Origin of the sequence: Citrobacter sp. RHBSTW-00570 (assembly GCF_013739755.1) — a bacterium.
Lineage (GTDB): Bacteria > Pseudomonadota > Gammaproteobacteria > Enterobacterales > Enterobacteriaceae > Citrobacter > Citrobacter braakii.
Map to the genome: position 1 here is coordinate 3,219,857 of NZ_CP056399.1, position 230,686 is coordinate 3,450,542.

The following is a 230,686-nucleotide window of genomic DNA, read 5'->3' on the forward strand; positions in this document are numbered from 1 at the left end:
CCGAAGTAAGATCCACGGCGATCCCACTGTCCTTCCAGAAACGCACATTGCTGGTCACCAGACGATCGTTAGGCGCATTGATAAATAGCTGATAGCTAATCGTACGCTTTTGCGCATCAAATGTGCTGGTTTCAACCGAACCTACACGATAACCACGGAACAGAACCGGGTCGCCCGGGCTCAGCTGACCGGCTTTTTTGCTGTCCAGAATCACACGGATCCCTTTCGCATCTGGCGGCGCCAGCGGCGGTGAATCCAGCAGTTGGTAATTTTCCAGCTTGCTGCCTTTATTGCCAGGCTGCAGTTCAATATAAGCCCCGGACAATAGCGTGCCGAGCCCACTGATACCTTCACGCCCAACCTGCGGCTTCACCACCCAAAAGACAGAATCTTTATGCAGCAGCTTTTCCATTCCGGAGTTAAGACGAGCTTTAATTTCCACATGGGTCAAATCATCAGTCAGGGTTGCGCTCTCGACGATACCGACATCCACGCTGCGGCTCTTAATCGTCGTTTTGCCCCCTTCAATACCTTCGGCATTGGTGGTAATCAGCGTGACTTGTGGCCCCTGATGACTGTAGTGATAAAACAGGACCCACGCGCCAATGAGGGCAGTGACTATAGGGAATATCCACACGGGCGACCAGTTTTTTACCTTTTGCACTTTGGCTTCCCCACTTTTAGATTCCATGCTGTCAGGACTCCTCATGATCTGGTTCACGGTCCCACGACAGACGGGGATCAAATGTCATCGCAGAAAACATTGTCATAATGACGACTAAAGCAAACATCAAAGCACCCATTGCAGGATAAATGTTCATTAACCCTCCCATGCGCACCAGCGCAGAGAGTACGGCAATTACAAAAACGTCGATCATTGACCAGCGACCGACAAATTCTACAACCTCGTAAATTAAATGCATTCGTTCACTGTCGCGTTTGCCGTGCCCTTTGGCATCCCAACACAGCCAGGCAATGGCGATCATTTTCAACGTCGGCACCATAATACTGGCGATAAAGATAACCGCAGCCACCGGGTAAGAGCCTTCGCTCCAGATTAAAACCACGCCCTCGAGTATCGTTGAAGGCAGCTTTGACCCGAGCAGATCTGTGATCATGATCGGCAGAATATTGGCAGGAAGATAAAGCATGATCGACGTAAACAGTAATGCCAATGTCCATTGCAGACTGTTTTTACGCCGCACATAACCTTTCGTCTGACAGCGTGGGCATACCAGCTCGTCTGCCGGAAGAATAGCGGTGCAGCAGGAACAGGAACGCAATCCTTGTCGGATGCCGGGCACACCAGGCTTTAATTCCTGCTTAATGGCTGGCATAGGGGCAATATCATCCCACAGCCAACGGCGATCCACACACTGAAAAGCCCGCAACTGGAGCATACAAAACATGCACCACGGGATGAAGCTGCTGCCCACACCGATATCGCCGTAGGCCATCAGCTTAACAAAGCTCACCAGCACGCCCGCGAGGAAAATTTCTGCCATTCCCCAGCTTTTTAACTGAAACAAAATACGCGCCAGCCATGTTTTAAGCCGCTCAGGCATATGAACCCGATTCACCAACAGCAAAATGGTCAACAAGCAAAAAGCGGGAACCAACTGAACGAATAAGATAAAGAAGGTACCGAGGCTGGCGTAATCTTCCGAAAAGAGAACGCTGGGGATTTGCAGCAGCGTCACTTCGCTGCTCACCCCCGCAACATTCATATTCACAAAGGGAAAGAGGTTTGACAAAAGCAGCATAAATAATGCTGCTAACACATAGGCGGTAGGACGCTGCCGTGGCGCGTCCCACTCAACCGTTAACGTAGTGCCACATCGTGGACATGCCGCTTTCTGACCATGCTCAAGGCGAGGTAACGCCACCAGCATGTCACACTGCGAGCACAGAATATGCTTCGCGGCATGGTGATGTTCGCACATATGTGCTCCTTTAAATTATGCGCCGTTCTTCAAAGACTCAAGATACTCCCAGCGCTCAAAGGCTTGCTCAAGTTCTTGTTCAGCTTCGTTCAGATTAGCTAATACCTGTTGCGTTTGCTCATGCGGCTGACTGAAAAAAGCGGCGTCAGCTACCTGAGCTTGTAATGCTTCCAGTTTAGCTTCCAGTTCTTCAAGCAGCGCGGGGAGCAGCTCCAGTTCGCGCTGCAGTTTATAGCTTAGTTTGCTCGTGCTGCGTTTGACAATTTCTGCTTTAGGAGCAACGGTTTCCTCTGTTTTTTTCGCAACTGGCTGTTTAAACGCCACATACTGCGATTGCTGGCTGCGGGCATCATGATAACCGCCGACATAACGACCAATTTTACCGCCGCCTTCGAAGATCCAGCATTCGGTTACGGTATTATCCACAAACTGACGGTCGTGGCTCACCAGCAGCACGGTGCCCTGGTAGCTATCAATCAGCTCTTCAAGCAGTTCCAGCGTTTCGACGTCCAGATCGTTCGTTGGTTCATCGAGAATCAAAAGATTACTGGGTTTGAGAAAAAGACGCGCCAGCAGTAGGCGATTGCGTTCCCCACCAGAGAGCGCACGTACTGGCGTCATCGCCCGTTTCGGATGGAACAGGAAATCCTGGAGGTAGCCCAGCACATGGCGAGGTTTACCGTTAACCAGCACCTCTTGCTTACCCTCAGCAAGGTTGTCCATCACGGTTTTATCCGGATCCAGTTCGGCGCGGTGCTGATCGAAATACGCCACTTCCAGCTTCGTGCCGACGTGAATGCGTCCGCTATCAGCCTGAAGCTGACCTAACATCAGCTTCAGCAGCGTTGTTTTACCGCAGCCGTTAGGTCCAATTAGCGCAATCTTGTCGCTACGTTGCACCTGCGCGGAGAAATCTTTTACCAGTTGCTTTCCATCAACCTGGTAATCAACATTCTCCATTTCGAAGACAATCTTGCCAGAACGGCTCGCCTCTTCGACCTGCATCTTCGCCGTGCCCATCACTTCGCGACGTTCGCCACGCTCGCGACGCATGGCTTTCAGCGCCCGCACGCGGCCTTCATTACGGGTACGACGCGCTTTGATGCCCTGACGGATCCAGACTTCTTCCTGCGCCAGCTTGCGATCAAATTCCGCGTTTTGGAGATCTTCCACCCGCAGCGCTTCTTCCTTATCCAGCAGATACTGATCGTAGTTCCCCGGATAGGTCACCAGCTTGCCGCGGTCGAGATCGACAATACGCGTCGCCATATTGCGAATAAATGAACGGTCGTGGGAAATGAAAATAATTGTCCCATTGAAGGATTTCAGGAACCCTTCCAGCCAGTCGATAGTTTCAATATCCAGGTGGTTAGTTGGTTCATCCAGCAGCAGTACGCGCGGGTTGCTCACTAACGCGCGGCCCAGCGCCGCCTTACGCAGCCAGCCGCCCGAAAGCGAAGAAAGCGCGGCGTTAGGATCCAGTCCCAGTTGCGCCAGCACTTCATTAATGCGGCTTTCGAGCTGCCACAGATTATGGTGATCGAGCATTTCCTGAACCCGCGCCATTTCATTCAGGTTTCTGTCGCTGGGATCGGTCATCACCAGGCGCGAAATATCGTGATAACGCTTCAGATATTCAGCCTGTTCCTCAATACCTTCAGCAACGAAGTCATAGACGCTGCCCTCAACATTACGCGGCGGATCCTGCTGCAGACGCGCCACAACCAGGTCCTGCTCATAAATAATACGCCCGTCGTCAAGACCCTGTTCACGGTTGAGGATCTTCATCAGCGTCGACTTACCTGCGCCATTACGGCCAACCAGACAGACGCGTTCGTTATCTTCGATATGCAGTTCTGCATTATCAAGAAGCGGCGCATCGCTGAACGACAGCCATGCACCATGCATACTGATCAATGACATTTATTTATCCTTTCAGGCTGCGGTAATCAGCCAGCAATTGTGGATCTGCCGGTTACGGGCAAAATCCTGGGAAAGCGTTTTTTGGGTGATTTCTTGTGCTTTTAATCCCAGTTCAGCCAGACCGTCGAGATCCATACGGAACCCACGCTTGTTGTTGGAGAACATGATCGTACCGTCTTTACGCAGCAGACGTTTCAGATCTTTCATCAGCGCCAGATGATCGCGCTGTACATCAAAAGAGTCTTCCATACGTTTTGAGTTAGAGAACGTCGGCGGATCGATGAAAATCAGATCAAACTGTTCATTGGCATCGCGCAGCCAGCCCAGGCAATCGGCTTGAATTAAACGGTGAGCGCGACCACTCAGGCCGTTCAGCCGCAGGTTACGCTCAGCCCACTCCAGGTAGGTACGCGACATATCAACCGTCGTGGTGCTACGCGCACCGCCCAGTCCGGCATGAACGCTGGCACTGCCGGTGTAGGAGAACAGGTTAAGGAAATCCTTACCTTTACTCATCTGGCCCAGCATGCGGCGCGCAATACGGTGATCGAGGAACAAACCGGTATCAAGATAGTCTGTCAGGTTGACCCACAGGCGCGCGTTGTACTCGCTTACCTCAATGAATTCACCCTTCTCATTCATCTTCTGATACTGGTTCTTCCCTTTCTGGCGCTCACGGGTTTTCAGCACCAGTTTATTTGGCGCGATTTCCAGGACCGACAGCGTTGCGGCAATGATATCGAACAGACGTTGACGTGCTTTTTGCGCATCGACCGTCTTCGGCGGAGCGTATTCCTGAACCACGACCCACTCACCGTAACGATCCACTGCAACGTTGTATTCCGGCAGGTCAGCATCATACAGGCGATAGCATTCAATTCCTTCCTGACGCGCCCATTTTTCCAGCTTCTTGATATTCTTGCGCAGGCGGTTGGCATAATCTTCCGCGACCGTGGCTGGCTTGCTGTCCGCAGTGGTCTCTGCAACGTGATAGTTTTTCTGTACGCAATCCAGCGGACCGTTTTTCGCTTTGAACTGCTTATCAGCACGCAATTGCAGGCTGCTGAGCAAATCCGGAGAGGCGCTGAACAGCGACAAATTCCAGCCGCCAAACTGGTTTTTCATCGTACGGCCCAGCAAGCTATGCAGGGCAATCAGCGCCGGTTCGCTATCCAGACGTTCGCCGTAGGGCGGGTTACTGATCACCGTACCATACGGTCCCTTCGGCAGTGGATTACTCAGTTTGGCGACATCTTTAACGTCAAATGTCATCAGGTCGGCAATACCTGCGCGACGGGCGTTACTACGCGCTTTTTCAATCACGCGCGCATCGTTGTCGGAGCCATAGAAGTGCGAAGTATAGTCAGCAAGCCCCTTACGCGCACGCACCTGAGCTTCGGCTTTAACCTCTTGCCAGACGGCTTCATCGTGCTGTGCCCAACCGCTAAAGCCCCAGTACCCGCGGTGCAGGCCCGGCGCGCGATCGGTTGCCCACATCGCCGCTTCAATCAGTAGCGTGCCGGAGCCGCACATCGGATCGAGTAACGGTGTGCCCGGCTGCCAGCCAGAACGCATAACAATAGCGGCGGCCAGCGTCTCTTTAATCGGCGCCTGACCCGCGCGATCGCGATAACCGCGCTGATGCAAACCGTCACCGCTCAGATCGAGCGCAATGCTGGCGGTATCTTTGTTCAACCAGACATTGATTCGCAGATCCGGAGATTCACGATCCACATTCGGACGCGGCAGATTTTTGCGGGTAAAGGCATCGACAATCGCATCCTTGACCTTCAACGCGCCGTACTGGCTGTTACGAATGGTCTCGTTCAGGCCGCTAAAATGGACGGCAAACGTAGCACCAGGATTAAATATCTCTGTCCAGTCGATTGCCTGAACGCCGAGGTACAGATCAAGATCGCTGTAGACCTTGCACTCTCCCATCGGCAGGATAATGCGCGAGGCCAGGCGGCTCCACATCAGGCTCTGGTAAACAAGCCGCGTGTCGCCCTTAAAATGGACCCCACCCTGAACGACCTGACACTCCAGCGCGCCGAGGTTTTCCAGTTCAGTTTTTAACAGCTCTTCCAGCCCACGGGCCGTACTGGCAAACAGAGAATTCATAATGTCACTTTTACTCCTAGAAAATTGCTGCGCATTATAGCTAATATGGGCTGTATGTCATAAAGTTGAAGGCTTATTTTCGTTCAAGGGGCTGTGCAGTGGTAACGTTGACCCGACTTTTTATTCATCCGGTTAAATCAATGCGTGGAATTGGACTCACGCACGCCCTGGCAGACGTGAGCGGTCTCGCCCTGGATCGTATATTTATGATTACCGAACCCGACGGGACGTTCATTACCGCCCGACAGTTCCCGCAAATGGTCCGCTTTACCCCTTCCCCTTTCCACGATGGACTTCATCTTACAGCTCCAGACGGCAGCAGCGCGCTCGTGCGATTCGCAGACTTCGCCACCCAGGATGCGCCGACTGAAGTGTGGGGAAACCATTTTACCGCGCGTATTGCGCCAGCGGCTATCAACCTGTGGCTGAGCGGCTTTTTCTCCCGTGACGTGCAGTTGCGCTGGGTGGGTCCGCAACTAACACGCCGGGTGAAGCGCCACGCTGATGTTCCGTTGTCCTTCGCCGATGGTTATCCCTACCTGCTGGCCAACGAAGCATCTCTGCGCGATGTGCAACAGCGCTGTCCGGCAAGCGTCAAAATGGAACAGTTTCGCCCCAATCTGGTGGTTGCGGGGGCTGATGCCTGGGCAGAAGACACCTGGAAAGTGATTCGAATTGGCGACGTCATTTTTGATGTGGCAAAACCCTGTAGCCGCTGCATTTTCACTACCGTTAGTCCAGAAAAAGGCCAGAAACATCCGTCTGGCGAGCCGCTCGCCACGCTGCAAACCTTCCGGACAGCGGTGGACAACGGCGACGTCGATTTCGGCCAGAATCTTATCGCACGCAACAGTGGCGTTATTCGCGTCGGCGATGAGGTAGAGATTTTGGCAACCGGTCCCGCCAGAGCTTACGGTGCGGCGGAGCCAGATGATACCGCACTGGAACAACAACCCGATGCCACGGTACTTATTGACTGGCAGGGACAGACCTTTCGCGGAAATAATCAGCAGGTATTGCTTGAACAGCTGGAAAACCAGGGTATCAGGGTGCCCTATTCATGCCGGGCAGGAATTTGCGGATGCTGTCGAATTCGACTGTTGGAAGGCGAAGTTAGTCCGCTGAAAAAATCAGCGATTGGGGATGACGGGACGATTCTGTGCTGCAGTTGCGTTCCCAAAACGACAATCAGGCTGGAGAGTTAAACCGCCTGCTCAAGGCTGAAACTGTCGGCAATAACCTGCGGTTTCAGTCGGTCATTCATTATTTTAATCGCGTCGCCAAGTTGCATTGTGCGCCCGGCAATAACCACACCAGGTTGTGCAAGCAGACAAAGCGCGGCATTTTCACCCGGTTCAACCACTAACAGGTTTACCTGTTCATCCGTATCGCTTAAATCCACACAAGCAGCATCCCCCACGACTGGCGACCAGTTAATACCGTGTGCGACAAAGTGCCAGCTTTTTGGCATTTGCGGTTTAAGGTAACGAATCGCCACCAGCGCATTAAGCACCAGTTCCGCCTTTTGCTCTTTGGCTAAATCCAGGTAGCGACATTTTTCTTCAAAGGAAAAATAAAGCGCGGCGTCATCAACACAAAAACCCGACGGAGAAAATGCATCCGGAGTGAGCATTTTACGAGCAAAACGCGAACGGAATAACATGCCATTGGCTAAATCGAGCATCATACGATCGTGCTCTTCATCATAATACCAGCGCCAGTTATCGTCGGGTTTAATTCGCATCAGTTTCTCTCCTTTCCTTAATCATCACCATTACGACAGTATCCTTTTGCCGCTTCGTTTATTGCCTTAATAATAAAAGCTCAGAATGTTTAAATAAGCAACAGTAAAGGAATATAAAACAACCAGGGCCAGAAATAAAGCCCTGGATTGTGATTAAGGTAGCATTCAGATATTGGTGACGATTTCTTTAATCAACGGTGGGCCTTTAAAAATAAAGCCCGAATAAATCTGTACCAGGGAAGCACCAGCAGCTATTTTCTCACGCGCCGCGATTACTGAGTCGATACCACCAACCCCAATAATCGGCAGCTGACCTTTTAATTCCTGAGACAACTGGCGAATAATTTCTGTACTTTTTAATTGTAACGGTCGACCGCTCAGGCCACCCATTTGATCGCAATTTTTCATTCCCTGAACGAGAGAACGATCGAGAGTGGTGTTAGTCGCAATTACGCCATCAATATTATGACGAACTAAACTGTCAGCAACCTGGATCAGTTCTTCCACAGAAAGATCCGGTGCGATCTTAACCGCCACTGGAACATATTTATGGTGGATCGCTTGCAGATCATTTTGCTTATTTTTAATTGCCGTCAGAAGATCATCCAGCGCCTCACCATATTGCAGCGTACGTAATCCCGGCGTATTCGGTGAAGAGATATTAATCGCGATATAACCAGCATAAGCATAGACTTTTTCCATACAAATCAGATAGTCATCTTTGCCGTTCTCTACCGGAGTATCTTTATTCTTACCAATATTAATCCCCAGAATACCGTCAAAATGCGATTTTTTAACGTTCTCAACCAGGTTATCAACCCCCAGGTTATTAAACCCCATGCGGTTGATCAAACCTTCTGCATCGACCAGACGAAACAGACGTGGTTTATCATTACCCGGCTGAGGACGCGGCGTCACGGTACCAATCTCAATGGAACCAAATCCCATCGCGCCGAGCGCATCAATGCACTCCCCGTCTTTATCCAGTCCGGCAGCAAGCCCGAGTGGATTTTTAAACGTCAGCCCCATACAGGTAACCGGTTTTGCGGGTACTTTCTGGCGGACAAGCGCTTCGAGCGGCGTGCCGGTAATGCGACGTAATTGCTGGAATGTCAATTCATGAGCGCGCTCTGGATCGAGCTGGAAAAGGGCTTTACGAACGAAGGGGTAGTACATGAACTCTCCTGGATTCCCGGTGTGCAAACCGGGGGCGTATTATGTGCGATCGCGAGCAAAAAGGGAATTGACCTGCGGCAATAAATAGCAATCGTTTTCCTGCTTCCTCCTTTTTATTCATTTTTCAACTTTTCTATCCCGTATAAATCATTTCGATAAACAAAGTCTCTCTGCCAGACTGCACAAATTGTTATCAATGTTAATCAAAAGCAAACAGTTGGTTATAAGGGGAGAATAAAATTATGCGCGTCATCACTCTGGCGGGAAGCCCACGCTTTCCCTCTCGCTCCAGCGCGTTACTGGAATATGCCCGAGAAAAATTGAACGGCCAGGATGTCGAAGTCTTTCACTGGAACCTGCACAACTTTGCCCCGGAAGACCTGATCTATGCCCGTTTTGACAGTCCGGCGCTGAAGACATTTATCGAACAACTACAGGATGCTGACGGGCTGATTGTCGCAACGCCGGTCTACAAAGCCGCTTACTCTGGCGCACTGAAAACGCTGCTCGATCTGCTCCCCGAGCGGGCGCTGGAAGGAAAAGTGGTTTTGCCGCTGGCGACCGGCGGCAGCGTGGCGCATTTACTGGCCGTCGATTACGCGCTGAAACCGGTGCTGAGCGCGTTAAAGGCTCAGGAGATCCTGCACGGCGTGTTTGCCGATGATTCACAGGTCATCGACTATCAGCATAAACCGCAGTTTACGCCCAACCTGCAGCAGCGCCTGGACAGTGCGCTCGACACTTTCTGGCTGGCGTTGCATCGTCGCGATCTCCAACTCCCGCAACTGAACGCCCTGCGAGGTGCCGCCCATGCTTAATCTGCTCAAGCGTCACACCCCATGGCTGGCATTAACCGGGCTGCTGTCACTGTCATCCTTGGTGCATGCCGCAGAATCGGCTCCGGATGCCCTGCGCATTGGGTATCAGAAAGGAAGCGTCAGCATGGTGCTGGCAAAAAGTCATCAGCTACTGGAGAAACGCTACCCACAGACCAAAATCTCGTGGATTGAGTTCCCGGCTGGACCACAAATGCTGGAAGCACTCAATATCGGCAGTATCGATCTCGGCAGTACCGGTGACATTCCGCCAATTTTCGCCCAGGCCGCCGGAGCCGATCTGGTTTATGTGGGCGTCGAACCACCCAAACCGAAAGCCGAAGTGATTCTGGTGCCGAAAAATAGCCCGATCCAGAGCGTTGCGCAGCTCAAAGGGCATAAAGTCGCCTTCCAGAAAGGTTCCAGCGCCCACAATTTACTGCTCCGGGCGCTGCAACAGGCAGGGTTGAAATTTACCGATATTCAACCGACTTACCTGCCCCCCGCCGATGCGCGAGCGGCCTTCCAGCAAGGAAACGTCGATGCGTGGGCTATCTGGGATCCCTACTATTCGGCCGCATTACTGCAAGGTGATGTGCGCGTGCTGAAAGACGGCTCAGACCTCAAGCAGACCGGTTCGTTTTATCTCGCTGCACGTCCTTATGCCGAAAAAAATAGCGCTTTTGTTCTTGGCGTGCTGGATACCTTTAGCCAGGCGGATGCGTTAACTCTCAGCCAACGCCAGCAAAGCATTACTCTACTGGCTAAAACCATGGGCCTGCCCGAGCCGGTAATTGCGTCTTATCTGGATCACCGTCCGCCAACCACCATTACGCCCGTCAGCGCCTCGGTTGCCGCCCTACAACAACAAACCGCCGATCTGTTTTATGACAACCGTCTGGTGCCGAAAAAAATCGATATTCGCCAGCGTATCTGGCAACCCACTCAGCAGGCAGGAGAAAAATTATGAGTCTGAACATGTTCTGGTTTTTACCCACCCACGGTGACGGTCATTATCTGGGGACGGAAGAAGGTTCGCGCCCGGTCGATCACGGTTATTTGCAACAAATTGCGCAAACAGCCGATCGTCTGGGATTTACTGGCGTTCTGATCCCAACCGGTCGCTCCTGTGAAGATGCCTGGCTGGTCGCCGCGTCGATGATCCCGGTCACCCAGCGATTAAAGTTTCTGGTCGCGCTACGTCCAAGCGTAACCTCGCCGACGGTCGCCGCCCGCCAGGCCGCGACGCTCGACAGACTCTCTAACGGCCGGGCGTTATTCAACCTGGTAACCGGCAGCGATCCACAAGAGCTGGCGGGTGACGGCGTGTTCCTTGATCACACCGAGCGCTATGAAGCCTCTGCTGAATTCACTCAGGTCTGGCGGCGTTTGCTGCAAGGTGAAACCGTGGATTTCAACGGCAAACACATTCATGTCCGCGGGGCGAAACTGTTTTTCCCTCCTGTACAACAACCCCGGCCACCGCTTTATTTCGGCGGTTCGTCTGATGTTGCACAAGATCTTGCTGCCGAGCAGGTTGATCTCTATCTGACCTGGGGCGAGCCGCCTGAACAGGTGAAAGAGAAGATTGAACAGGTGCGGACCAAAGCGGCGGCGCTCGGGCGCAAGATCCGCTTTGGTATTCGTCTGCATGTGATCGTCCGGGAGACAACGCAAGAGGCGTGGCAGGCAGCGGATCGTCTGATAGCCCATCTGGATGACGACACCATTGCCAAAGCCCAGGCCGCCTTCTCAAGAACGGATTCGGTTGGTCAGCAGCGAATGGCTGCACTGCACAACGGTAAACGCGACAAACTGGAAATCAGCCCGAACCTGTGGGCAGGAGTAGGACTGGTGCGCGGTGGCGCGGGTACCGCGCTGGTCGGAGATGGTCCGACGGTCGCGGCGCGTATCAACGAGTATGCCGCACTGGGAATCGACAGTTTTGTGTTGTCCGGGTATCCACATCTGGAAGAGGCATACAAGGTTGGCGAGCTGCTGTTCCCACATCTGGATGTCGCTATACCAGAAATTCCGCAGCCGCAGCGCCAGCATCAACAAGGTGAAGCGGTGGCAAACGAATTTATCCCACGCAAAATCGCGCAAAGCTAAGGAGCCTGCTGATGGCAACGCCGAAAAACAGGTGGTTACTGCGCCTCGCGCCCTGGTTTTTACCGGTTGGGTTGGTCGCGCTCTGGCAGCTCGCATCATCAATGGGCTGGTTGTCCACCCGCATCCTGCCCTCTCCGGAGGGCGTTGTCGAAGCCTTCTGGACGCTTTCCGCCAGCGGCGAGCTTTGGCAGCATCTGGCGATCAGCTCCTGGCGCGCGCTGGTAGGCTTCTCCATTGGCGGATCGATTGGCCTGACGCTGGGACTGATTAGCGGTCTTTCGCGGTGGGGAGAACGCCTGCTGGATACTTCGGTGCAGATGCTGCGTAACGTGCCGCATCTGGCGCTGATCCCACTGGTGATTTTGTGGTTCGGCATTGATGAATCCGCCAAGATCTTTCTCGTCGCGCTGGGCACGCTTTTTCCGATTTACATCAACACTTGGCATGGGATCCGCAATATCGATCGCGGTCTGGTAGAGATGGCTCGCAGCTATGGGCTGTCTGGTTTTTCACTATTTATTCATGTGATCCTCCCCGGCGCCCTGCCCTCGATTATGGTTGGCGTGCGTTTTGCTCTCGGGCTGATGTGGTTAACGCTTATTGTCGCGGAAACCATTTCAGCCAATGCCGGCATTGGTTACCTGGCAATGAACGCCCGCGAATTTCTGCAAACCGATGTGGTCGTGGTGGCCATTATTCTCTACGCCCTGCTCGGCAAACTTGCCGACGTCAGCGCCCAATGGCTGGAGCGGATCTGGCTGCGCTGGAACCCGGCTTACCATGTAAAGGAGGCTTCCGTATGAATACCGCTCGCCTGAACCAAGGCACGCCGCTTTTACTGAGTGCCGTGACGAAACAATACGCCGCCAATACGGTGCTCAATCAGTTAGATTTGCACATTCAGGCCGGACAGTTTGTTGCCGTGGTTGGCCGCAGCGGAGGAGGAAAAAGCACGCTACTGCGTCTGCTGGCTGGGCTGGAGTCTCCCACCTCAGGTGCATTACTTGCCGGAACCACCCCGCTGGCAGAAATTCAGGAGGATACGCGAATGATGTTTCAGGATGCGCGTCTGCTACCCTGGAAGACGGTTATCGATAATGTGGGTCTGGGTCTGAAAGGTCACTGGCGCGATGCGGCCCGGGACGCGCTGGCCGCAGTTGGGCTGGAGAATCGTGCTCAGGAATGGCCTGCTGCCCTGTCCGGTGGACAAAAACAGCGCGTGGCCCTGGCGCGGGCATTAATTCATCGTCCCGGTCTGCTGTTGCTGGATGAACCGCTCGGTGCGCTGGATGCCTTAACCCGGCTTGAAATGCAGGAGCTGATTGTCTCTTTATGGCAAGAGCACGGCTTTACCGTACTGCTGGTCACCCATGACGTCAGTGAAGCGGTGGCAATGGCCGATCGCGTGTTGCTTATTGAAGATGGAAAAATCGGACTGGATTTAACGGTGGATATTGCGCGACCACGCCGGATTGGTTCGGTGCGTCTGGCAGAGCTGGAAGCAGAAGTGTTGAACCGGGTAATGCAGCGTAGCGAAACGGAACAGCCGATCCGCCGGCATGGATAAGCATTCAGAAAAATCAGGCCCAGTAAGCGCAAGCGCCACCGGGCCTTTTGCCGGATGGCGGCGTTACCGCCTATTCCGGCTTACAAAACGACAGGTCAACGTTTCAGGCTAACGCTTTGGTTACCTTCTCGAACAGATCGCCGGAGAGATTCTCCAGACCTTTCAGCTGTTCCAGCGCCGCGCGCATCTGCGTCTGACGTTTTGCATCATACCGTTTTAAGCGAATCAGCGGCTCAATCAGACGTGACGCCACCTGCGGGTTACGGCTATTGAGTTCAGTCAGCATGTCGACCAAGAACTGATAGCCGCTGCCATCTTCCGCATGGAATGCCGCCGGGTTGCTGCCCGCAAAGGCGCCAATCAGAGATCGGATTCGGTTCGGGTTACTCATACTGAAGGAACGGTGCTTCAGTAAGCCACGTACCGTTTCCAGCACGTTTCTGGCCGGGCTGGTGGATTGCAGGATAAACCATTTGTCCATCACCAGACCGTCATGATGCCACTTATCGTCATACTCCTGCATTAGCGTGTCGCGGCAAGGCAGTTGCGCCGCGACTGCCGCGGACAGCGCCGCCAGCGCATCGGTCATATTGTTTGCTTCACGGTACTGCTTGCTGACCAGCGTGTCGGCCAGATGGGTTTCGCCAAAGGCCAGGAAACGCAGGCAGGCATTACGTAGCGTACGCTTGCCAATATCGGCATGCTCAACGCGGTACTCATCAAGATGATTAGCGTTATAGATGGCGAGGAATTCATCCGCCAGTTCGGCCGCCAGCGTGCGAGTTAACGCTTCACGTACTTCCGTTATCGCCACCGGATCGATGATGTCGAACAGTTCAGCAATTTCATTCACCGAAGGCAGCGTTAGAATCTCTGCCGCCAGTGCCGGATCGATTTTCTCATCCAGCAAAATCGCCCGGAATGCATCGGCCACGTGTACCGGCAGCGACAGCGGCTGTCCCTGCTGATGGCGGGCTACGTTGAGCTTAATATAGGTCGCCAGCAAGCTTTGCGCCGCGTCCCAACGAGAGAAATCGTTACGCGCATGACGCATCAAGAAAGTCAGCTGCTGATCGCTCCATTTGTATTCCAGTTTTACCGGTGCGGAAAATTCGCACAGCAGTGCCGGAACCGGCTGGAAGTAGACATTATCAAAGACAAACGTCTGCTCAGCCTGGGTGACATTGAGTACGGAATTCACCGGGTGCCCGCCTTTTTGCAGCGGGATCACTTTCCCTTGGTTGTCATACAACTCGAGGGCGAAAGGAATATGCAGCGGCTGTTTTTCGGCCTGATCCGGCGTGGCCGGCGTGCGCTGGCTGATAGTCAGCGTGTACTGCTCAGTGGATGGATTGTAGTCATCACGCACGGTCAGAATCGGCGTACCGGACTGACTGTACCAGCGGCGGAAATGCGATAGATCGACGTTGGACGCATCTTCCATCGCCTGCACGAAATCATCACAGGTTGCAGCGCTGCCGTCATGACGCTCAAAGTACAACTGCATCCCTTTCTGGAAGTTAGCCTCACCGAGCAGGGTGTGGATCATACGAATAACTTCAGCGCCCTTTTCGTACACGGTCAGGGTATAGAAGTTGTTCATTTCAATGACCATATCCGGACGGATAGGATGCGCCATTGGGCTGGCATCTTCGGCAAACTGCAGGCCGCGCATGGTGCGCACATTGCTGATCCGGTTTACCGCGCGTGAGCCGAGATCGGAACTGAACTCCTGATCGCGGAACACGGTTAGCCCCTCTTTCAGGCTCAACTGGAACCAGTCGCGACAGGTCACGCGGTTGCCGGTCCAGTTGTGGAAATATTCGTGACCGATGACGCGCTCAATATCGAGGTAGTCTTTGTCGGTGGCGGTATCGGTACGTGCCAGCACATATTTGGAGTTAAAGATGTTCAGACCTTTATTCTCCATCGCCCCCATGTTGAAGAAATCGACCGCGACAATCATATAAATGTCGAGGTCATATTCGAGGCCAAAGCGCTCTTCATCCCATTTCATGGAGTTTTTCAGCGAGGTCATCGCCCACGGCGCGCGGTCCAGGTTGCCGCGATCGACGTACAGTTCCAGCGCCACTTCACGCCCGGAACGAGTGGTAAAGGTGTCGCGCAGGACGTCGAAATCACCAGCTACCAGCGCAAACAGATAACACGGTTTCGGGAACGGATCCTGCCACTGTACCCAGTGACGACCATTTTCCAGTTCCCCCTGCGCCACACGGTTACCGTTGGAGAGCAGGAACGGATATTGGGTTTTATCGGCGATAATTTTGGTGGTAAAACGCGCCAGGACATCCGGCCTGTCGAGATACCAGGTAATATGGCGGAACCCTTCCGCTTCACACTGGGTGCACAGCGCATCGCCGGACTTGTACAGTCCTTCCAGCGCGGTATTGGCCGCCGGGCTAATTTCATTCACGATACGCAGCGTAAAACGTTCCGGCAGTTGACTGATGACCAGAGCGCCCTCTTCTTCTTTATACTCTGCCCACGGCTCGTCGTTCACGTGGATCGACACCAGGGTCAGATCTTCACCATTCAGGCGCAGGGGCGCATCGGACGCGCCATGACGGACAGCCTGGCTCACGGCGGTGACCACGGTTTTTTCAGCATCCAGGTCAAAGGTCAAGTCAATATCAGTAATCTGGTAATCCGGCGCACGATAGTCGTGACGGTATTTGGCTTGTGGCTGTTGTGTCATAAAAAACCTTTAGCATCTTTGGTAGAGTCTCGGCTTCAGTCTATTCCTGTTGCGTAAATCGCGCTACGCAGAATGTTCATCTTTTCAGGCACAAACACCCTTTTTGCTACATTTTTATAACACGCGGCACGAATTGCCCTCGACCAGAAAGACAGCTTATGGTGTGATCGGGGTTCAATAAATCGCTAAACAAGGTATACTCCAGCGGTTTTCTTAGTTGTTTATTGTACTAAACGCTCCCGTGAGAGGATGCTACTGCGCACCTATGACACAATTCGCTTCTCCTGTTCTGCACTCGCTGCTGGATACAGACGCTTATAAGTTGCATATGCAGCAAGCCGTTTTTCACCACTACTATGATGTACAAGTAGCGGCTGAATTTCGTTGCCGTGGCGATGACCTGCTCGGTATTTATGCCGATTCTATTCGTGAGCAGGTGAATGCTATGCAACACCTGCGACTGCAGGAGGACGAGTACCAGTGGCTCTCCGGCCTGCCTTTCTTTAAAGCTGATTACCTCACCTGGTTACGTGATTTCCGCTATAACCCGGAACAGGTTTGCGTCACCAATGATAACGGTAAGCTGAACATCCGCTTAACCGGGCCGTGGCGTGAAGTGATCATGTGGGAAGTCCCGCTGCTAGCGGTTATCAGCGAGATGGTACACCGTTACCGTTCGCCCGAATCAGGCGTCCCGCAGGCACTCAATGAGCTGGAAAGCAAACTAGTAGAATTCTCTGCTTTAACGAAAGATGTCGATATGTCCCGCTTCCATCTGATGGATTTCGGTACGCGTCGTCGTTTTTCACGTGAAGTACAGCAGGCTATTGTTAAACGCCTGCAGCGAGAGCCCTGGTTTGTCGGCACCAGTAACTACGATCTGGCCCGCCGCCTGTCATTAACCCCAATGGGCACGCAGGCGCATGAGTGGTTCCAGGCTCATCAGCAAATCAGCCCTGAGCTTGCCACCAGCCAGCGCGTTGCCCTGGCCGCCTGGTTAAATGAATATCCTGACCAACTCGGCATTGCGCTGACCGATTGCATCACCATGGATGCGTTTTTACGCGACTTTGGCGTCGAGTTTGCGACCCGCTATCAGGGTTTACGCCATGACTCAGGCGACCCGGTGGAATGGGGTGAAAAAGCCATCGCCCATTATGAAAAACTGGGCATTGATCCGCTGAGCAAAACGCTGGTGTTTTCAGATAACCTCGATTTGAAAAAAGCGATTGAGCTCTACCGTCACTTCTCTTCTCGTGTGCAGTTGAGTTTTGGTATTGGCACACGTTTAACCTGTGATATTCCCCATGTTAAGCCGCTCAATATTGTGATCAAGCTGGTGGAATGTAACGGCAAACCTGTGGCGAAGTTATCTGATAGCCCGGGTAAAACCATCTGCCACGATAAAGCGTTCGTGCGCGCACTACGCAAAGCCTTCGATTTGCCGCATATTAAAAAAGCCAGTTAAACCTTCCAGGGAGCCAGTTTGGCTCCCTTTTCACGCTAATTTCCGAAATCTTTCACTCCAGCTACGAATTCTGCTTGTCTGATTGCAGATGCCAGGTAACATAGGTATCCCCCCATTACGGGTGGACATGTGTTTATATATCCGACTATTAACAGAGAGAATATTATGAGCGTTGTGCCTGTAGCCGACGTACTCCAGGGCCGCGTAGCCGTTGACAGCGAAGTCACCGTGCGCGGATGGGTGCGTACCCGCCGAGATTCAAAAGCTGGCATCTCCTTCCTCGCCGTTTATGACGGTTCCTGCTTTGATCCTGTACAGGCCGTCATCAATAATTCTCTGCCCAATTACAATCAGGACGTACTGCGCCTGACGACGGGTTGTTCAGTTATCGTAACGGGTAAAGTCGTTGCATCTCCTGGACAAGGACAGAGCTTTGAAATTCAGGCCACTGAGGTTGAAGTAGCCGGCTGGGTTGAAGATCCTGATACCTATCCAATGGCGGCTAAGCGTCACAGCATTGAGTATCTGCGTGAAGTGGCGCACATGCGCCCACGTACCAACATGATTGGTGCCGTCGCGCGTGTACGTCATACGCTGGCGCAAGCGCTGCATCGCTTCTTCCACGAGCAGGGTTTCTTTTGGGTATCGACTCCGCTGATCACCGCTTCCGATACGGAAGGTGCCGGTGAAATGTTCCGCGTGTCTACGCTGGATCTGGAAAACCTGCCGCGTAACGATCAGGGCAAAGTCGATTTCGACAAAGACTTCTTTGGTAAAGAAGCTTTCCTGACCGTTTCCGGTCAGCTGAACGGCGAAACCTACGCCTGTGCTCTGTCCAAAATTTATACCTTTGGCCCGACGTTCCGTGCAGAAAACTCTAATACCAGTCGTCACCTGGCAGAGTTCTGGATGCTGGAACCGGAAGTGGCTTTCGCCGACCTGAACGATGTTGCAGGCCTGGCTGAAGCGATGCTGAAGTACGCGTTCAAAGCCGTACTGGTTGAGCGTGCGGATGATATGAAATTCTTCGCCGAACGTGTCGACAAAGACGCGATTTCACGCCTGGAACGTTTCATTGAGGCTGACTTCGCGCAGGTGGATTACACCGACGCGGTAAGCATTCTGGAAAAATGCGGCAAACAGTTCGAAAACCCGGTTTACTGGGGTGTGGATCTGTCTTCTGAGCACGAACGTTACCTTGCTGAAGAGCACTTTAAAGCGCCGGTCGTCGTTAAAAACTACCCGAAAGATATCAAAGCGTTTTATATGCGCCTTAACGAAGACGGTAAAACCGTTGCAGCAATGGACGTCCTGGCTCCAGGAATCGGTGAAATCATCGGTGGTTCTCAGCGTGAAGAGCGTCTGGACGTCCTGGATGCCCGTATGCTGGAAATGGGTCTGAACAAAGAAGATTACTGGTGGTATCGCGACCTGCGTCGCTACGGTACCGTTCCACATTCCGGCTTCGGTTTGGGCTTTGAGCGTTTGATCGCTTACGTTACCGGCGTGCAGAACGTCCGTGACGTTATTCCGTTCCCGCGTACCCCGCGCAACGCTACGTTCTAACCCTGCATTTTTGATACAAAAGCCAGCATTGCTGGCTTTTTTTGTCACCGCTTCACGTTTTGGGATCCCCCTCCCGCGTTTAACACAACCCTTCGCCTTCCCCCTTCCTGTTACGTAATATTTCACCGCAACATATTTGAACAAAAAATAATCAGTATTTTTATTGTGGATTAGCATTTTCCGATTAAATAGTACATTTTCTGACCACTTGCACGGCATTCCAGACGTCCAGAAATAGCCATCTGTAAACCATGAACTTTATGGCAGAACAGAGAAAAAAGGAGTTTATCTAAATTAAATATAAGAAAATCATATAAATAGAAATAGAAGTGGTGATTTTTAGCGCACGGACATCTGAAATTTGAAGTTGTTCACAAAGTTGCACAAAAATAACATTTTGTTACACACATTTTCTTTTTGAAACCAAATCTTTATATTTGTAGCACTTTGACGGTAGCGAAACGATAGTTTGAATGGAAAGATGCCTGTCAGACACATAAAGACACCAAACTCTCATCAATAGTTCCGTAAATTTTTATTGACGGAAATTATTGGCGGCAGTGGCAGGTGTCATATAAAAACCGATGAGGGTAATAAATAATGATGAAGCGCAATATTCTGGCAGTGGTTATCCCTGCTCTGCTGGTAGCCGGGGCAGCTAACGCTGCAGAAATCTATAACAAAGATGGCAACAAAGTAGACCTGTACGGTAAAGCAGTAGGTCTGCACTATTTTTCCAAGCACAACGGTGACAATGCCTACGCACCTAATGGCGATCAGACTTACGCCCGTCTTGGTTTCAAAGGGGAAACTCAGATTAACGACCAACTGACCGGTTACGGCCAGTGGGAATACCAGTTCAGTGGCAATAACTCTGAAGGCGGTGATGATGCTCAGAATGGCAACAAAACCCGTCTGGCGTTTGCCGGTCTGAAATTCGGTGATGCAGGCTCCTTCGATTACGGTCGTAACTACGGCGTCGTTTACGATGCACTGGGTTACACCGATATGCTGCCAGAATTCGGTGGTGACACTGCTGCTTCCGACCAGTTCTTCTCTCAGCGTAACGGCGGTCTCGCAACTTACCGTAACTCTAACTTCTTCGGTTTGGTTGAAGGCCTGAACTTCGCTGTTCAGTACCTGGGCAAAAACGAGCGTGATGACGTTCGTCGCTCTAACGGTGATGGCGTTGGCGGTTCTGTTAGCTACGAATTCGAAGGCTTTGGTATCGTAGGTGCGTATGGCGCGGCTGATCGTACCGATGCCCAGCAAAACCCACTTCTGCGCGGCCACGGCGACAAAGCTGAGCAGTGGGCGACCGGCTTGAAATACGATGCTAACAACATCTACCTGGCGGCGAACTACAGCGAAACCCGTAACGCAACCCGTATCGCTAACGGTTATGCTAACAAAACTGAAGACGTCCTGTTGGTTGCTCAGTACCAGTTCGACTTCGGCCTGCGTCCGTCCCTCGCCTATACCAAATCTAAAGGTAAGGACATCGAAGGAATCGGCGACGTAGATCTGGTGAACTACTTCGAAGTGGGTGCGACTTACTACTTCAACAAAAACATGTCCACCTATGTTGATTACATCATCAACCAGATCGATTCTGACAACAAACTGGGCGTAGGCTCTGACGACACCGTTGCAGTGGGTATCGTTTACCAGTTCTAATAGCAGACCTCTTTGTTAAATGCCTTAAAAACAGGACTTCGGTCCTGTTTTTTTATCTCTGCTAGCGGATTCTTGCGTCTTAAAAAAACACCTCGGCTTTTCGTCAGTAACGGTTGGCATTTTGTAAATCTACCGTTAACCTGATAGCGGACTTCCCTTCTGTAATCACTATGGAACCTCGTCATGTTTGAGAACATTACTGCCGCTCCTGCCGACCCCATTTTGGGTCTGGCTGATTTGTTTCGTGCCGATGACCGCCCAGGAAAAATAAACCTTGGGATCGGTGTATATAAAGATGAGACAGGTAAAACGCCGGTACTGACCAGCGTTAAAAAAGCCGAGCAATATATACTGGAAAATGAAACCACCAAAAATTACCTTGGCATCGACGGTATTCCAGAGTTTGGTCGCTGCACTCAGGAATTACTGTTTGGTAAAGAAAGTTCGCTTATCAACGACAAACGTGCGCGTACAGCACAGACCCCTGGCGGCACTGGCGCACTGCGTGTGGCCACTGATTTCCTGGCAAAAAACACCTCAGCTAAACGCGTATGGGTGAGCAATCCAAGCTGGCCAAACCATAAGAGCGTCTTTAACTCTGCCGGTCTGGAAGTTCGTGAATACAACTATTACGATGCCGCGAACCACTCATTAGACTTTGATGCGCTGCTGGCAAGCCTCAGCGAAGCGCAGGCTGGCGACGTGGTGTTATTCCACGGCTGCTGCCATAACCCAACCGGTATCGACCCTACGCTGGAGCAGTGGCAAACGCTGGCTCAGCTTTCAGTCGAAAAAGGTTGGTTGCCGCTGTTTGACTTCGCATACCAGGGCTTTGCCCGCGGTCTGGAAGAAGATGCAGAAGGTCTGCGCGCATTCGCTGCGCTGCACAAAGAGCTGATCGTCGCCAGTTCCTACTCCAAGAACTTTGGTCTGTACAATGAGCGCGTAGGTGCCTGTACGCTGGTTGCAGCCGATGCTGAAACCGTCGACCGCGCGTTTAGCCAGATGAAGTCCGTCATTCGTGCCAACTATTCCAACCCACCAGCACACGGCGCGTCGGTTGTGGCAACCATCCTGAGCAACGATGCCCTGCGCGCTATCTGGGAACAGGAACTGACTGATATGCGTCAACGCATCCAACGCATGCGTTTGCTGTTTGTGAATACGCTGCAGGAGAAAGGTGCGAACCGCGACTTCAGCTTTATCATCAAACAGAACGGCATGTTCTCATTCAGCGGCCTGACCAAAGAGCAGGTTCTGCGTCTGCGTGAAGAGTTTGGTGTCTATGCCGTCGCTTCCGGACGTGTGAACGTAGCAGGAATGACGCCAGATAACATGGCGCCGCTGTGCGAAGCGATTGTCGCAGTACTGTAATCTATCGCGTACTAAAAAGGCCGCAATAGCGGCCTTTTTCATTTATCTGCGGTGTTACCAGACAGGCATTTCATCCTGCAGGAACGGATTATGTAGCCGTTCGTTGCCCAACGTCGAAAGTGGGCCGTGACCCGGAATAAACGTCACGTCATCGCCCAACGGCAACAGTTTACGTTTAACCGAATCAATCAATTGACTATGATCTCCGCGAGGAAAATCGCTGCGCCCTACGCCGCCTTTGAAGATCACGTCACCAGAAATCAGTAGCTTTGATTGTTCATCAAAGAAGACCACATGTCCCGGCGTGTGGCCCGGGCAATGCAGTACCTGCAACGTCACGTTACCCACGCTTACCCGGTCGCCTTCATTCAACCAGCGATCGGGCGTCAGCGGCTCACAATCGCCCAGGCCAAACATGCGACTCTGAGCAGGAAGTCCTTGTAACCAGAACTCATCTTCTTTTTCCGGACCAATAACCGGTACACCATAATGCTGTGCCAGTTCAGCCGCCGCACCTACGTGATCAAGATGACCATGGGTGAGCAGGATCTGCATTAGCGTCAGGCCACTGGCATCGACTTCCTGTTTGATTTTCTCAGCATCGCCGCCGGGATCGACCAGCGCAGCCAGACGGGTTTGCTCACACCAGATTAACGAGCAGTTCTGGGCGAATGCAGTGACCGGAATAATACGATAGTTCATACGGCTCCTGTTTCATTAAGCTTATGGATCACCAATGACGCGCCGGTCCGGTGTCAATATGCACAAAGTTACTGCGTGGGTAGTATCCTACACCACCTGCGCGCATAGATAACGCAGCTTTGCGAATATTACTTAATGCGATGCCTTCAATATGGAAATCCATGGCCTGCCCTTTCGTGTGGTAGCTTTTCTTTGCCACACCGCGGCTGTGCGCACGTAATTCATTATTGGTATCAATAGAGCGGTAACCAGAAATAAGCTGTACGGGTTTACGCGTGCCCAGCAGGCCCTGCAGACGGAAGAGTTGATCGAACAATCCCGGATCGATGGATTTCACTTTATTCGCACGAAAATCACGGAAAAAGTGATTAAGTTTAGCTAATTCGTCCTGAATATAGCCCCTGCCATCAAAAAACTCTGCTTTTATTGACTCACCGGTATGCAGGTTATTCAGAGTCAAAATACGCGGACGTGGGGTAGAGAGTGTAGCAAACGCAGGCGTAGGCAGGATGGCAGCGCCGAGGGCAATGCCACCAAGCGCCAGCAGTTTGCGGCGATTAGCGTCAAATTTGTCCATGGTTTTAAGGTCTACAAGGTCAATGTTATCGTATGTATGCTCTAGCGCACGCGGGAAACCTTATCTGGCTAAGTAGTCCACGTCAAGGCTCCCAACCCCAGGAAATACGGGGCTTGCAGCCATTTCGCCCCGTTTCCAGCATAACTTACGACAATTATTTTCCTCGAACTGCTTCATTTATCTGATTAATTGTTCAGCTTTTGACACAATTTGTGCACTGGATCGCGCTGTCTGATCGTAATTGTAAATATCTGTACGATACTGCGTGCGACCATCCGGGCCAACAAATGCGGTCAGATAGTAGAGGTTGACGGGGATATTCTGGCGAATATTCACGTACCTTGTATCCCCTTGCTTCAGGGCATCCGAGATGCGCGTATCATTCCACCCCGCATCCTGTAGCAGCATATTCGCCAGCTCAGATGCCTTGTTCACGCGCACGCAGCCGGAGCTTAACGCCCGCGAATCCTTCTGGAACAGAGTGTGGTTCGGCGTATCGTGCAGATAAATAGCATCCGAACTCGGCATATTGAATTTATAGCGTCCGAGCGAGTTACGCGCTCCCGGAGCCTGCTGGAAGCGGAACGGCAGATTGGAGGCGGTGATGGTGGCCCAGTCAACCTGCCACGGATCTATCGTCTCTTTGCTGTTCCAGCCGCGCATTACGGTATAGCCGTGACGCTCAAGATACCCCGGGTCATTCCAAACCTTAGGCAGAATATCCTTCCGGGCCAGCGTCGGCGGCACGTTCCACGGCGGGTTAACGACCACGTTATTCAGCGCACTGCTCATCATCGGCGTTTTACGATCGGGACGTCCGACGATAACGCGCGAGGCCAGCACCTGATTGCCGTTCTGATAATACACCAGCGAGTAGGCAGGAATATTCACCATAATACCGGTAGACAGCGTACCCGGCAGCAGGCGCAAGCGCTGAATATTTAACGCCAGCACGCCCGCACGTTGAGCGGGCGTCACGTTCAGCCAGTCACGCGTGGCAGGGCCAATCGCGCCATCGGCCCCAAGCCCCTGCCACGTCTGAAACCGCTTAACTGCGTCAACAAGTTCACGATCGTAAGCGCTACGGCCTTCTTTGGCAGCCGTACTGACAACAGACTCCAGCATCCCGGTACGGCGCAAAATTTCACGCAGCGCAGGGATATCCTTACTCCACTCCCCCGGACGCAGCGTCGCGGTACTGGTCAGTTGCGGCCAGGGCCGCGTATCGCCCACCAGCTTGAGCAGCGAATCATGCATTGCTGCGTACTGCGGATGTTGCGGTGCCAGGCTGGCGACAAACGAAGTCAGTTGACCGTTATCCAGCGCGACTTGCCATTGGTTGATCACGGAAATCGGCGGCGTCGTCAGCGCATAGGGCTTATCGCTATAGAGCCAGCGATTACCTTTGACGGGGATGTTGGCAATAAAGTGCAGATACCCCATCATCGCATCTGAGAGCAAGATATCTCGCGCCTGACCGGTTACTGCTGGGTCAGTCAGTAGAGCAACCCAGGTGGTGAACTGCGGCTGAAAGCCGGCAATCGCCACTTCAGCTAACTGTTGCTGAAAGGCTTTTACCGCATCACGATTTTCCCACATCGGTTTCATTTCGCGTGCGGCATACAGCAGTTCCAGTTGGCTCATATAAACCGGTGTGAAGCCCGCTGGAAGTTGAGATTGTAATTCGGCGCGGGCTTTATCAACTGACACGCCCTCGGGCAGCGGTTGGATACCTGCCATGATAGCCGTCGCGGAAGATTGAGCCTGCGGCTGTGATAACGCTGTTGGCTGTTCACTGACGGTCGCTGAGCTATCGCCAGGGATCATTTCAGGCTCATCGGCCTGCGCATTGAACAGTGGAGCGAATGTTACGGCCAGGCACAAACTAATTGCCGACAGCCGACGACCACACATTTTATTAAGCAACATCCCTTGCCCCCTGTTTTTTTATCATACTTTGAGTAGCCAGGCCGTATGTCTTCCCCTTATTTTGGCGGGGCCGAACCTGTAAAACGCCAATACAAGCTGAAGTATGACGAGCAAGCCTGTGACGCGTTAGGCTTACCTTTAGTATATAAACATGAAAAAATTTTTGCCTAACCTAATGTAAAGAAGTTTAAAGAAATTACACCAGTTATTGAGAATTTCCGGAAAAAAAAGAAGGCGGCCATTTAGCCGCCTTTTATTTAGCTTGCCTGCGAGGAGGCATCTTCGGTGCCAGGCAGCGGCTCAGGTAACTGAGGCGCAAACCCGCGCAGACCTACCACGTGAACGTGTTCGGTATTCTGGAAGACTTTACGCACCAGTTTGTAGGTTGTGCCTTTCTCCGGGCTAATGTTTTCTGGGGCTGCGATAATCAGTTGCATTTGCAGACGCTCGCACAGTTCAAACAGAGTCGCGATAGAGCGTGCATCAAGTCGCGCAGCTTCATCCAGGAACAGCAGACGGCAAGGAGAAATATCTTTCCCGCGCAGTCTACGCCCTTCGTCTTCCCAGCTTTGCACAACCATCACCAGAATAGACATCCCGGTCCCGATCGCTTCACCGGTTGACAGCGCGCCAGATTCAGCACGCAGCCAGCCGTCAGAGCCACGGTTAACCTCAACTTCCATTTCCAGATAGTTACGGTAATCCAGCAGCTCTTCACCAATGGTTTGCGGCGTACGTTGCCCCATATCAATCTGCGGATTCAGACGCTGATACAACTTCGCCAGCGCTTCAGAGAAGGTCAGACGATTGCTGTTAAACAGATCCTGGTGCTGCTCATGCTGTTCGGAAAGTACGTCCAGCAAGGTAGCATGCGTCTCGCGTACGTTGACGTTCAGACGAACGCTGTTTACCTGGCCAAACGACACGCTTTGCAGCCCCTGGTTCAGCATGCGAATACGGTTCTGTTCGCGCTGAATGGTCTTACGAATGATATTCGCCACGCTGCGAGAGCTGATCGCCAGTTTCTGTTCGCGGGACGTTAATTCTTCCGTCAGACGGCTCAGCTCAATCTCCATCTGTTCGATCGCTTCAACCGGATCGTCGGTACGGATGATATCCTGGCGAATACGTTCACGCAGATGCTGATAAACCGCGACAAAGAACTGGATTTTACGCTCTGGGCGTTTTGGATCTTCAGACATGCGCAGTACATCGCGCAGGTGTTCGTTATCCGCAACCGCCAGGCGCAGCGCACCAAGCGCCTTATCCGACATCGAGCGCAGTTCATCACCGGAAAGATACGCCAGCTCCCGACGGTGCAGGCGGCGTTCAACGCCGTTATCTTTCACCATCCGCATCACCGCACACCATCCGGCTTTCGCGGTAACCACCTGCTCGCGCATTTCAAAATAATCACGTTCCAGCTTGCGCAGCCTGCGGGTCAGGTTTTCCATCTCCGCTTCGCAGAAGGTCAGCGCTTTTTCCAGTTGGTTACGGCGGGCACGGTTATTGCTGAGCTGCGCATGCAGTTCATCACGACGAATACGCGCGCGCTCTTCGGCACCGCTGTCCGCACGAACGCCAATATCCTGCAGTTCACGTTGTAAATCGTTAAGCAGCTCTTTTTTGGTGTCATAGGAGCTTTTCAGCGACGCCATGACCTGGTTGTACTGGCTTAACTGTGCGGCGTGACTGCGTAGCGCTTCACGGGCGCGGGTACGTTCGGCTTCCGCCTGTTCCAGGCGCTCACGCAGTTTTTCGTTCAGATCGCTGTTGCCGCTAAGCATTTCAGCAGAGTCGGAATAGCTAAAGTGCGCCCGGCGCTGCACCACTTCGGTCAGAGCAAAAGCTTGCTGACGCGCATCGCGCTGCATCTGCTGGGAATACGCGTAGTCTTCCTTCAGTTGTTCAAACTGCTCAGGGTCATTTTGCAGGACCGAAACAATCGGTTCCAGTTTGGCTAACTGGTTGCCATGTTGCTGTACAAAACGCGCCGCTTCCTGGGCTTCATCCAGGCGCTCACGAATTTCGTCCACGCGATCGGCCAGCGTGTCATCCGCCAGCAGATTCAAACGCGGGAGAAGGCGGTTAAGAGCAGAGACCCCCTCTTTCGCCTGCTCAAACTGCATACGGCTTTGCTGATTATCATTTTCATGATTGCTCAGCGCACGTTCCAGTTCAACGCGACGGCCATTCAGTTGGCGAATTTCTGCTTCCGGATCGGCTTCAAACGCCACCGACAAATGACTGCCAATGAAACGACTGAACGCCTGATGCAGACGCTGGGTTTTCTGGACGTCAAAGGAGAGCGTTGCGAAACGTTCAGACAGCCCTTCACGCTCGGCATGCAGGGTTTCGATACGGCTTTCGCGCGCTGCACGGCCAAAAATCGGCACCGTCGGGAAGCGGGAATAACGCCACTGACGCTCGGCGGTTTTCACCACTACCGCTTTTTCCAGCTCATCAACGCTGAAAACGCTGTCATCAAACGACTGCGGATCCCCTTCGATGAAATAGAGATCTTCCGGACAATCCGTCAGCCCTTCAAGCTGCTCGGTAATCAGCGACAGATCCGGCACCACGATGGCATGACGCGAAGGACCGTACAGCGCAGAGAAGTACGGCGCATCTTCAAGGCTAACGTCGTCATAGATTTCTGACAGTAGAACGCCACCGAAGCGCTCCGCCAGCGCGTTCAGACGCTGATCTTCCGCCCCGCCCGGCTGACTTAAACGTTCAATTTCTTCATCAACTGCATTTTTGCGCGCACCGACTTCATCACGCTCAACAATGGCTTCACGCTCGCGCTCCAGCAGTTGTTGCAGATACTCGGTCACGTCCTGGCTTGAGGTAAACTCTTCGCCACACTGCTCGCTAAGCTGATTCAGGCTATTCTGCGCGGCCAGCCAGACAGGCGCACGTTTCATCAGATGCTGGATACGAGACTGTAGCTGTTCCTGCTCCTGACGCAACGTCATACGCTGTTCGCTGGCAGAAGAGACGCTGTCCGACAAGGCGGCGATGCGTGCTTCCAGCTCCTGGTACAGCGCTTCCAGCTCATCGATATCGAACTGTTTACCCTGACGCTTGCAGAATTCAGCCAGCAGACGCTCGGCGTCTTGCTGTTCGCGCAAACGCTGCTCCAGCTCGCTAAGTCGCATACGCAACGGCTGAACCTGTTCCGCCAGGTGGCGCTGTTCAACGCCTTCCCGTAGCAGTTCACGCGCCACGCTCCAGGCTTCACCACGCGCCAGCGGGCCATTGATAGCCGCCACCAGCTGATAAGCCTGTTCGAACTGGCTGTGCGCGGTTTGCGCCACGCTCATTTTTTGTTCCAGCGTCAGCAGTTTTTCAGTGGCTTCCTGCTCTTTAGCCTGGAAGGTTTCCAGCCATTCAGCAGCGCTGTCGGCGGTCAGATCCGGTAAGTGGCAGAGCTCTTTCGCCCGATTCAGCGCCTGGATCGCCTGGGTATATTGGATGGCTCGCGTTTGCTGGACGTCCAGCGCTTGCTGATAATCGGCAAGCTGGCTTTTCAGCTCATCCACTTCCAGTTCCGCGGCTTCTGCGCGGGCTTCGTTTTCATCCTGGCGGTCAACGGCTTCCGCGACCACCTCATTTTGTTCTTCGAGACGGACCTGCAGTTCTTCGAGATCCGCTTCGTAGCGTTCAATTTTTTCCTGCTGACGCAGCGCGGTTTGCACCAGATTCAGGTGATCGCTCGCGGCCTGGTAATCAGCTTCCAGATCGCCTTCCGCGCCGTTATGCTCGCCCAGTTCGCGCGCCATATCCACGTGCTTATACTGCTCCGCGGCCAGCTGCTTGCGTGAAGTATGCAGCTCACGACGATATTCCAGCGCTTTATCAAGATGGATACGACGTTCGTTGGCGTGACGCATATAATCCGCGGCCACATAGTTGGTCGCTTCGCTGATCAAATGCTTAAACAGATCGCGGTCAGACTGAGTTACGCGAATCGCTTCCAGCGTCATGCGGTTTTCACGCAGCGCAGCTTCCATATCCTGGAAGGCTTTACGTACGCCGCTGTTTTCCGGCAGCAGGTAGTCACGCAGTGAACGGGTAATGGCACTGGAGATCCCGCCGTACAGCGAGGCTTCAATCAGACGATAGAATTTACTACGGTCAGACGCGGAACGCAGACGACGGGCGATGATGCCCAGATCGAACATCAGTGAGTGATAATCGGTGATTGAGTTGAACTGTTTAAACTGCACGCCTTCCATCTCATCAAGCTTCTCTTTCAGCTCAGAGAGGGACAGCACGCGCGCCTGGCGTTCATTCAGCGTTTCCGTCACCAGTTGGGTTGGCTGCACCGACATCGGCAGCCCCTGAATGGCAAACGGTTTGATATCCACTTTACGATCGCGACCGGCAACCTGTTGCAGACGCACCCCCACGACCACGCGCTGATGGCGCGAGTTGAGGACGTCGAGCATTGAGTAACAGACGCCCGCTTTCAACTTACCGTGCAGGCCCTTATCACGTGAACCACTGGTTGCACCGGCTTCGGTGGTGTTACGGAAATGCAGCAGGGTTAAGTCCGGAATGAGCGCTGTTACAAATGCCGCCATGGTGGTGGACTTACCCGCACCGTTACCGCCGGACAGCGTGGTAACCAGTTCATCAAGGTCGAACGTACGGGCAAAAAAACCATTCCAGTTAATCAGCGTAAGTGAGCGAAATTTACCGCGTTCAATCATTATTCTTCTTCTCCACTGTCCGGCTGATTCTCTTCGGGCTCATCGTTGAGCTGCAGGCGGTTCTCGACCGGCATCGCTTCGCCATCACGAATTAAGCGACGCTGCGCTTCGCGCGGATCGTCACCGCTGCGCACGTCCGCGCCAAAGCGGAAGACTGATTCCGTAATACGGAATTTGCTGCTGTCGTGACCCATAAACCACACCATGCCTAAACGGCGCAGACGGTTTAGCGAAGAACGAACTTTTTCCTGTAGCTTCTGGCGATCAACATCCGAACCGGTTGAACGGTTGTTCACCAGTTTCAGCAGCTTCGCTTCATCAGCCAGCGTTAGCAGCTCGTCGTACAACTCTTGCTGGGTAAAAATCCCTTCGTTCGCCAGGCGTTCCGGGCTGAGATAGAGATAGCAAAGAATTTTACCGACCATCATGTCCAGTTCAGACAGGACCGAACGGGGAATGAGCGTCGTTGAACGCGGGCGAAGGTAGAAGAACCCTTCCGGCGCACGGATCAATTCCACGTTATAGCGGCTGTAAAACTCTTCAAAATATTCCTGAAAATCCATCAGGAAGGCATGATTATCCAGTTCATCCAGACCGATATGGCGGCCCGAACGTAAGGCGCTGTCCAGCGCCGGAAATAACGGATTCGCCAGCGCCTGCGCCAGCTTTACCGGCATCACTTGTTCAATATTTGTCAATGACATGCGCCTGTACCTTGGCTCCGTAATCATTAATCGGCTGCCATTTGGCTGGCAGTCCGGTGAAGTCTGCTTGCGCTACGCCAAGGCGTACCGCCTGATCGATAACTATGCGCGCGACGTCGAAATGACGCGCACGTGGGTATTGCGCCAGATACTCGCGCACGACCAAACCGAGATCCAGTGGTGTTTGTCTGGATTTGTAGATAGCCAGCTGTTCTTCGATGATCGCCGCCAACTGTTCACGGATCTCGTTAAATTCTTCATATTCCAGATCTTCCGGAAGCTCGCCGGTGACCTCTTCGTCACGCAGCACCATCTCTTCGTCACGCATATCCAGCAGACGATCGGCGTTGGCATAGGTTAGCGCCCACGGATCGTCAAAGTATGTCTGCACGGACTGGCGCAGACGCTGGGCAAAGACGCGGTTTTTATCCATATCGATCGCGGTACGGATAAACTTATGCACGTGACGATCGTAGCCGATCCATAAATCAATGGACTGCTGACCCCAACTGATAATGCGGTCGAGCTTACTTTGTAAGTCAAATACCAGCCGATCGACGAAATGCAAATCGTCATGCGTCATCGTGGCGTCCTGGATGTGTAGCAGGTGAGCCTGTAGCTTATCCCCCGCCGCTTCCAGCGTATCCTGCAGTTCACGCAGCGTACCAGACGTTTCAGAGAGCAGCAGTTCACAGCTGGAGATCGCCGCCCGCCAGTCTTTATTAAGCAACTGTGCGATGTCGTCTTTTACCTGCTGTTGCTGTTCATCCATGATGCGCTGGGTCAGATCGATACTGTCGAAAATCTCCGCCACCGAGTATTTCAATGGCGCGTAGACGTTGCGATGCCAGTGGAACTCATCGCCACCTTCCGCTGCCGCATCCGCCGCGCGCTTTAGTTCACCTGCAACAATCGACAGCTGCATTGAAAGACGTAGCGTAGAGAATTCACGCTGACGAATGTAGTAATCCGTGATGCCAATTCCCAATGGCGTTAAACGATATATAGCGTTGCCTTCCGCCTGCTCGCTGGTAAAGCGGTTCAGCAGACGTTGACGCACCATATCGTTGATCGCGTTGTTGGCGCGTACGCCGATGGTTTCGCTGGTTTGCTCAAACGCATCACTCACATGGCGGAACGCATCCACCAGCTCACCTTCACTCATCTCGCCGTCAAGTCGCTCACCGTTCAGGGTCGCGACCGCCAGCAGGAACGAAAGTCTGTCTACCGGCAGAGAGATGGAGAAGTCATTTTTTCTGGCCCAGGCAACCAGTTCGGGGACTGTCTGGGAAAATTCACTCATAAATTATCCTTGCATCTGCGGCTCGGGCCGAACTTTTAATCGCGGTGACATGAATATAGCGCCCAAGGCTGATATACGGTTCCTGGCGGCAATAGCGCGTTTCTAACTCAAGTAACATTTCAAAGTCGTCATGCTGTTTATGTTTATCTCGCAGATAATCATGAAACACGCGGACGCCCGTTTTACCGGTTATCTGCCAACCGATCTCGTCCAGCCACTGGTAGACCTGCCCCGGATCGCGCGGGTAGTCCGGTGAAAGCGTGCGCTTTTTACGTTTCGGCATCCCCACCTGCACATAGTCAAAGTTCCCTGCGACCATGTTATGCATCAACAGACCGTTAGCATTGTAGAACATTAACGACAGCGCGCCGCCAGGACGCAATACTGACCACAGAGTCTGCAACACGTTGACCGGATCTGTCACCCACTCCAGCACAGCATGAAACAATATCAGATCAACCGGGCTTTCCAAATGCGAAGCAACATCCTGAGCAGCGCATTGTATAAAATGCATGTTCCCGCTCACACCTTTTGCCTCTGCCGCCTGTTGCGCTCGGGCGATCATCTCGCCAGACAGATCGCATAATGTGACGAAATGTCCTCGTTGCGCCATTTTGATGGCCGTTTGCCCTTCACCACCACCGGCATCCAGAATGTGCAGTTTTTGCTCACCGAACATTTCCAGTAATCGATCCAGATCCTGCCAAAGGATAGCCTGTCTTAATTGACCTTTGGTGGTGCCGTAAATGTTACGGGAAAACTTCTCTGCAATGTCATCAAAATTGCGATCCCGCATCGGGCTCTCCGCATACTGGCTTTAGGGTGACTAAGTAAAACCGCTATTTTGTCACACCCACGCCGAGAATGAACCTTCCTGGTGTAATATCCCTGCAGATCCCCTGCTGTATGGTTAAAAAAGGAACCAAAAAGGATGCTTTTTACGCTGAAGAAAGTGATTGGCGGTATGATGCTGCCGCTGCCACTGATGCTAATTATGATGGGTATTGGCCTGGCGCTGGTCTGGTTCAGTCGCTTTCAAAAAACAGGGAAAGTGTGTATTAGCCTGAGTTGGCTGGCACTGTTACTCCTTAGTTTACAGCCCGTCGCCGACAGCCTGTTGAAACCGATTGAGGACAGTTATCCAACGTGGCAAGGTTCGCAAAAAGTGGAATATATTGTGGTGCTGGGCGGAGGGTATACCTGGAATCCGCAGTGGGCACCGAGTTCAAATCTGATCAGCAACAGCCTTCCACGTCTGAATGAAGGTATTCGCCTATGGCGCGCAAACCCGGGATCGAAGCTCATCTTTACCGGCGCTGCCGCAAAGACGAATAACGTCAGTACCGCAGAAGCTGGTGCCCGAGTTGCGCAGTCGCTGGGGGTGCCAGCCAATGAAATCATCACCCTGGATCACCCCAAAGATACCGAAGAAGAAGCCGCAGCGGTAAAGAAGGCCATCGGCAATGCGCCGTTCCTGCTGGTAACCTCTGCCTCCCATTTACCGCGGGCGATGATCTTCTTCCAGCAGGCCGGCTTGCATCCGCTGCCAGCGCCAGCCAATCAGTTAGCAATTGATTCACCGCTTAATCCGTGGGAGCGCGCTATACCTTCGCCCGTCTGGTTGATGCACAGCGATCGCGTTGGTTACGAAACCCTGGGACGCATCTGGCAGTGGCTGAAAGGATCGGAACATTGACAGGAATATTGCCTGATAAGATGTTCACATGTTTATCATGCGAGCCACGGCAGCAATGATTTCGTTGCCAGGTCAAAGTTGGAACGATTAAAGCGTCCGGTGTTGACCAGTTGCGTCACTTCATCCCATAACACATACAACCAGCGCCGCCAGATGAATGACTCCGCCACTGGCGCGCGCTGCAGGTATTGCCAAAGCAGGCTTTCCGCCAGCGCATTATCCATCAAGCGGAACAGTTCATATTCCCTTGGCGCCCACAGCATCAACCCCGGTCCCACCATAGCCAGAAGCTGATCGCTACGGGCGTCTTTGAGCATGCTACGTAAACTGAAATTACCGTGGATCAGCACGCAGTTATCATTGAATCCTTCAAATAAGGCAGGCAAACACTCACGGGTGCGAAACAGGATCCGCTTGTCCTGCATCGTTAGTCCGGTATTGTTGAACTGATTTAACGTGGTCCACAGCACCTCAACCCGCTGACGATACCAGGATGGCCAGATATTCTCTTGCGTGTTATCCACCATTCCCACGCAACCAGCACTATCCTGCCGATGCCATGACAGCAGACCTTCTACGATCTGATCTTTTAAATGTTCCCAGCGTTCGGGCGTTCGGGCAGGCGCTTCCACCGGCACCCCACGTAAACGCTCAAGCAGTAGCACATCAGGACCGGGATGTTCCTCGTGGGTTAAGACCCCATAAATGACGGGCATACGCACCGTACCACTGCGCGCCAGCATGGAGGTTTTCCATGCCAACTGCTGCGCCATACCCGGCGTGGTGAAACTTCTCGCCATCAGTGGCATCGGATTTCCCTGGCTGTCGTACAGTGACCACAGGGCCGTATCCACTTTTTCATTCACGCATTCTATACGACTGAGTTTTTCACCCAACAGATGACTGAGTTCGGCACGCAACTGTTCCATTTCGGATTGCCCTCATAAATGCTACTGCTTTCATAATGAGCGTCGTGCAGACAGATGTCACCCGGATGAGATCAATTGATGAAAAGAAAAATGGCGGGAAAGCGTAACGATACGACACTCCTCCCAAAAATTGGCGTCCTCAGGGGAGTGTCGTGAGAAAAACTAACGCATTTCGGCGCGAACGCGCTCAAGATCTTCGGCAGTGTCTACGCCGGTACCGGGTACTTCTTTTGCGACGGCAACATGAATTTTTTCGCCGTACCACAGCACACGTAGCTGCTCCAGCATTTCAATATGCTCAAGCGGGCTGGGCTGCCAGTTAACATAACGGCGGATAAAACCGGCGCGATAGCCGTAAATACCCAGATGTCGCAGGAAGGTGTCACCCACCGTTTCCAGGCTTTTAGCGAAACGGTCGCGATCCCACGGAATGGTCGCGCGTGAAAAATAGAGCGCATAACCTTCGGCGTCCAGAACGACTTTCACCGCATTCGGATTAAATGCCTCTTCCGCACTGTGAATCGGTGCAGCAAGGGTCGCCATACCGACCTGGCGCTGTGCCAGATTTTCAGCGACCTGGCGAATAATGACCGCAGGGATCATCGGCTCATCACCCTGTACGTTCACAATAACGGTATCATCGCTAAAGCCACATTTCTCGACGACTTCCGCCAGACGCTCCGTACCGGACTGGTGATCGGCGCGGGTCATGCATACTTCACCCCCCACCGCTTCTACCGCGCGAGCGACATCTTCGTGATCGGTCGCAACAATAATACGTTCAGCGCCAGATTCACGCGCACGCTCCAGCACATGCACGATCATCGGCTTGCCATTGATATCCAGCAGCGGCTTGCCCGGCAAACGTGTGGACGCATAACGCGCAGGAATAATGACCACAAAACTCATGATTTACTCTCATCAGCAGTCAGAACGCGAGCTTCGGTTTCCAGTAACACGGGAATGCCATCACGCAGTGGGAAAGCAAGGTTATCCAGTTTACAAATCAGTTCCTGTTTTTCCTGGTTAAACCAGAGTTTGCCATTGCATACCGGGCAGGCAATGATTTCAAGCAGACGATGATCCATAGTTCCTCCAGATGGACCGGATTGTGAATCCGTAAATATTAACATAATCGCTTACCGTGCTGGGTCTATTTCCCAACCATGGCGTGCATCAGCAAATAAACCTTCAGGATAGCGTCCCAGCGTCACACGTGTTGCCTGCTGCCAGCGGGCAAAATCATCAATCGCCTGAAACAATCCTTTTTGCAGAGTAACCCCAGGTTTGACGCCATCCTGTAACCACAGCGAAATCACTTCCAGTACGCCCGTTTTGCGGTGCATTTTGGCATCCATCCGCCCAACTAACTGCCCGCGATGCAGCAGCGGCAAGACGAAATAACCATACTGACGTTTCGGTGCTGGCGTGTAACATTCGAGACGATAACTAAAATCGAATAGCTGCTCTGCCCGTTTACGATCCCAGACCACCGGATCAAAGGGTGATAATACTGCGCTATGCGTCGCCGTTAATTTACCCGTCAATGCCTGCTCCAGCAGCGGCTGAAGGTGGCTATGCAGCCACAGGGTTCCTAACCCTTCGACATCGACAGGAATAATCTGTTGCTGCTGTGCACGTACGTTGCACCAGTTTTTTAGCGCCGGACGCTTCAGGCGATAGTAGTCTGCCAGCCATTGTTCGCGAAAAATCCCCAGACTGCGGGCACTGTTATCCAGCATGAGGCTTTCAGCTTCTTCCTGTGAAAGCCGGTCGCGTTCATCATCCCAGTGCGGCATGACGCGATGGGTTAAATCATACACTCGCTGGAAATTACGCCGTTCCACCACCATCACTTTCCCGGCGGTGAACAGGCCTTCAAGATGACGCTTATGCGGTTTCCATGCCCACCAGCCGCTGGCCCCCTTGCGCAGATGCTCAAAATCGGCAGAGCGTACTGGTCCGTTATGCTGGATGTGCTGGAGCAGTTGCTCAATCTCATGCGCATGTTCTTTCATCCACTCCGCTTTATACTTCCAGCCCATTTTCTCCGGGGCCAGCATGCGGTGACGTATCAGCATAAAGTCGCTACGCGGCAAAAAGCAGGCCTCGTGCGCCCAGTATTCCATCAGTTCGCCCCGCTGCAATGCGTCATCCAGCCACTGGGGCGAATAATCACCCAACCGACTAAACAGCACCAGGTAAGGGCTGCGCGACACAATATTGATGGTATCGATTTGCAATAACGACATGCGCGAAATGGTAGCAAGAATATCTGCTGGGGTTGCCCGACGGCGTGTTTTTTTCAGCAGCCCTTGAGCGGCAAGGTGAAGATGACGGGCATCCGTCAAAGAAAGACGCGGCAACGACATTTATGGCCTCATAAATGATTCGCTGCCGCAGCGTGAATCAGTTAGCGAGTCAGCGAGATTAAGCTATCCAGCAACATATCAGGCCGATCGCCTGACAAATGAGCGTCAACAGGTAAATACCACCAGTTTTCATCGGCAAATGCACGGCACTTAACCGCATCTTTTTCCGTCATCACCAGCGTTTGCCCGGCGTCTGCAAACGCACTGACGTCACTGTAGGTCAGAGACTGATGGTCTGCCAGCGCAATGCTTTTTTGCACGCTGGCACCGCATGCTTCCAGCGTGGCAAAAAAACGCGGTGGATGGCCAATGCCCGCCATGGCGACAATATTGGACAGCTGCGACACATCGCGGCGTTCACCCGTACGTAAATTAACGGCCAGCCCCGGTTCAAGTCGCATAGGGATTTCCCCTGGCTGCGCAACGCCACCGTTAATGATAGTCGCATCCACCGATTTAAGCCGGCCTGCGCGTTCCCGCATGGGACCCGCGGGAAGCCACCAGCCATTGCCAAACCGACGTTCTCCGTCAATAACCACGATTTCAACATCTCGCGCCAGACGGTAGTGCTGTAGCCCATCGTCCGTCACAATAATCTGCACATCGTGTTGGGCCAAAATGGCTTTGACCGCATCCGATCTTACCGGGGATACCGCTACGGGCACGCCGGTACGTTGGGCGATCAGCACAGGTTCATCACCCGCTTCTGCCGTAGTGGTATCTGCGGTCAGTAACAGCGGGTAAGCAGCCGCTTTCCCGCCATAACCACGCGACACCACGCCCACGCGAATCCCACGTTGACGCAGTTGTTCAACCAGCCAAATCACCACGGGTGTTTTGCCATTGCCACCCGCGGTCAGGTTTCCGACCACCACAACCGGGACTGGTGCACGCCACGCGCGTTTAATCCCAAGCTTGTAACATAAGCGGATCCCCCCGCTCACCAGGCCATACAGCCAGGAGAGCGGGAGTAACAGTCGCCACAGCGGCGACTCACCAGACCAGATTCGAGCGATCATTGACCGAATTGCATTTTATGTAATTGTGCATACACCCCACGCTGCTCAATCAGCTCGCTATGGGTTCCGCGCTCAACAATAATACCGTCTTCCACCACGATGATTTCATCCGCCTGTTCAATGGTAGAAAGGCGGTGAGCAATCACCAGGGAGGTACGATTTTTCTGAAGCTCATCCAGAGCAGCCTGAATTGCGCGTTCAGACTCGGTATCGAGTGCCGACGTTGCTTCATCAAGGATCAGAATCGGACTGTCACGCAACAAGGCGCGGGCAATAGCGATACGCTGGCGCTGACCACCAGAAAGCAGGACGCCGTTTTCGCCAATCACCGTATCCAGGCCATTGTCCATCTTATTGATGAAATCCATGGCGTAAGCCATTTTCGCCGCTTTTTCGATCTGCTCACGGCTGTACAAATCGGTACGCGCGTAGGCGATGTTGTTGGCAACCGTATCGTTAAACAGGTGCACATTCTGCGAAACCAACGCGACCTGATCGCGCAAGGATGCCAGGGTATATTCACGTAGATCGTGTCCGTCCATTAGAATCTGCCCTTCATCAATATCATAGAAGCGCGTGATCAAGCTGGCGATGGTGGATTTCCCTGAGCCCGAACGGCCAACCAGGGCAACGGTTTTCCCCGCTGGAATATTCAGGTTGATGTTGCGCAGCGCAGGTACTTCACGTCCCGGATAGGTGAATGTCACGTTGCGGAATTCGAGATTGCCGGTAGCGCGTTCGATTTCGCGTGTACCTTCATCTTTTTCCTGCTCGCTATCCAGAATCGTAAATAAGGTCTGGCAGGCCGCCATACCGCGCTGGAACTGCGCGTTGACGTTGGTCAGCGATTTCAACGGACGCATCAGCGCGATCATTGAGGAGAAGACAACCGTAATTGTCCCTGCAGTCAGGTTTTCCATTACGCTTGGGAAGCTGGCTGCATACAACACGAAGGCCAGAGCCAGAGACGCAATCAGTTGGATGATAGGATCGGAGATAGAAGAGGCGGAAACCATCTTCATGCCCTGCAAACGCATCTTATTGCTGACTTTATCAAAGCGCTTAGTTTCGACTTCCTGACCACCAAAAATCAGAACTTCTTTGTGGCCTTTCAGCATCTGCTCAGCACTGGTCGTAACCTGACCCATAGTGTTTTGCATATTTTTACTGATGCTACGAAAGCGCTTGGAAACCACACGGATTGCCACTGATACAATCGGTGCCAGCACAATCAGGATCAATGACAGCTGCCAGCTGTAATAAAACATCATGATAAACAGGCCAATAATTGAGGCCCCTTCACGTACCACCGTGATCAGCGCGCCGGAGGACGATGACGCGACCTGCTCTGAATCATAGGTAATACGTGACAATAGCGTACCTGTAGACTGTTTATCAAAAAAGGAGACCGGCATGCCCATCATATGGCCAAACAGGCGGCGACGCATGGTCATGACCACTTTGCCTGATACCCATGAGATGCAATAGCTGGAGACATAGCTGGTTAAGCCACGAACTATCATCAGTCCAATGACCACCAGCGGCATCCACAGCAGCACCGAGCGATCCGTTTTACCAAAACCATCATCCAGTAATGGCTTAAGGAGCGATAACATGAAGGTATCGCTGGCCGCGTTAAGGACTAACGCTATACCCGCCACGATCAGACCCGATTTAAAAGGCGCTATGGTTGGCCATAGTCGGCGAAACGTCTGCCACGTAGAGAGATCTTTATCGTTATGCATTCAAAAAACCAGCATTTGTTAGAATAGCCGCATATTCTACCCGTTATCCTCCGACACGCCAAACCACTGATGATACCAACGAGGTAAAATCTGATCCCGCAAGCTGTTTATTCGCCAGTTTTTTTGATAAAAATCCAGCGTAATCTGCCCCTGGTGTGGTGTATCCAGCCATTGATAATTTTGTTGCCGATAACATTGCTTCACTTTCCTGGACGGGAGACGCCAGGCATTGTAACGGGATGCGGAGGCTAACGCGGCCTGCCCGCCGACCCGCTGAATCAGCGCCTGCGATGATGAGGTATTGCTACCATGATGTGGAACCTGTATCACCGTAGACTGCAGATGCTGCCAGTAGTGACTGAGCATTTTTTGTTCAGCGGGAGACTCAATATCTCCGGTCAGCAGAATACTCTGATGCCCGTCATCGACCTTAACCACGCAGGAGTGGTTATTCCCCAGATCTTTATTTCCACGCACGGGCCAATGCGCACTAAAGGTTAACCCTTGCCATTGCCAGCGCTCCCCGCGTAAACACGGGAGATGCCCTTCCCAACCTAATGGGCTTCTTATCCATAGCGACGGCCAGGCTTGCTGCAGCGAACGCAACCCGCCCCGGTGATCCATATGCTCATGGCTTAAAATAACGCCTTCTGGCTCCAGGTTGTGCCAGCGTAGCCATGGAATAATCAGCTGTTGCGCGCTATCGCCTTCAGGCCATGCCAGACCGGTATCGTAAAGAATCGCTTTCCCATTGCGCGCAATGACCATCGCCAGCCCCTGCCCGACGTCCAGCATATGCACTTGCCAGACATCAGTACGTAGCGTTCGCCAGAACGGGGCGCTCAGTAAAAGGAGCACAGTGACGCAAACTACCGGTATAGTTCGCCACGCGTTCAGCCGATATGCGATGAGCAGGAGTCCGGGTACAAATGCAAGCCATTGCCAACGTGCATCAATATTGATCCACCCTTCAGGCAGGCTCCTGAGCCCCCAAAATAATAGCGCGAGGGAGCGATCCGCTAAATACCATAGGTTCGACTCAACCATCGCCAGCCCGGTTAAATGGACGATCATGCCTGCTAATATCAATGGTACGGAAATAAACGTAACCAGCGGTACAGCAAACAAATTCGCCAGAAATGAGGTCAGGCTAAAACCGTGAAACATCGCGATTTGCACAGGCAGAAGCAGGAGCGTAATTCCCAATTGCAAATGAGCAAGCGCCAGAAATTGGCGTCCAATGCGCGACAGCGGCCAATCCGGCATCGGAACCCATTGATACCAGAACAGCAGCGCCGCAACGGCAAAAGCAGACAACCACAGACTTTGTGAAAGAATGGCGACAGGATCCACCACCAGAATGGCTGCCAGACAGCAGATCCACACCGACCATCCACTCCACTGCCTGCCGCTGAGTTTTAGCCCTCCTCAGACCAGTAGCGCAACAACCGTACGTAATGCCGGGGGCTGTAGCCCCGTTAACCAGGCATAGAATGTTGCGCAGACGATCCCGCCAACTAACGGAACCTGCCAGCAAATCCATCTGGTTGGCATAAAAAATTGCCCCGCGCGAATTAATCCTGCTGCCAGAAGTGCGGCAAATGCAATATGCAGCCCGGAGATAGCCATCAAATGGGCCGTACCGGTATCACGCATAATGGTTTTCACCGCTTGTGACACGGACAAGCGCTCCCCCATTCCCAGGCCCAGTATAACCTGCTGCCAGGGATAGTCTGCGAGCGCGCTTTTCAACGAGGAGAGATACCGCGAACGCAAACTGCATTGTTGTGTGATAACCGAAGCCTGCAAAAATCTTCCCGTCAGCAGCTGGTGCTGCGCCAATGCATAACGCTGGCTATCAAACCCGCCCTCGTTCAATTGACCGTGTATGGCACGAACCTTCAACGTCATCGCCCATGTCTGGCCCGCACAAACGTTGCCGGGTAGGTACTGCCCATACAGAGTAATTCCGATGACAGGAAATACCCGCTTCCCCTGCAGATGCGTGATCTGGCCGTAATGCGTTGTCCTATTATCGGTTCCGGTTATCCGCACGATGGCCTGCTGGCTTTTTGCAGGCAGCGTATTACCGGCCCACAGCGCATCTTTCGCAGCCAGAACTCCCCAAAGAAAAAATAGCAGGGTTAATCCGACGAAACGTACAGGGCTGTGAGAAATAAGACAGAGCAGAATTGCCAGACCAAATATAACGCCGATGCACAGCATGTCAGGTAACGCAGGTAATAGCATAAGCGGGAGAATGCCGAATAATGCACTCGTACTAACCGTTGTTATTTTCATCAGTCACCTCCCTGTAGCAGGAAGTGTGCAGTAATGTTCGACGGTTGTCTGGTGCCAATTTAGCGTTATACAGTATGCATTCCGCTAACATTTAGCGGCGCTTGTAACGTGCAAATTAACTGGGATGGGGATTCCAGGATGGGCTGGCAGAAATGAAAAAAGCACCCATGCGGGTGCTTTTCTCGGCGTTAAGTCTCGCTAAAAACTTAACCGTAAATATTGGCGCGATCGCGCAGTTCTTTACCTGGTTTAAAGTGCGGAACGTATTTTCCTTCCAGGTCCACTTTATCGCCGGTCTTCGGATTACGTCCGGTGCGCGGTGCGCGGTAATGCAAAGAGAAACTGCCGAAACCGCGGATTTCAATACGCTCGCCCTGCGCAAGAGTCGAGGCCATATGTTCCAGCATCTCTTTAACTGCATCTTCAACCGCTTTCGCGGGAATATGAGGTTGCTGGGTTGCAAGTCTTTCAATCAATTCTGACTTGGTCATGATTCCTCCGGTTCCTTAAAGGCATAATTAGCTGCTGCATTGATTAAGGGCGGCCTTAGCCGCCCTTTGTCATTGATTACAGGACGAATCCTGTAATCTGTCAAGCTACTCATCACCCTTTGTGCTGTTAACAGCACAAAGGATTTAGGAGCACTCGATATTACTCGCCTTTAGCTGCTTTGAAAGCTTCAGCCATTGCGTTGTTAGAGAAGTTAGCATCTTCCTGTTTGTTAACAGTTGCGATTGCATCTTTCTCATCAGCTTCGTCTTTAGCACGAACAGACAGGCTGATTGCGCGGTTCTTACGATCAACGCCGGTGAATTTAGCTTCAACGTCGTCGCCTACGCTCAGAACCAGAGTTGCATCTTCAACGCGGTCGCGGGAAGCTTCAGAAGCGCGCAGGTAACCTTCAACGCCGTCAGCCAGTTCTACGGTTGCGCCTTTAGCATCAACTGCAGTGACTTTACCGTTTACGATTGCGCCTTTCTTGTTCAGTGCAACCCAGTTGTTGAACGGATCTTCTGCGAGCTGTTTAACGCCCAGAGAGATACGCTCACGCTCTGCGTCAACCTGCAGAACAACAGCTGCGATTTCGTCGCCTTTTTTGTATTCACGAACTGCTTCTTCGCCTGCAACGTTCCAGGAGATGTCAGACAGGTGAACCAGGCCGTCGATGCCGCCGTCCAGGCCGATGAAGATACCGAAGTCAGTGATAGACTTGATTTTACCTTCAACACGGTCGCCCTTGTTGTGGGTTTCCGCGAACTGCTGCCATGGGTTGTTTTTGCACTGCTTCAGACCCAGGGAGATACGACGACGTTCTTCGTCGATATCCAGAACCATAACTTCCACTACATCGCCAACGTTAACAACTTTGGACGGGTGGATGTTTTTGTTGGTCCAATCCATTTCGGAAACGTGAACCAGGCCTTCAACGCCTTCTTCGATTTCAACGAAGCAGCCGTAGTCGGTCAGGTTGGTCACGCGACCAGTCAGTTTGGTACCTTCCGGATAACGCTTAGCGATAGCTACCCATGGATCTTCGCCCAGCTGTTTCAGGCCCAGAGATACACGAGTACGCTCGCGGTCGAACTTCAGCACTTTAACAGTGATTTCGTCGCCAACGTTTACGATTTCGCTCGGATGCTTAACGCGTTTCCATGCCATGTCGGTGATGTGCAGCAGGCCGTCAACGCCACCCAGATCAACGAATGCACCGTAGTCAGTGAGGTTCTTAACGATACCTTTAACTTCCATGCCTTCCTGCAGGTTTTCCAGCAGCTGATCGCGTTCTGCGCTGTTTTCGGATTCGATAACGGCACGACGGGAAACAACAACGTTGTTACGCTTCTGATCCAGCTTGATTACTTTGAATTCAAGCTCTTTGCCTTCCAGGTGCAGCGTGTCGCGGACCGGACGAACGTCTACCAGGGAACCCGGCAGGAACGCGCGAATACCATTCAGCTCAACAGTGAAGCCACCCTTGACTTTGCCATTGATAACACCAGTAACGGTTGCAGCTTCTTCGTAAGCTTTTTCCAGCGTGATCCAAGCTTCGTGACGTTTAGCTTTTTCACGGGACAGCAGGGTTTCACCGAAGCCGTCTTCTACTGCATCCAGAGCAACGTCAACTTCGTCACCAACCTGGATTTCCAACTCGCCCTGGGCGTTTTTGAACTGCTCTGCCGGAATGGCGGACTCAGATTTCAGACCAGCGTCAACCAGTACTACGTCTTTGTCGATAGCAACAACAACACCACGAACGATGGAACCCGGACGGGTTTCGATTTCTTTTAAGGATTCTTCAAACAGTTGAGCAAAAGATTCAGTCATGTTTAATCTTCAGGTTTCATATTTAACGTCCACCTGGCTCCATGCCGGATGGGGTTGTTTAACATACCCGCTGTCAATCCATTGCAACGGGGGTACTGCAAATTCGGTCGCACTTAAGCGAGTGCCAGTTTTTGGCGCGCGTATTGTAACGCTTTTTCAATCACTTGCTCAATGCTTAATCGGGTTGAATCCAAAACTAAAGCATCAGCAGCGGGAACCAGCGGCGCTACAGCACGGTTACGATCGCGGAAATCGCGTTCTTCGATCTCGGCCAAAAGGCGTTCAAAGTTAACACTAAAGCCCTTTTCCTGCAACTGTAGCATACGTCTATGCGCACGTTCTTGCGAGGAGGCGTCCAGGAAAATTTTCACTGGTGCATCCGGGAACACCACGGTCCCCATGTCTCGTCCGTCGGCAATCAGGCCGGGCGCTTCACGAAACGCGCGTTGGCGGCGTAACAGCGCTTCGCGTACGCGAGGAAACGCAGCGACCTGAGATGCGGCATTCGCTACTTCCTGGGTGCGGATTTCGCCGCTGACATCTTCACCTTCCAGAATGACTTCCAGGTTGCCGTCCGTTGAGATAAAACGCACATCCAGGTGTGAGGCAAGCGGTACCAGAGCATCTTCAGATGTGACATCAACATGGTGATGCAACGCTGCGAGCGCCAGTACGCGGTAGATCGCGCCTGAATCTAACAGATGCCATTGCAATGCTTCCGCCATTGCCTTGCACAAGGTGCCTTTTCCTGCACCACTTGGGCCATCAATGGTAATAACCGGGGCAATTGCCGTCATCTTTTTCTCCTTAAACGGGCATACGTTAACGTGAACGCCGCGCATTATACGCGCCAACGCTAATAATCGTTAACACAGAGTGTAAAAACCCGATTAGTCTGTAACGATATGAGGAAGAATTGCGCAATTATAGCGGGCTGGCGAGAAACCAGCCCGGAAGATGACACTGATTTACTTTTTATCTGCAGCTATGCGCTCACGAATATGCGGAGCGCGATCGTCAGATGTGAGGATCAGGCAGGTGTACTAATACGCGCCAGCTGTTCGAAATAATCCGGGAAGGTTTTGGCGGTACATTTAGGGTCCAGAATGGTCACCGGCGTGTCAGACAACGCCACCAGCGAGAAACACATCGCCATGCGGTGATCGTTGTAGGTCGCGATCTCCGCAAACTGTAACGTCGCCGGTGGTGTGACACGAATATAGTCTTCGCCCTCTTCAACGATCGCGCCCACTTTACGCAACTCGGTCGCCATCGCAAACAGGCGGTCGGTCTCTTTGACGCGCCAGTTATAGATGTTACGTAAGGTCGTGGTGCCTTTAGCGAACAGCGCTGCCGTGGCGATGGTCATCGCCGCATCGGGAATATGGTTCATATCCATGTCTACCGCGTTCAGCTCACCGTGAGTACAGGCAATAAAGTCATCGCCCCAGGTAATGGTCGCGCCCATTTTTTCCAGCACATCAGCAAAGCGGATATCACCCTGCATACTGTTGCGGCCAATCCCGGTGACTTTTACCGTACCGCCTTTAATGGCTCCCGCCGCGAGAAAATAGGAAGCGGAAGAAGCATCGCCTTCAACCAGATATGCACCCGGTGACTGATACTGCTGCTGACCCTGCACAACAAAGCGCTGGTAGTTCTGATTCTCAATTTCAACACCAAACGTTTTCATCAGGTTCAGTGTGATATCAATGTAAGGTTTGGATACCAGCTCGCCTTTAATGGCGATCGTCGTATCCTGCGGCGCCAGTGGCGCAGTCATCAGCAACGCAGTCAGGAACTGGCTGGATACGCTGCCGTCTACCTCAACCTGTCCTCCGGTAAAGCCACCGCGCAGACGTAAAGGCGGATAGTTTTCCTGCTCCAGGTATTCAATGTTGGCTCCGCCCTGGCGTAACGCATCAACCAGATGGCCAATCGGGCGCTCTTTCATGCGCGGTTCGCCTGTCAACACGATGTCATTACTGCCCAGACACAGCGCAGCGGCCAGTGGGCGCATTGCGGTTCCGGCATTGCCAAGGAACAGTTCTACTGCGCCTTCGGCATGCAGCGCGCCGCCATTGCCGATAATCTCGCAACGCGTACGGTCGGCAGAAAGGGTATAGCTAATTCCTAACGCATTCAGAGCATTAAGCATATGGCGGACATCATCGCTGTCCAGCAGGTTGGTCAGGACAGTGGTGCCATTTGCTAATGCAGCCAGCAGCAAAGCGCGGTTAGAAACACTTTTGGATCCAGGCAGATTGATGGTGCCATCCACCCGCGCAATGGGTTGTAACGTCAGGGATTCCATGAAACTCGACTCTCAAAAACAGACATAAAAACCCCACAGACTGGCTGTGGGGATGAAAATACAGCAGATTAACCGCGGCGGCGCTCGAAATCGACCATGAAATCGGTCAGCGCTTTTACACCTTCTAGCGGCATTGCATTGTAGATGGACGCGCGCATACCGCCGACCACACGGTGCCCTTTCAACGCGTGCAGACCCGCAGCGAAAGACTCTTCCAGGAAGAGTTTATCCAGGGCGCTGTCAGCAAGCTGGAACGGTACGTTCATGCGTGAACGGTTCGATTTTGCCACGTCGTTACGGTAGAAATCGCTGTTATCGATTACGCCGTACAGCAGTTCCGCTTTTTGCTGGTTAATTTTATCCATCGCGTTAACACCGCCCTGCTCTTTCAGCCATTTAAAGACCAGGCCAGACAGATACCAGGCAAAGGTTGGCGGCGTGTTGAACATGGAGTCGTTGTCATTCAGCACGGTATAGTCGAGGATTGACGGGCATGACACATGAGCCTTACCCAGCAAATCTTCACGTACGATGACAATGGTCAGCCCGGCCGGGCCGATGTTTTTCTGCGCCCCGGCATAAATTACGCCATAACGGCTCACGTCAAGCGGTGCGGAAAGAATGGTAGAGGACAGATCCGCCGTAACCACCACATTGCTGGCAAAATTCGGCGTTTCATCGATCGCAATGCCATCAATGGTTTCATTCGGGCAATAGTGCAAATACGCCGCGTTGTCAGAAAGCTGCCATTCGCTCATTGGCTTAACAGCACGCAGTCCGTCAACGGTGACTTTGGCGTCGATAACGTTTGGCGTACAGTATTTTTTCGCTTCTTTAATTGCGCTGGCGGCCCAATAACCGGCATCAACGTAATCCGCCGTGGTTTTGTCACCCAGAATATTTAACGGGATACCCGCGAACTGCCCGCGCCCACCGCCATGGCAGAACAACACTTTATAGTTGGAGGGGATGCTGAGAAGATCGCGAAAATCCTGCTCCGCTTCCTCTGCGACCTGGATGAATTCTTTGCCACGGTGGCTAATTTCCATCACCGACGTGCCAAGACCGTTCCAGTCGCGAAGATCCTGTTGAGCCAGTTTAAGTACTTCTGCCGGTAACATTGCCGGACCTGAACTAAAATTGAAGACCTGAGCCATTTCCCCTCACCACGTTGTGTTGTTGTCCAATCAACATCCTGTCATTGGCGATAATCCGGTGACAGACATTGGTATAAGTTATTCCTGTGGATATCGGTTTTATCATTCAGTGACACGCGCCGCAATGGGTAAAACTGACCAGGGTAAAAATGTGTCATTGGTCACACAACAGAATCTATCGGATTGACGGGTAAAAACCGAGATTTTCGCTGTCAGGTGACCCGTTTTGCCCGACTGGCCTTCGACCATTCTGGATTTGCACAGCGTGGACATAATTGATGATCTCCGGCGTTCATTTGCACCACTTCACTACACCGTATACAGGCATAGTCCCCAGCTTCAGGTATCACTTTAAATCGCTGTGTACAGCGTTTAGGCAAAATACTGAGCCCCGGCTTTACGTCTTCATCGGCAAAGAAATAGACGCTGATTTGCCCATTAGTCTCCAGGATGGCCAGTCTCACCTGTCCCAATTGCTCCACGCCGTTCAAACGCAATTCCATAAAGAATTCGAATTCCGTCATATTGGCGCTATTGAGCTTCGACCATGCCAGCTCGCCGTCCTCAATGATCACAACGGGCTTGCCCTCCAGCAAATCCTCCATTTTCTCGCTATGCGCCATCAGCCACATAACCAGCCGATACAGCACAGCAAGCGTAATAAAGACCACCAGCACCGGCAGCATCGGGACATCATCATAAAATGCCACGTCTCCCGCCGCGGACCCCAGCGTAAGGATAATCAGCACTTCAAAAAGCGACATCTGGCGTACGCCGCGACGTCCGGTGATTTTTAAAAACAGAAAAACCAATATAAAGGTATAGAGGCTGCGCAGAGCAACTTCTCCCAGAAAATCCATGGGCACCTTATCAAGTACCATTCGGTGTAAATCGAAAGCTTTCATTATTATGCTCTAAACGTGGTTGGCTGTAGGAAAGCATAGCTAATACTTTTATTTACGTCTGAACTCCGGCGACGATAGCGCCATTCATTTAAAACCCGTATCATTGCGCGCTTTCCGTACGACAAAAGTGATTTTCATGACGCAAACATTTATCCCCGGCAAAGATGCCGCTCTGGAAGACTCCATCGCTCGCTTCCAGCAAAAATTGCTCGACCTTGGTTTTCAAATTGAAGAAGCCTCGTGGTTGAATCCCGTCCCTAACGTCTGGTCTGTACATATTCGCGACAAAGAATGCGCGCTGTGCTTCACCAACGGTAAAGGCGCGACGAAAAAAGCGGCGCTGGCTTCCGCGCTGGGCGAATATTTTGAGCGTCTGTCGACTAACTATTTCTTTGCTGATTTCTGGCTGGGTGAAACCATCGCCAATGGCCCATTCGTGCATTATCCGAACGAAAAATGGTTCCCGTTGACTGAAGAAGACGACGTACCAGAAGGTCTACTGGATGCTCGTCTGCGTGCGTTTTACGATCCAGACAACGAACTGACTGGCAGCATGCTTATCGATCTGCAATCCGGTAATGAAGAACGTGGGGTCTGTGGCCTACCGTTTACCCGTCAGTCGGATAACCAGACCGTCTATATTCCGATGAATATTATTGGCAACCTGTACGTTTCTAACGGCATGTCTGCGGGTAACACCCGAAACGAAGCGCGCGTTCAGGGCCTGTCTGAAGTCTTTGAGCGTCATGTGAAGAACCGTATTATTGCGGAAAGCATCAGCCTGCCGGAAATCCCGGCCGAAGCCATGGCGCGCTACCCGGCAGTGGTGGAGTCCATCGCCAAACTGGAAGCGGAAGGTTTCCCAATTTTCGCCTACGATGGCTCGCTGGGCGGCAAGTATCCGGTGATTTGCGTTGTCCTGTTCAACCCGGCCAATGGTACCTGCTTTGCCTCCTTCGGTGCGCACCCGGATTTCGGCGTTGCGCTGGAGCGTACCGTCACTGAACTGCTGCAGGGCCGTGGTCTGAAAGATCTTGATGTCTTCACCCCTCCGACCTTTGACGACGAAGAAGTGGCTGAACACACTAACCTTGAAACTCACTTCATCGATTCCAGCGGCCTGATCTCCTGGGATCTGTTCAAGCAGGATGCTGACTATCCGTTCGTTGACTGGAATTTCTCCGGTACCACCGAAGAAGAGTTCGCCACCCTGATGGCCATCTTCAATGCTGAAGATAAAGAAGTGTATATCGCCGACTACGAGCACCTGAGCGTTTACGCGTGCCGCATTATTGTTCCGGGAATGTCTGACATCTATCCGGCTGAAGATCTGTGGTTAGCCAACAACGCCATGGGCGCCCATCTGCGTGACACTATTCTCTCGCTTCCGGGCAGTGAATGGGATAAAGAAGACTATCTCAATCTGATCGAACAACTGGATGAAGAAGGCTTTGACGACTTCACCCGCGTACGCGAGCTGCTCGGTCTGGCAACCGGTGCGGATAACGGTTGGTACACCCTGCGCATTGGCGAGCTTAAAGTGATGCTGGCGCTGGCCGGCGGCGACCTGGAGCAGGCGCTGGTCTGGACAGAATGGACGATGGAATTCAACGCCTCTGTCTTTAGCGCTGAACGTGCCAACTACTACCGCTGTCTGCAAACGCTGCTACTGCTATCTCAGGAAGAAGATCGTCAGCCGCTACAATATCTGAACGCGTTTGTGCGCATGTACGGTGCCGAGGCGGTTGAAGCCGCAAGTGCAGCATTAAGTGGCGAAGCGCCGTTCTACGGGCTTCAAACTGTTGATAGCGATCTGCAGGCTTTCCCGGCGCATCAGTCTCTGCTGAAAGCTTACGAAAAACTGCAGCGCGCGAAAGCAGCACATTGGTCAAAATAGTGACAATCAGCCTGCGCTGAGTAGGCTAAAGGTATTGTCTGGGCTATATTACGGGGCGCTTAATGCGCCCTGTTTTTTATTTTGGTCAAATCAAAAAATAAATGTAAAAACAAGGTTAAATATTAGTAGTTGATATTAAGAAAATTAGCTTATTAATGTGGTTTTTTATCTCAATTACTCCATTTTAATTAACCGCCCCAGAGGAGACAGAAAGAAAAAATTCAACTCACTTTATAATTTTTAAAATTTATTTTTATTTTGATAATCAACAAGTTACACCGTAATCGCATAAAAACCATGCGCCTTACGGGCCTATAAGCCAGGCGAGATATGATCTATATCAAATTCTCATCTATAATGCTTTGTTAGTATCTCGTCGCCGACTTAATAAAGAGAGAGTTAGTGTGAAAGCTGACAACCCTTTTGATCTTATTCTTCCTGCTGCAATGGCCAAAGTTGCCGAAGAAGCAGGCGTCTATAAAGCAACGAAACATCCGCTTAAGACGTTCTATCTGGCAATTACTGCCGGTGTATTCATTTCAATTGCCTTTGTTTTCTATATCACCGCCACAACCGGTACCGGCACAATGCCTTTCGGCATGGCGAAGCTAGTAGGTGGTATCTGCTTTTCCCTGGGGCTGATTCTCTGCGTTGTCTGCGGTGCAGACCTCTTCACCTCAACCGTACTGATTGTCGTTGCGAAAGCCAGTGGTCGCATCACCTGGGGCCAATTGGCGAAAAACTGGCTTAACGTTTATGTCGGCAACCTGATTGGCGCCCTGATCTTCGTGTTACTCATGTGGCTTTCTGGCGAGTATATGACCGCTAACGGCGCGTGGGGTCTCAACGTCCTGCAAACAGCCGACCACAAAGTGCACCATACTTTTGTTGAGGCGGTAAGTCTTGGCATCCTGGCGAACCTGATGGTGTGTCTGGCAGTATGGATGAGCTATTCGGGTCGCAGCCTGATGGACAAAGCGTTTATCATGGTATTACCGGTCGCAATGTTTGTTGCCAGCGGTTTTGAGCACAGTATCGCAAACATGTTTATGATCCCTATGGGTATTGTAATTCGCGATTTCGCCACCCCGGAATTCTGGACCGCTGTTGGGTCTTCTCCGGAGAATTTTTCTCACCTGACCGTGATGAATTTCATCACCGATAACCTGATTCCGGTTACTATCGGCAACATTATCGGCGGCGGTTTGTTGGTCGGGTTGACATACTGGGTCATTTATCTGCGTGGTAACGATCATCATTAATCTGATGATGCCCATTACACGCAGTAAATAAAAAATCCACTTAAGAAGGTAGGTGTTACATGTCCGAGCTTAATGAAAAGTTAGCCACAGCCTGGGAAGGTTTTACCAAAGGTGATTGGCAGAATGAAGTAAACGTCCGTGACTTCATTCAGAAAAACTACACTCCGTATGAGGGTGACGAGTCCTTCCTGGCTGGCGCAACTGATGCGACCACTGCACTGTGGGACAGCGTGATGGAAGGCGTTAAACAGGAAAACCGCACTCACGCGCCTGTTGACTTTGACACCTCCGTTGCTTCTACCATCACTTCTCACGACGCTGGCTACATCAACAAAGCGCTCGAGAAAATTGTTGGTCTGCAGACTGAAGCTCCGCTGAAACGTGCGATCATTCCGTTTGGCGGCATCAAAATGGTTGAAGGTTCCTGCAAAGCGTACAATCGCGAACTGGACCCGATGCTGAAAAAGATCTTCACCGAATACCGCAAAACCCACAACCAGGGCGTATTCGATGTTTACACCAAAGACATTCTGAACTGCCGTAAATCCGGTGTTCTGACTGGTCTGCCAGATGCCTATGGCCGTGGCCGTATCATCGGTGACTACCGTCGCGTTGCGCTGTACGGTATCGACTACCTGATGAAAGACAAATACGCTCAGTTCGTCTCTCTGCAGTCCGATCTGGAAAACGGCGTAAACCTGGAAGCCACTATCCGTCTGCGTGAAGAAATTGCTGAACAGCACCGCGCACTGGGTCAAATCAAAGAAATGGCTGCTAAATATGGCTGCGATATCTCTGGTCCGGCAACCAACGCTCAGGAAGCTATCCAGTGGACTTACTTCGGCTACCTGGCCGCGGTTAAATCTCAGAACGGCGCAGCAATGTCCTTCGGTCGCGTATCCACCTTCCTGGATGCCTACATCGAACGTGATATCAAAGCAGGCAAAATCACCGAGCAAGACGCTCAGGAAATGATTGACCACCTGGTCATGAAACTGCGTATGGTTCGTTTCCTGCGTACCCCTGAATATGATGAACTGTTCTCCGGTGACCCGATTTGGGCAACTGAATCTATCGGTGGTATGGGCGTTGATGGCCGTACTCTGGTTACCAAAAACAGCTTCCGCTTCCTGAATACCCTGTACACCATGGGTCCTTCTCCGGAGCCGAACATCACCGTTCTGTGGTCTGAAAAACTGCCTCTGAACTTCAAGAAATTCGCCGCTAAAGTGTCCATCGACACCTCTTCTCTGCAGTACGAGAACGATGACCTGATGCGTCCGGACTTCAACAACGACGACTACGCTATCGCTTGCTGCGTAAGCCCGATGGTTGTTGGTAAACAAATGCAGTTCTTCGGTGCGCGTGCAAACCTGGCGAAAACCATGCTGTACGCAATCAACGGCGGCGTTGATGAAAAACTGAAAATGCAGGTTGGTCCTAAATCTGAACCGATCAAAGGCGACGTTCTGAACTTCGACGAAGTTATGGAGCGCATGGATCACTTCATGGACTGGCTGGCTAAACAGTACGTCACTGCACTGAACGTTATCCACTACATGCACGACAAGTACAGCTACGAAGCCTCTCTGATGGCGCTGCACGACCGTGACGTTATCCGCACCATGGCGTGTGGTATCGCTGGTCTGTCCGTTGCTGCTGACTCCCTGTCTGCAATCAAATATGCGAAAGTTAAACCGATTCGTGACGAAGACGGTCTGGCTGTCGACTTCGAAATCGAAGGCGAATACCCGCAGTTTGGTAACAACGACTCTCGCGTTGATGACATGGCGGTTGACCTGGTAGAACGTTTCATGAAGAAAATTCAGAAACTGACTACTTATCGTAACGCTATCCCGACTCAGTCTGTTCTGACCATCACCTCTAACGTGGTTTATGGTAAGAAAACCGGTAACACCCCAGATGGTCGTCGTGCTGGCGCGCCGTTCGGACCGGGTGCTAACCCAATGCACGGTCGTGACCAGAAAGGTGCTGTTGCCTCTCTGACCTCCGTTGCTAAACTGCCGTTTGCTTACGCTAAAGATGGTATCTCTTACACCTTCTCTATCGTTCCGAACGCGCTGGGTAAAGACGACGAAGTTCGTAAGACCAACCTGGCTGGTCTGATGGATGGTTACTTCCACCACGAAGCGTCCATCGAAGGTGGTCAGCACCTGAACGTGAACGTCATGAACCGTGAAATGCTGCTGGATGCGATGGAACATCCGGAAAAATATCCGCAGCTGACCATCCGTGTTTCTGGCTACGCAGTACGTTTTAACTCCCTGACTAAAGAACAGCAGCAGGACGTTATTACTCGTACCTTCACTCAGACCATGTAATTGGTTTTGACTGAAATCGTACTTTAAAAAGCGTACAATAAAGGCTCCACGTAAGTGGGGCCTTTTTAATAGCCTGCTTTGTCAGCTATCTATACTTATGGATAGCAGCCAAAACAGACTCGACACAGTTAATAACTGTGCACTAACACTGGCCCCGGATGGGCCACACCTGGAGAAACACCGCAATGTCAGTTATTGGTCGCATTCACTCCTTTGAATCCTGTGGCACTGTTGATGGCCCGGGCATCCGTTTTATTACCTTCTTCCAGGGCTGCCTGATGCGCTGCCTGTATTGTCATAACCGTGACACATGGGATACGCACGGCGGCAAAGAAGTCACCGTCGACGAGTTAATGAAAGAGGTCGTGACCTACCGCCACTTTATGAACGCCTCCGGTGGCGGTGTAACAGCGTCCGGTGGCGAAGCTATCCTGCAAGCTGAATTTGTACGCGACTGGTTTCGTGCCTGTAAAAAAGAAGGTATTCATACCTGTCTGGATACCAACGGTTTTGTTCGCCGCTACGATCCGGTGATTGATGAATTGCTGGAAGTCACCGACCTGGTGATGCTCGATCTCAAACAGATGAATGATGAAATCCATCAGAATCTGGTGGGCGTATCTAACCATCGTACGCTTGAGTTCGCACGTTACCTGTCCAATAAAGACATCAAGGTGTGGATCCGCTACGTCGTTGTGCCTGGCTGGTCTGACGATGACGACTCCGCGCACCGCCTGGGCGAGTTTACCCGCGATATGGGCAACGTAGAGAAAATCGAACTGCTGCCATACCATGAGCTGGGCAAACACAAATGGGTGGCAATGGGTGAAGAGTACAAACTTGACGGTGTTAAGCCACCGAAGAAAGAGACCATGGAGCGCGTGAAAGGCATTCTTGAGCAGTATGGTCATAAAGTAATGTACTAAGGTATGACGACCACGGCGTCGCAGCGCTCTGCTTGAGTAGCGCGACGCCAACGTTCGATGCCTACGACATAAAATATTCTGAAAGTTTATTGGTCACGCTTTCAATAGAGAAAATACGTTTCTGGTGTGCTTTACGACACTGCACGTAACGCTCATCCTGCTCTTCCAGAGCACTGAGTATGCGATCCGCCACCATCATCGCACCAGCAATTTCAGCAAAACCAGACTCACCTTCCCCCTGTAATGCAACCGCCGCCTGCAAATTCCAGTCAGAAAGCCGATTTAATGGAGCAAACGATCCGCGAGTTAACGAGAGAATTTTTATGCCTTGTTCCTTCGCTAGCGTCAGCGACTGCATCATATCGGTAGAGATTTGTTCTGTATGAATAACAATAATCCCTGTTTTTTGGCTGTCCGCCAACGGAGAGATAGCCGCCGGATAAAATCGGTCGATATAACTGGCTATTTTCCCCATCTGCACCAGATTGATTTGCAGGAATAACGCCACCGGCACCGCAGTACCTACCGCATAAATTGCAATATTACTGAGCTGATTTAACCAGGTCGCAACCGCCTGCAACTCTTTGCTGTCAATGATGGCATTGCTGTCACAAACGCTTGCCAGTACCGCCGCCGTCTCCTCACTTCCTCCATCATTCGGCCGTGCAGCTCCTTGCTCCAGTGCAAGAGCCGTTCTGAAATCAGAAAACCCCTTAAAACCAAAGGCACGGCAAAAACGAGTGATGCTCCCCTCACTGGTATCAATAGAATCGGCCAGCTCGGTTATCGTATGCCGCATCACAAAATCAGGATTTTCAGTGATAAAACGCCCTACCTTTTCCAGGATCGGACTAAGCTCTGAAGCCCCATTTCTTATGTTAATCAATAAATTAGTATCTATCTGACTCATTTTTCGCCTTTTTGCACAAAATGCAAATGCTGTCACATACTTTGCCCGGCTTTGCGATAATAATTTTTATCGCACCAATGATAATTAAAAATAATTATTTTTACAAACAGGAGAACGTCTAATGAAAGGTCTGATCGTCTGTCGTACCGGTATGGGCAGTTCGCTAATGCTGAAAATCAAAGCCCAAAAAGTCATCGATAAACATGGCTGGGATATCGATCTTGAACACGATGTCCTGTCAGGGCTACGAACCTGGCAAAACATCGACTTCGTGATCACCATGAGCGACCTGACCGATGAGGTAGAAGCCGCCGGGTTCAGAGCAATCGGTATCACCGATCTGATGAACAGCGAAGAAATGGAATCTGCGCTCACCAGCGTTGTTCAAAACAACTAACCTCTCCGGGGGAAATATGGATCTCCTAAAGTTCATTGTATTCGACATTTTGGGTGTAACCCCACTTTTAGTTGGCTTTATTGCGCTAATTGGTTTGCTTATCCAGCGTAAACCCATCGAAAAAGTGCTTTCAGGTACCTTTAAAACCATCGTCGGATTTCTGGTATTTGCCGGCGGAGCAGGGATTGCGGTGACATCCTTAGGTAATTTTCAGACCTTATTCAGCGATGGATTCGGTCTGAAAGGTGTGATGCCGTTAGCCGAAGCGTTAACTGGGCTGGCACAAACCAAGTTTGCCATGTGCGTTTCACTCATCATGGTCGTTGGTTTCGGCTGGAACTTGTTTTTTGCCCGCGTAACACCGTTCAAATACATCTTCCTGACGGGCCAACATAATCTGTATCTGTCTGCCCTCTTAACCGTTACGCTTAAGGCGCTTGGCTACAGCGATGTAACAACAATTATCGTCGGCTCCATACTGCTGGGGCTTGCGGCCTGTGTCTATCCAGCTATCGCTCAGCCGTGGATGCGTAAGATTACCGGTAATGATGAAATCGCGATGGGTCATTACGTTACTCTGGCCTACGCGCTATCGGGATGGATCGGTTCGAAAGTGGGCGATCCTAAGCAGTCAACAGAAAAGCTAAATCTTCCCGGATGGTTGGGGATTTTTAAAGATTACATCGTCTCCGTGTCCATCTCTGTCAGTATTTTCTATTACATCGCGGCGCTTGCCGCAGGCGAAGAAGCGGTAACGGCCGCCGCCGGTGGAATGCATTGGCTGGTTTATCCGCTATTCCAGTCACTCACGTTTACCGCATCGCTTTATATCATCATCACCGGCGTTCGCTTGCTGTTGTCAGAAATAGTCCCGGCATTTCTGGGCATCTCTGAAAAATTTATCCCGAACGCCAAACCCGCACTGGATTGCCCAGTCGTCTTTCCGTATGCCCCAACCGCCACCGTTTTAGGTTTCATCTCTTCCTTTGTGGGTGGATTGGTGGTTATGGGGGTACTCGCATTAATTGGGCAAACGGTCATTATCCCCGTCGCCATCCCCTACTTCTTCATTGGTGCTACCGCCGCCGTCTTCGGTAATGCGTCAGGAGGCTGGAAAGGGGCCATCGCCGGTAGCTTTGTCACTGGCATATTAATTGGTATTGGCCCGGCACTCATCTATCCCATCATGGAATCGGTGGGATTGTCCGGTACTAGCTTCCCGGAGACAGATTTTGTCGCCCTCGGCTTAGTGGTTTATTACATCGGCAAAATGTTGCCCTGATAAGGAATGAACATGAATATTGATGAATTGAAATCCCATGCGCTAGCTGCTCGCCGGGATATTGTCACCATGATTTATGAATCAGGCATTGGTCATCCTGGCGGTGCATTGTCCATCATCGACATTCTGACCTGGATTTACGATCAAGAGGTGGACTTCTCCTGCGCCCCTCGCGCTCGCGTGGTCATGAGCAAAGGTCATGCGGTTGCTGCTCAGTACGCCATGCTGCATCAAAAAGGCAAAATTGAGCGCAGCGAATTTAATACTTTTCGACAAATTAACTCACGTTTACAGGGGCACCCTAGCATCAAATCTCTGCCCGAAGTCGATGCAACAACCGGCCTGCTGGGCCAGGGATTATCCATTGCTTTTGGTATGGCGGCGGCCAAAAAACAGCGGGGGGAATCACAGCGCGTTTTCGCCATCATTGGCGATGGCGAAATGCATGAAGGGCAAATCTGGGAAACGCTACAACAGGCAGGCCATATGAAGATGGATAACCTGGTGGCGATTATTGACTACAACGGTTTTTCCTCCCACGACCCCGTTAATCAGGTGGTGAATCTGGAACCTCTGGCCGACAAAGTGCGTCTTTTCGGCTGGCACGTACTCGAACTCCATAACGGTAACGATATGCATCAGGTTGCCGACACGCTGATGCTCTCACGCCATCTGAAAGGAAAACCTGTCGCCATTATTGCGCATACCACCAAAGGCAGTGGCGTTAGCTATATGGAAAATAACGGTGACTGGCATTCAAAAACCCCAACCACCGAACAATATCAGCAGGCTATGGAGGAGTTGCAGTGATGAAAGCCCCACGTGATGAAATTGGTAACGCACTCATTGCCCTGAAAAAAAAGGGCTATCCCATTGTCGCCATTGATAGTGATTTAGCCAGCTCCACCCGCACTGACCAGTTCCAGGCCGTCTATCCAGACGCTTTCTTTGAAATGGGTATTGCAGAAGGATCGGCAATGAGTTTTGCCACTGGCCAGGCGCTGGAAGGAAATATTCCGTTCTACGTTAACTTTGCGATGTTTGTGACAGGCACCGCCTGGACTCAGCTGCGCCAGGCGTGCTACGCCAAAGCTAACATTAAATTAGTTGGCAGCCACCCAGGAATGGATGATGGACCTGACGGCGCATCGCATCATGCGCTGGAAGATCTGGCCCTGACGCGCGTACTGCCGGGGCTCACAATTCTAACGCCTGCCGACGCTGAAGAAGTTGAGGCCGCATTTGAACAGGCAGTAAACATTCCCGGTCCGGTCTATATTCGCGTAGCCCGAGAACCTATGCCCGTGCGCGATAAATCTACCGTTCCGCGAGTGACCGATATCGCCGCCGTGGAGGACTCAGGCAATGACTTCGCCATTCTCTATGAAGGGACCGTTCTGGAGCAAGCAAGCGCAGGTTATGTGCAGCTGTGCGCCCAGGGAAAACGTGGCAAGCTGATTCACGTCGCCATGCTAAAACCGTTTAACCGCCAGCGCTTTCTGCAACTGATTGCCAACTGCCCGCAGATCGCAACGATTGAAAATCACACGATCACCGGTGGGCTTGGCGGACAGGTTGCTGAAGTATTGGCGGAGGAAGGATTAACCACGAGATTAATCCGACTGGGGACACAAGACACGTTTACGGAATCAGGCAATAGCCGCCAGTTGAAAGAGAAATACGGTATTTCGGCGACCGCACTCTTTGAAGTCCTGAGATAGTTCGGGTTGGCAGACCGCAATGCGGTCTGCTGCTCTGAAATAAGGAGAACACAATGACATCTGCGCTATTTTCTGCCTGTCAGTTTCGTAAACAATGCTACTCCTGGCAGGAGGCCGTGACGCTGGCTTGCCAGCCTCTGGAAGAACTGGGCGCGATTACGTCCGCCTACGCTCAGGCAATCATCCGTGAAACAGAACAACTGGGTCCGTGGTACATCTTAAGCCCTGAGTTTGCCCTACCGCACGCTCGTCCGGAAGAAGGAGTGATAAGCAGTGAGACACATTTGTCGCTCTTGTGTCTGAAAGAGGCGGTGCCTTTTCCAGGGCATCCAGATGTGCGGTTAATTATTGTCCTGGCGGCTGCCAGCAGCACCCGACATATTGAAATGATTCAAAAACTGGTTTGCTGGCTGGATGAAGGGGAGCATTTACAACAGTTGACGAGTATGACCAGTCAGGCGCAACTTCACTGCACGCTGAAAGCATGCGAATACCTCGCAACTTCCGGCATACCCGCAATGGGAAAATGAGTCACGGTATGCAAACATTTTGCCTTGCATACCGTCTGGCGCGCTTTATACGTGAGCCACCGGAGTCGGCGTATGTCTGGCGCTACGCAACAACATCAGCAGATAAATAAACGATACGCTGGCAATCATAATGAATAACAGATTATCGGAATAATTCTGCATCAGCATTGCGGTGAATGAAGGACCAAGCAGGCTGCCAACGGTATAGCTTAATAACAATGCCTGATTCATGGCGACCAACTGATGATGTTCAACCTTTTCACAGGCCCAGGCCATCGCCACCGGATAGAGGGTAAAACCTGCCGCACCCAACATAAACAACGCAGGCGCCATCGCCGCCTGATTCAGCATGGCGATACTTCCGACGATAACCACGAAGACCTGGACGCGTAAAACCAGCAGGCGTCCCAGCTTGTCTGCCAGGCGGCCAATCGGCCATTGCCCCAGAATACCGGCGCTAACCAGAACCGCCATCCAGAAACCAATGCTGGCGTTGCTCACCCCTTGATGGTTGAGATAAAGCGGCATCAGGCCATACAAAGACCCCAGCACAATCCCGGAAATAATACAGCCGTTAACGCCCAGACGCGCCTGACGCAGCCTCAGCATGGAGGTAATAGGAGTAGACTGCTGTTCATCACCCTGCTGATTGGCAATGCGCGTAAAGAGCAATGGCAAAACGCCAGCCAGGATCGTACCCGTCACCCACGGCAGGACGTTCATCAATTCTGTTGATACTTTACTGACCAGTAGCTGGCCTAAAAACGTCCCCACGTAATAGATCATCATATAGGCGGCAAGCAAGCGTCCGCGATTACGCGAATTCCCGCTGCACATCAGCGCACTTTCCACTACCACCCAAATCATGGCGCAGCCAACACCGGCGATAAAACGCCAGGTCATCCAGCTCCAGAACCCCACCATAACCCCCAGGCCGATACAGCCCGCGGCAAAAATAAGCGAGGCAATGTAATAGCTGCGATTAAAACCAAGGTGTTTTATTAAATACCCGGTCAGCAACGTCCCTACCAGATTGCCGGTAAAGTAGGAAGAACTCACCACACCTACCTGCCAGGTTGGCAGATTTTCATGGGCGAGCCAAAGCGGGACGAGCGTGTTTAACACGGCGATCGCCAGGGTCAGCAGAAGCAGCCCGCACAGCAACAGCATGACGGGACGGGTATAGATGGACATGAATAAAAACCGTGAGGAAGTTCAAATTTCATGCGCATCATGCCACTGCCAAAAACATTGTCAATCGGCGCAATCAAAGGGCTGAGGCGCTTTCCGGACGATCGATTTGCATTACTGATTCTTAATGTGAATAGATAAAAAACACAAAAACACATCTGCTTGTTTTTATTGATCTAAAACAAAAATCTCGCGTTGCGTTCAGTCGAAAAATTTCATGGACTCCCCTTACTTTTATTTCTTACTAAACTCTATGCGGGATGCAGATCTGCATTGTCTTCAAAATAGAACAGTGAGTTCTTATTTAGGTATCTAATCCATATATCGTTCTTTCTGTAGACTTAAACTCATCAAATTTCCCCCACTGATGCTGAACAGGAGAAATATCATGACTAAACCTTACGTAAGACTTGATAAAGATAATGCGGCAGTACTGCTGGTCGACCATCAGGCTGGCCTGCTCTCTTTGGTTCGGGATATCGATCCCGATAAATTTAAAAACAACGTGCTTGCCCTCGGCGACTTAGCAAAATACTTCAAACTCCCAACCATTCTGACAACCAGTTTTGAGACAGGACCAAACGGGCCACTGGTACCGGAACTGAAAGCTCAATTTCCCGATGCGCCTTATATTGCTCGCCCCGGAAACATTAACGCGTGGGATAACGAAGATTTCGTGAAAGCAGTGAAAGCGACCGGTAAAAAACAGCTGATTATTGCCGGTGTCGTGACGGAAGTTTGCGTTGCTTTCCCTGCGCTCTCGGCTATTGAAGAAGGTTTTGATGTCTTTGTCGTAACCGATGCGTCGGGTACATTTAATGAAATTACTCGCCATTCAGCATGGGATCGGATGTCCCAGGCCGGTGCTCAACTGATGACGTGGTTTGGTGTCGCATGTGAGTTGCATCGCGACTGGCGCAACGATATCGAAGGTCTGGCGACGCTGTTCTCTAATCACATTCCTGATTATCGCAATCTGATGACCAGCTACGACACGTTAACTAAACAGAAGTAAAAAACCGGGGCTATGCCCCGGTTTGTCATTTAGCTGGCAACCGCCATACCGACGGTCATATGCAGCCCGTAGAACACGCCACGACCAATCAACTCGCCGACTAACAGCAGAATAAACGCGACGGAAAGCAGCGGAACTGCAGGCTGGTAGCCTTTCACTTGCGGTACAATCCAGCAGCACAACGCTAATGCCAGAGCGACAATCCGCCACGCCATCAGCGAGCCGTAATCCGGAACCAGCGCAGACGCCTGTTGAATGGAACTGTGGATCGTCGCCAGTTCAGCCCCCTGCATTACAGACATGATGGCGCTCACGACCAGAGCAAGCACTGAAATAGCCGGCAACAGGCGCATCGCCCAACCGTCCACGCCAGCAATTCTCAGCAACAGATATCCCAGCAGCGGACCGCCCATAAACGTCGTCAGGAAGAAGCCCAGCGGCGTCCAGATGCTGTACCAGGTCGGTACGGTATCGATGGTGTTATACACGCGCACCATCATCCAGACAAAAACCACGCCCAATACCATGGTGACAACTAACCACAGATTGCGTAATACGGGCGACATTTTTTTCAACGTTGCCAGCAGCCAGCCGATGCCGCCAACGGCAAAGAAGATTGAGCCGCTGGCAATTTCATTACTCAACGCAGAAGACCCTACACGATTGAGTGAGTTAAAGGCGCGCATCGGTGAGCCCAGGTGGAGCATGGAAGCAATAAAGCCAATGCCCATTAATACCCACAGCCCGAACATGCAGGCAATCACGCGCTGCTGCGATTCAGGGCGTAAGTCCCCTTTCATCAATGCCAGCGCCAGAACGATAAAGCCACCAACTACACACTGTCCGAAGACAGTGAAGATCATCAGCGGCCATTCATGCCATCCACTTCCCATCTTACACCTCCTTCGGATTGGCCAGATAACCTGTAGTATCCCCGGTCGGGCGGCTATTGGCGTTAGGTTTGATGACAATACTTGGTTTGGTAAAGTGCGCGCCCGGCAGTGGCGCTACCGCAGCCAAAGTACCGTGTTTTTTGCGCAGCTCTTCAATCGGACCAAAATCCAGCGCACGCAGTGGGCAGGACTCCACGCAGATAGGTTTCTTGCCTTCAGCGACGCGCTCATGGCAGCCATCACATTTAGTCATATGCCCTTTTTCAGCATTGTACTGTGGCGCGCCGTAAGGACAGGCCATGTGGCAATACCGGCAGCCAATGCAAACATCTTCGTCGACAACGACAAAACCATCTTCACGTTTGTGCATCGCGCCGCTCGGACAAACCTTGGTACAGGCCGGATCTTCACAGTGGTTACACGCAATGGAGAGGTAATAAGCAAAGACGTTCTGATGCCAGACGCCGTTGTCCTCCTGCCAGTCGCCGCCTGCGTATTCATAAATGCGGCGGAAGCTGACTTCCGGGGTTAAATTTTTGAAATCTTTGCAGGCCAGTTCGCAGGTTTTGCAACCGGTGCAACGGCTGGAATCAATAAAAAATCCATACTGGGTTGTCATCGGTTACTCCTTACGCCTTTTCAACCTGAACAAGGTTCGTGTGTGACGGATTCCCCTTTGCGAGTGGAGACGGACGCTGGGTCGTCAGGACGTTAATACAACCGCCCTGATCCACGCGTTTTGCATCCGGGTCATACCAGGCCCCTTCGCCCAATGCCACCACGCCGGGCATCATACGTGGCGTCACTTTCGCCTCGATATGCACTTCACCACGATCGTTAAAGATACGTACCTTGTCGCCGTTGTTAATACCGCGTCGCTGCGCATCCATCGGGTTGATCCACATTTCCTGGCGGCAGGATGCTTTCAGGACATCGACGTTGCCATAGGTCGAGTGAACGCGAGACTTATAGTGGAAGCCGGTCAGCTGCAAAGGGAATTTCTCCACCAGCGGATCGTTTAAGCTTTCAAAGCCTGGGGTATAAATCGGTAGCGGATCAATTACATCACCTTCCGGCAGTTCCCAGGTTGCCGCGATCTCGGCAAGCTGCTGCGAATAAATTTCGATCTTACCTGACGGCGTGGTCAGCGGATTGGCTTTAGGATCCTCACGGAATGCCTTGTACGCCACATGATGTCCTTGCGGATCGCGCTGTTTAAAGATCCCTTGCTGACGGAATTCTTCAAACGTAGGCAGTTCAGGAATCACTTTGCGCGACTGCTCATACAGATGGCGCATCCACTCTTCCTGAGTACGACCTTCTGTAAACTGCTGCTCAACGCCAAGGCGCTTCGCCAGCTCGCTGGTCATCTGGTAGATAGTCTTGCATTCGAAGCGTGGTTTGATCGCCTGATCGGTGAAAATCACATAGGACATGTTCCCGCATGAGGCATCCAGCGCAAAATCCATCTGTTCGGAGGCAGTGCAGTCCGGCAGCAAAATGTCTGCGTATTTCGCCGAGGAAGTCATATGACAGTCGATGACGACGATCATCTCGCACTTCTTCTCGTCCTGGAGGATTTCATGCGTGCGGTTAATATCAGAGTGTTGGTTAATCAGACAGTTACCGGCATAGTTCCAGATCATCTTAATAGGAACATCGAGCTTGTCTTTGCCGCGTACGCCGTCACGCAGGGCCGTCATCTCCGGGCCTCGCTCAATCGCGTCCGTCCACATGAACATCGAGATGCTGGTTTCAACAGGGTTTTCCAGCGTTGGCATACGCTCAAACGGCAAACTGTATGAGCCCTCACGCGCCCCGCTGTTGCCGCCGTTGATCCCAACGTTACCGGTCAGGATAGCGAGCATAGAAATGGCGCGGGTCGCTATTTCACCGTTAGCATGACGCTGCGGCCCCCACCCCTGGCTGATGTATGCCGGTTTAGCGCTACCTATTTCACGCGCCAGTTTGACGATACGTTCAGCGGGAATACCGGTAATCTGCGCCGCCCACTCCGGGGTCTTGGCAATGCCGTCCTTACCCTGCCCAAGAATATACGCCTTATAGTGACCGTTCTTCGGCGCGTCGGCCGGTAAGGTTTTCTCGTCGTAACCCACGCAGTATTTGTCGAGGAACGGTTGGTCAACCATGTTTTCGGTGATCAGGACATACGCCAGACCATTGACCAGCGCCGCATCAGTACCAGGACGGATCGGGATCCATTCATCTTCACGCCCCGCACCGGTATCCGTATAACGGGGATCGATAATGATCATGCGGGCATTGGATTTCTGTCGCGCCTGTTCAAGGTAATAGGTTACCCCACCTCCGCTCATACGGGTTTCACCAGGGTTATTACCGAACAGAACCACCAGCTTGCTGTTTTCAATGTCGGACGGGCTGTTACCGTCAGCCCAGCCGCCGTAGGTATAGTTCAACCCGGCAGCGATTTGCGCTGAAGAGTAGTCACCGTAGTGATTAAGATAGCCGCCGCAGCAGTTCATCAACCGTGCTACCAGCGTTTTACCCGGCGGCCACGAGCGCGTCATAGTGCCACCCAGCGTACCGGTACCGTAGTTCAGGTAGATAGACTCATTGCCGTAGTCTTTGATAAGACGCTGCATATTGCTGGCAATGATGTCGTAGGCTTCATCCCAACTGATGCGCTCAAATTTTCCTTCGCCACGCTTACCAACGCGTTTCATCGGGTATTTCAGACGATCGGGATTATAGACTCGGCGACGCATGGATCGACCACGCAGACAGGCGCGTACCTGGTGCAGACCGTCATAGTTGTCATCGCCGGTGTTGTCGGTTTCGACATACTTTATTTCACCGTCGACCACATGCATACGCAGCGGGCAGCGGCTGCCGCAGTTCACCGTACACGCGCTCCAGATCACTTTCTCATTAATCGGCGTCGGATTAAGGGCTTCTGCAGCATTTGCAATACGGGTAAATGGCAGGGTAAACGCGCTACTGGCCACCGCCAGTCCGCCTATCGCCGTCGTTTTCACCAAACCGCGGCGAGTAACCTCAGCTGCCAGCACGGCATCGGGGATCTTAGTTTTCATAGTGGCTCACTCTGCTGCTCACAATAAACAAAATACAAATATTCGATGTATAGTTTTTTATATAACGTTAATATCGATATACGGGCTGGTAGAAACTGAATTTGCTAAAAGACAGAGAAAAATACTGACTTTCATTCGAAGTCAGTATTACCCCTATGGGAGTAGTCGTTATTGTCCGACGTCAAACGGGCATAAAAAAAGCGCCCTGAGGCGCTTTTTTAGCAGAGAAAGGTAGCTTAGCCGATGAATTCCAGGCCATTCATGTACGGACGTAATACTTCCGGAACCTGAATGCGGCCATCAGCCTGCTGATAGTTTTCCATTACCGCAACCAGCGTACGCCCAACCGCCAGACCGGAACCGTTCAGAGTATGCACTAAACGGGTCTTTTTGTCGGATTTGCTGCGGCAACGCGCCTGCATACGACGAGCCTGGAAATCCCACACGTTGGAGCAAGAGGAGATTTCGCGATAGGTATTCTGCGCCGGGATCCACACTTCCAGATCGTAAGTTTTGCATGCGCCGAAGCCCATGTCGCCAGTGCACAGGATAATTTTGCGATACGGCAGCCCCAGTAGTTGCAGGACCTTCTCGGCATGGCCGGTCATCTCTTCCAGCGCGTCCATCGAATCTTCCGGGCGAACAATCTGCACCATCTCAACTTTATCGAACTGGTGCATACGGATCAGACCACGCGTGTCACGACCGTAAGAACCTGCTTCAGAACGGAAGCACGGCGTATGCGCAGTCATTTTGATCGGCAGCGCATCTTCATCGATGATTTCGTCGCGCACCAGGTTGGTCAGCGGAACTTCTGCCGTTGGGATCAGCGCATAGTTGCTGCTGTCAGCTTCTTCATCCAGCGGACGGGTATGGAACAGATCGCCAGCGAATTTTGGCAGTTGGCCTGTACCGTACAACGTGTCATGGTTAACCAGATACGGGACGTAGTTTTCGCTATAGCCATGCTGTTCAGTATGCAGATCCAGCATGAACTGAGACAGCGCACGGTGCATACGCGCAATCTGCCCTTTCATGACCACGAAACGAGAGCCGGTCAGCTTAACCGCAGCGGCGAAATCAAGACCCGTGTGCATTTCACCCAAGGTAACATGATCGCGCACTTCGAAATCAAACTCACGCGGAGTACCCCAGCGGCTGACTTCGACGTTGTCATTTTCATCTTTACCCACCGGAACGTCGTCCGCTGGCAGGTTAGGAATGGTCAGCGCAATGTCGCGGATCTCGGCCTGTAAGGTATCAAGTTCAGCTTTCGCGGCATCCAGCTCTTCGCCCAGTTTGTTCACTTCCAGACGTAAAGACTCGATATCTTCCCCGCGCGCTTTTGCCTGGCCGATGGATTTCGATCGCGAGTTACGCTCTGCCTGCAGGTTTTCAGTTTGTACCTGCAGAACTTTACGACGCTCTTCAAGAGCGCGCAGCTTATCTACATCCAGCTTAAAGCCCCGGCTTGCCAGTTTTTCTGCGACTGCGTCTGGCTCATTACGCAGCAGATTGGGATCGAGCATGCTTATCCTGTGCTTATCGAATTAAAATAGGAGAAAGTGACCACAGCCTGCGGTCACAGGGATACAGAGACAACATTACCGCAACGATAACACTAACGGTAGCGTTTTATAGGGCTATTTTGATCCTGTCCGGCGAGCCAGGCGAGCTTTTCGCCAATCTTGCCTTCAAGACCTCTGTTTGTGGGGCGATAATAGCGCGTTTGTGCCATTTCCTGCGGGAAGTACTCTTCTCCGGCGGCATAGGCATTAGGCTCATCATGGGCATAACGATACTCCTGACCGTAGCCCATCTCTTTCATCAGCTTAGTCGGCGCATTGCGCAGGTGAACCGGCACGTCGTAATCCGGACGTTCGCGGGCATCAGACAGCGCGGCTTTGAAGGCGGTGTAAACCGCATTACTCTTAGGCGCACAGGCCAGATAAACAATCGCCTGAGCAATCGCGCGTTCGCCTTCCGCGGGTCCCACGCGGGTAAAACAGTCCCATGCGGAAATCGCCACCTGCATGGCGCGGGGATCGGCATTGCCGACATCTTCTGAGGCAATCGCCAGACAGCGACGGGCAACGTACAGCGGATCGCCACCAGCGGTAATAATTCGCGCATACCAATAAAGCGCCGCATCTGGGGCGCTTCCACGTACCGACTTGTGTAATGCGGAGATGAGATCGTAAAAACGATCGCCTTTATTATCGAAACGCGCACTACGTTCACCGGCAATTTCGGTGAGCAATTCTGGTTTCAATACGCGCTTGCCGGAATCATCAACTTCGGCCATATCGGCCATCATTTCCAGCGTATTCAGCGCCCGCCGCGCGTCACCATTAACCAGTTCGGCAATAGCCCGACGCGTTTCTGGCGGCAGAACAATATCCTGGCCGCCATAACCACGCGCTTTGTCTGACATCGCCTGGTCCAGCACCTGTTCAATGTCGTCGGAAGTTAACGATTTCAGTAGATAAACGCGTGCACGCGACAACAGCGCCGAGTTGAGCTCAAACGAGGGGTTTTCAGTGGTGGCGCCAATAAACGTAATGGTACCGTCTTCAATATGCGGTAAAAACGCATCCTGTTGGCTTTTATTAAAACGGTGAACTTCGTCCACGAACAGGATCGTGCGTCGACCCGCGTTACGGTTCTGACGCGCACGCTCAATCGCTTCACGAATTTCTTTAACGCCAGACGTAACTGCCGAAATTCGTTCGACATCGGCGTTGGCGTAACGGGCAATAACTTCGGCAAGCGTCGTTTTCCCGGTCCCCGGCGGTCCCCATAAAATCATGGAGTGCAGATGCCCGGCCTCGATAGCGCGCGGCAAGGGTTTGCCAGCAGCCAGCAGGTGCTGCTGGCCGATATACTGCGCTAAATTTTCTGGCCGCATACGCGCGGCCAGCGGCTGAAAAGTATTATCAGAAAAGTCGAGCGACAGATTGCTCACTCACACGCCTCTACTTACGTTGATCGTCAACCGTTACACCTTGCGGCGGGGTAAAGGTGAATTTAGAGGGTTCAATCGCACCATTCTGCTGAGATTTCAGCTGATAGCTGCTGCGCTGATCGTCTTGTTCAACGGCGCTGAACTGGTGGATCGTCCCGTCACGCCCAACATTGATAGTAAACTGCTTAAGGTTACCGCTGCTGGTTTTTGGCGTCAGCACGAAATCATCGCCATTTTGCTTAATATTGTACTGCTGCCAGTCGCTGGCCTGGTTACGCGCAATCAGCATGAACGGCGTGTTGCCCGTGGCGTCTTTCAGCCATGTCGCAGTCGCCTGCTCAACAAACGGGTTAAAGAACCACAGCGTTTTACCATCAGAAACCAGGATGCTCTCGTCAGGCTGCGTCATATGCCAGTTAAACAGATTAGGACGTTTAACCCATAAGTCACCCTGACCTTCCTGCACCGCCGCACCGCTACCGTCCGTGACCTTCTGAGTAAAGCTGGCATGGAAGCTACTGACTTTATCCAGGCGGCTTTTCAGGTCGCTGGCAGCATCTGCCCAGACGCTGCTAACCACAAAGCTCGACAATAATGCACAGGTGATTGCGATTCTTTTCATTGTTATTCCTCAAAATACGTCACTCCCAACGGGGAGATCCCTCTGCTATCCATTTCAGGCCAAAAATCAGCATGAGGAAAGTAGAAAATACTGAATTACTTAACTTTGCAATCATTCGAAGGGCGGTGGAGCCAGCACTTCACGATTACCATTATGCCCTTGCTCGCTGACAATTCCCTGCGCTTCCATCTGTTCGATGATACGCGCCGCTCGGTTGTAACCGATACGGAACTGACGCTGGACGCCGGAGATTGAGGCTTTGCGTTTCTGGGTGACAAAGTTTACCGCCTGATCGAACAGCGGATCCAACTCTTCGCCACCATCAAAGCCGCCACCGCCGCCTTCGCTTTCGCTGTCAGACGTTATGCCGTCAACGTATTGTGGACGACCGCGCGCTTTCCAGTCCTGAACCACAGCGTGAACTTCTTCATCGCGTACAAAGGCGCCGTGTACTCGCACTGGGATCGTTGAGTTTGGTGCGGAATAAAGCATGTCACCCATACCCAACAGCGATTCCGCGCCGCCCTGGTCAAGGATGGTACGCGAGTCAATTTTACTGGACACAGTAAAGGCGATACGCGTTGGGATGTTCGCTTTAATCAGACCAGTGATAACGTCAACCGACGGTCGCTGGGTCGCCAGCACCAGGTGGATCCCCGCCGCACGCGCTTTTTGCGCCAGACGAGCAATCAGTTCTTCCACCTTTTTACCCACGGTCATCATCAGGTCGGCGAATTCATCCACCAGCACAACGATATACGGCAGTTTTTCCAGCACCGGATGCTGAACATCCATACTGTCGCCCGGCTTCCAGTACGGGTCCGGAATCGGACGCCCCATACGGGCGGCTTCAGCAATTTTTTCGTTATAACCGGCAAGGTTACGCACACCAAGCGCCGACATCAGCTTGTAGCGACGTTCCATTTCATTCACGCTCCAGCGCAGGGCGTTGGCAGCATCTTTCATGTCGGTCACAACTTCAGTCAGCAAATGCGGAATGCCTTCATAAACCGACAGTTCCAGCATTTTCGGGTCAATCATGATAAAGCGAACGTCTTCCGGCTGCGCCTTGTATAACATGCTGAGGATCATGGCGTTCACCCCAACCGACTTACCGGAACCGGTTGTCCCTGCCACCAGCAGGTGCGGCATTTTCGCCAGATCGGCAACCACCGGTTCGCCCGCAATATCTTTACCCAGTACCACGGTCAGCGGAGATGAGTTATCACGGAATTTGGCGTTATCCAACACTTCGCGCAGATAAACGGTTTGACGTTTTTTGTTGGGTAACTCCAGCCCGACATACGGTTTGCCCGGAATGACCTCGACCACGCGTACCGCTGCGGTCGACAATGAACGCGCCAGATCTCGCGACAGGTTGGAAATACGCGCCGCTTTAACTCCAGGCGCAAGATTAAGCTCAAAGCGGGTAATAACCGGACCAGGTGAGTAGTTCACCACATCGGCTTTAATGCGGAAGTCCGCCAGACGAGCCTCCACCAGACGAGCCATTTGCTCCAGAGCGAAAGTATCTATCGGCTCAACCTCACTCGGCGGCGGCGTGAGCAGATCCAACGATGGCAGCGGCGTACTTGGACGGTGCGCCGGACGACTGTCGCCATTACGCATCAGGAGCGGATGGATCAGACTATCCTGCGGCGGTGGTGTAACAGGCTGCGCCGGCTGCTGATAATGCTGCTGCGGTGCGACTGGCTGTGCTGGCTGCTGGTAATGCTGCTGCGGTGCGACTGGCTGCGCCGGCTGCTGATAATGCTGCTGCGGTGCGACTGGTTGCGCCGGCTGCTGATAATGCTGCTGTGGTGCGACAGGCTGCTGGTACTGAGGCGCAGGCTCCGGCATTACGCCTGGAGTAAATAGCGGCTCATGCGGACCATCATCCACCAGCGTTTTCATTGGCGAAAATTCAAAGTCATCAAGCGAGAACGGATTCGCTCCGGCAGGCTGTTCACCGGAATAGCGCTGCTGCTGGGAAGAGGCAAACTGGCGAGCCAGTTCTGCTTCTGCGGCTGAATCATCATCAGTCTGACTGGCATCATCCTGATACTCCTCGCCATAGCGGTGCTGCTGCGACTGGGCGAACTGACGCGCCAGCTCATCTTGCTGCATTGCATCAATTTCTTCGTCACTGTACGCATCTGTATCAAGATGCTCTTCGCGCGCTTTCTCTTCAGCCATACGTTGTGACGGCAGTTTTATGCCATACGACGCCAGCTCCCGACGAGTAGGCACGCGCACACGATTCGGACGCGGTAACTGCGGACCAATCCCCTCTTTCACCTGTGGACGCGGCGCACCGCTACCCGCAAGACTAAAGACAGGTGCTGCGGCAGCCGCACCCGCCCCTAAAGCGGCGTTTTTCACCCCGGCGGCCAGCGGCGCAACGGCAGCAACTGACTCAACGGGCGGTATGGATGCTGCCGTCGGCATAGACGGCTTAACACGTTCAGGCTCCTGAGCAGGCTCTGGAATCGGCTGATACCAGGCGGCCAGTTGCTCGCGCTCACGTGCACGTTTCTCTTCAACTTCTTCAAAATAGTAGAGTGGCGGACGAGTCGGTTTAACCTCTTCAACCACCGACTCTGGTTCCACTACAGGCGGTTGTTCAACCGCAGGCTGCTGGAACGCAGCGTTTTGTTGAGAGGTTGATTCCGGCTGATAAACAGGTTGCTGCACGGGATCCGGCTGATATGCAGGTTCCGGCTGCCAGTTGTGCTCCGCGGTAAATCCCTGCGGCTGCGGACTCTCCTCCACTACCGGCTGCTGCCATGGTTCATACTGCTGCTGCACCGGTGGCTGAGCGTAGTGGGCTGGCTGAGGATAACCCTCAGGCGCTGGCGCAATCACCGCATCACCGGTTTGCGGACCAGGCACGGCTTGCCAGGCTACGGCTGGGGCCGGTTGTTCCATAACCGTATTGGTCACTGGCGATGTTTGCAGCAGCGGATCAACCGGTGCGCTCCAGGCCTGAGCTGCCGTTGTCGCTGCCGCTGCGGCGGCAACTGGCTCTGTCACCGAATGACCATTCAGCAGTGGGTCAAGTTCGTCATATTCAGGCAGCGTCGCACGATTACCGGAGAACAGCACATCGTTAGGATCGGCAACAACGCCACGAGCGCTGTATTCAATTTCGTCTTCATCATCCATGCGTTTGCCGGAAAACAGCGCGGCATCAGTATGACGGCCAAGCGGGTTGGTAAATTTCTCCGCCAGACGCTTACGGCGCGCTAACGCACCGCGCAGAATACGCGCCCGACGCGATTCATGAGGTTTGCCATCAGCGGTGTCGAAAGACTCATCTTCATCTTCATATTCTTCGTCATCGACCCAGGTATCGTCGCGGCGGGTACGGTTGCTGGCAAACGTCAGGATATTGAGTAACCAGCCGCCCAGTTTTTCCGCAATGCTCACCCATGACCAGCCGGTAAACAGCGTTAATCCCGCAGCCCAAATGCACAATAGCGTCAGCGTACCGCCGCTACTGTGCAGTAATGGTTGCAACGTGGTGCTGAGCAGGCTGCCGATCACGCCGCCAGAGGCGAAATACCAGATGTCATCGGCATTGATTGCGGCAAGCCCGCAAGAGGTAAGGATCAGCGCCAGAACGCCAATAATACGCAGCGAAACGGCAAAATAATCGACGTATTCGTCGCTGGCCTGGTGTCGCCATGCAAACCAGCAGCCGCCGACAATGATGACGGGAATGGTGTAGGCCATGACGCCAAAAATAAAGAACAGTGTGTCTGCCAGCCATGCTCCGGGTATTCCCCCCAGATTATGGATAGGTTCGTGCCACGCGGTTTGCGACCAACTGGGATCCGAAGGGTTAAAGCTGAGTAAGGCAGCCATCAACCAGACGGCAAAAAGGGCAATAAGGATCAGTAGCGCTTCCAGGAGTCGGCGCCCGCTGCTTAACTTCGTCAATGTGACGTCTTTGTCTTCAGTGTATTCCTGGCTCAAAAACGGCTCTCCAGGTTTCAGGCTTTTCCTGCCCGATGCTAAAACGGACAACAGCACCGGGTTGCCCCGGCACTGTTGCTGTATGGATTAACAGGAGTGTAATCAAACTGCGTCGATTTTGCACCTGTTCCGTGTTAGCGCGTCTTAATTACCAGACGATTGCTCTGTTTGACTTCTTCCATTACGACATAAGTACGTGTGTCATTCACGCCAGGCAGACGCAGCAGGGTTTCCCCCAACAGCTTACGGTACGCCGACATATCCGGTACGCGTGTTTTCAACAAATAGTCGAAATCACCGGAAACCAAATGACACTCTTGAATTTCTTCAAGTTTTTGTACTGCAGAGTTAAATTGCTCAAACACATCCGGGGCGCCACGATTCAGAGTAATCTCAACAAAAACCAGAAGTGATGCATCCAGATAATGCGGGTTTAACAGCGCTGTATAGCCCTGAATAAAACCCTGTCTTTCCAACCGACGCACACGCTCAAGGCAGGGCGTTGGTGAAAGTCCCACACGTTTAGAAAGCTCGACGTTAGAAATACGCCCATCCTTTTGCAGCTCATTAAGAATGTTACGATCGATACGGTCGAGATCTTTGCCAGGGCGCTTCTTACTATCTACCATTATTATTGTCTCTCTGTATTCCTTCCCTACTCCTGCCTGACTCTACCAACATCACTGTTCAGAGTCGCTACCCATCAAAATAAACCGCAACCCAGAGGGATTTTCGGTTTGTAATGCCTGGGCTTATGGTGAGAAGACCGTTGCCTGTCGGCGGCTATCGACATCACGAATGGCATCTGTCCACACCATGCGTAGATTTCGCTAACACGGTAAACATGGTAACTACATGCATGATTATGCAGCACATACATGACACATTTTTTTTCTTCCTTGACTGTTTTCGCAAAACAGCAGGTGATTGTCAAAGCAAAACATCAATTTTTAGTACAACATGCCAGTTATTCATTCGCAGCGATGGAAAATCGTCATTTTATCACCTTATAACTGACCGATTTTTAGTAGAAATCGTTATAGTATTACGACTTATTCCCCCGCTCATCGGTTTCTGCTATTACACAAATTGTTAACAAAATCGCCATACTCTTTTTTTACGCCTGTAAATTCCCTACAATCCTGCTCATTGCCTGCCAACAACTATGGGGATCTCATGGGCGTAACCAAACACAGTAAACTTCTTATTCTGGGCTCAGGCCCTGCGGGATATACCGCTGCGGTCTACGCTGCACGCGCTAACCTGCAACCGGTACTGATTACCGGTATGGAAAAAGGTGGTCAACTGACCACAACAACAGAAGTGGAAAACTGGCCTGGCGATCCGCACGATCTCACTGGCCCGCTGCTGATGGAGCGTATGCACGAACATGCGACCAAATTTGATACAGAAATCATTTTTGATCACATCAGCAAAGTTGATCTGCAAAACCGCCCTTTCCGTCTGACCGGCGATAGCGGAGAGTACACCTGTGACGCACTGATCATCGCTACCGGCGCTTCAGCACGTTACCTGGGCCTGCCTTCAGAAGAAGCATTCAAAGGCCGCGGCGTTTCCGCCTGCGCAACCTGCGACGGTTTCTTCTACCGTAATCAAAAAGTTGCGGTGATTGGCGGTGGCAACACTGCGGTTGAAGAAGCACTGTATCTGGCGAATATCGCATCTGAAGTGCATTTGATTCACCGTCGCGACAGCTTCCGCGCTGAGAAAATCCTCATCAAGCGTTTAATGGATAAAGTTGAAAACGGCAACATCGTGCTGCACACCCACCGCACGCTGGAAGAAGTAACCGGTGATCAAATGGGCGTAACCGGGCTGCGCCTGCGCGATACGCAAAACACTGACAATGTGGAGTCACTTGACGTTGCCGGATTGTTTGTCGCTATCGGTCACAGCCCGAATACTGCCATTTTCGACGGTCAGCTTGAACTGGAAAACGGCTACATCAAAGTTCAGTCCGGTATTCACGGTAATGCCACACAAACCAGCATTCCGGGGGTCTTCGCAGCCGGTGACGTGATGGATCATATTTATCGCCAGGCGATCACCTCTGCGGGCACAGGCTGTATGGCCGCGCTTGATGCAGAACGTTATCTCGACGGTCTGGCGGACGCTTGCAAATAAGTTTTACAAATCAGTAACAAAAGTAAAAAAGGCGACTATAAGTCGCCTTTATTTTTGCCTCGTTGTAACATTGCCCTGCCCAAAAATTCCAATAACTCACCTGCTAAGCGTGCAATGAATAAAACCCGTCAAAAAGAGCTGACCCGCTGGTTAAAACAGCAAAGTGTAATTTCCCAACGATGGCTGAACATTTCACGCCTGTTGGGGTTCGTGAGTGGTCTGTTAATCGTCGCTCAGGCCTGGCTCATGGCCCGCATTCTGGACCATATGATCATGGCCAATATTCCCCGAGAGGCGCTGCTGCTTCCGTTCATCGTGCTGGTATTGATTTTCATCCTGCGGGCATGGGTCGTCTGGTTACGCGAACGGGTCGGGTTTCACGCAGGGCAACATATTCGCTTTGAAATTCGCCGCCAGGTGCTTGACCGTCTGCAACAGGCAGGTCCGGCCTGGATACAGGGCAAACCGGCCGGGAGCTGGGCCACGCTGATCCTGGAGCAGATTGACGATATGCATGATTACTATGCACGTTATCTGCCGCAAATGGCGCTGGCCGTATGCGTCCCATTATTGATTGTGGCGGCGGTATTCCCGTCAAACTGGGTAGCCGCCCTTATTCTGCTCGGAACAGCCCCGCTGATCCCGTTATTTATGGCAATGGTCGGAATGGGCGCTGCCGATGCTAACCGCCGCAATTTTCAGGCTCTTGCCCGCCTCAGCGGTCATTTCCTCGATCGTCTGCGGGGCATGGAAACGCTAAGAATATTTGGTCGCGGTGAAGCCGAAACGGAAAGCATACGCGCTGCGTCGCAAGATTTCCGCCAGCGCACCATGGAAGTCCTGCGCCTGGCGTTCCTGTCATCCGGTGTTCTTGAGTTCTTTACCTCTCTGTCTATTGCGCTGGTGGCGGTTTACTTCGGTTTTTCCTACCTCGGAGAGCTCGATTTCGGCCACTACGGGACGGGCGTCACGCTGGCGGCAGGCTTCCTCGCGCTCATTCTGGCACCGGAGTTTTTCCAGCCCCTGCGCGATCTGGGCACGTTTTATCACGCCAAAGCGCAAGCCGTTGGAGCAGCTGATAGTCTGAAAACCTTCATGGAAACCCCGCTGGCTCATCCAGAGCGTGGCGACATTGAGCTGGCGACGAAAGACGCCGTTTCAATTGAGGCACACGATCTGATTATCACTTCGCCGGAAGGTAAAGTGCTGGCCGGCCCGCTCAACTTTACCCTGGCAGCCGGTCAACGCGCGGTGCTGGTTGGACGTAGCGGTTCCGGTAAAAGTTCGCTGCTTAATGTCCTGTCCGGTTTCCTCTCTTATCGGGGATCGCTGCGCATTAACGGCTTTGAACTTCGCGACCTGTCACCTGATTCCTGGCGTAAACAACTGTCATGGGTCGGGCAAAATCCGCAGCTTCCTGCCGCCACGTTACGCGAAAACGTTCTGCTGGCTCGCCCCGATGCCAGCGAAGAACAGCTACAAGCCGCACTCGACAGCGCATGGGTCAGCGAGTTTTTACCGCTGCTGCCGCAGGGCGTGGATACGCCAGTAGGCGATCAGGCGGCCCGACTTTCCGTCGGGCAAGCGCAGCGCGTTGCCGTTGCTCGTGCCTTACTCAATCCTTGTCAGTTACTGCTGCTGGACGAACCCGCCGCCAGCCTTGATGCGCACAGCGAACAACGCGTGATGCAGGCGTTGAACGCGGCATCTCGCCGCCAGACCACGCTGATGGTGACGCACCAGTTGGAAGATCTTGCTGACTGGGACGCTATCTGGGTGATGCAGGACGGACAGATCGTTGAACAAGGTACCTGGACCGAACTTAGCTCAGCCAACGGGGCTTTTGCGACATTACTGGCTCATCGTCAGGAGGACATCTAAATGCGCGCTTTGCTACCTTATCTGACGCTGTATAAACGTCACAAATGGATGTTAACGCTGGGGATCGTTCTGGCGATCGTCACGCTGCTGGCAAGTATTGGCTTACTGACGCTTTCAGGTTGGTTCCTGTCGGCTTCTGCGGTGGTTGGCGTCACCGGGATTTACAGCTTTAACTATATGCTCCCTGCCGCAGGCGTACGCGGCGCAGCGATCACCCGCACCGCGGGGCGTTATTTCGAACGACTGGTCAGCCATGACGCAACGTTCCGTGTGCTGCAGCATTTGCGTATTTATACCTTCAGCAAACTACTGCCGCTCTCTCCTGCGGGCCTGTCCCGTTATGGACAGGGTGAATTACTTAACCGCGTGGTGGCTGATGTCGACACGCTCGATCATCTGTACTTGCGCGTGATCTCCCCGCTGGTGGGGGCTTTTGTCGTCATCATGGTGGTCACGCTGGGGCTAAGCGTTCTCGATTTCACGCTGGCTATCACCCTCGGCGGTATTATGCTGCTGACCTTATTTATTCTGCCCCCACTCTTTTATCAGGCAGGCAAAAGCACCGGACAAAGTCTGACGCATCTGCGTGGGCAATATCGTCAGCAGTTAACCTCCTGGCTACAGGGCCAGGCTGAATTGACCATTTTTGGCGCCAGTGAACGCTACCGCGCTCAAATGGAAGCCACCGAGCTGCAATGGCACGAAGCCCAGAGACGCCAGTCTGAATTAACGGCGTTGTCGCAGGCGGTCATGCTGTTAGTCGGCGCGCTGGCAGTGATTATGATGCTATGGATGGCCTCAGGCGGCGTGGGCGGTAACACCCAGCCAGGCGCACTGATCGCGCTGTTTGTCTTCTGTGCACTAGCCGCGTTCGAAGCGTTAGCGCCTGTCACCGGCGCATTTCAACATCTCGGCCAGGTTATTGCCTCTGCGCTGCGCATCACCGAACTGACCGAACAGCAGCCAGAAGTGACCTTCCCGGATGCGGGTTCCTCGGTTTCAGAGCAGGTAACCCTTACGCTACGCGATGTATCATTCAGCTATCCAGGACAGGCGCAAAAGGCGCTCGATACACTTTCCCTGCAGGCCAACCCCGGTGAACACATTGCGATTCTCGGTCGCACCGGCTGTGGTAAGTCAACGTTATTGCAATTGTTAACCCGCGCATGGGATCCGCAGAGTGGCGAGATCCTGATTAACGAACAGCCGATTGCGACCCTTAGTGAAGCCACGCTGCGCCAGAGTATCAGCGTCGTGCCACAGCGCGTGCATCTGTTCAGCGCTACGCTTCGCGATAACCTGTTGCTGGCGGCACCGCACTCCGGCGATGACGCATTAGCCGCGATGTTGTGCCGCGTCGGTCTGGACAAACTGCTTGAGGATGATGGACTCAACGCCTGGCTGGGCGAAGGCGGTCGTCAGCTTTCTGGCGGCGAGCTCCGTCGTCTGGCTATCGCCCGCGCCTTATTGCACGATGCTCCGCTGATGCTGCTGGATGAACCCACCGAAGGGTTGGATGCCACAACGGAAAGTCAAATGCTTGAATTAATTAGCGATGTCATGCGCAACAAAACCGTATTAATGGTTACACATCGTCTGCGTGGGCTGTCACGTTTTGATCAAATAATAGTAATGGACAACGGACAAATTATTGAGCAAGGTAATCACGCAGATCTGTTAGCCAGGCAGGGGCGTTATTACCAGTTTAAGCAACGTCTGTAAGCTATTATTGAACGATCAAACTCGCGTAGTGGAGTTTCGCTGTCATGCGCCTGGTGCAACTGTCCCGCCATTCCATAGCCTTCCCGTCACCGGAAGGCGCTTTACGCGAGCCTAACGGTTTATTGGCGCTTGGCGGCGATCTCAGCCCTGCCCGCCTGCTGATGGCCTATCAGCGCGGTATTTTCCCATGGTTTTCACCTGGCGACCCCATCCTTTGGTGGTCGCCCGATCCGCGCGCCATTCTTTGGCCCGAGAAATTTCACCTCAGCCGCAGCATGAAACGCTTTCATAAAAATTCGCCTTATCGTGTGACGCTCAATTACGCGTTTGGTCAGGTGATTGAAGGCTGCGCGAATGACCGGGAAGAAGGCACCTGGATAACGCATGATGTGGTGGATGCTTACCATCGGCTGCACGAACTGGGGCATGCCCACTCAATTGAGGTGTGGCGACAAAATGAATTAGTGGGCGGTATGTATGGCGTGGCGCAAGGTACGCTGTTTTGTGGCGAATCGATGTTCAGCCGTCAGGAAAATGCGTCCAAAACCGCACTGCTTGTTTTTTGCGCTGAATTTATCCGTCAGGGCGGAAAATTAATCGACTGCCAGGTATTAAATAGCCACACAGCCTCGCTGGGCGCCGTCGAAACACCGCGTCGGGAGTACCTTGAGCACCTGAGCAGACTGCGCCAGCAGCGGCTACCGAGCCATTTCTGGATTCCCAGGACGTTATTTTCACCTCAGGAGTGAATGTTTTCGGCACATTTTTTGTCGGGGTGTTATAATTGTCGCGCAGAGTTGGTTTAGCCCATTACCCCGCCGCCGTTAAGGAACAGTTCGCGTCAGGCAACGCCTATCGTTTATCTCCTCGTTCCCTTACACGTTGCGCTTTAAGTGCGGCTTTGCCGTGTGTGGATAGAGTAATGCGCCAAACCCGATTTGCTGTGTTTTAAACGCACAAATCTTTACTTATTAAAAGAACTTCGGCATTATCTTGCCGGTTCAAATTACGGTAGTGATACCCCAGAGGATTAGATGGCCAAAGAAGACAATATTGAAATGCAGGGTACCGTTCTCGATACGTTACCTAATACCATGTTCCGCGTAGAGTTAGAAAACGGTCACGTGGTTACTGCACACATCTCCGGTAAAATGCGTAAAAACTATATCCGCATCCTGACGGGCGACAAAGTGACTGTTGAGCTGACCCCGTACGACCTGAGCAAAGGCCGCATTGTCTTCCGTAGTCGCTGATTGTTTTTAACGCCCGAATGGCGTCCAGATAATAAAAGGTCGGTTTAACCGGCCTTTTTTGTGGGCTAAAGCCTGGTATTTAATCCTCAATCATCCGCGCATATTCTTCCGTTAAGAAATCCACTAATGCGCGCACTGACGGTAATAATCCCCTGCGTGATGGAAAGACTGCGTGGATAATTTCTCGCTTAGGTTCCCAACCGTCGAGCAACGCCACCAACTCACCCGCAGCTAATTGATCTTTTACCATCAACTGTGGAAGTTGAACAACACCTACGCCGGCGACTGCGGCTTCGCGTAACGCCAGCATATCGGTGGTGATCATACGCGGCGTGAAATGCACCTCCGCCCGCGCGCCCTGCGGGCCGAATAATTCCCAACGATGCACATGTTTACCAGAGGCCAGACTCAAACCTGGCCAACGGGTCAGCTCTGCCGGAGAGTGTAGCGCCCCCATCTGCTCAATTAACTGTGGGCTGGCATACAAGCGATGTCCTCTGTCCGCCAGGACGCGCATCACCAGGTCGCTATCCTCAAATGGCCGAGGTCTGACGCGAATCGCCACATCCAGACCTTCTCCAACAACGTCAACACGACGGTTAGTGGCCTCCAGTTGTACTGATACGTCAGGATAACGTGCCATAAAACGGGCAAGCATTGGCCCGATATGCACATGCAGCAACGTAACAGGACAAGTCAGCTTCACAACGCCACGCGGTTCAACCTGTAGCGCGGCAATGGCATCCTGCGCCGCCTGCGCCTCCACCAGCATCGCCTTACAGTGTTCATAAAAGGTTTGCCCGACTTCAGTCACGTTAAATTGCCGGGTGGTTCGCTGAATCAGTCGTACCCCCAGTCTCTCTTCGAGTTGCGCTATTCGTCGGCTCAGTTTTGATTTAGGTTCATCAAGCGCCCGACCCGCCGCCGCAAATCCCCCTTCCTCTACAACATGCACAAACCATGCAAAATCATTGAGATCCGGCCTTGTCATTTCATTGTCCTATTTTTGAGACAGTGAGAGCTATTTTAGCTACTACCCAGCTCGCTGTCATGAATATAAGCTTATTCACATCAAAACAACGCCACTGAGGAGACACATATGAAACAAGTAACAGGCGTCTACACCGCACCTCGCCCACACTGGGTTGGCGATGGATTTCCGGTTCGCTCGATGTTCTCTTACCAGTCTCATGCTGAGCAATTAAGCCCGTTCCTGCTGCTTGATTACGCGGGTCCGCATACGTTCACGCCGGGTAACGAAAAACGCGGCGTAGGTGAACACCCTCACCGCGGTTTTGAGACGGTGACTATCGTTTACAGCGGCGAAGTTGAACACCGTGATTCAACCGGTCGCGGCGGCATTATCGGCCCTGGCGATGTGCAGTGGATGACCGCTGGTGCAGGAATATTACACGAAGAGTTCCACTCACCGGAATTTACCCGTCAGGGCGGTGAACTGGAAATGGTGCAACTGTGGGTCAATCTGCCGGCAAAAGACAAAATGGCCGTACCGGGTTATCAGGGCATCAGCAGCGATGTTATTCCCACCGTCGCCTTGCCCGATGATGCAGGCAGCGTTCGCGTGATTGCGGGCAGCTATCAGGATACGAAAGGCCCGGCACACACCTTTTCACCGCTGAACGTCTGGGATATGCGCCTGCAACGTAATCATCCGCTGACGTTGTCCCAGTCTGAAGGGTGGAGCACCGCTCTGGTGGTATTAAAAGGGAATATCACCGTAAACGGCACCACGCCTGCCGGCGAAGCACAACTGGTAGTGCTAAGCCAGCAGGGAAAAACGCTACACATTGAAGCCACCAGCGACGCCAGCGTGCTGCTGCTGTCTGGCGAACCGTTGAACGAGCCGATTGTAGGTTACGGTCCGTTTGTGATGAATACGAAACAAGAAATCGCTGAAGCCGTCCGCGATTTTAACTCCGGCCGCTTTGGCCAAATCTGAATCGAAGGAGAAGAATATGTCCAGTCCTGCAAACTTTAATGGTTCACGTCCGGTCATCGATGTGAATGATTCCGTCATGCTGCTTATCGATCATCAGAGTGGGCTGTTCCAGACCGTCGGCGATATGCCCATGCCGGAACTGCGTGCGCGTGCCGCCGCGCTGGCTAAAATAGCAACCCTGGCGAAGATGCCGGTAATTACCACGGCATCGGTACCGCAGGGGCCTAACGGCCCGTTGATCCCAGAGATCCATGCCAATGCGCCACATGCTCAATACGTAGCACGTAAAGGCGAAATCAACGCCTGGGATAACGAAGACTTCGTGAAAGCGGTCAAAGCAACGGGTCGTAAGACGCTGATTATCGCCGGTACGATCACCAGCGTGTGCATGGCTTTCCCGGCCATCAGCGCGGTTGCAGAGGGCTACAAGGTCTTCGCAGTGATCGACGCTTCCGGTACTTACAGCAAAATGGCGCAGGAAATCACCCTGGCTCGTGTTGTTCAGGCTGGCGTGATACCGATGGATACCGCCGCCGTCGCTTCTGAAATTCAGGGAACATGGAACCGTGAAGACGCCGCTGAATGGGCGGAAGTGTATACCAAAATCTTCCCAGCTTATCAGTTGCTGATCGAGAGCTATAGCAAGGCCCAGGAAGTCGTGACCAACGGCGAAAAACTGGACTCGCAGCGCTAATCATATTCTCCGCGCCTGTCCGGACGGAGGAATATGTACATTGCGTAACCAAACGAGAGTTAACACGTAAATTCTGCTTGACCGTTTTAGCGCAACTCCCTATAGTAGCGCCCCGTTGCCCCCCAAGCGGTCAGGCAGCAATACAATATGGTGAGGTGTCCGAGTGGCTGAAGGAGCACGCCTGGAAAGTGTGTATACGGCAACGTATCGGGGGTTCGAATCCCCCCCTCACCGCCATATTCGAGAAAGAGCTCGTACGCAAGTACGGGCTTTTTTTTCGCATGTTGCATTTGCCTGATAAGCGTAGCGCCATCAGGCATGTCGGTTATTGTCGGCTGAGCAGAGTTAACACTTCGTAATGCGCAGTATGTGGGAACATATCAAAAAGTTGGACGCGTTCAATGCGATAACCAGGCAACTCGCGGATATCCTTTGCCATGGTTTGTGCATTACAGCTGGAGTAAACGATAAAACGCGGCGCCATGCGGGAAAGAAAATCGCACAGCGGCTTCCCAATCCCCCGACGAGGCGGATTCACCAGCACCAGGTCCGGCACTTCTCCCTGTGCGGTAGCAAACTGGGTCGAATCCAGCGCCTGAAAATGCAGATTCTGCAACCCAAGCTCCTGCGCCGACTGTTTCGCACAGGTAATGGCCTCTGGCGCAATTTCAATACCCGTCAGTTTCATCTGCGGCGTGGCGCAGTGCAAACCAAAACCCCCGACGCCGCAAAACAGATCCCACATGTGATTAACCGGAAGCTGTCGCACCCAGTCGCGCGCCGTGGCATATAAATACCCAGCCACCACGGGGTTGGTCTGGAAGAAGCTCTGTGGGCGTATCCACAATGGCACATCGTTAAAGCGTTCAGCCAGCGCCTGTTGTTCCGTCAGGAAGATTTCGCTCTCCCCTTCCATAATCGCCATATGCACAGGTTGAATATTGGCGGTGATCACTTTTAACTGCGGAAGCTGCGCCTGTAACCATGGCAGCGCCGTACGCAGTTGTGCCAGTTTCGCATCGGAGCGCAGAACAAAACGCAGCATCATACCGCCATCAAACCGGCTTTCCGTTAACAGCAGATATTTCAGCTCCCCGCGTTTGCGCGCCACGTTATAGGGCGTCAACCCCGCACGGGCGATAAACGGTTTAAGTGCGGCAAACACCGGCGCAAAAGACTCAGGATAGAGCGGACACTCGCACAAATCCTCCGGCGTACCGTCACGATGCAACATCCCCAGCAGCGGTTTTTCCACGCTGCCGCTGACCACCATTTTAGCTTTATTACGAAAAGCGCTCTCCGGGCCGCTGACCGGCGCGCACCATTCTCCGACCGGATAATCGGCCAGCAGATTCTGCAGATCGGCTGTTTTGGCGAAGAGTTGATCGGCGACAGGCTGCATTATCCACTGACAAGAGCGGCAGCGTTCGGCGTCATAAAGTGCGCACTGCATACAAAAACCTAAAAATTAACAGGGGGCGAAGATTATACACGTTATTGCAAGCGGAAGAACCGCCTGCTGGACGCAGGAACAAACAGCAGTAGCAACACCAGCATATCCGGCAATTTTTGCATCACCAGCGTATGCAGGATTTCACGTCTGGACTCTCCCGCAATACTGAACAGTTCCGGATATCCATAGCCCAATGAGGCCGCCCACAGATAGACGCTGGCGATAATCTGGGTCAGTAGATAGACCCAGCGTGCCCAGTTCCGACCTTTAACCAGCGAAAATGCGCAGTAAATTTCGATAAATAGCAGCACCAGGCTACCCAGAAACACCAGCGTCAAATTCCAGGTCTGGACGCTGCGATGAATAAACTCGCTGGTTCCGCGAAACCCGAGCGTATTAAAAATCATCAACAGATCGAGACAGCGGATCATGATAATAGCCAGCGCCGCCACCTGCACTAAAGTAGGGACGTTTAAACGGGCATGTGATGTGGATGATTTCTTAAAAAATCCCAACGCGTCGTCTTCCATGAAAACGGCGCAGCCACCGCAGCTGCGCCGTATAGACAGGTTGGCAGATTTTAGTTTTTTCAGCCGCGTCTTGCACGTTGGATATCGCGAATCCGTTGTTTTTCTGTTCGCGCCATCAGATACCACGCGATAAATCCGATAATTCCTACCACGCCAAGTATCAACGTCGCCAGCGCGTTGATCTCCGGATTGACCCCCATACGTACGCTGGAGAACACCAGCATGGGTAACGTTGTGGCACCAGGACCAGAGACAAAACTGGCAATGACCAGATCATCGAGCGACAGCGTAAAGGCCAGTAACCACCCTGAGATCACCGCCGGCATAATCATCGGCAGCGTGATGACGAAAAAAACCTTCAGCGGCGTGGCACCAAGATCCATCGCCGCTTCCTCAATGGAGTGATCCAGTTCGCGTAAACGCGAGGAAATCACTACCGCCACGTACGCTGTACAGAATGTGACGTGCGCCAGCCAGATGGTCAACATACCGCGATCCGCTGGCCAGCCGATGGCGTGCGCCAAAGCCACAAACAGCAGCAGCAGCGACAAACCGGTAATGACATCCGGCATCACCAGCGGTGCGGTAATCATAAAGGCGAAACCATTTGATCCACGAAAACGACCAAAGCGCACCATCACCACGGCGGCGATGGTACCGAGAATTGCCGCCATCGTCGCAGCACAGGCGGCAATCGTTAAGCTCATGCCCACGGCGCTTATCATCGCGCTATCGTGGAAAAGCTCACCATACCAACGCGTTGACCACCCCGCCCAGACCGTCACCAGCTTGGAGCTGTTAAACGAATAGATAACCAACATCAGCATCGGCGCGTACAGGAAGGTAAAACCCAGTACCAGGATAAAAATACGCCACGGCGAGCGAACGATCGGTAAGTTATTCATCCGTGTTCCCCCACGCTTTTTTGCTGATATTTATGAAACCACATGATCGGCACAATCAGTAACAGCAGCATAATAATGGCGACGGCAGAAGCCACCGGCCAGTCACGGTTATTGAAAAACTCCTGCCAAAGCACACGCCCAATCATGATGCTGTCCGGGCCGCCCAGCAGTTCCGGGATCACAAACTCCCCAACCGCCGGGATAAACACCAGCATTGACCCGGCAATAATCCCGCCCTTGGTCAACGGCACGATCACGCTAAAGAAGGTTTTTAACGGTCGGGCGCCTAAATCCAGTGCCGCTTCCACCAGCGAGTAATCAATACGCGTCAGCGCGGTATAAATCGGCAGCACCATAAAGGGCAAATAGGCGTAAACAATACCGATATAGACCGCCAGATTGGTGTGCAGAATCGTCAACGGTTGGTCGATAACGCCCAGCCACATCAGAACGTTGTTCAGGACACCGTTATTTTTCAGGATCCCCATCCAGGCGTATACGCGAATCAAAAATGACGTCCAGGACGGCAGGATCACCAGCAGCAACAGAATATTGCGTGTCGAGGGTTTGCTGTGCGCGACCGCCCATGCCAGCGGATATCCCAATAGCAGGCAACAGACAGTCGAAATCCCCGCTACCTGCAAAGATTGCAGGTACGCATCAAAATAGAGCGGATCGTCCGTCAGTTGCAGGAAATTGCCTAAATTGAGGGTGATGGATAACTGATCGTCAGCCCATGAAATGAGGTCGGTATACGGCGGAATAGCCCGCGCCATTTCAGCCAAACTGATTTTGAAGACGATCAGAAACGGCAGCAGAAACAGGAGCATCAGCCACACATACGGCAGCGCGATGACCAGCTTGCGCCCGTGCTTCATTTGCAGCCGCGACATAAACAGCGTGAAACGCCCCACGTTATCCACGCGCGCCCGAGGTTCAAGTGTACTCATCTTCGCTCCTTAAACCGTCAACACCACACAGCTGTCCGCATCCCAACATAAACGGACTTCGTCACCCCAGGTTGGTAATCCCTTGCGATAACGATGTTCATTTTGTAACTGAGCGCTCAGCATCTGGCCACTTTTCAAGCGTACGTGGTACACCGACAAATCACCCAGATAGGCAATGTGCACCACTTCGCCTACCGCGAAGTTATATCCCTCTGGCGGAGGGGCTTCGCAGAGCATGATTTTTTCCGGGCGCAGCGCAACATACACCGGGACGTTATCGACAACGGAAGCGTCTGCGTCCACTTTCAGCGGATGTACCAGTCCTGGAGACTCAATAACCAGACCATCTTCCTGACGTTCTTTCAGCAGCCCCTCAAAGACGTTAACCGAACCGATAAATTCTGCACTGTAACGCGTAGTCGGATGCTCGTAGATCTCTTCAGGCTCGCCGATCTGGACAAATTTTCCACGGTTCATGATCGCAATGCGGCCCGCCATCGTCATGGCTTCTTCCTGATCGTGCGTCACCATCACGCAGGTCACGCCGACACGTTCAAGGATATCCACCACTTCCAGTTGCATGCGGTCACGGAGCTTTTTATCCAGCGCCCCCATCGGCTCATCCAGCAGCAGCAGCTTCGGGCGTTTCGCCAGGCTACGCGCCAACGCCACGCGCTGACGCTGACCGCCAGAAAGCTGATGCGGCTTACGTTTGGCGAACTCCTGCATATGCACGAGTCCCAGCATCTCACTCACCCGGCTGGCGATTTCAGCCTTTGGCAGCTTGTCCTGCTTGAGGCCAAAGGCAATGTTCTGCTCTACCGTCATGTGCGGAAACAGTGCATAGGACTGAAACATCATATTAATCGGACGCAGATAAGGCGGGACATGCGCTAAATCGACGCCATCAAGCATAATTTGCCCGGTTGTTGGCTGTTCAAATCCCGCCAGCATCCGCAACAGGGTCGATTTACCGCAGCCGGACGCCCCGAGCAGAGCAAATATTTCGCCTTTATAGATAGTAAGATTGACGTCATCAACGGCGTGCTGACCGTCAAAGGACTTGGTCAGGTTGCGAATTTCAAGCAGCGGGGTCAGCGCCTTGCGGATTTTCGCTTGTGGGCGTGGGGTTGCATCATTCAATTAGGCGCTCTCCGGCATAAAACAAAGAAACGGTGCAAATAACGCACCACAGTGGTGCGTATTGCCGGGTTATATGTGTCCGGGATCAACACTGCCCGGCAGGCGTAAATCCTGCCGGGTCACGTCCCGTACATCGGGTTATTTCCCGCTTTTTACCTTCGTCCAGGCGCGAGTACGTACACGGTCGATCTTCGGATCCTGTACTTTCAGCGTGAACAGCTTGGCGCGGACATCGGCAGGCGGATAAATGCCCGGGTTGTCGCGAACGTCCTGGCTGACCAGTGCTGTCGCTTCTTTGTTGGCATTGGCATAGAACACGTGGTCAGAAATATGCGCAATTACATCAGGGCGCAGCAGGTAGTTGAGGAACTGGTAGGCTTCGTCTTTGTTTTTCGCATCGGCTGGCATCGCGAACACATCAAAGAAGGCCATCGCACCTTCCTTAGGAATTGAGAAGGAAATATTGACGCCATTTTTCGCTTCTTTCGCCCGGTTTGCCGCCTGCCATACATCCCCGGCCCAGCCAATCGCCACGCAGGTATCACCGTTTGCCAGGTCGTTAATGTACTGCGAGGAGTGGAAGTAGCGAATATTTGGGCGCAGTTTCAACAGCAGATCGGTTGCCGGTCCGGTGTAATCATCCGCTTTGGTACTGTTTGGATCTTTACCCAAATAATTCAGCACGGTGGCAAACACTTCTTCGGGCGCATCGAGGAAAGAGACGCCGCAGCTTTTGAGTTTTTCCAGATTTTCTGGCTTGAGGATCAGATCCCAGCTATTAACCGGCGCATCCGGCCCCAGTACCGCTTTCACTTTATCCACGTTATAGCCAATACCGGTTGTTGCCCACATATACGGCATCGCAAACTTGTTGTCCGGATCGTGTTTACCCACCAGCTTCAGCAATTCAGGATCGAGGTTTTTCCAGCCAGGCAATTTGCTCTTATCCAGCGGCTGGAAGACGCCCGCGGTCAGTTGACGCTCAAGGAAACTGGCGGATGGAACGACAAGGTCAAAGCCGGTACTGCCAGCCATGAGCTTACCTTCCAGCACTTCATTGGAATCAAATACGTCATAGATAACTTTAATTCCGGTCTCTTTTTCAAAATTAGCCACCGTATCCGGGGCAATATAATCAGACCAGTTATAAATATGCAGCGTTTTTTGTTCAGCAGCGAGCGTGCCAGCAGAGATGGCCATCAGAGCACCCGCAACCAGGCCTGGTAACCATCGTTTATTTAAGGCGGTCATAATCTCTTTCCTTCTGAAAGTTCGTTAACAAACGAACAAAAATGTCACACTCTAATGATATGCAAGAAACGTGCATATTCTTTCAAGCGGCACCCATGAAAAGAGAGGCCTCTCCTCACGCCGCTATTGCGCGCTGTTATCCGCCCATGCATTCAATATGCATTGTGGCCACAGGTCAGGCCACAAGGGGCTGTTTGAATGATGACGTTGATAAGCTTCGCAAGAATAACTTTAGCCAGGATTTGTGGATATAGCCCAGATTAAAAAACGTCTTTTATCAATTTTTTATGCATGAATTGTCTATGACATACAGTGGAAGGCGCTGAATGGAGGTGAATAATTCTTTAATGAACGGTTAAATGCAGAATAAAAACAGGCAATACGCAACCGCTTTGGCAGCGGCTGCGCAATATATGTCCAGATTCAGGAAGAATTAATGGAGGAAATGAACTTCGGCGTTGCTGTTTTGCGCATCTTCTTCAGCGTTAAATAACAGCTGATGCGCACCGGCCTCGAGGATCACCATCGATATTTGCTCTTCACTCTGGCGAACAAAATATTCGAACTGCTCAAACGTCACGCCCGGGATAACGGATAAAGACTGGCAGACCACCAGCTTTGGCAGATTATCATCCTGCATATCCAGAAAGGCTTTCACCGTCAGTGAACTGGCGTTAATCGCAGACAGATCGGCGGCCAGCGGCAGTAGTGCAGAAGGTCTGACTTCTGCCATCGCGGAAAACAGAATGACGTTATCGACCAAATCAACTTTTGCATCAAAGATGCCGTCAAAATTCTGCATGTGCGGCAAATGCAGCGCCTGACAGGTATCGCATTCAAAAAAACTCATGCCCAGGTCGTCGAGCCATTGACGCAACGTATCCAGAGTGGGAACGACCAGTGATGTCATAATAATGTGCGACCTCTATTGATGAAAAAAATACCGGCACAGCTTACGCAAAAAGAGCGTGTCATACTACGATCGCAATCGATATTGTGCTTAGCCGCCGATTTTAAGGCAAAATTCAGGCGTAGCGTGACGCTCAATCCACTGGATCATCTTGCCGGCAATGTCTATTCCGGTGGTTTTCTCCACCCCTTCCAGGCCAGGAGAAGCGTTGACCTCCATGACCAGCGGCCCACGTTCAGCACGCAGAATATCAACGCCAGCAACGTCCAGACCCATTGTCTGAGCGGCTTTGAGCGCAATTTCCCTTTCGCGCGGCGTGATATTCGCAATAGTGGCAACCCCACCGCGATGGAGATTAGAACGAAAATCACCTTCTTTGGCCCGGCGCTCAATGGCGGCCACCACCTCGTCACCCACCACGAAACAGCGAATATCTCGCCCTTTCGCTTCTTTGATATATTCCTGAACCAGAATATGGGCATTCAACCCACGAAAGGCATCCACCACGCTTTCTGCAGCCTGGCGCGTTTCCGCCAGTACCACGCCGATCCCCTGCGTACCTTCAACCAGTTTCACCACCAGCGGCGCGCCGCCAACCATGTCAATCATGTCGCTGGTATCGTCCGGAGAGTGAGCAATCCCGGTGATGGGTAAATCGATTCCCTGACGCGCCAGCAGCTGCAGCGAACGCAGCTTATCGCGCGCACGCGTAATCGCTACCGACTCATTCAGCGGATAGCTACCCAGCATCTCAAACTGGCGCAACGCCGCGGTACCGTAAAAGGTAATCGCTGAACCAATCCTTGGGATCACTGCATCGAAATGAGGAAGCTGGCGGCCCTTGTAATGAATAGAGGACGCCGCCGGGCTGATGTTCATATAGCAAGAAAGGGGATCGATAATTTCAACCAGGTGACCACGCTGCATCGCCGCTTCACGCAGGCGCTTACAAGAATAGAGCGTTCCGTCCCGGGACAAAATGGCAATTTTCACCCTGCACCTCTCTGAATGACCTGGTAAAAGCTGGCGTATCATACACTGCGTTAAAATCTTTAGCGCGTAGCCCATCCCTGTTTATGCAAATATTCCAGGATAAAGGGACGACTTTCTTTAATGATGGTGCGGCGAATATGGTCGCTCCAGGTGTCACGGCGCGTATTGCTCCCGCGGGTCAGATAGTACTGCGCGAGCTGCTCATCATATTGCGACAAAACGTCTTTGTTGAGTGGCTGATACTGATTTTCGTGCACCACAAGCGACGCTGGCAGTCGCGGCTTGATATCCGGGTTATCAGCAGGCCAGCCGATGCATAGCCCAAACAACGGCAGAACATGTTGCGGAAGCTTCAGAAGTTCAGTGACCGGCTCAATATTATTTCGCAGACCGCCAATAAACACGCCGCCAAGTCCCAAAGACTCTGCCGCCGTCAGTGCATTTTGCGCCATCATCGCGGTATCAACAACGCCCAGTAGCAGCTGTTCCGCCAGCCCGAGTTGCGCGTCAGGGCAAATCTGCAAATGGCGATTAAAGTCAGCGCAAAACACCCAGAACTCGGCAGCCTGCGCTACATGTTTTTGTCCGCCGGATAAAATAGCCAGTGATTCACGCAAGGCGTTATCCGTTATGCGAACGATGGTTGTGCATTGTAAAAAACTGGAGCTTGAGGTCCCCTGAGCGGCGGCAATAATCGCCTCCCGCTGCGCATCCGAAATGGCATCATCGGTGAAATGGCGAATGGAACGGTGGCTACGAAGTAAATCAATAGTTGGCGTCATCTCTTTTTTCTCTGTCTGAACGTGAAGAATCACTGGGGGTTCGTGACATCAGCTGCGGCGCAACCAGTTGAGCAATACGCCACGTTAATACCACCGCGGCGGGAAGCATCAGCAGCACACCCAGAAATATCATCACCACGCAGGCTAACGGACTGCCAAGCGGTGCGGGTAAAGTGAGGTAATCGTTAAGCGATAGCAGCGCCAGCGATAACAAAACCATCCCGATTATTTCCAGCATCAATACGCTTTTGGGTAATGCACCAATTGCGCGCATAAGCGGCCTCCCGGCGAAATGGCTTTCATTATAAAACGTTCCGGCTTGTCGTGTTTAACAGTTATAGCTTGAGGATATCAAAGCAACAGGCTGAACCTGCTTTTCATCCGTCACAAATCGCGGCATCATAACAAGTATTGCCATCCGGCCTGATAAGTTCGAGGAGAGAGAGATGTTTGCCGTTATTTTTGGTCGCCCAGGGTGCCCGTATTGCGTGCGCGCAAAAGAATTAGCAGAAAAATTAAGCAATGAGCATGACGATTTTAACTTCCGCTACATTGATATCCATGCCGAAGGTATTACGAAAGCCGATCTGGAAAAGACGGTAGGTAAGCCAGTTGAAACCGTTCCGCAAATTTTTGTTGATCAAAAACACATCGGCGGCTGCACGGATTTTGAAGCGTGGGCAAAAGAGAACATGAATCTGTTCGCCTGATAGCCGTTTCTACGCCCTCCGCTGGAGGGCGTCTTCAGTTCTTTTTCCGTCGATGATGCTGATTGAACAAGTTGCTGATAAACAAAAAACACAATGCGCCAAGCGCGCACCAAAACACCGCACTAAACAACCACGCCAGCTCTTGCCACAATGAACGCGTCGGCATAAAAACGAACCGCATCAATAACAGACAGCACGGCGCCGCCAACATGGCACCAAGAAGGGGTTTGAGCACCTCCCGACGATGGGAGAAAAAGCTTGCTGCAGCACCAGGCAGGATAAAAAACAACAATCCGACCTCAGGATGCCCTGCCGCTCTGAATGCCCCTTTCACGTTCAGCGTTAATGAAAGACACACCACAATAAAGAGCACAAAGCAGCAGACCGCACCCGCCCAACTTTGCTTATGTTTCAATTGTTCCTCCTGACACATTCTCTATCGAACACTCTTTTCGCCCGCAGGCGTCCAGTCAGATAAAGTAACCAGGCATTCCATGCCAAAAACACACTCACACGATTCTTATAGCCGTTGATACGTAATGAGATTAAACTAACCGCATATATTGTTATGCTGCATTATTCGGGGCTGTGTACGAAGCTGTCGCCCCTTAATTTCTGGCAAAAACATTAGCGTAAATTGCCATTTCTTTCAATAGCTTACTAGTAAACAAGAAGTTAGTCTCCGTGAATATAAACGTCGCAGATTTGTTAAATGGGAATTACATCCTGTTATTATTTGTGGTCCTGGCACTGGGCCTGTGTCTGGGTAAATTACGTCTGGGTTCAGTCCAACTCGGTAATTCCATTGGCGTTTTAGTGGTGTCCCTATTATTAGGTCAACAGCACTTTAGTATTAACACCGATGCATTAAATCTCGGCTTTATGCTGTTTATTTTTTGTGTCGGCGTCGAAGCCGGTCCCAACTTTTTTTCGATTTTTTTTCGCGATGGGAAAAATTATCTAATGCTTGCTCTGGTGATGGTCGGCAGCGCCATGCTGATCGCCCTGGGGCTGGGTAAGCTATTTGGCTGGGACATCGGCCTGACGGCAGGTATGCTGGCCGGCTCGATGACCTCAACGCCGGTGCTGGTCGGCGCGGGTGACACCTTGCGCCATTCCGGAATGTCGGGGACATCGCTTTCAACCGCCCTCGATAACCTGAGCCTCGGTTATGCGCTCACCTATTTGATTGGTTTGGTCAGTCTGATTGTTGGCGCGCGCTACCTGCCGAAACTTCAGCATCAGGATCTGCAAACCAGCGCCCAACAAATCGCACGTGAACGGGGTCTGGACACTGATGCCAACCGTAAGGTTTATCTGCCGGTAATTCGTGCCTATCGCGTTGGCCCGGAACTGGTGGCATGGGCCGATGGCAAAAATCTGCGCGAGCTGGGTATCTATCGCCAGACCGGTTGTTACATTGAACGCATCCGTCGCAACGGCATCCTGGCCAACCCGGATGGCGACGCGGTACTCCAAATGGGCGATGAGATAGCCCTGGTGGGTTATCCGGATGCGCATGCCCGCCTCGATCCCAGCTTCCGTAATGGTAAAGAGGTGTTCGATCGCGATCTGCTCGATATGCGCATCGTCACTGAAGAGATTGTGGTGAAAAACCACAATGCCGTTGGCCGCCGCCTGGCCCAGTTGAAGCTGACCGATCACGGCTGTTTTCTCAACCGCGTGATCCGTAGCCAGATTGAAATGCCTATCGATGATAACGTCGTGCTTAATAAAGGCGACGTGCTGCAGGTCAGTGGGGATGCTCGCCGCGTCAAAACCATTGCCGATCGTATCGGCTTCATTTCCATTCACAGTCAGGTGACCGATCTGCTGGCCTTCTGCGCCTTCTTTATCATCGGTCTGATGATCGGGATGATCACCTTCCAGTTCAGTAATTTCAGCTTCGGCATCGGGAATGCGGCTGGACTGCTGTTCGCTGGGATCATGCTGGGCTTCCTGCGTGCCAACCATCCAACGTTTGGCTATATCCCACAGGGGGCGCTGAACATGGTCAAAGAGTTTGGCCTGATGGTATTTATGGCAGGCGTCGGTTTAAGCGCGGGCAGCGGCATTGGCAATGGCCTTGGCGCCGTGGGTGGTCAAATGCTGATTGCCGGCCTGGTTGTCAGCCTGGTGCCGGTTGTCATCTGTTTCTTATTCGGTGCTTACGTATTGCGCATGAACCGCGCCCTGCTTTTTGGCGCCATGATGGGCGCGCGTACCTGCGCTCCGGCAATGGAAATCATCAGCGATACGGCACGCAGCAACATCCCCGCATTAGGCTATGCCGGGACCTACGCAATTGCCAACGTACTGCTGACATTAGCGGGGACACTCATCGTCATTGTCTGGCCTGGGCTTGGTTAGCGCTGAAATTTACTCTTAAACGAAAATTTTTTGCAGGTAAGCAGAACTTTTCTTCAAGACGTCAGTCATAACTATTGCCACTGCTTTTCTTTGATGTCCCCAATTTGTGGAGCCCATCAACCCCGCCGTTTTGGTTCAAGGTTGATGGGTTTTTTGTTGCCTGAAATTCATCCCCCTTCCAATCAACCACTTAGATAACTTCTTTTTCATGTGTGGCGACAAAATGGCGACAGCGCTTTTGTTATGGCGGCACCAGACGTAAAAAACCCGCCAGCGGCGGGTCAGTATTAGTAAGCAAATTGTTCCTGCATACCTTTTGGATGAGGCGGTGCTGCGCTGATTTTTTGCGGTCGGCATACTGAGTGCACAAAAGTTTCATGGGTCACGAAAGTATGCCCGCATTCGATGTTAGTGCACTGGTTGTAGCGTTCTTTGGTTTCATTGGAAACCTGGAAGCTGCTTCGGGTATGTGCAGCCTGCCCGCACATAGGACAATTCATCATAATAATCAGCCCTCATTATTAACCAGCTCGCAATAATGATGCATCATTGTTCGCAATTTGGAACTAATCTTTCCATTGCGAACTCATCTATTTTCACTTCAAGCTCCATGCTGGTCGTAAATCCATTATCCGCGCTGACAGAATGCGTCAAGGTGGTAATGGTCCATTCTGCATCATCGATCGGCTGCTTAAACCCCGTCACCTTCACCGGCATTTCCGTATAGAGATCAGCCTGCCCCTCAGCGAGCTGCAGGGAAAATGAAGCAACCCCGCGCTGCAGGCGTTCCCACTGCATTTTTGCTGAGCGCGCTGCATTGCTCCGGTTGGCATAGGTACGATTAAGAACCAGCACGTTTTCATCCGTTCCCACCAGATAATCTCCCTGTTTTGCTTCCGGCTCTTTGGGTGTGGTGGTTTTCTTTCAACGACGCTTAACACTGGTTGTCTCTTTTTTCCCGGCTTCACGCGTATGCAACCAGCTGGCAATAACACCGGTATAGGCACCACGATCAGCAAGGGTGAACCGATGACCGTCACCGGCTTTGCGCGTGATGGTGATAACCGACTGCGCTAACGTGTGCATAAAAGCCTCCTGTTGATACGGAAAGGGAAACCGGCGCGCCGTTATTGCTGTATCAGGTAAGTTCAACCACCATAGAGCCATCAAAATTGCCGTTGATGGTGATGGAGTCCAGCGTAAGGCGCGGTTCCCAGCGGTTCAGAGCCACATAGACCACAGACATAATCTGCAGGCGCAGTGCCGGATTCTGCGGCTGGTCAATCAAGGCAGACAGCACGGAACCATATTCCCGGCGGGCAAGACGGCTGCCCTGCGGCGTCAGCAGAATATCCCGCACGGACTGGCGCAGATAGTCTGTATCTGCGATAGCCTGCCCGTCGTTCCTGCTCATACCGATATACAACGTCATACCGGACCTCCCGTGTTCGCGCCGCCTTTCAGAACACCAGTATGCTCATGGTCATCAACTACGATCCCATTGGAACTCATCGCGCTACCGCCCAGAGTGACACCACCATTGATCACTATCTCGCTGTTAATGCGCGTGGTATCAGCCTCCACCACAAACTCACCGGTTTTAAGGGTGATATTTTCCGCCGCTTAGATCACCATGGATTTGATACCCCGGCCATGCCATCGTCCGGTGGCGGGTTCATACTCAAACCAGCCCCCGTCCGGGTACTCCGTCACGCAGCCGTCCACGGAATCCAACGGCGGCGGAAACTGATTGGAGTAGATAGCGGGCAGCACAAATGCGTTTTCCAGATTGCCGCCCATGCTCAGCACCACCACCAGCTCATCCGGCGACGGACACCACCATATACGGGCACCACCGGCGCGCAGCGTCAGCCAGTTAATCCAGTTGGTTTCAAGCTCGCCCACTTTCACCCGACACAGCCACTTTTCCCGGTCCACTTCGGTCACAGTGCCGGTGCGGATCAGGTTGGTGATAAGGCGCATTATTTCAGTAAGTTGTGCGTTCATAGATATATGATGACAGCTGAAAACTTGTTTATAACTTCTTGCAAATTGTGGTATCGATGGTACAAATTGATTAAAGGATAAAAAACAACCAACAGGTAGATGAATGAGTGTTATGAATCCAATAAGTTCTAATATCTTTAATGCTGAATTTTTAAACTCCCCAGCAGCAGCACTTGCCGCATGGATTTCTATTGTTGGAGCTGCTATAACTTTGGTGACGATAGTTATAAGAGCACTATTCAAATATAGAAAATCTCATGATGTAATTTTGAAAAAATCAGGAATACCTGCGTTTATTTTAAATTTTTTCCTTATACGAATATCATTAAAAAGGCTACCTACTATCACATGGGCTGAAAAATCAATCGCGGTTCTCTTTTCACTTCTTTTTTTGTATGCGATTTATATTTTTGGTCCAGTTTTCATCCAAACCATTAGAACCCCACCAAATAGCACACTGCTTCATTGGATCAAGTCCGGTGAATCATTTTACATGTCAAAAAAACTGGCAACTTCGGCTACAATATTAACCACTCCTGACTGGGAAATATCAAAGGATGATTGCGAACAGTCATCCCCTGCTAGTTCAGAGAAGTACAAATCATTAACAATCGAACATAAAGAAATTCTTTGTAAAATACTAACCACTGATGAAGGGAATGTTTATATTGATAAATCAGTCAAGAAGTTCGTTAAAGACAAATTCTTTATCTATTCCTTTGCCCCAATGACTATATTTATTCTACTATGGTTTTCTTTAGGTTTTATGTTGACCATTCATTATTCTAAAAAAGTCAGGAAATATATTCTAACTGAACAAAAAAGTGCAATTCATTGGGCAAATGGTGAATTCAAGACAGAAGGAATCTATGCAATATATCAAGAGTTAGAAAGTAAGACTCACCATTAATGCTCGGTAGGCGGCGCTCAGCATAGCGCACCTCCGGTTCCTTCCTGCTTACACGATCACGCAGGCCGTAGTGGTGAACACGGGCAATGCGCTGCACCTTGCCCTCAAACTGCACGCTGGCAGAGTCGGCACTGGCTACAATATTCAGGTATTTCGCCGTGCGTAGCTTCGCAAACATCTGGCTTTTGATACGCCCCTTCTTACTGCGGACTGTTACCCGGCACGGCTCAAAGCCGCTGTCCCGCACCCGCTGCTGAGTCAGCGGGCATTCAGCCGGTTCGTGCAGGACTATCTGGTGTTTGGTAACGCCTATCTGGAGAAACGCACCAACCGGCTCGGTGGTATTCTGTCACTAGTGCCATCGCAGGCGGAATATACACGCTGCGGCGTGGATCTGGATACCTACTGGTTTGTGCAATACAGCATGACAACACAGCCGTATGAGTTCACAAAAGGCAGCATCTTTAATCTAATGGAACCGGATTTAAACCAGGATATTTACGGCCTGCCGGAATATCTTTTCGCCATCCCTTCCGCCCTGCTCAACAAGTCCACCACGCTATTCCGCCGCAAGTATTACATCAAGGCAGTCATGCGGGTTTTATCATGTACATGACCGACGCGGCGCAGAACCAGGAGGACGTGAACAATATCCGCCAGGCCATGAAAAGCGCCAAAGGACCGGGTAACTTTCGCAACTTGTTTATGTATTCGCCCAATGGGAAGAAAGACGGTATTCAGATTATCCCGCTGTCAGAAGTGGCGGCTAAGGATGAGTTTCTGAACATCAAGAACGTCAGCCGTGATGACATGATGGCGGCGCATCGTGTACCGCCGCAAATGATGGGAATAATGCCGAGTAATGTTGGAGGTTTTGGGGATGTGGAGAAAGCGGCGAATGTATTTGTGCGCAATGAATTATTACCAATGCAAAGACGTATTTGCGAAATAAATGAATGGTTAGGCGAAAAAATTTTGAACTTTTAAGCTTATCAATTATAACTTTTATAAAAAGCAGTACATGCCGCTATATGTGCTGCCTTATCTCCATACTAATCAGCCAGAAAAAATCTAGACATGAGGGAAGTTTAACCTTTTCATTTCTTCGCACATACCATCAATGCCCGGGAATAATGTAGAAGCAGTCACCCCCATCAACGAAAGATCATTCATTGCTTTATAATAATCGGAAACTGGTATGTCAATTGCCTTTAGAAATTCAAAATCTGATTTAACCCCATGTTCATAAATAAAACCTTCGATATCATAAACGTTCGTATATGTTGTTAGTGCTTGCTGGGGCAAGGCTCGCGCATTGTTAATAGGAAGGAATTCACCAACAGATACATGGAGCCTACAATCAGTAATATTTTTATACTGGGCATAGCTAAATCTCCACTTCACAATATCAAAAACAAATATCCTTACCATTCTCTCTGAATTACCACTACTTACAACGCCAGCTTCGATGTTTTTAAATGCAAAAAAAGCCGCAACAAAAGGTGAATATGACCAATCTAATAGTGGTGTGGGGTAACCATGATGCTGAAGCAAGCTGTAAAATGCACCATTCTCCATTTCATTCTTCAAATCAAATAAATGAGATGTTAACCCAATAGATCTTCCATAAAGCAATGGTATGTCTTTCAGTACATATTTAATAACATCAAATCTTTTATTTCTATGGAATGATGTACGTAATGGCCAAATATCCGCCTGTCCACGAAAAACTACTTGACGGTAGTCAACACCAGATGAGTACACTTTAAATTCATCCCACGACATACGAGTAGCATTTAGTTTAGAGTCGCACGCGGAGATCTTATTCTCCAAGTTAGCCTCAATATCATTACCGATATTAGACTTCACTTTAATATTAAGCGATTGGTCAACAAAGCTCAACTCAATGATTAGTTCTTCTGGAAAACGATAGTCAGGATATAGTTTATTATATCCATAAAGAAAATGGTCCTTATCTTCTTCAGCTAGAAATGTCATTGGGTTAATAGGGTAAAGCTGAGTCTGGTTAATTGTTTGTGTTTGAAGATCCTTATTAATTAAGATCCAACATACCAATCCTGGAGTTCCATTCAAATTATCATTTAAATATAAAGCACCACAAAGAAGACCTTTCTCTTCTTCAATATTTAGAATCGCAAACCCATTATTTGTACCAGTATAATTCCCGCACCATTGCCCTATCATTTTCATCCTCCAATGATTTCAACTTCGGATATCATTGCATTAGCTTCATATACTTACAAGAGTCAGCGCGCGCTCGTATCCCCGCCACGCCTACCCGTTTTGTGTAGTGGTTTTCATGCAGGTGCTGACGTGCCGGAAAGCGCGCCAGCTCTGGCGACCACGACCCATTGTGATCCTTTTTGGATCATGCGAATACATGCACCATAGGCATGCACTGCGTTATCAAGTCGCCGTATGCTGTATGGGAGGGAGATTCCCACGGTGCAAAATCACTAATGCGTGCTTTCATCTTGCCTTACTCCGTACTCATTTAGCCTGGTAACCAGATCACTCGTCAACTCCGACAGCCAGGAGATCGCCACCTCCTAGTCGTCATCGCTACAATCTGAGCTGGCGACCAGAAGGGTCATAAGTTCTATCCGCTGCTGTGCAAGTGACTCCATGAACAAATCGTTCACAACTCCCTCCCAATATCACTGTTTATATATACAGCGCATCATGTGTATTTAAAGCTGAAATAGTTTTTTAACCAGCTAACCCTTTGATTAATAGATAGCCTCATTCCAGCCCTCTTAGTACCACTGCCGCCATTTATCATCTTCCTGCAGGCGCTAATTTCGGTAGAACAAACGCAGCCCAGCCCCGGACGGGATACTGCCACCACGCAGAAGCAGATCCACCTCGGTATCACTCGCATCAAATCCCCTAGACCTCAACTCAGAATCAAGCTGCTGGCGCTGATGATTGCTAATCTGCTGTTTGTACCCCTTCCGCCGCTTCGGTTTTATAGGGTGTTCATCCTGTACCTGCTCATTAAAAATTATTCATGGAATCATTGAGTCCTCTAGAGCGTGATCAATGTCACATAATATTGGTTGGTAAATAATTACTGCTCACAATCCATAGAGACTGAGAAATGAACTTCAAAAAATTAATGATGATCGGCTTTACCGTGGCAGTTTTAGCAAGCTGTACTACTGGTGAAAAAATCCACAACGTTCAGGTTGGCATGACAAAACAACAAGTAATTGATTTGCTTGGAACCCCTGATGGTGATGCAGTTAAAGGTAACAGCGAACAAATCCAGTACAGCAACCGGTTAACATCTGGTTGGGGATGGGATAAAGGTGATTACTACGTTACCTTTGAAAACGGGAAAGTCGTCTCTTATGGAAGCGGCGAAATCCGTGGTGCAGGCGCTCCCGTCAAAGGTGTTGTGGTATTTTAATACGCGCACTCTGATGACATTAGTTAGTTAAACGTTAGTCGAGACAAAGTGGCGGCAGCGGTTGGCAATGCCCCGTAGTCGTCACATCTCACCACTAAACTAACTTATTGATTATTATGCAACTCGCTGTTTTAATTAACCCATTTACATAAATGGTTTTTTGTTGCCTGAATTTTGCGATCGCTGACTCCCTCCCCCGAAACTCTCTCACATTTGCAGCATGCCGGTTATGACGCATACTTTTAGTCAGAGCTAAAGGTAATAGGTGGTTGCTATGTTACTCGCAGGCAAAGTCGCGGTAATTTTCGGTGGCAGCGGCGCTATAGGCAGTGCAGTTGCGCATGCTATGGCGCGTGAAGGCGCTCATGTGTATCTGGGCGCGCGCAGTCAGGAAAAGCTGGATTGGGCGGCCAGTAGCATTCGAACCGCGGGCGGTGCCGTCGAAACCTTTGTCACCGATGTACTCGACAAATACGTTACCTCAAAACAAGTTACTCAGCTTGCGCAGCAAACCGGTGGAATAGATGTGGTGGTTAACGCAACCGGCTTTATGCATGAACAGGGCAAACGCATCGAGGCGTTATCCCTTTCTGAGTTTATGAGCGGTATCACCCCTTTCCTCTCGGCGCAGTTCAATATCGCAAAAGCCGTAACGCCACACATGGGCGGCAATCGTGCGGGCGTCATTCTCACCGTTGTTGCGCCCGCGGCCCCGATGGCGATGCCTGGACATCTGGGACACATCGTTGGCTGTGCGGGAACAGAGGCCTTTATTAAAGCGCTTGCCAGCGAACTGGGGCCGGCGAATATTCGGGTCGTCGGCGTGCGCTCGCATGCGATTGTGGATGCCGTTCAGGCCGGTTCCTATACCGGGGAAATTTTTACCGCTAAAGCGCAGTCAATGGGTATTACCGTCGCACAATGGTTAGCTGGTGCGGCGCAAAGTACCATGCTTGGGCGTCTGCCTACGCTTGCACAAATCGCTGAGGTAATGACCTTTCTGGCTTCAGACCATGCCGGAGCAATCACCGCAACGGTGGTGAATATTACCGGCGGCGCTACGCACAGCTGACCGTCGCGGGCAACCCCGCAATACGCTCCACCATCAGCAAGATATCTTCTCGCCGCAGCGGTTTTTTGTCCGTGACAAAATGCAGCGTCATCCCTTCAATAAACGCATCCAGCGCCCGCGCCGTAACCGGAGCAAACCACTGCTCCAGCGTTTGTTGGCTGCGTAACATCCAGTTTTGCATCACCGTTTTTAATGCCGGTTTACGGCTGGCGAATGCATACAGCTGATACATGAGTTCCATGTTATCGGGTGTCGTGACCTGGGAGCTGTAAATCATATCGGTAATCGCATGGCAAGCCTGCGACGCATCCGCAACGTCGGCAAAAAAAGCCTGATACTGCAGCATCATCCTGTCAGTAAAACGGTCAAACGCCTCCATTAAAAGCTCATCAATTCCCGAAAAGTAATAGGTCATAGAACCCAAGGGCACCTGAGCAATTGTCGCAATCTTCCGATGTGTAACCGCATGAATACCATGGGCTATTACCGCATCCAGAGTCGCCTGAACTATTTTTTCCCGCCGCTGCGGATCGTTCGCACGTCGCACTGCATTACCTCTTCTTGCATTTGTGTACAAATGTACACAACCTTGCTAAGGTTGTCTTCTTTCCTCTTTTATTCGGCTCGAATTCATGACTGGCATCTCATCACGCAAAGCCTTAAGACGTCGCACCTGGGCACTGTTCACGTTCTTCTTTTTACCAGGATTATTAATGGCCTCCTGGGCAACGCGTACCCCTGCCATCAGAGATATCCTCTCCGTCTCAACCGCCGAAATGGGCGCGGTGCTGTTTGGACTCTCAATTGGTTCGATGAGTGGCATTCTTTGTTCGGCCTGGCTGGTGAAACGATTTGGCACGCGTAAAGTGATCCACACCACCATGTCTTGCGCAGTCCTCGGAATGGCAATCCTCAGCGTGGCGCTCTGGCTGCATTCCGCATGGCTTTTCGCATTTGGTCTGGGCGTGTTCGGCGCCAGCTTTGGCGCAGCAGAAGTTGCCATCAACGTCGAAGGTGCGGCTGTTGAGCGCGAAATGAATAAAACCGTACTGCCGATGATGCACGGTTTTTACAGCCTGGGAACGCTGGCGGGTGCCGGAGTCGGGATGATGCTTACCGCCTTCAGCGTACCGGCGACCGCGCATATCTTGCTGGCGGCGATGGTGGCTATCACCCCTATCTTCATCGCCATCAAAGCTATTCCTGACGGCACGGGTAAAAATGCCGCTGACGGGTCTCACTCTGGCGAAAAAGGACTGCCTTTTTATCGCGATATTCAGCTATTGCTGATTGGCGTCGTGGTGCTTGCAATGGCATTTGCTGAAGGTTCCGCCAACGACTGGCTTCCGCTGCTGATGGTGGACGGACATGGATTTAGCCCGACATCAGGCTCGCTGATTTATGCCGGATTTACGCTGGGTATGACCGTTGGACGATTTACTGGCGGCTGGTTCATCGACCGCTACAGCCGCGTCGCGGTAGTACGCGCCAGTGCGCTTATGGGGGCTCTTGGGATTAGCCTGATTATTTTTGTCGACAGCACTTGGGTGGCGGGTGTTTCCGTTATTCTGTGGGGACTCGGCGCATCACTGGGCTTCCCACTGACCATTTCGGCTGCCAGCGACACCGGCCCCGATGCGCCAACCCGCGTCAGCGTTGTCGCCACTACCGGCTATCTGGCGTTCCTGGTTGGACCACCGCTGCTGGGCTACCTGGGTGAACACTACGGCCTGCGTAGCGCTATGCTGGTGGTGCTGGCGCTGGTGCTTGTCGCCGCCATCGTCGCGAAAGCGGTGGCAAAACCAGATCTCAAAAACACCACTGTGATGGAGAACAGCTAATGCGTATCAAACTGATTGCAGTCGACATGGACGGCACATTTTTAAGCGACCAAAAAACCTATAATCGTGAGCGCTTTATGGCGCAATACCGCCAGATGAAAGAACAAGGGATCCGCTTTGTGGTCGCCAGCGGCAACCAATATTACCAGCTCATCTCCTTTTTCCCTGAACTGGCCAGTGAAATCTCATTTGTCGCCGAAAACGGCGGATGGGTGGTCAGTGAAGGGGAAGATGTCTTTAACGGTGAGCTGGCAAAAGACGATTTCCAGGCCATCGTGGAACATCTGCTGACCCGTACGGACATCGACATTATCGCCTGCGGTAAAAATAGCGCCTATACCCTGAAGCGGTACAGCGATGAGCATAAGACGGTCTCCGCCATGTATTATCATCGTCTTGAATTTGTGGATAATTTTGACAACCTCAATGACGTTTTTTTCAAGTTCGGGCTAAATATTTCAGACGATCGTATCCCCCTGGTGCAGGCTGACCTCCATGAGGCGATTGGCGACATTATGGTGCCGGTACATACCGGCTACGGCAGCATCGATTTAATTATACCCGGTGTGCATAAGGCAAACGGTCTGCGTCTGCTGCAACAACGCTGGAATATTACCGACGATGAGGTTGTTGTGTTTGGCGATGGCGGCAATGATATTGAGATGCTGCGTCAGGCAGGATTTAGTTTTGCAATGGCGAACGCCCATGAGCCGGTTATCCAGGCGGCAAAATATCGCGCAGGGTCGAACAACGAAGAGGGCGTGCTGGATATTATCGACCGCGTGTTAAAGAATGAAGCACCGTTTACGCAATAACGCCTCAGCACAGACGGCAACAAAATGATGGCATGATCTATTCATAATCCGCCTCAAATTAACCCGCTGGATTATTACCTCCAGTGAATATTCAGACGAGCGGATTATGAAGAAAAGTGTACTGATAGCGACATTGTTACTGGGTTTTGCGGGGACAACATTTGCGCAAAGCGTTACCGTTGATGTACCAAGCGGTTATAAGGTGGTGGTAGTGCCCTCTTCCGTCAGCGTTCCGCAGGCGGTCAGCGTTACCACAGCGCCACAAACGGTGTATGTTGCTCCGGCGCCTGCCCCGGCGCCTGTCTATCGCGCACATCCTTATGCGCGACATGTTGCAAGCGTCGGTGAAGGAATGATCATCGAACACCAGATTGACGATCACCACTAAGTTTTTGCCTGGCCCGGGCAACCGGGCTTTAACCTTCCCGTGAATCCCCTACCCGTTTATCTTTCAGGAAGATAACCATCAGAATCACCCACAGTACGCCGCTTGCCAGATTGAACAGGCTGAACAAGCCGTTTCCTCCGAGCAGATAAGCGTGTTTACTCAGCTCAATACCGACGGTAAAAATCAGCATCTGCAACATACCCATTGCGGCAGAAACCGTGCCCTTACTCATTTCACTGGCAAACAGCGTGAGACGTACCAGTCCAGCATTCGCCACGCCAATACCAAACGCATAGATGCTTAAACCCGCCGTCATCCATAGATACGCATGGGATGACACCACCGTGGCCGCAGCGGCAATCACCAGCCCGACGGCGATTGGCCAGCCGCCCATGATAATCAGCGAACGTACGGTTTTTCGCGAGGTCAGGCGCGCCAGTACCAGGTTACCGGCAATCAACGCGCCAAAAATCGGCACCTGCAACAGGCCATATTCGTAGCTGCTGAGATGTTCACCGCTGATGATAATAATCGGGGACTGCGCAATCCACGCCAGTAACGGCAGGCTGACAAAACCCAATGCCAGCGCGCCTGCAACAAAGCGCACGTTCCTCAGCACCAGCCTATAATCTTTGCCCAGCTCTTTAATCGACAGCTTTTCACCAAGCCGGGTTGCCGTCTCCGGCATCGCGCGTTGCAGACCAAAAAAAGAGATGGCGGCCAGGGCGGCAAACAGGATAAACATCCCTTCCCACGGCAGAACATGTACCCAGGCTGCGCCGACCAACGGCCCCAGCAGGGGCGCAATCAACGCTACGTTTGCCATCAGCGCGGTAATTTTTATGCACACCGCTTCTTCAAAGGATTCCTGAATTGCGGCGTAACCCACCGCGCCAATAAAGCACAGGCTTATCCCTTGTAAAAAACGCAGGAAGGTAAATTGCTCAATATTCTGCGCAAGCAGGGTTGCAAGGCAGGTCACAATGAACCAGAGCACGCCGGTTAACATCACCGGGCGACGTCCAATTCGATCCGACAGCGGTCCTAATAACCACTGCAAAAACATGCCGCCAGCCAGATAGGCGGTCATGGATGTGGGCACCCAATCTAATCCGGCATTATATTGCTCCACCACCGCCAACATTCCGGGCTGGATCATATCGTTGCCGATATAAGTAGAGAATTCGTAAAGCACCAGACAGAGAGGGAAAAGTAATGCCTGACGCCCCAAACGGGCGCCTGAAGATAAACGGTTCTGCATGCAGTCTCTTAACTATAGAAAAATCGCGCAAAGTGTAATAAATGCGCCGTACTGGTGATAGTGAATTATGTGATTTGAAAGCAAATTGCGCACATTTTTACACTCATTTGCTCAGGAACATTTTGCGTTAAGGTTAATTTAAGTTGAGGCCGCTATCATGTTCAATAAGTCTCATTAATTGTCTGAAAAATAGTCATTTAACAGACAAATAAGACAAGACCGCTTTTTATCCCGTGAAAGCAATTTTATGCTCTCCCCTCTTGGGCCTTTTTAACGATTACACTGAGTCTGGACGTTATGCTGGAAAATCTGAACAACTCACTTTTTTATCTCATCAATGCCACGCCGGACTCTGCGCAATGGATGATATCGCTTGCCATTTTTATTGCCAAAGACCTGATTAACATCGTACCGCTATTAGCCGTTGTGCTTTGGCTTTGGGGGCCGCGGGCCCAGGTTACTCTCCAGCGCCAGTTAGTTATAAAAATGGCGATTGCGCTGATCGTCGGTCTGACGATTTCATGGCTGATGGGGCATCTGTTCCCTCACGATCGTCCGTTTGTTAACCACATCGGTTACAACTTCCTGCATCATGCGGCGGATGACTCTTTCCCGAGCGATCACGGTACGGTTATCTTTACCTTTGCACTGGCTTTCCTGTTCTGGCATCGCCTGTGGACGGGCGCTCTGCTGATGGTCGTTGCTGTGGCGATTGCCTGGTCGCGGGTCTACCTTGGCGTACACTGGCCGCTGGATATGCTGGGAGGATTACTCGCCGGACTGATTGGCTGCCTGAGCGCCCAGATGATCTGGCAGCGGTTTGGCACGCCCCTGTACCTCGGCTTGCAAAATGGCTATCGCGCCTGCTTCGCTCTGCCCATCCGTAAAGGCTGGGTGCGTGACTAACCCACGGTAAAAAGAGTAGTATTAAGCGCGATACTGAGCACTTATTCTACTCTCCAGGGGAACTATGGAAACTCGACGCGACGAGCGTATTGGTCAATTACTGCAGGCGCTGAAACGCAGCGATAAATTACACCTCAAAGAAGCCGCGACGCTGCTGGGCGTATCTGAGATGACCATTCGTCGCGACCTGAATAATCACGATGCTCCCGTCGTCTTGCTCGGGGGCTATATTGTTCTGGAACCCCGCAGCGCCAATCACTATTTAATCAGCGATCAAAAATCCCGACTGGTTGATGAAAAGCGCCGTGCCGCCCAGATGGCGGCAAGCCTCGTGCAGGCACACCAGACTATCTTTTTCGACTGTGGTACCACCACGCCGTGGATCATTGAGGCTATCGACAATGAATTGCCTTTCACCGCAATCTGCTACTCGCTGAATACGTTTCTGGTGCTACAGGAAAAACCGCAGTGCCGCGTCATTCTGTGTGGTGGCGAATTCCATGCCAGCAACGCAATTTTCAAACCGCTTGATTTCCAGGAAACGCTGAACAACCTGTGCCCGGATATCGCTTTTTATTCCGCAGCTGGCGTTCATATTGAGAAAGGCGCGACCTGTTTTAACCTGGAAGAGCTACCGGTGAAACACTGGGCGATGTCGATGGCGCAGCATCACGTGCTGGTGGTCGATCACAGCAAATTTGGTAAGGTGCGTCCTGCGCGGATGGGTGAAGTAAAACGCTTTAATACCATCGTCAGCGATAGCCGTCCTGACGAGGCGTTTGTTGAGCACGCGAAAGCGCAACGTATCAAACTGATGTATTAAGCGATACTGCCGGATGGCGATAGCGTCATCCGGCAAACGCTAAGCTTAAGAGAACCAGCCGCCAAACCACTGGTGGAATTTCATCATCACAAAGTCCCACATGCGACTAAAGAATCCCCCCTCTTCCACGGCCTCCATCACCATCAGTGGACGCTGCTCGATGGATTTCCCGTTCAACTGGAAGTCGATAGTCCCCACAACCTGGCCTTTCTTCAGCGGCGCGGTTAACTGTGGTTCGGTCAGGGTAAAGCTGGCCTTCAGGTTTTTGAGCTGACCACGCGGGATAGTCACCGAGCCCGCTTCTCCGGCACCCAAATTAACTTCACTCTTATCGCCAAACCAGACGCGCTGCGTCACGAAAGTGGCATCCGGTTTAATCGGCGTAACGGTTTCAAAGAAGCGGAAGCCCCAGGTCAGCAGCTTTTCTGACTCATTAAAACGAATGCGGTCGGTTTTCGCCCCCAACACCACGGAAATCAGGCGCATATCCCCCTGGGTCGCGGAAGCGACCAGGTTGTATCCCGCCCCGGCCGTGGTACCGGTTTTCATACCGTCCACGTTCAGGTTGGTGCTCCACAACAAACGGTTGCGGTTCGGCTGGCGGATTTTATTAAAGGTAAATTCTTTCTCTTTGTGGATAGCGTACTCTTCCGGTACATCGTGGATTAGCGCCTTCCCGAGCAGGGCCATATCACGTGCGGTACTGAACTGTCCTGCCGCATCCAGGCCATGCACGGTCTGGAAAGTGGTATTGGTCAGCCCCAGTTTTTTCGCGTAGCCGTTCATCAGACCAATGAAGGATTCCTGGCTGCCGGCAACGTAATCAGCCAGTGCGATACAGGCATCGTTACCAGACTGGATGATAACGCCTTTGTTCAGATCGGACACTGCAACCTGATCGCCAGGTTTGAGGAACATAACCGACGAACCGCGCAGGGCCGGATTACCGGTCGCCCAGGCGTCTTTGCCCACGGTGACCATGTCGTTGAGGTTAATTTTCCCGGCCTTCAGCGCCTGACCGACTACATAGCTGGTCATGATCTTGGTCAGACTGGCAGGATCCAGTTTCTCATCAGCATTACCTTCCGCCAGAACCTTACCGCTGGCGTAATCCATTAGGATCCACGCGCGCGCGTCGACGCTCGGCGGGGCCGTTGGTTGCTCCGCCGCCTGTACGCTCGGCGCCAAAAGGATTAAGAGTGCAGAACCTGCAGCAAAGCTGCGAAGTGAAGAGAAGTATTGCGTCATAAATGCCACCCGAGTATCCATTCCAAAAAACCACGTCATACCACACCGTGTTTACACAAAACCGGCCAGGCGACCCTGGCCAACCCATGCAGAAAAGGTCTGATGGATGACGTGTAAAATAAGTGCGGTGAGTAATAACGCACTAACGAGCTTAAAGAAACCGTAAGTTGGTAAAGTTTTTAAAGTTTATGCAATAACACCGCGCTGCGCTGCTCCCGGCACGATTTTTTTAGACTTTGTTGCGTAAATATTAGGTTTACCCCACCATGTGGGCTAGTCAGATGGCATCTGCAGCCATAAAGCTGCTCAATTAATTTGCGGGGTTACTATGATTACACTGTGGGGTCGCAATAACTCGACCAACGTAAAGAAAGTATTGTGGACGCTCGAGGAACTGGAACTGCCGTATAACCAAATTCTGGCGGGCGGACAGCATGGCGGTAACCGCGATGCCGACTATCTGGCACTCAACCCGAACGGACTGGTCCCGCTACTACGTGATGATGAAACGGACGTTGTTCTGTGGGAATCCAATACCATTGTCCGCTATCTGGCAGCTCAGTACGGACAAAAGCGTTTGTGGATTGACGCCCCGGCCGCGCGCGCCGTCGGTGAAAAATGGATGGACTGGGCAAACCAGACGCTAAGTCCTGCGCATCGGGTTATCTTGTTTGGCCTGGTCAGAACCCCTGCCGAGAAACGCGACATGGCGGCAATCGAGGCGGGTAGTCAGGTGTGCGATAACCTGTTTGCCATTCTGGATAACGCGCTGGCGGACCAGCCATGGTTCTCCGGGGCTGAATTTGGCACTGCCGATATCGCCGTTGCGCCGTTTATCTATAACCTGTTCAACGTTGGCCTGGGCTGGACCCCGCGCCCACATCTGGAGAATTGGTATCAGCAACTGACCGAACGTCCGGCGTTTCAAAAAGTCGTGATGATCCCGGTCAGCTAACTAAATCAGGGACTCACTTTCAGTAATTCCCCGTCGGACTCGTCGGTTAGTACGTATAAGTACCCGTCTGGTCCGACGCGCACATCACGGATCCGTTGCCCTCTTTCCTGCAACAGACGCCCCTCTTCGGTGACGGCATTCCCTTTGACGCTCAACACGATCACTTCTTTATCTTTCAACGCGCCAATGAACAACTTCTGCCGCCACTGTGGGAAGGTATCGCTATTATAAAAAGCCATTCCGCTGACCGCCGGTGACTTTTCCCAGTAAAAGATGGGTTGCTCTGTTCCAGCAACAATTGGGCCTTTTGCTTCGGGGATTTTAAGACCACTGTAGTTAACGCCCCAGGTCGCAAGCGGCCAGCCGTAGTTTTTCCCTTTCTCCGGGATATTGATTTCATCGCCCCCGCGTGGACCATGCTCATTAAGCCACAGCGTATCGCTCCAGGGATTCATCGCCATCCCTTGCGGGTTGCGGATACCATATGACCAAATCTCTGCCCGTGCTCCTGCCCGCTTCACAAACGGATTATCCGGCGGAATTTTTCCCTCATCGGTCAGTCGTACGACCTTGCCCTGCAGCTTATCCAGATCCTGTGCGGTAGAACGTTGATTATTTTCACCAAGACCAATAAACAGATAACTGTTGCCATCAAAAACCATACGTCCGCCAAAATGGTTTCCGCTGGAAAGCTTCGGCTGTTGGCGAAAAATGGTCTGGAACCCTTGCAGATGTTTAAGATCGTCGCTCAATCGTCCGTAGCCAACCGCTGTCCCGGCGTTACCTTCACCGTCAGCTTCAGCAAAACTAAGCCACACCCGGCGAGATTGTTTAAAATCCGGTGCTAATGCCACATCAAGCAATCCCCCCTGACCATTCGCCCAGACTTTGGGTACGCCGGTCAGCGGGTCGGAAAGCCCCTTCCCTGACTGCCAAAGTCGAAGCTGGCCGCCTTTAAGCGTAATGAGCATACCGCGATTGTCGGGTAAAAACGCCAGCGACCACGGATGATCGAGTTTCGTTTGCAGCACTTCCACCTCTACCGCGACGGCATAAGAGGAAAATAGCGCGAGTGGGACAGCACAGAGAAAGAGTCGACGCATAACACCTCCTTAATGGCTCTGCATAAAGCGTAGCCAGCAAGGGGAATTATCCCGCCACATTAACATAATCTTAACGAAAAGGGGGAGCGCCCTCCCCCTGATTCAGACGTGTTCCAGCGTTGGATAAGATTGCAAACACTGGATACTTAGCGTCAGCGTTGTCAGGCAGTTTTCCAGTTTCTCTGCGTTAACGGCGATAAAAGTTGGACAATCGTGATGTCCACTCATAAGACAAACAGCGGCGGCGGCTAACGCCCCTTCAGCACGATGAAGGGCATTCCACTCTTCCTGATCAAGATGCATACCGTGAAGCTGTGATTGCTCGTGCAATTCGCGATTCAGTGCAAAAAAATTATCACGCAGACGATCGCTCTCGCTGACTGACATGTAGCCTTTCGCTTTTCTCAACAGCAGATAAGCGGCAAGTTCGACACGGGCGTTTATCAATTTGTTGAGAAGATCGGTTCTCAGTCTGTCAACAACCATACTTTGTTCCTCCTCTTTCCAACTATGGTGCAACTTAATAGTATGGTCATTTTTTGAACAAAGTCGTGTCCAGGATCAATCCATCACCGAAAATTAACACAATTTACAAATAATCTTTAATTCCACGCCGGGCGTGGCGACTGATGGTATGAGATTGCGATACAATTTTTATTCAGAACTCTGTAGAATCCGTGCCCTGAATATTCCAATAACTGAACAATTTTTACGCTATGAGCAATGTAACCCACCAGCCGAAAATCGGCTTTGTCTCCCTCGGCTGCCCGAAAAATCAATAAATATATTGTGTTATTTTTTATGCTATTCAGTTAACTTATTGATAATCACTAACACCGATTCACATGTTACCTTCGTACCGTTCCATTGGTCACGATAGATTGATGTACCAATGCCCACACCAGGATGTAAGATTAGCCCCGTATCCTTTTCAAATTTCAGGTACTTGGTTGTCTGTACTGAACGATCATAGTACGTGTGGCCTGAATACTTAAATCCCGCACTACCCTGTGGAACAATCCATGCCCCATAACTGGAATACTCCCTTGCCCTATCAATTATCTTGTACTCGAATTCACTACCCGTATAACGGCCTGTATACGTCCCTGACGTTTTGATCTTCCCAAATGGGGGATTGCCATACGCTACACGGTAGAAACGTTCTGGTGTGTATTGGAGTGCGTCACCTGTGACCCATTCGGCTTGTGGCAATACCCGCTTTCCAATCATTACGTACTCTGGATTCAGCTCTACACATGTTATGTGCGATGGTTTATTACGTATGAACTGGAAGTAGCTAAGTCGCCCGATACCCGCACATAATTCTATACAGTCATCACTACAGCCAGCATCTAGCATGAAATCCCATGCCAACATTTCGGGAGTGAAGAAAGCACCAGTAGCTCCGATACCATCACCTTTGTAATTATTGAAGATAAACTCTTTATCATCTTCTGCTAGTTGCCTATCTGAATGTACTAACTCCATCACTTTTAAATGTAGTTGTGATTCCTTTTTAGTTATTCTTGCCATAAAATACCCTTGTACAGTTGTTGTACGGGTATTTAGGGGAACTCGATGAGCCTTATCGATTTAAGTTTTTCAGGATTATCAAAACCTGGAACAAAACTTATTGAAAAAGTCAGTGATGCGATTGGCGTGCTTTATGAACCTACAAGAATCAGGAAAAAAGCGAAGGCTGAAGCTGAAGCTAAACGTACAGAGCTAATTTCGAGGTTAGAGCTTGAGGGAATAGAAAAACGGGCAGTTGAGCGTTTTCTCAAACGTGAAACTAAACGACAAGAAAACATTGAAAATATTACAATACAAGCAGCACAAAGCCTATCTGAGACTGATAATGTTTCTGATATTGACGACGATTGGATAGAGGCTTTCTTCAGAGAGTGTGAGGATATTAATGACGAACAAATGCAAACGCTATGGGGAAGAATTTTATCCGAAGAAGCAAAGTCAAAAGGTTCTTTTAGTCGTAGAACCTTAAAACTATTGTCAACCTTAAGCAAAGAAGAAGCGAATCTTATTACTTATTTTGGCAAGTTTGTTTGGCAGGCAAGTAACCTTACTCCAATTTTATTGACCGATGAGAATGGAAACACTGAAGGTATAACCTTCAATGAACTTTCTGTTTTAGACTCTTTAGGAGTTATTCAACAAGGCATTGGCTACCATTTAACCTTCGGTAGTAAAAAAGGTCGTATTGGCTATTACGGAATGGCATTTTTAGTTGAATTTCAGAGCGATGATTCATCAACTTGGAATCTACAAATAGGAACGGCTTTACTTACGCCTATCGGTCAAGAATTGATCAGAATTTGCGGCTCCACTCCAGATATTGCGTATGTACATAAATTCCTCAACAAAACAAATGTTGAAGGAAGCCAAGTAAAGCTATCAATGCTTACTATGTAAAAAAGGCCGGATTACCGGCCTAAGTTCCACTAACCATAATTAAAAACACCTGCAAGAAATGCTCTAATGGGCCTGTATTGCCAGTAATCTAAAATGCATCAGTACTGATACAATAATCCAGCAATCACGCTAATGGTAAAATTCCTGTAACATTAATCCACCCTATAACCTCTTTATCAGCATATGTTATCTACTCACCAGAACGTACTAACTTCATCTACCTATTATGATTAGTAGATTTCTTTTTAGCTACTTTTGCCATAAAATACCCTTATACAATTTATGCACAGGTAGTTAGGGAATTATTAATGAAAACCTTCAAACTATTAGCAGCAATTATAGTCATTACATTATTATCTATAGCCGCTAATATTGCGTTGATTTATCTATGCCCAGATACTGAATATTCACTTTGGGTTAGTGCACAATCTTTGATCTTGACATTCATTGCAGCCACTTATTCCGTGAAAACAAAGATAAATCATTTCCTAGAACGGGAAATCGATCTTATTGGTGTGTTCAGTGTGGCTGTAGCTATCAGTGCATCCATAACATCATTTTATGTAAATGATAAGTTTAAATTTCCCGATACATTAATATATTCCTTAGTGATTATTTTAGGAATAGCATACATCATTTGGGATTATAAAAAATTTAAAAACAAAACAACACGGTACTTGCCAAATATAAAAAGCACATCTACGTTTAGAGAGACAAATAGCCAAATAGTTATAACCACAAGAATAGATAAAGCCCCATAAGGGGCTTCATTTAGATTTTAACATCCCTTTAATTTCTGAAATGTCACTTTTTATTTTTGAAAGTTCTCGTACTAAATCATACAATTCATCAATATCTGCTTCATTGCTTTCAGTTTTAGTTTCTAATACTAGAAGTTTACTTTCAATATCACTTATACGTCTTTCGGCATCTAAGATCTCTTGTTTTCGTCTGTAGAGTAGACGCCCCATAAATGTACAAAAGGCCATTAATAGACCCCCTATCGCGATGTAGTCCATTACGTGTTTCCTTTTAATATGAGTCATAAACGTCGGTGTTAATGTAATAACACGTTCGATTAATAACCCCTTCATTTTCGTTTGCGTACATTCCATCTTCTACTTGAGTGGATGCCCGTTCTAAGTTTGTGCCTTTAGCATTAAAACTGTACTGTGTTCTACCCCGAATCGGTCTGCGATTTCTTGCCACGTGTAGCGGGTTCCATCGTCTTTAATCTTTACCATTACTCATATCCTATTCATTTACTATTAATAGGTAATAATTATTTTATTTTCGTTATGAAAGTTTTACCTTTCGTTTTGTTTGTTTTCGATCAAAATCCCCACGAATGTGAAAGATAATTCGCGGAGGAAACTCGAATATATCTGTACCCCTAAGAATCATTTGATTATCCGTGTACATTAAAAAATCTATATGTATTTATTTTTTTAATACTTGGATAACAGACACAAAAAAGCCCACTATAATTAGTGGGCTTAGAAAAAAATAAATTAGTTCATTGCTTCTACCTTCCAGCGGCCACCGGGCTGCGTGATCTCATATTCATATCGATCATCACACCACACAACAGCTTTACCTGAGAAGTTTGCTGTACTGAACGCTGTAACCTTATCACATTTATAGTCACGCGATTGGATCAATGCTTGAGCAAAATCTTTTGCATCTTGTTCATCATCAGCTTGCACTGCAAATGGGGCTAGCAAAATTGCGATTGCGATGATACTTTTCATTTTATTTCCTTATAACTTTGAGAAGTTATCAATTATAATATGAGTACGTCTTTTTTTATCCTACCAAAAACTATAGTAATTATTATTTTGTAAAGTGAATTAGCATAACTTTACTCATGCTTCAATAATATTGTTCTGTGTTGATTATTTTTTAACATTACATCTCACTTCATAATTCATATAACCATCTTTATCTAAGTACATATTTCCATAATAATATCCTCTATCTAAAGTATCCACTATGATCAACTCTTGCTCGCCATTTTCTGATGAATATCTATATGAACCATAAGGTACTGGCATTTGATCATAAACTCGCTTCGTCAGAAAATAGTTGTCTGTGACAACGGTATCACCTCTAATGTCTGTACAATTAAAATTTGGTAAATTCTTTGCAATTACTGTACCGCTAAAAACAGTCAAAATAATAAACAATAATTTCATTGCACCATAACCTTTTACCTACGAATCATAAGTAGGCTTTCATCTTAATTTAATTGTTTTAATGGATATGAGTTAGATGTACTTGAACCATCGCTATACACCTCTGATATAGTCAGTTTGTTCCCATCCACTTTGTATTTTACTACACTATCAGCCGGGTCATTTCTCCAACGACCTGAGCTATCTGGATTGTTTGATGACCACATAACTTGATCATCAATCAGCTTACACTTGATAGCCCATCTTGTGCTGTCATCTTTACGTATGTAATGGACATAGGCTACATCTGATTGAATCTTATCAAGCTTCACTATTTTATGATCTCGCCCAAACATAGATGCAGCTGCCGCTTTGCAGATCTGACCAACATTAGCTTCCGCTGCGTAGAGTGAAGAACTGAACAATAATGGCACAATAACTAATAATTTTATCATCGCATATCGTCTCGTAATAAAATTTGATTTAACTTTACTTTCTTAACAACTCTTTTAATTCGTCAACTGTCTTCATTTCTTTTCCAATATGAATCATTGCATGACAGTTTGCACATAAAGGAATGAGATCTTTAATTGGGTCAATCTTATAGCGTTTGCCAATAGTATGTAGTGGCACTATATGATGAACATGAATATAATTTTTTCCGTGTTTACCATACATTTTTTCAAAATTAAAACCACAGACAGCACAACTCAAACCATGTTTATCGATACATTCTTTTCTCGCCTTTGGATCTCTCTCATAGTACGTTGCAATCCTTTGACGCTTTTCCCCCTCATAGTATTCATTTTCGATTTCGGGAGTAAATGAATAGAAATCTTCATCGGTGGCGTACCAATCCCCATCAATTTTTGTAAGATATTTTCGTACTATTTTCTTTTCAAAATGTTTAATCCTAGCAGCACCATTTTCAGTTGTTTTCTCATGCCTAGTCTGGCTAAAGGTAAAGAGACTGTACCCTTCATGTAAAATCTTATCTATGTGTTCAACAGATTGTGTATAACCAGATTTTTTGTGTCCATTTACATTCTCACGCCAACTGCTAGCCAAGATTAAAACTTTCTTTCCATCATCTGATCTAAGATCTTCCCAAGCTCCAAAAATTATTTTTTTGTTGATCTCATCAATAAATGACCAACTCCAGTTATCATTTTTACATGTAGCACCTAAAGAACGCATGAACTCTGTACGGGACATTTTTTATCCTTAAAATGTGTGATCTACATCACTTAATACTATCGATTGTTGGAGGTTCCTATCGTTCGTACAGCTAACAAACCTACCTAAAATAGATAGAAACCTCCAACAATCGATAGTGTATGTGTGTTCCTTTTGATGGTAAAGTATTAGTAGGTAGTTTTTGGTACTACATTTTTACATAGCTATGTCTTTTGCTTAAGAAATGGAATTAAAATGCAAAACCTCAAAAAAATTAATTCAATACTAATTAGTACCGTATTGTTACTTTCTATTTTGATTGGTATTAAGATATTATTTTCTAATTTTAAAGACTTCGAATGGGGAAGTGTTACGGACTGGATTAGTTCACTGAGTACAGCTGGTACACTTTGTATTGCAATACTTGCATATATAAAAGTCCCTGAATGGATGGCACAGAAACACTATGATATTGCACACAGCATTATTGAAGATACTATCTATAATGATCTTGCTAAAGTCCGCACTTCCTCTCTATATTTAAAATTCAAAATTGTAAAATTATGCAAAAACCTAGTTCTTGCATTGAAAAATAGATTAGGTGAACCAAATTCCCTTAGTGACTCTATAAATGACATTGAGAAAGACCTAGATGCATTATTTATTCTATCTTACTCTATAATTAATCGATTGAATTCAGTTTCAAGGTATAATTATACCTTAACTGATTACGCTAAAAATATCTCTGCTGAATTACAAAAAATTTTAAATGAATTCAATGAAATTCATGAAGAAATTTTAGTCTTTAGTTCTGACATAGGAATGTTATATCATGCTGATGATACAGTAATTGAAGTCGCAATGACTGAAGGTAGAGACATTCAGAAAAAAGTCATTGATTTGAATATAAAAACATCACAATTCATCCGTGATATTCACTCTAGAAATAGACCTATAACTGATTTCATTCGATACAAAAAAAACCATAAGTTAGTATAGATAAGGATAGCATGTGACTACACAAATACGTACTTATAATTTACCAACTGAGCTTGTTGAACATTTTTCAAATAACATTGCGTATTTCGAAAAACTTTTGTCTAAGGATTTTTCTGACTTAAATATTAATATAACACCAGAAGACATTAAAAAAATAGAAAAGTCTTTCGAAGTATCACATCGGATACGTGATTTCGAAATCGGTTTGTATTGGCAAAGACTTAATTTTCTTTGGGCCATCACCGCATTGCTATTTGCTGGATGGGGAGCATTAATTTTCAAGATCATAGAATTTAATGAAGGAGAAGCACCATATATTATGTTTGCTTCGCTATCATTTCTTTCACTTATAGGAGGTATTGTAACAATCTTCACCAGTTTCATTATTGATGCAGGTAAGCATTGGCAAAAGGTTTGGGAGTATCATGTTTACACTCTTGAACCTTTTGTATCCGGCCATTTATATGCAATTAAGTTTAATTACAAAAACAAAAAAAGGCATCAATTAGTAGAAGTGTAGAAACTTTTAATTATGCACTGTTGACGCTTTGGGCTTGCTCCTCAATTTTTGCAGCAATTATTCCTTCGCAGATTACTAATGATTCCGCACTATGGATACAATTCGGCATTTCACTTATAATTTGGGTAACATTCCGAAATATAGGTGCCTCTGTCACTAAGGAGGACTCTGGTAGAATAGAGCTTGAGTAATATATTTCTTTAAATAGCCCTACTATAGGGCTTTATTACTGAGAGTATTTCAGACACTTTATCATTTCTTGCTGCACTTGTTTATACTTCTCTACGTCTATTACTGTCATCAATTGAAATTCCTCTTCTTCAGTTTGGTTTAACAAGTACTGCAATGGGTCTCAATATATGTAGGACGAGGTTCGATATTAAATTGTGATGTATGCCTATTCAGTACTATACGTTCTATGCAATCGTAGAACACTACCATATTATCAAAGACATTTATAATTATCTCATCATTATAAAAGTAATGTTCATAGAAATCAGTAGAGTTAGTTCCCTCTAGTTTCATTTTCCACTCCTTTATAGAATTCCTTAGTAGATCTCATATTGAATTCATTATTTAGGTGTGTATGTGTTGGCATTTTGTCGTTATTATCCTTCCTGTATCGCTCTATATAGGCTTTTAGTAGGTCTAGCTTAGTTTCCCCTATCTGTAAGTATCCGGCATAATCAATCTGCCAACGAAGGAGATCGCTATGCGTAAAGCCCGTTTTACTGAGCATCAGATCATCGCTGTGATTAAGTCGGTTGAAGCCGGACGAACTGTTAAAGATGTCTGCCGGGAGACCGGTATCTCTGAAGCCACCTACTACAACTGGAAGTCCAGATACGGCGGCATGGAGGCTTCTGATATTAAAAAGATCAAGGATCTTGAGGACGAGAACCGACGTCTCAAACAGATGTTTGCCGACCTGAGCCTTGAGAACCGGGCGCTGAAAGATGTTATCGAAAAAAAGCTTTAAAACCAGCCTTTAAGCGTGAGCTGGTCACTCATCTGATAACGACATTTGGACTCAGTATCCGTCAGGCCTGCCGGAGTCTGAACCTGAGCAGAACGGTTTACCATTACCGTCCGGATACCACGCGTGACGAACCTGTTATTGTCGCGTTGCAGGCAGTGGCAGAGCGATACCCACGATACGGTTTTCCAAAACTTTTCCAGGTTCTGAGGCGGCAGGGACACCCGTGGAATCACAAAAGGATCCACCGTATTTACTGTCTGCTGAAGCTGAACTTTCGTCGTAAGGGCAAACAGCGGTTGCCGGTGCGTAATCCCTCGCCACTGGCCACGCCGGAAGCGCTGAATCAGAGCTGGTCTGTCGATTTTATGCATGATGCCCTGGTCTGTGGCCGTCGTTTTCGCACGTTCAATGTCGTTGATGACTTTAACCGTGAGGCGTTGTCGATTGAAATCGATCTGAATCTGCCAGCTCAGCGCGTGGTCCGTGTACTCGACAGGATCGCGGCAAATCGCGGGTATCCGGTCATGCTGCGCATGGTCCGGAATTTATCTCTCTGGCACTGGCTGAATGGGCAGAGAAACATGCAGTAAAACTGGAGTTTATCCAGCCGGGAAAGCCGACACAGAACGCATTCATTGAGCGCTTTAACCGGACATACCGTACAGAAATACTCGATTTTTATCTGTTCAGAACGCTGAATGAAGTGCGGGAAATCACGGAGAAATGGTTATCAGAATATAACTGTGAACGCCCGCATGAATCATTGGACAATATGACGCCGGAGGAATACCGACAACACTATTATTTGGCCGGGGTCTCAAAAAATGCATGGAACTAAAATGGGTCTATTTACACAATGATTTCTACCATCTCCAGCCCCTTCTCTTCAGCATACGTCCTCGCTGCCGATAGCTGGCGGTCTTTTGTCGTTCCTTTGTCTTGTCGGTCACTTGACCAACGGATGTAGCTGTAAAGTTAAGGCATGATGTATAATCCGAGTTTTCCTGAGCAATGTATTGTACAAAATAATGTCTAAGATTGGATTTATATCATTAGGGTGCCCGAAAAACCTCGTCGATTCTGAACGCATCCTGACCGAACTTCGTACCGAAGGCTATGATGTTGTGCCAAGCTACGACGACGCGGATATGGTTATCGTTAACACCTGTGGCTTTATCGACAGCGCGGTTCAGGAGTCGCTGGAAGCAATCGGCGAAGCGCTGAACGAAAACGGCAAGGTGATCGTCACCGGCTGTCTGGGCGCGAAAGTCGATCAGATCCGTGAAGTCCACCCGAAGGTGCTGGAAATCACCGGGCCGCATAGCTACGAACAGGTTCTGGAACACGTTCACCACTATGTGCCCAAACCAAAGCACAACCCGTTCCTGAGCCTGGTTCCTGAACAGGGCGTCAAGCTCACTCCGCGTCATTATGCCTATCTGAAAATTTCTGAAGGCTGCAACCACCGCTGCACGTTCTGCATTATTCCGTCAATGCGTGGCGATCTGGTGAGCCGTCCGATTGGCGACGTCCTCAGCGAAGCCAAACGTCTGGTGGATGCGGGCGTGAAAGAGATACTGGTCATTTCTCAGGATACCTCCGCGTACGGCGTGGATGTGAAGCATCGCACCGGTTTCCATAACGGCGAGCCGGTCAAAACCAGCATGGTTGATCTGTGCGAGCAGTTATCAAAACTGGGGATCTGGACTCGTCTGCATTACGTCTACCCCTACCCGCATGTTGATGACGTGATCCCACTGATGGCGGAAGGGAAAATCCTGCCGTACTTGGACATCCCGCTGCAACATGCCAGCCCGCGTATTCTTAAGCTGATGAAACGCCCAGGCTCCGTGGACAGACAACTGGCACGCATCAAGCAGTGGCGTGAAATCTGCCCTGAACTGACGCTGCGCTCAACCTTCATTGTCGGTTTCCCGGGTGAAACGGAAGAAGACTTCCAGATGCTGCTCGACTTCCTGAAGGAAGCGCGTCTGGACCGCGTGGGCTGCTTTAAATACAGCCCGGTAGAAGGCGCTGGCGCCAATGACCTGCCGGACCAAATCCCGGAAGAGGTGAAAGAGGAACGCTGGAACCGCTTTATGCAATTGCAACAGCAAATCTCCGCTGAACGTTTGCAGGAAAAAGTGGGCCGCGAAATTCTGGTTATCGTTGATGAAGTAGACGAAGAAGGCGCGATTGGCCGCAGCATGGCTGACGCCCCGGAAATCGACGGCGCGGTATACCTGAATGGCGAAACCAAGGTGAAACCTGGCGATATCATCCGCGTGAAGGTCGAAAACGCTGATGAATACGATCTGTGGGGCACCCGCGTTTAAATAAGCGCAACCCAACAGTAGGCCGGATAAGCGTTACGTCTTATCCGGCCTGTGATTTATCCTTTAATTTTCGGGTCCAGCGCGTCGCGCAGACCATCTCCCAGTAAGTTAAACGCCAGTACCGTCAGGAATATCGCCACCGCCGGGAAAATCGCCACGTGCGGCGCGATCACCATATCAGCGCGGGCTTCATTGAGCATTGCCCCCCACTCCGGGGTCGGCGGCTGCGCACCCAATCCCAGAAATGACAGGCTCGCGGCAGAGATAATCGACGTGCCAATTCGCATGGTAAAAAAGACCACGATCGATGAAACCGTACCCGGCAAGATATGGTTGAAGATGATGGTCGCATCGCTGGCACCGATACTGCGCGCGGATTCAATAAAGGTCTGCTGCTTTAGCACCAGCGTATTTGCGCGCACCAGCCGCGCGAAGGCCGGAATGGAGAAAATGGCCACGGCAATAATCACGTTTGCAATGCCGCTGCCCAGCACAGCGACCACGGCTATCGCCAGCAAAATGCCCGGAAAGGCGAACAGCACATCGCAGATACGCATAATCAGTCGATCCCACCAGCCTTCGTAGTATCCCGCCAGCAGACCCAGCACGGTGCCAATCGCCGCGCCAATAAATACGGCAAAGACCCCCGCCGCCAGCGAGATTTGCGCCCCCACCAGCACGCGGCTAAAAATATCCCGCCCCAGCGAGTCAACGCCGAACCAGTGCAGCATCGATGGTCCGTCATTCAGACGGTCATAATCGAAGTAATTCTCGGCATCAAATGGCGTTAACCAGCGAGCAAAAATCGCCACCATTATCAGCAGCAGGACAAATAACCCCGCTAACATCGCCATGCGCTGGCGACGGAAACGACGCCAGAATTCATGCCACGGCGTGCGTATCTGCTCAGGCTTAACAAGGGGCATCGCATTTAAAATCGCCTGTCGGCGCCAGTTAAAAAATCGCATCCTTACTTGTACCTGATAGCCGGATTAATGGCGGCATAGAGCACATCCACCACTAAGTTAATAAGAATAAACTCCAGAGAAAACAACAGCACCTCGGCCTGAATCACCGGGTAGTCGCGCATTTCGACTGAGTCCACCAACAGCCGCCCAAGCCCTGGCCAGTTAAACACCTTCTCAACGACAATTGAGCCGCCAAGCAAAAAGCCAAACTGTAGCCCCATCATGGTGACCACCGGGATCATCGCATTGCGCAAACCATGTTTTAACACCACCCAGGTTTCACTCACCCCTTTGGCCCGCGCGGTACGCATATAGTCTTCACTGAGCACATCGACAAACGAAGCGCGGGTAAACCGAGCTAACACCGCAGCCACCGCCGCACCCAGGGTAATAGACGGGAGGATATAGTGCCGCCAGGTATCAGCGCCAACGGTGGGCAACCAGCCAAGCTCAACGGAGAATATCTGCATGAGCAGCATGCCGAGCGCAAACGCCGGGAAAGAGATCCCGGTGACGGCGAGCGTCATACTCAATCTGTCCGGCCAACGATTACGCCATACAGCAGCAATAATCCCTGCCGTCATGCCGAATAACACCGCCCACGCCATGCTGGCAATGGTCAGCCAGAGCGATGGCATAAAACGACTGGCTATCTCTTCGGAAACCGGGCGACGAGAAACCATTGAGGTTCCAAAATCGCCTTGCAACACGTTAGTAATGTAATGCCAGAACTGAATATGCAGCGGCTGGTCCAGACCCAACTGCTGACGCACCAGTTCGATAACCTCAGCGTCAGCCTCCGGTCCGGCAATCAGCCGGGCCGGATCGCCGGGTAGCAGGTGAACAAATAAAAATACCAGCACCGCTACAATCAACAGAGTTGGAATCAACCCCAGCAGGCGCTTGAAAACATAGTTAAGCATCACACTCCCTTCGCCGGCCCCTGCGTGGCGGGGCCGGATGAATAGCTTATTTTAAATCCGCATCATCAAAGCTAAATCCGGTATCCGGCATGATCCAGAACCCGGTCAATCTGGTGTTGTGCGCCGAAATCAGTTGTTCCACTACCAGTGGGATCCACGGCGACTCTTTCCAGATAATATCCTGCGCATCCTTGTACAGCTTCGCTTTCTGGGCCGGATCGTTGGTTTGCAACGCTGCTGCTAAATCACTGTCCACCTGCTTATTGCTGTAGAACGCCGTATTAAACAGCGTTGGCGGCCAGTTTTGAGATGCAAACAGCGGTGACAGCGCCCAGTCTGCTTCACCCGTAGAGGCAGACCAGCCGGTGTAGAACATGCGTACCCCGCTCTCTTTCTGCGCTTTACCTTCGACTTGCGCCGCGCGCTGACCGGCATCCATCGCCGTCACCTGAGCCTTAACGCCCACCTGCGCCAGTTGCTGCTGGGTAAATTGCAGCACTTTTTGCGCAGTACTATGGTTATGAGAAGACCATAGCGTGGTGGTAAAACCGTTCGGATAACCCGCTTCTTTCAGCAGTTCGCGCGCTTTTGCCGGGTCGTATGGCCATGGCGTATAGCTTTGCGCATAGGCGATCGACGGTGGGAGAACGCCGGTTGCTGGCGTCGCGTAACCGGCAAACGCCACTTTCACCAGCGCCTGACGGTTGATGGCATAATTCAGCGCTTCACGCACCTTCGGGTTATCGAACGGTTTTTGCGTGACGTTCATGCTGATGTAACGCTGCATAATAGACGGACTGGCCACCAGTTCCAGGTTTTTATTCTTCGCCAGTAGCGCCGCCTGTTCGTAAGGGATCGGGAAGGCAAACTGTGCTTCCCCGGTCTGCAGCATTGCCGCACGTGTGTTGTTGTCGGTCACCGGACGCCAGGTTATCGTATCCAGCTTTGGCAGCCCTTGCTGCCAGTAACCCGCGAACTTCTTAACCTTTACAAAATCCGTCTGATTCCAGGTCTCAAGCTGATACGGCCCGGTCCCCACGGGATGGAAACCGATCTCCTTGCCGTATTTCTCCAGCGCGGCGGGAGAGATCATCGCCGTAGCCGGGTGCGCCAGAATATTGATAAATGCAGAGAACGGCTGCTTCAGCGTTATCTTCACCGTCGACGGATCCACGACCTCGGTTTTATCGATATTCTTATACAGGTTGTAGCGTTTCAGATGGTTTTCCGGGTTGCTGGCCCGGTCGAGGTTAGCTTTAACCGCATCGGCGTTGAAGTCGGTGCCGTCCTGAAACTTCACACCCTGTCGCAGCTTAAGGGTATAAGTCAGGCCATCATCAGAAACCGTATAACTCTCCGCCAGCACATTTTTCAGCTTCATCTCTTTATCAAGGCCAAACAGCCCCTGGTAAAACGACTTCGCTACCGCCTGCGACAACGTGTCGTTTGCGTCGTAGGGATCGAGGGTGGTGAAATTGGATCCTACCGCCACTACTACATCTTTGGCGGCCCAGCCAGGTGTGGCGGCCAGCGCAGAGGCCACTCCCACAGCAACCAGCCATTTTCGAGCAACAATTTTTGTCATGTTATTCTCCTTAAACCCTGCCTGCCTGTTATAAACGCGAAAGCGCATTTTCTGGTTGCGGACGCGCAACATAATGCCCCGGACCAACTAGCTGTAGTGAAACGGGGGAAATCTCTTCACCGCGTTTGCGGATATTACTGGGGATATCATCCGACAGCAGCACGCGCTGGGGCCGGTGATGTGAGGGATCGGCGACCGGGACTGCCGCCATCAGTTTGCGGGTGTACGGATGCTGCGGATTTTCAAACACCGCGCGTCGGGTGCCGATCTCGACGATTTGCCCAAGATACATCACCGCCACCCGATGACTGATCCGCTCCACCACCGCCATATCGTGGGAAATAAACAGGTACGCAATCCCCATTTCTCGTTGGAGGTCGAGCAACAGGTTGATAATTTGCCCGCGAATTGAGACATCCAGCGCCGAGACTGACTCATCGGCAATAATCACCTTGGGATTGAGCGCCAGCGCCCGGGCAATACAGATCCGCTGACGCTGCCCACCGGAAAACTCGTGCGGATAGCGCCAGGCATGCTCAGGGAGCAATCCTACGCGTTCCAGCAGCCATGCAACCCGTTTTGCCGCCGCATCGCCTTGCAGTAGCCCATGCACCCGCAGCGGTTCTAAAATGGAATATCCCACGGTCTGACGCGGATCGAGCGAAGCATAGGGGTCCTGGAAGATAAATTGAATATCCCGACGCAGCGGCTGTAGCTTACTGGCGGCCAGGGTATCAATACGCTGTCCGTTGAAAACAATCTCCCCGCGTTGAGACTCTACCAGACGTAGCAGCGCCCGACCGGTGGTGGATTTCCCGCAGCCTGACTCCCCCACCAGCGAGAGCGTCTCTCCGGGCCACAGGTCAAAGCTAACGTTTTCCACCGCATGCACCTCGCGGGTCACCCGATTAAGAATGCCGCTGCGCAGCGGAAAACGCGTCACCAGATTACGTACCTGCAAAATAGGCTCGCCTTCAACCACAGTATCCTGTTCAGTCTGTGGTTCTACATGGCTGGGATCGTGTAATGAAATGAGTGGAAACCGGCGCGGGTACGCTTGTCCGGTCATCGCCCCAAGCTGCGGCACGGCTGCCAGCAGCGCTTTGGTGTAAGCATGCTGGGGAGCGTGAAAAATCTGCTCAACGCTGCCGGTTTCTACCGCCTCGCCCTGATACATCACCAGCACGCGATCGGCAATATCCGCTACGACGCCCATATCGTGGGTAATAAAGATCACTCCCATCGACATATCCTGCTGCAGCACTTTTATCAGTTGCAGGATCTGTGCCTGAATAGTGACATCCAGCGCGGTAGTCGGTTCATCGGCAATTAAAACCGCAGGGCGACACGATAGCGCCATGGCGATCATTACTCGCTGGCGCATGCCGCCAGAAAGCTGGTGCGGATAGCGCGATAAAATAGCCTTCGCCTCGGGGATACGCACCTGGTCGAGCATCCGTTTCGCTTCCACCATCGCCTCTTCGTGGCTGGCCCCCTGATGCAAACGGATTGACTCAGCAATCTGCTCACCTACGGTAAATACCGGATTAAGCGATGTCATGGGCTCCTGGAAGATCATGGCGATATCCGCGCCACGCACGTGACGCATCCGCGACGCGCTCTGTTCACCCAGCTCAATAACCTGTCGGTTACGGCGTCGAAGGAGCATTTCATCGCAGCTCACCTCGCCGCCTGACTGTTCAATCAAACGCATCAGCGACAAGGCTGTTACCGACTTTCCTGAACCGGATTCGCCCACTATCGCCAGCGTTTCACCACGCTTCAGGCGAAATGACAGATTACGCACCGCACTGATGCGCTGCTGCTCCTGCTCAAAGGCAATGTTCAGGTTGCTGACTGCCAGCACGTCGCTGGCGTCAAGCTCATCACTGTGTGGCAACGGTATCTCCTTTTTCCCGATAAATACCGGTGGTTGGCGTATCGCCTGCATATCCCCAGGCACGGTACATGCCTTCGCTGTTAAAGGGCAAGGCGACGTTGCCCTCGTGATCGACGGCAATTAAACCGCCGCTACCGCCGAGCGCCGGTAATTTTTCCATTACTACGCGTTCGCACGCCTCCGATAAACTCAGGCCGCCATAGTCCATCAACGCCGCAATGTCATAGGCCGCCAGCGCACGAATAAAGACCTCACCGGTTCCGGTGCAGGAAACGGCCACACTTGCGTTATTGGCATAGCAGCCAGCGCCGACCAGCGGACTGTCACCTACCCGCCCCGGTAATTTGTTGGTCATCCCGCCGGTCGATGTTGCCGCCGCCAGATTGCCAAACATATCCAGCGCGACCGCACCCACAGTACCCATTTTGTTGTTTTCATCCAGCGGGGTCGCGCTATGATCCAGCACCGTTTCACCCGCCGATTGCGCTGCCAGCAGTTGAGCGTAGCGTTCTGGAGTCGAGAAAATATCCGCCGAAACGCGCTCCATACCCTGCGCAATGGCAAAGTTTTCAGCCCCTTCACCTATCATCATGACGTGGGGGCTGTGCTCCATCACCAGGCGAGCCGCGAGAATTGGATTGCGCAGATGGCTAACCCCGGCGACGGCTCCCGCGTTTAGCGTATTACCGTCCATCACACAGGCGTCCAGTTCATGGGTTTCATCACGGGTATACACCGCGCCAATTCCGGCATTAAACAACGGACACTCTTCCAACAAACGCACGGCTTCGGTGACCACATCCAGTGCGCTACGACCGTCTTCAAGCATCCGTTGGCCGATTTCAACGATATCCGACAGCGCTTGTATATAACGCAATTCTTGCTCCTGGCTCAGTAACGCGCGGGTGATAGCCCCTGCGCCGCCGTGAATTGCAATGACTGCTTTACCCATTTTATTCGTCCATTAGGTGGCGGGTACCGGGGGGTTATAAATATCAGAATTTCGGTGACTTATTGATTCGATTTTTGAATATAGAAAGATGCAGACGTCATGTAAAGGTAAAGGCCTGCACCTCACACCCCGTCTCATCAGGTCATTCAGATGTGTTTAACGGAAAGGAGATCTCCCGACGTTGTTGATAAATTATTCAAGCCGATCGGTAATCTGTTTTTTTGCATAAAACACAAAGCGTTCTACAGACGGCATACACGCTGCCCAGTTATGTTTGGTTAACCCCAGATATTCCGCACGCGCCGCTTGCAGCAAATCAGCATGCTCAGCGGGTAATTGCGGCAGAAGCCAGGATGCGGCCTCATCTTTAGCGACAATATTACCCGTAACCACGCTATACCAGATACGTGCCAGAGCAAGGATGATATTACGCTCGTCCCCCTCTAAATCAGCCGGTTTCTGCCACATCTCAAGGATATGCCGAAATGTTTGCAATACATCGCTAAACGGAATGACGTTAAATAACGTCTCAGCCGGTTCACCGAACAGCGGTACGCTGGCGCGCCGGGCCTGGGTCAGCAGAATAGAAAGATCAGCATCCACCATTGCCGGTTCAAACACGCCAGCACGAATATCATCACGCAACCATTCGCCAAACTGCATTTCTCTCGCCGGTGGAAATCGCCACGGCACGATCTGCGAGTGCAGAACCACGGTCACTTCCAGCGCACGATATGGCCCGGAGGTGCCGGGAGGCACTGAAATGGTCAGCAAATCCTGCATCAGTTTTTTTCTTTGTCGGGCATTCATTGGTTCACGCAGGGTGACCAATAAATCAATGTCGCTTTGGGGTTTTAAGCCGCCTTCAACCGCAGAGCCATACAAATGAAGGGCAATGAGATTCCCCTCGAAAATCTGGCGGATGCACGCACTGGCTGCCTCCACCTGTCGTCGAATTGCGTCTGGAATAATATTAGACATTTAACCCCCAGGGAAAAATGAGCGGAAATATTGAGTCTATACTGCATTCTTCTTGCAGCGCTATCCCTGGCACAAAACCTTTACCAGATCTGATTCTAAGCCTGAGGTAGCATACTGCCCGCGTCCATTTTCTGACATAATGAGCAGATTCGATTTTGCCCCGCAGGAGTCTTCTCATGGAATTTACCGCCGGACTGATGCCGCTTGAAACGGCTCTCTCTCAGATGCTTTCGCGTATTACCCCGCTCACCGCCGTCGAAACGCTGCCGCTGGTTCAATGCTTTGGTCGTATTCTGGCCACCGACGTTGTCTCCCCCATTGATGTACCGGGATTCGATAACTCAGCAATGGATGGCTATGCGGTACGATTAGCCGATTTACAATCTGATCAGCTGCTTGCGGTGGCGGGTAAAGCCTTTGCCGGTCAGCCTTTCCATGGCGAGTGGCCTGCGGGAACCTGCATCCGTATTATGACCGGCGCCCCGGTGCCAGCTGGTTGTGAAGCGGTGGTGATGCAGGAGCAAACGGAACAAACTGACGACGGGGTGCGTTTTACCGCCGAAGTCCGCCGCGGGCAAAATATTCGTCTGCGCGGTGAAGATATTGCAAACGGCGCGGTGGTGTTTCCCGCCGGGACTCGCCTGACAACCGCCGAGCTTCCCGTTCTGGCTTCGCTCGGTGTTGCCGATGCTCCCGTTGTGCGCAAAGTCCGCGTGGCGCTGTTCTCCACCGGTGATGAACTGCAGTTACCAGGTCAACCGCTGGGAGACGGGCAGATTTATGACACTAACCGTCTGACCGTTCACCTGATGCTGCAACAGTTGGGCTGCGAAGTGATCAACCTGGGGATTATTCGCGACGATCCCAACGCGCTGCGTGCCGCGTTTATCGAAGCCGACAGCCAGGCCGATGTCGTCATCAGCTCCGGCGGCGTTTCAGTAGGCGAAGCGGATTACACTAAAACTATTCTGGAAGAGCTGGGAGAAATTGCCTTCTGGAAGCTGGCTATCAAACCGGGCAAACCGTTCGCGTTTGGCAAACTGAGCAACAGCTGGTTTTGCGGTCTGCCGGGTAATCCAGTGTCTGCGGCCCTCACCTTTTATCAACTGGTACAACCGCTCCTGGCGAAACTCAGCGGCAACACCGCCTGTGGACTGCCGCCTCGCCAGCGCGTGCGCACCGCCTCACGCCTGAAGAAAACACCTGGCCGTCTGGATTTTCAGCGCGGCGTATTGCAGCGTACCGCTGAAGGCGAACTGGAAGTCACCACGACCGGGCACCAGGGCTCGCATATTTTTAGCTCTTTTAGCCAGGGTAACTGTTTTATCGTGCTGGAGCGCGATCGCGGTAACGTCGAAGCCGGCGAATGGGTTGAGGTCGAGCCGTTTAACGCACTGTTTGGAGGCCTGTAATGGCAGAACTCAGCGACCAGGAGATGATGCGCTATAACCGGCAAATCATTCTGCGCGGCTTCGATTTCGAAGGTCAGGAAGCGCTCAAGGAGGCGCGGGTACTGGTCGTTGGTGTGGGGGGACTGGGATGCGCAGCAACTCAGTACCTTGCAGGCGCTGGCGTCGGGCATTTAACCTTGCTCGACTTTGACACGGTCTCCGTGTCGAACCTCCAGCGCCAGACGCTGCACAGCGATGCGACCGTTGGACAGCCAAAAGTGCTATCCGCCCGCGACGCACTGGCGCGGATTAACCCTTATATCGCCATTACGCCGGTGAATGCCCTGCTGGACGAGAGCGAGATTCACACGCTTATTACTGAACACGATTTGGTGCTGGACTGTACGGATAATGTCAGCATCCGCAATCAGTTGAATGCCGGATGCTTCGCCGCCAGGATTCCGCTGGTTTCCGGTGCGGCAATTCGCATGGAAGGACAAATTACCGTATTTACCTACCAGGAAGGAGAGCCCTGCTACCGTTGCCTGAGCCGTCTGTTCGGTGAAAACGCCCTGACCTGCGTAGAGGCCGGAGTGATGGCCCCGCTGATCGGCGTGATCGGCTCGTTACAGGCGATGGAAGCCATTAAGCTGCTGGCTAACTACGGTAAACCGGCGTCAGGAAAAATCGTCATGTACGACGCCATGACCTGCCAGTTTCGCGAAATGAAGCTGATGCGCAATCCCACCTGTGAGGTCTGCGGGAGTTAGCAGAGAAATCGTCGGCACCACACTATTGCCAGAGGGCGAGGCTAATGCCTCCAATCAGGCCTACAACAGCGCATTGTGTAGGCCGGATAAGGTGTCAGCCGCCATCCGGCAAAACAGACTTACAGAGAAGTGCGTCCAAATGCGCTCTGCCAGTCGTGCTCGAACTTCGCTACGGCAGCATCAACGGCCGGAGAGCTAATCATCTGCTGAGCGACATCCAGCGGCAGCGTGATGGACTCGCAGCCTGCCAGCAGGCAATCCAGCGCCTGACGCGGCGTTTTAAAACTGGCGGCCAGTACTTTGGCGTGCGGGGCATGCATTTTCAGTAAGGTCTGCAGATCGGTCACCGTCTGAATGCCGTCCCCCCCCTGCGCATCCACACGGTTAACATATGGCGCAACGTATTCGGCCCCCGCAAGCGCAGCTAATAGCCCTTGAGCAGCGCCGTATACCGCGGTACCCAACGTCGGGATCCCTTCTTCTTTCAGCAATTTAATGGCCGTCAGACCTTCTGCCGTGACCGGCACTTTGACCACGATATCCGCAATGATTGCCCGCAGCTTACGCGCATCGCTGACCATGCCTTCGGCGGTGGTCGCCATTACCTGAGCAAACAGGCGTCCTTGCCCTCCCATCGCTTCCTGCAGTTGCGGCAGTAACACGTCCAGTGTCTGCTTACCTGCCGCCACAATGCTTGGGTTAGTGGTCACCCCTGCCAGCGGAAAAACCCGCGCCAGAGCTTTTACCGCGTCAACGTCAGACGTATCTAAATAGAGTTCCATAACCTTTCCTCAAACGAATAATTAGCATGAATAAAAGGTAGCACGGCGAAACCTCACGGTTAGTTGACACACGTCAATATAACTTTCATTCGAAAGTAATTTAATCTTTATACGAAAGATAAGAGGCCGCTTATGATTTTCAATATCCAGCGCTATTCCACACATGATGGTCCCGGTATCCGTACTGTGGTGTTCCTTAAGGGATGCTCCCTGGGCTGTCGGTGGTGCCAGAATCCGGAAAGCCGCGCCCGCACGCAGGATCTGCTCTATGACGCGCGTTTGTGCCTCGACGGTTGCGATCTCTGTGCTCAGGCCGCACCGAAGGTGATTGAACGCGCGCTGAGTGGATTGCTGATTCAACGCGAAAAACTGACCGATGATGCGCTCACGGCGCTGACCCACTGCTGTCCAACCCAGGCGCTGACCGTCTGCGGAGAGGAAAAAAGCGTGGACGACATCATGGCGACCGTAGTGCGTGATAAACCGTTTTACGATCGCAGCGGCGGGGGTCTCACCCTGTCTGGCGGTGAACCCTTTATGCAGCCAGAACTGGCGGCAGCGCTGCTCAAAGCCAGCCACGATGCAGGTATTCATACAGCGGTTGAAACCTGTCTGCATGTCCCGTGGAAGTATATTGAACCGTCATTACCTGACGTCGACCTGTTCCTGGCCGATTTAAAACATGTCGCCGACGCGCCGTTTAAACAGTGGACCGATGGCAGCGCCTCTCGCGTACTGGAAAATCTGAAAAAACTGGCCGCCGCCGGTAAAAAAATGGTTATCCGCGTCCCCCTGATTCAGGGGTTCAACGCTGACGAAGCCGCTATTCAGGCCATTACCGACTTTGCTGCCGACGAGCTTCACGTCGATGAGATCCATTTTTTGCCCTACCACACGCTGGGCATCAACAAATACCACTTACTCAGTCAACCCTACAACGCACCGGATAAACCGCTTGATGCGCCTGCGCTGCTCGAATTTGCCCAGCAGTACGCCAGCCTTAAAGGTTTAACCGCGACCCTACGAGGATAATCGTCATGACCACTCTGAAACTGGACACACTCAGCGACCGTATCAAAGCGCATAAAACGGCCCTGATCCACATCGTGAAGCCGCCGGTTTGTACCGAGCGCGCCCAGCACTATACCGAGATGTACCAACAGCATCTGGATAAACCTATTCCGGTTCGCCGCGCGCTGGCGCTGGCCCATCATCTGGCGGAACGCACCATCTGGATCAAGCATGACGAACTGATCATTGGTAACCAGGCAAGCGAAGTGCGTGCCGCGCCAATCTTCCCGGAATACACCGTGTCGTGGATTGAAAAAGAGATCGATGACCTCGCCGACAGGCCGGGCGCGGGCTTTGCGGTAAGCGAAGAGAACAAACGCGTATTGCACGAGGTGTGTCCATGGTGGCGTGGTCAGACCGTGCAGGATCGCTGCTACGGGATGTTTACTGACGAGCAGAAAGGGCTGCTGGAAACCGGCATTATCAAAGCCGAAGGTAACATGACCTCCGGTGACGCACACCTGGCGGTAAACTTCCCGCTGCTGCTGGAAAAAGGTCTCGACGGCCTGCGCCACAAAGTTGATGAACGTCGTTCCCGCATCAATCTAACATGTCTGGAAGACCTCCATGGCGATCAGTTTCTGAAAGCGATTGATATCGTGCTGGAGGCCGTCAGTCTGCACATTGAGCGCTTTGCCACGCTGGCACGTAAAATGGCGGCCACGGAAACTCGCTCCAGTCGTCGTGATGAACTGCTGACCATGGCGGACAACTGCGATGTTATCGCCCATGAGCCGCCAAAAACGTTCTGGCAAGCGCTACAGTTGTGCTATTTCATCCAGTTGATCCTGCAAATTGAATCAAATGGTCACTCAGTGTCGTTTGGTCGCATGGATCAGTACCTCTATCCGTTCTACCGTCGTGACGTAGAACTGAACCAGAGCCTCGATCGTGAGCACGCCATTGAGCTGCTGCACAGCTGCTGGCTGAAACTGTTGGAAGTGAACAAAATCCGCTCCGGCTCCCATTCGAAAGCCTCGGCGGGTAGCCCGCTGTATCAGAACGTGACCATTGGTGGCCAAAACCTGGTTAACGGTCAGGCAATGGATCCCGTCAATCCGCTCTCCTACGCTATTCTGGAATCCTGCGGTCGCTTGCGTTCTACTCAGCCAAACCTGAGCGTGCGTTATCATGCAGGGATGAGTAATGATTTCCTGGATGCCTGTGTACAGGTGATCCGCTGCGGCTTCGGGATGCCTGCCTTTAATAACGACGAAATCGTCATACCTGAATTCATTAAGCTTGGCATTGAACCGCAGGACGCCTATGACTATGCGGCCATTGGTTGCATCGAAACCGCCGTTGGCGGCAAATGGGGCTACCGCTGTACCGGTATGAGCTTTATTAACTTTGCCCGCGTGATGCTGGCAGCGCTGGAAGGTGGTCGCGATGCCACCAGCGGTAAAGTATTTCTGCCACAGGAAAAAGCGCTCTCAGCTGGTAACTTCAACAATTTCGACGAAGTGATGGATGCCTGGGATGCGCAGATTCGCTACTACACGCGTAAATCTATCGAAATTGAGTATGTTGTCGACACCATGCTGGAAGAGAACGTACACGATATTCTGTGCTCTGCGCTGGTAGATGACTGTATTGAACGCGCGAAAAGCATTAAGCAAGGCGGCGCGAAATACGACTGGGTATCGGGTTTGCAGGTGGGTATTGCCAACCTCGGCAATAGCCTGGCTGCGGTGAAGAAACTGGTCTTTGAACAAGGCGCTATCGGTCAGCAGCAGCTGGCCGCCGCGCTGGCCGACGATTTTGACGGTCTGAGCCACGAACAATTACGCCAGCGGCTGATCAACGGCGCACCGAAATACGGCAACGATGACGATAGCGTTGATACGCTGCTGGCTCGTGCTTATCAGACCTATATCAATGAGTTGAAACAGTATCATAATCCGCGTTATGGACGTGGCCCGGTTGGCGGCAATTACTACGCGGGTACCTCGTCTATCTCCGCAAACGTACCGTTTGGCGCGGCAACGATGGCCACACCGGATGGTCGTAAGGCGCACACTCCGCTGGCAGAAGGCGCAAGCCCGGCTTCCGGAACGGACCATCTCGGCCCAACAGCGGTAATTGGCTCGGTGGGTAAACTGCCGACCGGTTCAATCCTCGGCGGCGTGTTGTTAAACCAGAAGCTGAACCCGGCCACGCTGGAGAATGAATCCGATAAGCAAAAGCTGATGATCCTGCTGCGTACCTTCTTTGAAGAGCACAAAGGCTGGCATATTCAGTACAACATCGTCTCCCGTGAAACGCTGCTGGAAGCCAAAAAGCACCCGGATCAGTATCGTGACCTGGTGGTCCGTGTAGCAGGCTATTCGGCCTTCTTCACCGCGCTGTCTCCAGATGCGCAGGACGATATCATCGCACGTACTGAACATATGCTGTAATCCCCCTTACCCGGCGGCATTTCGCTTGCCGGGTATTCTTCTTTCGAATGAAATAAATTTGTGCTTTAGCTCACATTGTTATTAAAATGTTTCTGGTCGCAGTTATGAGCCAGGAGCAAGTATGACCATCAAAGTTATCGTCACCGATATGGACGGAACTTTTCTCGACGACGCCAAAAAATACGATCATGCACGTTTTATGGCGCAGTATCAGGAACTGAAAAAACGAGATATTGAATTTGTCGTGGCCAGCGGCAATCAGTATTACCAACTGATCTCCTTTTTCCCGGAACTCAAAAATGAGATCTCTTTTGTTGCCGAGAACGGGGCGTTAGTCTTTGAACATGGCAAACAGCTGTTTCACGGTGAGCTGACCCGCCACGAATCCCGCATTGTCATTGGCGAACTGCTCAAAGATACGCATCTCAACTTTGTGGCTTGCGGCCTGCAAAGCGCCTACGTTAGCGAAAATGCCCCCGAGTCCTTTGTCGCATTGATGTCAAAACACTACCATCGCCTGAAACCCGTGAAGGATTATCAGGACATCGATGATGTGCTGTTCAAGTTCTCGCTGAATTTACCGGACCAACAAATCCCATTAGTGATCGATCACCTTCATTCTGCCCTTGACGGTATAATGAAGCCCGTCACCAGCGGCTTTGGGTTTATCGACCTGATCATTCCAGGCTTACATAAAGCCAACGGAATCAGCCGTCTGCTAAAGCGCTGGAACCTGTCACCGCAAAACGTAGTCGCCATCGGCGATAGCGGCAACGATGCAGAAATGCTGAAAATGGCTCGCTACTCTTTCGCCATGGCCAATGCGGCAGAGAGTATCAAATCGATTGCCCGCTATCAGACCGACAACAATAACCATCAGGGCGCGCTGAACGTGATTCAGGCAGTGCTGGATAACACTTCCCCTTTTAATTGCTAATCCTGCCCAACCGGGGTATCCCCTTGCCCCCGGTTTCCACGCTTTTTCATGTTTCTCACACCATCAAATTTTAAACTTGCGTTAACTAAATTTTAACTTATATTATCACCTGTAAGTTAAATAAGTTTCGAATGAAAGTTAATGCGAGGTGGATATGGCTTTTACTTTTACCAGCGACACGTTGCCCACCGATCACAAAGCGGCAATCCGGCAGATGAAAAAGCAATTGCGTGAACAGCTTGGAGATGTTCAGTTGATTTTCAATCAGTTGAGCGAGGACATTGCCAATCGCGTGGCGGAAATCAACGCCCTCAAAGCGCAAGGCTCTCCGGTATGGCCTGTGTTGTCCTATGCGGATATCAAGGCAGGTCGCGTGAGTGCTGAGCAGCGTGAAGAAATTAAGCGTCGCGGATGCGCGGTCATTAAAGGCCATTTCTCTCGCGAACAAGCCCTCGATTGGGATAGGTCAATGCTGGACTATCTGGACCGCAACCATTTTGACGACGTTTACCAAGGACCGGGCGATAATTTCTTTGGTACCCTGAGCGCATCGCGGCCTGAAATCTACCCCATCTACTGGTCCCAGGCGCAGATGCAGGCCCGTCAGAGTGAAGAAATGGCAAATGCGCAGTCATTTCTCAACCGTCTTTGGACATTTGCAGGCGAAGGTAAGCAATGGTTTAACCCGGATGTCAGCGTTATCTACCCCGACCGCATACGCCGTCGTCCACCGGGAACGACGTCCAAAGGGCTGGGAGCTCATACGGATTCCGGTGCGCTGGAACGCTGGCTTCTACCGGCATATCAGCAGGTCTTTGCTAATGTTTTCAATGGTAAGCTGGAAGATTACGACCCGTGGCAGGCCGCGCATCGCACTGAAGTAGAAGAGTACACGGTGGATAACACCACCAAATGTTCAGTATTCCGTACCTTCCAGGGCTGGACTGCACTCTCTGATATGCTGCCAGGTCAGGGGTTGTTGCACGTGGTCCCTATCCCTGAAGCAATGGCTTGGGTACTGTTACGCCCATTGCTTGACGATGTGCCGGAAGATGAACTTTGCGGCGTAGCGCCCGGCAGAGTTCTGCCGATTTCTGCGCAATGGCATCCGCTGCTGATTGAAGCGTTAACCAGCATTCCGCAACTGGACGCCGGAGACTCCGTCTGGTGGCATTGCGATGTGATCCACTCCGTCGCGCCGGTAGAAAATCAGCAGGGTTGGGGCAACGTGATGTACATCCCTGCCGCACCGATGTGCGAAAAGAATCTGGCCTACGCCCATAAAGTGAAGGCCGCGCTGGAAAAAGGCGTATCGCCGGGTGATTTCCCACGCGAGGATTATGAAACTCACTGGGAAGGACGCTTCACGCTGGATGATTTGAATATCCATGGCAAGCGTGCGCTGGGGATTATTTAATTTGTAACTTACACAAGTTTCCCTAAGTATTTCGCGTTACAGGAAGGCGGCCAGCCTGTAAATCCCCGCAAGCTTACACAAGTAAGTAACCGGGGTGTACAGGTGCAACCAACACACCTGTAACACGAAAGACGACGGGAAAATTATTCGACGCCCTTGCTACGCAGGTAATCTTCGTAGTTACCGGTGAAGTCGATTACGCGTTCCGGCGTAATTTCAATCACGCGGGTTGCCAACGAACTGACAAACTCACGGTCGTGAGAAACGAAGATCAGCGTGCCCTGGTACATTTCCAGCGCCATGTTCAGCGATTCGATAGATTCCATATCCAGGTGGTTGGTCGGTTCATCCATTACCAGGATATTCGGCTTCTGCATCATCAGCTTACCGAACAGCATGCGTCCTTTTTCACCACCGGACAGCACTTTAGCAGGTTTCTTGATATCGTCCTGGCTGAACAGCAAGCGACCAAGGAAGCTACGTACTACCTGCTCATCGTCGCCTTCCTGTTTCCACTGACTCATCCACTCGAAGACCGTCAGATCGTTTTCGAATTCGTACTCGTGATCCTGCGCGTAGTAACCAACCTGGGCGTTTTCAGACCATTTCACAGTACCGTTATCCGGCTGTAATTCGCCGACCAGCGTTTTCAGCATGGTTGATTTACCCACGCCGTTGGCACCCAGAATGGCAATTTTCTCACCGACTTCCAGCAGCAGGTTAAAGTTTTTAAACAACGGACCTTCATCAAAACCTTTCGTCAGCGCTTCCACTTCAAGCGCGTTTCGGAACAGTTTCTTATCCTGTTCGAAGCGGATGAACGGGTTCTGACGGCTGGACGCCTTCACTTCGTCAAGCTTGATCTTATCAATCTGACGCGCACGAGAAGTCGCCTGACGAGATTTAGATGCGTTGGCGCTAAAGCGGCTGACGAAGGATTGCAGATCGGCAATCTGCGCTTTCTTCTTGGCGTTATCGGCCAGCAGACGTTCACGCGCCTGAGTTGCCGCCGTCATATATTCGTCGTAGTTACCCGGATAAACACGCAGTTCGCCGTAGTCCAGATCCGCCATGTGCGTACAGACCATGTTCAGGAAGTGACGGTCGTGCGAAATGATGATCATGGTGCTGTCACGCTCGTTCAGCGTCTGCTCCAGCCAGCGGATGGTGTCGATATCCAGGTTGTTCGTTGGTTCGTCGAGCAGCAGAATGTCCGGGTTAGAGAACAGCGCCTGTGCCAGAAGCACACGCAGCTTCCAGCCGGGCGCTACTTCGCTCATCGGGCCATAATGCTGTTCTACCGGAATACCTACGCCCAGCAGCAATTCACCCGCACGCGCTTCCGCAGAGTAGCCGTCCATTTCGCCATACTGAACTTCAAGGTCAGCAACTTTATAGCCGTCTTCTTCGCTCATTTCGGCCAGGGCGTAAATGCGATCGCGCTCCTGCTTTACTTCCCACAGTTCACCGTGACCCATGATCACAGTGTCAAGCACGGTGAACTCTTCAAAGGCGAACTGATCCTGACGCAGCTTACCAATACGCTCGTTCGGATCGAGGGAAACGTTGCCCAGCGTCGGTTCGAGGTCGCCGCCGAGAATTTTCATAAAAGTGGATTTACCGCTACCGTTCGCGCCAATCAGGCCGTAACGGTTGCCGCCGCCAAATTTGACGGAAATATTTTCAAACAGCGGCTTACTGCCGAACTGCATGGTGACGTTGCTGGAAACTAACACTGGCGTATCCTGAAAGAGAAAGAAATATGTGACGAACCGCTTATTATGCCATAAGTCTGCAATAAGATCGCGCCTTGATGCTGAAGGGATAAAGTGAAAGCAAAAGGAAAAAAATGTGATTTAGTACACATCCGAATTCCTTGTTGCTCAGATTGCACATATAATGCGTGCCCAACACTACATAAATCTCAACCCACTAGCCAGCCTGGCACTGAATCTCGCATACATGAACATGAATATGAAATTAACAACGCTTTTCGCGGCGGCACTCGCAATAGTTGGTTTTTGTAACACCGCTTCTGCCGTCACGTACCCGCTGCCTACCGATGGCAGCCGTTTGATCGGCCAAAACCAGGTCATCACTATTCCTGAAGGCAACACCCAACCGCTGGAGTATTTTGCGGCGGAGTATCAGATGGGTCTGTCTAATATGCTGGAAGCCAACCCGGGCGTGGATACCTTCCTGCCGAAGGGCGGCACCGTACTGAACATACCTCAGCAATTGATCCTGCCGGATACCGTGCATGAAGGTATTGTTATTAACAGCGCTGAAATGCGTCTGTACTACTACCCGAAAGGCACCAACACCGTTATTGTTCTGCCGATCGGTATTGGCCAGTTGGGCAAAGACACGCCAATCAACTGGACCACCAAAGTAGAACGTAAAAAAGCGGGCCCAACCTGGACGCCAACGGCAAAAATGCATGCGGAATACCGCGCTGCGGGCGAACCGCTGCCAGCTGTTGTTCCGGCAGGTCCGGATAACCCGATGGGCCTGTACGCGCTGTATATCGGTCGCCTGTACGCCATCCACGGCACCAATGCTAACTTCGGCGTCGGCTTACGCGTCAGCCACGGTTGCGTGCGTCTGCGTAACGACGACATCAAATTCCTGTTTGAAAATGTGCCGGTCGGCACCCGCGTACAGTTTATCGATGAGCCGGTAAAAGCCACGACTGAACCAGACGGCAGCCGTTACATCGAGGTACACAATCCACTGTCTACCACTGAAGCACAGTTCGAAGGCGGGGAAATCGTACCGATTACGCTGAACAAGAGCATTACCAGCATCACCGGTCAGTCTGACGTCGATCAGGCCGTCGTTGAGCAGGCGGTACAGAACCGTTCAGGTATGCCGGTTCGTCTGAACTAAGCATCAAAACTGTCATTTCGCCTTATCGGGCCTACTTAACCTGTAGGCCCGATAAGCGCCAGCCCTATCGGGCACAATCCTCACATCACCTGCAATAAACCATACCCTACCAGCGCCGCCCATATCAGCATCGGCACCGAATACCAATGAAAACGCCACCAGATCCGTCGATCGTTTGCCATCCGTAAAGCAATAAGATTCGCCAGCGATCCCGGCAACAACCCAAAACCGCCCACATTGACCGCCCAGGCCAGCAGCAGCGTTGGTGGGACGTAGTTCAGCAGCAAAATCGTGCTGGGAACATTACTGATAAACTGCGACAGGCCAATGGCCGTCAACCAAAGCCCCGGCGCTGAAAGCGTGCCAATCTGGTGGGTAATCTCCTGCAAGGCCGGGAGTTGCGTCAGCAAGTGCACATCAATGAACATCGCCATAAACACCAACAGCAGCGTCCAATCCACGCTGAGGATCACGCGGCGAGCCAGCACCATGAATCCTGCCGCAACGATCGCCAGGCCCCACAGCTCTTGTTTTAACTCCAGTGCCGCCAGGAAAATGATATACAGCCCCAGACAGCTCCACACCAGGCGTGGTTGCCAGTCAGGCGCGCGCGTACCGGTATGATAATGCAAATCTTTATACGGGAAACTGAACCAGCACAGCGCCACCAATGTCAGCATCATGGCCCCCGCAAGCGGCGCCATCTGCCAGGTAAACGCGGTAAACGATAAGCCGGAGCGTCCCCACATCAGAATGTTTTGCGGATTACCTATTGGCGTGAGCAACGAACCGGCGTTTACCGCCAGCGCCTCAAAGATAATCAGGCGATTTACAGGAATGGCGCACAATTTTTTCAGGGTGATCGTCAGCGGAACAACAATAAACAGCGCAACATCGTTGGTCAGAAACGTCGACAGCAGCGCCGCCGCCAGCACCATAAATATCGCCAATTGACGTTCAGTGTTGAAGCGCCGGATCATCTTGCGCCCTAACACATCGAAGTAACCGCTTAGCTCCACGCCTTTGGTCAGTAACATCAGGCCGCTAAGCGTAATAATCGTGTGCCAGTCTATCGCCCCCGGCCACGACCGTGGTGTAAATGGCACGAACAGGCTCAGTACAACCCCGACGATGATTAACAGCTGAAAAAAGCGATCGCGCTGTAAGGCGCGTAGTAAAGGAAAACTCATTCAGAGCCTGTGCCTTTCTGTTGCGTAAACCGGCTAAAAGCCTCCAGCGTTTCCTTACTGACGTGATGCTCCATTCCCTCCGCGTCGCGACGGGCAATTTCCGGGCTGATACCTAACATCAGCAGGAAGTTCTCCACAATCTGGTGACGCTCCCGACTCTCCTGAGCCAGTCGTTCACCTTCTGCGGTTAAAAAAACGCCCCGCCAGGGGATCATTTCAATCAACCCAACTGAAGCAAGACGCTTAAGCATTTTAGCAACCGTCGGCTGGGAAACCCCAAGCCGTGCGGCCATATCGACCTGGCGCGCTTCACCCACCTCAATAATGAGATCGGAAATCAGCTCTACGTAGTCATCAATCAGCTCACGGCGATGTGCCTCCCGGACCTGACGAAATCCTTCAACGTGTTCTTCGACATTCACCAATTGCGTCACTTTTTTTGTTGTTGGCATACCTGCGCGACGACTCATTCTGCTTCCTCGTTACTGTGACGCGTTAACGGCATCTGATTAGAGAACGCTCATTGTAAACCAGAGTTGCGTGGGCACAAAAAATTAACGTTTTAGCAATAGCTATATAATATAGCCTGTGCTATATCTGTATATAATAAAGACATCCCTCAAGGACTGATGGGATCGTGAAGTCAGGAGGTTTATATGAATGAATTTAAGAGGTGTATACGCGTGTTTAGCCACTCTCCCTTTAAAGTACGGTTAATGCTGATCTCTATGCTGTGCGACATGATTAACAGCAAACCAGAGCAGGATAAACCTGCAGATAAATAATGCGGCGTCGCGGTACGCCGCTTCATTTTCCTGCCGTAACTCGGATACGGTGATCGTTTTCGTGCCAATAACCCTTCTTTTTGTCAGTTTTGCCACGCCCCTCGCAAAACAATTTCTTAGTAGTAGTTGACCTTCTCTTGCACACACTCTATCTTTTCGCAGCCCTGCATATATTGCGGCTCGCGGATGCGGACCCTATCCCCCTTCTCGCTCTCTCAGGCAGGCAATGACCCTTAGCGCCAGGGTAAGCACATGGCGTTTTTGTAACAGTGGCATATGAATTTAACCCTCAAAGATTCAATCATTGCTCGTAGCCGGGCGATTAGTCCGTGGACTGGCCTCTATTTCTTACAGTCTCTGCTGATCAACCTTGCGCTGGGCTATCCGCTTAGCCTGCTCTATAGCGTTGCTTTCACCTGTATATTGATGCTGCTGTGGCGCAGCGCGCCGCGTGCGCAGAAAGTGCTGATTGGCATTTGCTCGCTGATAGCGGCAATGTACTTCCCGTTTGGCCAGGCTTACGGTTCGCCGAACTTCAATACCTTGCTGGCGCTGCACTCAACCAATATGGAAGAGTCTACTGAAATCCTCACCATCTTCCCCTGGTACAGTTATCTGGTTGGGGTGTTTATTTTCGCCCTCGGTGTTATCGCTGTACGCCGTAAAAAAGAGGTGCAGCAGCGTAGCTGGAATAAGTTCGACAGCATTTGTTTGCTGTTCAGCGTTGTCGCGTTCTTTGTAACCCCGGTGCAAAACCTGGCCTGGGGCGGCGTGTTCAAGCTGAAAGACACCGGCTATCCGGTTTTCCGCTTTGCCAAGGACGTTATCGTTAATAACAACGAAGTGCTCGACGAACAAGAGCGTATGGCGAAGCTGGCGAGCGTGAAAGACAGCTGGACGGTAACCGCCGTGAAGCCGAAGTATCATACCTACGTGGTGGTCATCGGCGAAAGCGCCCGCCGCGATGCGTTAGGCGCTTTTGGCGGCCACTGGGATAACACCCCGTTTGCCAGTTCCGTTAACGGCTACATCTTCGCGGATTACATCGCGGCAAGCGGTTCGACACAAAAATCACTCGGCCTGACGCTAAATCGGGTGGTCGACAATAAACCCCAGTTCCAGGATAACTTTGTCACTCTGGCCAACCGCGCGGGATTCCAGACGTGGTGGTTCTCCAATCAGGGACAGATTGGTGAATACGATACGGCCATCGCCAGCATTGCGAAGCGAGCTGATGAAGTTCAGTTCCTCAAAAGCGGTGATTTCGAAGCGGATAAAAATACCCGTGACGAAGCGTTGTTGAAGATGACCGCCCAGGTGCTGGCAACCGAGCGCACTCAGCCACAGCTTATCGTGCTGCATTTAATGGGCTCGCATCCGCAGGCCTGCGACCGTACGCAGGGTAAATACGAGACTTTCGTCCAGTCGAAAGAGACATCTTGCTATCTGTACACCATGACGCAGACGGATGACCTGCTGCGCCAGCTTTACGATCAGTTACGTAACAGCGGTAACAGCTTCTCGATGGTCTATTTCTCCGATCATGGCCTCGCGTTTAAAGAGCGGGGGAAAGAGGTGCAGTACCTGGCGCATGACGATCAATTCCAGCAGAATTTCCAGGTACCATTTATGGTGCTGTCGAGCGATGATAAAGCGCACCGGGTGATTAAAGCCCGTCGCTCCGCCAATGATTTCCTCAGCTTTTTCTCGCAGTGGACGGGGATAAGCGCGAAGGAAATCACCAACAGCTATCGCTTTATTTCAGAGAAAAAGGCTGGCCCGGTGTACATCACCAACTTCAAATTGCAGAAGGTGGACTACAACCATCTGGGTACCGACATCTTTGAGACCAAATCTCGTTAATCTCTGAGTTGCGCACAAAAAAAATCCGCCCCGAGAGGCGGATTTTTTGTATCACCGAAGTGATTAGAAGCGGTAACCCACGCCAGCGATCCAGGTGCCAACGTCAACGCTACGAATACGGCTCTGCTCGTAGGAGAAGTCCAGAGCCACGTTTTCGATCGGGTTGAACTGCAGACCAGCACCGTAAGAGAAACCGTAGTCACTGGTGGTGTGGTTATCAGCCGGGGATGCTGCGTTCTGGAATTTACCGTAGCCAACACCCACTACACCGTAGATGCTTGCCCAGTCGTTCAGACGGTAAGCCGGACCAGCAGTGATGCCGTAGTACTGGGTTTTGTTGTAGTCGCCAGACGCATCGGTACGATCTTTTTCAGTGTAAGTGAAGGAACCGATAACACCCAGCGGGTTGCTGTCCTGCTCGTAGCGATACTTCAGGTTAAAACCGTTCATTTTGTTCGCTGCGCCCTGAGCATCGCTCTGAGCGTAACCACCGGTAACGGTAGAAGTCGCAGCTACAGCAGTACCTGCGGAGAAAGCCAGAACAGCGGCCAGTGCTGAAAGACATGCAATTTTTTTCATAACCACCTCAAATGTGCTTCAAGTAAATCCTAAGTTTTAAATATACCAAAAATTGATGGGAAACTCTTTGCGATTCGCGATGTCTAACGGGGTCTTTCATGTAACAGAACGTTTCAGAAACCCGCTATCTCTTTCAATTAACATCACTTTTCTAACCTAAAATGCCATTATTGCGCGCACAATATGGCACATTCATCCAGAATATTCCTAATCACACAGATTATTAATCCATCACTTTCATGCCATTGTACGGAACTGAGCAATTTTTTTTTCAACGAATACTCAACCAGCGGTGCGTATTTCCATTACACTCGCTGTTTTACTTTTCTATACATCACGTCATCCGTGTCGTAGCAAATTTGCAACGTCACGCAGATGAAGGCGTGTAATTATCATTTGACAGGAGAAAGGATGCCGGGGTCGTCACGTAAAGCGCCAGTCTGGTTGCCTATTTTGGTTTTGCTTATTGCTATGTCCTCCATTCAAAGCGGAGCATCTCTGGCAAAATCGCTATTCCCACTCGTCGGTGCGCCGGGCGTTACCGCATTGCGCCTTGCGCTGGGCACCCTCATCCTTATTGCCTTCTTTAAACCCTGGCGTTTGCGATTCGCCAAAGAACAACGCCTGCCGCTGCTGTTTTATGGTCTGTCTCTGGGCGGGATGAACTATCTCTTCTACCTGTCAATCCAGACCGTCCCGCTGGGAATTGCCGTAGCGCTGGAGTTCACCGGCCCGCTCGCGGTAGCGCTGTTTTCATCCCGACGTCCGGTGGATTTCATTTGGGTTGCACTGGCTGTACTCGGGCTTTGGTTCCTGCTGCCGTTAGGTCAGGACGTTTCTCACGTGGATTTAACCGGTGCTGCGCTGGCGCTGGGCGCTGGCGCCTGCTGGGCAATCTATATTCTTACCGGGCAGCGTGCCGGCGCGGAACATGGTCCGGCGACCGTTGCGGTAGGGTCATTAATTGCGGCGCTGATTTTTGTACCCATCGGTGCGCTCCAGGCTGGGGATGCCTTGTGGCACTGGTCCATTCTACCGTTAGGCCTGGCCATTGCGGTCCTCTCCACTGCGCTTCCCTACTCGCTGGAGATGATTGCGTTGACGCGGCTGCCAACGCGCACTTTTGGTACTCTGATGAGTATGGAACCTGCACTGGCTGCGGTTTCAGGAATGATCTTCCTCGGTGAAACGCTGACGCTTGTCCAGACGCTCGCTCTGGGCGCCATTATTGTCGCATCAATGGGTTCGACGCTCACTATTCGCAAAGAACCACAAATTAAGCAAGTTGACGTGAGTTAACTACTTAATATTCTGCATGGTTTGCATAATCATGCAGAATATTCAATTGTAAATCTGCGTGATAATTATTCTAATAAATATAATTTTCTCATCTGCATATTTCTTGAAATTTTTTACATTAACATAAAAATAACACACCCCCATTAATAACCACTATATCTATATGATTTTATTAGTTATTTCATATCCACCCCTCTCTTCGCTATTAAAGTGATAGGTTACACCAGAAAAATAAATCCAAAATTCACGCTATACTTATTCCCGTTGAAGAGCTGGGACATAATTATCAAGAGGATATGAAAATATGAGTACCGCAAAACTGGTAAAAACAAAAGCATCTGCCCTCCTTTATACCCGCAACGATGTAACAGATAGCGAAAAGAAAGCGACCGTAGAGCTGCTGAATCAGCAAGTGATCCAGTTCATCGACCTGTCTTTGATCACCAAACAGGCTCACTGGAACATGCGCGGCGCCAACTTCATTGCTGTGCATGAAATGCTCGATGGCTTCCGTACTGCCCTGACCGACCACCTCGATACCATGGCTGAGCGCGCCGTACAGTTAGGCGGTGTGGCATTGGGTACCACCCAGGTTATTAACAGCAAAACGCCTCTGAAAAGCTATCCGCTGGATATCCATAGCGTACAGGACCACTTAAAAGAGCTGGCCGATCGTTATGCCGTCGTCGCTAACAGCGTCCGTAAAGCCATTAGCGAAGCAAAAGACGAAGATACAGCAGATATCTTCACCGCCGCTTCACGCGACCTCGACAAATTCCTGTGGTTTATCGAAGCCAACATTGAATAACAGCAGACATAAGAATTACCTATATAACCCTCGCCCTGGCGGGGGTTTTGCACATCTATGGTGCATGACATTGATCGTTCGTCACTCCAAAGTAAATTATTTGTAATAATCACTTCACACAATCGTTAACGAAAGATTGTTTTATCAACAATTTTTACGCTAAATAGTCATACCGTTTGCACTGTGTCAGGTACGCACCAAATGGGTGCCCCAAAACAGTGCAGATTACCCGCTTTGCCCTACTTATTGTGCAGAGAAACGAGACACCCTCTTGTTAAAACAATGAGTTGCAAAACTGGCACGATTTTTTCATTAAGCCATATGTTCTCGCAGGGGATCGCCCCGTGGATATAAAAGGAAATCCTATGAAGTCTGTATTAAAAGTCTCACTGGCTGCACTTACCCTGGCTTTTGCGGTGTCCTCCCATGCCGCAGATAAGAAACTGGTTGTCGCAACCGACACCGCGTTTGTACCGTTCGAATTCAAACAGGGTGACAAATACGTTGGTTTTGATGTGGATCTGTGGGCTGCCGTGGCCAAAGAACTGAAACTGGATTATGAACTGAAACCAATGGATTTCAGCGGCATCATCCCGGCTCTGCAAACCAAGAATATCGACCTGGCGCTGGCGGGTATCACCATCACTGATGAGCGTAAAAAAGCGATCGACTTCTCTGACGGCTACTACAAAAGCGGTCTGTTAGTGATGGTCAAAGCGAATAATAACGACGTGAAAAGCGTGAAAGATCTGGATGGTAAAGTCGTCGCTGTGAAGAGCGGCACGGGTTCCGTTGATTACGCGAAAGCTAACATCAAAACCAAAGATCTGCGTCAGTTCCCGAATATCGATAACGCATATATGGAACTGGGCACCAACCGCGCAGACGCCGTACTGCACGACACGCCAAACATTCTTTACTTCATCAAAACCGCTGGCAACGGTCAGTTCAAAGCAGTAGGCGAATCCCTGGAAGCCCAGCAGTACGGTATCGCCTTCCCGAAAGGCAGCGATGAACTGCGTGAGAAAGTGAACGGCGCGCTGAAAACGCTGAAAGAGAACGGCACATACAACGAAATCTACAAAAAATGGTTCGGTACCGAACCTAAATAACAAGAACGTTCTGTAACGCCCGGTAGCGCCAGCGCCGCCGGGCCTGCAATTTTGAGTCATCGCGTTATGGCTCATTACTTTTCTCACCACGGTAACAGGAACGAAATATGCAGTTTGACTGGAGTGCCATCTGGCCCGCCATCCCGCTTTTGATTGAAGGCGCCAAAATGACCCTGTGGATCTCGGTCCTCGGTCTGGCAGGCGGTCTGATAATCGGGCTTGCAGCAGGGTTTGCACGTACTTTCGGCGGTTGGATAGCCAACCACGTAGCGCTGGTGTTTATCGAAGTCATTCGCGGTACGCCAATCGTTGTGCAGGTGATGTTTATTTACTTTGCCCTGCCAATGGCATTTAACGATTTACGCATTGATCCCTTTAGCGCCGCCGTTGTCACCATCATGATCAACTCCGGCGCCTATATTGCGGAAATCACCCGCGGCGCGGTGCTCTCAATCCATAAAGGATTCAGCGAAGCCGGACTGGCGCTTGGGCTTTCACGTACAGAGACTATCCGCCACGTTATTTTACCTCTCGCGCTGCGTCGTATGCTGCCACCGCTGGGCAACCAGTGGATCATCAGCATTAAAGATACCTCGCTGTTTATTGTCATTGGCGTCGCTGAACTGACCCGTCAGGGCCAGGAAATCATTGCCGGTAACTTCCGCGCACTGGAAATCTGGAGCGCCGTTGCGGTGTTCTATCTGATCATTACGCTGGTGCTGAGCTTCATTCTGCGTCGTCTGGAAAGAAGGATGAAAATCCTGTGATTGAATTTAAAAACGTTTCTAAGCACTTTGGCCCAACCCAGGTGCTGCACAATATTGACCTGAACATTCAGCAGGGCGAAGTGGTGGTAATTATCGGGCCATCCGGGTCCGGTAAATCAACCCTGCTGCGCTGCATTAACAAACTGGAAGAGATAACCTCTGGCGATCTGATCGTCGACGGTCTGAAGGTAAACGATCCAAAGGTAGACGAGCGGTTAATCCGCCAGGAAGCCGGGATGGTGTTTCAGCAGTTCTACCTGTTCCCGCATCTGACGGCGCTGGAAAACGTCATGTTCGGACCGCAGCGCGTACGCGGGGCGAATAAAGAACAGGCCGAGAAACTGGCTAAAGAGCTGCTGGCGAAAGTAGGTCTGGCCGAGCGTGCGCATCACTACCCTTCTGAACTGTCTGGCGGTCAACAGCAGCGTGTGGCGATCGCCCGTGCGCTGGCGGTGAAGCCGAAAATGATGCTGTTTGATGAGCCAACCTCAGCGCTGGACCCGGAACTGCGCCACGAAGTTCTGAAAGTTATGCAGGATCTGGCGGAGGAAGGGATGACCATGGTCATTGTGACCCACGAAATCGGCTTTGCCGAAAAAGTGGCTTCACGCCTGATTTTCATCGATAAGGGACGTATTGCCGAAGACGGTAATCCGCAGGCCCTGATTGAAAATCCGCCCAGCCAACGTTTACAGGAATTCTTGCAGCACGTTTCCTGATAGCTCTCCCTCCCTTCGCCTGAAGGGAGGTTTTTCACCAGAATCCTCTCATTTCATTTCTCCCCCGCCCTGACATCTATACTTATCCTTTTGAATTTATTTTCTCATGGGAGGAGTCATGCGCTGGATCCTGTTCATCTTTGTTTGTCTGGTGAGTCTCCCGACTCAGGCGGTGACGATACCTGGCGTCACTACGACAACGTCAACCAACGCGCAAACCGCACCGGCGAAAGAGCCGGATGTTGAACAGAAGAAAGCGGCCTACGGCGCACTGGCTGATGTGCTGGAAAATGACGCCTCGCGCCAGGAACTGATCGGTCAGTTACGCAAAGTGGCGACAGCGCCCCCTGCCGAGCCGGTGCCAACCATTGTTCCGCCCACGTTAACGGAAGAAAAAACGGTGCTGGAAAACGTCACGGATGTCACCCGCCACTACGGTGAGGCGCTCTCCAGCCGCTTTGCTCAGCTTTACCGCAATATTACCGATGCACCACACAAAACCTTTAACCCGCAAACGTTCACCAATGCCCTGACCCATTTTTTAATGCTGGCGGCGTCAGTGTTCGGTTTTTTCTGGCTGCTTCGCCTGTGCGCGCTGCCGCTGTATCGCAAAATGGGGCAATGGGCACGACGGAAAAACCGCGAACGCAGCAACTGGCTCCAGCTTCCGGCGATGATCATCGGCGCATTCATTATCGATTTGCTTCTGCTGGCGCTGACTTTGTTTGCCGGGCAGATACTGAGCGACAGAATGAACGCCGGTAGCCGCACTATCGCCTTTCAGCAAAGTCTGTTTCTCAATGCCTTTGCGCTGATTGAGTTCTTCAAAGCCATTCTACGCCTGATATTTTGCCCGACGGTGGCCGAACTGCGCCCGTTTAACATTCAGGATGCCGGTGCGCGCTACTGGAATCGCCGTTTAAGTTCATTGAGCAGCCTGATTGGATACGGACTTATCGTTGCCGTTCCCATTATCTCAAATCAGGTCAACGTGCAGGTCGGCGCGATGGCAAACGTCATCATCATGCTGTGTATCACGCTATGGGCGCTGTACCTGATTTTCAGAAACAAGAAAGAGATAACGCAGCATTTGCTGAATCTGGCGGAAAGATCGTTAGCGTTTTTCAGCCTGTTTATCCGCGCCTTTGCGCTGGTATGGCATTGGCTGGCCAGCGCCTACTTCATTGTGCTGTTTTTCTTCTCGCTGTTTGATCCGGGCAACAGCCTGAAATTCATGATGGGCGCTACGCTGCGCAGTCTGGTAATCATTGGAATTGCCGCCTTTGTTTCCGGCATGTTTTCCCGCTGGATAGCCAAGACCATTACCCTTTCGCCACACACCCAGCGCAGCTATCCGGAACTACAAAAACGGTTGAATGGCTGGCTGTCGACGGCGTTAAGCGTGGCCAGGATCCTGACGGTGTGCGTCGCGGTAATGCTGCTACTGAATGCCTGGGGATTGTTCGACTTCTGGAACTGGCTGCATTACGGCGCAGGAGAAAAAACGGTGGATATCCTGATCCGTATCGCGCTGATTTTACTCTTCTCCGCCATCGGCTGGACGATCCTTGCCAGCCTGATTGAAAATCGTCTGGCTTCCGATATTCACGGCCGCCCGCTCCCCAGCGCCCGTACCCGCACACTGCTGACGCTGTTTCGCAACGCGCTGGCGGTGATCATCAGCACGATCACCATCATGATTGTGCTATCCGAAATTGGCGTCAATATCGCGCCCTTACTGGCCGGGGCCGGGGCGCTGGGGCTGGCTATCTCTTTCGGCTCGCAAACGCTGGTAAAAGATATTATTACCGGGATCTTTATTCAGTTCGAAAATGGCATGAACACCGGCGACCTGGTGACTATCGGCCCACTCACCGGTACGGTTGAACGGATGTCCATCCGCTCTGTGGGCGTCCGTCAGGACACCGGGGCGTACCATATCATTCCCTGGTCATCGATAACGACCTTCGCCAACTTTGTGCGCGGGATTGGATCGGTCGTCGCCAATTACGACGTAGACCGCCATGAGGATGCAGATAAAGCGAATCAGGCGTTGAAAGACGCTGTGGCTGCAGTGATGGAACAGGACGATATTCGCGGGCTGATTATTGGCGAGCCCTCGTTTGCCGGGATTGTGGGGTTAACCAATACGGCCTTCACGCTACGGGTCTCATTTACCACATTACCGCTGAAACAGTGGACGGTACGTTTCGCGCTCGACAGCCAGGTGAAGAAATACTTCGATCTGGCCAACGTACGCGCGCCGGTACAGACCTATCAGGTCTTGCCTGCACCGGTGAATGGCCCTGCGTCGGCAGCAAGCGAACCGCTGCCGCCAACCGAGCCAACGCTTTAGCGTTTACGCGCCATAAAACGGCGACGCTGATCGTTATCCATAAAGGTCCAGGCAATAAAGCGACTCTGCTTTTGCCCCTGGGCCATCTCTTTCTTAACCACTTTCACCGCGCCCGCATCCGTTAACGCGTGGTACAACGGAGGCAAATTCTCACCGCGCGAAACCAGCGTGGTGAACCACATCACCTGACGGCCAAAGGCCTGGCTTTCGGCGATCATTTTCTTGATGAATGCCACTTCACCGCCTTCACACCACAGCTCCTGCTGCTGCCCGCCAAAGTTCAGCGCATCATCTTTATCCTGCCCCAGATTACGACGTTTGCGCTCGCTTCCGGCGCGGGCTGAAGCCGCAGAATCATGGAACGGCGGGTTACACAATGTGGCTTCATATTGCTCATTCTTGTGAATGATACCGTTGAAGATTGCCGTAGCATCTTTCTGGCGACGCAGACGAATAGCACGAGTTAACCCCGGATTGGCATTTACGATCGCCTGAGCGCTGTTAAACGCTTCGCTACTGGTCTCACTACCGGTGAATCGCCAGCCATATTCATGCACGCCGATCAACGGATAAATACAGTTTGCCCCAACTCCCACGTCCAGCACGCTCGCATTTGCCGGAATGGTTCCGCTGGTTTCACCTAACAGGTCGGCCAGATGGTGAATGTAGTCAGCGCGACCAGGGACCGGCGGGCACAGAAAACCGTCTGGAATATCCCAGTTTTTCACCGCATAAAAATGCGCCAGCAGTGCTTTATTGAGCGCCTTCACTGCCTGCGGATTCGCGAAATCAACACTCTGCTCGCCGCCCGGCGTGAGGGTGAGAAATTGCGTCAACTCGGGTGTAACCTGGCATAAAGTCGCAAGATCATAACGGCCATTGTGGCGGTTGCGTGGGTGTAATCCCGGTTTCTGGGGGGGCATAGCATTCTCCTTTTAACAGCGGCGTAAGATACCCGCATAACGCCACGCGGTAAACACACAGCAAGGAAATTTGCTTTTTTTATACCTATTTGATGGCTTGCTGATTGTTCAAAAAACAGACACCTCATCACCAGTTTTTTGCGGTAAATGTCATCCGCTGACGGCCTAAACTTATCAGGCACGACCTGTTGTTTCTCAGAGGATATCACCATGAAGAAATGCCTCACAATCCTTGCCGCTACCGTACTGACCGGCATGACATTTGCGTCCTTTGCTGCACAGCCCTACACCAGCCCTCAAACCGGCCAGCTACAAGCTTCCGGCACTGTTTTCGCTACCGGAGCTTCTAACCTGAGCGATCTCGAAGACAAGCTGGCAGAGAAAGCGAAAGAGCAAGGCGCAAAAGGCTTTGTCGTCAATTCTGCGGGCGGTAAAAACCAGATGTACGGCAGCGCAACTATCTATAAGTAGTCCCTCACCTTAGCCCAACTGCATTCACCCCGAATGCAGTTTGCTACCTACTGTTCACGTCGTTCACCGCTCAAATTGTAATCATCGTGTAGCAATTTTGAATCCAATGTAAATAAATGTATTTATTTTTGAATTAATGAATGCTAAAACGTCGCACTGATTAGTAATGCTTATCAAAATCATTATCAATTACACATTCACTCCCGCGAGGCCTGCAGGGTATAACATCCACAGAGATGTCCCTTCGCGCGAGTGAAACCGTCTACTCAAAAAATAATAAGTCACTCACTAACATGGATAAAAATCGCAATTTGCCTGCCAGTAGTTTTCATTCACTGACTTTTTTTGCCGGTCTGTGTATTGGCCTGTCTCCGGTAGCTCAGGCTGTCGCCGCGGGCGATCAAGATAAAAAACAAGAAGATACGTTGGTTGTTGAAGCGGCCAAACCTTCGCTATACGCCCCAACGCAGTCTGCCGACCCTAAGTTCTCCCGCCCGGTAGCGGATACAACCCGCACCATGACAGTGATTTCTGAGCAGGTGATTAAGGATCAAGGCGCAACCAATCTGACCGATGCGCTGAAAAACGTACCGGGCGTTGGCGCGTTTTTCGCCGGTGAGAACGGCAACTCCACTACCGGCGACGCGGTTTACATGCGTGGTGCGGATACCTCGAACAGTATTTATATCGACGGTATCCGTGATATTGGCAGCGTTACGCGCGACACTTTCAATACCGAACAGGTTGAAGTGATCAAAGGCCCCTCCGGCACCGACTATGGCCGTAGCGCGCCAACGGGCTCCATCAATATGATCAGCAAACAGCCGCGCACCGACTCAGGGATCGATGCCTCGGCCAGCGTCGGTAGCGCCTGGTTCCGCCGTGGTACGCTGGACATTAACCAGGTCATCGGCGAGACCACCGCTGCACGGTTAAACCTGATGGGTGAAAAAACGCATGATGCCGGTCGCGATAACGTTAAGAATGAACGTTATGGTGTGGCCCCCTCTCTCGCCTTTGGCTTAGGCACTGAGAACCGACTGTATCTGAACTATCTGCATGTCACCCAGCACAACACCCCGGATGGAGGTGTCCCGACCATCGGTCTGCCGGGATATTCCGCGCCTTCCGCGGGGACTGCTGCACTGAATCAGTCAGGAAAAGTGGATACGCATAACTTCTACGGTACCAACTCTGATTACGACGATTCGACGACCGATACCGCAACGATGCGTTTTGAACATGACCTGAACGACAGCACCACTATTCGCAACACCACCCGCTGGTCACGCATTAAGCAGGATTATCTGATGACGGCGGTGATGGGCAGCGCGACTAACATCACCCAACCCACCAGCAGCGTCGACACCTGGACCTGGTCACGCCTGGCAAATACCAAAGATGTCAGCAATAAGATCCTGACCAACCAGACCAACCTGACCTCAAAATTTTACACGGGCTCCATCGGTCACGACATCAGCACCGGCGTGGAGCTAACGCGTGAAACGCAAACCAACTATGGTGTAAACCCGATCACCCCGCCGCCGGTAAATATCTATCATCCCGACAGCAATGTGAATATCGGCGGATTGTCTCGTAACGGCGCTAATGCTAACGGGCAAACCGATACCTTCGGTGTATACGCCTTTGATACGCTACAGATTACCCGTGAGTTTGAACTAAACGGTGGTATTCGCCTCGACAATTACCGCACGGAATATGACAGCGCCACCGCTTGCGGCGCTTCTGGTCGCGGCGCGGTCGCGTGTCCGACAGGCGTGGCGAAAGGTTCTCCGGTCACCACCGTGGATACTGCCAAATCAGGCAATCTGGTGAACTGGAAAGCGGGCGCGCTGTATCACCTGACCGATAACGGTAACGTTTACATTAACTACGCCGTTTCTCAGCAACCGCCGGGCGGCAGCAACTTTGCCCTCGCTCAGGGCGGAAGCGGTAACAGTGCGAACCGTACCGATTTCAAACCGCAGAAAGCGAAAACCAGCGAGATCGGCACCAAATGGGAGGTGCTGGATAAGCGCCTGCTGTTAACTGCCGCGATTTTCCGTACGGATATTGAGAACGAAGTTGAGCAGAACGACGACGGCACATATTCCCAGTACGGGGAGAAGCGCGTTGAAGGTTACGAACTCTCGGTAGCAGGGAACATCACTCCCGCATGGCAGGTTATTGGGGGTTACACCCAGCAGCGCGCGACGATCCACAGCGGCAAAAACGTTGCTCAGGATGGTTCTTCATCTCTGCCGTATACGCCAGAACATGCGTTCACGCTGTGGAACCAGTATCAGGCTACCGATGATATCTCTGTTGGCGCGGGCGCTCGCTACGTGGGCAGTATGCATCGCGGTTCCGACGGGGCCGTGGGTACGCCATCCTACACCGAAGGTTACTGGGTCGCCGACGCGAAACTGGGTTATCGCGTGAATCGCAATCTCGATTTCCAGTTGAACGTCTATAACCTGTTCGACACCGATTATGTATCCTCCATTAATAAGAGTGGATACCGTTACCATCCGGGTGAGCCAAGAACCTTCCTGCTCACGGCAAATATGCATTTCTGATCTTTTACGTGGGGCGTAAGCCCCACTTTCAGGAGAAACACTGATGATGTATCACATTCCCGGCATTCTGTCGGCGCAGGATGTCGCCTGGTTTCGCGAACAGCTGGACGCTGCCGACTGGGTTGATGGCCGCGCAACCACGGGCGCTCAGGGCGCGCAGGTTAAAAACAACCAGCAGGTGAATACGCAAAGTGAACGTTACGGCGTTTTACAACAGGCGGTACAAAACGCGGTGAACAACAGCGCGTTATTCTTCGCCGCTGCATTACCGAAAACGCTCTCCACACCGCTGTTCAATCGCTACCAGGACAACGAGACCTACGGTTTTCACGTTGACGGCGCGGTGCGTAGTCATCCGCAAAACGGCTGGATGCGCACAGATCTTTCCGCCACCTTATTCCTGAGTAATCCCGACGATTATGAGGGAGGAGAGCTGCTGGTCAATGACACCTACGGCCAGCATGCGGTAAAACTTCCGGCAGGCGATCTGGTACTTTACCCTTCCAGCAGCCTGCACTGCGTTACGCCAGTGACCCGTGGGGTTCGGGTGGCATCCTTTATGTGGCTCCAGTCGATGATCCGGGACGATAAAAATCGCGCCATGCTTTTTGAACTGGATAAAAACATCCAGTCCCTGAAGACACGTCATGGGGAGAGTAGCGAGATCCTGTCGCTTCTCAATCTCTACCATAACCTGCTGCGCGAATGGTCTGAAATCTGATACCGCTGACGCGTGGTCGTTTTTCAGCCATCACATTCGCTATACTTATTCTGTAGACATCAGCAGGAGGTAGGTATGGCATCCGGATGGGCAAATGACGACGCTGTTAACGAACAGATCAACAATACTATTGAAGATGCTGTTGCCCGCGCCCGCGGTGAGTTACCGACGGGGGAAAGTCTGTATGAATGCGAAGAATGTGGTAATCCAATCCCTCAGGCCAGACGGGAGGCCGTGCCCGGCGTACGCTTGTGCATCACATGCCAGCAGGATAAAGATTCACATAGCGCTGCATTTTCAGGATATAATCGCAGAGGTTCGAAAGACAGCCAGCTACGTTGACTTATCTTTACCGAAAGTTTCAGCGCATACGATTTCCTTTACGAGCACGCTTTTTTGCACTCTGTGTAGCAAAATGTGCCGTTGTCGGTTTCTCTGTAAAGCGCAATGACAAGAACTGTAAATCCCTCTTTCGAATTTATTAATATTCAATAAGTTATTTGTCATTCAATTTTTTTGATTGATGTCGTCAATTCTATTCGATTTTATCTCGCATAAAAAAACGTGATACTTCTCACATCGACGAAACAACGTCTTCTTAAAGAACACTGACTAACAGAACAAACCTGCGAGAAATTAATCATGAAAAATATCAAATTTGCTGTTGCCGCCATCGCTCTGTCTACCCTGTCATTTGGCGTTTTCGCTGCCGAGCCAGTTTCCTCTACTCAGGCGCAAAACATGAACAAAATTGGTGTGGTATCTGCTGACGGCGCCACCACGCTGGACGGCCTGGAAGCAAAACTGGCTGAAAAAGCGACTGCTGCTGGCGCAACGGGTTACAGCATCACTTCCGCTATCGGCAAAGACAAAATGAGCGGCACCGCGGTTATCTATAAATAACCGAAAGATTACCTGTACGACCCAATGCTCCAACCCTCATTGACCCTGTTTGTTACCCTTTGTTTGCCCGTCCGCCACTGGACGGGCTTTTTTTTGCTTAGTGTTCCAGTCGTTGACGGAATTCCTGCAACACGGCGTCTGGCATCCCTATGTGCAACGCCGCCTCGCAAATCGCCTGCCAGCTTCCGGCATCCAGCGGAATACCTTGCTCCAGCCGTTCTTCACGAGTATTCACCTCCCACTCCCCTGGCAACAGGATCGGGGCATCTTCAGCATGGGGGGACGCTTTCACCCACTTAGCAAAGGCCGCGACCTGGTTGTCGCAGTCCGGCGCGCCAAACAGTTCCGGATTCATAATGATGGTCGTCATACAGTTAATGATGGCGTCCGCGCTGGTCTGCAGGCTCTCTTCATGTGTGGTTTTACCACCAGAAAGCGCTCCCCCCATAATTTCGCACATTGCCGCCAGCGCATAACCTTTGTGTTGGGCGAAGGTCAGCAACGACCCCAGTGGAGAGACCTGCATTACGGCAGGATCGGTTGTGGGTACCCCATTAGCATCAATCAGGCATCCCGGAGCCACCGGCTCACCCTTGTGCCATGCCACACGGGTTTTGCCAAACGCGATGGCGCTGGTTGCATAGTCCAGCAACAACGGGAACGTATTTTTACGCGGGAACACCACGCAGAAGGGGTTGGTGCCAAATCGACTATCGCGGCCATGAAACGGTGCGACCATCGGGATCCCTACCACATTCACAAAGTGCACCGAAACAAAACCCGCCGCCGCACATTGCTCCGCCCAGTAGCCAATGCGTCCAATATGGTGCGAATTATGTAATGCCACGGCAGCGATACCGTACTGGCGCGCTTTTTCGATCCCAAGCGTAATTGCCTCGTGGGCCGCCACCTGACCAAATGCGCAGTCGCCGTCAAGCGTAATCACCGCTCCCGCATCGTTGACCACTTTGGCATGGCGGTTGATCTGCAGGTGTCCCTGCGAAAATGAGCGAATATAGCTTGGGATCATGCCGATACCGTGGGAGTCGTGGCCGGCGAGGTTAGAGGCTATCAGATGATCGGCCACCAGCCGCGCCTCCAGCTCATTGCTTCCCATCTGGTGAAAAACGGCCTGGATAAAGGCGTGCAGCGTTGGCGCATGGAAGCGATGTCCACTGTTCATTGTTATCTCCTGTTGTGTCGCGTGTTGATTGTGGTTCTTATTTTTCAACAAACTATGCTGCGCCACAGCGCTCAGGAGATCAATAAACGTGCAGAAATTTCACGTTGCCGGAAGGCGTAAAGCGACGGGCCAGGCAAATGACCCGTCGAGAGAAAGAAAAATCAGAAGCTTTGCTCGACGCGGCCAAGTCCTTCAGCCAGCGTCACGGATTCACCGGTTGCTACCAGGCAGCAGGCCATCTGGATTTTCAGCGATGCCGGAACCGGCTCACTGCCCGCCAGACAACGCTCAATCCATCGCGCGCTAGTTTCCGGGTCTTTAGCCACCGGCAGCGGGACCGGCTCATCGGGCATCTCGCTCTGCCGGTCCTGTAGCACTCGCACGCCGGACGAATCTATCAGGCTTATCTGCGGGCAGCGCTGCGGGTTGGCGTATACTTCACCCTCGGTACCGTGCATCAACAGGGCACGCCCACCGATATCGCCGAAAAATTTAGCCACGCGCGATACGTATTCCGGGTGAGAAACGCTGGAAAGACGCAGCGCGGCATCTTCGGCAAACGGCGTGGCTAATTTAGCCAGCGTATGCGCACTGTTACGCACGCCCATTCGCCAGCGCATCGCCAGCTGTTTTTCCAGCGGAGGACACAGCGCACTCACCGGGATAAATACCGGCTCATGGCCATCCAGCTTTGCCTGCGCCTGCCCGGCATGCAGCGTCGGCGCAATCCCCATCAGTTCGAAAATGGTTTCAGTCAGCACGCGGGTTGGATCCTCGCTGACACCGTGCACCACCACCGGGAAGCCCAGTTTATGCAGTAAAATCGCCAGCAGCGGAGTCAAATTTGCCTGCTTGCGCGCGCCATTGTAGCTGGGAATGACAATCGGCATGGGTTTGGCCACTGGCGGAGTCAGGCGAATGGTGTGGTTCTGCATCGCTTCGTAAAAGCCCAGCATCTCCGCTTCGCCTTCGCCTTTAATACGCAGCGCAATCAGTACACCGCCCATCTCAAGATCGGGCACCTCGCCGTTCATCATATGGGTATACAGTCCGCGAGCAGTATCCTTATCCAGGTCACGCGCGTGATTTTTTCCTCGCCCAATCTCTTTGATGATTTTGCGGTAATCCATCGATAACTCCTTGCCTGTTGCTCGCATCGTTAACGCCGACGGCGACGCGTGGGTTTCGCTTTTTCTTTTGGTTTTACTATAACGTCTGGCACAGCAGGTTGCTCTATCGGAAATATGGGTAATGCGTTCAGTAAACGCTTGCCATAGCTTTTGGTCAATAAACGCTTGTCATAAATAACCACTTCTCCCCAGCAGCCGTGGCTACGAATGAGTCGCCCAACCTGCTGGATCAGATTGAACGACGCCGCGGGCAAGCTCTGCACCTCAAAGGGGTAGCGGTTCAGGCTTTTCAGCCACTCGCCCTCGGTGATCACCACCGGGCTGTCGATAGGCGGAAAAGCAATTTTGTGAATATGCACCTGGGTCAGCAAGTCGCCTTTCAAATCCAGACCTTCGGCAAAAGATTGCAGCCCAATCAGTACGCTACGCTCGCCGTTGGTCACCCGCTTGCGGTGCAGCTCCACCAGTCGATAGCGCGGCTGGTCGCCCTGTACCAGCAACAGCAGACGCAGATCGGTAACGTGCTCAAGAAAACGCTGCATTGCCCGACCGCTGGCAAAGAGTACCAGCATGCCCTGATGCTTTTTACTTTCCAGCTGTTCGCGGAAATAGGCGGCCATTTCCGCGATATGCTGCTCTTCGTTATCAATTGACGGTTCGTAGCGCATCTGTGGAATGACGATTTTGCCTTGCTCAACGTGATTAAACGGTGAATCCAGCGCGATAAACCGGTCCCCAGCTTTTTCTTTCAGCCCGCTCATCTCCTGCAAACGCGAGAAGCTGTTGAGCGAACGCAGCGTGGCGGAGGTCACGATAATATGCGGTACGCTGCGCCACAGCAGTCGTTCAAGCTGATCGCTCACACGGATCCCCACACAGTGGAACCAGACGTGGATCTGCCCGTCACGCACTTCGCGCGTCGCCCATTTACTCACCGGCGCGCCTGACGACTGCGCGAGCGAAGCCAGCCGCCACAGTTTGCTTTGCGCCTCAAACATGCCCAACGCCCGATTCATCTGTAAAATAACCCGATGCAGACGCACAATATCGTGGGTGCCGGTTTTTTCGCTGAGATCGTTGAGGAACAGTTCCGCCAGACCGCGCAGCATTTCTGTTAGCTTCGCCAGACGCTGACAAATCTCCATCACTTCCGCAGGCAGCTCGCCCATCGCGAAGCGGTGTTCCGCCTCCTGGGTCGCAGGCATGTACAGATTAAGAATGTTATTGAGCGATGAAATCAGCTCATACAGTTCCTCACAGTGACCGTTCAGACGCTCGGCATTCGCCAGCGGCGGCGTGGTTTTTGGACGAAACTGTTCCAGGCAGGTGGCTACTAATTTGCAAAACAGATCCAACTGCAGCCGATACCAGGGGGCGCTGATTTCTGCGCTCATCTCCAGCGCATCACGCGCGACGTCCGGCAAATGGTGACCTTCATCAAGGACCAGCAGCAGGTTCTTCGGCTCCGGCAAAACAGCTTCGCTTTCCATGGCCGCCATCACCAGCGCGTGGTTAGCCACCACCACTTCGGCTTCCTGAATCTCACGGCGGGCGACAAAAAAGGGGCATTCACGATAGTAGTGACAGTTACGATTCAAACAGCTGGCTTTATCAGTGCTCAGGCGCTGCCAGAGTCCGTCGTCGATAGCGATATCCGTGTGATCGCGCAGCCCGTCCCACTTGTAGCTATCGAGATCGCCTTTTAGCCTGGCGCAGCGCTTTTGTTCTTCCTGGTTGTTGGGCGTCAGGTCATCGTCGAGAAAGGCCAACAGATCCTGCTGATTGGGTTCGCTACTGGCCAGCGCCGCTAAATTACGCGGGCAGACATAACGCCCGCGACCAAACGCGGCGGTAAAACGCAGATCGGGGATAATTTTGCGCAGCAGCGGTAAATCTTTGCTGTAGATCTGATCCTGTAAAGCAACGTTGGCGGTACTGACCACCAGCGTTTTTTGTTCTTCACGCGCTATGGCAATACCGGGAATCAGGTACGACAGCGTTTTCCCCACCCCGGTCGGCGCTTCAATCGCCAGATGCCGCCCTTCTTCCCCAGTGAGCGTTTTCGCGACGTCAGCAATCATCTGCCGCTGCGGCGCACGGGGAATAAAGTCGGGGATCTGTTCCTGAAGCGCCTTATACCAGGCGGCAATTTGCGCTTTTAGCGCAGCCGTTAGTGCCATGAGAAAACCTGAAATACTGTATAAACAGCCACTATTGTGGCACTTTCTGATACGTGTCGCAAAAAGAAAAGCCCGACCTTTCGGCCGGGCTCGCAATTACTGCGCTGAAGACGGTTTGCGCGGACGGCGCGGTGGACGAGGCTTATCGCCCGCCGGTTTGCCTTCGCCGCTACGCGGTTTCGCTTTTGGCGCACCGCCATCCTGACGACGCGGCTGCTGACCACGCCCTGCTCCACCCTGACCGCGACCACCGCCGCCACGCTGCTGGCGACCATTCTGGATCGGCTCGGCTTTGATGGACGGGTCTGGCTCGTAGCCTGGCATCGCAATTCGCGGGATCTCTTTTTTCAGCAGCTTCTCGATGTCACGCAGCAGCTTGTGTTCATCAACGCACACCAGAGACAACGCTTCGCCGGTAGCGGCCGCACGACCGGTACGACCAATACGGTGCACGTAATCTTCCGGGACATTTGGCAGCTCGTAGTTCACCACGTGCGGCAGCTCTTCAATATCCAGACCGCGCGCGGCAATATCGGTCGCCACCAGCACACGAATATCACCGGATTTAAAATCAGCCAGCGCACGCGTACGCGCCCCCTGAGATTTATTACCGTGGATCGCCGCGCTGCGAATGCCGTCTTTATTCAGCTGTTCCGCCAGATGGTTCGCACCATGTTTGGTACGGGTAAACACCAGCACCTGCTGCCAGTTGCCCTGACCGATCATCTGCGACAACAGTTCACGTTTACGCTTTTTATCAACAAAATGAACGTGCTGAGTCACCTGCTCTGACGCGGTATTACGGCGCGCCACTTCGATTTCCAGCGGATTGTGCAGCAGCTTTTCGGCTAGCGACTTAATATCATCAGAGAACGTTGCTGAGAACAGCAGGTTCTGGCGTTTTGCCGGCAGTTTCGCCAGAACGCGACGGATATCATGAATAAAGCCCATATCCAGCATGCGGTCAGCTTCATCCAGTACCAGAATCTCAACCTGATCCAGTTTCACCGCATTCTGGTGTTCCAGATCGAGCAAACGACCAGGCGTGGCGATCAGCACATCCACACCGCCGCGCAGCTTCATCATCTGCGGGTTAATGCTCACGCCGCCGAAGACCACCAGCGAGCGAATATTCAGATACTTACTGTAATCACGTACGTTTTCGCCAATCTGGGCCGCCAGTTCGCGGGTTGGCGTAAGGATCAGCGCACGCACCGGACGACGGCTTTTCCCATGCGGCTGATGGGTAATCAGGTGCTGCAACAGCGGCAGGGTAAAACCTGCCGTTTTCCCCGTACCGGTCTGGGCGCTAGCCATCAGATCGCGGCCTTCCAGCACGGCAGGGATCGCCTGCTGCTGAATAGGGGTAGGTTCACGGTAACCCTGCTCGGCAACGGCACGTAAAATATCAGGGTTTAAACCAAGGGAATCAAAAGACATAACAACTCCGAACCACCCTGACCGTTACCGGTGTCGTTTTCAGGGAGATACATATAATAAAGATGACAAAAACCACAATGTCATGAAGGGGCGGAGTGTAGCAGTTTTTGTGATGTGCCGCATAAATTATCCCTGCGCTGAAAAATAACGGTCCGGACTGGACAAGGTTACACATCAGTCATAATCTTAATCAATCGATTGATTAAGATCTGAGTCGTGCTATGAATACACCCACCATGACAACCAAAGGTGAACAGGCGAAAAATCAGCTCATTGCCGCCGCGCTGGCGCAGTTTGGCGAGTATGGTCTGCACGCCACTACTCGAGATATCGCCGCGCAGGCCGGGCAAAATATTGCTGCCATCACCTACTATTTTGGCTCAAAAGAGGATTTATATCTCGCCTGCGCCCAGTGGATTGCGGATTTTATCGGCTCACAGTTTCGCCCGCACGCTGAAGAAGCCGAGCGTCTGTTTGCTCAGCCGGAACCGGATCGTGGCGCGATGCGCGAACTTATCCTCCGCGCCTGCAAAAATATGATCATGCTGTTAACCCAGGACGATACCGTTAACCTGAGCAAATTTATTTCGCGCGAACAGCTTTCCCCCACCGCGGCTTATCAACTGGTGCACGACCAGGTTATCAATCCGCTACATACTCACCTGACGCGCCTGATTGCTGCCTATACCGGCGGCGATGCCAACGATACCCAAATGATCCTGCACACCCACGCCCTACTCGGCGAGGTACTGGCCTTTCGTCTGGGGAAAGAAACCATTCTGTTGCGTACGGGCTGGTCACAATTTGATGAGGATAAAACCGCGCTGATTGACCAAACGATCACCTGTCACATCGATCTTATTCTGCAAGGTTTAACGCAAAGGAGTCTGGAGTCATGAAAAAACCTGTCGTTCTCGGGCTGGTCATCGCGGCCCTCGTTGCCGTGATTGCCGGTGGAACGTGGTGGTATCAAAGTCGGCAAGATAACGGTCTGACGCTGTACGGCAATGTTGATATCCGTAGCGTCAACCTGAGTTTTCGCGTCGGCGGCAGGCTGGCCTCGCTGGCGGTTGACGAAGGCGATGCCATTACCGCCGGTCAGGTGCTGGGCGAACTGGACCGTGCGCCGTACGAAAACGCATTAATGCAGGCAAAAGCGAATGTTGCCGCCGCGCAGGCGCAATACGATCTGATGCTGGCAGGGTATCGTGAAGAGGAGATCGCGCAAACCGCAGCGGCAGTCAAACAGGCGCAGGCAGCCTATGATTACGCGCAAAACTTTTACAATCGGCAGGTGGGATTGTGGAAAAGCCGCACTATCTCCGCCAACGATCTGGAAAACGCCCGTTCATCACGCGATCAGGCGCTGGCCTCTCTGAAATCCGCACAGGATAAACTCAGCCAATACCGCAGCGGTAATCGTGTGCAGGACATTGAGCAGGCGAAAGCCACGCTCGAACAAGCTCAGGCCGAGCTGGCCCAGGCAGAGCTTAATTTGCATGACACCACGCTGACCTCGCCGTCTGACGGCACGTTACTCACCCGTGCGGTCGAACCCGGCAGCATGTTGAACGAAGGGGGCACGGTACTGACGCTGTCACTCACGCGTCCGGTATGGGTTCGCGCCTACGTTGACGAACAAAATCTGAGCCAGGCGCAGCCAGGACGCGAAATCCTGCTTTACACCGATGGCCGTCCGGACAAACCGTATCACGGTAAAATCGGCTTCGTGTCGCCCACCGCCGAGTTTACCCCAAAAACAGTCGAGACCCCTGACCTGCGCACCGACCTGGTTTATCGCCTGCGTATTGTGGTGACCGACGCGGACGATGCGCTGCGCCAGGGAATGCCGGTAACGATAAAGTTCAGCGATGAGGCACGGCATGAATGACGCCGTCATTACGCTGAATGGACTGACGAAAAACTTTGCCGGAATGGATAAACCGGCCGTCGCCCCGCTCGACTGTACCGTTCATGCGGGCTACGTGACCGGGCTGGTCGGGCCGGATGGCGCTGGCAAAACCACGCTGATGCGAATGCTGGCAGGGCTGTTGAAACCCGACGCCGGTAGCGCAACGGTGATTGGTTTTGATCCCATCAAAGACGACAGCGCGCTGCATGCAGTACTGGGTTACATGCCGCAGAAATTTGGTCTGTATGAAGATTTGACCGTCATGGAGAACCTCAATCTCTATGCAGATTTACGTAGCGTTACCGGTGAAGCGCGAGAAAAAACCTTTGCCCGGTTACTGGAATTTACCTCGCTGGGGCCGTTTACCGGACGACTGGCCGGCAAGCTTTCCGGCGGCATGAAACAGAAGCTCGGACTTGCCTGTACGCTGGTCGGTGAACCCAGCGTGTTACTGCTGGATGAGCCTGGCGTGGGCGTCGACCCTATTTCCCGTCGCGAACTGTGGCAAATGGTTCATGAGCTGGCCGGGGACGGCATGCTGATCCTCTGGAGCACGTCGTATCTGGATGAAGCTGAACAATGCCGTGATGTGCTGCTGATGAACGAAGGTGAATTGCTGTATCAGGGCGATCCCACTCAGCTTACGCAAACCATGTCGGGTCGCAGCTTCCTGATGAGCAGTTCGCAGGAAAATAACCGCCGACTGCTGCAACGCACGTTAAAACTGCCGCAGGTTAGCGACGGGATGATTCAGGGGAAATCCGTCCGCTTAATCCTGAAAAAAGAAGCGACGGCCCAGCAGATTCAAAACGCTGACGGCATGCCGGAGATAACCATCAACGAAACCGCCCCCCGCTTCGAGGATGCCTTTATCGATTTACTCGGCGGGGCCGGAACATCGGAGTCACCGCTGGGCGCTATCCTGCATACCGTGGAAGGCACGCCAGGTGAAACGGTGATCGAAGCCAAAGCGCTGACCAAAAAATTTGGCGATTTTGCCGCTACCGACCACGTAGACTTTGCCGTGCAGCGCGGCGAGATTTTTGGTTTGTTAGGACCCAACGGCGCGGGCAAATCCACTACCTTTAAAATGATGTGCGGCCTGCTGGTCCCCACTTCGGGTAAAGCGCTGGTGCTGGACATGGACCTGAAGGTCAGCTCCGGTAAAGCGCGCCAGCATCTGGGTTATATGGCGCAGAAATTCTCCCTGTATGGCAACCTGACGGTTGAACAGAATCTGCGCTTTTTCTCCGGCGTCTACGGCCTGCGCGGTCGGGCGCAGAAGGAGAAAATCGAGCGGATGAGCGAGGCATTCGGCCTGAAGAGTATCGCCTCCCACGCCACCGACGAACTGCCGCTGGGCTTTAAACAGCGTCTGGCGCTGGCCTGTTCGCTGATGCATGAACCCGACATTCTGTTCCTCGATGAACCCACTTCCGGGGTCGATCCCCTCACCCGTCGGGAGTTCTGGTTACATATCAACAGCATGGTGGAAAAAGGCGTCACGGTGATGGTGACCACCCACTTTATGGATGAGGCAGAATACTGCGATCGCATCGGGCTGGTGTATCGCGGCAAACTGATTGCCAGCGGTACGCCGGACGACCTGAAAGCTCAGGCTGCTGACAGTGAGACGCCAGACCCGACCATGGAACAGGCCTTTATCACGCTAATCAATGACTGGGATAAGGAGCATACGCATGAGTAACTCCGTTCTCTCCTGGCGTCGCGTACGCGCGCTGTGTGTGAAAGAGACGCGCCAGATCGTCCGCGATCCCAGCAGTTGGCTGATTGCGGTGGTAATCCCGCTGCTGCTGCTGTTTATCTTCGGCTACGGGATCAACCTCGACTCCAGCAAGCTGCGGGTAGGGATTTTGCTCGAACAGCAAAGCGAAGAGGCGCTGGATTTTACCCATACCATGACCGGTTCACCGTATATTGACGCCACCATCAGCGATAACCGTCAGGAATTGATTGAGAAAATGCAGGCCGGGCGCATTCGCGGGCTGGTGGTGATCCCGGTGGATTTCGCCCAGCAGATGGCGCGCCCCAACGACGTGGCGCCGATCCAGGTGATCACCGACGGCAGTGAACCGAATACCGCTAACTTTGTGCAGGGTTATGTCGAAGGCATCTGGCAGATTTGGCAACAACAGCGGGCGGAAGATCGCGGAGAATCATTTGAACCTTTGATCGACGTGCAGACCCGCTACTGGTTTAACCCGGCGGCCATCAGCCAACATTTTATTATTCCCGGGGCAGTAACCATCATCATGACGGTTATTGGCGCTATCCTCACCTCATTAGTGGTGGCGCGCGAATGGGAACGCGGAACCATGGAAGCGCTGTTGTCTACCGAAGTCACCCGCGTCGAACTGCTGCTGTGTAAACTGATCCCCTATTACTTTCTGGGCATGCTGGCGATGCTGCTGTGTATGCTGGTGTCGGTGTTTATTCTCGGCGTGCCCTATCGCGGTTCGTTGCTGATCCTGTTTTTCATTACCAGTCTGTTTCTGCTCAGCACGCTCGGCATGGGGTTGCTTATCTCCACCATCACCCGCAATCAGTTTAACGCCGCGCAGGTCGCGCTAAACGCCGCCTTCCTGCCTTCGATTATGCTGTCGGGTTTTATCTTTCAGATAGACAGCATGCCGGCGATTATCCGGGCAGTAACCTATATTATTCCGGCTCGTTATTTCGTCAGCACCCTACAAAGCCTGTTTCTGGCGGGAAATATTCCGGTGGTGCTGATTATCAACGTGCTGTTTTTAATCGCTTCGGCGGTGATGTTTATTGGCCTGACGTGGCTTAAAACCAAACGTCGGCTGGATTAAGGGGACGGGCATGTTTCATCGCTTATGGACATTAATTCGTAAAGAGCTGCAATCGCTGTTACGTGAACCGCAGACGCGAGCCATTCTGATTTTACCGGTGCTGATTCAGGTTATTCTGTTCCCGTTCGCGGCCACGCTGGAAGTCACCAACGCCACTATCGCTATCTATAACGAAGACAACGGTAAACATTCGGTGGAACTAACCCAGCGCTTCGCTCGCGCCAGCGCCTTTACGCACGTTCTGCTGCTGAAAAGCCCGCAGGAGATCCAGCCCACCATCGACACGCAAAAAGCCCTGTTGCTGGTGCGCTTCCCGGCCAACTTTTCGCGTAATCTGGATACCTTCCAGCAGGCTCCCATGCAGATTATTCTCGACGGGCGTAACTCTAACAGTGCGCAAATTGCCGCGAATTATCTGCAGCAGATCGTTAAGGAGTATCAGCAGGAGCTGATGGACGGCAAGCCGAAACCGAACAACAGCGAGCTGGTGGTGCGTAACTGGTATAACCCGAATCTGGATTACAAATGGTTTGTGGTTCCGTCGCTGATCGCCATGATCACCACCATCGGCGTCATGATCGTCACTTCGCTCTCGGTTGCCCGCGAGCGCGAGCAAGGCACGCTGGATCAGCTGCTGGTCTCCCCGCTTACCACCTGGCAGATATTCATCGGTAAAGCGGTGCCCGCGTTAATTGTAGCAACGTTTCAGGCCACCATTGTGCTGGCGATCGGCATCTGGGCTTATCACATCCCCTTTGCCGGTTCACTGGGGCTGTTCTATTTCACGATGGTGATTTACGGGCTGTCGCTGGTCGGCTTTGGTCTGCTGATTTCATCACTGTGTGCCACCCAGCAGCAGGCGTTTATCGGCGTGTTTGTGTTTATGATGCCGGCGATTTTACTTTCAGGCTACGTCTCGCCGGTCGAAAATATGCCGGTCTGGCTACAGAATCTGACGTGGATAAACCCAATCCGCCATTTTACGGACATCACGAAACAGATTTACCTGAAGGATGCGAGTCTGCAGATTGTGTGGGGAAGTTTGTGGCCGCTGTTGGTAATAGCGGCCACGACCGGCTCAGCGGCGTATGCGATGTTTAGACGCAAGGTGATGTAGCTTTTTGTCTTTCGCCAACAGCGAGACCACGGCGGGTCCGGCAAGGATCACCAGCCCCGCCAGGGCCAGCAAGACGTTGTTTTGCAGCACGCGCGACAGCAACCACAGTACGATCATCGCGGCACCGAAATACCACGTGGTAGTCAGTTCTTCCAGCACATCTGCTACGTCGCGCCAGCGCTGTTCATGGTGACGTTGCAAGGCCAGCATTAATAAAACTGTTACGCCGTAAACGACGCATAATCCCAGGCCGACGCGCACCAGCGTACCGCTCATCCAGCCCATTACCAGCAACGCCACTACCAGTAAATGCAACACAATCTGCCAGCAACTTAGACCCGTTGCGACACGAACACGTTGTTGCCACCTCATGGCTTTTCTCCTGAAGGATTTTCAACTAATTATTCAGAGTACCGGACTTTACGGAAAATTCCGCAACACCGCATCTTTTTGTGACGACGACTACACTATTTTATTTAGGAAGTGACGCCAACGGGAGGCTCATGAGCGGATCGGGAGTTCAATTTTCATTCAATGTGCTCACCATTAATACTCACAAAGGGTTCACCGCCTTCAACCGGCGTTTTATTTTGCCTGAGCTACGGGAGGCTGTCAGAACGGTCGGTGCAGACATTGTGTGCCTGCAGGAAGTTATGGGCGCGCACGATGCTCACTCGCTGCAGATTGAGAACTGGCCGGATACCACCCACTACGAATTTCTGGCGGACACCATGTGGAGCGACTTCGCCTACGGGCGTAACGCCGTGTACCCGCAAGGGCATCACGGTAACGCGGTGCTGTCGCGTTATCCCATTGAACATTATGAAAATCGCGATGTGTCCGTCGGCGCGAGTGAAAAGCGCGGGGTCCTCTACTGCCGCATCGTGCCGCCAATGCTCTCGCACCCAATTCATGTCATGTGCGTGCATCTCGGTTTGCGTGAAGCACACCGTCAGGCCCAGCTTGCTATGCTGGCTGACTGGGTCAATGCCCTGCCCGACGCGGAGCCTGTGGTGATCGCCGGAGATTTTAACGACTGGCGGCAAACGGCCAATCACCCGTTGAAAGCCAGGGCCGGCCTTGACGAGATTTTTACCCGCGCCCACGGTCGCCCGGCGCGGACGTTTCCGGTGCAGTTTCCCCTGCTGCGTCTGGACAGGATCTATGTGAAAAACGCGAATGCCAGTACCCCAACGACGCTGGCGCTGCGTCACTGGCGACATTTGTCCGATCATGCCCCCCTGAGTGCGGAGATTCATTTATGAAAAATGGCTGGCGTGAAGGCAATCAAATTCAACTGCTGGAAAACGGCGATCAATACTATCCCGCCGTCTTTGACGCCATTGAACAGGCACAGCAAAAAATTATCCTTGAGACCTTTATCTGGTTTGAAGATGCGGTCGGAAAACAGCTGCATGCCGCCTTGCTCGGAGCCGCCCAGCGCGGAATCAAAGCAGAGGTGCTGCTGGACGGTTACGGTTCGCCGGATCTTAGCGACAGTTTTGTCGAAGAGCTGACCGTAGCTGGCGTTGTTTTCCGCTACTACGATCCGCGCCCGCGTCTGTTCGGTATGCGCACCAATCTCTTTCGCCGTATGCATCGCAAAATTGTGGTCATTGATGATCGTATTGCCTTTGTCGGCGGTATTAATTATTCCGCTGAACACATGTCTGATTACGGTCCCGAGGCCAAGCAGGATTATGCCGTTCGCGTGGAAGGTCCTGTCGTGGCCGACATCCTGAAATTCGTGCTGGAGAACTTACCGGGACAGAGCGCCGTACGACGCTGGTGGCGACGTCATCACCGGGCAATTGAGAATCATCGGCCTGGCGAAGCGCAGGCGCTGTTTGTCTGGCGCGATAACGAAGAGCATCGCGATGATATTGAACGCCACTATTTGAAAATGCTGACCCAGGCCCGGCGGGAAGTGATCATTGCCAATGCCTATTTCTTTCCGGGTTATCGCCTGCTGCATGCCCTACGAAAAGCTGCGCGACGCGGCGTTCGGGTAAAACTCATCGTCCAGGGTGAACCGGATATGCCGATTGTGAAAGTGGGTGCCCGCCTGCTGTATAACTATCTGGTTAAAGGCGGCGTCCATGTCTATGAATACCGGCGTAAGCCCCTGCATGGTAAAGTCGCGCTGATGGACGATCATTGGGCGACGGTAGGTTCCAGCAATCTCGACCCGCTTAGTCTGTCGCTCAATCTGGAGGCGAATCTTATTATTCATGACCGCACGTTTAACCAGACCCTGCGTGACAACCTGAACCCCATTATTGCGCAGGACTGCAAGCGAGTTGATGAATCAATGCTGCCAAAACGCACCTGGTGGAACCTGACCAAAAGCGTGCTGGCCTTCCACTTTTTACGCCACTTCCCGGCGCTGGTCGGCTGGCTACCGGCGCATACCCCGCATCTGGCCGAGGTAGAACCACCCGCACAGCCAACTCTGGAAACCCAGGATCGTATTCCAACTGAGGATGCAGGAGGGGAAACCTGATGCCAAAAAACCACCGACGCTGGCGCTTAGCGAAAAAGATCCTCACATGGCTATTTTTTATTGCGGTCATCTTATTGCTGGTCGTTTATGCCAGTAAGGTCAACTGGCAGGAAGTGTGGACGGTAATTCGCGATTACAATCGGATCGCCCTGCTCAGCGCCGTAGGGCTGGTGATCGTCAGTTATTTACTTTACGGCTGCTATGACTTGCTCGGGCGCTACTACTGCGGGCACAAGCTGGCAAAACGCCAGGTCATGCTGGTGTCGTTTATCTGTTACGCCTTCAACCTGACGTTAAGCACATGGGTGGGCGGTATTGGGATGCGTTATCGTCTCTACTCGCGTCTCGGGTTACCGGGGAGCACAATTACGCGAATTTTTTCACTGAGCATTACCACCAACTGGCTGGGCTATATTCTGCTGGGCGGTTTTATTTTCACCTTCGGCGTCGTTGAACTGCCCGCGCACTGGTATATCGATGAAGGTACGCTACGCCTCTTAGGCATTGCGCTGCTGCTGATGATTGTTGTTTATCTGTGGTTTTGCGCTTTCGCTAAACATCGCCACATCACCATCAAGGGCCAAAAACTGGTGCTGCCCTCCTGGAAATTTGCCCTCGCGCAAATGGCGATATCCGGTACTAACTGGATGGTAATGGGGGCGATTATCTGGCTGTTGCTGGGTCAGAATATCAACTATTTCTTCGTGCTGGGCGTGCTGCTGGTGAGCAGTATTGCCGGTGTTATCGTGCATATTCCGGCGGGGATTGGTGTGCTGGAGGCGGTCTTTATGGCGCTGCTGGCAGGAGAGAATACCTCTCAGGGGACAATCATTGCCGCCCTGCTCGCGTATCGCGTGCTGTACTATTTTATTCCGCTGCTGCTGGCGCTGATGTGCTATTTGCTGCTGGAGAGTCGGGCGAAAAAGTTGCGGGTAAAAAACGAGAAGGCGATGGCGAAATGATTCACCGGATGGCGGCTTACGCCATCCGGCAACAGAGAATTAACGACGATTGCCGAAGATACGCAGCAGCATCAGGAACAGGTTGATGAAGTCCAGATACAGCGTTAAGGCCCCAAGAATTGCGTATTTACGCAGATTTGAGCTGTCACGCAGGTCGATCTGCTCACCGATATTTTTCAGCTTCTGCGTGTCATAAGCGGTCAGGCCGACAAACACAATCACCCCAATATAGGTCACCGCCCACATCAGCGCTTCGCTCTTCAGCCAGAAGTTAACCAGCGAGGCCAGCACAATACCGATCAGCGCCATAAACAGCATATTGCCGAAACCACTGAGATCGCGTTTGGTGGTGTAGCCGTACAAACTCATGATCCCGAACATCCCGCCGGTGACCACGAAGGTGCTGGCGATAGACGAGTAGGTATAGACGATAAAAATGCTTGATAGCGTCAGCCCGGTTAATGCCGAATAGAGCATAAACAGCGTGGTCGCCATTCCCGCGCTGAGCCTTTGCACCATGCCGGACAGGACGAACACCAGCGCTAGCTGGGCAATGATCAGTCCAAAGAAGGTGATTTTGCTGGAGAAGACAAACATCATCACCGCGGGCGTATTTGCTGCATACCAGGCGATAAACGCCGTCAGCAACAATCCGCAGGTCATCCAGCCGTACACCTGCGCCATATACGTTTGCAGGCCGGAACGGGCCTGTACAATAGAATCGGATCGTGGGAATCGGTCCATGACAATCTCCTGAATCAGTATGAGCCTACACCAATTGTACTCTACCAGCGTTTTGCTGCTAGCTTATCGCTGTCGCGGGCATCAACCCAGCGCTCACCTTCTGGCGTGGCCTCGCGCTTCCAGAACGGTGCGCGGGTTTTCAGATAATCCATAATGAACTGCCCGGCATCAAACGCGCTGCTGCGATGCGCACTGGTCACGCCAACAAAAACGATTTCGTCACCCGGCCACAGTTCGCCAATGCGATGAATGACCGTTACTCGTCCCAGCGGCCAGCGCGCACGCGCTTCGTCGACAATCTCCGCCAGCGCTTTTTCGGTCATTCCCGGATAGTGTTCCAGCGTTAACGCCTGCACGCTATCGCCGAGATTGTGATTGCGGACTTTACCGGTGAAAGTGACCACCGCGCCATCTTCATCGCGTTCGGCCAGCCAGGGATACTCATCCCCGACGCTGAACGGCGCATGACCAACAACAATTCGCGTTTCAGCCATCTTAGCCTCCGGTTACCGGTGGGAAGAAAGCCACTTCGTCACCCGCATTAAGGGGATGGTCAAAACTGACTAGCGTCTGATTTACCGCTGCCAGCAGCTTGCCGTCTTCCAGCGCCAACGCCCAGCGATCGCTTTTTGCCGCAAGACTCCGGCGCAGCGCTTCTACCGTTGCAAACTCAGCGGCGACTTCTATCGCATCCGTGTTCACCAATTCCCGTACCTGAGCAAAGAAAAGAACCTTAATCATGCGCATCCACCTTAAAATCTCCCGATTTGCCGCCGCTTTTAGCCAGCAAACGCACCGGACCAATTACCATATCCTTTTGCACCGCTTTGCACATATCGTAGATGGTCAACGCTGCCACGGAGGCCGCCGTTAACGCTTCCATTTCGACGCCGGTTTTCCCGGTCAGGCGACACAGCGTTTCAATGCGTACGCGGTTGTGTTCCGGCTCGGCGTGCAGATTAACTTCAACCTTGCTCAACATCAGCGGATGGCACAGCGGGATAAGATCCCAGGTCCGTTTGGCGGCCTGAATACCGGCAATACGCGCCGTGGCGAAAACGTCGCCCTTATGGTGGCTGCCGTCGATAATCATCGCCAGCGTTTCGCTACGCATGGTCACGAATGCTTCTGCACGCGCCTCGCGTACGGTTTCCGCTTTGGCGGAGACATCCACCATATGCGCTTCGCCAGCGGCGTTAATATGAGTCAGTTGCGACATACTTATTTCTTCAAATGTGGGTGGAAATTACACGGACGCGTACGGGCATCGAGCTGCGGCGCAATGATATTTTCCCATGCGGTACGACACGCTTTAGTCGACCCCGGCATGGCGAAAATCAGCGTTTTGTTGGCCACTCCGGCAATCGCCCGGGATTGCAGCGTCGCGGTGCCAATCTCTTCAAACGACAGCATACGGAATACTTCACCAAACCCTTCGACTTCTCTGTCGAACAGCGGTTGCAGCGCTTCTGGCGCCTGGTCCCCTTCGGTTAAGCCCGTGCCGCCTGTAATGAGCACAACCTGCACATCCTCACTGGCAATCCAGGCAGAAACCTGGGCGCGAATGGCGTAGCGGTTCTCTTTGACAATCGCCTTGTCGACAATCTGATGACCCGCCTCTTGCGCCGAGTCACGCAGATAATGGCCGGAGGTGTCATCTTCTTCGCCGCGACGGTTGGAAACAGTAAGAATAGCAATGCGTGTCGGGATAAATTCAGCGCTTACCTGACTCATGAAAAACTCCTTTTAGCGATCAGCCGCCAATGTAAGATAAGTTTTGCGTAATACCGGTATTGTTCTGATGCAGGAAATGAGTCTGCTTTTTCTCCAGCAGCGCGGCTGAAATGCGTTCTTCCAGCGCCGACTGCTGAGCGTCATCTTCCAGCAAATCACGCAGGCTTACACCGCCTTCACCAAATAAACACAGATGCAGCTTGCCGACAGAGGAAACGCGCAGACGGTTGCAGGTGGCGCAGAAGTCTTTCTCATAAGGCATGATCAGACCAATTTCACCAGCATAGTCAGGATGACAGAAAACCTGAGCCGGGCCGTCGCTGCGCTGTCGGATCTGGTGGATCCAGCCGCGACGCAGCAGCTCATCGCGCAGGACCTGGCCTGAGATATGGTGTTTACGGAAGAGAGAGCTGCCCTCGCCCGTTTCCATCAGTTCAATAAAGCGTAGTTGGATAGGACGGGGCTGAACCCACGCCAGGAAGGTGTCCAGTTGATGATGGTTTACGTCGCGCATCAGCACGGTATTGACTTTCACTTTTTCAAAACCCGCATCGAAGGCGGCGTCAATGCCTGCCATCACCTGCTGAAATTTGTCCTGCCCGGTAATGGCGTGAAACTGACGGGCATCGAGGCTGTCGACGCTGACGTTAAGTGCGGTCAGTCCGGCATCGCGCCAGGCAGCGGCATCACGCGCCAGACGATAACCATTAGTGGTCACCGCAATCTGACGGATGGCGTGGTTTTCGCGCACGGCGGCGATAATGTCGGTAAAGTCGCGACGCAATGAAGGTTCGCCCCCTGTCAGACGCACTTTTTCCGTTCCCAGACTGGCGAACGCGCGCGTGACGCGGCGAATTTCATCAACGGTCAAAAAGCCGTTATTGGTGACACCGCCGGGCTTATAGCCATCCGGCAGGCAGTAGGTGCAACGAAAGTTACACACATCGGTAATCGACAAACGTAAGTAGTAAAACTTACGTGCGAAAGCATCGGTAAGTTGAGAGCCCATGTACACCTTTCCAAATACGGGAGACGTAGTCATTTCTTCCTACGCCCTGGTGACAAACTTATTCAAGTATTGTCACGGCCAAAGCACCGTATCATTTGACCCAGGTGCAGAGGCTAGAGTGTTTATTCTCGTCATACTTCAAATTGCAGAAGCGTGGGCTTTGTTCGTTCCCCCCCAGTCACGTACTTATGTCCGCTTACGGAGGATTTTCTCCCTCACTGCCTTCCTGCAACTCAAATTATTCAGAGTACATTGTGGTTATGCCGATACTAGCGTGTAAATGACGCTTTTGCCATGTACACTTTCGCTGTATAAACATATACATAACGACATGATCGTGCAATTTCGCTACAGAATAAGCAAAAACCACAGTTTTGCATTGATATACATCATCTTGCCGGCAGGTGCATCTCGTCAGAAAGGAGTAGATCGCAGAAAAAAATTACGCCATATTCCGCCTGTATAATTGCTGAAAACACACTATTTACGTTACTGTAGCGCCGATTAATTCATATCAGGAAAATATATGCGCACTCGCACGCTGGCAGATCTGGACCGCGTTGTCGCTCTCGGCGGAGGGCATGGATTGGGACGCGTTCTCTCCTCTCTTTCCCCTTTAGGTTCACGCCTGACGGGGATCGTCACCACGACCGATAATGGCGGGTCGACAGGTCGTATTCGTCGCTCTGAAGGAGGCATTGCCTGGGGAGACATGCGTAACTGTCTGAACCAGTTAATTACTCAACCCAGCGTTGCATCCGCCATGTTTGAGTATCGTTTTGGCGGTAATGGTGAGCTTTCCGGGCATAACCTCGGAAATCTGATGTTAAAGGCGCTCGATCACCTCAGCGTGCGGCCTCTGGAAGCCATCAATTTAATTCGTAGTCTGCTGAAAGTTGACGCGCATTTAATTCCGATGTCGGAGCTGCCGGTGGATCTGATGGCTATCGACGATCAGGGACATGAAGTCTATGGCGAAGTGAATATCGATCAGCTCACCATCCCGCCTCAGGAACTGATGCTGTCGCCAAAAGTCCCCACCACGCGGGAGGCAGTTGAAGCTATCGCCGAAGCGGATTTGATTTTGATCGGACCCGGCAGTTTTTACACCAGCCTGATGCCGCTCCTGCTGCTCGACGAATTGGCGCAGGCATTACGTCGCACACCTGCCCCGATGGTCTACATCGGCAATCTGGGTCGTGAATTAAGCCTGCCAGCAGCCAGCCTGACGCTTAACGATAAGCTGGCAATAATTGAACAGTACGTTGGCAGGAAAGTGATTGATGCGGTGGTCGTGGGCCCGAAAGTAGATGTATCCACCGTTACCGACCGCGTTGTTATTCAGGAAGTGCTGGAAGCCAGCGACATTCCCTACCGCCATGACCGCCAGCTATTGCATTACGCGCTGGAGAAAGCGGTACAGGCGCTGGGGTAAGTGGAATTACCTGATGGGCTGCGCTTATCAGGCCTACAAACGCGATCTACTCCCACAGGCCGGATGAGGGGGTTCCCCCGCCTCCGGCACAATCTTACGATGCCGCGATAAACAACTCGCGCAGCTGATGCAACTGGTCGCGGATCGTCGCAGCCTCTTCAAATTCAAGATTCTGCGCATGCTGCATCATCTGCCCTTCCAGCTCATGAATCTTCTGCTGCAGCGCTTTTGGCGTCATATCCAGTTCGACAATTTCAGACTTCGCGCCTGCGCGTGACTTCCCTTTGCCTTTCGCCTTAGTCTTCGCAATATTCTGACCCAGCGCCAGAATATCGACCACTTTCTTGTTCAGCCCCTGCGGCGTAATACCGTGTTCTTCGTTGTAGAGCTGCTGTTTCTCACGACGGCGTTCAGTTTCACCTATCGCCTTAGCCATTGAGGCGGTAATTTTGTCGCCGTAGAGAATAGCCTTCCCGTTGATATTACGCGCCGCACGGCCGATGGTCTGAATAAGCGAACGTTCAGAACGCAGGAACCCTTCTTTGTCTGCGTCCAGAATCGCCACCAGTGAGACCTCAGGCATGTCCAGACCCTCACGTAACAGGTTGATACCCACCAGCACGTCAAACTCGCCCAGACGCAGGTCACGAATGATTTCCATACGTTCCACGGTATCGATGTCTGAGTGCAGATAGCGCACCCGCTCACCGTGCTCTTCGAGGTATTCGGTGAGATCCTCTGCCATCCGTTTCGTGAGCGTAGTGACCAGCACACGTTCGTTAATCGCCGCACGGATGCGGATCTCAGACAGCAGATCGTCAACCTGCGTCGCCACCGGGCGTACCTCAATGATCGGATCCAGCAGGCCGGTCGGTCGTACTACCTGATCGACGACGTCATCACCGGATTTCTCCAGCTCATAGTTGCCCGGCGTCGCTGAGACGTAGATGGTCTGCGGGGCCAGCGCTTCAAACTCTTCAAATTTAAGCGGACGGTTATCCAGCGCCGACGGCAGACGGAATCCGTATTCGACCAGAGTCTCTTTACGCGCCCGGTCACCACGATACATACCGCCAATTTGCGGGATAGTGACGTGGGATTCATCCACCACCAGCAGGCCGTCGGCAGGCAGGTAATCAAACAACGTCGGCGGCGGCTCGCCGGGGCCACGCCCGGACAGATAGCGGGAGTAGTTTTCAATCCCCGAGCAGTAACCCAGCTCATTCATCATTTCCAGATCGAACTGCGTACGCTGACTTAGCCGCTGTTCTTCCAGCAGTTTGTTATTTGCCAGCAGGACCTTGCGCCGCTCTGCCAGCTCAACTTTGATTTCTTCCATCGCCTGCACGATACGTTCGCGCGGCGTCACGTAGTGCGTTTTAGGATAGATGGTGTAGCGCGAAATCGTGGATTCAACCTGCCCGGTAAGCGGGTCAAACAGCGATAAACGTTCGATCTCTTCATCAAACAGTTCCACGCGCAGCGCGATATCGTCGGATTCAGCCGGGAAAATGTCGATCACTTCACCACGCACGCGGAAGGTTCCGCGCTGAAATGCCTGATCGTTGCGGGTATATTGCAGTTCCGCCAGGCGGCGCAGGATCGCACGCTGGTCGATAATCATCCCCACCGTCAGGTGCAGCATCATTTTCAGATACAGATCCGGATCGCCCAAACCATAGATAGCGGAAACTGACGCGACGACAACGACATCCCGACGTTCCAGCAGCGCTTTGGTCGCCGACAGACGCATCTGCTCAATATGTTCGTTAACCGAGGCATCCTTCTCGATGAAGGTGTCAGAACTTGGAACGTAGGCTTCCGGTTGATAATAGTCGTAGTAGGAGACGAAATACTCCACCGCGTTATCCGGGAAGAACTCTTTCATCTCACCGTACAGCTGCGCGGCCAGCGTCTTATTGGGAGCCAGCACCATGGTAGGCCGCTGCAAGTCCGCAATTACGTTAGCGATGGTGAATGTCTTCCCCGAGCCCGTCACCCCCAGCAGCGTCTGATGCGCCAGACCATCCTCCAGCCCTTCTTCCAGACGGCGAATAGCCTCAGGCTGATCGCCAGAGGGTTTAAAAGCGGAATTTAGTTTGAACGGTTTACTCATGAGCAGCTACCTGAAGCAATGGGCGGGCAGGTGTGTAATTTTACTCGCAGTCGTATATTTTGCCAGTAAAATATACTGGATGAAAAAACAGTAACGCACCAGAATATTTCTGATACGCCATCAGAATGACCGTGACCGCAGGCTAAAATTTGGCCTCAGACAAGATAAAACACCAGCAAAAACGTGTTATCCCCAAAGCAATGACTTTTTTAACATTTGTCAAGCTGCCCGATGAAAGTTTTGTGGCAACGCATGACACTTCTGCGACAGCCATTGATTTTATCTAACATTCTGTAATTTAATGACTATTATCCCGAGCCGTCTTTCGCATCAATTTAGTCGCAGGCCGCGTCTTCTCTCGCTTACATTGTGTTTTCTAACTCTAATACACAAGGTTATCCACAGGAATAGTGGATAACTGCCTCCAGCCCGTATGGACTGTAGCCTGGCAAAAACGCCCTCACTCCCTTTTCCGGAGGGATAAAAAAAATTTATCGCTATTTTTTGATATTTATCAGCTAACGAAGCGGCCTGGAATGGCCGGGATCTTGCTCGCATTTTCATCATTTTCTTGCCTGCACCATTACGACACCGCCAGGCACTGGCAATGTGCACAAAACAACGCCAGCCCTCCGGCTAGCCAGACGTTACCGCCTGCGCGGCACACTCTCCTGCTGTTTTTTGACCCCAATCCCTCTTCTGGCAAGAGAATTGCAATTTTCTTCCGACGACCTGTACGTGGGGCGGATAGCATCATGCTGGAGGAATCTATGTTGAGTCTTCGCGCAGTGAATCATTATTACGGTAATCAACACTCCCTATGGGATGTGGATCTCGACCTGCTGCCCGGTAAATGTACCGGTGTGCTGGGGCTTCCAGGGATGGGAAAGACTACGCTGACCAATTGCATTATCGGCAATTTACCGATCGAAAGCGGCACCATGTTCTGGCATCAGGCTGGCGCGCCGCCGCGCGACCTGAGTCCCATTCCGGCGGCAAATCGCATCGCGCTGGGCATTAACTACGTTTCACAAGAGAGACGGATTTTTTCGCAATTGACGGTAGAGGAAAATCTGCATATTGCGCGCCAGGCGGTTGAGGAAAGCGAAACGATGAACAGCAGTGATATTTACCGCCTGTTTCCACAGTTGTTCGTACTGCGTCAGGCCAAAGGGGCGGCATTATCGGAAGATGATCAGCACCAGCTTGCGCTCGCCAGCGCGCTGGTCACACGCCCGCGCCTGCTGATCCTCGATGAGCCCACGCGGGGAAGTGGCCAGGCATATATCCACAAACTGGGGAACCTGGTGGTAAGGTTAAGCCAGGAGCTCGGCATCGCCATAATGCTCGCGGAGCAGAGCCTGCCGTTTATTCGTCGGGTCGCTGACTGCTACTGCCTGTTACACCGTGGGCGCAACGTGGCTCAGGGGCAAATCACACAGCTCAGCAACCCGCTAATCACCGACTGGGGGGCGCTACAGACAAAACGCTAAGATCGATATAACGTCCTGTCGATGCCCGCTCCGGCTCTTCTGCCAGCCAGGGAATTTCCCCCAGCAGCGGAGCCGCAAGCACACGCCTGAGCGTTGCCATATATTCAGCATGACGCTTGCCAGGTGGCGTCACATCATTGGCGACCCATCCGGCAAGCGTCAGTCCGGCCTGCTGCACCGCCTGGGCGGTCAGCACAGCGTGGTTGATGCAGCCGAGCTTAACGCCAACCACCAGAATAACCGGCAACTGCTCTGTTTTTACCCAATCAGCAAAACTCAGCGTTGGCGAAAGCGGCGTAAACCACCCGCCAGCACCTTCCACCAGCACCCAGTCAGCCTGTTGTTCCAGCGCGCGTAAACCCGCAGACATTACAGAGGCCTGAATGGGGCGACCTTCGTCCGCGCTGATGATATGCGGTGAGGTAGGTTCCGCGAAGGTATAGGGGTTGATAGCCGCATAGTCCACCGTCACAACGCTGTTGCGCTGTAATGCCAGGGCATCGCTATTGCGCAGACCTTCAACCGTCATTTCACTGCCCGACGCCACTGGCTTATAGCCGACGGTTCGCAATCCCCTCTGCCCCGCCGCCTGTAGCAACGCACAGCTGGCGATAGTTTTCCCCACTTCGGTATCCGTCCCGGTGACAAAAAAAGTGTTAATCACGTTGAATCACTCCCAAAAATAGATGATAGGTCAGCGGATATTTCCCCTGCTGGCAGGGCCAGGCTAGCTGTAGCTGGCGCAGCTGTGAGCGGGTGAGGACGCGCGGCTCGCGGCCATCATGCAAATGCGTCGCGCCAATGCCCTTCAGCGAGCGCATGGCGCTCAGCGCATCGTCAAACCACAGCGTGACGGCATGAGACTGGTATTCAACGTCCCACCCATGCAGGGTGTTTTCCAGTTGCTCCACGGGCAAAAAACGATTGGCGTGCTCCCGCTCATCAACTGCTCGCCACGCCTGACGAAGTTCCGGCATTGACCCCTGCGCCAGGGTACTAAACGCCACCATCCCGCCAGGACGCACCACCCGGTAAAGCTCACGTAACGCGCCGCGCAGATCGCTGCACCACTGTACGGCCAGATTGCTCCAGGCCAGGTCGAAAGTAGCAGCAGCCTGCGGAATGGCTTCAATATCCGCCAACAGATAGCGGTGGGCGACATCGTGACGCTGCGCTTCAGTCAGCATTTGCGCCGACAGATCCAGCGCGCAGACCTCGCTCCCCTGCTCCCGCCAGTAACGGCTCATACGCCCGGGTCCGCAGCCCGCATCTAAAACCTGAGAGAATGCCCGACCATCGAGTCGTGCCAGTAACGCATCGGCGCTCTGACGCTGGAGTTCCGCGTGTTGCTCATAGTGAGTAGCCGCGCGGCCAAACGCGGCAGCAATCGCCTGCTTATTGACCTGCGCCATGCAGCACCTCCAGTAAGCGATCGATATCCTGGACTTCATGCGCCTGGGTCAGCGTAAGCCGCAGCCTGGCCGTACCAACCGGCACCGTCGGTGGGCGAATAGCCGTCACCCAGCATCCCTGTTGACGTAATGCCTCCGCCAGTTGCAAGGCTTTATGATTGTCGCCCACGATCAGTGGCTGAATGGCGCTGTCTGACTGCGCCAGCGTTAAGTCCGGCGTATTCACCCCAGCGCGAAAACGCTGGATCAGCATCGCCAGTTTTTCTCTGCGCTCATCGCCTTCGCGGCTGCGGATCACCTCCAGCGCGGCGCGCAAGGCCTGGGCCTGCGCCGGAGGCATACTGGTGCTGTAGATCAGATGACGGGCAAACTGCAGCAGATAATCGGCCACGCTGTCTGAGCACAAGATTGCTGCGCCGCTGACGCCAAAACCTTTGCCAAACGTCACCACTAACAGCTCGGGTTTCACCTGCTGTCGGGAGCACGAGCCGCGCCCTTCCTCACCGCTGACGCCAATCCCGTGCGCATCATCCACCAGCAACCACGCGCCCTGCCGCTCTGCTACCGCGTGAATTTCCGCCAGCGGTGCGCTATCGCCATCCATGCTGAACACACCTTCAGTGACCACGAGTTGTTGCCCCGGACAGGGGGTTGTCAGCAGACGTTCCAGATGTTGCGGATCGTTATGGGTAAAGCGACGTAGCACGGCAGGGCTATGGCTGGCAGCTTCCAGCAGTGAGGCATGGCTGAGTCGGTCAGCAACAATCCGGTCCTCTTTGCCCATCAGCGCGGCAATGACCGCCTGATTAGCGGCAAAACCGGAGATAAACAGCAGCGCCCGGGAATAGCCGAGCCATTGCGCCAGCTCATCTTCCAGCGCCTGATGAGCAACGGAATAACCGCTCACATGACCCGAGCCGCCGCTGCCGACGCCAAAACGCTCAGCGCCTTGCTGCCACGCGCAGATAATATGCGGATGGTGGCTTAAGCCAAGGTAGTCGTTGCTGGAAAAGTTCAGGTACTGGCGACCTTCGGCCTGCAGCCAGCGACCGGCGCCCTGCGTCACCGCATAGCGCCGACGCAACGCATCAGCACGACGACGCGCCGTTAACGCATCGTCTATTTTTTGCTGCCAGGTCATACGGTTGCCGCGTTGTAGTATTCGTCGGTATCCGGGGTACGCAGCGCCTGTTCCAGGCGTTGCTGCTGTTCGTTATCGCCTGCCAGCACCGCCGTTTGCTGCGGATTGAGACCCAGCTTGCGAAACAACAGCAAATCCTTATCTTCGTTCGGGTTCGGCGTGGTCAGCAGTTTGCAGCCGTAGAAAATCGAGTTAGCTCCGGCCATAAAGCACATCGCCTGGGTTTGTTCGTTCATCTGCTCGCGTCCGGCTGAAAGACGGACATATGAAGTCGGCATCATGATCCGCGCCACGGCGATAGTACGAATAAAATCAAAGGCATCCACATCGTCGTTATCGGCAAGCGGCGTGCCTTTCACTTTCACCAGCATGTTGATCGGCACGCTTTCTGGCGGCGTTGGCAGATTCGCTAATTGCAGCAACAGACCCGCGCGGTCGGTCACCGTTTCCCCCAGTCCCACAATCCCGCCGGAGCAAACTTTAATGCCCGCCTCACGCACTTTATCCAGCGTATCCAGGCGCTCCTGGTACGAACGGGTTGTGATGATATTGCCGTAGAATTCCGGCGAGGTATCGAGGTTATGGTTGTAGTAGTCCAGACCCGCATTGGCCAGCCGCTGGGCCTGATTTTCGTTCAGCGTACCCAGCGTCATACACGCTTCCAGCCCCAGTTCTTTTACGCCCTGAACCATCTGTTCCAGGTAGGGCATGTCGCGTTCGTGTGGATTCTTCCACGCCGCGCCCATGCAAAACCGCGTTGAACCGGCCTGTTTCGCTTTACGCGCTGAGTCCAGTACCTGTTCAACCTCCATCAAACGTTCCGTTTCCAGACCGGTTTTATAGCGGGAGCTTTGCGGGCAGTATTTGCAGTCTTCCGGGCAGGCACCGGTCTTAATCGACAGCAGCGTACTGACCTGAACCTGCCGCGGATCAAAGTGCTGACGGTGAACCTGCTGCGCTTCAAACAGCAGATCCAACAGCGGTTTTTCAAATAATTCGGTGACTTGCGACATTGTCCAGCGAGAAGAATGAGCCATATTGGTATACGTTTCGTTATGAGTTTGGTGTAGACTCGTAAACCTAAATCTTTTTAATTTGGTTTACAAGTCGATTATGACAACGGACGATCTTGCGTTTGACCAACGCCATATCTGGCACCCTTACACCTCCATGACCTCCCCGTTACCGGTTTATCCGGTGGCGCGTGCCGAAGGTTGCGAACTGATTTTAGCCCGCGGTGAGAGGCTGATAGACGGCATGTCGTCCTGGTGGGCGGCGATCCACGGTTACAATCACCCACAGCTGAACGCCGCGATGAAAACGCAGATTGATGCCATGTCACATGTGATGTTTGGCGGCATTACCCATGCCCCGGCCATTGCGTTGTGCCGCCAGTTGGTGGCGATGACGCCAGAGGCGCTGGAGTGCGTTTTTCTCGCGGATTCAGGTTCGGTCGCCGTAGAAGTAGCAATGAAAATGGCGCTGCAATACTGGCAGGCCAAAGGCGAATCCCGTCAGCGTTTCCTGACATTTCGAAACGGTTATCACGGCGATACCTTCGGCGCGATGTCGGTCTGCGATCCCGACAACTCGATGCACAGTCTGTGGAAGGGTTATCTGCCGGAGAACCTGTTTGCGCCCGCCCCGCAAAACCGCATGGACGGCGAGTGGGACGAACTGGATATGGTGCCTTTTGCCCGCCTGATGGCCGCGCATCGCCACGAGATTGCGGCGGTGATCCTTGAGCCGATTGTGCAGGGCGCTGGCGGCATGCGCATGTATCATCCCGAATGGTTAAAGCGCATCCGTAAGATGTGCGACCGTGAAGGTATCCTGCTGATTGCCGATGAAATCGCCACCGGATTTGGTCGTACAGGCAAGCTTTTTGCCTGTGAACACGCCAACATAACTCCGGACATTTTGTGCCTCGGCAAAGCGTTAACCGGCGGAACCATGACCCTTTCCGCCACCCTGACCACGCGTCAGGTCGCGGAAACCATCAGCAACGGTGAAGCCGGATGCTTCATGCACGGTCCAACCTTTATGGGTAATCCACTGGCCTGCGCCGTCGCCTCCGCCAGCCTGTCGTTACTCGAAACCGGCGAGTGGCGCTCACAGGTAGCGGCCATTGAAGCGCAACTGCGGACAGAACTCGCCCCGGCGGCAGACTCCAGTTGGGTAGCCGACGTGCGCGTACTCGGCGCCATCGGTGTGATCGAAACCACGCATCCGGTGAATATGGCGGCGTTACAGAAGTTCTTTGTTGAACAGGGTGTGTGGGTACGACCGTTTGGCAAACTGATCTATCTGATGCCGCCGTACATTATTCAGCCCGATCAGTTGCGTCGTCTGACCCAGGCCGTAAACGAGGCTGTGCGCAGTGCAACATTTTTTAGCGATTAATCAGCGCCCGGTCCGGACGTGGAAAAGTGAAACAGCCCGGATTATTCGATGACTGATGAAGTAACAATATTTAGACATGAAGGCCGGATTATTCCGGCCTTTTTTTATTTGCATCAAAGAAATTGCAAATCGTTTTATGTCGATGCTGAGCAAAAATTGACGGGTGATTTAGTAAGCGATAGCGTAAATTTGTCACGTAAGTGATTAAAGTGAAAGGATTTTATGAGATTTTCCTTAAGTGGAGTTTTAAGAAAATGGCTATTCCAGCTTATTTATGGCTCAAAGATGACGGCGGCGCTGATATCAAAGGTTCCGTCGATGTTCATGGACGTGAGGGCGGCCCGCTTGAGGTTGTACGATGAAACGGCTCGCATTGTTGCTACTACTTCCGTTTATTGTGGCCACTTCAGCAGCTGGCGAAGTGAACTGGCCCGATGCGCTGAAAGGCGTGGCTACGGGCGATCAAGCGTGGCTGAATAAAACGCCAGAACTCGCGGCTGCGGCAGATGTTAAGCAGGCCATTAAACTGGAAGATGCTTTATCTGCTGCCCTAACAGCAAATACAACCGGCGCTCTTGATGCGCTCAGCGTCATTGACGCGGGAAAATGGCCGCACATGATCGGGACTGATATTGTCTGCGGAGTGCCTGTTGAAGCTCCAGCAACCGTTGAGGATTTTTATCAGCGGACACGTCCTGCGTTGTTAAGCACTGATAAGGGCGCTCGCTGCTTGTGGTTCCTCGAAGCAACATATGAGGAATGGAAAGCAGACAAAGCCCGTCAGGTTAAGTAAGATAATTAACCCGGTCAATATGGCCGGGTCCTTTCCTCCGCTTCCCTTTGATTTTTCGTGCCGCAGCCGCTCCCTGAATACTCAACACCACACAATAACCGCTCATGCAGTGGGTTTAACCGACAGCACCGGCACCCCGCACACGTTCCGGCACCCAGTAAGGATTATTTAATGACATTTCCCGTCCCGACCGTTGCGGAAAGTACCGACCGCCAGTTACGCGATATTCAGAACGCGCTACCCGATGAGAACGTCGACACCAGCAGCGACAGCGACTACGCCGTCCGGGCTAATGCTGTATCAGGCGTGGCGGACGATCTCTACGCCTATCAGGGCTGGATTATTCGCCAGATTTTCCCTGACACCGCCGAGAAGGAGTATCTGGAGTTTACTCGATGCCGCACTGGCTGGACTGGTCACCAGTGCGAATAAAGTACCCTACTTCACCGGAGAGGATAAGGCAGCGCTGGCTGATTTAACTTCTGTTGGTCGTGACATTATCAGCAAGAACACTATTGCCGACATTCTCACATACCTTGATTTGCACGAAACCGGATTTGCCACCCTTGATTGAACGCAAAACAGTCCAGAATATTTCGCCACGCTACATACGGTTCCTGGCTACACTTTTTGGCTAACGAGAGGAGTCAGCATGAAACTAATCAGTAACGATCTGCGCGATGGCGAAAAGCTTGCGCATCGCCACGTCTTTAACGGCATGGGATATGACGGGGATAATATTTCCCCGCATCTGGCGTGGGATGACGTGCCCGCAGGGACTAAAAGCTTTGTCGTGACCTGCTACGATCCTGATGCGCCAACCGGCTCCGGCTGGTGGCACTGGGTGGTGGTAAATCTGCCAGCAGATACCCGCGTACTCACGCAAGGCTTCGGCTCCGGGCTGGTTGCGCTGCCGGATGGGGTGATTCAGACCCGTACGGATTTTGGTAAAGCAGGTTATGGCGGTGCTGCGCCGCCGAAGGGGGAAACCCATCGCTATATCTTTACGGTTCACGCGCTAGATGTGGAGCGTATTGATGTCGATGAGGACGCCAGCGGCGCGATGGTTGGCTTTAACGTTCACTTCCACTCGCTCGCCAGCGCCTCGATTACGGCGCTGTTCAGTTAAGCTGTGTTGTGCCGGATGTCGGCTTCGCCGCATCCGGCCTACTAAACAAGGCTTATCTACAGAAATTCAGGCAACAATTTCAACAATGCCCCCTGGGCTAACAGTTCGGTTGCGCACTCAATATCCGGAGCAAAAAAGCGATCCTGCGTATAGTGGGCAACCTGCTCGCGCAGAGCCTGGCGCGCCTGCTCCAGCAGCGGGCTTGAGGTTAACCCTTCACGCAGGTCAATCCCCTGACACGCCGCCAGCCACTCCACGGCAATCACGCCGCGCGTATTCGCTGCCATCTCCCACAACCTGCGGCCCGCTGCCGGTGCCATAGACACATGATCTTCCTGGTTGGCGGAGGTCGGCAGGCTGTCCACGCTGTGCGGATGCGCCAGCGCTTTGTTCTCGCTCGCCAGCGCGGCCGCGGTTACCTGAGCAATCATAAAGCCGGAGTTCACCCCGCCGTTTTTCACCAGGAACGGCGGCAACTGCGACATATGTTTGTCCATCATCAGCGCAATGCGTCGCTCTGATAACGCCCCGATTTCCGCAATCGCCAGCGCCAGATTATCTGCCGCCATCGCCACCGGTTCAGCATGGAAGTTGCCGCCGGAAATGACATCGCCCTCTTCGGCAAACACCAGCGGGTTGTCGGAAACCGCGTTGGCTTCTACCAGTAAGACCTCCATTACCTGACGCATTTGCGTCAGGCACGCCCCCATCACCTGCGGCTGACAGCGCAAAGAATACGGATCCTGCACTTTTTCACAGTTATGATGCGACTGAGAAAGTGCGCTGGTGTCGGTCAACACATGGCGGTACAGCGCTGCGGCATCAATCTGCCCACGCTGTCCTCGTGCGGCATGAATACGGGCATCAAACGGACGACGAGAGCCCAATACCGCTTCGGTGGTCAGCGCCCCACACACCGTCGCAGACGCGAACAGCTCCTGGGCTTCAATTAACCCACGCAGCGCAAAGGCTGTGGAAGCCTGGGTACCGTTGAGCAGCGCCAGCCCTTCTTTCGCCTCCAGCGTAATCGGCTCCAGTCCGGCCTTTTTCAGCGCTTCAGTCGCCGGAAGCCATTCCCCCTGCCAGCGCGCTTTACCTTCGCCCAGCAGCGTCAGAGACATATGCGCCAGCGGTGCCAGATCGCCCGATGCGCCCACTGACCCTTTCGCCGGGATCAGCGGATACACCCCGGCATTCACCAGCGCAATCAGCGCTTCAATCACGCTGAGACGAATACCCGAAAAACCCCGCGCCAGGCTGTTGATTTTCAGCACCATAATCAGGCGAACCATCGCGTCATCGAGCGCCTCACCAACGCCTGCCGCATGGGAAAGCACCAGAGAACGCTGTAAATTCTGCAAATCTTCCGTGGCGATACGGGTCTGAGCCAGCAGGCCAAAGCCGGTATTAATGCCATACGCCGTACGGCCTTCAGCGACAATATTATTGACGCAGGCGACGCTTGCGTTGATCGCATCAATCGCCCCGGCATCCAGGCTCAGTTTGACCGGCTGCTGCCAGATGTCGCGCAGTTGCGCAAAGCTCAGATGACCCGGCGTTAATGTCATGGTGTTCATATCAACGTTTCTCCTGCGTCGCCGCGACCATCGGCAAATTCAGCCCTTCTTCGACGGCGCATTCCACCGCAATGTCATACCCGGCGTCGGCGTGGCGCATCACCCCGGTAGCCGGATCGTTATGTAATACCCGGGCGATACGCGCTGCGGCTTCATCAGTGCCATCGCAAACAATCACCATCCCGGCATGCTGGGAGAAGCCCATTCCTACCCCGCCACCGTGATGCAGTGACACCCAGGTTGCACCGCTGGCGGTGTTAAGTAGCGCGTTCAGCAGCGGCCAGTCGGATACTGCATCAGAACCGTCGCGCATGGCTTCGGTTTCGCGGTTCGGGCTGGCGACGGACCCGGAATCCAGATGATCACGGCCAATAACAATCGGCGCAGATACTTCACCGCTGCGCACCATTTCATTAAACGCCAGCCCCAGTTTTTGACGCCATTCCAGACCGACCCAGCAGATACGCGCCGGTAATCCCTGGAAGTTAATCCGCTCACGCGCCATATCCAGCCAGTGGTGCAGATGTTTATCGTCAGCCACGATCTCTTTCACTTTGGCATCCGTTTTATAAATATCCTGCGGATCGCCGGAAAGCGCCACCCAACGGAACGGGCCAATGCCGCGGCAGAACAGAGGGCGAATATAAGCAGGGACGAAACCGGGGAAATCAAAGGCGTTTTCCACGCCCATCTCTTTGGCCATCTGGCGAATGTTGTTGCCGTAATCAAACGTCGGCACGCCCATTTTGCTGAACGCCAGCATTGCCTCGACGTGCGTTGCCATTGAGCGTTTCGCCGCCTGTACCGTGCCCTGCGGATCGGACACCGCTTTCGCCTGATACGCTTCCCAGCTCCAGCCGGACGGCAGATAACCATGCAGCGGATCGTGGGCGCTGGTCTGGTCAGTGACCATATCCGGGCGCACACCGCGCTTCACCAGTTCCGGCACAACGTCGGCGGCGTTAGCGCATAGCGCAATGGAGACCGCTTTACCCTCCCGGGTGTACTTTTCGATACGCACCAGCGCGTCGTCAAGCGATGTCGCCTGCTCATCCACGTAGCGGGTACGCAGACGGAAATCGATCCGGCTTTGCTGGCACTCAATATTCAGCGAGCAAGCACCTGCCAGCGTTGCGGCTAACGGTTGCGCCCCACCCATGCCGCCCAGCCCGGCGGTCAGCACCCAGCGTCCGCTCAGGTTACCCTGATAATGCTGACGCCCGGCCTCAACGAAGGTTTCATAAGTCCCCTGCACGATGCCCTGGCTACCGATGTAGATCCAGCTCCCGGCGGTCATCTGGCCATACATCGCCAGCCCTTTGGCGTCCAGCTCGTTGAAGTGTTCCCAGGTAGCCCAATGTGGCACCAGGTTGGAGTTGGCAATCAGTACGCGCGGCGCATTGTCATGGGTTTTGAAAACGCCAACCGGTTTACCGGACTGGACCAGCAGGGTCTCATCGGTCTCCAGTTTGGTCAGCGCGTTGACGATGGCGTCATAACATTCCCAGTCCCGCGCGGCGCGACCAATCCCGCCGTATACCACCAGCTCATGCGGATTTTCCGCCACATCGGGATCCAGGTTGTTCATTAACATGCGCAGCGGCGCTTCGGTCAGCCAGCTTTTGGCCGTTAACGTGGTGCCGCGTGGGGCACGAATATCCTGCTGACGGTACTTGCTATGAGACATGGTAGAGCACTCCTCGCGAACGATCGGACAGATAAGTAACATATACTTGTCTATACAAGTTGTCGCAAGCGTGCTTTTAACAAAAAAGATACAATTTTATTATACTGCGGCAGCAATCACGCTTTTCAGGACATAAACCGCCCTTGCAGGCGATAGCGGGAACCCGGGAAGAGCAAACGGGCATGAGAGACAATGGATGACGCAGACCAGGTTTTACGGCGGATCAGCAAGCAGGGATCGTGTTCTTTGATATTCAGCAGCGCGCACTCTTCGGCACTGGCGCGGACCGCTTCAACAATATGCTCGCCTTCCGTTAAAGGGGCTATCAGCGACAGATAAGCGTGCGGCGTAGTCTGGCTGTAATCCTGCGCCAGATACGCTGGCACAATTTCGGCATTCACGCAGCGATCTTCAATCTGCACCGGCAGTTCGTTCTCGTAGTGCACCATGACAGAGTGAAAAATGGAGGTACCTTCTTTGACGTTTAACACCAAAGCCTGCTGCGCGCTTGCCTGGGTTCGTTCAAGCGTGATCACCTCGCAGCGGTGCTGATGCTGACGGGCGTTGATTTCATCCGCGATGCTGCGAATTTCAAACAGCGCAGACTGGCCCTTCGGCTCGGCGACAAACGTCCCTACGCCCTGCAAACGAACCAGTAACCCTTCATCCGTTAACTCACGCAGCGCCCGGTTGATGGTCATGCGGCTGAAACCATACTGCGCCACCAGCTCCGCCTCAGAGGGAATGCGATCGTGAGGTTGCCAGATACCGCTGGCAATCTTTTCGCTGATCTCCTGTTTGACCTTTTCGTAAAAAGGTGCCGGAGCAGAACGGGATGGGAGCATGCGTAAGCCTTCCTTAAGCTGAGAATGTGAGTGGGTACAGTTTACAGACATTACCCGAACCTGATAAGCGCAACGCCATCAGGTATATCAGTGCCACCAGTGCGCGATTTGCCAACCTAATCGCGCCGCAACGCGCGCCGCTCTGCCATCATCGTCAAAGCGTGGATTAAATTCAACCATATCCACCGCCTGCAGTTTACCGCTACGACACAGGGGTTCAATCAGATTCAGCAGCGTCGCCAACGGTACGCCCAGCGCAGCGGGTGCCGACACGCCGGGCATTTCCCACACCGGCAGCACGTCGAGATCGATAGTCAGATAGATAACATCCAGGTTGGCGACAAACTGCGCTAACTGCGCCTGCGCCGTTGCACAGAACAGATCCTCCACCACGGTCACACCGAGCCGTTGCGCCTCATCCCATAGCGCCTGGGTGTTTGCCGCCCGACTGACGCCGATACAGGCATAGTGAAATTCACGCTGCTGTTCATCGCAAAGCTGCGCCAGTTGGCGAAACGGTGTACCGGAAGTAGCCTGATCGGCATGGCGCAAATCGAGGTGCGCATCGAAGTTGACGATCCCCACTTTCGCCTGCGGGAACGCATCCAACACGCCTGCGCCGTGCGCAAATGCGGTTTCGTGTCCTCCCCCCAGAACAAAGGTACGTATATTCTCCTGCTGACAGCGCTGCACCGCATTGCGTAGCGCCTGCTGCGCGCCCTCAAGGTCGGGGGCCTGGGCCACAATATTTCCCAGATCTACCAGCCGATGATGCCCATCGTGGCTGGCTAAATTCGCCAGCGCCTTGCGCAGCACATCGGGCGCTCCGGCGGCTCCCGTCCGGCCCTGATTACGTTTCACGCCTTCGTCGCAGGCAAACCCGAGCAGCGCTATCTGCTCGCGATACATTTCTGGGCTAAATGTCGGGCTCAGCGTGATAGTCTGAAACAGGCGCAGCGCATTCGGCGATTCGGCGCGATCATCACGTCCCTGCCACAGCGCAGGTGAAACAGGTTGCCAGTGAGTCATACTATTTGTCCTTTGAATACGCGTTGGTAGAGCGGGTTGCGCCCCGGTTCATACAGGATCTCGACCGGGAGAGTGGCATCCCACACCACAAAATCGGCCACAAACCCGGCCTTCAATTGACCATGAGTGGTATGACGTCCCAGCGCCCGGGCCGCATGACGGGTGACGCCCGCCCATGCTTCTTCCGGCGTTAAGCCAAACTGAACGCAGGCCATATTCATCGCCCAGTGCAGGCTGATAAACGGGCTGGTACCTGGGTTAAAATCTGTCGCCACCGCCATCGGTACCTGATACTGACGCAGCAATGCCACCGGCGGACGCTGTTGCTCTTTAAGGAAATAGAATGCGCCGGGCAGCAGTACGCCGACCGTACCGCTTTGGCTCATCGCCGCTACGCCCGCTTCATCGAGATATTCAATATGATCGGCGGATAACCCGTGGTAGCGGCTTACCAGCTGTGCGCCACCCAGCAATGACAGCTGTTCAACATGGCCTTTAATCGGGATGCCCAACGCCTGCGCGGCCTGAAACACCCGCTCGCTCTGTGCCAACGAAAAACCCACGCTTTCACAAAACAGATCGACGGTCTCAAACAGCCCTTGTTCCCACAGCTGCGGCAAAATGGTCTCGCACACCAGCGTAATATAGCCGTCAGGATCATCCCGGTATTCTGCTGGAGTCGCATGGGCAGCCAACAGCGTGGGGCTTATTTCAATGATATTCTCCGCCGCCAGCGCCGCTGCCACACGCAATATTTTCTCTTCTGTCTGCAAATCCAGGCCGTAACCGGATTTTATTTCCAGCAAGGTAACGCCTTCTTTGATCAGCTGTTCCATACGCTGATGCGCTAGATGTAAGAGTTGCTCATCACTGGCGCTGCGGGTTGCTGATACGGTGGCATTGATACCCCCGCCCTGGGCGCTTATCTGCTGGTAGGAGACACCGTTTAGCCGCTGCTCCCATTCACCTGCACGGTTTCCACCAAAGACCAGATGCGTATGACAGTCAATCAGGCCTGGTGTAATTAGCCTGCCCTGCATATCAAAGGTATTGTCATGTGTGAGATAGAGCGATGACTCCGGGACGATATCGCGAATCTTCCCCTGGCGGACGATCAGCGCATGACCCTCCACCAGCCCATACGGGGTGTTACGTTCGGGATCCATGGTCGCCAGACGAACATTGCGCCAGATAACATCATCAGCGAAGAATTGCTGCATTCGACTCACCACTTGTCATAGGTTGTATAGACATTTATTTTTGATTATACGGATGTTGTCAACCTGAAGGACCGTAATTGTTATGTATTTGTGATATACGGACTCTCCGCGCCGGGCATTACGGCGATAAAAACAACTTTTTACCTTTTAACCTTCCCGTTTCGCTCAACTTAGTATAAAAAAGCAGGCTTCAATGGATAACTTTCAAAGCCCGGAGCAACCTGTGAACATATCATCAGTTTCCCGTCTGGCGCTGGCAATGGCTTTTGGCGTGACGCTGACCGCCTGTAGCTCTACGCCGCCCGATCAAATTCCTTCCGATCAGACCGCGCCAGGTACCTCTTCGCGCCCGATCTTGTCGGCCAATGAAGCGAATAACTTCGTTGCTGCGCACTATTTTTCCGCGCTGACGCCAAACACCGCGCCGTGGAGCCCTTCTGCTATTTCTCTGCCTGCACAGCCTGACTTCGTGGTTGGCCCGGCTGGGACTCAGGGCGTCACCCATACCAGCATTCAGGCTGCGGTTGATGCGGCAATCATCAAGCGTACTAACAAACGTCAGTACATCGCGATTATGCCGGGCGAGTATCAGGGCACGGTATATATCCCGGCAGCAACGGGAAGTCTGACGCTGTACGGCATGGGCGAAAAACCGCTGGATGTAAAAATTGGCCAGGCTATTGATGGTGACATGAGCACCGCAGACTGGCGTCGTACGGTGAACCCGGGCGGTAAATACATGCCGGGTAAACCGGCGTGGTATATGTTTGATAATTGCCAGAACAAGCGCGGCACAAATATTGGCGTGATGTGTTCTGCCGTCGTCTGGTCGCAAAATAACGGTCTTCAATTGCAGAACCTGACCATCGAAAACAATCTGGGTGACAGCGTTGATGCGGGTAATCACCCGGCCGTTGCGCTACGTACCGATGGCGATAAAGTGCAGATCAATAAGGTCAACATCCTCGGTCGCCAGAATACGTTTTTCGTGACTAACAGCGGCGTACAAAACCGTCTGGAAAACGATCGTCAACCGCGTACTTTGGTAACCAACAGCTACATTGAAGGGGATGTGGATATTGTTTCCGGTCGCGGCGCCGTGGTGTTCGATAACACCGATTTCCGCGTTGTGAACTCCCGTACGCAGCAGGAAGCCTATGTGTTTGCACCAGCGACGCTGTCAAACATCTACTACGGCTTCCTCGCCACAAATAGCCGCTTCACGGCGAGTGGTGATGGCGTGGCACAGTTGGGCCGCTCGCTGGATGTCGATTCGAACACTAACGGTCAGGTCGTTATCCGCGACAGCGTGATCAACGAAGGCTTTAACATGGCAAAACCATGGGCTGACAGCGTTATCTCGAAGCGTCCTTTTGCCGGTAATACCGGTGCACAAGATGACAAAGGTGAAATCCAGCGCAACCTGAACGACACCAACTTTAACCGCATGTGGGAATACAACAACCGCGGTATCGGTAGCAAAGTGGTTGCCGAACCGAAGCAGTAATCACAGCCATCAAACCGCTGGCGGGAACACTCCCGCCAGCCCCCTTCACCGCTTTCAACGTCTTTTCTTCACACAGGTCATATTTTCACCAATGCAGGTTTGAAATCGATCTATTTATAGCCAAAATAATTCGAGTTGTATGAAGGCAAGCCCAGGCGCTTACGTAAGTAAGTTACAGTAACGTTTAATTGGACAAATATTGTTTTGCCGCTAAACTCACTTTTTAACCTAAAATAGATAAAAAGCCAAGCCATATTAATTTTAATGTATGAGCATTGTCAATATATATCACTTTCCGGAAAAGGAAAATTACCGTAAATTTTTCTAAAAATAAATCAAAAAACCCGTCACGATATTTCCAATATATAATATATATATTGTGAAATTTTATTCAAAAACAACTCATCTGACCAGTAACCTTTATTCCTAATTATCCCATCACAGCTTTTGGCTTCTGGTGATTTACGAAAAATGCCGCATATAATATTTCGGCACAGTGAGTGCAGGGTTAATTTTTTACAGCAACTAATATCTAAGGATTTATGGATATGAAAAACATGATTCATTCATGGAAAAGGAAATCAGCGCAGTATCGTGAGCTGAAAAAGCAGAAAGGCGTGACGCTGCTTGAAATTATCATTGTACTGGGCATTATCGGTATTATTGCCGCCGGTGTGGTTATTCTGGCACAGCGTGCGTTTACATCTCAGGATATTTCAGACCTGACCGATAATACGAACTCTGTCCGTGTTGCGATGACAGAGGCGTATAAAGACTCCGCTGAATATCCGGCTCGCGCTGATTCAAATTCAGAAACAAAAGCTGGGATCGAGACATCACCTGGAACATCCGCAATCGTTGGTCTGGTCAAGATGGGTAAAATCGGTCCTAGCGAAGCGTTCAATGGATTCTCTAACGATGCTTTTGAAATTGGACCTGCAAAACTTTCCGCTACTGCCGCGAAGAATAAAGCTTTCTTTATGGTAATCAACGGACTGGAGAAGGAAGATTGCCGTAACATTGTGTCACAGATTGGTTCTCAATGGGATTATGTGGCGACCACTACAGCGGCTGCAGGTGCAATGTCTGGTAATGCTGCAGCAATTGATATCAGTGTTGAAGCGAACCCTGCTACTGGTATTTTGAAAACAACGACTGATGATAAGTTAACGCCTGCCAATATCGTCTTAACTGGTGTCTGTGACACTGATCCAACTGGTCCAACTAACGCTATCGTTTTAGGTAGCCGTTAATAAATACTGGCAATATTTTTTTAATTTGTTGTACTTATTCTGCCCTCTTTATTAGAGGGCAGTCCTTCTAAATGGACTTTATAAATGATAAGTAAGCACAGCACGAATGCTCACGGCCGTCAGGCAGGCGTCACCCTTCTTGAAATGATTGTTGTGCTTGCCATTATCGGCATGTGCCTGATGACTTATGCCAATTATAAACGAAAAGAAGCCCAGCAAAGTCACCAACTGATTGTCGCTGATATGATCGCCCGTGATATTTCCGGCGTGATGCGCTTTGTGGCACAAGACAAACTGGCTACCACGAATAGCGCACAACAAGCCAACCCACTATACGGAAAAAATACTCACGTCAATATCGCGAATTATGATAACCGCGTCACTAACAGGACATTACAGGATTCACCCGACAGGGATGATAATAATTTTTATTCCGGTTGGTCTGCTGCTGTGTCAACACAAACCGATGTATCGCCCACCCGGGGTTCTCGCTATCTGTTTCTGGGTAGCGAATGTAGAAATGGCAATATTGAGAAAGGGAAGCTGCCCTTCAAGCTGACGGAGTCTATGCTGCCGTGTGAACTGCGCCCTGGCGCCGAATCGCTGGAGCTAGTGCTGGAACGCGTGGACTTCGTCAACAACAGTCGCACCAGCGGGTTGGGTATTGAACGTGTCGACTTCTATCTCGTCTACCAGAACGAGGTCGAGAACGAAGGCCTCCATTTTGCCGGATTTATTAAGCCGCTGGAAAAAGCGCTGAAAAGCGTCGATCTCGGTTATCTGCAGGCGGTGGTGTTTGAAGTCAACAATAGCGGTAATTTTAACCTGGTAACAACGGCCGCAGACCAACCGCTGCAGATGGGGGACGTTCCCAATAATCTGGACAGGCTCGATGCGAATAAACGTTACGGCATTCGCTTAAGCTTAGACAAAAACAGTGAAGATATTGCTGCCGATGGTTCTGTTCCGGCTGCCAAGCTGTGCTGGAACGATGCCAAAGGCGAAGCCGGACCGTGTATTACGGCGATTGATGAAGACCGCCTACTGATTACCAGCAGCGATGCAACGGACAAAGATAAAAACGAACCGGCGATGTGCTGGAGCAGAGAGCAAAACAAGAGCACGCTGTGCCTGGCGGCAATGAACAGCAACGGCGTCAATCCAGATGGCAGGCTTAATCCAGACGGCACGCCGTATAATCCAGACGATCGCATTCTGCATCTGCGTACCAGCGCGGATAAAACAGACGGTAGCGAAGTGGATCCTGCTTCGCCGAGCTCGCTCAAAGGCACCACCGGCACGCTGTACGCCAATATCGTGATGGAAAATACCTCGCGCAGGCATCCGGAAAAATGGTATGTGGCTTACAATGAAACTGATGCTGACAGGCTTAAAAACGGTATCCAGGATGATGATGACACCATTAGATTCCCTAATCAATTTGCAGATGCTTTCCATGGTCAGTATGAGCTGGTGACGCCCACCACCACCTTTTATCAATCATTTAAAAACAATTATCCGCAGGGTAAAAAACCGGATGTTGCTGATGCTGACTATATAAACTGGAATAGTGAGGATAATTACAAAAATCTCTTCACTGAACCGGGCGTGATTCGTTTACCGTTGCAAACGTGTCCTAAAGTAACCGGTATCGATAAAAGCCGTAAAACCAAGCTGCGTAGCCTCTATCCCCGCCTGTCGGTCGCCATATCATCTGTCGCGGCAGATGAGGATGAAGGGGCAAACAAAACCGGTGGCTATTTCGACTATACCCAGCAGGGGGCAACCCGGACGAATAGCTACAAGAGTAAGAACGATCCGAAACCTGTGGGCGCGGTAGCAGCCGTGGCGATCCAGGCCAACATCGTGGTGAACAAAGATATTGTCTCTGCCAACGTCCCGGATAAAGTGAACATAAGCGGAATCTTTGAGGACTGGATCGCGGAGAAATGGTTTAAAGGCACAGGTAATAATCTGGACGAGCCCTTCTGGTTAATCAGCGCCGCGTCGGCAACGATTACCCCTGATGGCAAAAAAAATGTGAATAAAATAAACCCACAGTCTCTCTCAGTGGTAATTAACCAGTGGTGCAGCACAATCCCGCAGGGGGGAATGATTTCATCCGAAGGTCACGCCTGGACTGAGGCGGAGCCGAATAAGTATGTGCTCCATTCTCTTGTTGCGGAAGATAACGATCTTAAGTTTTATAAAGAAAACGGTAATGAACTTGATATTCCGGACCATGAAAGAATCACCTATTAATCATTGGAAGAGTAAGATGAAAAAAACATGGATAATTGGGGCTGCCGTGTCCGCATTATTAGGCAGCCAGGGAAGTTTTGCCGCCAGCGCACCAGCCGGGCAAAAAATTGACGCAGGGATGTTAACCACCACGCCAGTGAAAGAAAGTACAACCACACCGCGAAATCCCTTTTCCGGGGATGATACGGTGAAAAACGTCACGCCTGTCAGTGCGCCAGTAGTGGAAATAAAAATTGATTTACTGGAAGAAGAGTTATTAAGCCAGCAGCTCACAAAATGGGCGCAGCAAAATGGCTATAAGCTGCTCTGGAACAGCTCAACTGATTTTGTTATTTACAAGGCAATTCATTTGCAGGGTAAATCAACACAGGATGTACTGGTTAAACTTGGACAAGTATTTACGTCAGAAAACTACGGGCTGGTGATTAAAGACTACCAGGCGAATAACGTACTGATCATTGATGAGCAGTAATTACGCAAGGGAATAATGCTATGAAAATTAAAGTTTCGCTTCTGGCGTTGACGCTGGCTCTTCAGGGTTGTACGTCTATTGATACCAAGTACGATAAAAGTATTGTCCAGCAGGAAACCGGCAACCCGACCACTCCGGATGAAATGAAAACGACCGGTTATATGAAATATAACGAGCCTTATCTGGGCAAAAAGGTTGAATATAACTCCCGTAAACAGGCGCTGCTGCGTAAGCAGGTGAGTATTCAGTCTTACGAGCCTACCGATCTGGCGACAATCCTTGAGGCGGTAACCGCGCAAACCGGTATTAGCTACCGTATTAATACTTCCGTTCCCGGTGGAAAATCGGATGCGGGGGAACCGGAGTTCCGCAGCGTTAAGTTCAACGGAACGTTTGAGGAATTTACCCGCTATATTTCCGCGCTGTATGACGTGAATCCGCTGCTGGATAACAACGGCATACTGGTCGTCTCTTATTTCCAGAACTATGTGCTGAAGCTCGATTTTTACGGCGAAGACAACAAGTTTGAGACCAGTCTCGACCTGTCCGGTAATGAAGCCACTTCCGGCGGCGGTCTGAAAGGCAAAGCCGAAACCAAGTTTGAATCCAGCTTCTGGGACGACGTTGAGGATATGGCTGAAAAATTTGTCTCCAGCGGCGTTTACAGTATTTTCAAAGACGCCTCGATTCTGACGATCACCGCGCGTCCTTCGGAGTATCACGCGCTGAATGAGTCGCTGAAGAAATTCCAGGCGGATAATACCCGTCAGTTTGTCGTGACTTACAAAATATTTACCCTTGATAAGCGCAAAACGAAAGAGCTGGGCGGTGGGGTCAATATGACCTTCAACGACGGGACCTCCTCTTTTGGTATCGACAGTTCAGAAATGCTGATGAAGCTCTCCGGAGGCTTAACCGCAGGCTGGACCAATCAGCATATGAATATCAGCTCTCAACTGGATGCCCTGTACGAACTCACCGGCAGTAAGGTGATCCAGAGCGGTTCGTTTATTACCCGTAATAACATCCCTATTCCGCTCAACATGACCACGTCGCAATATTATGTTTCAAGTCGCACTAGGGAAGAAGACTCCAATTCAGGAGACGTCAGTACGGAGGTGGAAACCACGGAACTGGTCACCGGCACCAGCTTTATTCTTACCCCGCGTATCTTAACCGACGGGCGAATTGAAGTGGCCAGCGGCTTTACCAAGCGCTACCTCAACTCAATCGATACCTTTGATGAAGTTCAGTTGCCGTCGGTAAGCACGACGGAAATGTTTAACATTTCCACAATTACGCCGGGTAGCCTGCTGCTGGTCAGCAAATACGAAGCGAAAGAGGATGCTGACGGTCAGGGATGGTCGGTGCTGGCAGGCTCGGTCACCAACAACGATCATGTCGAAACGGTGGTTATGGTAGTCGGTATTGATAATTACCGTGCCCCAACGCAGACCCGATGAGGGCATCATGCTTAAGCACTTATCAGAAAATCGGGTATTAATTGATCTGGTCTGGAGCTACGAGCCCACCTCTCACGAACCTTATTATCTTGACTGGCTGGCACATATACGGCGAACCCATCGCCAGTTAACGATCTTGTCGGATGAAGGGGAAATGGTTACGGGTTTCTGTACTAAACACTCCACCTTATATGAGCCTTTCGCCCTGTGGATGAAAGCCCTGTACGGTGACGGTATTTATTACTATGAGCAGGCGGAAAGCTACTATTTCCTGATTATCTCGCGCGGTGCTCCCGTTTCGGGCAGCGATCGTCTGGTCTCCAGACGCTTCTGGATGAAGCTGAAAGAGCAGCTGAAAGAATCGCCACAGTATGCGGAGCTACCGTTAATTCAGTTAACGGAACAGCACTTTGAGGCGGTGATTGAAGGCTGTACTGAACATCAGCGGCGGCAGAAAAAACGGCGACAGATGATGATCGGCGCTCTGTTAGCAGGCGGCATCGTATTTTTACTGGTGTTTATGACACTGCTGAAATTATTTATAAAAGGATGAGAACGTGGCGGTCTCTGAAAATATCTATTTCTGGAAACGTCGTAATATTATAGGGGGCGGTTCTACCGGGCGAGGAGGTAATATTATCGTCTGGGTCGTTACGCTACTGATTTTATTAGCTGGCGGCGGCGGGGCGGGCTATTACTATTTTATCTGGAAACCGGAGCAGGAACGATTGGCCAGAGTCCAGGCTGAACAGGCTGCCCGCCAGCAAAAAATCAAAGCTATCGAAGATTTTTATCGCAACTCGCTTACGGGCGGCAGCATTTCTGATGCCAGCCTGCTGCTGGAGCAGCTCTTGCTGGCGAATAAAAAACTGTCGCAGGTAGGCTTTGCGCCAAAAAGTATTGAATGTACCAGTACGGGCTGTTCACTCAGCTATGCGCTGAATCCAGGGCGGATATTTAGCGTGGCCGATATTAATCTCTGGGGCAAAACCTGGTCGCCCAGTTTTTCAAAAAACACGCTGGACTATACGGGCGTTGAGTCCGGGATGAATAAACACCCATGGCTCAGCGCGTGGCAGAGTAAAAATACGGTTAATCTGCCGGTCTGTACCGATGTATTAAGTTATATCAGCACCTGGAACTCATTAGGCGGACGAAATACTGAACTGGTATTAACGGGGATGCCCTCCTCTGCCGTCGAGAAAAATGAAAGCGAGCTGAAAAGTGCGGTAACGTCATTCGGCATGCTGTTCGCCGGTTGGACGATCACCTCACCGACCCAAATGGATATCTCGGGCGTGTCGCTGGTGTTGAATAAGCAACCCTTTGCCGACGCGTTTATTATCAAATCAATCGTATTCAATGAAAAATCAACGCTTGTTACCGGAGGACTGGCATGCAAAAAGGGAAATTAATTATTGCGGGAATAGTGTTGACGCTTTCACCTGCTCTTTACGCCGCAGATACGGCAGAAATCATCCCTGCGCAGGAGGTTGTACAAGCGGAAGGCACGCCGCCGTTAAGCGACGTATCGCCGATGCAGGATCACGTTGTTGAGATGATAGAAAAAGATTTCAACTTCGAGAGCCAGTACCGTGAGCTGGTGAATCAGCTTGCGCTGGAAAAAGTCCGCAGCGAGCTGCGTAAGCTACGCGGTGAGAAAAAGGCGGATAGCGTAGCGGTTATGCCGGTGAGCACCGCCAGCACAATGGATGATATTAGCGCTTCCCCAGGAGCAACGTCAGAATCTGCGCCTGGGCTGCGGCCGCTGCTGATTTCCGAAATCGCGGGTCAAAAACGCGTGGCGATTGCCGGCGCCGACGGCGGCGTGAAGATGGTGCCGCTGAATCAGCGTTTTAGCTACGGCGGTTATGACTATATTGCGCGTCATAACCAGGCAAATGACGTGACGGTCGAGGTTGTGGGTAAGTGATCGATTATATCCAGTTTAACGAGGAGAACATTCATTCTCAGGAGTGGCAATTCCAGGAGTATGACGGCGATATTCTGGTTGCTGAACATGCGGATGAAGCCTGGTTACTGGTATCCACGCCTTTGATTGATAATCTGGCGCCAATGCAGGCGGTGTGCCACCGCCTGCAGGTTTCCCATAATATTCAGGTTAAGGGAATAGCGCAGGTTACTGAGAAAAATTATTACCTGATCGTTGAACAGCTGCTGTCGGCAGGAAGTAAGCTGCTTGAGCAGGAAAGCAGTAACACACAGCTTGCGCTGGAAGAGATGCTGAAAAAGGCCGTGGCGTTGAAGGCCAGCGACCTGCATATCACGCGTAATGATATGGTGGCGAATATTGAGCTGCGCATTAACGGCGTGCTTTGTCCGTTTATACAGATGAAGGCGTCACGCTGCGATGAGCTGGTGTTCGTGCTCTACAACGTTGAGGCAAGCACCCGCGACACCACCTGGAACCGCAATATTGCGCAAAACGCCAATATCCTCTATTCGCTGGCGGGGAAAAGCTACCGCTTCCGCTATGCGCACTATCCGATATTTGGCGAGACCAGCGATTGCTATCACGCGGTATTGCGTATTATTCCATCGGGTCTGGACAGAGCCAGCGTCGCGAGCCTGGATAAGCTTGGCGTTTCCGATGAGGAAATTAGCGACCTCAAAAGGATCCTGAGCAACCCCTACGGGGCTTATATTATTGCCGGAACAACCGGTTCGGGAAAATCCACTACCCTGAAAAATCTGATGGAGTGGATGCAGATCAACCGCTATGACAATCGCGGCTGTTTTCTGACCGTAGAAGATCCGGTCGAATATCAGATCTATGGCGCGACGCAAAGTTCGGTATTAAGCGGCGAATCCGGAGGATTCCATTCGGCGATCAAATCCTCGCTGCGTCGCGACCCGGACGTACTGATGGTAGGGGAAATTCGCGACAATATCTCTTCTAACGCGCTGGCCGGGGCGGTGGAAAGTGGTCACTACTGCTTTACCACCGTGCACGCAGGTAACATCGTTTCGTTATTGCAACGCTTATCCGCGCTCGGTATTACCAGCGATAAGCTTTCAACGCCGGGCTTTATTGCGGGCTTACAGTGCCAGAAGCTAATACCAGTACTGTGCCCGCAGTGTAAAACGTCGTTACGGACCACCGCCATTAAGGGACGCGAATTCCAGCTTTATGAAAAAAACGCTGAAGGCTGTCCGGCCTGCAAACACACCGGTATTGGCGGACGCCAGTTGGTGATGGAGTATTTGCTGCCAGTGTATGACGAGCTGGAGGCCATTGCTGAACAGAAGTGGCTTAAAGTTTATACCGTCTGGCGCGCGAAGCGATTAAAACAGACCGGCCTGAGCGAAGGATTCGAAATTAAAGAAAAAACGATGGCGGCGGTACTTCAGGGACGCGTGTGCGCGACCTGGTTTCAAATGGAATTTGGGCAAGTCGTTCAGGAAGAGCTGGAGGTAATAGTTGAAAAAATTCGGTAAGAAACAGCGTATTTATCTTTATCAGTTTTGCGCAGACATGATTAACGCTGAACTTCCGCTGTATGACGCGTTGCAAAAATTACGCGCGGAAGGGGAAAAACTGCTCGGCAAAGGATTTGCTAAACGTCTGGAAGAGCTAACTGCGAAAATGGCGAAAACCACCTCCATTGCGATGGTTTTCGAGGGGCTGGTCCCTGAATCTGAACTGAGCGTGATTAACGCGGCGGAGCGCAGCGGCAGCCTGGCCGACGGCTTTATCACCCTGGTAAACGTGATTAATTATAACGACGAGCTGCGCAAGAAAATCGTCGGCGCCATCACCTTCCCGCTCATTATGCTGGTCCTGTCGCTGGTGGTAATAGGCGGTTATGCCTATAAGGTGTTCCCGGCTTTTGAAGGCGTTGTACCGGTTGAAAAATGGCCTGGCGTCACCAGCGCGCTCTATATTTTTGGGATGGCGCTGTGTAATGGGCTGTGGATATATATCCTCATTGGTTTTATTGCGCTGGTTACCGTGATAAAAACGGCAATGGGCAAAATGACCGGGAATATTCGTAATCAGTTTTTTGACCGAATTATGCCGTTCTCAACGTATAAGCAGTTGACCGCCTCTATTTTTCTCAACAACCTGGCGCTGATGTTAAAAAACGGCATTCCGCTCAATGATGCACTCAGCATTATTAACCTGAACTCCAGCCGCTGGCTGCGCTGGCACCTGGCCGGGATGCAGAAGAAAATGGCGGCAGGCGTCAGCTATGGGGAGGCGCTCAATTCGGGTTTACTGAACACGGAAACGCTGCTCAATATCAGCCTTTACGCCGCGCTACCTTCGTTTAATGAGGTGCTGCTGGCGGTATCAAATAAATCACGTGAACACATTCGGGAATATATCACTAAACTTTCCGGGTTATTAAAAGCGCTCTCCACGCTGATATTAGGCGGTTGCGTTATTTGGGTTTTTGCCGCGTTGTTTTCGCTCAGCGACAAGCTGGCGGCGATGGGTGCCAGCGGTTCTTTTTAGGAAAATTAAAGCATGGATCTGTTAATGCCATGGATGGTGGCTATTTTTATCCCACTTGGATTGCTGTTTGGCAGCTTAGCCAACGTGATTATTTATCGTCTGCCGCTGATGCTTGGCGTAATAGATGAGGATGATTCAGAAGGGGCGGCTGTTAATTTGTGGTGGCCGCCGTCGCACTGCCCTGCCTGTAAATCGGATATTAAGCCCTGGGATAATATTCCGGTTCTCAGTTGGCTGTTACTGAAGGGCAAATGCCGCCAGTGCGGCATTGCGATCCCGGTTATTTATCCGGTTTCTGAACTGGCGATGGGGCTGGTATGGGGGGCGCTGGCCTGGTTTTACCTGCCGCAATGGTCTCCTCAGCTCGCGCTGGCGTATGCACTGTTGTTTATGGTGCTCTACAGCGCGGCGGTTATCGATTTTAAACATCTGATTCTGCCGGACGCGCTGGTCTTCACCGTGCTCTGGGGCGGGCTACTGCTTGCCGCATCGGGCTACTCCATGGTGCGGGTGAAGGACGCGGTTTATGGCGTCGCCGCCGCCTGGCTATTGCTGTGGGGCGTGATGAAGCTGTGGGAGACGTTGTGCAAACGCGACGGTCTGGGCTACGGCGACGTCAAGCTCTACGCCGCCTGCGGGGCATGGCTTGGCTGGCAGCGCCTGCCGGAATTACTCTGCTTTTCGGCGCTGACCGGGCTGCTGTTTTACGCCTGCGTGCGGTGCTTTTATACGCAAGAGGATGACAAACATCGCTTTTATATTCCGTTCGGTCCGGCTATCGCGCTGGTCGCGTTTTTACTGCTGCTCTGACGGAGGTCGATCGTGTCGTGTCTGATATGGAGCATATGGCTGACAATGTCGCCGCTGGCGACGACCAGCTGCGAGCAAGCCTGGCAGCAGGCTTTCGTTCCGTCATTACAGGCGGCGCAAGTGTGGTCAGAAGAGAACCTGAGGATGCCGTCCAGCGCTGCGGCGGTGGTTGATGATAACGCGCCGGTACGCTTTATCTGGCCCGTGGCGAAGCGCCAGATCAGCTCAGGATTTGGACAACGCCTGCACCCTGTGCTGGGGCGCATGATGCAGCATAAAGGGATGGATATTCCTGTGCCATTCGGCAGCAGCGTGCATGCAATTGCCGACGGCGAAGTGGTGGAGAGCCGCTACGGTCGCGGCACCGGATACTTTATCACTCTCCGTCATGCAGACGGCTGGCTGAGTCGCTATTTTCATCTCGCCTCTGCGCGGGTGCGTAAGGGCGAAAAGCTGACGGCGGGCGAAGAGATCGCCGCATCCGGCAGCAGCGGTCTTAGCACCGGTCCGCATCTGCATCTGGAAATTGCCTGGCGGGGCGTGGCGCTCGACCCGCAGCCCTTGCTGAACAACACCCCGATGCTGGCGCGCGCCGGGCGTGCGTCTGCGGAAGAAAAATCCGACGCTCAGCCTCGGGTGGTGCTGGTTTCTCAGGGACCGGGCGGAACCCGAATTACCGTCCGGTTTAACAACAAAACGCGCACCGTGGCACCAGGTAGTATGGTGTTTGGCAACTATCAGGTCGTGCTGTTGCGCAGTGGTAAATATCAGATTATTTCCGCTGTATAACAAGGAGCTACACAATGGAAAAAAAGAAAAGGATCGCTTTATCGGCGGGGTTGCTGGCGGCAGCGCTGCTTTTTAACCCAGGAGTGTTGGCAAGTGACGACACTCAGGAGCCAGAGAACAGCAAAGGGCATTTTGGCTTTCTGCCTCCGCAGCCACCGCTGAAACTGCCGGGATCACATTATTTTCTCGTTAAGGTTTCGAGTGATTTTAGCCGCCTGGGACAGACAGCGGGTATTAACTATCAGATCACAGGCGTGAATGTTTACTGGAAAACTAAGGGAATCGATCAGGAGCGGGGGCGTTCGCATGCTTCTCTTGTTGGGCCAAATCTGCCAAATTGTTCATTTGGGAACGAAGCCCCGTGTAACGTTACTTTGGCTAATGCTGAAGATGGAAATGAGGACCGTAGCTCTGGTGGAAAACTGTATCAACTTGGATCAACAGAGCATCTGGAAGGGTTAGTATGGGTTTATTCTAACCATCTATTCAACGGTGATACGGTAGGCTCCCCCAAATACCTTGACGATGGAGTTTGTCCCGATCTAGTGAGAAATCAAGATTTAAATCATGCTTTTAATGGCAGGAGAACGCGATTTTTTCGGGGTTTTTATGATGGATTTGAATACTGTGGAAATGGCATAGAGAACATCCCAGGCACCACGCGCACACTTCGACCTGATGGAACCTATGATGCTAAAGTTACTAATCCAGATAACGATGTCCACCTTTCTGCTATGTTCAATTCGCAAGATTCAAGTATCTGTAATGATGCAGGTCCATTATATTGCGGTGGCTCTGGCAATACCCCCAGCGGCTATATCTATATCCCCAGTAATAATCTGAAGTATATGGTTATTGAGGTAATGGGGTTTGAAGCTCAAAGTCACGATCTTCATACTTTTCCCATTATAGCGTTTAAATATACCAACATTGCTCCTGACGATCCTGACAGCTATAAGATGGAATTTGTCTCGTCGCAGGACAAGACGGGGGTTAATTTAGGTGAACCTATCAGCTATATGGTACCATTTTATAATAAAGGTTTTAGCTCTTACAGAAATATAAATCTGTTTGCGTCCGACTTTCACTGGAATGGAGATATAAGCAACGACGGACACGACGACAAATATGTCGGTTACGGCAACTATGGGCCTCTTCTGGATTTCAAAAATATTGACTATCTGGAGGTGAACCTTAAATCGCTCGATCATATGGTGTTAAATGGTCCCTCCCGTATGGCAAAGAATAACGTGTCCGTGGACGGTACACGAGGTGGAGTGGGGGTTAGTCTTCGCAAATATGACTGGAAATGTTCAGAAGGTCCTGAAGTAGTCCCTGACGGGGCAGAACTTAATGGGGCAACAGAAGAGGAATACCTTAAAGCTAATTGTGCCTACAAGACGCGGTATTAATAGCTGACCGGCGGCGTCTGCGCCGTATGAGTTAATTTGTTACCCGCGAGGTTCACACGGATGTAAACCTCGCCTTTTTATCTTTGGACAGGCTTTTCCTGCTCTGACTGATGGCGTTAGTAGGCGTTCACCACGACCCACATCGGTCCCTGACCCACCGCATAACGCCCCTTCTCTGCCAGCAGCCCCTGCTCGCCAGCAATCTCATACACCGCGATATGGTGCGATTTTTGCCCGGCGGCAACCAGGTACTTACCACTGTGATCGATATTAAACCCGCGTGGCTGAGTTTCAGTAGGCTGGAAACCCTCTTTGGTCAGCACGCTGCCATCTTCAGACACGCTAAAGATCGTAATCAGGCTGGCGGTGCGGTCACAGGCGTACAGATGACGACCATCCGGTGTAATGTGAATATCCGCTGCCCAACGGGTATCAGTGAAATCAGCCGGCATCATATCCAGCGTCTGCACACACTCAATCTTGCCGTACGGATCTTTCAGCGCCCAGACGTCAACGGAGCTGTTCAGCTCATTCACACAGTAGGCAAATTGCTTATTCGGATGGAACGTCATATGACGCGGGCCAGCACCTTCAACGGTGGTCACTTCAGCCGGTTCCTGCGCCACCAGATGTCCATCATCGCTTACCTCAAACAGACAGATACGATCCTGTTTCAACGCCGGAACCCACAGGATACGGTTATCCGGTGAGATGTTGGCCGAGTGGCAGCCGTCCAGACCTTCAACCACGTCAACCTGTTCCACCGGCAGGCCATCTTCCAGACGCGTGACGCTCACGCTCCCGGCGTTATAAGAGCCGACAAACACGAAACGTCCCTGATGATCGGTAGAAATATGCGTCGGGCTACCCGGCAGCGCAGACTCAGCCGCGAAGGTCAGCGCACCGTCATCAGGTGCAATGCAGTAAGCCAACACGCGAAACTCCGGGCGCACGCCAACATAGAGGTAGCGCTTATCCGGGCTGACGACCATCGGCTGTACCTGACCCGGCACATCAACCACCTGCGTCAGCGTCAAAGAACCATCATGATTCAGGCTCCAGACGTGGATTTGCTGACTTTCAGGGCTGGCGGTATAAACGGTTTGCTTCATGAATACTCCTTTGCTTTTTGGCAGGTGGCTGCAATTGCCTGACACACGCCTAAGGTAGACGCTTTTAACGGTGAATGCTTAATTAAGGCGCAGAATTTTGTCCGGCTCCCGTCTCGGTGTACCATTCCAGTAGATAAAATTCTCAACCTTAATCTGGAAATAACTATGACCGCACGCGTGATTGCCCTGGATTTAGACGGTACCCTGTTGACCCCGAAAAAAACCTTACTGCCATCCTCTGTTGAAGCGCTCGCGCGCGCCAGAGAAGCAGGATACCAACTTATCATTGTCACAGGTCGCCATCACGTTGCTATTCATCCTTTTTATCAGGCACTGGCGCTGGATACACCTGCAATTTGCTGCAATGGCACCTACTTGTATGATTATCAGGCAAAAACGGTACTGGAATCCGATCCCCTTCCGGTAAACCAGGCATTACCGCTGATCGAAATGCTGGATGAACATCAGATCCACGGGCTGATGTATGTGGATGAGGCCATGCTGTATGAGCGCCCAACCGGGCATGTGGTGCGTACCGCTAACTGGGCGCAAACCCTGCCGCCGGAACAGCGCCCTACCTTCACCCAGGTGCCTTCGCTGGCGCAGGCTGCACATGACGTTAACGCCGTCTGGAAATTTGCCCTCACCGACGAAGATATTCCGAAACTGCAGCAGTTTGGTAAGCATGTTGAACAACAGTTGGGGCTGGAGTGTGAATGGTCCTGGCACGATCAGGTCGACATTGCCCGTAAAGGCAACAGCAAAGGGCGACGCCTTACCCAGTGGATTGAAGCACAGGGCGGGTCAATGGAAAACGTCATTGCCTTTGGTGACAACTTTAACGATATCAGCATGCTGGAAGCTGCAGGTACCGGCGTGGCGATGGGTAATGCGGACGACGCGGTCAAAGCCCGCGCCAACATCGTAATTGGTGACAACACCACCGACAGCATCGCGAAATTTATCTACTCCCACCTGCTGTAATCACGCGGTAATCGATACGCTCTTAATTTGCGCGTACAGCCACAGGCCAGGTTTGATACCCAGTTCATCCCTGGCCCACGGGCTGATCCTCGCCCACAGCGTTTTACCGCCCACTTCAAGCTGAACCTCCACCTGACCATTATCGTCATAGCACTGCGCGACTTTCGCCCGCAGCACGTTACGAATACTGGTCTGCTGCGGCGGTTGAAGCACCAGCGAAACATCAGATGCCTGAATACGAATACGCAGCGCAGTTTGCAGCGGTTGATCCAGCTTATTGACCCATAGATGCTGATCGCCAAGCGCCAGTGCAGTCATTGCGTAATGTGGATGATGTTCCAGCACGCTGACTTTCAGAATGCTGCTTTGCTGTTCCTTTGGTAGCCACGGATGCATCACGCTGCTGCCCCAGACATCTTCCAGCGAACCGAACGCTTTGACCTGCCCGTTTTCCAGCACCATCACTTTGTCTGCCAGGTGCAAGATTTCATCGAGCGAGTGGCTGACGTACAGCATCGGAATATTAATTTCACGCGCCAGGCGTTGCAGGTAAGGCAACAGTTCGCGCTTACGCGGGATATCCAGCGAGGCTAACGGCTCATCAAGCAACAACAGTTCCGGCGCGGTAAGCAGCGCCCGACCGATGGCTACGCGCTGTTTTTCACCGCCAGAAAGACCGCCAGGCAGACGGTCAAGCAGCGATTCAATGCCCAACAGGGCCACCAGCTTATCAAACTGTCCGGCCATACTTTTCGCCATACCGTAACGCAGGTTGCCGCGCACTTTATAATGCGGAAACAGGCGCGCATCCTGGAAAACATAGCCTACCCGGCGTTTTTCGGGCGTTAAACAGATACCGTTCTCGACGTCGTTCAAAACCCGACCGTTAAGCACGATGCGCCCGGACTGCGGCTGCGTCAGGCCGCTGATGGCGTTAATCAGCGAGGTTTTACCCGCGCCGGAAACGCCAAAAATAGCGGTGATCCCACTGGCTGGCAGCGTTTCGTTGAGCGTCAGACAATGCGTCCCCAGCGTCTGGGAGAAATTAAGTTCCAGCATGATTACCGCCCCGTCCGTTCACGGCTAATACGCGCCAGCCATTCAGAAATCAGCAGTGAAATCAGCGCTAACACAATAGAAATGATACATAACCTTGCCGCCGCGCTTTCGCCACCAGGGGTCTGGATCAGGGTATACATCGCCGATGGGATAGTGCGGGTTTCGCCAGGAATATTGGAGACAAAGGTAATCGTTGCGCCAAATTCCCCGAGGGAACGCGCGAACGCCAGCACCGTACCGACAATAATGCCGGGAAGCATCAGCGGTAAAGTAATCGTGACAAATACGCGCCAGCGTCCAGCGCCCAGCGTGCGGGCCGCCTGCTCCAGCTTGACATCGACACCTTCCAGCGCCAGACGAATAGCCCGAACCATAAGCGGGAAAGACATCACCGCCGCAGCCAGTACCGCACCGCGCCAGCTAAAGGCAAAGGTAATGCCAAACCAGTCGTACAGCCATTCGCCAATGAATCCGCGGCGTCCCATGGCAACCAACAGCAGATAGCCCACCACGACCGGCGGCAGTACCAGCGGCAAATGCAGAACGCTGTCGAGCAGCGCTTTGCCCGGGAACTTGCATCGCACAAGCAGCCAGGCAAAGAAGATCCCAAACGGCAGACTAAACAACACAGCCAGGGAAGAAACTTTCAGGCTCAGTATAACGGCCTGCCATTCAGGATCGGTCAGTATCATTACTTGGTCGTAAATCCATAACGTTTAAAGATTTCAGCAGCCTGCGGTCCTTTCAGGTAATCATAGAACGCGCTGACCGTTGCGTTTTTGTGCCCATCAACAATTGCGATAGGGTATTCCACTTTTTTGTGTGAATCTTCCGGGAAAGTCGCAACAACTTTTACGCCCTTGCTGGCGACAGCATCGGAACCATAAACGATCCCCAGCGGCGCTTCGTTACGCTCTACCAGCGCCAGCGCACCGCGCACATCTTCGGCAGGTGCCAGTTTCGGGGCCAGGGTATCCCATGCCCCCAGTTTTTGCAGCGCTTCTTTAGCATAAATGCCCGCCGGAACATGTTCCGGATCGCCAACGGCCAGACGCCCACCATTTAACAAACGGGTCCAGTTGGTTTTGCTGTCGATGGTGAAGTCTTTCTGCGCACTGTCTTTCGGTGCGACAACCACCAGGCTGTTACCCAACAGCGTTTCACGCGTGGCGGTATCAATCGACTTTTTGTCTACCGCGTAATCCATCCATTTCTGATCGGCAGAGATAAACAGATCGGCCGGAGCGCCTGCTTCAATCTGGCGCGCCAGCGTGGAAGAAGACGCAAAAGAGGAGACAACATCAACGTTCTTCTCTTTTTTGTATTGCGTCGCAATATCCTGCATCGCGTTAGTCAGTGAAGCCGCTGCGAAAACAGTAATCTTTCCTTCATCCGCCAGCGCATGCCCGGCAACAGTAAGAGAAAGTGTTGCCCCGGCAAACAAGCGTAACCATGTACGTGCCATCTGTAACTCCTTTGCGTTTCGTTATGTAGTCGCAAATATAACGAGTAAACCAGGATTTTCCCAGTGGTTATTGATACCAATTTGAGGTTACACGAAGAAAATATCGGCAGGGAAAGCAGGATCTTGAGAAACGGTAGACTGAGAAAACGGGTTGGAAGGCATAAAAAATATAAACGCCCGACTGAGCGGGCGTTTGGGGAATCAATGATTCTGTCTGGACTGGTCTTTTTGACCGATACCGGAGAAAATGTTGAACACTTCACCCAGTCCGTAAATCAGACCCAGAATGATGGCCATTACCACAGGTACCATGATTACGGCGAATACCAGACTTTTCAATAACTCTAACATGGTCAACTCCAGATGTAGTCCTTAGCTGTATTCTAACCACATAACGCAGAAAAGCACTCCCCTTTTGTGCGGTCGGCTTTGCTCAGGCACGGTTTTCCGTCACAATACCCTTTTTTGCCAGGAGCTTGTGATGCAGGCCGAAATCCTTCTTACGCTGAAACTTCAGCAAAAACTGTTTGCCGATCCCCGTCGCATTTCTCTGCTTAAGCATATTGCACTTTCCGGCTCTATCAGTCAGGGCGCGAAGGATGCAGGTATTAGCTACAAAAGCGCCTGGGATGCGATTAACGAAATGAACCAACTCAGCGAGCAGACGCTGGTTGAGCGCGCCACAGGCGGCAAAGGCGGCGGCGGCGCAGTATTAACGCGCTACGGCCAACGCTTAATCCAGTTGTATGATTTGCTGGCGCAGATCCAACAAAAAGCCTTTGATGTTTTGAGCGATGACGATGCGCTACCGCTCAATAGCCTGCTGGCGGCTATCTCTCGATTTTCACTGCAAACCAGCGCCCGTAACCAATGGTTTGGCACAATCACCGCCCGCGACCACGATCAGGTCCAGCAGCATGTCGACGTCCTGCTGGCCGATGGCGAAACGCGCCTGAAAGTGGCGATCACTGCGCAAAGCGGCGAGCGTCTGGGTCTTGAGGAAGGCAAAGAAGTACTGATTCTGCTGAAAGCGCCGTGGGTGGGAATCACTCAGGACGATGCCATCGCTCAGGCCGCCGATAACCAGTTGCAGGGCACGATTAGCCATATTGAACGCGGTGCGGAACAGTGTGAAGTGCTGATGACGTTACCAGACGGCCAGACGCTGTGCGCCACCGTTCCGGCCCAAGACGCCGCAACGCTGCAAGAAGGCGCTAACGTCACCGCCTGGTTTAATGCAGACAGAGTGATTATCGCCACGCTGTGCTGAGTAGATTGACATCAGCCTGAAGAACACGTATCCCTGTTATTAATCGCTGCAAATAATGGGATACAAAATGTCATCGTTGCAAATTTCGCAAGGCATGTTTCGTCTTAGCGACACAAAAACGCTCCAGTTAGATGCGTTGACGTTAAACGCGGGTGATAGCTGGGCATTTGTTGGCGCTAACGGGAGCGGGAAATCCGCGCTGGCCCGCGCACTGGCGGGAGAGCTGCCGCTTCTGAAAGGCGAGCGCCACTGTCAGTTCACGCGTATTACCCGACTCTCCTTTGAGCAGCTACAAAAGCTAGTCAGCGACGAGTGGCAGCGAAACAACACCGATCTTCTTAGTCCCGGTGAAGACGACACCGGGCGCACCACCGCCGAAATCATCCAGGATGAGGTCAACGATCCCGCCCGCTGCGCTGCGTTGGCGGAGCAGTTTGGCATCTCTTCCCTGCTCAACAGGCGTTTCAAATACCTTTCCACCGGTGAAACACGCAAAACCCTGCTCTGTCAGGCGTTAATGTCCGCGCCGGATTTACTGATCCTTGATGAGCCCTTTGACGGGCTGGACGTGGCGTCACGCCGTCAGTTAGCAGAACTGCTCGCTGAGTTGCATCAGGCCGGCTTTACGCTGGTGCTGGTACTTAACCGCTTTGATGAAATACCCGAGTTCGTGCAGTTTGCTGGCGTACTTGCCGATTGCACACTGACAGAAACCGGCGCAAAAACGGATCTTCTGCAACAGGCATTAATCGCTCAGCTTGCCCATAGCGAGCGGCTGGAAGGAATTCAGTTACCTGAACCGGACGAGCCTTCGGTGCGCCGTACGTTGTCAGATAACGAGCCGCGAATTGTGCTTAACGATGGCACGGTCTCGTATAACGATCGCCCTATCCTTCACCATTTGAGCTGGCAGGTAAATCCGGGGGAACACTGGCAAATCGTCGGCCCCAACGGAGCGGGAAAATCAACTCTGCTCAGTTTAATCACCGGCGATCACCCCCAGGGCTACAGCAACGACCTGACCCTGTTTGGCCGTCGCCGTGGCAGCGGTGAAACTATCTGGGATATCAAAAAACACATCGGCTACGTCAGCAGCAGTCTGCATCTGGATTACCGGGTGAGTACCACAGTTCGCAACGTTATTCTCTCTGGTTATTTTGATTCAATCGGCATCTATCAGGCCGTTTCCGACAGGCAGCACAAGCTGGTGCAACAGTGGCTGGATATTCTTGGCTTCGATAAACGTACCGCGGATGCGCCATTTCATAGTCTTTCCTGGGGACAGCAGCGGCTGGCACTGATTGTTCGCGCGCTGGTTAAACACCCGACGTTGTTGATCCTTGACGAGCCTTTGCAAGGGTTAGATCCGCTCAATCGCCAACTGATTCGCCGTTTTGTGGATGTGCTAATCGGTGAAGGTGAAACTCAACTGCTGTTCGTCTCTCACCACGCCGAAGATGCCCCAGCCTGCATTACCCATCGACTGGAGTTTGTGCCCGAGAACGACATCTACGCCTATCGACTAACGTCTCTGCGTTAGTTTTCATTGCAGGGCGTTTATCACGCCCTTTTTTTCTGCTTTTTTTCAGACAAACGCTGGAAAAACAACCTAACATAATGATTTAAAATAAAATAACCATTAAAAATGCGTGAAACTTATGGAGTGTAAACGATTCCACTAATTTATTCCATGTCACACTTTTCGTATCTTTGTTATGCTATGGTTATTGCATACCATAGGCTTAACGGAGCGAATTATGAGAGTATTGGTTACAGGTGGTAGCGGTTACATTGGAAGCCACACTTGCGTGCAGTTGTTGAAAAACGGTCACGAGGTGGTGATCCTGGACAATCTCTGCAACAGCAAACGCAGCGTTTTGCCCGTCATTGAGCGTTTAGGTGGCAAGCAGCCGACCTTCGTGGAAGGGGATATCCGTAACGAAGCGCTGATAACCGAAATTCTACACGATCATGCCATTGACACGGTCATTCATTTTGCGGGTTTAAAAGCCGTTGGAGAATCCGTTGCCAAGCCGTTGGAGTACTATGACAACAACGTCAATGGCACCCTGCGTCTGGTGAATGCAATGCGCGCCGCCAACGTGAAAAACTTCATTTTTAGTTCCTCCGCGACCGTCTATGGCGATCAGCCACAAATTCCTTACGTTGAAAGCTTCCCCACCGGCACGCCGCAAAGTCCGTACGGCAAAAGCAAGCTGATGGTAGAACAAATCCTGACCGACCTGCAAAAAGCACACCCCGACTGGAGTATCGCCTTACTGCGATACTTTAACCCGGTTGGTGCTCATCCGTCGGGCGATATGGGGGAAGATCCGCAAGGTATTCCCAACAACCTGATGCCTTACATCGCACAAGTTGCCGTGGGCCGCCGCGAGTCCCTTGCCATATTTGGCAACGACTACCCAACTGAAGATGGCACCGGCGTTCGCGACTACATCCACGTGATGGATCTCGCCGACGGCCACGTCGTCGCGATGGAAAAACTAGCGGGCAAACAGGGTGTGCATATTTACAACCTCGGAGCAGGCATCGGCAGCAGCGTACTGGACGTGGTCAACGCCTTCAGCAAAGCCTGCGGTAAACCCATTAATTACCATTTCGCCCCGCGCCGTGATGGTGATCTTCCAGCTTACTGGGCAGATGCCAGCAAAGCCGATCGCGAGCTTAACTGGCGCGTGACCCGCACACTGGATGAAATGGCACAAGACACCTGGCACTGGCAGTCACGCCACCCGCAAGGATATTCGGATTAAGGACCAATCATGACGCAATTCAATCCTGTCGATCATCCACATCGCCGTTTTAACCCGCTTACCGGGCAGTGGATCCTCGTATCACCGCATCGCGCCAAACGCCCGTGGCAAGGGGCGCAGGAAACCCCGTCTAAGCAGGTACTGCCTGCACATGACCCTGACTGTTTCCTGTGTGCTGGCAATACGCGCGTTACCGGTGATGTAAATCCGGATTACACCGGGACCTATGTTTTTACCAATGATTTTGCGGCGCTGATGTCCGATACCCCGGATGCGCCGGACAGTCACGATCCGTTGATGCGTTGCCAGAGCGCGCGCGGTACCAGCCGCGTAATTTGCTTCTCGCCCGATCACAGCAAAACGCTGCCAGAACTCAGCGTCCCTGCGCTGACAGAAATCGTAAAAACGTGGCAGGAGCAGACCGAAGACTTAGGGAAAACCTATCCCTGGGTGCAGGTATTTGAGAATAAAGGCGCGGCGATGGGGTGCTCGAACCCGCACCCGCACGGTCAAATTTGGGCCAACAGCTTTTTGCCCAACGAAGCTGAACGTGAAAATCGCCTACAGAAAGCATACTTCGCCGAACAGGGCGCGCCGATGCTCGTTGATTACGTCCAGCGTGAACTGGCAGACGGCAGCCGTACGGTCGTTGAAACTGAGCACTGGCTGGCGGTTGTCCCTTACTGGGCCGCGTGGCCGTTCGAAACGCTGCTGCTGCCGAAAGCGCATGTGCTGCGTATTACCGATTTGACCAACGAGCAGCGTGCTGACCTGGCGCTGGCGTTGAAAAAACTGACCAGTCGTTACGACAACCTGTTCCAGTGCTCATTCCCCTACTCCATGGGCTGGCACGGCGCGCCGTTTAACGGTGAAGAAAACGAACACTGGCAGTTGCACGCGCACTTTTACCCGCCGCTGCTGCGTTCCGCGACCGTGCGTAAATTTATGGTCGGTTATGAAATGCTGGCAGAAACCCAGCGAGATCTGACTGCAGAACAAGCGGCTGAGCGACTGCGTGCGGTCAGCGACATCCATTTTCGCGAATCCGGAGTGTAAATAATGAGTCTGAAAGAAAAAACACAATCTCTGTTTACAGAAACGTTTGGCTACCCTGCCACCCATACTATTCAGGCACCGGGTCGTGTAAACCTGATCGGCGAACATACCGATTATAACGACGGCTTCGTTTTGCCCTGCGCCATCGACTATCAAACCGTCATCAGCTGCGCGGCGCGCGACGATCGAAAAGTACGCGTCATCGCCGCTGATTACGACAATCAGGTTGATGAGTTCTCTCTCGATGCGCCGATTATCGCCCACGATAGCCAGCAGTGGTCAAACTACGTGCGTGGCGTGGTAAAACATCTGCAAAAGCGCAATAACGCCTTTGGCGGCGCGGATCTGGTGATCAGCGGTAACGTCCCGCAGGGTGCGGGCTTAAGCTCTTCTGCCTCACTGGAAGTCGCTGTTGGTACGGTATTCCAGCAGCTCTATCATCTGCCGCTCGACGGCGCGCAGATTGCCCTGAATGGCCAGGAAGCTGAAAACCAGTTTGTCGGTTGTAACTGCGGCATCATGGATCAGCTGATCTCCGCACTTGGCAAGAAAGATCATGCGCTGCTGATCGACTGCCGTACGCTGGGCACCAAAGCCGTTTCTATGCCTGAGGGTGTAGCGGTGGTGATCATCAACAGCAACTTTAAACGCACGCTGGTCGGTAGCGAATACAACACCCGTCGCGAACAGTGTGAAACCGGCGCGCGTTTCTTCCAGCAGCCAGCGCTGCGTGATGTCAGCCTCGAAGCGTTTAACGCTGTCGCCCACGAGCTGGATCCGATTGTTGCCAAACGCGTGCGCCACGTCATCACGGAAAATGCGCGTACCGTTGAAGCCGCACAGGCACTGGAAAAAGGCGACCTGCTGCGCATGGGCCAGCTGATGGCGGAATCTCACGCCTCAATGCGCGATGACTTTGAAATCACGGTGCCGCAAATTGATACGCTGGTAGAGATTGTCAAAGCGACCATCGGTGATAAAGGCGGTGTGCGGATGACCGGCGGCGGCTTCGGCGGCTGCATCGTGGCGCTGATCCCACAAGATTTGGTTCCTGCCGTACAGCAGGCTGTCGCCGCACAGTACGAGGCAAAAACCGGTATTAAAGAAACATTCTACGTCTGCAAACCTTCACAAGGAGCCGGACAATGTTAAACGAAATCCCCGTGCAGGCTCCGGACGGTCAACCGTTTCGCCTGCTCACCCTGCGCAATGACGCAGGGATGGTAGTCACGCTCATGGACTGGGGCGCGACCCTGCTCTCTGCGCGTATTCCGCTTAGCGATGGTAGCGTGCGCGAAGCATTACTCGGCTGCGCCAGTCCGGAACAATACCCGGAACAGGCTGCATTTCTGGGGGCTTCGATTGGCCGCTACGCGAACCGTATCGCCAACAGCCGCTATACCTTTGCTGGCGAAACCGTTGAATTACTGCCAAGTCAGGGCAATAACCAACTGCACGGCGGGCCGGACGGTTTCGACAAACGTCGCTGGCAGATAGTCAATCAGAATGACCGTCAGGTGCTGTTCGCCTTAACGTCTGACGATGGCGATCAGGGCTTCCCAGGCCATCTTTGCGCCACCGCGCAGTATCGCCTGACTGATGATAATCGTATTTCGATAACTTATCGTGCCACGGTCGATAAACCCTGCCCGGTGAATCTGACGAATCACGTCTATTTTAATCTCGACGGCGATAAAACGGATGTGCGCCAGCATAAGCTGCAAATTCTGGCGGACGAGTACTTACCGGTTGACGAAATGGGTATCCCGCATGATGGACTGAAATCCGTCGCCGGTAGCACGTTCGATTTCCGCACCCCTAAAATCATCAGTAGTGAATTTCTGGCCGATGACGATCAGCGCAAGGTGAAAGGTTACGATCACGCCTTCCTGCTTCAGGTACAGGGCAATGCGCGTACGCCGGTCGCTCAGTTGTGGTCACAGGATGAAAAACTGCAGATGGTGGTCTACACCTCGGCCCCGGCATTGCAGTTTTACTCCGGTAATTTCCTCGGTGGTACGCCTTCCCGCGGGCCAGAGGCCTACGAAGACTGGCAAGGCCTGGCGCTGGAAAGTGAATTTCTGCCGGACAGCCCGAACCACCCCGAGTGGCCACAGGCGGATTGCTTCCTGCGTCCGGGTGAAGAGTATGCCAGCGTGACGGAATATCAGTTTATTCCAGCTTGATCGTTTCCCCTCCCAGGCCCGATGACGTATCTTTTCGGGCCTGGTGCTTGTTAATCACAGTAGAACCGCTCAAATCCCCACCACTCAAAGACAAAATCGCAACCTTGAGTTCACAAGAACCTTACACTGTAGCGCTATTTTCGCTATGGTTATGCGTAAGCATTGCCGCTTACACATTACGGCAATATAATGAGAATTATTATCATTCGATATGATTTATAGGAGTGAATGTATGGCTGTAACTAAGCTGGTTCTGGTACGTCACGGTGAAAGTCAGTGGAACAACGAAAACCGTTTTACCGGTTGGTATGATGTTGATCTGTCCGAGAAAGGCGTTGGCGAAGCAAAAGCGGCAGGAAAACTGCTGAAAGAGGAAGGCTACAGCTTCGATTTTGCTTATACCTCTGTGCTGAAACGTGCCATCCACACCCTGTGGAACGTACTGGACGAACTGGATCAGGCCTGGCTGCCGGTTGAGAAATCCTGGAAACTGAACGAACGCCATTACGGTGCGCTGCAGGGTTTGAACAAAGCAGAAACCGCGGAAAAATACGGTGATGAGCAGGTTAAGCAGTGGCGTCGCGGCTTTGCGGTTACCCCGCCGGAACTGACCAAAGACGACGAGCGTTACCCGGGTCACGATCCGCGTTATGCGAAGCTGACCGACAAAGAGTTACCGGTTACCGAAAGCCTGGCGCTGACCATCGATCGCGTTATCCCTTACTGGAATGAAACCATTCTGCCGCGCATGAAAAGCGGTGAGCGCGTAATTATCGCCGCTCACGGTAACTCTCTGCGTGCGCTGGTTAAATACCTTGATAACATGGGCGAAGATGAGATCCTTGAACTGAACATCCCGACCGGCGTACCGCTGGTGTATGAGTTCGACGAAAACTTCAAGCCGATCAAACACTACTATCTGGGTAACGCTGACGAGATCGCAGCAAAAGCGGCGGCCGTTGCGAACCAAGGTAAAGCGAAGTAATTTTCGCGGTAAGTTAAAGACAAAGCGTGGATTCCTCCACGCTTTTTTATTTCGGCACGACCAGAAAATGTAGGCCGGATAAGACATCGCCCCATCCGGCAGTCTGCAACGGAATGCTGATGGCGCTACGCTTCTCAGGCCCAGGGGACTTGGTTAACCGCGACGCGCTTTTACCGCATCCGCCAGTTGACGCAGCACCGCATCGGTATCTTCCCAACCAATGCATGCGTCGGTGATACTCTTACCGTAGGTCAGCGGCTCACCGCTATCCGGATTCTGATTACCTTCCACCAAATGGCTTTCGATCATCACGCCAATAATTGCTTTTTCGCCACCGGCGACTTGTCCGCAAACATCTTTCGCAACATCCATCTGCTTTTTGAACTGCTTGCTGGAGTTGGCATGGCTGAAGTCGATCATCACTTGCGCAGAGAGCCCTGCTTTGACCAGACCTTCTTTTACGTCCGCAACGTGCTGAGCGCTGTAGTTCGGCTCTTTGCCACCGCGCAGAATGATATGGCAATCGCCATTACCACTGGTATTCACGATCGCTGAATGACCCCATTTGGTGACAGACAGGAAGCAGTGCGGTGCCCCTGCAGCGTTTATTGCATCAATCGCCACTTTGATGGTGCCATCGGTACCGTTTTTAAAACCAACCGGGCAGGACAGACCCGATGCCAGCTCGCGGTGCACCTGAGATTCTGTTGTACGTGCCCCAATCGCGCCCCAGCTCATCAGATCGGCGAGATATTGTGGGGTGATCATATCGAGGAATTCACCCGCAGTCGGCAATCCGCTGTCGTTGATATCCAGCAGCAGTTTACGCGCAATGCGCAGCCCATCATTGATCTGGAAGCTGTTGTCCATGTGCGGGTCGTTGATAAGCCCTTTCCAGCCAACGGTGGTACGCGGTTTTTCAAAATAGACGCGCATGACGATTTCAAGCTCACCTTTTAACGCTTCGCGCAGCGCCAGCAGACGAGTGGCATACTCTTTGGCAGCTGCCGGATCATGAATAGAGCACGGCCCAATCACCACCAGAAGGCGATCGTCGCTCCCTTTCAGAATTTTATGAATCGCCTTACGGGCATGAGCCACCGTATTGGCGGCATTTTCAGTAGCGGGGAATTTTTCCAGCAGTGCGACTGGTGGTAATAACTCGTTGATCTCTTTAATGCGTAAATCGTCGTTCTGATAATTCATGATTATTCCAGCGTTGCCATACTTATATAAATGAATGCAATCCCTCCAATCTATATCTTCAGTCATAAAGTGTAAACGGGGTTTTACACTTTGGACGGATTAATCCTGGAATTGGCCAAAAAAACGCAATAAAGTAGCGAAAAACGAGATCCAAACTACAATTTCTAACTGTAACAGCTTTAATTTTCATAGATTTCAAGATTCTATGCTGGTTTTAATTTCCATAGCAAAACGATTAACCACATATTGATGATGTAACTGGCACATGCACTGTTGGAAGACGTTATCCGACATATCGACCTTAACAGGAGCATATTATGCATATGACAAAGCTGGCTTCACTCTTCCTTACCGCTACACTCAGCCTCGCCAGCGGCGCGGCACTGGCTGCTGAAAGCAACACGCAGTCCAATAACGGTCAGGCAAATTCCTCGGCTGATGCAGGACAAGTCGCCCCAGACGCCCGCGAAAACGTGGCGCCAAATAATGTCGACAACAGTAACGTGAATTCAGGTGGCACAATGCTGCACCCGGACGGTTCATCAATGAACCATGAAGGGATGACCAAAGATGAGATGCACAAAAACACGATGTGTAAGGACGGTCGCTGCCCTGATGTGAATAAGAAGGTTGAGACCGGAAACGGCATCAACAATGATGTTGACACAAAAACTGATGGCACCACGCAGTAACGCTGAAATTAAAGCTAATAACGGGAGAGCAATAGCTCTCCTTTTTAATTTTATCATCCCAAAAACGGTATGATGGCATACAGTAAAGATGAGAATAACAAAGGGATGGCATAATGGCGCACGCACATACTCATACTTCCTCTGAGCAACCCAAGGACAATAATGCCCGCCGACTGATGTTCGCATTCTGCATTACAGCCGGATTTATGTTGGTTGAAGTGGTGGGTGGAATACTTTCTGGTTCACTGGCCTTGCTGGCCGACGCCGGGCATATGCTCACGGATGCTGCGGCGCTGCTTTTCGCGCTGCTGGCCGTCCGGTTTTCCCGTCGCCCGCCCACAATACGACACACCTTCGGCTGGCTGAGGCTCACGACGCTGGCCGCATTTGTTAATGCCATCGCATTGGTCGTTATCACCATTTTAATCGTCTGGGAGGCGATTGAGCGCTTCCAGACACCTCGCCCCGTGGCTGGCGGCATGATGATGGTTATTGCTGTCGCGGGTCTACTGGCCAACGTGCTCGCTTTTTGGGTTTTACATCGCGGCAGTGAAGAGAAAAATCTGAACGTCCGCGCCGCGGCGCTGCATGTGATGGGCGATTTACTCGGCTCTGTCGGGGCAATCATCGCTGCGCTGATTATTATCTGGACGGGCTGGACACCCGCGGACCCAATTCTCTCGATTCTGGTTTCCGTGCTGGTGCTGCGTAGCGCCTGGCGATTGCTAAAAGATAGCGTTAATGAATTACTGGAAGGTGCCCCGCTGACGCTGGATATCGCCGCACTGCAGCGCCATCTCAGCCGGGATATTCCTGAAGTCCGCAATGTTCATCATGTCCATGTCTGGATGGTGGGCGAAAAACCGGTAATGACGCTGCATGTTCAGGTGATCCCGCCACACGATCACGATGCGTTGCTGGAGCGTATTCAGCATTTCCTTATCCATCACTACCAGATTGAACACGCCACAATCCAGATGGAGTATCAGCCGTGCAATGGGCCGGACTGTCACCTGTATCAGGGCGTGTCCGGCCATTCACATCATCACCATTAATGAGAAAGCGCGTGGGAACCCCGCTCACGCGCGCTGTTAATCCACATCCTGCTACCGTTCAGAGCGATAACCGTCAGGATCATATATTCCAGCGACATGGCATATACGCCTTGCAGGGCAAAGATCACCACGCTAATGACGTTAATGATCACCCACAGCAGCCAGTTTTCAACGTATTTGCGCGTCATCAGGATCATCGCCGCAATCGACAGCACCATCATGCAGGAGTCCCAGAACGGGAATGCATCGGGTTGTAGTTCAGGCACAACAACCTGTAAGCCCAATGCCTGCATAATATTCACTGCAATGCCTGTCAGGAACGCAAAAACCGGATCGATATAGATCGACATCAGGCCGATCGCCACCACGCAAGCCGCCAGCCAGCCGATCGCTTTTGGAAGCGGTAGCCAGCGAATTTTCAGTTCCGCTTCATGCTGGTTGGTTTGCCGGGACCAGGCATACCAGCCGTAGATATTTGCGGCAAAGAAGAAAACTTGCAGCAACAAGCTGGCATAGAGCTGGATCTGAAAGAAGATAATTGCAAACAGCGTGACGTTTATCAGACCGAAGAAGTAATTGCTGATTTTCTCAAGGCTCGCCAGGCCAATACACAGCAACCCGGCGATCGTTCCCACGGCTTCGATCCACGACAAATCGTAACCACCCGCGCCAATCGGAATATGTACCAGAATGTTCTGCGTGCTAAAAAAGTCCATCTTTTCCCCCAGAGCAAAAATAAATAATTACGCTCGAAGTGTAGCCGCAAATTCCAACATACGGTTTAACGGCAAAAGCGCCCCTTCTCTCAGCGAGTCCTCAACATGTATCTCATGAGCCGCGCCGCCATGTTCCAGGCCCTCAGCAATCGCTTTCAGGCCATTCATCGCCATCCACGGACAATGCGCACAGCTGCGACAGGTTGCCCCCTCGCCAGCCGTCGGAGCTTCAAGCAGCTCTTTATCCGGAACGGCCTGCTGCATTTTGTAAAAAATGCCCCGGTCAGTCGCCACAATCAACTGCTTATGCGGTAACGATTTAGCCGCGTTGATGAGCTGGCTGGTTGAGCCAACCGCATCTGCCATATCAACGATAGACTGAGGGGACTCCGGGTGCACCAGCACCGCGGCATCAGGGTAAAGCCCTTTCATGCGTGTTAAGGCCTGGGTTTTAAACTCGTCGTGGACGATACAGGCGCCCTGCCAACAGAGCACGTCTGCGCCGGTCTGTTTTTGCACGTAGTTGCCCAAATGTCTGTCCGGAGCCCAGATGATTTTTTCACCTAAACTATCAAGATGCTCAATAAGTTCAACCGCGATACTGGAAGTCACGACCCAGTCCGCACGTGCTTTAACGGCAGCAGAGGTATTGGCGTAAACCACCACGGTACGATCCGGATGCGCGTCGCAAAATGCGCTGAACGCGTCAATCGAACAGCCCAGATCTAATGAACATTCCGCCTGTAAGGTCGGCATCAGGATGGTCTTTTCCGGGCTGAGAATTTTGGCAGTTTCTCCCATAAACCTCACGCCCGCAACCAGCAGCGTAGAGGCAGTATGCTTTGCACCGAACCGCGCCATCTCCAGAGAATCAGAAATACAGCCCCCGGTCTCTTCCGCTAACTGCTGAATTTCAGGATCGGTGTAATAATGCGCGACCATAACGGCATCACGCTCTTTCAGCAGGCGCTTGATTTTTTCACGATAAAATTGCTTTTCATCCACACTTAGCGGTACTGGCTTCGGCGGAAACGGATAAATTGCTGCTTCTGGATCAAACATCACGCTCATCTTGCTTTCTCGTTTCACTGGCTTAACGAAATAACCGATTAAAAGCGTGACGCACGCCATATTCGGTTTGATTTGTTTTGTATGCTAAACAAGATAGCGGATTGGCGCAGAAAAGTCACAATAATTGCGTGTGATGAATGCCAGATGGCGTCTGACGTCTTATCCGGCCTACACGAGTAGTGTCGTCTGTAGGCTGATAAGCAAAGGACATCAGGAAATCTTATAAATCGCAGATAGCAAAAAGGCGCCTTTAGGGCGCCTTTTTACACTGGTGGGGCGTGCAGGATGACTCGCTTCGCTTGCCCTTCGGGCCGTCGCCGTGAACGGCTCCGTTGTCTCACTGCGTTCGACCCGAACCTGCTGCAGGTTCGAATCTTATAAATCGCAGATAGCAAAAAGGCGCCTTTAGGGCGCCTTTTTACACTGGTGGGGCGTGCAGGATTCGAACCTGCGACCAATTGATTAAAAGTCAACTGCTCTACCAACTGAGCTAACGCCCCCGTATGGGGTTTACTGCTTCAATTATTCAGGATGGTGGGTCGTGCAGGATTCGAACCTGCGACCAATTGATTAAAAGTCAACTGCTCTACCAACTGAGCTAACGACCCGCTCGGATGTCACCTGAAAAATTCTTTACTCGACACCAATATAACAATTGATATGGCGGCGTGCAGGATGACTCGACTTCGTCTCGCCCTAACGGGCCGTTGCTAAAGCAACGTTATCCTTCACGTTTAACACCTGAGTACAATGTTAAAGTTGGTGGGGCGTGCAGGATTCGAACCTGCGACCAATTGATTAAAAGTCAACTGCTCTACCAACTGAGCTAACGCCCCGAGTGGTGGGTGATGACGGGATCGAACCGCCGACCCCCTCCTTGTAAGGGAGGTGCTCTCCCAGCTGAGCTAATCACCCGATACTACGCTGGATACTGCATTAAGTGGTGGGGCGTGCAGGATTCGAACCTGCGACCAATTGATTAAAAGTCAACTGCTCTACCAACTGAGCTAACGCCCCACTTTTTTCGCCGCTTTCGGGCTGTTTGATATCCCTTGGCAACGGCGGCATATATTACTGATTTCAGATTTTAGCGCAACAAAAATTTCGATGTAAATAACTCAACTGCTTAGGAATCACACGACACGACCAGAAATAACACGATTTCTGGTCGTATGGTGGTCATTACATCGCGCCAAGGCGTTTTTGCGCTTGTTTCGCGCCATCAGTGCCAGGATATTTAGTGATAACCTGCTGATAAACCGCTTTAGCTTTTGCTGTGTCACCTTTGTCCTGCATGATGACGCCGACTTTATACATCGCGTCTGCAGCCTTAGGTGATTTGGGGAAGTTTTTAACTACCGAAGCAAAATAGAACGCAGCATCATCTTTTTTACCCTTGTTGTAATTCAACTGACCCAGCCAGTAATTCGCATTGGGCAGGTAAGTAGAGTCCGGGTACTTTTTGATGAAGTTCTGGAATGCTTCAATCGCGTCATCCTGGCGGGATTTATCCTGCACCAGAGCAATCGCTGCATTGTAATCGGTATTCGCATCGCCAGTTTGCACGGGAGCCCCTGACGTTGCTGCAACTCCCGCATCAGGTGCAGGGGTTGCCGCCCCACTCTGATCGCCACCTGTAGACTGTGCCGCAGGCGCACTACCGCTGCCAAGATTATTCATCTGCAGCAATATCTGCTTCTGTCGCTCAACAACCTGATTCAGCTGATATTGATTTTCCTGAATTTGACCACGCAGGGAATCGATATCGGACTGATTATCGGAGAGTTGTTGCTGGAGTTGGGTTAAAAGCTGACTGTGAGCGTTAGAAATACGCTCGAGTTGAGTGACACGGTCTTCGACCGAGCCTGAGCCGACACTACTGATTGGCGCCTGAGCAAAAGCGGCCCAGGGGGCCGCTATGCCAACCAGTAACGACAGACTCAACAGGTGATGTCTGAAGTTACTGCTCATGCAATTCTCTTAGTAAACCAGTACGGCGCGACGGTTTTTGGCGTAAGCCGCTTCGTCATGACCCAGTACTGCAGGTTTTTCTTTACCGTAAGAAACGATGGAGATCTGGTCAGCAGAAACGCCTTTACCCTGCAGGTACATCTTAACGGCGTTCGCACGACGCTCACCCAGGGAGATGTTGTACTCAGGAGTACCACGTTCGTCCGCATGACCTTCTACGGTGACTTTGTAAGACGGGTTGCTACGCAGGAAGTTAGCGTGAGCATCCAGCATTGCAGCGAAGTCAGAACGGATATCGTACTTGTCCAGATCGAAGTAAACGATGTTGTTCTGCTGCAGCTGTTGCATCTGAAGACGCGCTTGCTCTTCAGAAGACATGTTGCCGCTGCCGTTTGCATCCATACCAGTGCCGGCACCCAGCATGCCTTCGCTGCCGTCATTGCTGGCGTTCTTGTTAGAAGAACACGCTGCAATAGCCATAACAGGCAGAGCAATCATCAGCCCTTTCAGCACTTTGTTCAGTTGCATTTCAATGATTCCTTTATTAATCAATTATTTATTATCACAGATACGGCGACCAGGCAGGGAATTTAACCTGACCATCAGTTGCCGGAAGACGCGCTTTGAAACGCCCATC

207 protein-coding genes, 6 tRNA genes, 1 other RNA gene, 8 pseudogenes and 1 riboswitch (2 of these 223 cut by a window edge) are annotated in these 230,686 nt (G+C 52.0%); of the genes and pseudogenes, 106 read left to right on the forward strand and 116 right to left on the reverse strand.

Annotation, left to right across the window (positions count from 1 at the left end; translation table 11 throughout):
* The 4 genes in view from pqiB to rlmKL are tightly spaced (at most 15 nt apart) and all read right to left on the reverse strand, a layout consistent with a single transcriptional unit that may run on beyond the window.
* Positions 1 to 691, reverse strand: the beginning of a protein-coding gene (pqiB, locus tag HV237_RS15415) for an intermembrane transport protein PqiB (protein ID WP_003836843.1). Its footprint begins 950 nt before the window's first position; only the first 691 of its 1,641 coding nucleotides appear in the window; the start codon lies at positions 689 to 691; its stop codon lies beyond the left edge, outside the window.
* Between the two features lie 4 nt (positions 692 to 695).
* Positions 696 to 1,943: a membrane integrity-associated transporter subunit PqiA gene (gene pqiA, locus HV237_RS15420; protein WP_016152477.1), complete on the reverse strand. Its 1,248-nt coding sequence runs from the start codon at positions 1,941 to 1,943 to the stop codon at positions 696 to 698.
* A gap of 15 nt (positions 1,944 to 1,958) precedes the next feature.
* Positions 1,959 to 3,866, reverse strand: coding sequence for an ABC transporter ATP-binding protein (locus tag HV237_RS15425; protein WP_016152476.1), 1,908 nt, complete (start codon positions 3,864 to 3,866; stop codon positions 1,959 to 1,961).
* A gap of 12 nt (positions 3,867 to 3,878) precedes the next feature.
* On the reverse strand, positions 3,879 to 5,987 hold the full coding sequence (rlmKL, locus tag HV237_RS15430) for a bifunctional 23S rRNA (guanine(2069)-N(7))-methyltransferase RlmK/23S rRNA (guanine(2445)-N(2))-methyltransferase RlmL (RefSeq protein WP_047359370.1): 2,109 nt from the start codon (positions 5,985 to 5,987) through the stop codon (positions 3,879 to 3,881).
* 98 nt (positions 5,988 to 6,085) lie between these two features.
* On the opposite strand from rlmKL, the gene HV237_RS15435 reads away from it, so the two are divergent.
* Positions 6,086 to 7,192 carry a YcbX family protein gene (locus HV237_RS15435; protein WP_047359371.1) on the forward strand — a complete coding sequence of 369 codons (1,107 nt, stop codon included), beginning with the start codon at positions 6,086 to 6,088 and terminating at the stop codon, positions 7,190 to 7,192.
* On the opposite strand, the gene zapC is transcribed toward HV237_RS15435, so the two are convergent.
* Both zapC and pyrD read right to left on the reverse strand, forming a co-directional pair.
* On the reverse strand, positions 7,189 to 7,731 hold the full coding sequence (zapC, locus tag HV237_RS15440; RefSeq protein WP_016152473.1) for a cell division protein ZapC: 543 nt from the start codon (positions 7,729 to 7,731) through the stop codon (positions 7,189 to 7,191). The genes HV237_RS15435 and zapC overlap by 4 nt on opposite strands.
* Positions 7,732 to 7,896: 165 nt before the next feature.
* The gene (pyrD, locus tag HV237_RS15445) at positions 7,897 to 8,907 is read right to left on the reverse strand and encodes a quinone-dependent dihydroorotate dehydrogenase (RefSeq protein ID WP_016152472.1); all 1,011 of its coding nucleotides are present in this window, start codon (positions 8,905 to 8,907) and stop codon (positions 7,897 to 7,899) included.
* A 242-nt stretch (positions 8,908 to 9,149) separates the two neighbouring features.
* Between pyrD and ssuE the strand changes: the two genes are divergently transcribed.
* From ssuE to ssuB, 5 genes are read left to right on the forward strand one after another with little or no spacing between them, the layout of a single operon-like run.
* A complete protein-coding gene (gene ssuE, locus HV237_RS15450) occupies positions 9,150 to 9,725 on the forward strand; it encodes an NADPH-dependent FMN reductase (RefSeq protein WP_016152471.1) in 576 nt (191 codons plus the stop codon).
* The gene (locus tag HV237_RS15455) at positions 9,718 to 10,692 is read left to right on the forward strand and encodes a sulfonate ABC transporter substrate-binding protein (RefSeq protein WP_047359372.1); all 975 of its coding nucleotides are present in this window, start codon (positions 9,718 to 9,720) and stop codon (positions 10,690 to 10,692) included. The genes ssuE and HV237_RS15455 overlap by 8 nt, the downstream gene beginning before the upstream one ends.
* Positions 10,689 to 11,834: an FMNH2-dependent alkanesulfonate monooxygenase gene (gene ssuD / locus HV237_RS15460; protein WP_047359373.1), complete on the forward strand. Its 1,146-nt coding sequence runs from the start codon at positions 10,689 to 10,691 to the stop codon at positions 11,832 to 11,834. The genes HV237_RS15455 and ssuD overlap by 4 nt, the downstream gene beginning before the upstream one ends.
* 11 nt (positions 11,835 to 11,845) lie before the next feature.
* Entirely contained in the window at positions 11,846 to 12,637 is a 792-nt protein-coding gene (gene ssuC, locus HV237_RS15465) for an aliphatic sulfonate ABC transporter permease SsuC (RefSeq protein ID WP_016152468.1), read from the forward strand.
* Positions 12,634 to 13,401, forward strand: coding sequence for an aliphatic sulfonates ABC transporter ATP-binding protein (ssuB, locus tag HV237_RS15470; RefSeq protein ID WP_016152467.1), 768 nt, complete (start codon positions 12,634 to 12,636; stop codon positions 13,399 to 13,401). Before ssuC ends, ssuB begins: the two co-directional genes overlap by 4 nt.
* A gap of 103 nt (positions 13,402 to 13,504) precedes the next feature.
* Here ssuB and pepN read toward each other — a convergent pair whose 3' ends face one another.
* Entirely contained in the window at positions 13,505 to 16,117 is a 2,613-nt protein-coding gene (gene pepN / locus HV237_RS15475) for an aminopeptidase N (RefSeq protein WP_019076406.1), read from the reverse strand.
* A 265-nt stretch (positions 16,118 to 16,382) separates the two neighbouring features.
* On the opposite strand from pepN, the gene pncB reads away from it, so the two are divergent.
* The 4 genes from pncB to aspC all read left to right on the forward strand — a co-directional run bounded on the left by pncB (position 16,383) and on the right by aspC (position 22,202).
* Entirely contained in the window at positions 16,383 to 17,585 is a 1,203-nt protein-coding gene (pncB, locus tag HV237_RS15480) for a nicotinate phosphoribosyltransferase (RefSeq protein WP_047359374.1), read from the forward strand.
* Positions 17,586 to 17,750: 165 nt separating this feature from the next.
* Complete coding sequence (gene asnS / locus HV237_RS15485) at positions 17,751 to 19,151, forward strand: asparagine--tRNA ligase (protein WP_047359375.1); 1,401 nt, start codon at positions 17,751 to 17,753, stop codon at positions 19,149 to 19,151.
* 600 nt (positions 19,152 to 19,751) lie between these two features.
* Positions 19,752 to 20,828 carry a porin OmpF gene (ompF, locus tag HV237_RS15490; protein WP_016156126.1) on the forward strand — a complete coding sequence of 359 codons (1,077 nt, stop codon included), beginning with the start codon at positions 19,752 to 19,754 and terminating at the stop codon, positions 20,826 to 20,828.
* A 183-nt stretch (positions 20,829 to 21,011) separates the two neighbouring features.
* On the forward strand, positions 21,012 to 22,202 hold the full coding sequence (gene aspC / locus HV237_RS15495) for an aspartate transaminase (RefSeq protein ID WP_047359377.1): 1,191 nt from the start codon (positions 21,012 to 21,014) through the stop codon (positions 22,200 to 22,202).
* A 54-nt stretch (positions 22,203 to 22,256) separates the two neighbouring features.
* Here the strand turns inward: aspC and HV237_RS15500 are convergent, their stop codons facing one another.
* The 7 genes from HV237_RS15500 to cmoM all read right to left on the reverse strand — a co-directional run bounded on the left by HV237_RS15500 (position 22,257) and on the right by cmoM (position 32,931).
* Positions 22,257 to 22,904, reverse strand: a complete 648-nt coding sequence (locus tag HV237_RS15500) for an MBL fold metallo-hydrolase (RefSeq protein WP_047359378.1) — start codon at positions 22,902 to 22,904, stop codon at positions 22,257 to 22,259.
* Positions 22,905 to 22,932: 28 nt separating this feature from the next.
* On the reverse strand, positions 22,933 to 23,481 hold the full coding sequence (locus tag HV237_RS15505) for a YcbK family protein (protein ID WP_016152461.1): 549 nt from the start codon (positions 23,479 to 23,481) through the stop codon (positions 22,933 to 22,935).
* A gap of 177 nt (positions 23,482 to 23,658) precedes the next feature.
* Positions 23,659 to 25,410: a L,D-transpeptidase gene (gene ldtD, locus HV237_RS15510; protein ID WP_047359379.1), complete on the reverse strand. Its 1,752-nt coding sequence runs from the start codon at positions 25,408 to 25,410 to the stop codon at positions 23,659 to 23,661.
* A 257-nt stretch (positions 25,411 to 25,667) separates the two neighbouring features.
* Complete coding sequence (gene mukB / locus HV237_RS15515) at positions 25,668 to 30,128, reverse strand: chromosome partition protein MukB (protein WP_181541569.1); 4,461 nt, start codon at positions 30,126 to 30,128, stop codon at positions 25,668 to 25,670.
* A complete protein-coding gene (gene mukE / locus HV237_RS15520) occupies positions 30,128 to 30,832 on the reverse strand; it encodes a chromosome partition protein MukE (RefSeq protein ID WP_016152457.1) in 705 nt (234 codons plus the stop codon). Before mukE ends, mukB begins: the two co-directional genes overlap by 1 nt.
* Complete coding sequence (mukF, locus tag HV237_RS15525) at positions 30,813 to 32,135, reverse strand: chromosome partition protein MukF (protein ID WP_016156123.1); 1,323 nt, start codon at positions 32,133 to 32,135, stop codon at positions 30,813 to 30,815. Before mukF ends, mukE begins: the two co-directional genes overlap by 20 nt.
* Entirely contained in the window at positions 32,128 to 32,931 is an 804-nt protein-coding gene (gene cmoM, locus HV237_RS15530) for a tRNA uridine 5-oxyacetic acid(34) methyltransferase CmoM (protein WP_047359380.1), read from the reverse strand. The genes mukF and cmoM overlap by 8 nt, the downstream gene beginning before the upstream one ends.
* A 135-nt stretch (positions 32,932 to 33,066) precedes the next feature.
* On the opposite strand from cmoM, the gene elyC reads away from it, so the two are divergent.
* The gene (gene elyC / locus HV237_RS15535; protein WP_019076401.1) at positions 33,067 to 33,831 is read left to right on the forward strand and encodes an envelope biogenesis factor ElyC; all 765 of its coding nucleotides are present in this window, start codon (positions 33,067 to 33,069) and stop codon (positions 33,829 to 33,831) included.
* Positions 33,832 to 33,866: 35 nt separating this feature from the next.
* On the opposite strand, the gene HV237_RS15540 is transcribed toward elyC, so the two are convergent.
* The 13 genes and pseudogenes from HV237_RS15540 to HV237_RS15600 all read right to left on the reverse strand — a co-directional run bounded on the left by HV237_RS15540 (position 33,867) and on the right by HV237_RS15600 (position 48,898).
* Complete coding sequence (locus HV237_RS15540) at positions 33,867 to 34,760, reverse strand: YcbJ family phosphotransferase (protein WP_016156120.1); 894 nt, start codon at positions 34,758 to 34,760, stop codon at positions 33,867 to 33,869.
* A 162-nt stretch (positions 34,761 to 34,922) separates the two neighbouring features.
* Complete coding sequence (gene kdsB, locus HV237_RS15545) at positions 34,923 to 35,669, reverse strand: 3-deoxy-manno-octulosonate cytidylyltransferase (RefSeq protein WP_016152452.1); 747 nt, start codon at positions 35,667 to 35,669, stop codon at positions 34,923 to 34,925.
* Entirely contained in the window at positions 35,666 to 35,848 is a 183-nt protein-coding gene (gene ycaR, locus HV237_RS15550; RefSeq protein ID WP_003035793.1) for a protein YcaR, read from the reverse strand. Before ycaR ends, kdsB begins: the two co-directional genes overlap by 4 nt.
* Before the next feature lie 51 nt (positions 35,849 to 35,899).
* Positions 35,900 to 37,132 (reverse strand): winged helix-turn-helix domain-containing protein, encoded by a 1,233-nt coding sequence (locus HV237_RS15555; RefSeq protein WP_016152451.1) that lies wholly within the window; start codon positions 37,130 to 37,132, stop codon positions 35,900 to 35,902.
* A gap of 41 nt (positions 37,133 to 37,173) precedes the next feature.
* Positions 37,174 to 38,151 (reverse strand): tetraacyldisaccharide 4'-kinase, encoded by a 978-nt coding sequence (gene lpxK, locus HV237_RS15560; RefSeq protein WP_181541570.1) that lies wholly within the window; start codon positions 38,149 to 38,151, stop codon positions 37,174 to 37,176.
* Entirely contained in the window at positions 38,148 to 39,896 is a 1,749-nt protein-coding gene (gene msbA / locus HV237_RS15565; RefSeq protein WP_046275669.1) for a lipid A ABC transporter ATP-binding protein/permease MsbA, read from the reverse strand. The genes lpxK and msbA overlap by 4 nt, the downstream gene beginning before the upstream one ends.
* Positions 39,897 to 39,932: 36 nt before the next feature.
* Positions 39,933 to 42,197: pseudogene (locus HV237_RS15570) on the reverse strand (ComEC family protein).
* Positions 42,198 to 42,403: 206 nt separating this feature from the next.
* Positions 42,404 to 42,688 (reverse strand): integration host factor subunit beta, encoded by a 285-nt coding sequence (gene ihfB / locus HV237_RS15575; protein WP_003035780.1) that lies wholly within the window; start codon positions 42,686 to 42,688, stop codon positions 42,404 to 42,406.
* 160 nt (positions 42,689 to 42,848) lie between these two features.
* Entirely contained in the window at positions 42,849 to 44,522 is a 1,674-nt protein-coding gene (gene rpsA / locus HV237_RS15580; RefSeq protein WP_003035776.1) for a 30S ribosomal protein S1, read from the reverse strand.
* Between the two features lie 113 nt (positions 44,523 to 44,635).
* Entirely contained in the window at positions 44,636 to 45,319 is a 684-nt protein-coding gene (gene cmk / locus HV237_RS15585) for a (d)CMP kinase (protein ID WP_016152447.1), read from the reverse strand.
* Between the two features lie 233 nt (positions 45,320 to 45,552).
* Positions 45,553 to 46,836 (reverse strand): 3-phosphoshikimate 1-carboxyvinyltransferase, encoded by a 1,284-nt coding sequence (aroA, locus tag HV237_RS15590; protein ID WP_047359383.1) that lies wholly within the window; start codon positions 46,834 to 46,836, stop codon positions 45,553 to 45,555.
* Between the two features lie 68 nt (positions 46,837 to 46,904).
* On the reverse strand, positions 46,905 to 47,993 hold the full coding sequence (gene serC / locus HV237_RS15595) for a 3-phosphoserine/phosphohydroxythreonine transaminase (protein ID WP_016152445.1): 1,089 nt from the start codon (positions 47,991 to 47,993) through the stop codon (positions 46,905 to 46,907).
* A gap of 212 nt (positions 47,994 to 48,205) precedes the next feature.
* The gene (locus tag HV237_RS15600) at positions 48,206 to 48,898 is read right to left on the reverse strand and encodes a DUF421 domain-containing protein (protein ID WP_016156114.1); all 693 of its coding nucleotides are present in this window, start codon (positions 48,896 to 48,898) and stop codon (positions 48,206 to 48,208) included.
* Between the two features lie 136 nt (positions 48,899 to 49,034).
* Between HV237_RS15600 and ycaO the strand changes: the two genes are divergently transcribed.
* The 4 genes from ycaO (at position 49,035) to pflA (ending at position 55,325) form a co-directional block, all read left to right on the forward strand.
* Complete coding sequence (ycaO, locus tag HV237_RS15605; protein WP_047359384.1) at positions 49,035 to 50,795, forward strand: 30S ribosomal protein S12 methylthiotransferase accessory factor YcaO; 1,761 nt, start codon at positions 49,035 to 49,037, stop codon at positions 50,793 to 50,795.
* 404 nt (positions 50,796 to 51,199) lie between these two features.
* Entirely contained in the window at positions 51,200 to 52,057 is an 858-nt protein-coding gene (gene focA / locus HV237_RS15610) for a formate transporter FocA (protein ID WP_003831909.1), read from the forward strand.
* A gap of 59 nt (positions 52,058 to 52,116) precedes the next feature.
* Positions 52,117 to 54,399: a formate C-acetyltransferase gene (pflB, locus tag HV237_RS15615; protein ID WP_016152441.1), complete on the forward strand. Its 2,283-nt coding sequence runs from the start codon at positions 52,117 to 52,119 to the stop codon at positions 54,397 to 54,399.
* A gap of 185 nt (positions 54,400 to 54,584) precedes the next feature.
* The gene (pflA, locus tag HV237_RS15620) at positions 54,585 to 55,325 is read left to right on the forward strand and encodes a pyruvate formate lyase 1-activating protein (protein ID WP_003035751.1); all 741 of its coding nucleotides are present in this window, start codon (positions 54,585 to 54,587) and stop codon (positions 55,323 to 55,325) included.
* 61 nt (positions 55,326 to 55,386) lie between these two features.
* Here the strand turns inward: pflA and HV237_RS15625 are convergent, their stop codons facing one another.
* A complete protein-coding gene (locus tag HV237_RS15625; protein ID WP_047359385.1) occupies positions 55,387 to 56,235 on the reverse strand; it encodes a MurR/RpiR family transcriptional regulator in 849 nt (282 codons plus the stop codon).
* Positions 56,236 to 56,356: 121 nt separating this feature from the next.
* On the opposite strand from HV237_RS15625, the gene HV237_RS15630 reads away from it, so the two are divergent.
* From HV237_RS15630 to HV237_RS15650, 5 genes are read left to right on the forward strand one after another with little or no spacing between them, the layout of a single operon-like run.
* Entirely contained in the window at positions 56,357 to 56,632 is a 276-nt protein-coding gene (locus tag HV237_RS15630) for a PTS sugar transporter subunit IIB (RefSeq protein WP_016152439.1), read from the forward strand.
* A gap of 16 nt (positions 56,633 to 56,648) precedes the next feature.
* Positions 56,649 to 57,914, forward strand: coding sequence for a PTS ascorbate transporter subunit IIC (locus HV237_RS15635; RefSeq protein ID WP_046274698.1), 1,266 nt, complete (start codon positions 56,649 to 56,651; stop codon positions 57,912 to 57,914).
* A 12-nt stretch (positions 57,915 to 57,926) separates the two neighbouring features.
* Positions 57,927 to 58,724 (forward strand): transketolase, encoded by a 798-nt coding sequence (locus HV237_RS15640; RefSeq protein WP_016156111.1) that lies wholly within the window; start codon positions 57,927 to 57,929, stop codon positions 58,722 to 58,724.
* Complete coding sequence (locus tag HV237_RS15645) at positions 58,724 to 59,635, forward strand: transketolase C-terminal domain-containing protein (protein ID WP_047359386.1); 912 nt, start codon at positions 58,724 to 58,726, stop codon at positions 59,633 to 59,635. The genes HV237_RS15640 and HV237_RS15645 overlap by 1 nt, the downstream gene beginning before the upstream one ends.
* Before the next feature lie 53 nt (positions 59,636 to 59,688).
* Positions 59,689 to 60,165, forward strand: a complete 477-nt coding sequence (locus tag HV237_RS15650) for a PTS sugar transporter subunit IIA (protein ID WP_047359387.1) — start codon at positions 59,689 to 59,691, stop codon at positions 60,163 to 60,165.
* A 45-nt stretch (positions 60,166 to 60,210) separates the two neighbouring features.
* On the opposite strand, the gene HV237_RS15655 is transcribed toward HV237_RS15650, so the two are convergent.
* Positions 60,211 to 61,359, reverse strand: a complete 1,149-nt coding sequence (locus HV237_RS15655) for an MFS transporter (RefSeq protein ID WP_019076392.1) — start codon at positions 61,357 to 61,359, stop codon at positions 60,211 to 60,213.
* A gap of 385 nt (positions 61,360 to 61,744) precedes the next feature.
* Between HV237_RS15655 and ycaC the strand changes: the two genes are divergently transcribed.
* Complete coding sequence (ycaC, locus tag HV237_RS15660; RefSeq protein WP_016152433.1) at positions 61,745 to 62,371, forward strand: isochorismate family cysteine hydrolase YcaC; 627 nt, start codon at positions 61,745 to 61,747, stop codon at positions 62,369 to 62,371.
* A gap of 29 nt (positions 62,372 to 62,400) precedes the next feature.
* Here the strand turns inward: ycaC and HV237_RS15665 are convergent, their stop codons facing one another.
* The 8 genes from HV237_RS15665 to lrp all read right to left on the reverse strand — a co-directional run bounded on the left by HV237_RS15665 (position 62,401) and on the right by lrp (position 74,532).
* On the reverse strand, positions 62,401 to 63,264 hold the full coding sequence (locus HV237_RS15665) for a dimethyl sulfoxide reductase anchor subunit family protein (protein WP_047359388.1): 864 nt from the start codon (positions 63,262 to 63,264) through the stop codon (positions 62,401 to 62,403).
* Between the two features lies 1 nt (position 63,265).
* Positions 63,266 to 63,883 carry a DMSO/selenate family reductase complex B subunit gene (locus HV237_RS15670; protein ID WP_003035741.1) on the reverse strand — a complete coding sequence of 206 codons (618 nt, stop codon included), beginning with the start codon at positions 63,881 to 63,883 and terminating at the stop codon, positions 63,266 to 63,268.
* A gap of 10 nt (positions 63,884 to 63,893) precedes the next feature.
* Positions 63,894 to 66,338 carry a dimethylsulfoxide reductase subunit A gene (gene dmsA / locus HV237_RS15675; protein WP_047359389.1) on the reverse strand — a complete coding sequence of 815 codons (2,445 nt, stop codon included), beginning with the start codon at positions 66,336 to 66,338 and terminating at the stop codon, positions 63,894 to 63,896.
* A 236-nt stretch (positions 66,339 to 66,574) separates the two neighbouring features.
* The gene (gene serS, locus HV237_RS15680) at positions 66,575 to 67,867 is read right to left on the reverse strand and encodes a serine--tRNA ligase (protein ID WP_003831902.1); all 1,293 of its coding nucleotides are present in this window, start codon (positions 67,865 to 67,867) and stop codon (positions 66,575 to 66,577) included.
* 92 nt (positions 67,868 to 67,959) lie between these two features.
* Positions 67,960 to 69,303 (reverse strand): replication-associated recombination protein RarA, encoded by a 1,344-nt coding sequence (rarA, locus tag HV237_RS15685; protein WP_016152429.1) that lies wholly within the window; start codon positions 69,301 to 69,303, stop codon positions 67,960 to 67,962.
* A 10-nt stretch (positions 69,304 to 69,313) separates the two neighbouring features.
* Positions 69,314 to 69,925 carry an outer membrane lipoprotein chaperone LolA gene (lolA, locus tag HV237_RS15690; protein ID WP_003831898.1) on the reverse strand — a complete coding sequence of 204 codons (612 nt, stop codon included), beginning with the start codon at positions 69,923 to 69,925 and terminating at the stop codon, positions 69,314 to 69,316.
* A 111-nt stretch (positions 69,926 to 70,036) separates the two neighbouring features.
* Complete coding sequence (ftsK, locus tag HV237_RS15695; protein ID WP_047359390.1) at positions 70,037 to 73,903, reverse strand: DNA translocase FtsK; 3,867 nt, start codon at positions 73,901 to 73,903, stop codon at positions 70,037 to 70,039.
* A gap of 134 nt (positions 73,904 to 74,037) precedes the next feature.
* A complete protein-coding gene (gene lrp, locus HV237_RS15700; RefSeq protein ID WP_002439523.1) occupies positions 74,038 to 74,532 on the reverse strand; it encodes a leucine-responsive transcriptional regulator Lrp in 495 nt (164 codons plus the stop codon).
* Between the two features lie 547 nt (positions 74,533 to 75,079).
* On the opposite strand from lrp, the gene trxB reads away from it, so the two are divergent.
* The 6 genes and pseudogenes from trxB (at position 75,080) to infA (ending at position 80,904) form a co-directional block, all read left to right on the forward strand.
* Entirely contained in the window at positions 75,080 to 76,048 is a 969-nt protein-coding gene (gene trxB, locus HV237_RS15705; RefSeq protein WP_047359391.1) for a thioredoxin-disulfide reductase, read from the forward strand.
* Between the two features lie 114 nt (positions 76,049 to 76,162).
* Positions 76,163 to 77,929 (forward strand): cysteine/glutathione ABC transporter permease/ATP-binding protein CydD, encoded by a 1,767-nt coding sequence (cydD, locus tag HV237_RS15710; protein WP_047359392.1) that lies wholly within the window; start codon positions 76,163 to 76,165, stop codon positions 77,927 to 77,929.
* The gene (gene cydC, locus HV237_RS15715; protein ID WP_047359393.1) at positions 77,930 to 79,651 is read left to right on the forward strand and encodes a cysteine/glutathione ABC transporter ATP-binding protein/permease CydC; all 1,722 of its coding nucleotides are present in this window, start codon (positions 77,930 to 77,932) and stop codon (positions 79,649 to 79,651) included.
* A 44-nt stretch (positions 79,652 to 79,695) separates the two neighbouring features.
* The gene (gene aat, locus HV237_RS15720) at positions 79,696 to 80,400 is read left to right on the forward strand and encodes a leucyl/phenylalanyl-tRNA--protein transferase (RefSeq protein ID WP_016152424.1); all 705 of its coding nucleotides are present in this window, start codon (positions 79,696 to 79,698) and stop codon (positions 80,398 to 80,400) included.
* Positions 80,401 to 80,758: pseudogene (locus HV237_RS15725) on the forward strand (hypothetical protein). It begins immediately after the preceding gene.
* Positions 80,686 to 80,904: a translation initiation factor IF-1 gene (gene infA / locus HV237_RS15730; RefSeq protein WP_002211347.1), complete on the forward strand. Its 219-nt coding sequence runs from the start codon at positions 80,686 to 80,688 to the stop codon at positions 80,902 to 80,904. The pseudogene HV237_RS15725 and the gene infA overlap by 73 nt, the downstream one beginning before the upstream one ends.
* A gap of 79 nt (positions 80,905 to 80,983) precedes the next feature.
* On the opposite strand, the gene HV237_RS15735 is transcribed toward infA, so the two are convergent.
* The gene (locus tag HV237_RS15735; protein ID WP_016152423.1) at positions 80,984 to 81,895 is read right to left on the reverse strand and encodes a LysR family transcriptional regulator; all 912 of its coding nucleotides are present in this window, start codon (positions 81,893 to 81,895) and stop codon (positions 80,984 to 80,986) included.
* A 108-nt stretch (positions 81,896 to 82,003) separates the two neighbouring features.
* On the opposite strand from HV237_RS15735, the gene HV237_RS15740 reads away from it, so the two are divergent.
* From HV237_RS15740 to HV237_RS15750, 3 genes are all read left to right on the forward strand, one after another.
* On the forward strand, positions 82,004 to 82,864 hold the full coding sequence (locus HV237_RS15740; RefSeq protein WP_047359394.1) for a pirin family protein: 861 nt from the start codon (positions 82,004 to 82,006) through the stop codon (positions 82,862 to 82,864).
* A 16-nt stretch (positions 82,865 to 82,880) separates the two neighbouring features.
* Entirely contained in the window at positions 82,881 to 83,558 is a 678-nt protein-coding gene (locus tag HV237_RS15745) for an isochorismatase family protein (RefSeq protein ID WP_016156101.1), read from the forward strand.
* 149 nt (positions 83,559 to 83,707) lie between these two features.
* A tRNA-Ser gene (locus HV237_RS15750) sits at positions 83,708 to 83,795 on the forward strand.
* Positions 83,796 to 83,883: 88 nt separating this feature from the next.
* Here the strand turns inward: HV237_RS15750 and rlmC are convergent.
* The 10 genes from rlmC to HV237_RS15800 all read right to left on the reverse strand — a co-directional run bounded on the left by rlmC (position 83,884) and on the right by HV237_RS15800 (position 92,749).
* A complete protein-coding gene (gene rlmC / locus HV237_RS15755; RefSeq protein ID WP_047359395.1) occupies positions 83,884 to 85,011 on the reverse strand; it encodes a 23S rRNA (uracil(747)-C(5))-methyltransferase RlmC in 1,128 nt (375 codons plus the stop codon).
* 41 nt (positions 85,012 to 85,052) lie between these two features.
* Entirely contained in the window at positions 85,053 to 85,541 is a 489-nt protein-coding gene (locus tag HV237_RS15760) for a YbjO family protein (RefSeq protein WP_016152418.1), read from the reverse strand.
* Positions 85,542 to 85,600: 59 nt separating this feature from the next.
* A complete protein-coding gene (gene potI, locus HV237_RS15765; RefSeq protein ID WP_047359396.1) occupies positions 85,601 to 86,446 on the reverse strand; it encodes a putrescine ABC transporter permease PotI in 846 nt (281 codons plus the stop codon).
* Positions 86,443 to 87,396: a putrescine ABC transporter permease PotH gene (gene potH / locus HV237_RS15770; RefSeq protein ID WP_047359397.1), complete on the reverse strand. Its 954-nt coding sequence runs from the start codon at positions 87,394 to 87,396 to the stop codon at positions 86,443 to 86,445. Before potH ends, potI begins: the two co-directional genes overlap by 4 nt.
* Before the next feature lie 9 nt (positions 87,397 to 87,405).
* Positions 87,406 to 88,539, reverse strand: coding sequence for a putrescine ABC transporter ATP-binding subunit PotG (gene potG, locus HV237_RS15775; protein ID WP_016152415.1), 1,134 nt, complete (start codon positions 88,537 to 88,539; stop codon positions 87,406 to 87,408).
* 138 nt (positions 88,540 to 88,677) lie between these two features.
* Complete coding sequence (gene potF / locus HV237_RS15780; protein WP_016152414.1) at positions 88,678 to 89,790, reverse strand: spermidine/putrescine ABC transporter substrate-binding protein PotF; 1,113 nt, start codon at positions 89,788 to 89,790, stop codon at positions 88,678 to 88,680.
* Between the two features lie 433 nt (positions 89,791 to 90,223).
* The gene (locus HV237_RS15785; protein WP_016152413.1) at positions 90,224 to 90,700 is read right to left on the reverse strand and encodes a YbjN domain-containing protein; all 477 of its coding nucleotides are present in this window, start codon (positions 90,698 to 90,700) and stop codon (positions 90,224 to 90,226) included.
* A 90-nt stretch (positions 90,701 to 90,790) separates the two neighbouring features.
* Positions 90,791 to 91,693 carry a 30S ribosomal protein S6--L-glutamate ligase gene (gene rimK, locus HV237_RS15790; protein WP_016152412.1) on the reverse strand — a complete coding sequence of 301 codons (903 nt, stop codon included), beginning with the start codon at positions 91,691 to 91,693 and terminating at the stop codon, positions 90,791 to 90,793.
* A gap of 59 nt (positions 91,694 to 91,752) precedes the next feature.
* Positions 91,753 to 92,475 carry a nitroreductase NfsA gene (gene nfsA, locus HV237_RS15795; RefSeq protein WP_047359398.1) on the reverse strand — a complete coding sequence of 241 codons (723 nt, stop codon included), beginning with the start codon at positions 92,473 to 92,475 and terminating at the stop codon, positions 91,753 to 91,755.
* Positions 92,459 to 92,749, reverse strand: a complete 291-nt coding sequence (locus tag HV237_RS15800) for a YbjC family protein (protein WP_047359399.1) — start codon at positions 92,747 to 92,749, stop codon at positions 92,459 to 92,461. The genes nfsA and HV237_RS15800 overlap by 17 nt, the downstream gene beginning before the upstream one ends.
* Before the next feature lie 172 nt (positions 92,750 to 92,921).
* On the opposite strand from HV237_RS15800, the gene HV237_RS15805 reads away from it, so the two are divergent.
* A complete protein-coding gene (locus tag HV237_RS15805) occupies positions 92,922 to 93,185 on the forward strand; it encodes a GrxA family glutaredoxin (RefSeq protein ID WP_016152408.1) in 264 nt (87 codons plus the stop codon).
* A gap of 34 nt (positions 93,186 to 93,219) precedes the next feature.
* Here the strand turns inward: HV237_RS15805 and HV237_RS15810 are convergent, their stop codons facing one another.
* A complete protein-coding gene (locus HV237_RS15810) occupies positions 93,220 to 93,600 on the reverse strand; it encodes an inner membrane protein YbjM (RefSeq protein ID WP_016152407.1) in 381 nt (126 codons plus the stop codon).
* Positions 93,601 to 93,869: 269 nt separating this feature from the next.
* Between HV237_RS15810 and HV237_RS15815 the strand changes: the two genes are divergently transcribed.
* A complete protein-coding gene (locus tag HV237_RS15815; RefSeq protein ID WP_016152406.1) occupies positions 93,870 to 95,555 on the forward strand; it encodes an aspartate:alanine antiporter in 1,686 nt (561 codons plus the stop codon).
* Between the two features lie 287 nt (positions 95,556 to 95,842).
* Here HV237_RS15815 and HV237_RS15820 read toward each other — a convergent pair whose 3' ends face one another.
* The 4 genes and pseudogenes from HV237_RS15820 to HV237_RS15835 form a co-directional block, all read right to left on the reverse strand.
* Entirely contained in the window at positions 95,843 to 96,058 is a 216-nt protein-coding gene (locus HV237_RS15820) for an ogr/Delta-like zinc finger family protein (RefSeq protein ID WP_047359400.1), read from the reverse strand.
* A 43-nt stretch (positions 96,059 to 96,101) separates the two neighbouring features.
* Positions 96,102 to 96,620 (reverse strand): annotated as a pseudogene (locus HV237_RS15825) (phage late control D family protein); the annotation flags it as partial.
* A 76-nt stretch (positions 96,621 to 96,696) separates the two neighbouring features.
* Positions 96,697 to 96,987, reverse strand: a pseudogene (locus HV237_RS15830) (GPW/gp25 family protein); the annotation flags it as partial.
* Positions 96,984 to 97,562, reverse strand: a pseudogene (locus HV237_RS15835) (phage baseplate assembly protein V). The pseudogenes HV237_RS15830 and HV237_RS15835, both read right to left, overlap by 4 nt.
* A 103-nt stretch (positions 97,563 to 97,665) precedes the next feature.
* Between HV237_RS15835 and HV237_RS15840 the strand changes: the two are divergent.
* Positions 97,666 to 98,472 (forward strand): DUF6216 family protein, encoded by an 807-nt coding sequence (locus HV237_RS15840; RefSeq protein WP_047359402.1) that lies wholly within the window; start codon positions 97,666 to 97,668, stop codon positions 98,470 to 98,472.
* Here HV237_RS15840 and HV237_RS15845 read toward each other — a convergent pair.
* Positions 98,414 to 98,764 (reverse strand): phage virion morphogenesis protein, encoded by a 351-nt coding sequence (locus HV237_RS15845; protein ID WP_074422875.1) that lies wholly within the window; start codon positions 98,762 to 98,764, stop codon positions 98,414 to 98,416. The genes HV237_RS15840 and HV237_RS15845 overlap by 59 nt on opposite strands.
* On the opposite strand from HV237_RS15845, the pseudogene HV237_RS15850 reads away from it, so the two are divergent.
* A pseudogene (locus HV237_RS15850) lies at positions 98,711 to 99,459 on the forward strand (phage portal protein); the annotation flags it as partial. The gene HV237_RS15845 and the pseudogene HV237_RS15850 overlap by 54 nt on opposite strands.
* Positions 99,460 to 99,543: 84 nt before the next feature.
* On the opposite strand, the gene HV237_RS15855 reads toward HV237_RS15850, so the two are convergent.
* Positions 99,544 to 100,677: an FRG domain-containing protein gene (locus HV237_RS15855; RefSeq protein WP_047359403.1), complete on the reverse strand. Its 1,134-nt coding sequence runs from the start codon at positions 100,675 to 100,677 to the stop codon at positions 99,544 to 99,546.
* Positions 100,678 to 101,593: 916 nt separating this feature from the next.
* On the opposite strand from HV237_RS15855, the gene bamE reads away from it, so the two are divergent.
* Positions 101,594 to 101,905 carry an outer membrane protein assembly factor BamE gene (gene bamE / locus HV237_RS15860; RefSeq protein WP_052951303.1) on the forward strand — a complete coding sequence of 104 codons (312 nt, stop codon included), beginning with the start codon at positions 101,594 to 101,596 and terminating at the stop codon, positions 101,903 to 101,905.
* 274 nt (positions 101,906 to 102,179) lie between these two features.
* Positions 102,180 to 102,977, forward strand: a complete 798-nt coding sequence (locus tag HV237_RS15865) for an SDR family oxidoreductase (protein WP_047359404.1) — start codon at positions 102,180 to 102,182, stop codon at positions 102,975 to 102,977.
* Here the strand turns inward: HV237_RS15865 and HV237_RS15870 are convergent.
* Positions 102,964 to 103,524: a TetR/AcrR family transcriptional regulator gene (locus HV237_RS15870; protein ID WP_029139468.1), complete on the reverse strand. Its 561-nt coding sequence runs from the start codon at positions 103,522 to 103,524 to the stop codon at positions 102,964 to 102,966. The genes HV237_RS15865 and HV237_RS15870 overlap by 14 nt on opposite strands.
* 85 nt (positions 103,525 to 103,609) lie before the next feature.
* Here HV237_RS15870 and HV237_RS15875 point away from each other — a divergent pair, with 85 nt between their 5' ends.
* The 3 genes from HV237_RS15875 to HV237_RS15885 all read left to right on the forward strand — a co-directional run bounded on the left by HV237_RS15875 (position 103,610) and on the right by HV237_RS15885 (position 106,021).
* Complete coding sequence (locus HV237_RS15875; protein ID WP_047359405.1) at positions 103,610 to 104,818, forward strand: MFS transporter; 1,209 nt, start codon at positions 103,610 to 103,612, stop codon at positions 104,816 to 104,818.
* Positions 104,818 to 105,633 (forward strand): Cof-type HAD-IIB family hydrolase, encoded by an 816-nt coding sequence (locus HV237_RS15880; protein WP_047359406.1) that lies wholly within the window; start codon positions 104,818 to 104,820, stop codon positions 105,631 to 105,633. Before HV237_RS15875 ends, HV237_RS15880 begins: the two co-directional genes overlap by 1 nt.
* Before the next feature lie 106 nt (positions 105,634 to 105,739).
* A complete protein-coding gene (locus HV237_RS15885; protein WP_019076373.1) occupies positions 105,740 to 106,021 on the forward strand; it encodes a hypothetical protein in 282 nt (93 codons plus the stop codon).
* A gap of 28 nt (positions 106,022 to 106,049) precedes the next feature.
* Here HV237_RS15885 and HV237_RS15890 read toward each other — a convergent pair whose 3' ends face one another.
* Positions 106,050 to 107,282: an MFS transporter gene (locus HV237_RS15890; protein WP_016156092.1), complete on the reverse strand. Its 1,233-nt coding sequence runs from the start codon at positions 107,280 to 107,282 to the stop codon at positions 106,050 to 106,052.
* A 297-nt stretch (positions 107,283 to 107,579) separates the two neighbouring features.
* Here HV237_RS15890 and ybjG point away from each other — a divergent pair, with 297 nt between their 5' ends.
* Positions 107,580 to 108,188: an undecaprenyl-diphosphate phosphatase gene (ybjG, locus tag HV237_RS15895; protein ID WP_016156091.1), complete on the forward strand. Its 609-nt coding sequence runs from the start codon at positions 107,580 to 107,582 to the stop codon at positions 108,186 to 108,188.
* A gap of 64 nt (positions 108,189 to 108,252) precedes the next feature.
* Positions 108,253 to 109,011 (forward strand): DNA-binding transcriptional repressor DeoR, encoded by a 759-nt coding sequence (gene deoR / locus HV237_RS15900; protein WP_016156090.1) that lies wholly within the window; start codon positions 108,253 to 108,255, stop codon positions 109,009 to 109,011.
* 45 nt (positions 109,012 to 109,056) lie between these two features.
* On the opposite strand, the gene dacC is transcribed toward deoR, so the two are convergent.
* Positions 109,057 to 110,259, reverse strand: a complete 1,203-nt coding sequence (gene dacC, locus HV237_RS15905) for a serine-type D-Ala-D-Ala carboxypeptidase (protein WP_016156089.1) — start codon at positions 110,257 to 110,259, stop codon at positions 109,057 to 109,059.
* A 328-nt stretch (positions 110,260 to 110,587) separates the two neighbouring features.
* On the opposite strand from dacC, the gene HV237_RS15910 reads away from it, so the two are divergent.
* Positions 110,588 to 111,214, forward strand: a complete 627-nt coding sequence (locus tag HV237_RS15910; RefSeq protein WP_047359407.1) for a glutathione S-transferase family protein — start codon at positions 110,588 to 110,590, stop codon at positions 111,212 to 111,214.
* A 5-nt stretch (positions 111,215 to 111,219) separates the two neighbouring features.
* On the opposite strand, the gene HV237_RS15915 is transcribed toward HV237_RS15910, so the two are convergent.
* The 3 genes from HV237_RS15915 to HV237_RS15925 all read right to left on the reverse strand — a co-directional run bounded on the left by HV237_RS15915 (position 111,220) and on the right by HV237_RS15925 (position 113,850).
* Entirely contained in the window at positions 111,220 to 112,317 is a 1,098-nt protein-coding gene (locus HV237_RS15915) for a PQQ-dependent sugar dehydrogenase (protein ID WP_047359408.1), read from the reverse strand.
* Between the two features lie 102 nt (positions 112,318 to 112,419).
* Complete coding sequence (bssR, locus tag HV237_RS15920; protein ID WP_047359409.1) at positions 112,420 to 112,803, reverse strand: biofilm formation regulator BssR; 384 nt, start codon at positions 112,801 to 112,803, stop codon at positions 112,420 to 112,422.
* 318 nt (positions 112,804 to 113,121) lie between these two features.
* Positions 113,122 to 113,850: a methyltransferase gene (locus HV237_RS15925; protein ID WP_047359410.1), complete on the reverse strand. Its 729-nt coding sequence runs from the start codon at positions 113,848 to 113,850 to the stop codon at positions 113,122 to 113,124.
* 45 nt (positions 113,851 to 113,895) lie between these two features.
* Between HV237_RS15925 and HV237_RS15930 the strand changes: the two genes are divergently transcribed.
* Both HV237_RS15930 and HV237_RS15935 read left to right on the forward strand, forming a co-directional pair.
* Positions 113,896 to 114,747, forward strand: a complete 852-nt coding sequence (locus tag HV237_RS15930; RefSeq protein ID WP_047359411.1) for a DUF2806 domain-containing protein — start codon at positions 113,896 to 113,898, stop codon at positions 114,745 to 114,747.
* 308 nt (positions 114,748 to 115,055) lie between these two features.
* The gene (locus HV237_RS15935; RefSeq protein ID WP_047359412.1) at positions 115,056 to 115,508 is read left to right on the forward strand and encodes a hypothetical protein; all 453 of its coding nucleotides are present in this window, start codon (positions 115,056 to 115,058) and stop codon (positions 115,506 to 115,508) included.
* A gap of 6 nt (positions 115,509 to 115,514) precedes the next feature.
* Here the strand turns inward: HV237_RS15935 and HV237_RS15940 are convergent, their stop codons facing one another.
* The 5 genes from HV237_RS15940 to HV237_RS15960 all read right to left on the reverse strand — a co-directional run bounded on the left by HV237_RS15940 (position 115,515) and on the right by HV237_RS15960 (position 118,136).
* Positions 115,515 to 115,766, reverse strand: coding sequence for a hypothetical protein (locus HV237_RS15940; RefSeq protein ID WP_240489697.1), 252 nt, complete (start codon positions 115,764 to 115,766; stop codon positions 115,515 to 115,517).
* 492 nt (positions 115,767 to 116,258) lie between these two features.
* Complete coding sequence (locus HV237_RS15945) at positions 116,259 to 116,498, reverse strand: hypothetical protein (protein ID WP_047359414.1); 240 nt, start codon at positions 116,496 to 116,498, stop codon at positions 116,259 to 116,261.
* 144 nt (positions 116,499 to 116,642) lie between these two features.
* Positions 116,643 to 116,942, reverse strand: coding sequence for a hypothetical protein (locus HV237_RS15950; protein WP_131348175.1), 300 nt, complete (start codon positions 116,940 to 116,942; stop codon positions 116,643 to 116,645).
* Positions 116,943 to 116,986: 44 nt separating this feature from the next.
* A complete protein-coding gene (locus HV237_RS15955; RefSeq protein ID WP_072058811.1) occupies positions 116,987 to 117,376 on the reverse strand; it encodes a hypothetical protein in 390 nt (129 codons plus the stop codon).
* A 34-nt stretch (positions 117,377 to 117,410) separates the two neighbouring features.
* Positions 117,411 to 118,136 carry an HNH endonuclease gene (locus HV237_RS15960; protein WP_047359415.1) on the reverse strand — a complete coding sequence of 242 codons (726 nt, stop codon included), beginning with the start codon at positions 118,134 to 118,136 and terminating at the stop codon, positions 117,411 to 117,413.
* Positions 118,137 to 118,352: 216 nt separating this feature from the next.
* Here HV237_RS15960 and HV237_RS15965 point away from each other — a divergent pair, with 216 nt between their 5' ends.
* The 4 genes and pseudogenes from HV237_RS15965 (at position 118,353) to rimO (ending at position 122,931) form a co-directional block, all read left to right on the forward strand.
* Positions 118,353 to 119,096 (forward strand): hypothetical protein, encoded by a 744-nt coding sequence (locus HV237_RS15965; RefSeq protein ID WP_047359416.1) that lies wholly within the window; start codon positions 118,353 to 118,355, stop codon positions 119,094 to 119,096.
* A gap of 13 nt (positions 119,097 to 119,109) precedes the next feature.
* The gene (locus tag HV237_RS15970) at positions 119,110 to 119,616 is read left to right on the forward strand and encodes a hypothetical protein (RefSeq protein ID WP_047359417.1); all 507 of its coding nucleotides are present in this window, start codon (positions 119,110 to 119,112) and stop codon (positions 119,614 to 119,616) included.
* A gap of 712 nt (positions 119,617 to 120,328) precedes the next feature.
* Positions 120,329 to 121,433: pseudogene (locus HV237_RS15975) on the forward strand (IS3 family transposase).
* 190 nt (positions 121,434 to 121,623) lie between these two features.
* The gene (rimO, locus tag HV237_RS15980; RefSeq protein ID WP_047359420.1) at positions 121,624 to 122,931 is read left to right on the forward strand and encodes a 30S ribosomal protein S12 methylthiotransferase RimO; all 1,308 of its coding nucleotides are present in this window, start codon (positions 121,624 to 121,626) and stop codon (positions 122,929 to 122,931) included.
* A gap of 56 nt (positions 122,932 to 122,987) precedes the next feature.
* On the opposite strand, the gene gsiD is transcribed toward rimO, so the two are convergent.
* From gsiD to HV237_RS16010, 6 genes are all read right to left on the reverse strand, one after another.
* The gene (gsiD, locus tag HV237_RS15985; protein WP_047359421.1) at positions 122,988 to 123,899 is read right to left on the reverse strand and encodes a glutathione ABC transporter permease GsiD; all 912 of its coding nucleotides are present in this window, start codon (positions 123,897 to 123,899) and stop codon (positions 122,988 to 122,990) included.
* 2 nt (positions 123,900 to 123,901) lie between these two features.
* Positions 123,902 to 124,822, reverse strand: coding sequence for a glutathione ABC transporter permease GsiC (gene gsiC / locus HV237_RS15990; protein WP_016152391.1), 921 nt, complete (start codon positions 124,820 to 124,822; stop codon positions 123,902 to 123,904).
* A 46-nt stretch (positions 124,823 to 124,868) separates the two neighbouring features.
* Positions 124,869 to 126,407, reverse strand: a complete 1,539-nt coding sequence (gsiB, locus tag HV237_RS15995) for a glutathione ABC transporter substrate-binding protein GsiB (RefSeq protein WP_046274653.1) — start codon at positions 126,405 to 126,407, stop codon at positions 124,869 to 124,871.
* Between the two features lie 28 nt (positions 126,408 to 126,435).
* Positions 126,436 to 128,307, reverse strand: coding sequence for a glutathione ABC transporter ATP-binding protein GsiA (gene gsiA, locus HV237_RS16000; RefSeq protein ID WP_047359422.1), 1,872 nt, complete (start codon positions 128,305 to 128,307; stop codon positions 126,436 to 126,438).
* Positions 128,294 to 129,259, reverse strand: a complete 966-nt coding sequence (iaaA, locus tag HV237_RS16005) for a beta-aspartyl-peptidase (protein ID WP_047359423.1) — start codon at positions 129,257 to 129,259, stop codon at positions 128,294 to 128,296. Before iaaA ends, gsiA begins: the two co-directional genes overlap by 14 nt.
* A gap of 192 nt (positions 129,260 to 129,451) precedes the next feature.
* Entirely contained in the window at positions 129,452 to 130,240 is a 789-nt protein-coding gene (locus HV237_RS16010; protein ID WP_047359424.1) for an aminoglycoside adenylyltransferase family protein, read from the reverse strand.
* A gap of 176 nt (positions 130,241 to 130,416) precedes the next feature.
* Here HV237_RS16010 and moeA point away from each other — a divergent pair, with 176 nt between their 5' ends.
* Complete coding sequence (moeA, locus tag HV237_RS16015) at positions 130,417 to 131,652, forward strand: molybdopterin molybdotransferase MoeA (RefSeq protein WP_047359425.1); 1,236 nt, start codon at positions 130,417 to 130,419, stop codon at positions 131,650 to 131,652.
* On the forward strand, positions 131,652 to 132,401 hold the full coding sequence (gene moeB / locus HV237_RS16020; RefSeq protein WP_016152385.1) for a molybdopterin-synthase adenylyltransferase MoeB: 750 nt from the start codon (positions 131,652 to 131,654) through the stop codon (positions 132,399 to 132,401). The genes moeA and moeB overlap by 1 nt, the downstream gene beginning before the upstream one ends.
* A gap of 119 nt (positions 132,402 to 132,520) precedes the next feature.
* Here the strand turns inward: moeB and fsa are convergent, their stop codons facing one another.
* Positions 132,521 to 133,183: a fructose-6-phosphate aldolase gene (gene fsa, locus HV237_RS16025; protein ID WP_019076360.1), complete on the reverse strand. Its 663-nt coding sequence runs from the start codon at positions 133,181 to 133,183 to the stop codon at positions 132,521 to 132,523.
* A gap of 132 nt (positions 133,184 to 133,315) precedes the next feature.
* Here fsa and HV237_RS16030 point away from each other — a divergent pair, with 132 nt between their 5' ends.
* The 4 genes from HV237_RS16030 to HV237_RS16045 all read left to right on the forward strand — a co-directional run bounded on the left by HV237_RS16030 (position 133,316) and on the right by HV237_RS16045 (position 139,007).
* Positions 133,316 to 134,215: a glycyl-radical enzyme activating protein gene (locus tag HV237_RS16030; protein ID WP_047359426.1), complete on the forward strand. Its 900-nt coding sequence runs from the start codon at positions 133,316 to 133,318 to the stop codon at positions 134,213 to 134,215.
* Positions 134,216 to 134,220: 5 nt separating this feature from the next.
* Positions 134,221 to 136,653, forward strand: coding sequence for a glycyl radical protein (locus tag HV237_RS16035; protein ID WP_181541571.1), 2,433 nt, complete (start codon positions 134,221 to 134,223; stop codon positions 136,651 to 136,653).
* A 121-nt stretch (positions 136,654 to 136,774) separates the two neighbouring features.
* On the forward strand, positions 136,775 to 137,590 hold the full coding sequence (locus HV237_RS16040) for a Cof-type HAD-IIB family hydrolase (protein WP_047359428.1): 816 nt from the start codon (positions 136,775 to 136,777) through the stop codon (positions 137,588 to 137,590).
* Positions 137,591 to 137,744: 154 nt separating this feature from the next.
* Complete coding sequence (locus tag HV237_RS16045; protein WP_047359429.1) at positions 137,745 to 139,007, forward strand: DUF1479 domain-containing protein; 1,263 nt, start codon at positions 137,745 to 137,747, stop codon at positions 139,005 to 139,007.
* A 143-nt stretch (positions 139,008 to 139,150) separates the two neighbouring features.
* On the opposite strand, the gene HV237_RS16050 is transcribed toward HV237_RS16045, so the two are convergent.
* On the reverse strand, positions 139,151 to 140,743 hold the full coding sequence (locus HV237_RS16050; RefSeq protein ID WP_016156073.1) for an ABC-F family ATPase: 1,593 nt from the start codon (positions 140,741 to 140,743) through the stop codon (positions 139,151 to 139,153).
* Positions 140,744 to 140,975: 232 nt separating this feature from the next.
* On the opposite strand from HV237_RS16050, the gene ldtB reads away from it, so the two are divergent.
* Entirely contained in the window at positions 140,976 to 141,896 is a 921-nt protein-coding gene (gene ldtB, locus HV237_RS16055) for a L,D-transpeptidase (RefSeq protein WP_003035268.1), read from the forward strand.
* Between the two features lie 80 nt (positions 141,897 to 141,976).
* Here ldtB and HV237_RS16060 read toward each other — a convergent pair whose 3' ends face one another.
* Positions 141,977 to 143,086, reverse strand: a complete 1,110-nt coding sequence (locus HV237_RS16060) for an anion transporter (protein WP_047359430.1) — start codon at positions 143,084 to 143,086, stop codon at positions 141,977 to 141,979.
* The gene (mntR, locus tag HV237_RS16065) at positions 143,083 to 143,556 is read right to left on the reverse strand and encodes a manganese-binding transcriptional regulator MntR (protein ID WP_047359431.1); all 474 of its coding nucleotides are present in this window, start codon (positions 143,554 to 143,556) and stop codon (positions 143,083 to 143,085) included. The genes HV237_RS16060 and mntR overlap by 4 nt, the downstream gene beginning before the upstream one ends.
* A 186-nt stretch (positions 143,557 to 143,742) precedes the next feature.
* Here mntR and mntS point away from each other — a divergent pair, with 186 nt between their 5' ends.
* A complete protein-coding gene (gene mntS, locus HV237_RS16070; RefSeq protein WP_016152374.1) occupies positions 143,743 to 143,871 on the forward strand; it encodes a manganase accumulation protein MntS in 129 nt (42 codons plus the stop codon).
* Positions 143,872 to 144,147: 276 nt separating this feature from the next.
* Positions 144,148 to 145,734 carry a phosphoethanolamine transferase gene (locus HV237_RS16075; protein WP_047359432.1) on the forward strand — a complete coding sequence of 529 codons (1,587 nt, stop codon included), beginning with the start codon at positions 144,148 to 144,150 and terminating at the stop codon, positions 145,732 to 145,734.
* Between the two features lie 63 nt (positions 145,735 to 145,797).
* Here HV237_RS16075 and ompX read toward each other — a convergent pair whose 3' ends face one another.
* Positions 145,798 to 146,313 carry an outer membrane protein OmpX gene (gene ompX / locus HV237_RS16080; protein ID WP_016152372.1) on the reverse strand — a complete coding sequence of 172 codons (516 nt, stop codon included), beginning with the start codon at positions 146,311 to 146,313 and terminating at the stop codon, positions 145,798 to 145,800.
* Positions 146,314 to 146,724: 411 nt separating this feature from the next.
* On the opposite strand from ompX, the gene rhtA reads away from it, so the two are divergent.
* The 6 genes from rhtA (at position 146,725) to ybiO (ending at position 153,374) form a co-directional block, all read left to right on the forward strand.
* The gene (gene rhtA, locus HV237_RS16085) at positions 146,725 to 147,612 is read left to right on the forward strand and encodes a threonine/homoserine exporter RhtA (RefSeq protein WP_047359433.1); all 888 of its coding nucleotides are present in this window, start codon (positions 146,725 to 146,727) and stop codon (positions 147,610 to 147,612) included.
* A gap of 304 nt (positions 147,613 to 147,916) precedes the next feature.
* Positions 147,917 to 148,420 (forward strand): DNA starvation/stationary phase protection protein Dps, encoded by a 504-nt coding sequence (dps, locus tag HV237_RS16090; protein ID WP_006685362.1) that lies wholly within the window; start codon positions 147,917 to 147,919, stop codon positions 148,418 to 148,420.
* Positions 148,421 to 148,785: 365 nt separating this feature from the next.
* A complete protein-coding gene (gene glnH / locus HV237_RS16095; protein ID WP_016152370.1) occupies positions 148,786 to 149,532 on the forward strand; it encodes a glutamine ABC transporter substrate-binding protein GlnH in 747 nt (248 codons plus the stop codon).
* Between the two features lie 107 nt (positions 149,533 to 149,639).
* The gene (gene glnP, locus HV237_RS16100) at positions 149,640 to 150,299 is read left to right on the forward strand and encodes a glutamine ABC transporter permease GlnP (RefSeq protein WP_003035248.1); all 660 of its coding nucleotides are present in this window, start codon (positions 149,640 to 149,642) and stop codon (positions 150,297 to 150,299) included.
* Positions 150,296 to 151,018: a glutamine ABC transporter ATP-binding protein GlnQ gene (gene glnQ / locus HV237_RS16105; RefSeq protein WP_003035246.1), complete on the forward strand. Its 723-nt coding sequence runs from the start codon at positions 150,296 to 150,298 to the stop codon at positions 151,016 to 151,018. Before glnP ends, glnQ begins: the two co-directional genes overlap by 4 nt.
* Positions 151,019 to 151,136: 118 nt before the next feature.
* Positions 151,137 to 153,374 carry a mechanosensitive channel protein gene (gene ybiO / locus HV237_RS16110; protein WP_047359434.1) on the forward strand — a complete coding sequence of 746 codons (2,238 nt, stop codon included), beginning with the start codon at positions 151,137 to 151,139 and terminating at the stop codon, positions 153,372 to 153,374.
* Here the strand turns inward: ybiO and rlmF are convergent.
* Positions 153,371 to 154,297, reverse strand: coding sequence for a 23S rRNA (adenine(1618)-N(6))-methyltransferase RlmF (rlmF, locus tag HV237_RS16115; protein ID WP_047359435.1), 927 nt, complete (start codon positions 154,295 to 154,297; stop codon positions 153,371 to 153,373). The two genes, ybiO and rlmF, sit on opposite strands and share 4 nt — an antisense overlap.
* A gap of 210 nt (positions 154,298 to 154,507) precedes the next feature.
* Between rlmF and mcbA the strand changes: the two genes are divergently transcribed.
* The 5 genes from mcbA to ybiJ all read left to right on the forward strand — a co-directional run bounded on the left by mcbA (position 154,508) and on the right by ybiJ (position 158,971).
* Positions 154,508 to 154,768, forward strand: a complete 261-nt coding sequence (mcbA, locus tag HV237_RS16120) for a DUF1471 family periplasmic protein McbA (RefSeq protein WP_047359436.1) — start codon at positions 154,508 to 154,510, stop codon at positions 154,766 to 154,768.
* Between the two features lie 293 nt (positions 154,769 to 155,061).
* A complete protein-coding gene (locus tag HV237_RS16125; RefSeq protein ID WP_046274670.1) occupies positions 155,062 to 157,347 on the forward strand; it encodes a catecholate siderophore receptor Fiu in 2,286 nt (761 codons plus the stop codon).
* A 43-nt stretch (positions 157,348 to 157,390) separates the two neighbouring features.
* The gene (gene ybiX / locus HV237_RS16130; protein WP_047359437.1) at positions 157,391 to 158,068 is read left to right on the forward strand and encodes a PKHD-type hydroxylase YbiX; all 678 of its coding nucleotides are present in this window, start codon (positions 157,391 to 157,393) and stop codon (positions 158,066 to 158,068) included.
* Between the two features lie 75 nt (positions 158,069 to 158,143).
* Entirely contained in the window at positions 158,144 to 158,410 is a 267-nt protein-coding gene (locus HV237_RS16135) for a DksA/TraR family C4-type zinc finger protein (protein WP_003035233.1), read from the forward strand.
* Positions 158,411 to 158,710: 300 nt separating this feature from the next.
* Complete coding sequence (ybiJ, locus tag HV237_RS16140; RefSeq protein ID WP_016152363.1) at positions 158,711 to 158,971, forward strand: DUF1471 family protein YbiJ; 261 nt, start codon at positions 158,711 to 158,713, stop codon at positions 158,969 to 158,971.
* A gap of 97 nt (positions 158,972 to 159,068) precedes the next feature.
* Here ybiJ and HV237_RS16145 read toward each other — a convergent pair whose 3' ends face one another.
* The 4 genes from HV237_RS16145 to rhlE all read right to left on the reverse strand — a co-directional run bounded on the left by HV237_RS16145 (position 159,069) and on the right by rhlE (position 164,904).
* The gene (locus HV237_RS16145; RefSeq protein WP_047359438.1) at positions 159,069 to 160,154 is read right to left on the reverse strand and encodes a malate/lactate/ureidoglycolate dehydrogenase; all 1,086 of its coding nucleotides are present in this window, start codon (positions 160,152 to 160,154) and stop codon (positions 159,069 to 159,071) included.
* A 161-nt stretch (positions 160,155 to 160,315) separates the two neighbouring features.
* Positions 160,316 to 161,284 carry a DNA-binding protein YbiB gene (ybiB, locus tag HV237_RS16150; RefSeq protein ID WP_047359439.1) on the reverse strand — a complete coding sequence of 323 codons (969 nt, stop codon included), beginning with the start codon at positions 161,282 to 161,284 and terminating at the stop codon, positions 160,316 to 160,318.
* Between the two features lie 29 nt (positions 161,285 to 161,313).
* A complete protein-coding gene (gene dinG / locus HV237_RS16155) occupies positions 161,314 to 163,464 on the reverse strand; it encodes an ATP-dependent DNA helicase DinG (protein ID WP_046274637.1) in 2,151 nt (716 codons plus the stop codon).
* 96 nt (positions 163,465 to 163,560) lie between these two features.
* Positions 163,561 to 164,904, reverse strand: a complete 1,344-nt coding sequence (gene rhlE / locus HV237_RS16160; RefSeq protein ID WP_016152359.1) for an ATP-dependent RNA helicase RhlE — start codon at positions 164,902 to 164,904, stop codon at positions 163,561 to 163,563.
* A 221-nt stretch (positions 164,905 to 165,125) separates the two neighbouring features.
* Between rhlE and cecR the strand changes: the two genes are divergently transcribed.
* From cecR to HV237_RS16185, 5 genes are read left to right on the forward strand one after another with little or no spacing between them, the layout of a single operon-like run.
* On the forward strand, positions 165,126 to 165,803 hold the full coding sequence (gene cecR / locus HV237_RS16165) for a transcriptional regulator CecR (protein ID WP_016152358.1): 678 nt from the start codon (positions 165,126 to 165,128) through the stop codon (positions 165,801 to 165,803).
* A complete protein-coding gene (hlyD, locus tag HV237_RS16170; protein ID WP_047415256.1) occupies positions 165,800 to 166,795 on the forward strand; it encodes a secretion protein HlyD in 996 nt (331 codons plus the stop codon). Before cecR ends, hlyD begins: the two co-directional genes overlap by 4 nt.
* On the forward strand, positions 166,788 to 168,524 hold the full coding sequence (locus HV237_RS16175) for an ATP-binding cassette domain-containing protein (protein WP_016152356.1): 1,737 nt from the start codon (positions 166,788 to 166,790) through the stop codon (positions 168,522 to 168,524). Before hlyD ends, HV237_RS16175 begins: the two co-directional genes overlap by 8 nt.
* Positions 168,517 to 169,650: an ABC transporter permease gene (locus HV237_RS16180; protein ID WP_016156059.1), complete on the forward strand. Its 1,134-nt coding sequence runs from the start codon at positions 168,517 to 168,519 to the stop codon at positions 169,648 to 169,650. Before HV237_RS16175 ends, HV237_RS16180 begins: the two co-directional genes overlap by 8 nt.
* A 10-nt stretch (positions 169,651 to 169,660) precedes the next feature.
* A complete protein-coding gene (locus HV237_RS16185; RefSeq protein ID WP_008784194.1) occupies positions 169,661 to 170,767 on the forward strand; it encodes an ABC transporter permease in 1,107 nt (368 codons plus the stop codon).
* On the opposite strand, the gene HV237_RS16190 is transcribed toward HV237_RS16185, so the two are convergent.
* Positions 170,729 to 171,139 (reverse strand): YbhQ family protein, encoded by a 411-nt coding sequence (locus HV237_RS16190; RefSeq protein ID WP_016152353.1) that lies wholly within the window; start codon positions 171,137 to 171,139, stop codon positions 170,729 to 170,731. The genes HV237_RS16185 and HV237_RS16190 overlap by 39 nt on opposite strands.
* 131 nt (positions 171,140 to 171,270) lie before the next feature.
* On the opposite strand from HV237_RS16190, the gene HV237_RS16195 reads away from it, so the two are divergent.
* Genes HV237_RS16195 through HV237_RS16205 form a run of 3 tightly spaced genes read left to right on the forward strand, consistent with a single transcriptional unit; the run spans position 171,271 to position 174,232 of the window.
* Positions 171,271 to 172,032 (forward strand): endonuclease/exonuclease/phosphatase family protein, encoded by a 762-nt coding sequence (locus HV237_RS16195; RefSeq protein WP_016156057.1) that lies wholly within the window; start codon positions 171,271 to 171,273, stop codon positions 172,030 to 172,032.
* A complete protein-coding gene (gene clsB, locus HV237_RS16200; protein ID WP_047359443.1) occupies positions 172,029 to 173,270 on the forward strand; it encodes a cardiolipin synthase ClsB in 1,242 nt (413 codons plus the stop codon). The genes HV237_RS16195 and clsB overlap by 4 nt, the downstream gene beginning before the upstream one ends.
* On the forward strand, positions 173,270 to 174,232 hold the full coding sequence (locus tag HV237_RS16205) for a YbhN family protein (RefSeq protein ID WP_047359444.1): 963 nt from the start codon (positions 173,270 to 173,272) through the stop codon (positions 174,230 to 174,232). The genes clsB and HV237_RS16205 overlap by 1 nt, the downstream gene beginning before the upstream one ends.
* A 39-nt stretch (positions 174,233 to 174,271) precedes the next feature.
* Here HV237_RS16205 and HV237_RS16210 read toward each other — a convergent pair whose 3' ends face one another.
* From HV237_RS16210 to moaA, 6 genes are all read right to left on the reverse strand, one after another.
* A complete protein-coding gene (locus HV237_RS16210) occupies positions 174,272 to 174,976 on the reverse strand; it encodes a Bax inhibitor-1/YccA family protein (protein WP_003831536.1) in 705 nt (234 codons plus the stop codon).
* A 41-nt stretch (positions 174,977 to 175,017) separates the two neighbouring features.
* A complete protein-coding gene (gene moaE / locus HV237_RS16215; RefSeq protein ID WP_046274634.1) occupies positions 175,018 to 175,470 on the reverse strand; it encodes a molybdopterin synthase catalytic subunit MoaE in 453 nt (150 codons plus the stop codon).
* A 1-nt stretch (position 175,471) separates the two neighbouring features.
* The gene (gene moaD, locus HV237_RS16220; RefSeq protein WP_016152348.1) at positions 175,472 to 175,717 is read right to left on the reverse strand and encodes a molybdopterin synthase sulfur carrier subunit; all 246 of its coding nucleotides are present in this window, start codon (positions 175,715 to 175,717) and stop codon (positions 175,472 to 175,474) included.
* Complete coding sequence (gene moaC / locus HV237_RS16225; protein WP_003035188.1) at positions 175,710 to 176,195, reverse strand: cyclic pyranopterin monophosphate synthase MoaC; 486 nt, start codon at positions 176,193 to 176,195, stop codon at positions 175,710 to 175,712. Before moaC ends, moaD begins: the two co-directional genes overlap by 8 nt.
* A 2-nt stretch (positions 176,196 to 176,197) precedes the next feature.
* A complete protein-coding gene (moaB, locus tag HV237_RS16230; RefSeq protein ID WP_016152347.1) occupies positions 176,198 to 176,710 on the reverse strand; it encodes a molybdenum cofactor biosynthesis protein B in 513 nt (170 codons plus the stop codon).
* 19 nt (positions 176,711 to 176,729) lie between these two features.
* The gene (moaA, locus tag HV237_RS16235) at positions 176,730 to 177,719 is read right to left on the reverse strand and encodes a GTP 3',8-cyclase MoaA (RefSeq protein WP_016152346.1); all 990 of its coding nucleotides are present in this window, start codon (positions 177,717 to 177,719) and stop codon (positions 176,730 to 176,732) included.
* Positions 177,707 to 177,852, reverse strand: a riboswitch (molybdenum cofactor riboswitch). (Overlaps the previous gene by 13 nt.)
* A gap of 393 nt (positions 177,853 to 178,245) precedes the next feature.
* Between moaA and yvcK the strand changes: the two genes are divergently transcribed.
* Entirely contained in the window at positions 178,246 to 179,154 is a 909-nt protein-coding gene (gene yvcK / locus HV237_RS16240; protein WP_016152345.1) for a uridine diphosphate-N-acetylglucosamine-binding protein YvcK, read from the forward strand.
* A gap of 94 nt (positions 179,155 to 179,248) precedes the next feature.
* Here the strand turns inward: yvcK and uvrB are convergent, their stop codons facing one another.
* Positions 179,249 to 181,270 (reverse strand): excinuclease ABC subunit UvrB, encoded by a 2,022-nt coding sequence (gene uvrB, locus HV237_RS16245; RefSeq protein ID WP_047359445.1) that lies wholly within the window; start codon positions 181,268 to 181,270, stop codon positions 179,249 to 179,251.
* A 770-nt stretch (positions 181,271 to 182,040) separates the two neighbouring features.
* Between uvrB and HV237_RS16250 the strand changes: the two genes are divergently transcribed.
* Positions 182,041 to 182,763 (forward strand): ATP-binding cassette domain-containing protein, encoded by a 723-nt coding sequence (locus tag HV237_RS16250; protein WP_047359446.1) that lies wholly within the window; start codon positions 182,041 to 182,043, stop codon positions 182,761 to 182,763.
* Here the strand turns inward: HV237_RS16250 and bioD are convergent.
* Genes bioD through bioB form a run of 4 tightly spaced genes read right to left on the reverse strand, consistent with a single transcriptional unit; the run spans position 182,729 to position 186,353 of the window.
* The gene (gene bioD / locus HV237_RS16255; protein ID WP_047359447.1) at positions 182,729 to 183,427 is read right to left on the reverse strand and encodes a dethiobiotin synthase; all 699 of its coding nucleotides are present in this window, start codon (positions 183,425 to 183,427) and stop codon (positions 182,729 to 182,731) included. The two genes, HV237_RS16250 and bioD, sit on opposite strands and share 35 nt — an antisense overlap.
* Positions 183,420 to 184,175, reverse strand: coding sequence for a malonyl-ACP O-methyltransferase BioC (bioC, locus tag HV237_RS16260; protein WP_047359448.1), 756 nt, complete (start codon positions 184,173 to 184,175; stop codon positions 183,420 to 183,422). Before bioC ends, bioD begins: the two co-directional genes overlap by 8 nt.
* Complete coding sequence (bioF, locus tag HV237_RS16265) at positions 184,159 to 185,316, reverse strand: 8-amino-7-oxononanoate synthase (RefSeq protein ID WP_016152340.1); 1,158 nt, start codon at positions 185,314 to 185,316, stop codon at positions 184,159 to 184,161. The genes bioC and bioF overlap by 17 nt, the downstream gene beginning before the upstream one ends.
* Positions 185,313 to 186,353, reverse strand: coding sequence for a biotin synthase BioB (gene bioB, locus HV237_RS16270; protein ID WP_029139462.1), 1,041 nt, complete (start codon positions 186,351 to 186,353; stop codon positions 185,313 to 185,315). The genes bioF and bioB overlap by 4 nt, the downstream gene beginning before the upstream one ends.
* A gap of 76 nt (positions 186,354 to 186,429) precedes the next feature.
* Here bioB and bioA point away from each other — a divergent pair, with 76 nt between their 5' ends.
* The 5 genes and pseudogenes from bioA (at position 186,430) to HV237_RS16290 (ending at position 189,641) form a co-directional block, all read left to right on the forward strand.
* Entirely contained in the window at positions 186,430 to 187,719 is a 1,290-nt protein-coding gene (bioA, locus tag HV237_RS16275) for an adenosylmethionine--8-amino-7-oxononanoate transaminase (protein ID WP_016152338.1), read from the forward strand.
* A 358-nt stretch (positions 187,720 to 188,077) separates the two neighbouring features.
* A complete protein-coding gene (locus HV237_RS16280) occupies positions 188,078 to 188,512 on the forward strand; it encodes a hypothetical protein (RefSeq protein WP_019076332.1) in 435 nt (144 codons plus the stop codon).
* Between the two features lie 171 nt (positions 188,513 to 188,683).
* The gene (locus HV237_RS16285) at positions 188,684 to 188,944 is read left to right on the forward strand and encodes a hypothetical protein (protein ID WP_047359449.1); all 261 of its coding nucleotides are present in this window, start codon (positions 188,684 to 188,686) and stop codon (positions 188,942 to 188,944) included.
* Positions 188,904 to 189,065: pseudogene (locus HV237_RS26220) on the forward strand (phage tail protein); the annotation flags it as partial. The gene HV237_RS16285 and the pseudogene HV237_RS26220, both read left to right, overlap by 41 nt.
* A 99-nt stretch (positions 189,066 to 189,164) precedes the next feature.
* Entirely contained in the window at positions 189,165 to 189,641 is a 477-nt protein-coding gene (locus tag HV237_RS16290; RefSeq protein ID WP_046274628.1) for a kinase inhibitor, read from the forward strand.
* A gap of 56 nt (positions 189,642 to 189,697) precedes the next feature.
* Here the strand turns inward: HV237_RS16290 and hutH are convergent, their stop codons facing one another.
* The 5 genes from hutH to hutI all read right to left on the reverse strand — a co-directional run bounded on the left by hutH (position 189,698) and on the right by hutI (position 195,999).
* On the reverse strand, positions 189,698 to 191,218 hold the full coding sequence (hutH, locus tag HV237_RS16295) for a histidine ammonia-lyase (RefSeq protein ID WP_046274627.1): 1,521 nt from the start codon (positions 191,216 to 191,218) through the stop codon (positions 189,698 to 189,700).
* A gap of 1 nt (position 191,219) precedes the next feature.
* Positions 191,220 to 192,905, reverse strand: coding sequence for a urocanate hydratase (gene hutU, locus HV237_RS16300; protein ID WP_047359450.1), 1,686 nt, complete (start codon positions 192,903 to 192,905; stop codon positions 191,220 to 191,222).
* Between the two features lie 125 nt (positions 192,906 to 193,030).
* Complete coding sequence (locus HV237_RS16305) at positions 193,031 to 193,750, reverse strand: histidine utilization repressor (protein ID WP_016152334.1); 720 nt, start codon at positions 193,748 to 193,750, stop codon at positions 193,031 to 193,033.
* A gap of 87 nt (positions 193,751 to 193,837) precedes the next feature.
* Positions 193,838 to 194,779: a formimidoylglutamase gene (gene hutG, locus HV237_RS16310; protein WP_047359451.1), complete on the reverse strand. Its 942-nt coding sequence runs from the start codon at positions 194,777 to 194,779 to the stop codon at positions 193,838 to 193,840.
* Entirely contained in the window at positions 194,776 to 195,999 is a 1,224-nt protein-coding gene (gene hutI, locus HV237_RS16315; RefSeq protein WP_047359452.1) for an imidazolonepropionase, read from the reverse strand. Before hutI ends, hutG begins: the two co-directional genes overlap by 4 nt.
* Before the next feature lie 223 nt (positions 196,000 to 196,222).
* On the opposite strand from hutI, the gene HV237_RS16320 reads away from it, so the two are divergent.
* The 13 genes from HV237_RS16320 (at position 196,223) to HV237_RS16380 (ending at position 210,447) form a co-directional block, all read left to right on the forward strand.
* Positions 196,223 to 197,506, forward strand: coding sequence for a putative acyl-CoA thioester hydrolase (locus HV237_RS16320; RefSeq protein ID WP_046274669.1), 1,284 nt, complete (start codon positions 196,223 to 196,225; stop codon positions 197,504 to 197,506).
* Between the two features lie 548 nt (positions 197,507 to 198,054).
* Positions 198,055 to 198,759 carry a type IV pilus major pilin gene (locus HV237_RS16325; RefSeq protein WP_046274623.1) on the forward strand — a complete coding sequence of 235 codons (705 nt, stop codon included), beginning with the start codon at positions 198,055 to 198,057 and terminating at the stop codon, positions 198,757 to 198,759.
* Between the two features lie 84 nt (positions 198,760 to 198,843).
* Positions 198,844 to 201,021 carry a type II secretion system protein gene (locus HV237_RS16330; RefSeq protein WP_047359453.1) on the forward strand — a complete coding sequence of 726 codons (2,178 nt, stop codon included), beginning with the start codon at positions 198,844 to 198,846 and terminating at the stop codon, positions 201,019 to 201,021.
* Between the two features lie 16 nt (positions 201,022 to 201,037).
* Positions 201,038 to 201,493 (forward strand): TcpQ domain-containing protein, encoded by a 456-nt coding sequence (locus tag HV237_RS16335; RefSeq protein ID WP_047359454.1) that lies wholly within the window; start codon positions 201,038 to 201,040, stop codon positions 201,491 to 201,493.
* Positions 201,494 to 201,513: 20 nt separating this feature from the next.
* Positions 201,514 to 202,956 (forward strand): type II and III secretion system protein, encoded by a 1,443-nt coding sequence (locus HV237_RS16340; protein WP_181541572.1) that lies wholly within the window; start codon positions 201,514 to 201,516, stop codon positions 202,954 to 202,956.
* A gap of 7 nt (positions 202,957 to 202,963) precedes the next feature.
* On the forward strand, positions 202,964 to 203,509 hold the full coding sequence (locus HV237_RS16345) for a hypothetical protein (protein ID WP_047359456.1): 546 nt from the start codon (positions 202,964 to 202,966) through the stop codon (positions 203,507 to 203,509).
* 4 nt (positions 203,510 to 203,513) lie between these two features.
* Positions 203,514 to 204,371 carry a hypothetical protein gene (locus HV237_RS16350; protein ID WP_047359457.1) on the forward strand — a complete coding sequence of 286 codons (858 nt, stop codon included), beginning with the start codon at positions 203,514 to 203,516 and terminating at the stop codon, positions 204,369 to 204,371.
* Positions 204,353 to 204,889, forward strand: coding sequence for a hypothetical protein (locus tag HV237_RS16355; protein ID WP_016156032.1), 537 nt, complete (start codon positions 204,353 to 204,355; stop codon positions 204,887 to 204,889). Before HV237_RS16350 ends, HV237_RS16355 begins: the two co-directional genes overlap by 19 nt.
* Before the next feature lie 143 nt (positions 204,890 to 205,032).
* The gene (locus HV237_RS16360) at positions 205,033 to 206,415 is read left to right on the forward strand and encodes an ATPase, T2SS/T4P/T4SS family (RefSeq protein ID WP_131341739.1); all 1,383 of its coding nucleotides are present in this window, start codon (positions 205,033 to 205,035) and stop codon (positions 206,413 to 206,415) included.
* Positions 206,399 to 207,436, forward strand: coding sequence for a type II secretion system F family protein (locus tag HV237_RS16365; RefSeq protein WP_047359459.1), 1,038 nt, complete (start codon positions 206,399 to 206,401; stop codon positions 207,434 to 207,436). Before HV237_RS16360 ends, HV237_RS16365 begins: the two co-directional genes overlap by 17 nt.
* 12 nt (positions 207,437 to 207,448) lie before the next feature.
* Positions 207,449 to 208,246 carry an A24 family peptidase gene (locus tag HV237_RS16370; RefSeq protein ID WP_082137252.1) on the forward strand — a complete coding sequence of 266 codons (798 nt, stop codon included), beginning with the start codon at positions 207,449 to 207,451 and terminating at the stop codon, positions 208,244 to 208,246.
* Positions 208,247 to 208,258: 12 nt separating this feature from the next.
* The gene (locus tag HV237_RS16375) at positions 208,259 to 209,035 is read left to right on the forward strand and encodes a M23 family metallopeptidase (protein ID WP_240489698.1); all 777 of its coding nucleotides are present in this window, start codon (positions 208,259 to 208,261) and stop codon (positions 209,033 to 209,035) included.
* A gap of 14 nt (positions 209,036 to 209,049) precedes the next feature.
* Positions 209,050 to 210,447 carry a hypothetical protein gene (locus HV237_RS16380; protein WP_047359461.1) on the forward strand — a complete coding sequence of 466 codons (1,398 nt, stop codon included), beginning with the start codon at positions 209,050 to 209,052 and terminating at the stop codon, positions 210,445 to 210,447.
* Positions 210,448 to 210,563: 116 nt separating this feature from the next.
* Here the strand turns inward: HV237_RS16380 and pgl are convergent, their stop codons facing one another.
* Positions 210,564 to 211,559 carry a 6-phosphogluconolactonase gene (pgl, locus tag HV237_RS16385; RefSeq protein ID WP_047359462.1) on the reverse strand — a complete coding sequence of 332 codons (996 nt, stop codon included), beginning with the start codon at positions 211,557 to 211,559 and terminating at the stop codon, positions 210,564 to 210,566.
* A gap of 165 nt (positions 211,560 to 211,724) precedes the next feature.
* On the opposite strand from pgl, the gene HV237_RS16390 reads away from it, so the two are divergent.
* The gene (locus HV237_RS16390; protein ID WP_047359463.1) at positions 211,725 to 212,543 is read left to right on the forward strand and encodes a pyridoxal phosphatase; all 819 of its coding nucleotides are present in this window, start codon (positions 211,725 to 211,727) and stop codon (positions 212,541 to 212,543) included.
* Here the strand turns inward: HV237_RS16390 and modC are convergent, their stop codons facing one another.
* The 4 genes from modC to HV237_RS16410 all read right to left on the reverse strand — a co-directional run bounded on the left by modC (position 212,544) and on the right by HV237_RS16410 (position 215,418).
* Positions 212,544 to 213,602, reverse strand: a complete 1,059-nt coding sequence (modC, locus tag HV237_RS16395; RefSeq protein WP_016152328.1) for a molybdenum ABC transporter ATP-binding protein ModC — start codon at positions 213,600 to 213,602, stop codon at positions 212,544 to 212,546.
* A 2-nt stretch (positions 213,603 to 213,604) separates the two neighbouring features.
* Positions 213,605 to 214,294, reverse strand: coding sequence for a molybdate ABC transporter permease subunit (gene modB / locus HV237_RS16400; protein WP_016152327.1), 690 nt, complete (start codon positions 214,292 to 214,294; stop codon positions 213,605 to 213,607).
* Entirely contained in the window at positions 214,294 to 215,067 is a 774-nt protein-coding gene (modA, locus tag HV237_RS16405; RefSeq protein ID WP_016152326.1) for a molybdate ABC transporter substrate-binding protein, read from the reverse strand. Before modA ends, modB begins: the two co-directional genes overlap by 1 nt.
* 201 nt (positions 215,068 to 215,268) lie before the next feature.
* Positions 215,269 to 215,418 (reverse strand): AcrZ family multidrug efflux pump-associated protein, encoded by a 150-nt coding sequence (locus HV237_RS16410; RefSeq protein WP_003023026.1) that lies wholly within the window; start codon positions 215,416 to 215,418, stop codon positions 215,269 to 215,271.
* A gap of 130 nt (positions 215,419 to 215,548) precedes the next feature.
* Between HV237_RS16410 and modE the strand changes: the two genes are divergently transcribed.
* The 7 genes from modE (at position 215,549) to gpmA (ending at position 223,338) form a co-directional block, all read left to right on the forward strand.
* Positions 215,549 to 216,337 (forward strand): molybdenum-dependent transcriptional regulator, encoded by a 789-nt coding sequence (gene modE, locus HV237_RS16415; protein WP_016152325.1) that lies wholly within the window; start codon positions 215,549 to 215,551, stop codon positions 216,335 to 216,337.
* Between the two features lie 67 nt (positions 216,338 to 216,404).
* The gene (gene modF / locus HV237_RS16420; protein ID WP_047359464.1) at positions 216,405 to 217,877 is read left to right on the forward strand and encodes a molybdate ABC transporter ATP-binding protein ModF; all 1,473 of its coding nucleotides are present in this window, start codon (positions 216,405 to 216,407) and stop codon (positions 217,875 to 217,877) included.
* Between the two features lie 217 nt (positions 217,878 to 218,094).
* Positions 218,095 to 219,111, forward strand: a complete 1,017-nt coding sequence (gene galE, locus HV237_RS16425) for a UDP-glucose 4-epimerase GalE (RefSeq protein WP_016152323.1) — start codon at positions 218,095 to 218,097, stop codon at positions 219,109 to 219,111.
* A gap of 9 nt (positions 219,112 to 219,120) precedes the next feature.
* Positions 219,121 to 220,167, forward strand: coding sequence for a galactose-1-phosphate uridylyltransferase (gene galT / locus HV237_RS16430; RefSeq protein ID WP_016156021.1), 1,047 nt, complete (start codon positions 219,121 to 219,123; stop codon positions 220,165 to 220,167).
* 3 nt (positions 220,168 to 220,170) lie between these two features.
* Positions 220,171 to 221,319, forward strand: a complete 1,149-nt coding sequence (galK, locus tag HV237_RS16435; protein ID WP_047359465.1) for a galactokinase — start codon at positions 220,171 to 220,173, stop codon at positions 221,317 to 221,319.
* Positions 221,313 to 222,353 carry a galactose-1-epimerase gene (galM, locus tag HV237_RS16440; RefSeq protein ID WP_047359466.1) on the forward strand — a complete coding sequence of 347 codons (1,041 nt, stop codon included), beginning with the start codon at positions 221,313 to 221,315 and terminating at the stop codon, positions 222,351 to 222,353. The genes galK and galM overlap by 7 nt, the downstream gene beginning before the upstream one ends.
* A 232-nt stretch (positions 222,354 to 222,585) precedes the next feature.
* Positions 222,586 to 223,338: a 2,3-diphosphoglycerate-dependent phosphoglycerate mutase gene (gpmA, locus tag HV237_RS16445; RefSeq protein ID WP_003022999.1), complete on the forward strand. Its 753-nt coding sequence runs from the start codon at positions 222,586 to 222,588 to the stop codon at positions 223,336 to 223,338.
* Positions 223,339 to 223,491: 153 nt separating this feature from the next.
* On the opposite strand, the gene aroG is transcribed toward gpmA, so the two are convergent.
* Positions 223,492 to 224,544, reverse strand: coding sequence for a 3-deoxy-7-phosphoheptulonate synthase AroG (gene aroG, locus HV237_RS16450; protein ID WP_016152319.1), 1,053 nt, complete (start codon positions 224,542 to 224,544; stop codon positions 223,492 to 223,494).
* Between the two features lie 317 nt (positions 224,545 to 224,861).
* Here aroG and HV237_RS16455 point away from each other — a divergent pair, with 317 nt between their 5' ends.
* Together HV237_RS16455 and zitB are read left to right on the forward strand one after the other, a co-directional pair.
* The gene (locus tag HV237_RS16455) at positions 224,862 to 225,236 is read left to right on the forward strand and encodes a YbgS-like family protein (RefSeq protein WP_046275981.1); all 375 of its coding nucleotides are present in this window, start codon (positions 224,862 to 224,864) and stop codon (positions 225,234 to 225,236) included.
* Positions 225,237 to 225,349: 113 nt separating this feature from the next.
* A complete protein-coding gene (gene zitB, locus HV237_RS16460; RefSeq protein ID WP_019076308.1) occupies positions 225,350 to 226,291 on the forward strand; it encodes a CDF family zinc transporter ZitB in 942 nt (313 codons plus the stop codon).
* Here zitB and pnuC read toward each other — a convergent pair.
* The 11 genes from pnuC to tolB all read right to left on the reverse strand — a co-directional run.
* The gene (gene pnuC, locus HV237_RS16465) at positions 226,288 to 227,007 is read right to left on the reverse strand and encodes a nicotinamide riboside transporter PnuC (RefSeq protein WP_016152316.1); all 720 of its coding nucleotides are present in this window, start codon (positions 227,005 to 227,007) and stop codon (positions 226,288 to 226,290) included. The two genes, zitB and pnuC, sit on opposite strands and share 4 nt — an antisense overlap.
* A gap of 27 nt (positions 227,008 to 227,034) precedes the next feature.
* Entirely contained in the window at positions 227,035 to 228,078 is a 1,044-nt protein-coding gene (nadA, locus tag HV237_RS16470; protein WP_047359467.1) for a quinolinate synthase NadA, read from the reverse strand.
* Positions 228,079 to 228,347: 269 nt separating this feature from the next.
* A non-coding RNA gene (locus HV237_RS16475) (RtT sRNA) lies at positions 228,348 to 228,473 on the reverse strand.
* A 29-nt stretch (positions 228,474 to 228,502) separates the two neighbouring features.
* Positions 228,503 to 228,578 (reverse strand) — tRNA-Lys (locus HV237_RS16480).
* Positions 228,579 to 228,610: 32 nt separating this feature from the next.
* Positions 228,611 to 228,686, reverse strand: a tRNA-Lys gene (locus HV237_RS16485).
* 152 nt (positions 228,687 to 228,838) lie between these two features.
* Positions 228,839 to 228,914: transfer RNA gene (locus tag HV237_RS16490), tRNA-Lys, on the reverse strand.
* 3 nt (positions 228,915 to 228,917) lie between these two features.
* Positions 228,918 to 228,993: transfer RNA gene (locus tag HV237_RS16495), tRNA-Val, on the reverse strand.
* A gap of 26 nt (positions 228,994 to 229,019) precedes the next feature.
* A tRNA-Lys gene (locus tag HV237_RS16500) sits at positions 229,020 to 229,095 on the reverse strand.
* A gap of 165 nt (positions 229,096 to 229,260) precedes the next feature.
* Positions 229,261 to 230,049, reverse strand: a complete 789-nt coding sequence (gene cpoB / locus HV237_RS16505; RefSeq protein WP_047359468.1) for a cell division protein CpoB — start codon at positions 230,047 to 230,049, stop codon at positions 229,261 to 229,263.
* A 9-nt stretch (positions 230,050 to 230,058) separates the two neighbouring features.
* Complete coding sequence (gene pal, locus HV237_RS16510) at positions 230,059 to 230,577, reverse strand: peptidoglycan-associated lipoprotein Pal (protein ID WP_003022983.1); 519 nt, start codon at positions 230,575 to 230,577, stop codon at positions 230,059 to 230,061.
* A gap of 34 nt (positions 230,578 to 230,611) precedes the next feature.
* Positions 230,612 to 230,686 carry the final stretch of a Tol-Pal system beta propeller repeat protein TolB gene (tolB, locus tag HV237_RS16515; protein ID WP_003022981.1) on the reverse strand. The gene runs 1,218 nt beyond the window's last position, so only the last 75 of its 1,293 coding nucleotides appear in the window; the start codon falls outside the window, past its right edge — the gene reads right to left on this strand; the stop codon is at positions 230,612 to 230,614.

Coding starts and splice junctions, on each gene's coding strand:
- pqiA (WP_016152477.1), bottom strand. CDS start 1,943: ATGTGCGAACATCACCATGCCGCGAAGCATATTCTGTGCTCGCAGTGT.
- HV237_RS15425 (WP_016152476.1), bottom strand. CDS start 3,866: ATGTCATTGATCAGTATGCATGGTGCATGGCTGTCGTTCAGCGATGCG.
- rlmKL (WP_047359370.1), bottom strand. CDS start 5,987: ATGAATTCTCTGTTTGCCAGTACGGCCCGTGGGCTGGAAGAGCTGTTA.
- zapC (WP_016152473.1), bottom strand. CDS start 7,731: ATGCGAATTAAACCCGACGATAACTGGCGCTGGTATTATGATGAAGAG.
- pyrD (WP_016152472.1), bottom strand. CDS start 8,907: ATGTACTACCCCTTCGTTCGTAAAGCCCTTTTCCAGCTCGATCCAGAG.
- ssuE (WP_016152471.1), top strand. CDS start 9,150: ATGCGCGTCATCACTCTGGCGGGAAGCCCACGCTTTCCCTCTCGCTCC.
- HV237_RS15455 (WP_047359372.1), top strand. CDS start 9,718: ATGCTTAATCTGCTCAAGCGTCACACCCCATGGCTGGCATTAACCGGG.
- ssuD (WP_047359373.1), top strand. CDS start 10,689: ATGAGTCTGAACATGTTCTGGTTTTTACCCACCCACGGTGACGGTCAT.
- ssuC (WP_016152468.1), top strand. CDS start 11,846: ATGGCAACGCCGAAAAACAGGTGGTTACTGCGCCTCGCGCCCTGGTTT.
- ssuB (WP_016152467.1), top strand. CDS start 12,634: ATGAATACCGCTCGCCTGAACCAAGGCACGCCGCTTTTACTGAGTGCC.
- pepN (WP_019076406.1), bottom strand. CDS start 16,117: ATGACACAACAGCCACAAGCCAAATACCGTCACGACTATCGTGCGCCG.
- pncB (WP_047359374.1), top strand. CDS start 16,383: ATGACACAATTCGCTTCTCCTGTTCTGCACTCGCTGCTGGATACAGAC.
- asnS (WP_047359375.1), top strand. CDS start 17,751: ATGAGCGTTGTGCCTGTAGCCGACGTACTCCAGGGCCGCGTAGCCGTT.
- ompF (WP_016156126.1), top strand. CDS start 19,752: ATGATGAAGCGCAATATTCTGGCAGTGGTTATCCCTGCTCTGCTGGTA.
- aspC (WP_047359377.1), top strand. CDS start 21,012: ATGTTTGAGAACATTACTGCCGCTCCTGCCGACCCCATTTTGGGTCTG.
- HV237_RS15500 (WP_047359378.1), bottom strand. CDS start 22,904: ATGAACTATCGTATTATTCCGGTCACTGCATTCGCCCAGAACTGCTCG.
- HV237_RS15505 (WP_016152461.1), bottom strand. CDS start 23,481: ATGGACAAATTTGACGCTAATCGCCGCAAACTGCTGGCGCTTGGTGGC.
- ldtD (WP_047359379.1), bottom strand. CDS start 25,410: ATGTTGCTTAATAAAATGTGTGGTCGTCGGCTGTCGGCAATTAGTTTG.
- mukB (WP_181541569.1), bottom strand. CDS start 30,128: ATGATTGAACGCGGTAAATTTCGCTCACTTACGCTGATTAACTGGAAT.
- mukE (WP_016152457.1), bottom strand. CDS start 30,832: ATGTCATTGACAAATATTGAACAAGTGATGCCGGTAAAGCTGGCGCAG.
- mukF (WP_016156123.1), bottom strand. CDS start 32,135: ATGAGTGAATTTTCCCAGACAGTCCCCGAACTGGTTGCCTGGGCCAGA.
- cmoM (WP_047359380.1), bottom strand. CDS start 32,931: ATGCGGGATCGCAATTTTGATGACATTGCAGAGAAGTTTTCCCGTAAC.
- elyC (WP_019076401.1), top strand. CDS start 33,067: ATGCTTTTTACGCTGAAGAAAGTGATTGGCGGTATGATGCTGCCGCTG.
- HV237_RS15540 (WP_016156120.1), bottom strand. CDS start 34,760: ATGGAACAGTTGCGTGCCGAACTCAGTCATCTGTTGGGTGAAAAACTC.
- kdsB (WP_016152452.1), bottom strand. CDS start 35,669: ATGAGTTTTGTGGTCATTATTCCTGCGCGTTATGCGTCCACACGTTTG.
- ycaR (WP_003035793.1), bottom strand. CDS start 35,848: ATGGATCATCGTCTGCTTGAAATCATTGCCTGCCCGGTATGCAATGGC.
- HV237_RS15555 (WP_016152451.1), bottom strand. CDS start 37,132: ATGTCGTTGCCGCGTCTTTCTTTGACGGATGCCCGTCATCTTCACCTT.
- lpxK (WP_181541570.1), bottom strand. CDS start 38,151: ATGATCGCTCGAATCTGGTCTGGTGAGTCGCCGCTGTGGCGACTGTTA.
- msbA (WP_046275669.1), bottom strand. CDS start 39,896: ATGCATAACGATAAAGATCTCTCTACGTGGCAGACGTTTCGCCGACTA.
- ihfB (WP_003035780.1), bottom strand. CDS start 42,688: ATGACCAAGTCAGAATTGATTGAAAGACTTGCAACCCAGCAACCTCAT.
- rpsA (WP_003035776.1), bottom strand. CDS start 44,522: ATGACTGAATCTTTTGCTCAACTGTTTGAAGAATCCTTAAAAGAAATC.
- cmk (WP_016152447.1), bottom strand. CDS start 45,319: ATGACGGCAATTGCCCCGGTTATTACCATTGATGGCCCAAGTGGTGCA.
- aroA (WP_047359383.1), bottom strand. CDS start 46,836: ATGGAATCCCTGACGTTACAACCCATTGCGCGGGTGGATGGCACCATC.
- serC (WP_016152445.1), bottom strand. CDS start 47,993: ATGGCTCAGGTCTTCAATTTTAGTTCAGGTCCGGCAATGTTACCGGCA.
- HV237_RS15600 (WP_016156114.1), bottom strand. CDS start 48,898: ATGAAAGCTTTCGATTTACACCGAATGGTACTTGATAAGGTGCCCATG.
- ycaO (WP_047359384.1), top strand. CDS start 49,035: ATGACGCAAACATTTATCCCCGGCAAAGATGCCGCTCTGGAAGACTCC.
- pflB (WP_016152441.1), top strand. CDS start 52,117: ATGTCCGAGCTTAATGAAAAGTTAGCCACAGCCTGGGAAGGTTTTACC.
- pflA (WP_003035751.1), top strand. CDS start 54,585: ATGTCAGTTATTGGTCGCATTCACTCCTTTGAATCCTGTGGCACTGTT.
- HV237_RS15625 (WP_047359385.1), bottom strand. CDS start 56,235: ATGAGTCAGATAGATACTAATTTATTGATTAACATAAGAAATGGGGCT.
- HV237_RS15630 (WP_016152439.1), top strand. CDS start 56,357: ATGAAAGGTCTGATCGTCTGTCGTACCGGTATGGGCAGTTCGCTAATG.
- HV237_RS15635 (WP_046274698.1), top strand. CDS start 56,649: ATGGATCTCCTAAAGTTCATTGTATTCGACATTTTGGGTGTAACCCCA.
- HV237_RS15640 (WP_016156111.1), top strand. CDS start 57,927: ATGAATATTGATGAATTGAAATCCCATGCGCTAGCTGCTCGCCGGGAT.
- HV237_RS15645 (WP_047359386.1), top strand. CDS start 58,724: ATGAAAGCCCCACGTGATGAAATTGGTAACGCACTCATTGCCCTGAAA.
- HV237_RS15650 (WP_047359387.1), top strand. CDS start 59,689: ATGACATCTGCGCTATTTTCTGCCTGTCAGTTTCGTAAACAATGCTAC.
- HV237_RS15655 (WP_019076392.1), bottom strand. CDS start 61,359: ATGTCCATCTATACCCGTCCCGTCATGCTGTTGCTGTGCGGGCTGCTT.
- ycaC (WP_016152433.1), top strand. CDS start 61,745: ATGACTAAACCTTACGTAAGACTTGATAAAGATAATGCGGCAGTACTG.
- HV237_RS15665 (WP_047359388.1), bottom strand. CDS start 63,264: ATGGGAAGTGGATGGCATGAATGGCCGCTGATGATCTTCACTGTCTTC.
- HV237_RS15670 (WP_003035741.1), bottom strand. CDS start 63,883: ATGACAACCCAGTATGGATTTTTTATTGATTCCAGCCGTTGCACCGGT.
- dmsA (WP_047359389.1), bottom strand. CDS start 66,338: ATGAAAACTAAGATCCCCGATGCCGTGCTGGCAGCTGAGGTTACTCGC.
- serS (WP_003831902.1), bottom strand. CDS start 67,867: ATGCTCGATCCCAATCTGCTGCGTAATGAGCCAGACGCAGTCGCAGAA.
- lolA (WP_003831898.1), bottom strand. CDS start 69,925: ATGAAAAGAATCGCAATCACCTGTGCATTATTGTCGAGCTTTGTGGTT.
- lrp (WP_002439523.1), bottom strand. CDS start 74,532: ATGGTAGATAGTAAGAAGCGCCCTGGCAAAGATCTCGACCGTATCGAT.
- trxB (WP_047359391.1), top strand. CDS start 75,080: ATGGGCGTAACCAAACACAGTAAACTTCTTATTCTGGGCTCAGGCCCT.
- cydD (WP_047359392.1), top strand. CDS start 76,163: ATGAATAAAACCCGTCAAAAAGAGCTGACCCGCTGGTTAAAACAGCAA.
- cydC (WP_047359393.1), top strand. CDS start 77,930: ATGCGCGCTTTGCTACCTTATCTGACGCTGTATAAACGTCACAAATGG.
- aat (WP_016152424.1), top strand. CDS start 79,696: ATGCGCCTGGTGCAACTGTCCCGCCATTCCATAGCCTTCCCGTCACCG.
- infA (WP_002211347.1), top strand. CDS start 80,686: ATGGCCAAAGAAGACAATATTGAAATGCAGGGTACCGTTCTCGATACG.
- HV237_RS15735 (WP_016152423.1), bottom strand. CDS start 81,895: ATGACAAGGCCGGATCTCAATGATTTTGCATGGTTTGTGCATGTTGTA.
- HV237_RS15740 (WP_047359394.1), top strand. CDS start 82,004: ATGAAACAAGTAACAGGCGTCTACACCGCACCTCGCCCACACTGGGTT.
- HV237_RS15745 (WP_016156101.1), top strand. CDS start 82,881: ATGTCCAGTCCTGCAAACTTTAATGGTTCACGTCCGGTCATCGATGTG.
- rlmC (WP_047359395.1), bottom strand. CDS start 85,011: ATGCAGTGCGCACTTTATGACGCCGAACGCTGCCGCTCTTGTCAGTGG.
- HV237_RS15760 (WP_016152418.1), bottom strand. CDS start 85,541: ATGGAAGACGACGCGTTGGGATTTTTTAAGAAATCATCCACATCACAT.
- potI (WP_047359396.1), bottom strand. CDS start 86,446: ATGAATAACTTACCGATCGTTCGCTCGCCGTGGCGTATTTTTATCCTG.
- potH (WP_047359397.1), bottom strand. CDS start 87,396: ATGAGTACACTTGAACCTCGGGCGCGCGTGGATAACGTGGGGCGTTTC.
- potF (WP_016152414.1), bottom strand. CDS start 89,790: ATGACCGCCTTAAATAAACGATGGTTACCAGGCCTGGTTGCGGGTGCT.
- HV237_RS15785 (WP_016152413.1), bottom strand. CDS start 90,700: ATGACATCACTGGTCGTTCCCACTCTGGATACGTTGCGTCAATGGCTC.
- nfsA (WP_047359398.1), bottom strand. CDS start 92,475: ATGACGCCAACTATTGATTTACTTCGTAGCCACCGTTCCATTCGCCAT.
- HV237_RS15800 (WP_047359399.1), bottom strand. CDS start 92,749: ATGCGCGCAATTGGTGCATTACCCAAAAGCGTATTGATGCTGGAAATA.
- HV237_RS15805 (WP_016152408.1), top strand. CDS start 92,922: ATGTTTGCCGTTATTTTTGGTCGCCCAGGGTGCCCGTATTGCGTGCGC.
- HV237_RS15820 (WP_047359400.1), bottom strand. CDS start 96,058: ATGATGAATTGTCCTATGTGCGGGCAGGCTGCACATACCCGAAGCAGC.
- HV237_RS15840 (WP_047359402.1), top strand. CDS start 97,666: ATGAGTGTTATGAATCCAATAAGTTCTAATATCTTTAATGCTGAATTT.
- HV237_RS15855 (WP_047359403.1), bottom strand. CDS start 100,677: ATGATAGGGCAATGGTGCGGGAATTATACTGGTACAAATAATGGGTTT.
- bamE (WP_052951303.1), top strand. CDS start 101,594: ATGAACTTCAAAAAATTAATGATGATCGGCTTTACCGTGGCAGTTTTA.
- HV237_RS15865 (WP_047359404.1), top strand. CDS start 102,180: ATGTTACTCGCAGGCAAAGTCGCGGTAATTTTCGGTGGCAGCGGCGCT.
- HV237_RS15875 (WP_047359405.1), top strand. CDS start 103,610: ATGACTGGCATCTCATCACGCAAAGCCTTAAGACGTCGCACCTGGGCA.
- HV237_RS15880 (WP_047359406.1), top strand. CDS start 104,818: ATGCGTATCAAACTGATTGCAGTCGACATGGACGGCACATTTTTAAGC.
- HV237_RS15885 (WP_019076373.1), top strand. CDS start 105,740: ATGAAGAAAAGTGTACTGATAGCGACATTGTTACTGGGTTTTGCGGGG.
- HV237_RS15890 (WP_016156092.1), bottom strand. CDS start 107,282: ATGCAGAACCGTTTATCTTCAGGCGCCCGTTTGGGGCGTCAGGCATTA.
- ybjG (WP_016156091.1), top strand. CDS start 107,580: ATGCTGGAAAATCTGAACAACTCACTTTTTTATCTCATCAATGCCACG.
- deoR (WP_016156090.1), top strand. CDS start 108,253: ATGGAAACTCGACGCGACGAGCGTATTGGTCAATTACTGCAGGCGCTG.
- dacC (WP_016156089.1), bottom strand. CDS start 110,259: ATGACGCAATACTTCTCTTCACTTCGCAGCTTTGCTGCAGGTTCTGCA.
- HV237_RS15910 (WP_047359407.1), top strand. CDS start 110,588: ATGATTACACTGTGGGGTCGCAATAACTCGACCAACGTAAAGAAAGTA.
- HV237_RS15915 (WP_047359408.1), bottom strand. CDS start 112,317: ATGCGTCGACTCTTTCTCTGTGCTGTCCCACTCGCGCTATTTTCCTCT.
- bssR (WP_047359409.1), bottom strand. CDS start 112,803: ATGGTTGTTGACAGACTGAGAACCGATCTTCTCAACAAATTGATAAAC.
- HV237_RS15925 (WP_047359410.1), bottom strand. CDS start 113,850: ATGGCAAGAATAACTAAAAAGGAATCACAACTACATTTAAAAGTGATG.
- HV237_RS15930 (WP_047359411.1), top strand. CDS start 113,896: ATGAGCCTTATCGATTTAAGTTTTTCAGGATTATCAAAACCTGGAACA.
- HV237_RS15935 (WP_047359412.1), top strand. CDS start 115,056: ATGAAAACCTTCAAACTATTAGCAGCAATTATAGTCATTACATTATTA.
- HV237_RS15940 (WP_240489697.1), bottom strand. CDS start 115,766: ATGGACTACATCGCGATAGGGGGTCTATTAATGGCCTTTTGTACATTT.
- HV237_RS15945 (WP_047359414.1), bottom strand. CDS start 116,498: ATGAAAAGTATCATCGCAATCGCAATTTTGCTAGCCCCATTTGCAGTG.
- HV237_RS15950 (WP_131348175.1), bottom strand. CDS start 116,942: ATGAAATTATTGTTTATTATTTTGACTGTTTTTAGCGGTACAGTAATT.
- HV237_RS15955 (WP_072058811.1), bottom strand. CDS start 117,376: ATGATAAAATTATTAGTTATTGTGCCATTATTGTTCAGTTCTTCACTC.
- HV237_RS15960 (WP_047359415.1), bottom strand. CDS start 118,136: ATGTCCCGTACAGAGTTCATGCGTTCTTTAGGTGCTACATGTAAAAAT.
- HV237_RS15965 (WP_047359416.1), top strand. CDS start 118,353: ATGCAAAACCTCAAAAAAATTAATTCAATACTAATTAGTACCGTATTG.
- rimO (WP_047359420.1), top strand. CDS start 121,624: ATGTCTAAGATTGGATTTATATCATTAGGGTGCCCGAAAAACCTCGTC.
- gsiD (WP_047359421.1), bottom strand. CDS start 123,899: ATGCGATTTTTTAACTGGCGCCGACAGGCGATTTTAAATGCGATGCCC.
- gsiC (WP_016152391.1), bottom strand. CDS start 124,822: ATGCTTAACTATGTTTTCAAGCGCCTGCTGGGGTTGATTCCAACTCTG.
- gsiB (WP_046274653.1), bottom strand. CDS start 126,407: ATGACAAAAATTGTTGCTCGAAAATGGCTGGTTGCTGTGGGAGTGGCC.
- iaaA (WP_047359423.1), bottom strand. CDS start 129,259: ATGGGTAAAGCAGTCATTGCAATTCACGGCGGCGCAGGGGCTATCACC.
- HV237_RS16010 (WP_047359424.1), bottom strand. CDS start 130,240: ATGTCTAATATTATTCCAGACGCAATTCGACGACAGGTGGAGGCAGCC.
- moeA (WP_047359425.1), top strand. CDS start 130,417: ATGGAATTTACCGCCGGACTGATGCCGCTTGAAACGGCTCTCTCTCAG.
- moeB (WP_016152385.1), top strand. CDS start 131,652: ATGGCAGAACTCAGCGACCAGGAGATGATGCGCTATAACCGGCAAATC.
- fsa (WP_019076360.1), bottom strand. CDS start 133,183: ATGGAACTCTATTTAGATACGTCTGACGTTGACGCGGTAAAAGCTCTG.
- HV237_RS16030 (WP_047359426.1), top strand. CDS start 133,316: ATGATTTTCAATATCCAGCGCTATTCCACACATGATGGTCCCGGTATC.
- HV237_RS16035 (WP_181541571.1), top strand. CDS start 134,221: ATGACCACTCTGAAACTGGACACACTCAGCGACCGTATCAAAGCGCAT.
- HV237_RS16040 (WP_047359428.1), top strand. CDS start 136,775: ATGACCATCAAAGTTATCGTCACCGATATGGACGGAACTTTTCTCGAC.
- HV237_RS16045 (WP_047359429.1), top strand. CDS start 137,745: ATGGCTTTTACTTTTACCAGCGACACGTTGCCCACCGATCACAAAGCG.
- ldtB (WP_003035268.1), top strand. CDS start 140,976: ATGAATATGAAATTAACAACGCTTTTCGCGGCGGCACTCGCAATAGTT.
- HV237_RS16060 (WP_047359430.1), bottom strand. CDS start 143,086: ATGAGTTTTCCTTTACTACGCGCCTTACAGCGCGATCGCTTTTTTCAG.
- mntR (WP_047359431.1), bottom strand. CDS start 143,556: ATGAGTCGTCGCGCAGGTATGCCAACAACAAAAAAAGTGACGCAATTG.
- mntS (WP_016152374.1), top strand. CDS start 143,743: ATGAATGAATTTAAGAGGTGTATACGCGTGTTTAGCCACTCTCCCTTT.
- HV237_RS16075 (WP_047359432.1), top strand. CDS start 144,148: ATGAATTTAACCCTCAAAGATTCAATCATTGCTCGTAGCCGGGCGATT.
- ompX (WP_016152372.1), bottom strand. CDS start 146,313: ATGAAAAAAATTGCATGTCTTTCAGCACTGGCCGCTGTTCTGGCTTTC.
- rhtA (WP_047359433.1), top strand. CDS start 146,725: ATGCCGGGGTCGTCACGTAAAGCGCCAGTCTGGTTGCCTATTTTGGTT.
- dps (WP_006685362.1), top strand. CDS start 147,917: ATGAGTACCGCAAAACTGGTAAAAACAAAAGCATCTGCCCTCCTTTAT.
- glnH (WP_016152370.1), top strand. CDS start 148,786: ATGAAGTCTGTATTAAAAGTCTCACTGGCTGCACTTACCCTGGCTTTT.
- glnP (WP_003035248.1), top strand. CDS start 149,640: ATGCAGTTTGACTGGAGTGCCATCTGGCCCGCCATCCCGCTTTTGATT.
- ybiO (WP_047359434.1), top strand. CDS start 151,137: ATGCGCTGGATCCTGTTCATCTTTGTTTGTCTGGTGAGTCTCCCGACT.
- rlmF (WP_047359435.1), bottom strand. CDS start 154,297: ATGCCCCCCCAGAAACCGGGATTACACCCACGCAACCGCCACAATGGC.
- mcbA (WP_047359436.1), top strand. CDS start 154,508: ATGAAGAAATGCCTCACAATCCTTGCCGCTACCGTACTGACCGGCATG.
- HV237_RS16125 (WP_046274670.1), top strand. CDS start 155,062: ATGGATAAAAATCGCAATTTGCCTGCCAGTAGTTTTCATTCACTGACT.
- ybiX (WP_047359437.1), top strand. CDS start 157,391: ATGATGTATCACATTCCCGGCATTCTGTCGGCGCAGGATGTCGCCTGG.
- HV237_RS16135 (WP_003035233.1), top strand. CDS start 158,144: ATGGCATCCGGATGGGCAAATGACGACGCTGTTAACGAACAGATCAAC.
- ybiJ (WP_016152363.1), top strand. CDS start 158,711: ATGAAAAATATCAAATTTGCTGTTGCCGCCATCGCTCTGTCTACCCTG.
- HV237_RS16145 (WP_047359438.1), bottom strand. CDS start 160,154: ATGAACAGTGGACATCGCTTCCATGCGCCAACGCTGCACGCCTTTATC.
- ybiB (WP_047359439.1), bottom strand. CDS start 161,284: ATGGATTACCGCAAAATCATCAAAGAGATTGGGCGAGGAAAAAATCAC.
- dinG (WP_046274637.1), bottom strand. CDS start 163,464: ATGGCACTAACGGCTGCGCTAAAAGCGCAAATTGCCGCCTGGTATAAG.
- rhlE (WP_016152359.1), bottom strand. CDS start 164,904: ATGTCTTTTGATTCCCTTGGTTTAAACCCTGATATTTTACGTGCCGTT.
- cecR (WP_016152358.1), top strand. CDS start 165,126: ATGAATACACCCACCATGACAACCAAAGGTGAACAGGCGAAAAATCAG.
- hlyD (WP_047415256.1), top strand. CDS start 165,800: ATGAAAAAACCTGTCGTTCTCGGGCTGGTCATCGCGGCCCTCGTTGCC.
- HV237_RS16175 (WP_016152356.1), top strand. CDS start 166,788: ATGAATGACGCCGTCATTACGCTGAATGGACTGACGAAAAACTTTGCC.
- HV237_RS16180 (WP_016156059.1), top strand. CDS start 168,517: ATGAGTAACTCCGTTCTCTCCTGGCGTCGCGTACGCGCGCTGTGTGTG.
- HV237_RS16185 (WP_008784194.1), top strand. CDS start 169,661: ATGTTTCATCGCTTATGGACATTAATTCGTAAAGAGCTGCAATCGCTG.
- HV237_RS16190 (WP_016152353.1), bottom strand. CDS start 171,139: ATGAGGTGGCAACAACGTGTTCGTGTCGCAACGGGTCTAAGTTGCTGG.
- HV237_RS16195 (WP_016156057.1), top strand. CDS start 171,271: ATGAGCGGATCGGGAGTTCAATTTTCATTCAATGTGCTCACCATTAAT.
- clsB (WP_047359443.1), top strand. CDS start 172,029: ATGAAAAATGGCTGGCGTGAAGGCAATCAAATTCAACTGCTGGAAAAC.
- HV237_RS16205 (WP_047359444.1), top strand. CDS start 173,270: ATGCCAAAAAACCACCGACGCTGGCGCTTAGCGAAAAAGATCCTCACA.
- HV237_RS16210 (WP_003831536.1), bottom strand. CDS start 174,976: ATGGACCGATTCCCACGATCCGATTCTATTGTACAGGCCCGTTCCGGC.
- moaE (WP_046274634.1), bottom strand. CDS start 175,470: ATGGCTGAAACGCGAATTGTTGTTGGTCATGCGCCGTTCAGCGTCGGG.
- moaD (WP_016152348.1), bottom strand. CDS start 175,717: ATGATTAAGGTTCTTTTCTTTGCTCAGGTACGGGAATTGGTGAACACG.
- moaC (WP_003035188.1), bottom strand. CDS start 176,195: ATGTCGCAACTGACTCATATTAACGCCGCTGGCGAAGCGCATATGGTG.
- moaB (WP_016152347.1), bottom strand. CDS start 176,710: ATGAGTCAGGTAAGCGCTGAATTTATCCCGACACGCATTGCTATTCTT.
- moaA (WP_016152346.1), bottom strand. CDS start 177,719: ATGGGCTCTCAACTTACCGATGCTTTCGCACGTAAGTTTTACTACTTA.
- yvcK (WP_016152345.1), top strand. CDS start 178,246: ATGCGCACTCGCACGCTGGCAGATCTGGACCGCGTTGTCGCTCTCGGC.
- uvrB (WP_047359445.1), bottom strand. CDS start 181,270: ATGAGTAAACCGTTCAAACTAAATTCCGCTTTTAAACCCTCTGGCGAT.
- HV237_RS16250 (WP_047359446.1), top strand. CDS start 182,041: ATGTTGAGTCTTCGCGCAGTGAATCATTATTACGGTAATCAACACTCC.
- bioC (WP_047359448.1), bottom strand. CDS start 184,175: ATGGCGCAGGTCAATAAGCAGGCGATTGCTGCCGCGTTTGGCCGCGCG.
- bioF (WP_016152340.1), bottom strand. CDS start 185,316: ATGACCTGGCAGCAAAAAATAGACGATGCGTTAACGGCGCGTCGTCGT.
- bioB (WP_029139462.1), bottom strand. CDS start 186,353: ATGGCTCATTCTTCTCGCTGGACAATGTCGCAAGTCACCGAATTATTT.
- bioA (WP_016152338.1), top strand. CDS start 186,430: ATGACAACGGACGATCTTGCGTTTGACCAACGCCATATCTGGCACCCT.
- HV237_RS16280 (WP_019076332.1), top strand. CDS start 188,078: ATGAAACGGCTCGCATTGTTGCTACTACTTCCGTTTATTGTGGCCACT.
- HV237_RS16285 (WP_047359449.1), top strand. CDS start 188,684: ATGACATTTCCCGTCCCGACCGTTGCGGAAAGTACCGACCGCCAGTTA.
- HV237_RS16290 (WP_046274628.1), top strand. CDS start 189,165: ATGAAACTAATCAGTAACGATCTGCGCGATGGCGAAAAGCTTGCGCAT.
- hutH (WP_046274627.1), bottom strand. CDS start 191,218: ATGAACACCATGACATTAACGCCGGGTCATCTGAGCTTTGCGCAACTG.
- hutU (WP_047359450.1), bottom strand. CDS start 192,905: ATGTCTCATAGCAAGTACCGTCAGCAGGATATTCGTGCCCCACGCGGC.
- HV237_RS16305 (WP_016152334.1), bottom strand. CDS start 193,750: ATGCTCCCATCCCGTTCTGCTCCGGCACCTTTTTACGAAAAGGTCAAA.
- hutG (WP_047359451.1), bottom strand. CDS start 194,779: ATGACTCACTGGCAACCTGTTTCACCTGCGCTGTGGCAGGGACGTGAT.
- hutI (WP_047359452.1), bottom strand. CDS start 195,999: ATGCAGCAATTCTTCGCTGATGATGTTATCTGGCGCAATGTTCGTCTG.
- HV237_RS16325 (WP_046274623.1), top strand. CDS start 198,055: ATGAAAAACATGATTCATTCATGGAAAAGGAAATCAGCGCAGTATCGT.
- HV237_RS16330 (WP_047359453.1), top strand. CDS start 198,844: ATGATAAGTAAGCACAGCACGAATGCTCACGGCCGTCAGGCAGGCGTC.
- HV237_RS16335 (WP_047359454.1), top strand. CDS start 201,038: ATGAAAAAAACATGGATAATTGGGGCTGCCGTGTCCGCATTATTAGGC.
- HV237_RS16340 (WP_181541572.1), top strand. CDS start 201,514: ATGAAAATTAAAGTTTCGCTTCTGGCGTTGACGCTGGCTCTTCAGGGT.
- HV237_RS16345 (WP_047359456.1), top strand. CDS start 202,964: ATGCTTAAGCACTTATCAGAAAATCGGGTATTAATTGATCTGGTCTGG.
- HV237_RS16355 (WP_016156032.1), top strand. CDS start 204,353: ATGCAAAAAGGGAAATTAATTATTGCGGGAATAGTGTTGACGCTTTCA.
- HV237_RS16360 (WP_131341739.1), top strand. CDS start 205,033: ATGCAGGCGGTGTGCCACCGCCTGCAGGTTTCCCATAATATTCAGGTT.
- HV237_RS16370 (WP_082137252.1), top strand. CDS start 207,449: ATGGATCTGTTAATGCCATGGATGGTGGCTATTTTTATCCCACTTGGA.
- HV237_RS16380 (WP_047359461.1), top strand. CDS start 209,050: ATGGAAAAAAAGAAAAGGATCGCTTTATCGGCGGGGTTGCTGGCGGCA.
- pgl (WP_047359462.1), bottom strand. CDS start 211,559: ATGAAGCAAACCGTTTATACCGCCAGCCCTGAAAGTCAGCAAATCCAC.
- HV237_RS16390 (WP_047359463.1), top strand. CDS start 211,725: ATGACCGCACGCGTGATTGCCCTGGATTTAGACGGTACCCTGTTGACC.
- modC (WP_016152328.1), bottom strand. CDS start 213,602: ATGCTGGAACTTAATTTCTCCCAGACGCTGGGGACGCATTGTCTGACG.
- modB (WP_016152327.1), bottom strand. CDS start 214,294: ATGATACTGACCGATCCTGAATGGCAGGCCGTTATACTGAGCCTGAAA.
- modA (WP_016152326.1), bottom strand. CDS start 215,067: ATGGCACGTACATGGTTACGCTTGTTTGCCGGGGCAACACTTTCTCTT.
- HV237_RS16410 (WP_003023026.1), bottom strand. CDS start 215,418: ATGTTAGAGTTATTGAAAAGTCTGGTATTCGCCGTAATCATGGTACCT.
- modE (WP_016152325.1), top strand. CDS start 215,549: ATGCAGGCCGAAATCCTTCTTACGCTGAAACTTCAGCAAAAACTGTTT.
- modF (WP_047359464.1), top strand. CDS start 216,405: ATGTCATCGTTGCAAATTTCGCAAGGCATGTTTCGTCTTAGCGACACA.
- galE (WP_016152323.1), top strand. CDS start 218,095: ATGAGAGTATTGGTTACAGGTGGTAGCGGTTACATTGGAAGCCACACT.
- galT (WP_016156021.1), top strand. CDS start 219,121: ATGACGCAATTCAATCCTGTCGATCATCCACATCGCCGTTTTAACCCG.
- galK (WP_047359465.1), top strand. CDS start 220,171: ATGAGTCTGAAAGAAAAAACACAATCTCTGTTTACAGAAACGTTTGGC.
- galM (WP_047359466.1), top strand. CDS start 221,313: ATGTTAAACGAAATCCCCGTGCAGGCTCCGGACGGTCAACCGTTTCGC.
- gpmA (WP_003022999.1), top strand. CDS start 222,586: ATGGCTGTAACTAAGCTGGTTCTGGTACGTCACGGTGAAAGTCAGTGG.
- aroG (WP_016152319.1), bottom strand. CDS start 224,544: ATGAATTATCAGAACGACGATTTACGCATTAAAGAGATCAACGAGTTA.
- HV237_RS16455 (WP_046275981.1), top strand. CDS start 224,862: ATGCATATGACAAAGCTGGCTTCACTCTTCCTTACCGCTACACTCAGC.
- zitB (WP_019076308.1), top strand. CDS start 225,350: ATGGCGCACGCACATACTCATACTTCCTCTGAGCAACCCAAGGACAAT.
- pnuC (WP_016152316.1), bottom strand. CDS start 227,007: ATGGACTTTTTTAGCACGCAGAACATTCTGGTACATATTCCGATTGGC.
- nadA (WP_047359467.1), bottom strand. CDS start 228,078: ATGAGCGTGATGTTTGATCCAGAAGCAGCAATTTATCCGTTTCCGCCG.
- cpoB (WP_047359468.1), bottom strand. CDS start 230,049: ATGAGCAGTAACTTCAGACATCACCTGTTGAGTCTGTCGTTACTGGTT.
- pal (WP_003022983.1), bottom strand. CDS start 230,577: ATGCAACTGAACAAAGTGCTGAAAGGGCTGATGATTGCTCTGCCTGTT.